Source organism: Ruegeria sp. CH8, from assembly GCF_056536985.1.
The window spans coordinates 1-182,088 of record NZ_JBQFQR010000010.1 but is presented as its reverse complement, the minus strand read 5'-3'; the positions used below and the strand labels follow the sequence as shown (position 1 = coordinate 182,088).

153 protein-coding genes, 1 tRNA gene, 3 pseudogenes and 1 riboswitch are annotated in these 182,088 nt (G+C 58.3%); of the genes and pseudogenes, 75 read left to right on the top strand and 82 right to left on the bottom strand.

Annotation, left to right across the window (positions count from 1 at the left end; genetic code table 11):
* Positions 1–529 precede the first annotated feature (529 nt).
* From ACR0ER_RS13395 to ACR0ER_RS13375, 5 genes are all read right to left on the bottom strand, one after another.
* Entirely contained in the window at positions 530–931 is a 402-nt protein-coding gene (locus tag ACR0ER_RS13395) for a hypothetical protein (RefSeq protein ID WP_480769370.1), read from the bottom strand.
* Positions 932–1,306: 375 nt separating this feature from the next.
* Entirely contained in the window at positions 1,307–2,761 is a 1,455-nt protein-coding gene (locus ACR0ER_RS13390; RefSeq protein ID WP_480769367.1) for an amidase, read from the bottom strand.
* Positions 2,762–2,777: 16 nt separating this feature from the next.
* A complete protein-coding gene (locus ACR0ER_RS13385) occupies positions 2,778–4,841 on the bottom strand; it encodes an ABC transporter permease (protein ID WP_480769366.1) in 2,064 nt (687 codons plus the stop codon).
* Positions 4,842–4,845: 4 nt separating this feature from the next.
* On the bottom strand, positions 4,846–5,925 hold the full coding sequence (locus ACR0ER_RS13380; protein WP_480769365.1) for a quaternary amine ABC transporter ATP-binding protein: 1,080 nt from the start codon (positions 5,923–5,925) through the stop codon (positions 4,846–4,848).
* Positions 5,926–5,985: 60 nt separating this feature from the next.
* The gene (locus ACR0ER_RS13375) at positions 5,986–6,921 is read right to left on the bottom strand and encodes an ABC transporter substrate-binding protein (protein WP_480769364.1); all 936 of its coding nucleotides are present in this window, start codon (positions 6,919–6,921) and stop codon (positions 5,986–5,988) included.
* A 175-nt stretch (positions 6,922–7,096) separates the two neighbouring features.
* Here ACR0ER_RS13375 and betI point away from each other — a divergent pair, with 175 nt between their 5' ends.
* The 5 genes from betI to ACR0ER_RS13350 all read left to right on the top strand — a co-directional run bounded on the left by betI (position 7,097) and on the right by ACR0ER_RS13350 (position 10,352).
* Positions 7,097–7,750, top strand: coding sequence for a transcriptional regulator BetI (betI, locus tag ACR0ER_RS13370; RefSeq protein ID WP_480769363.1), 654 nt, complete (start codon positions 7,097–7,099; stop codon positions 7,748–7,750).
* A 149-nt stretch (positions 7,751–7,899) separates the two neighbouring features.
* Entirely contained in the window at positions 7,900–8,196 is a 297-nt protein-coding gene (locus ACR0ER_RS13365) for a hypothetical protein (RefSeq protein ID WP_480769362.1), read from the top strand.
* Positions 8,197–8,198: 2 nt separating this feature from the next.
* Positions 8,199–8,549 carry a tetratricopeptide repeat protein gene (locus ACR0ER_RS13360; protein ID WP_480769361.1) on the top strand — a complete coding sequence of 117 codons (351 nt, stop codon included), beginning with the start codon at positions 8,199–8,201 and terminating at the stop codon, positions 8,547–8,549.
* Positions 8,550–8,570: 21 nt separating this feature from the next.
* The gene (locus tag ACR0ER_RS13355; protein ID WP_480769360.1) at positions 8,571–9,125 is read left to right on the top strand and encodes a tetratricopeptide repeat protein; all 555 of its coding nucleotides are present in this window, start codon (positions 8,571–8,573) and stop codon (positions 9,123–9,125) included.
* Between the two features lie 120 nt (positions 9,126–9,245).
* Positions 9,246–10,352, top strand: a complete 1,107-nt coding sequence (locus ACR0ER_RS13350) for an asparaginase (protein WP_480769359.1) — start codon at positions 9,246–9,248, stop codon at positions 10,350–10,352.
* A gap of 211 nt (positions 10,353–10,563) precedes the next feature.
* On the opposite strand, the gene ACR0ER_RS13345 is transcribed toward ACR0ER_RS13350, so the two are convergent.
* The gene (locus tag ACR0ER_RS13345; protein WP_170330484.1) at positions 10,564–10,761 is read right to left on the bottom strand and encodes a hypothetical protein; all 198 of its coding nucleotides are present in this window, start codon (positions 10,759–10,761) and stop codon (positions 10,564–10,566) included.
* 189 nt (positions 10,762–10,950) lie between these two features.
* Positions 10,951–11,035 (bottom strand) — tRNA-Leu (locus ACR0ER_RS13340).
* 730 nt (positions 11,036–11,765) lie between these two features.
* Between ACR0ER_RS13340 and ACR0ER_RS13335 the strand changes: the two genes are divergently transcribed.
* The 13 genes from ACR0ER_RS13335 (at position 11,766) to ACR0ER_RS13275 (ending at position 28,680) form a co-directional block, all read left to right on the top strand.
* Positions 11,766–12,173 (top strand): hypothetical protein, encoded by a 408-nt coding sequence (locus ACR0ER_RS13335; RefSeq protein WP_480769358.1) that lies wholly within the window; start codon positions 11,766–11,768, stop codon positions 12,171–12,173.
* 2 nt (positions 12,174–12,175) lie between these two features.
* Positions 12,176–14,185: a dynamin family protein gene (locus ACR0ER_RS13330; RefSeq protein ID WP_480769357.1), complete on the top strand. Its 2,010-nt coding sequence runs from the start codon at positions 12,176–12,178 to the stop codon at positions 14,183–14,185.
* 8 nt (positions 14,186–14,193) lie between these two features.
* On the top strand, positions 14,194–15,924 hold the full coding sequence (locus ACR0ER_RS13325) for a dynamin family protein (RefSeq protein WP_480769356.1): 1,731 nt from the start codon (positions 14,194–14,196) through the stop codon (positions 15,922–15,924).
* 22 nt (positions 15,925–15,946) lie between these two features.
* A complete protein-coding gene (locus ACR0ER_RS13320; protein ID WP_480769355.1) occupies positions 15,947–16,348 on the top strand; it encodes a hypothetical protein in 402 nt (133 codons plus the stop codon).
* A 24-nt stretch (positions 16,349–16,372) separates the two neighbouring features.
* Positions 16,373–17,242, top strand: coding sequence for a hypothetical protein (locus ACR0ER_RS13315; RefSeq protein ID WP_480769354.1), 870 nt, complete (start codon positions 16,373–16,375; stop codon positions 17,240–17,242).
* A gap of 67 nt (positions 17,243–17,309) precedes the next feature.
* Positions 17,310–19,352 (top strand): dynamin family protein, encoded by a 2,043-nt coding sequence (locus ACR0ER_RS13310; protein WP_480769353.1) that lies wholly within the window; start codon positions 17,310–17,312, stop codon positions 19,350–19,352.
* Positions 19,349–20,635, top strand: a complete 1,287-nt coding sequence (locus ACR0ER_RS13305) for a dynamin family protein (protein ID WP_480769352.1) — start codon at positions 19,349–19,351, stop codon at positions 20,633–20,635. The genes ACR0ER_RS13310 and ACR0ER_RS13305 overlap by 4 nt, the downstream gene beginning before the upstream one ends.
* 338 nt (positions 20,636–20,973) lie before the next feature.
* Positions 20,974–23,097, top strand: coding sequence for a serine/threonine protein kinase (locus ACR0ER_RS13300; RefSeq protein WP_480769351.1), 2,124 nt, complete (start codon positions 20,974–20,976; stop codon positions 23,095–23,097).
* A 176-nt stretch (positions 23,098–23,273) separates the two neighbouring features.
* Positions 23,274–24,305, top strand: a complete 1,032-nt coding sequence (locus ACR0ER_RS13295) for an FHA domain-containing protein (RefSeq protein WP_480769350.1) — start codon at positions 23,274–23,276, stop codon at positions 24,303–24,305.
* Positions 24,306–24,308: 3 nt separating this feature from the next.
* Complete coding sequence (locus tag ACR0ER_RS13290) at positions 24,309–25,094, top strand: PP2C family protein-serine/threonine phosphatase (protein WP_480769349.1); 786 nt, start codon at positions 24,309–24,311, stop codon at positions 25,092–25,094.
* A gap of 22 nt (positions 25,095–25,116) precedes the next feature.
* Entirely contained in the window at positions 25,117–26,379 is a 1,263-nt protein-coding gene (locus tag ACR0ER_RS13285) for a type 2 periplasmic-binding domain-containing protein (RefSeq protein ID WP_480769348.1), read from the top strand.
* Between the two features lie 44 nt (positions 26,380–26,423).
* Positions 26,424–27,533, top strand: a complete 1,110-nt coding sequence (locus ACR0ER_RS13280) for a LysM peptidoglycan-binding domain-containing protein (RefSeq protein WP_480769347.1) — start codon at positions 26,424–26,426, stop codon at positions 27,531–27,533.
* A gap of 40 nt (positions 27,534–27,573) precedes the next feature.
* Positions 27,574–28,680 (top strand): peptidoglycan-binding protein LysM, encoded by a 1,107-nt coding sequence (locus ACR0ER_RS13275; RefSeq protein WP_480769346.1) that lies wholly within the window; start codon positions 27,574–27,576, stop codon positions 28,678–28,680.
* 275 nt (positions 28,681–28,955) lie between these two features.
* Here the strand turns inward: ACR0ER_RS13275 and ACR0ER_RS13270 are convergent, their stop codons facing one another.
* From ACR0ER_RS13270 to ACR0ER_RS13240, 7 genes are all read right to left on the bottom strand, one after another.
* Positions 28,956–31,169, bottom strand: coding sequence for an NADP-dependent isocitrate dehydrogenase (locus tag ACR0ER_RS13270; protein WP_480769345.1), 2,214 nt, complete (start codon positions 31,167–31,169; stop codon positions 28,956–28,958).
* A gap of 225 nt (positions 31,170–31,394) precedes the next feature.
* A complete protein-coding gene (locus tag ACR0ER_RS13265) occupies positions 31,395–32,420 on the bottom strand; it encodes a trans-3-hydroxy-L-proline dehydratase (RefSeq protein WP_480769344.1) in 1,026 nt (341 codons plus the stop codon).
* A 9-nt stretch (positions 32,421–32,429) separates the two neighbouring features.
* Positions 32,430–33,668: an NAD(P)/FAD-dependent oxidoreductase gene (locus ACR0ER_RS13260; RefSeq protein ID WP_480769343.1), complete on the bottom strand. Its 1,239-nt coding sequence runs from the start codon at positions 33,666–33,668 to the stop codon at positions 32,430–32,432.
* Positions 33,665–34,597 (bottom strand): 4-hydroxyproline epimerase, encoded by a 933-nt coding sequence (locus tag ACR0ER_RS13255; RefSeq protein WP_480769342.1) that lies wholly within the window; start codon positions 34,595–34,597, stop codon positions 33,665–33,667. The genes ACR0ER_RS13260 and ACR0ER_RS13255 overlap by 4 nt, the downstream gene beginning before the upstream one ends.
* Entirely contained in the window at positions 34,588–35,547 is a 960-nt protein-coding gene (locus tag ACR0ER_RS13250) for a dihydrodipicolinate synthase family protein (RefSeq protein WP_480769341.1), read from the bottom strand. Before ACR0ER_RS13250 ends, ACR0ER_RS13255 begins: the two co-directional genes overlap by 10 nt.
* Before the next feature lie 157 nt (positions 35,548–35,704).
* Entirely contained in the window at positions 35,705–36,763 is a 1,059-nt protein-coding gene (locus ACR0ER_RS13245) for an ABC transporter ATP-binding protein (protein WP_480769340.1), read from the bottom strand.
* Entirely contained in the window at positions 36,760–37,566 is an 807-nt protein-coding gene (locus ACR0ER_RS13240) for an IclR family transcriptional regulator (protein ID WP_480769369.1), read from the bottom strand. The genes ACR0ER_RS13245 and ACR0ER_RS13240 overlap by 4 nt, the downstream gene beginning before the upstream one ends.
* A gap of 149 nt (positions 37,567–37,715) precedes the next feature.
* On the opposite strand from ACR0ER_RS13240, the gene ACR0ER_RS13235 reads away from it, so the two are divergent.
* The 10 genes from ACR0ER_RS13235 to ACR0ER_RS13190 all read left to right on the top strand — a co-directional run bounded on the left by ACR0ER_RS13235 (position 37,716) and on the right by ACR0ER_RS13190 (position 48,977).
* On the top strand, positions 37,716–38,975 hold the full coding sequence (locus tag ACR0ER_RS13235) for an ABC transporter substrate-binding protein (protein WP_480769339.1): 1,260 nt from the start codon (positions 37,716–37,718) through the stop codon (positions 38,973–38,975).
* A 98-nt stretch (positions 38,976–39,073) separates the two neighbouring features.
* A complete protein-coding gene (locus tag ACR0ER_RS13230; protein WP_480769338.1) occupies positions 39,074–39,997 on the top strand; it encodes a carbohydrate ABC transporter permease in 924 nt (307 codons plus the stop codon).
* Between the two features lies 1 nt (position 39,998).
* A complete protein-coding gene (locus tag ACR0ER_RS13225) occupies positions 39,999–40,847 on the top strand; it encodes a carbohydrate ABC transporter permease (RefSeq protein WP_170326544.1) in 849 nt (282 codons plus the stop codon).
* On the top strand, positions 40,844–42,184 hold the full coding sequence (melA, locus tag ACR0ER_RS13220) for an alpha-galactosidase (protein WP_480769337.1): 1,341 nt from the start codon (positions 40,844–40,846) through the stop codon (positions 42,182–42,184). Before ACR0ER_RS13225 ends, melA begins: the two co-directional genes overlap by 4 nt.
* A gap of 58 nt (positions 42,185–42,242) precedes the next feature.
* Positions 42,243–43,949 carry an IlvD/Edd family dehydratase gene (locus tag ACR0ER_RS13215; RefSeq protein WP_480769336.1) on the top strand — a complete coding sequence of 569 codons (1,707 nt, stop codon included), beginning with the start codon at positions 42,243–42,245 and terminating at the stop codon, positions 43,947–43,949.
* Positions 43,949–44,716 (top strand): SDR family NAD(P)-dependent oxidoreductase, encoded by a 768-nt coding sequence (locus tag ACR0ER_RS13210; protein ID WP_480769335.1) that lies wholly within the window; start codon positions 43,949–43,951, stop codon positions 44,714–44,716. Before ACR0ER_RS13215 ends, ACR0ER_RS13210 begins: the two co-directional genes overlap by 1 nt.
* Before the next feature lie 4 nt (positions 44,717–44,720).
* Positions 44,721–45,614, top strand: a complete 894-nt coding sequence (locus ACR0ER_RS13205; protein ID WP_480769334.1) for a 2-dehydro-3-deoxygalactonokinase — start codon at positions 44,721–44,723, stop codon at positions 45,612–45,614.
* Positions 45,611–46,216, top strand: coding sequence for a 2-dehydro-3-deoxy-6-phosphogalactonate aldolase (locus ACR0ER_RS13200; RefSeq protein ID WP_480769333.1), 606 nt, complete (start codon positions 45,611–45,613; stop codon positions 46,214–46,216). Before ACR0ER_RS13205 ends, ACR0ER_RS13200 begins: the two co-directional genes overlap by 4 nt.
* Positions 46,213–47,073 carry an SMP-30/gluconolactonase/LRE family protein gene (locus ACR0ER_RS13195; RefSeq protein ID WP_480769332.1) on the top strand — a complete coding sequence of 287 codons (861 nt, stop codon included), beginning with the start codon at positions 46,213–46,215 and terminating at the stop codon, positions 47,071–47,073. The genes ACR0ER_RS13200 and ACR0ER_RS13195 overlap by 4 nt, the downstream gene beginning before the upstream one ends.
* Positions 47,070–48,977, top strand: coding sequence for a beta-galactosidase (locus ACR0ER_RS13190; RefSeq protein WP_480769331.1), 1,908 nt, complete (start codon positions 47,070–47,072; stop codon positions 48,975–48,977). The genes ACR0ER_RS13195 and ACR0ER_RS13190 overlap by 4 nt, the downstream gene beginning before the upstream one ends.
* 36 nt (positions 48,978–49,013) lie before the next feature.
* Here ACR0ER_RS13190 and ACR0ER_RS13185 read toward each other — a convergent pair whose 3' ends face one another.
* From ACR0ER_RS13185 to ACR0ER_RS13145, 9 genes are all read right to left on the bottom strand, one after another.
* The gene (locus tag ACR0ER_RS13185) at positions 49,014–50,321 is read right to left on the bottom strand and encodes an ABC transporter permease (protein WP_480769330.1); all 1,308 of its coding nucleotides are present in this window, start codon (positions 50,319–50,321) and stop codon (positions 49,014–49,016) included.
* Positions 50,318–51,238, bottom strand: a complete 921-nt coding sequence (locus ACR0ER_RS13180; RefSeq protein WP_170330544.1) for an ABC transporter permease — start codon at positions 51,236–51,238, stop codon at positions 50,318–50,320. The genes ACR0ER_RS13185 and ACR0ER_RS13180 overlap by 4 nt, the downstream gene beginning before the upstream one ends.
* Before the next feature lie 12 nt (positions 51,239–51,250).
* Positions 51,251–52,363, bottom strand: a complete 1,113-nt coding sequence (locus ACR0ER_RS13175) for an ABC transporter ATP-binding protein (RefSeq protein ID WP_170330546.1) — start codon at positions 52,361–52,363, stop codon at positions 51,251–51,253.
* A 117-nt stretch (positions 52,364–52,480) separates the two neighbouring features.
* Positions 52,481–53,605 carry an extracellular solute-binding protein gene (locus ACR0ER_RS13170; protein WP_480769329.1) on the bottom strand — a complete coding sequence of 375 codons (1,125 nt, stop codon included), beginning with the start codon at positions 53,603–53,605 and terminating at the stop codon, positions 52,481–52,483.
* A gap of 148 nt (positions 53,606–53,753) precedes the next feature.
* The gene (locus tag ACR0ER_RS13165; protein WP_480769328.1) at positions 53,754–55,718 is read right to left on the bottom strand and encodes a beta-galactosidase; all 1,965 of its coding nucleotides are present in this window, start codon (positions 55,716–55,718) and stop codon (positions 53,754–53,756) included.
* Positions 55,715–57,361 (bottom strand): amino acid ABC transporter permease, encoded by a 1,647-nt coding sequence (locus ACR0ER_RS13160; RefSeq protein WP_480769327.1) that lies wholly within the window; start codon positions 57,359–57,361, stop codon positions 55,715–55,717. The genes ACR0ER_RS13165 and ACR0ER_RS13160 overlap by 4 nt, the downstream gene beginning before the upstream one ends.
* Positions 57,362–57,426: 65 nt before the next feature.
* Positions 57,427–58,176: a basic amino acid ABC transporter substrate-binding protein gene (locus tag ACR0ER_RS13155; RefSeq protein ID WP_480769326.1), complete on the bottom strand. Its 750-nt coding sequence runs from the start codon at positions 58,174–58,176 to the stop codon at positions 57,427–57,429.
* A gap of 22 nt (positions 58,177–58,198) precedes the next feature.
* The gene (locus ACR0ER_RS13150; RefSeq protein ID WP_480769325.1) at positions 58,199–59,245 is read right to left on the bottom strand and encodes a LacI family DNA-binding transcriptional regulator; all 1,047 of its coding nucleotides are present in this window, start codon (positions 59,243–59,245) and stop codon (positions 58,199–58,201) included.
* The gene (locus ACR0ER_RS13145) at positions 59,245–59,997 is read right to left on the bottom strand and encodes a sugar phosphate isomerase/epimerase family protein (RefSeq protein WP_480769324.1); all 753 of its coding nucleotides are present in this window, start codon (positions 59,995–59,997) and stop codon (positions 59,245–59,247) included. Before ACR0ER_RS13145 ends, ACR0ER_RS13150 begins: the two co-directional genes overlap by 1 nt.
* Positions 59,998–60,312: 315 nt before the next feature.
* Here ACR0ER_RS13145 and ACR0ER_RS13140 point away from each other — a divergent pair, with 315 nt between their 5' ends.
* From ACR0ER_RS13140 to ACR0ER_RS13120, 5 genes are all read left to right on the top strand, one after another.
* Positions 60,313–62,394 carry a family 1 glycosylhydrolase gene (locus ACR0ER_RS13140; RefSeq protein WP_480769323.1) on the top strand — a complete coding sequence of 694 codons (2,082 nt, stop codon included), beginning with the start codon at positions 60,313–60,315 and terminating at the stop codon, positions 62,392–62,394.
* A 39-nt stretch (positions 62,395–62,433) separates the two neighbouring features.
* Positions 62,434–63,360 carry a carbohydrate kinase family protein gene (locus tag ACR0ER_RS13135; protein WP_480769322.1) on the top strand — a complete coding sequence of 309 codons (927 nt, stop codon included), beginning with the start codon at positions 62,434–62,436 and terminating at the stop codon, positions 63,358–63,360.
* Positions 63,361–63,376: 16 nt separating this feature from the next.
* Positions 63,377–64,048, top strand: a complete 672-nt coding sequence (locus ACR0ER_RS13130) for a D-lyxose/D-mannose family sugar isomerase (RefSeq protein WP_480769321.1) — start codon at positions 63,377–63,379, stop codon at positions 64,046–64,048.
* Between the two features lie 114 nt (positions 64,049–64,162).
* Complete coding sequence (locus tag ACR0ER_RS13125; protein ID WP_480769320.1) at positions 64,163–64,420, top strand: hypothetical protein; 258 nt, start codon at positions 64,163–64,165, stop codon at positions 64,418–64,420.
* Between the two features lie 10 nt (positions 64,421–64,430).
* A complete protein-coding gene (locus ACR0ER_RS13120; RefSeq protein ID WP_480769319.1) occupies positions 64,431–64,904 on the top strand; it encodes a hypothetical protein in 474 nt (157 codons plus the stop codon).
* Positions 64,905–64,910: 6 nt separating this feature from the next.
* Here ACR0ER_RS13120 and ACR0ER_RS13115 read toward each other — a convergent pair whose 3' ends face one another.
* The 4 genes from ACR0ER_RS13115 to fabI are packed head-to-tail and all read right to left on the bottom strand — an operon-like array spanning position 64,911 to position 70,663.
* Positions 64,911–66,080: an acetate/propionate family kinase gene (locus ACR0ER_RS13115; RefSeq protein ID WP_480769318.1), complete on the bottom strand. Its 1,170-nt coding sequence runs from the start codon at positions 66,078–66,080 to the stop codon at positions 64,911–64,913.
* A complete protein-coding gene (locus tag ACR0ER_RS13110) occupies positions 66,073–67,467 on the bottom strand; it encodes a bifunctional enoyl-CoA hydratase/phosphate acetyltransferase (RefSeq protein WP_480769317.1) in 1,395 nt (464 codons plus the stop codon). The genes ACR0ER_RS13115 and ACR0ER_RS13110 overlap by 8 nt, the downstream gene beginning before the upstream one ends.
* Positions 67,464–69,887 (bottom strand): DUF3141 domain-containing protein, encoded by a 2,424-nt coding sequence (locus tag ACR0ER_RS13105; protein ID WP_480769316.1) that lies wholly within the window; start codon positions 69,885–69,887, stop codon positions 67,464–67,466. Before ACR0ER_RS13105 ends, ACR0ER_RS13110 begins: the two co-directional genes overlap by 4 nt.
* An 11-nt stretch (positions 69,888–69,898) precedes the next feature.
* A complete protein-coding gene (fabI, locus tag ACR0ER_RS13100) occupies positions 69,899–70,663 on the bottom strand; it encodes an enoyl-ACP reductase FabI (RefSeq protein WP_480769315.1) in 765 nt (254 codons plus the stop codon).
* 332 nt (positions 70,664–70,995) lie between these two features.
* Here fabI and napF point away from each other — a divergent pair, with 332 nt between their 5' ends.
* Genes napF through ACR0ER_RS13060 form a run of 8 tightly spaced genes read left to right on the top strand, consistent with a single transcriptional unit; the run spans position 70,996 to position 77,501 of the window.
* Positions 70,996–71,511, top strand: a complete 516-nt coding sequence (napF, locus tag ACR0ER_RS13095) for a ferredoxin-type protein NapF (RefSeq protein ID WP_480769314.1) — start codon at positions 70,996–70,998, stop codon at positions 71,509–71,511.
* Positions 71,508–71,801: a chaperone NapD gene (locus tag ACR0ER_RS13090; RefSeq protein ID WP_480769313.1), complete on the top strand. Its 294-nt coding sequence runs from the start codon at positions 71,508–71,510 to the stop codon at positions 71,799–71,801. Before napF ends, ACR0ER_RS13090 begins: the two co-directional genes overlap by 4 nt.
* Positions 71,798–74,290, top strand: a complete 2,493-nt coding sequence (napA, locus tag ACR0ER_RS13085; protein WP_480769312.1) for a nitrate reductase catalytic subunit NapA — start codon at positions 71,798–71,800, stop codon at positions 74,288–74,290. The genes ACR0ER_RS13090 and napA overlap by 4 nt, the downstream gene beginning before the upstream one ends.
* 27 nt (positions 74,291–74,317) lie before the next feature.
* Positions 74,318–75,136, top strand: coding sequence for a ferredoxin-type protein NapG (gene napG, locus ACR0ER_RS13080; RefSeq protein ID WP_480769311.1), 819 nt, complete (start codon positions 74,318–74,320; stop codon positions 75,134–75,136).
* Positions 75,133–76,050, top strand: a complete 918-nt coding sequence (gene napH / locus ACR0ER_RS13075) for a quinol dehydrogenase ferredoxin subunit NapH (protein ID WP_480769310.1) — start codon at positions 75,133–75,135, stop codon at positions 76,048–76,050. The genes napG and napH overlap by 4 nt, the downstream gene beginning before the upstream one ends.
* A 12-nt stretch (positions 76,051–76,062) precedes the next feature.
* Positions 76,063–76,500 carry a nitrate reductase cytochrome c-type subunit gene (locus tag ACR0ER_RS13070; RefSeq protein ID WP_170330591.1) on the top strand — a complete coding sequence of 146 codons (438 nt, stop codon included), beginning with the start codon at positions 76,063–76,065 and terminating at the stop codon, positions 76,498–76,500.
* A gap of 29 nt (positions 76,501–76,529) precedes the next feature.
* On the top strand, positions 76,530–77,231 hold the full coding sequence (locus ACR0ER_RS13065; RefSeq protein ID WP_170330594.1) for a NapC/NirT family cytochrome c: 702 nt from the start codon (positions 76,530–76,532) through the stop codon (positions 77,229–77,231).
* 12 nt (positions 77,232–77,243) lie between these two features.
* Positions 77,244–77,501: a hypothetical protein gene (locus ACR0ER_RS13060; protein WP_170330596.1), complete on the top strand. Its 258-nt coding sequence runs from the start codon at positions 77,244–77,246 to the stop codon at positions 77,499–77,501.
* 66 nt (positions 77,502–77,567) lie between these two features.
* Here the strand turns inward: ACR0ER_RS13060 and ACR0ER_RS13055 are convergent, their stop codons facing one another.
* Together ACR0ER_RS13055 and ACR0ER_RS13050 are read right to left on the bottom strand one after the other, a co-directional pair.
* Positions 77,568–78,602 (bottom strand): NADP-dependent oxidoreductase, encoded by a 1,035-nt coding sequence (locus ACR0ER_RS13055; protein WP_480769309.1) that lies wholly within the window; start codon positions 78,600–78,602, stop codon positions 77,568–77,570.
* A gap of 91 nt (positions 78,603–78,693) precedes the next feature.
* Entirely contained in the window at positions 78,694–79,611 is a 918-nt protein-coding gene (locus tag ACR0ER_RS13050) for a GlxA family transcriptional regulator (protein WP_480769308.1), read from the bottom strand.
* Positions 79,612–79,709: 98 nt separating this feature from the next.
* Between ACR0ER_RS13050 and ACR0ER_RS13045 the strand changes: the two genes are divergently transcribed.
* The 3 genes from ACR0ER_RS13045 to ACR0ER_RS13035 all read left to right on the top strand — a co-directional run bounded on the left by ACR0ER_RS13045 (position 79,710) and on the right by ACR0ER_RS13035 (position 83,770).
* Positions 79,710–80,870, top strand: coding sequence for an acyl-CoA dehydrogenase family protein (locus ACR0ER_RS13045; RefSeq protein ID WP_480769307.1), 1,161 nt, complete (start codon positions 79,710–79,712; stop codon positions 80,868–80,870).
* Between the two features lie 101 nt (positions 80,871–80,971).
* Entirely contained in the window at positions 80,972–82,987 is a 2,016-nt protein-coding gene (locus tag ACR0ER_RS13040) for an acetate--CoA ligase family protein (RefSeq protein ID WP_480769306.1), read from the top strand.
* 3 nt (positions 82,988–82,990) lie between these two features.
* Positions 82,991–83,770: a carnitinyl-CoA dehydratase gene (locus ACR0ER_RS13035; protein WP_480769305.1), complete on the top strand. Its 780-nt coding sequence runs from the start codon at positions 82,991–82,993 to the stop codon at positions 83,768–83,770.
* A 4-nt stretch (positions 83,771–83,774) separates the two neighbouring features.
* Here the strand turns inward: ACR0ER_RS13035 and ACR0ER_RS13030 are convergent, their stop codons facing one another.
* A complete protein-coding gene (locus tag ACR0ER_RS13030) occupies positions 83,775–85,016 on the bottom strand; it encodes an acyl-CoA dehydrogenase family protein (protein ID WP_480769304.1) in 1,242 nt (413 codons plus the stop codon).
* A gap of 209 nt (positions 85,017–85,225) precedes the next feature.
* Between ACR0ER_RS13030 and ACR0ER_RS13025 the strand changes: the two genes are divergently transcribed.
* The gene (locus ACR0ER_RS13025) at positions 85,226–85,834 is read left to right on the top strand and encodes a GntR family transcriptional regulator (RefSeq protein WP_480769303.1); all 609 of its coding nucleotides are present in this window, start codon (positions 85,226–85,228) and stop codon (positions 85,832–85,834) included.
* A gap of 6 nt (positions 85,835–85,840) precedes the next feature.
* Here ACR0ER_RS13025 and ACR0ER_RS13020 read toward each other — a convergent pair whose 3' ends face one another.
* The 15 genes from ACR0ER_RS13020 to ACR0ER_RS12950 all read right to left on the bottom strand — a co-directional run bounded on the left by ACR0ER_RS13020 (position 85,841) and on the right by ACR0ER_RS12950 (position 102,193).
* Entirely contained in the window at positions 85,841–86,599 is a 759-nt protein-coding gene (locus ACR0ER_RS13020; RefSeq protein ID WP_480769302.1) for a methyltransferase domain-containing protein, read from the bottom strand.
* Positions 86,596–87,216 carry a pimeloyl-ACP methyl esterase BioG family protein gene (locus tag ACR0ER_RS13015; RefSeq protein ID WP_480769301.1) on the bottom strand — a complete coding sequence of 207 codons (621 nt, stop codon included), beginning with the start codon at positions 87,214–87,216 and terminating at the stop codon, positions 86,596–86,598. The genes ACR0ER_RS13020 and ACR0ER_RS13015 overlap by 4 nt, the downstream gene beginning before the upstream one ends.
* Positions 87,213–88,499, bottom strand: coding sequence for an adenosylmethionine--8-amino-7-oxononanoate transaminase (gene bioA / locus ACR0ER_RS13010; RefSeq protein ID WP_480769300.1), 1,287 nt, complete (start codon positions 88,497–88,499; stop codon positions 87,213–87,215). Before bioA ends, ACR0ER_RS13015 begins: the two co-directional genes overlap by 4 nt.
* Positions 88,496–89,116: a dethiobiotin synthase gene (gene bioD / locus ACR0ER_RS13005; protein ID WP_480769299.1), complete on the bottom strand. Its 621-nt coding sequence runs from the start codon at positions 89,114–89,116 to the stop codon at positions 88,496–88,498. Before bioD ends, bioA begins: the two co-directional genes overlap by 4 nt.
* Positions 89,113–90,246, bottom strand: a complete 1,134-nt coding sequence (locus ACR0ER_RS13000; RefSeq protein ID WP_480769298.1) for an 8-amino-7-oxononanoate synthase — start codon at positions 90,244–90,246, stop codon at positions 89,113–89,115. The genes bioD and ACR0ER_RS13000 overlap by 4 nt, the downstream gene beginning before the upstream one ends.
* Positions 90,243–91,223, bottom strand: coding sequence for a biotin synthase BioB (gene bioB / locus ACR0ER_RS12995; protein ID WP_480769297.1), 981 nt, complete (start codon positions 91,221–91,223; stop codon positions 90,243–90,245). The genes ACR0ER_RS13000 and bioB overlap by 4 nt, the downstream gene beginning before the upstream one ends.
* Before the next feature lie 178 nt (positions 91,224–91,401).
* Positions 91,402–92,403 carry a sterol desaturase family protein gene (locus ACR0ER_RS12990; protein WP_480769296.1) on the bottom strand — a complete coding sequence of 334 codons (1,002 nt, stop codon included), beginning with the start codon at positions 92,401–92,403 and terminating at the stop codon, positions 91,402–91,404.
* Between the two features lie 62 nt (positions 92,404–92,465).
* On the bottom strand, positions 92,466–93,866 hold the full coding sequence (locus tag ACR0ER_RS12985; RefSeq protein ID WP_480769295.1) for a DUF4856 domain-containing protein: 1,401 nt from the start codon (positions 93,864–93,866) through the stop codon (positions 92,466–92,468).
* A gap of 331 nt (positions 93,867–94,197) precedes the next feature.
* Positions 94,198–94,704, bottom strand: coding sequence for a hypothetical protein (locus tag ACR0ER_RS12980; RefSeq protein ID WP_480769294.1), 507 nt, complete (start codon positions 94,702–94,704; stop codon positions 94,198–94,200).
* Entirely contained in the window at positions 94,701–94,910 is a 210-nt protein-coding gene (locus ACR0ER_RS12975; protein ID WP_480769293.1) for a hypothetical protein, read from the bottom strand. Before ACR0ER_RS12975 ends, ACR0ER_RS12980 begins: the two co-directional genes overlap by 4 nt.
* Before the next feature lie 180 nt (positions 94,911–95,090).
* Positions 95,091–95,759, bottom strand: coding sequence for a PAQR family membrane homeostasis protein TrhA (trhA, locus tag ACR0ER_RS12970; protein WP_480769292.1), 669 nt, complete (start codon positions 95,757–95,759; stop codon positions 95,091–95,093).
* Positions 95,760–95,851: 92 nt separating this feature from the next.
* Positions 95,852–98,182 (bottom strand): fatty acid cis/trans isomerase, encoded by a 2,331-nt coding sequence (locus tag ACR0ER_RS12965; RefSeq protein WP_480769291.1) that lies wholly within the window; start codon positions 98,180–98,182, stop codon positions 95,852–95,854.
* A 102-nt stretch (positions 98,183–98,284) separates the two neighbouring features.
* Complete coding sequence (locus tag ACR0ER_RS12960) at positions 98,285–99,364, bottom strand: PLP-dependent cysteine synthase family protein (RefSeq protein WP_480769290.1); 1,080 nt, start codon at positions 99,362–99,364, stop codon at positions 98,285–98,287.
* 78 nt (positions 99,365–99,442) lie between these two features.
* Entirely contained in the window at positions 99,443–101,503 is a 2,061-nt protein-coding gene (locus ACR0ER_RS12955) for an FAD-binding oxidoreductase (protein WP_480769289.1), read from the bottom strand.
* 66 nt (positions 101,504–101,569) lie between these two features.
* Positions 101,570–102,193, bottom strand: coding sequence for a glutathione S-transferase family protein (locus ACR0ER_RS12950; RefSeq protein WP_480769288.1), 624 nt, complete (start codon positions 102,191–102,193; stop codon positions 101,570–101,572).
* Positions 102,194–102,319: 126 nt separating this feature from the next.
* On the opposite strand from ACR0ER_RS12950, the gene ACR0ER_RS12945 reads away from it, so the two are divergent.
* Complete coding sequence (locus ACR0ER_RS12945; RefSeq protein WP_480769287.1) at positions 102,320–103,207, top strand: LysR family transcriptional regulator; 888 nt, start codon at positions 102,320–102,322, stop codon at positions 103,205–103,207.
* A gap of 116 nt (positions 103,208–103,323) precedes the next feature.
* On the top strand, positions 103,324–103,992 hold the full coding sequence (locus ACR0ER_RS12940; RefSeq protein ID WP_480769286.1) for a cupin domain-containing protein: 669 nt from the start codon (positions 103,324–103,326) through the stop codon (positions 103,990–103,992).
* 36 nt (positions 103,993–104,028) lie between these two features.
* Here ACR0ER_RS12940 and ACR0ER_RS12935 read toward each other — a convergent pair whose 3' ends face one another.
* The 4 genes from ACR0ER_RS12935 to ACR0ER_RS12920 form a co-directional block, all read right to left on the bottom strand.
* On the bottom strand, positions 104,029–105,546 hold the full coding sequence (locus ACR0ER_RS12935) for an ABC transporter permease (RefSeq protein WP_480769285.1): 1,518 nt from the start codon (positions 105,544–105,546) through the stop codon (positions 104,029–104,031).
* Positions 105,547–105,557: 11 nt separating this feature from the next.
* Complete coding sequence (locus ACR0ER_RS12930; protein ID WP_170330647.1) at positions 105,558–106,607, bottom strand: quaternary amine ABC transporter ATP-binding protein; 1,050 nt, start codon at positions 106,605–106,607, stop codon at positions 105,558–105,560.
* 61 nt (positions 106,608–106,668) lie between these two features.
* Positions 106,669–107,637 carry an ABC transporter substrate-binding protein gene (locus ACR0ER_RS12925; RefSeq protein WP_480769284.1) on the bottom strand — a complete coding sequence of 323 codons (969 nt, stop codon included), beginning with the start codon at positions 107,635–107,637 and terminating at the stop codon, positions 106,669–106,671.
* A 34-nt stretch (positions 107,638–107,671) separates the two neighbouring features.
* Positions 107,672–109,987, bottom strand: a complete 2,316-nt coding sequence (locus tag ACR0ER_RS12920) for a DUF1989 domain-containing protein (RefSeq protein ID WP_480769283.1) — start codon at positions 109,985–109,987, stop codon at positions 107,672–107,674.
* A 105-nt stretch (positions 109,988–110,092) separates the two neighbouring features.
* Here ACR0ER_RS12920 and ACR0ER_RS12915 point away from each other — a divergent pair, with 105 nt between their 5' ends.
* A complete protein-coding gene (locus ACR0ER_RS12915) occupies positions 110,093–111,115 on the top strand; it encodes a LacI family DNA-binding transcriptional regulator (RefSeq protein WP_480769282.1) in 1,023 nt (340 codons plus the stop codon).
* Here ACR0ER_RS12915 and dld read toward each other — a convergent pair.
* From dld to ACR0ER_RS12895, 4 genes are all read right to left on the bottom strand, one after another.
* On the bottom strand, positions 111,112–112,806 hold the full coding sequence (dld, locus tag ACR0ER_RS12910; protein WP_480769281.1) for a D-lactate dehydrogenase: 1,695 nt from the start codon (positions 112,804–112,806) through the stop codon (positions 111,112–111,114). The two genes, ACR0ER_RS12915 and dld, sit on opposite strands and share 4 nt — an antisense overlap.
* Positions 112,807–112,824: 18 nt before the next feature.
* Positions 112,825–113,976 carry an alpha-hydroxy acid oxidase gene (locus tag ACR0ER_RS12905; RefSeq protein ID WP_480769280.1) on the bottom strand — a complete coding sequence of 384 codons (1,152 nt, stop codon included), beginning with the start codon at positions 113,974–113,976 and terminating at the stop codon, positions 112,825–112,827.
* A 12-nt stretch (positions 113,977–113,988) separates the two neighbouring features.
* On the bottom strand, positions 113,989–116,058 hold the full coding sequence (locus ACR0ER_RS12900; RefSeq protein WP_480769279.1) for a TRAP transporter large permease subunit: 2,070 nt from the start codon (positions 116,056–116,058) through the stop codon (positions 113,989–113,991).
* Between the two features lie 111 nt (positions 116,059–116,169).
* The gene (locus ACR0ER_RS12895) at positions 116,170–117,219 is read right to left on the bottom strand and encodes a TRAP transporter substrate-binding protein (RefSeq protein WP_170330661.1); all 1,050 of its coding nucleotides are present in this window, start codon (positions 117,217–117,219) and stop codon (positions 116,170–116,172) included.
* Between the two features lie 333 nt (positions 117,220–117,552).
* Here ACR0ER_RS12895 and ACR0ER_RS12890 point away from each other — a divergent pair, with 333 nt between their 5' ends.
* A complete protein-coding gene (locus ACR0ER_RS12890; protein WP_480769278.1) occupies positions 117,553–118,329 on the top strand; it encodes a FadR/GntR family transcriptional regulator in 777 nt (258 codons plus the stop codon).
* On the opposite strand, the gene ACR0ER_RS12885 is transcribed toward ACR0ER_RS12890, so the two are convergent.
* From ACR0ER_RS12885 to ACR0ER_RS12855, 7 genes and pseudogenes are all read right to left on the bottom strand, one after another.
* Positions 118,318–118,797, bottom strand: coding sequence for an invasion associated locus B family protein (locus ACR0ER_RS12885; RefSeq protein WP_480769277.1), 480 nt, complete (start codon positions 118,795–118,797; stop codon positions 118,318–118,320). The two genes, ACR0ER_RS12890 and ACR0ER_RS12885, sit on opposite strands and share 12 nt — an antisense overlap.
* An 18-nt stretch (positions 118,798–118,815) precedes the next feature.
* A complete protein-coding gene (locus tag ACR0ER_RS12880) occupies positions 118,816–131,640 on the bottom strand; it encodes a hypothetical protein (protein WP_480769276.1) in 12,825 nt (4,274 codons plus the stop codon).
* A gap of 39 nt (positions 131,641–131,679) precedes the next feature.
* On the bottom strand, positions 131,680–132,141 hold the full coding sequence (locus tag ACR0ER_RS12875) for a hypothetical protein (protein WP_480769275.1): 462 nt from the start codon (positions 132,139–132,141) through the stop codon (positions 131,680–131,682).
* A 428-nt stretch (positions 132,142–132,569) separates the two neighbouring features.
* Positions 132,570–132,752: pseudogene (locus ACR0ER_RS12870) on the bottom strand (transposase); the annotation flags it as partial.
* A gap of 417 nt (positions 132,753–133,169) precedes the next feature.
* Positions 133,170–133,355, bottom strand: a pseudogene (locus ACR0ER_RS12865) (aminotransferase class III-fold pyridoxal phosphate-dependent enzyme); the annotation flags it as partial.
* Positions 133,356–133,458: 103 nt separating this feature from the next.
* Entirely contained in the window at positions 133,459–133,626 is a 168-nt protein-coding gene (locus ACR0ER_RS12860; RefSeq protein WP_480769274.1) for an aminotransferase class III-fold pyridoxal phosphate-dependent enzyme, read from the bottom strand.
* An 8-nt stretch (positions 133,627–133,634) separates the two neighbouring features.
* Positions 133,635–133,751, bottom strand: a pseudogene (locus ACR0ER_RS12855) (IS6 family transposase); the annotation flags it as partial.
* Between the two features lie 82 nt (positions 133,752–133,833).
* Between ACR0ER_RS12855 and ACR0ER_RS12850 the strand changes: the two are divergent.
* From ACR0ER_RS12850 to queF, 3 genes are read left to right on the top strand one after another with little or no spacing between them, the layout of a single operon-like run.
* Positions 133,834–134,139 (top strand): 6-pyruvoyl trahydropterin synthase family protein, encoded by a 306-nt coding sequence (locus tag ACR0ER_RS12850; protein ID WP_480769273.1) that lies wholly within the window; start codon positions 133,834–133,836, stop codon positions 134,137–134,139.
* A complete protein-coding gene (queE, locus tag ACR0ER_RS12845; RefSeq protein WP_480769272.1) occupies positions 134,136–134,846 on the top strand; it encodes a 7-carboxy-7-deazaguanine synthase QueE in 711 nt (236 codons plus the stop codon). Before ACR0ER_RS12850 ends, queE begins: the two co-directional genes overlap by 4 nt.
* Positions 134,847–134,861: 15 nt before the next feature.
* Positions 134,862–135,326 carry a preQ(1) synthase gene (gene queF, locus ACR0ER_RS12840; protein ID WP_480769271.1) on the top strand — a complete coding sequence of 155 codons (465 nt, stop codon included), beginning with the start codon at positions 134,862–134,864 and terminating at the stop codon, positions 135,324–135,326.
* A gap of 229 nt (positions 135,327–135,555) precedes the next feature.
* Here queF and ACR0ER_RS12835 read toward each other — a convergent pair whose 3' ends face one another.
* The 10 genes from ACR0ER_RS12835 to ACR0ER_RS12790 all read right to left on the bottom strand — a co-directional run bounded on the left by ACR0ER_RS12835 (position 135,556) and on the right by ACR0ER_RS12790 (position 144,583).
* Positions 135,556–135,798 carry a hypothetical protein gene (locus tag ACR0ER_RS12835; protein WP_480769270.1) on the bottom strand — a complete coding sequence of 81 codons (243 nt, stop codon included), beginning with the start codon at positions 135,796–135,798 and terminating at the stop codon, positions 135,556–135,558.
* An 80-nt stretch (positions 135,799–135,878) separates the two neighbouring features.
* Positions 135,879–136,631: a metallophosphoesterase family protein gene (locus ACR0ER_RS12830; protein WP_480769269.1), complete on the bottom strand. Its 753-nt coding sequence runs from the start codon at positions 136,629–136,631 to the stop codon at positions 135,879–135,881.
* A gap of 13 nt (positions 136,632–136,644) precedes the next feature.
* Positions 136,645–137,700, bottom strand: a complete 1,056-nt coding sequence (locus ACR0ER_RS12825) for an aldolase/citrate lyase family protein (protein WP_480769268.1) — start codon at positions 137,698–137,700, stop codon at positions 136,645–136,647.
* A gap of 14 nt (positions 137,701–137,714) precedes the next feature.
* Positions 137,715–138,515: a 2-oxo-hept-4-ene-1,7-dioate hydratase gene (gene hpaH, locus ACR0ER_RS12820; RefSeq protein WP_480769267.1), complete on the bottom strand. Its 801-nt coding sequence runs from the start codon at positions 138,513–138,515 to the stop codon at positions 137,715–137,717.
* Entirely contained in the window at positions 138,512–139,366 is an 855-nt protein-coding gene (locus ACR0ER_RS12815; protein WP_480769266.1) for a fumarylacetoacetate hydrolase family protein, read from the bottom strand. Before ACR0ER_RS12815 ends, hpaH begins: the two co-directional genes overlap by 4 nt.
* Positions 139,366–140,847, bottom strand: coding sequence for an NAD-dependent succinate-semialdehyde dehydrogenase (locus ACR0ER_RS12810; protein ID WP_480769265.1), 1,482 nt, complete (start codon positions 140,845–140,847; stop codon positions 139,366–139,368). Before ACR0ER_RS12810 ends, ACR0ER_RS12815 begins: the two co-directional genes overlap by 1 nt.
* Before the next feature lie 24 nt (positions 140,848–140,871).
* A complete protein-coding gene (gene hpaD, locus ACR0ER_RS12805) occupies positions 140,872–141,714 on the bottom strand; it encodes a 3,4-dihydroxyphenylacetate 2,3-dioxygenase (RefSeq protein WP_480769264.1) in 843 nt (280 codons plus the stop codon).
* Between the two features lie 44 nt (positions 141,715–141,758).
* Positions 141,759–142,613: a 3,4-dihydroxyphenylacetate 2,3-dioxygenase gene (hpaD, locus tag ACR0ER_RS12800; protein WP_480769263.1), complete on the bottom strand. Its 855-nt coding sequence runs from the start codon at positions 142,611–142,613 to the stop codon at positions 141,759–141,761.
* Positions 142,614–142,669: 56 nt separating this feature from the next.
* Positions 142,670–144,181 carry a 5-carboxymethyl-2-hydroxymuconate semialdehyde dehydrogenase gene (gene hpaE, locus ACR0ER_RS12795; protein WP_480769262.1) on the bottom strand — a complete coding sequence of 504 codons (1,512 nt, stop codon included), beginning with the start codon at positions 144,179–144,181 and terminating at the stop codon, positions 142,670–142,672.
* A gap of 3 nt (positions 144,182–144,184) precedes the next feature.
* Complete coding sequence (locus tag ACR0ER_RS12790) at positions 144,185–144,583, bottom strand: 5-carboxymethyl-2-hydroxymuconate Delta-isomerase (protein WP_480769261.1); 399 nt, start codon at positions 144,581–144,583, stop codon at positions 144,185–144,187.
* A gap of 106 nt (positions 144,584–144,689) precedes the next feature.
* Between ACR0ER_RS12790 and hpaR the strand changes: the two genes are divergently transcribed.
* A complete protein-coding gene (hpaR, locus tag ACR0ER_RS12785) occupies positions 144,690–145,130 on the top strand; it encodes a homoprotocatechuate degradation operon regulator HpaR (protein ID WP_480769260.1) in 441 nt (146 codons plus the stop codon).
* A 36-nt stretch (positions 145,131–145,166) separates the two neighbouring features.
* Here the strand turns inward: hpaR and ACR0ER_RS12780 are convergent, their stop codons facing one another.
* Positions 145,167–146,519 carry an aminotransferase class III-fold pyridoxal phosphate-dependent enzyme gene (locus tag ACR0ER_RS12780; RefSeq protein WP_480769259.1) on the bottom strand — a complete coding sequence of 451 codons (1,353 nt, stop codon included), beginning with the start codon at positions 146,517–146,519 and terminating at the stop codon, positions 145,167–145,169.
* 32 nt (positions 146,520–146,551) lie between these two features.
* Positions 146,552–147,331, bottom strand: coding sequence for an IclR family transcriptional regulator (locus ACR0ER_RS12775; protein ID WP_480769258.1), 780 nt, complete (start codon positions 147,329–147,331; stop codon positions 146,552–146,554).
* Positions 147,332–147,439: 108 nt separating this feature from the next.
* Between ACR0ER_RS12775 and ACR0ER_RS12770 the strand changes: the two genes are divergently transcribed.
* The 7 genes from ACR0ER_RS12770 (at position 147,440) to ACR0ER_RS12740 (ending at position 155,499) form a co-directional block, all read left to right on the top strand.
* Positions 147,440–148,369, top strand: coding sequence for a tripartite tricarboxylate transporter substrate binding protein (locus ACR0ER_RS12770; protein WP_480769257.1), 930 nt, complete (start codon positions 147,440–147,442; stop codon positions 148,367–148,369).
* 62 nt (positions 148,370–148,431) lie between these two features.
* Positions 148,432–148,968 carry a tripartite tricarboxylate transporter TctB family protein gene (locus ACR0ER_RS12765; protein WP_480769256.1) on the top strand — a complete coding sequence of 179 codons (537 nt, stop codon included), beginning with the start codon at positions 148,432–148,434 and terminating at the stop codon, positions 148,966–148,968.
* Positions 148,969–148,976: 8 nt separating this feature from the next.
* A complete protein-coding gene (locus tag ACR0ER_RS12760; RefSeq protein ID WP_480769255.1) occupies positions 148,977–150,509 on the top strand; it encodes a tripartite tricarboxylate transporter permease in 1,533 nt (510 codons plus the stop codon).
* Positions 150,510–150,516: 7 nt separating this feature from the next.
* Positions 150,517–152,001 (top strand): aldehyde dehydrogenase, encoded by a 1,485-nt coding sequence (locus ACR0ER_RS12755; protein ID WP_480769254.1) that lies wholly within the window; start codon positions 150,517–150,519, stop codon positions 151,999–152,001.
* 15 nt (positions 152,002–152,016) lie between these two features.
* Positions 152,017–153,312 (top strand): aspartate aminotransferase family protein, encoded by a 1,296-nt coding sequence (locus ACR0ER_RS12750; RefSeq protein ID WP_480769253.1) that lies wholly within the window; start codon positions 152,017–152,019, stop codon positions 153,310–153,312.
* A complete protein-coding gene (locus ACR0ER_RS12745) occupies positions 153,309–154,241 on the top strand; it encodes a phosphotransferase enzyme family protein (RefSeq protein ID WP_480769252.1) in 933 nt (310 codons plus the stop codon). Before ACR0ER_RS12750 ends, ACR0ER_RS12745 begins: the two co-directional genes overlap by 4 nt.
* A gap of 22 nt (positions 154,242–154,263) precedes the next feature.
* The gene (locus ACR0ER_RS12740; protein ID WP_480769251.1) at positions 154,264–155,499 is read left to right on the top strand and encodes a Tm-1-like ATP-binding domain-containing protein; all 1,236 of its coding nucleotides are present in this window, start codon (positions 154,264–154,266) and stop codon (positions 155,497–155,499) included.
* A 94-nt stretch (positions 155,500–155,593) separates the two neighbouring features.
* Here ACR0ER_RS12740 and ACR0ER_RS12735 read toward each other — a convergent pair whose 3' ends face one another.
* A complete protein-coding gene (locus ACR0ER_RS12735) occupies positions 155,594–156,490 on the bottom strand; it encodes a nuclear transport factor 2 family protein (protein WP_480769250.1) in 897 nt (298 codons plus the stop codon).
* 80 nt (positions 156,491–156,570) lie between these two features.
* Between ACR0ER_RS12735 and ACR0ER_RS12730 the strand changes: the two genes are divergently transcribed.
* The 10 genes from ACR0ER_RS12730 (at position 156,571) to fahA (ending at position 166,101) form a co-directional block, all read left to right on the top strand.
* Complete coding sequence (locus ACR0ER_RS12730) at positions 156,571–157,479, top strand: LysR family transcriptional regulator (protein ID WP_480769249.1); 909 nt, start codon at positions 156,571–156,573, stop codon at positions 157,477–157,479.
* Positions 157,480–157,784: 305 nt separating this feature from the next.
* Entirely contained in the window at positions 157,785–158,735 is a 951-nt protein-coding gene (locus ACR0ER_RS12725; protein ID WP_480769248.1) for an MBL fold metallo-hydrolase, read from the top strand.
* A gap of 68 nt (positions 158,736–158,803) precedes the next feature.
* Entirely contained in the window at positions 158,804–160,426 is a 1,623-nt protein-coding gene (locus ACR0ER_RS12720; protein WP_480769247.1) for an FAD-dependent oxidoreductase, read from the top strand.
* A 5-nt stretch (positions 160,427–160,431) separates the two neighbouring features.
* The gene (locus tag ACR0ER_RS12715; RefSeq protein ID WP_170448235.1) at positions 160,432–160,620 is read left to right on the top strand and encodes a DUF2783 domain-containing protein; all 189 of its coding nucleotides are present in this window, start codon (positions 160,432–160,434) and stop codon (positions 160,618–160,620) included.
* A 20-nt stretch (positions 160,621–160,640) separates the two neighbouring features.
* On the top strand, positions 160,641–161,675 hold the full coding sequence (locus ACR0ER_RS12710) for a TRAP transporter substrate-binding protein (RefSeq protein WP_480769246.1): 1,035 nt from the start codon (positions 160,641–160,643) through the stop codon (positions 161,673–161,675).
* A gap of 3 nt (positions 161,676–161,678) precedes the next feature.
* Complete coding sequence (locus ACR0ER_RS12705; RefSeq protein WP_480769245.1) at positions 161,679–162,227, top strand: TRAP transporter small permease; 549 nt, start codon at positions 161,679–161,681, stop codon at positions 162,225–162,227.
* Positions 162,224–163,540, top strand: a complete 1,317-nt coding sequence (locus tag ACR0ER_RS12700; protein ID WP_170328686.1) for a TRAP transporter large permease — start codon at positions 162,224–162,226, stop codon at positions 163,538–163,540. Before ACR0ER_RS12705 ends, ACR0ER_RS12700 begins: the two co-directional genes overlap by 4 nt.
* 37 nt (positions 163,541–163,577) lie before the next feature.
* Entirely contained in the window at positions 163,578–164,123 is a 546-nt protein-coding gene (locus tag ACR0ER_RS12695) for a VOC family protein (RefSeq protein ID WP_170516642.1), read from the top strand.
* A gap of 84 nt (positions 164,124–164,207) precedes the next feature.
* Positions 164,208–164,840, top strand: coding sequence for a maleylacetoacetate isomerase (gene maiA, locus ACR0ER_RS12690; RefSeq protein WP_480769244.1), 633 nt, complete (start codon positions 164,208–164,210; stop codon positions 164,838–164,840).
* Positions 164,841–164,850: 10 nt separating this feature from the next.
* Entirely contained in the window at positions 164,851–166,101 is a 1,251-nt protein-coding gene (gene fahA / locus ACR0ER_RS12685; protein ID WP_480769243.1) for a fumarylacetoacetase, read from the top strand.
* Positions 166,102–166,141: 40 nt separating this feature from the next.
* On the opposite strand, the gene ACR0ER_RS12680 is transcribed toward fahA, so the two are convergent.
* The gene (locus ACR0ER_RS12680; RefSeq protein ID WP_170330237.1) at positions 166,142–166,570 is read right to left on the bottom strand and encodes a MarR family winged helix-turn-helix transcriptional regulator; all 429 of its coding nucleotides are present in this window, start codon (positions 166,568–166,570) and stop codon (positions 166,142–166,144) included.
* A gap of 325 nt (positions 166,571–166,895) precedes the next feature.
* Between ACR0ER_RS12680 and ACR0ER_RS12675 the strand changes: the two genes are divergently transcribed.
* The 4 genes from ACR0ER_RS12675 to ACR0ER_RS12660 all read left to right on the top strand — a co-directional run bounded on the left by ACR0ER_RS12675 (position 166,896) and on the right by ACR0ER_RS12660 (position 170,161).
* The gene (locus ACR0ER_RS12675) at positions 166,896–167,120 is read left to right on the top strand and encodes an AbrB/MazE/SpoVT family DNA-binding domain-containing protein (protein ID WP_480769242.1); all 225 of its coding nucleotides are present in this window, start codon (positions 166,896–166,898) and stop codon (positions 167,118–167,120) included.
* Positions 167,117–167,503, top strand: a complete 387-nt coding sequence (locus tag ACR0ER_RS12670) for a type II toxin-antitoxin system death-on-curing family toxin (RefSeq protein WP_480769241.1) — start codon at positions 167,117–167,119, stop codon at positions 167,501–167,503. The genes ACR0ER_RS12675 and ACR0ER_RS12670 overlap by 4 nt, the downstream gene beginning before the upstream one ends.
* Before the next feature lie 379 nt (positions 167,504–167,882).
* Complete coding sequence (locus tag ACR0ER_RS12665; protein WP_170330235.1) at positions 167,883–168,119, top strand: hypothetical protein; 237 nt, start codon at positions 167,883–167,885, stop codon at positions 168,117–168,119.
* Between the two features lie 485 nt (positions 168,120–168,604).
* The gene (locus ACR0ER_RS12660) at positions 168,605–170,161 is read left to right on the top strand and encodes a M6 family metalloprotease domain-containing protein (protein ID WP_480769240.1); all 1,557 of its coding nucleotides are present in this window, start codon (positions 168,605–168,607) and stop codon (positions 170,159–170,161) included.
* A gap of 172 nt (positions 170,162–170,333) precedes the next feature.
* Here the strand turns inward: ACR0ER_RS12660 and thiC are convergent, their stop codons facing one another.
* Positions 170,334–172,124 (bottom strand): phosphomethylpyrimidine synthase ThiC, encoded by a 1,791-nt coding sequence (thiC, locus tag ACR0ER_RS12655; protein WP_480769239.1) that lies wholly within the window; start codon positions 172,122–172,124, stop codon positions 170,334–170,336.
* 109 nt (positions 172,125–172,233) lie between these two features.
* Positions 172,234–172,353: riboswitch (TPP riboswitch) on the bottom strand.
* Between the two features lie 329 nt (positions 172,354–172,682).
* Between thiC and ACR0ER_RS12650 the strand changes: the two genes are divergently transcribed.
* Positions 172,683–173,684 carry a GlxA family transcriptional regulator gene (locus ACR0ER_RS12650; RefSeq protein WP_480769368.1) on the top strand — a complete coding sequence of 334 codons (1,002 nt, stop codon included), beginning with the start codon at positions 172,683–172,685 and terminating at the stop codon, positions 173,682–173,684.
* Positions 173,685–173,686: 2 nt separating this feature from the next.
* Here the strand turns inward: ACR0ER_RS12650 and ACR0ER_RS12645 are convergent, their stop codons facing one another.
* The 7 genes from ACR0ER_RS12645 to ACR0ER_RS12615 form a co-directional block, all read right to left on the bottom strand.
* A complete protein-coding gene (locus ACR0ER_RS12645) occupies positions 173,687–174,250 on the bottom strand; it encodes a sarcosine oxidase subunit gamma (RefSeq protein ID WP_480769238.1) in 564 nt (187 codons plus the stop codon).
* Positions 174,243–177,197: a sarcosine oxidase subunit alpha family protein gene (locus ACR0ER_RS12640; RefSeq protein ID WP_480769237.1), complete on the bottom strand. Its 2,955-nt coding sequence runs from the start codon at positions 177,195–177,197 to the stop codon at positions 174,243–174,245. The genes ACR0ER_RS12645 and ACR0ER_RS12640 overlap by 8 nt, the downstream gene beginning before the upstream one ends.
* Positions 177,194–177,490, bottom strand: a complete 297-nt coding sequence (locus ACR0ER_RS12635; RefSeq protein WP_480769236.1) for a sarcosine oxidase subunit delta — start codon at positions 177,488–177,490, stop codon at positions 177,194–177,196. Before ACR0ER_RS12635 ends, ACR0ER_RS12640 begins: the two co-directional genes overlap by 4 nt.
* A 12-nt stretch (positions 177,491–177,502) precedes the next feature.
* On the bottom strand, positions 177,503–178,753 hold the full coding sequence (locus tag ACR0ER_RS12630) for a sarcosine oxidase subunit beta family protein (RefSeq protein ID WP_480769235.1): 1,251 nt from the start codon (positions 178,751–178,753) through the stop codon (positions 177,503–177,505).
* Positions 178,754–179,383: 630 nt separating this feature from the next.
* Entirely contained in the window at positions 179,384–179,749 is a 366-nt protein-coding gene (locus ACR0ER_RS12625) for a cupin domain-containing protein (protein WP_480769234.1), read from the bottom strand.
* The gene (gene pta, locus ACR0ER_RS12620) at positions 179,746–180,783 is read right to left on the bottom strand and encodes a phosphate acetyltransferase (RefSeq protein WP_480769233.1); all 1,038 of its coding nucleotides are present in this window, start codon (positions 180,781–180,783) and stop codon (positions 179,746–179,748) included. Before pta ends, ACR0ER_RS12625 begins: the two co-directional genes overlap by 4 nt.
* A gap of 11 nt (positions 180,784–180,794) precedes the next feature.
* Positions 180,795–181,838 (bottom strand): YeiH family protein, encoded by a 1,044-nt coding sequence (locus tag ACR0ER_RS12615; protein ID WP_480769232.1) that lies wholly within the window; start codon positions 181,836–181,838, stop codon positions 180,795–180,797.
* Positions 181,839–182,088 lie beyond the last annotated feature (250 nt).

Genomic DNA, 182,088 nt, shown 5'->3' with positions numbered 1-182,088 from the left:
GTCTCCACCCTGCCAGGCTGCACTACCGTTTCCCGGCAACCGGGACATTTCTACTTTGCAGACCCAGGGACATTTCTACTTGGTTGCAACACTAAGGTGTAGTCGCAAAGCTTGTCGGAGTACGTAATTAATGGGACTGAATTATTGAGACTCGCCTCCCATTGAATTCAACACCTTAGGATTTTTGCGCTTATTTAATGTTTTGATGGTTCAAGCGCTTCAAGTCTACGTCAAACGAAGGCCAGTAAGCCTCTTAGCAACCTGGAAACCGGCGCAGTGTGTCTTACTTGAGTTTGGTTGATCAGCAGAATGCTCTGCCCTAGCACACGGCCCAAAGCCACCGCTCATCGCTGATCTGGGTTACCGCAACCGCAGCCCGCATTCCGGTCATTCGCTGCAGTCGCGAGACCTGAAGGTCCTCGTGCTCACTTGTCGCAGGCTGCGGAGACACTCCCCGCAACCTCCAGTCTAGTGGTCGTTATTCATTCGGCATCTTTGTCAGCCCGTTGGCTAGCGTAGGCTTTGAGCATCATTTCCGTGTACTCGATAGTGCTTTTGGTGTGCTCACCAAACCGGGCCAAGCAAAGGGCAACTCCCGCAGACAGAGTTCTTGATCAACATTTTTTCCGAGTTGAGCCGCAACTGCGAGTGCTGAAATAGGTTCCTTGTGCTCCGGCCAGAGGTCTTCATCAAAGGTGATGCATACATCGTTGTCATCATGAACAAAGATATCGGCGAATAAAGCACCCAACCGTTCGAAGCATCCTCTACAAGTGCACTTCGCATGAGTAGAGTTATCTTTTCGGCATCTAATTCCAGTTTCAGTCGTGTGCAGTTTGTAAAGTCTGAGAGCACCTTTAGCTATTTCGAAGCGCTTGAGAGCTATCTGCATACCCACGGCCGTCCGGTGGCGTTTTACAGCGACAAACACACGGTGTTCCGTGTGGCTAGGCGAATACAGGTTGATCCATGGTTTTCTAGCGAGATTACGGAGTCGCTCCCGTCCTCTGCAATCTGTAGATCGTCATACGATCTCCCCGTTACTCCTATTCGTAATAGATCCACGCCGTCTTCGAAGTCAGTAATCGTGTCTGACCCAAAGTTGTTCTAGAATTGAAATACATCGGCACCTGAACGGTCCGTGACATAGGCTGCGGGACGATATTGCCGCGCTTCTCGATGGTAGAGACTGGCAAGTTTTTTGGGGGGGGCGGCATGCTTTGTATAGCCGTTTGAGACAATCGCGTTCGAAAAGTTTGTGGACCCCAATCTGAACCAGAAGGGACAAGCGCCGCATCATTTGTCTTTAAGCGTGTGTCATCGGACGCGCGCCAGGTTCTCTAAACCATCCCCCGATTTGCGCCTCATAGGCCAGTGCGGCGCGGAAAACGGTCGGGTCGTCGAAGGTTCGTCCGACTATCTGCAGGCCGGTCGGGACACCGGTCGTTGCAACACCGCTGGGCACGGCGATGACCGGGCAATGGTGTAGCATGTTAAAGTGGTATGTCAGAATCCACCCATATTCCGGATCGACCTGAATTCCGTCGATTTCGAAATCCGTTGCGGTCGCATCGTGGTCTGCTTTGACCGCGGGTATCGTTGTGGTCGGGCAGAGGAACAGATCGAACCGCTCCATCAATGCGCCGAAGAATTGATACATATCGTGCTGGGTCTCCCAGGATCGGGACACATCGTCCAGCGTGGTGGCCTCGACGCCTTTTGCTGCGGCCAGAGTGTAGTCGTTCAGTTGATCGGCGTGCTTCTTTGCCGCCCAGGACGCTTGCCTGAGGTAATGCATCGTGTTGTACCAATGGGTGGCCGCCACGTCGCAAGCGCTGGTCCAGGGGACATCGACGTCTGTGACTTCGGCACCAAGTGCGCGAAAGTGATCCAACGCGGCCAGAGTATTTCGGCGCACCTCCGGATCGACGGGACAGTAGCCAAGGTCCATCGAAAACGCGATTTTGACACCGTCCAGCCTGCCGGCCTCACGCGGCAGGACGACAATCTCGCGCAGGCTGTCATGGTCGCGCGGATGCGCGCCCGAAACCACGTCCTGCACCAGAGCCAGATCCGCGATGGTCCGGGCCAGCGGACCACAATGGTTGTAGCGATCGAAATTGGCTGGTGGGCCGTCCGGGTTGCGCCCGTGGGGCGGTTTGAACCCCACCACGCCGCAACAGCTGGCCGGAATGCGGATCGACCCGCCGATGTCGGTGCCGGTTGCAATCGGCGCAAACCCTGCTGCCAGCCCTGCCCCCGAACCGCCGGACGATCCTCCGGTTCCATAGTCAGGATTAAACGGGTTGACCGTGTTGCCCCACGCGAGGCTGCGGCAGACGCCCGAGATGCAAAACTCAGGTACGGTCGTGCGGGCGAGGATAATTGCTCCGGCATCCTGCAGACGTTCAATCATCGGGTCCGACATCTCATCCGGTGTGGCGTCCATGTGCAGCAGTGACCCATGCGTCGTGCGCTTGCCTTTGACACGTTGCGCATCTTTGACCAGCACCGGAATACCCAGCAACGCTCCGTTGGCCGAACCATCCACATAGGCAGCATCGGCTGCAAGAGCCTGCTCCCGCGCCTCATCGAAATAGGTGTCGGTCAGAGCGTTGATCACCGGATTGACCTGCTCGATCCGCGCAATCAAGGTCTGCAGCAGGGAGCTGGGTTTCAGGCGGCCCGACCGAAACGCTGCAAGCGCCTCGGTCGCTGACATGTAGCACAGATCGAGGTCAACGGGCGTTGTGGATTTCATGCGGCTTACCTTGTTGTCAGACGGCGTTGTCCAGCTTCACACCAAGACGCGCCTGAATTTGCTGGCTGAATCCTTGGGTAATGCGGTCGGCAATCATGGCGATGATGGCCATACCGATCCCGGCGGTCATGCCAACCCCGAAATCACCGTCGCCGAGGCCGATGTAAATTTGCTGCCCAAGATCGTCGGTGCCCACCAAAGCGGTGATCACCAGCATCGAGATGCCGAACATGATCGTCTGGTTCAGCCCCAACATGATCGACGGTACCGCCAGCGGCAGTTTTACCTGCCATAGCAACTGACCTGGTGTCGTGCCAATGGCCGTTGCGGCCTCGATCACGTCATGGGGCAGGTTGCGCAGACCATGCTCGGTATAGCGGATCGCAGGGACGATGGCATAGACAATGATGGCCAGAAGAGCCGTGAACTCACCGATTTTGAACACCATCACAAAGGGGATGAGGATTACGAATAGCGGCATGGTTTGCAGCGTGTCGATCACGGGTCGCACCATGCGCGATACGGTGTCATTCTCGGACGCCCAGATGCCAATCGCGCTGCCGAACAGGAAGGACAGCAGCACCCCGACGCCGCACAGATAGAGCGAGACGACCGAAGGCTCCCATATCCCGGTAAGCAACAGGAACGCGACTCCAGCTAATGCCCACAAAGCGAGGTTCGTGCCGCCCGCCTGCCACGCCAAAGCGATGATGATCGCGCAGAGCGCGACCCAAGCCAGTCCGGTCAACCCGGAATACAGAACCAGAGCAAACAGGATGACCCAGAGCGCTGGCAGCAATCGCCCTTTGAAGGCCAGATATCCGGCCACTGCAGCGACGATTACCGCGTAGCCAGCGGTCACAGCAGGGGTCATTGCAAAGCCCCACGTGAACGGGCTGACGGCCTGAGCTAGGCCAATCTTGATCGGCAGCATCAGGTAGAACAGCGCCGCCCGTTTGATCGCCTCAAGAACGGTGCGGAATTCGACGAAGACCCATTCCAGACCCGCGTTCATCGCCGGGGCCGGGTTCAGGATCCATGCCTCGGGCCAGTCTTTGAGGGGCGAAAAGACCAGCGCCAACAGCCAGGCCGCGCCAAACAGGAAGGCGCAGGCAATCCAACCGGACGCCTTGCGCTGCGTCGAATTGGTCTGAACTGCAAATCCCCATGTGATCCGGTCCAGCACCATTGCCATCAGCGCGATCACAATCCCAGCCAGCAGGCTTTCCCCGAACTGTGCCTTACGCATGGTCGACAGCACTTCCCAACCGATATCGTTGGTGCCCCCGATGATCGAGGCGATGATGACCATCGACAGGGACGCCATCGTTGTCTGGTTCACCCCCAGTAGAACTTGCCGCTGCGCCGTCGGCACCCGCACGCGCCAGAACAGCTGTGATGGGGTGGCACCGCTCATCAGGCCGGATTCGATGACCTCATCCGGTACACCGCGCAGACCGACGATGGTGTTGCGTACCATTGGCGGGAAGGCAAACAGGATCGAAGCGACCAGACCCACCGTTGTGCCAAAGCCGAACAACAGCAAGATCGGCAGCAGGTAGGCAAAGGCAGGAACCGTCTGCATCAGATCGAGGATCGGCATGATGATCCGATAGGCCCGCTCGGACATGAAGCCCCATGTTCCTAGCGTAAAACCCAAGGCGACCGCCATCGGGATCGACACACATACCAGAGCGAAAGAGTTCATTGACTGGGTCCAGAACCCGAATGTGACCATGTAGAGCAGGCTGGCCGCGGTGAAGATAGCCAACCCCTTGCCCCCGGCGCGCAAAGCCAGAAAGACCCACAGCACAAACCAGGCTGCCCAGGGCACCGCGTGCAGCACCGTCTTGGCCAGCAGGATCGGCCAGTCCAGCAGCCAGGAAATGGCCTTGAAGAACCACCCGAACGTCACGACGAACCACCGCATCGCGGTGTTCATCGGATCGGTCACCGGCAGGACCAGCGCATCGGGATAGGTCACCAGCGGCCCAAGACTTTTGGCAAACACGACGCAAATTGCCACCAGCGCCGTGACCGCAAGCCAGACCACCAGCGATCTGTTCGAAGCTGCATCCATGGCGTCAGTCCTTGACCGCAGAGGCGTCCGAGACACCGCTGGCCAATGCGGCAATCACGTTCTGGCTGGTCATGTGCACCAACGCATTGTCATCCCGGCGCACCGCAACGCCGGTGTCGTGTGAGGCCAGATAGGGCAGCAGGTCGGCCACATTGGTTGAGGCCGGAACCTCTTTGATCCCGGCGGGTGGAGTGCTGTCCGAAGCCACATCGCCTGCGGTCAGGATCAGCTCCCACGGGACGTCATTGGTGAATTCGCGGACGTAATCATCAACCGGGTTCAGGATCAGATCCACGGGGCGTCCGATCTGCACGACCGCGCCGTCCTTCATGATGGCCATCCGGTCGGCAATGCGCAGCGCCTCGAGGAAATCATGGGTGATAAAGACGATCGATTTGTGCAGTTCCTGCTGCAGCCGCAGGAATTCGTCCTGCATCTGGCGGCGGATCAGCGGATCCAGCGCGCTGAATGGCTCGTCCAGAAACCAGACCTCGGGCTCTACGGCCAACGACCGGGCAATGCCGACACGCTGTTGTTGACCGCCGGACAACTGACTGGGAAAGCTGCTTTCCCGCCCTTCCAATCCGACCAGCGAAATCACCCGTTCGGCCCGTTCCAAACGCTCCTTGTCGTCCAAACCCTGCAATTTCAGCGGAAAGGCCACGTTTTCCAGAACATTCAGATGTGGCATCAGGCCAAAACTCTGGAACACCATCCCCATCTTGTGGCGGCGAATGTCGATCAGTTCCTTCGAGGACACTTTCAGAAGGTCCTCTCCATCCAGCAGAATCTCTCCGGCGGTGGGCTCAACCAGACGGGACAGGCAGCGCACGATGGTGGACTTGCCCGATCCCGACAGCCCCATGATCACGAAAATCTCGCCCGGCATGACGTCAAAGCTGACATCGGTCGACGCGACGATGCCGCCGTTGTCCCGAATGCTCTGCGCCAGAGCCTTGGCCTCGTCGGCCCCTTGCCCGGCAACATCGACGTTGCTCAGATGCTGATCCGCCCCTTTGCCGTAGAGCTTCCAGACATGTTTGCAAGACAGTTTTGGGGTGGTGGTCGGGGAAGATGTGGTCATTTCGGCAGCCTTAAAAAAGGTGGAGCACGCAGAAACATGCTCCACCGGAGTCAGTTTTGGTTATTGCTTTGCGGCTTCAACCCAAGGCTGCCAGACGTCCTGGTTCGCGCCCATCCACTCGGCCACGACCTCTTTCACTTCGCGGCCGTTCTGGTCCACTTCGAGGATCAGAGCGTTCTGCACGTCGTTGGTGAGGCTCATCAACTCGACCATCTTCATCGCGTCCGGATAGGTCGAGGCGAAATCCTTGGCGACGATCTTATCGACGGTTGCCTGCTGGAAGCCACAGGCCTCACCGCGTTTCTGGCTGGTCTCGTCGCAGGTGCCGTGGGGCGTATCCCATTCGACCCATTCAACCTCGGTATCCGCAAACACCCAGTGCGGCTGCCACATCATCATAAGGATCGGTTGCTCTGCGGCCACGGCACTTTTAAGTTCGGCCAGCATCGCGCCTTCCGAGCCACCGGGCACCGGCTTGAACGGCAGGTCGATCAGTTCCACCAGATCGGCCGAACGGGTGCCCCAGTCTGCCGGATAGGTGATCAGACGGCCATCGGGGAAGGTGTCCGCGGCGGCAAAGGCCTGGGCGCAGTCATACAACGCCTCATAGGCAGGCAGACCCGGGCAAAGATCGGCCATGTACGGGGGGTAAATCCAGCCTTCCTGCGGTTCGAGCCCCAAACCGCCGACAACAATGATGTCCCCGGCCTCAACAGCTTTGGGATAGATGTCACCAACGTTGTTGGTCCACAGCTCGGGCTGATAGTGCAGGCTGCCTTCGGCAATCGCGGCCAACTGCGGCACCGCGCCGGCGGTGACAAATTCGACCTCGTGGCCAAGCTCTTCGAACAGCGCACCTGCGAAATGGGCCGAGATATGCTGGCCCGTCCATTCGTTGACGGCAATCTTGATCGGTTCGGCCAGAGCCGCGCCCGTTGTTAGCATAAGCGTGGCGGAGGCCAGCAAAGCGGGCCTCAGTTTGCGTGAGAAATTCATGGTTAACCTCCGTTGGTGCGTTGGCCGTTTTCGACCTTTTAGTGTCCGTATCGAAAAACAGTACGGTTGCAGGTAATTTGGTGCATCAGACCGTTTTTTGTCAACAGTGTTTGTTTTTTGCCTTCCCGAATGATACTTTCGCATGCATTACGCTGAGCATGAAAGCGATCCTAACATGAGAAAGCAGACCATCAAGAACATGCGTCGCAAGCAATTGACCGAGGCGGCGTTCGAAATTCTCAAAACTCATGGAATCGCGGGGACGACCTTTGACAAGGTCGCCAAAGAGGCCGGTGTGTCCAAAGGAGTCGTGCAGCACTATTTTCCCGGCAAGGAAGCTTTGTTCGAAGCTGTTTTGCGTGAATCCAACGCAGAAGCGCGCCGTTGCGTGACCGCGCTGTTTGCGCATAGCGACACACCGGCGGAACGGCTTTACGCGATCGTTTACGGTAATTTCGCCCCACCGCTTTTCCAACACGAAATCTGTCATGCTTGGGTGTGCCTGTGCGCAGAGGTGCCGCAAAACGCCCAATACTTACGTATACAGAATGTCATCCACTCTCGGATGCGTAGCAACCTGATGAGCGCATTGCGCCATATGGTTGAGCCGACCTTGGTTGAACGGATTGCCTTTAACCTGACAACACTGATCGACGGGATCTGGATGCGGGCCGCTTTGCAGGCACAACCGATGTCCTCGGACGAAGCTCTGTCTCATATGGAATTTGGGCTGTGCCAGTTGTTCAAAAATACTAAGGTCAAAAGCTCCGATCTGCAGGCTGCACGTGAAAAGATCGCACAGGTCAGCGGAATCTTGTTCAAAGTGTGAGGAGCTCAAAACTCGTTAACCTTTGATTTCGAGTTGATTTAGCCAGATTTCTAATACAGCTTGGCGCTGTTTTTTACCTTACGCCTCGGCCTGATATCTTCGGAGACAGAATTTGCCTGACAGCTGCTTAGGTCCTGTTTTGCGCCCCAATGCTGGTGCTGATCGATTTCATCAAGGACAGTTTCGAAAAAGGCAGCATCGAACGTCTGGGCAGTCAGGTTCTGCTGAACGTCGTTCTGGTGGTTGCAATCGTTGCTTCGGGCTATCGCTTTCAGGCCCAGCGTCAACTTTATCATTTGCATCAAAGGGCAACCGGGCAAAAAAATTTGGGACTGCCCTCTGCCCTTCTGATCCTCATCCCGTCCTGGTTTGCCACCGGGATTATGCTTGCCGTCTTTCCACCCTTGGGTGAGGCGATGGGCGGTCTTGCCTATTTTATGAACTGATCATGATGCTTTCCAATAGAGATCTCCCACTTGCTCTCGCAGCCACGGACCGGGGCAACTACACCACCGCGCTCGGGCATTTTCGCAAGGCGTTGAAGGAAGAGTCCGAAAATGCCCTTATTCATGCGCATCTGGCGTATTGCCTGCTTGGCCAAGGTAAATGCTTTGCAGCATCGCGCGCCATGGATACTGCCTTGTCCCTCGATCCAAACTTGCCCATTGCTAATGTGGTCCGATCCATGCTGGATACATTTTTTGGCGACGACAAAGCGGCGGCGGCAGCGCTGAAAGAAGCCTTGCGTCTGGATCCCGAGAACAAAAACGCGCTGGAGATGCAATGTGCCAGCGCATAATTCAACCGCGACATACCAGCGTTGAGCGCGGCGGTTGACGCACTATTGCCGTCATCGCCAGATGACGATCAAGCTCATTACTATGCGTCCCGACTGGCAACACTGCGCTTGGATAACGAGGCCGCAGAGCGGCACGCAAGAGCGGCGCTCCGGATCGCGCCGAACAACAGCTTGAACCATGTGGCCATCGGTTGGGCGTTCTGGGTTCGAAAGGAATTTGACAAAGCGCAGGAGGCCGCGCTCAGCGCCTTGGCTCTGTCGCCGAACAATCAAGGTGCTCATGACTTGCTGGCGGCAATCGAAATGCACCGCAAACCTCTTACCGGCTGGTTCCATCGCATTGGATACATTGCCAACAACACGAATATCAAAACAGCCGCACTGTATTTCATCCCCGCGCTGTTTCTGTACATGACAGGCAGCGACATCCTGAATTTTCTAGGTTATGAAGGGGTTTCGAATGCCATGCTTCGAGGTGTGCAGATCGGTGCGCTTCTACTGTTGGTGAGTACACAGCTTTATTCCCAGAAATCGGTAAAGCACCAAAAAGCAGCGACCCTCAAGATGGATTACTAAGCGTGCGTTCGGGCGCGGCTCGGAACCTGGCTCACGTAGCGACAGATACCGGTTTCCCAATTTAGGTTGAAAAACAAATCCCTATAGTCGTAGGTTTTCAAGGTATTGGAAAGGAAAGCTATGGATTTCACCCGAATTTTGCGCGTGCTCTTCCTTCCACTGGCTCTGTTGTCCCCCATTATCGCGCAGGCCGAGCAACAAGACATAACGTTGAAATTCTCGGCCAAAGATCCAAACCTCTTGTCGGTGGCGATCATAGCCACCGGCGGCACGATCGCCGAACGCACAGATCCAAAAACCGGCGGTGCCGTACCCGCCGTTTCCGCCAAAGATCTGGTAGCCGCAGTGCCTGGGTTGGCCGAACTCGCCAATATCGGCGTCTATCAGTTCAGCAATATCGATTCATCGCAAATGACCCCCAGGGACTGGGCTGGTCTGAGCGTCGCACTGGACGAGATCCTATCGCGCCCCGACATCAGCGGTGCCGTGGTCACCCATGGCACGGACACCATGGCAGACGGCGCGTTTTTTGTGGATGTAACTCTGAGAAGCAATAAGCCAGTAGTCTTCACCGGTGCCATGAATGACGCGTCCAGTCCAAACCCGGACGGCCCGGGAAACCTCCATGACGCGGTTGTTCAGGTGCTATCGCCCAATGCGCAAAACTGGGGGGTTTCCGTAACGCTAAACCGATACGTAAATTCGGCCTGGCATGTACGCAAGACCCAAACAACCAATGTACAGACCTTCAATTCCGGCGAAAAAGGCTACCTAGGCTACGTATTTGATAACCGTGTACAACGTTTGAATGAACGCCTGCACCGGGTACGTGCTCCCCTGCCCGGCCCGCTGCCCAAAACACTGCCGGATGTGCCGCTGATCATGGCTTATGCCGGTTCGGATGGTCGCTTGCTACGCCATGCTGTTGATACAGGTGCGAAAGGCATTGTCGTAAACGGCGTCGGCGCGGGCAATGTCAACGCTGAGGTCTTTGACGCGATCAAATACGCATTGGCCAAGAACATTCCCGTAGTCATCGCAACGCGAGTCTATCACGGCAGCGTCGAACCCATTTACGGGGACTCCGGAGGAGGTGACACATTGCAAAAGATCGGCTGCATTCTGGCTGGCGACTTGCCGGCAACGAAGGCTCGGCTGTTGCTAATGATTGGCCTGTTGGCCCCTGATGCCGATCAGGAATCGTTGCGAAGATTGTTCGAGCCCTGAAACGGAAGCTCGGGCGAGATATACTTTGCACAACTGTCGTTGCTTGCAGACTGGCGGTCGGCAACCACCTAACATGTCATGTCTATTAGTGCGAACGGTTCGGCCACCCATTGGACGCGAGAGGTCCGATCATCTCTTTACGATCACCTTTGACGCCTTCACGCACCTAACAGGACGCAACTGAGCTGCCCTATTCCGGTTTTTAAAGTGTTTAGCTTGGCCGCACCGCAACGAGAACAACGTCTAGCTCATCCTCCAAAGCCTGCAACTTCTTCAGGTCGTCTTGCGGTAGATTGGCGGTTTCGGCATCCACGGCGGCAAGCGCAACAACCGGACGTCCGATCTCCTGTTCAAGTGCCCGAACTGCGTTGAGTTTGTCGGCCTCAAGCGTAGCAAGTGGATAAAGCATGGCAGTCTCCTGTCTATTGATGGTTAGGAGTATAGCCTACATTCTTGTTTTTGGTGCATTTGTTATCAGGGCTTCGCGGGTACGGGATTTTCTGGGTGGAAATAAGGAAAAGCGCGACGGCACCTTAGGGGTCCAAGGAAAAGGCTATATTGCATCCACTCAAAGACGGTTTTTCGCTTGAAATCAAAGTGGTGCGGGTGGAGGGACTTGAACCCCCACGCCTTGCGGCGCCAGAACCTAAATCTGGTGCGTCTACCAATTTCGCCACACCCGCAGTACCGACACTGTGTGCCGGATCGAAGTGCTCAATAACAAAGCCTGCGACCGAGCGCGAGAGGGAATTTCACTAATACGCAAGATTGTTGGGCACGATCCAGCAAAAGGCGAATGTGGATGGTTGCCCGCAACCCGAGTATCGATTCAGACTTCGGGACAACCTCCGCGTCACTGATCAGGCATTTTTGTTCTGCCTGCCCAGAGCAGGTCATGCTGACTCTTTGATATTAATCAAAAATAATCCGATAGCTTTGGAAAACCCCACCAAATTTAGAAGATTCGAATTCTGCGCAAAGCAGATTTGAACGGGCAAATATTAAACGCGCTTACGTTGAGTAACGGCAAGGCTCGAAGAAAACGTTGAACCTGGCTTTTTCGATCAGCGCTCAATCGAGATTTATAGATAAGCACCCCACTGCTTTCGACAATTGTTCTGCATAAGCACGCTAAACTGCAACGAATTCTGCGATCATTGCCGCACAACCCTACTGCGCGCCCATAGCTGCCAACTGCCGGAATCGGGTCGCACGCCCAAGGGTTGAGAGTCCGCCAAAAGTCACGTCCATATTTACGCCACATTTCAAACGCCAAAATATCTTATTCGCGTCAAAATAACACCGCCTTGCCAGTAATTGATAGCGGATGGGAGTTAATGAGTCTTTCCCGCCTTCGGGCACCGTAAGAGTTTTTTGCTCAACTCGAACACAAGGGTCTAAGCCGTGATCAACATGACGAACTCTGCTGCTGCTGAGCAAGACGCCATTGGTCTTGCACGCGAAAGTTTTCTTGGTGAACTGAAGTCCTTAAACCGGGATCATCCAAATACTGGCTTTGGTGTCTCGTTGCGCACACATTCGGGGGGGCATTATCTGCTGGCAAACTCTCGTATGCCGCTGCCGAAAACCAAATCTCAGGGCTTTCCAACCGGGCGTCGCCTGGCTTTGCTGGAAAACAGTGAACAATTCAGCTCGATCGAAGTGCTTGCGGATTCGCAGGCTTACGAAGAAATCACACCAGGGGACGAAGCCGCTATTTTGGGTAACGCTTTGAACCTGATCGCACGGATCGACATCCTGACCAGTTCTCCTGAGGGTCAGAATCAACCCCACATTGCTGCCACTGGAACCGGAGGCTGACCATGGCCCGCAACGATCACCTTCTGTCCGTAGGGAACGAAGCCCTGACGCCAATGACGTCGGCCATGACCGCGTTGTCGACTCAGATTGACCAACTGACAGAGGTGGCAGACGCGCGGTCCTCGGCGCGGCTGGCGACACTTAGGACGCGTATGGAAAACTTTACGGCCAGCGTGACACTGGTCGGGCAGGTTAAGGCTGGCAAGTCTTCGATCGTGAACATTCTGGCCGGGCGCCCTGCCCTGTTGCCCTCGGATGTGAACCCGTGGACCTCGGTGGTGACGACGCTGAACATCAACACCCGCACCGAAGGCGACAAAAAAGCCAAATTCACCTTTTTCGAACAGGAAGAGTGGGACAATCTTATGGTTGGCGGTGGCCGTCTGGGCGAACTGGCCAACCGGGCCGGTGCTGATGACGAGATGGAGGACATCCGCCGTCAGATCGGTGAGATGAAGGCCAAGTCCGAAGCGCGTCTGGGTCAGCATTTCGACCTGATTCTGGGGCAAAGCCACCAGTATGATTATTTCGACGACGAATTGATCCAACGCTATGTCTGTCTGGGCGATGAAGACGATCCGGATATCAACCCCAAGACCGGGCGTTTTGCTGACGTCACCAAATCGGCGGAACTGTTCATGGACATTCCGCAATACCCGATCTCGCTGAAACTCTGCGACACGCCCGGTGTGAACGATACCTTCATGGTGCGCGAGCAGATCACCCTGCGCAGCCTGCGTGGGTCCGAGGTTTGCGTTGTGGTTCTGGCGGCCAGCCAGGCGCTGACCACGATGGACATGGCACTGATGCGGATCATTGCGCAGTTCGAAAACCGCCAGATCATTCTGTTCGTGAACCGGATCGACGAATTGTCCGATCCGGTGAGCCAGGTGCCAGAGATTCGCGACCGGATTCAGGATACGCTGAAGCAGAACAACATTGACACCAATACCAGCGTTGTATTCGGCAGCGCCCTCTGGGCCGAGGCAGCCCTGACCGGCAACCCCGACATCCTGTCCGAGGAATCGCGCGAGGCCCTGAACACCTTCTATCTGGCCGCCGGGTTTGGCGATCAGGCCCCGTCGCTCGATAAAATCTGGGCGCTGTCGGGCTTGCCTGACCTGCTCCTGGCGATGAATGAACGCATCGCCGAGGGAGCGGGCACCCGGTTGTTGGACAGGGTGCGCCACCGGGCACGCAACATCGCAAGTCAAATTCGTGCAACCGCAGTAGCCAAGAACCTGTCTGACGGTCAGGGCGTCGTGCGAGATCTGGACGGTGCGTCACCGGAAGAAGCAATCGCCAAGGTTATCGAGGAGTATGAGAAAAAGGCCGCTGATTTGACGACGTCGTTGCGCGACAAAGTGTTGGAGCGCTTGAATTCGGCCGAGTCAAATTTTGTCAAACGAGCAACGGACTCCTTGATTTCCCATCTTGAGCAGAACGGCGAGCAAGGCACATGGCAATACGACCCGGCGGGCCTGCGGACCCTTCAAAAGGCGGCCTATTTCAGCTTTGCCCGCGCTATGCGCAAAGACGCCGGAGCACTATACAATTCCGCCGCGGCAGACGTTCAGGCGTTGTATCAAAAGCTTCTGGGCAACCATTTGGGCGAGTTCAGCATCGAAGCCCCCATTGTGCCTCGTGTGCCGCCGCCACTGGGTATCGGCCGCACCATCGCACTGGATTTGCAAAGCACGTGGTGGCGCCGGTGGTGGCAACGCCGAAAAGGGTTCGAGGCTTATGCCGCTGACTACACCCGCCTGATTGCGTCCGAGGCGAACTCGATCACAAAAGACCTGGAGGAAAACCAGGTCGCAGCGGTCCTGGAAAACGTTCGGGCTGGTTTGTCGGACTTCCTGCGCGAGCAGAAAGAAACTCTGCTGAACATTTCAGCTTCTGCCGACCAGAATCCAAACCAGGCGGCCCTGACGGCAGGTATGACCCCCAAGAAATCGCGCGACGACATCCTGGGTGACATCCTGAAAGATCTTAGTAACGAGGCAGCATAAGTAGCGATATGGCAAAAGATTCACAAACCCGCTTCGTCTCTCCTAAGGCATGGGAACGCATCGAAAAGTGGTCCCGACGCAAACCAATCTTTGCGTTGATGGGAGAGTTCAGTGCCGGGAAATCGACGCTGATGAACTTTTTGCTGCGCTCGCAAGCGTTGCCGACACAGGTCACCGCCACGCAGCTGCCGCCGGTCTGGTTCAGTTGGGGTAAAAAATCAGCCTATGTGCAAAGGCCTGACGGAACCCGCGAGAATATCACGCTGGATCAGCTGGAATCCGTTGGCGTCAATGACGCCCAGTTTGTTCGTATCTTTCTTGAGGCCGACATTCTGGAAGCGGTGGACCTGATCGACACCCCCGGCATCTCAGACCCGAAGATTTCAAGCGACGTCTGGCGTCGTGCAGTCGGGCAGGCCAACGGAGTTTTGTGGTGTACTCACGCAACCCAGGCCTGGCGCGAAACCGAGCGTGCGACATGGGTGTCTCTGCCGGAACGGCTGCAGCACAACTCTCTGCTGTTGGTAACCCGAGCCGACGTGCTGGGTCCCAAAGACCGTCAAAAGGTTCTGCGGCGGGTCAACCGCGAAGCTGGCCATCTGTTCAACCGATCGATTCTGTTTTCAGCCCGTGATGCAATCACTGCGCGCGACAAGAGCGGAGATGCCGAGCTTTGGGCCCGCAGTGGCGGCGGTAAGATGGTCGACAGCTTCTTGCAGATCACCGAACAGATCATGGACAACCGCGCCGACATACTGACGCGTTATCAAATCGACAACGGCATGTCCGATGCTCCGCGCATTCAGCCAGTCCGTCCTAAACGAAAGGATGTACAGGCAGACGAACCAGCCCCGCTGAAACTGGTGAACCCTGTTGCCGAAATCGCCAAGGATGATGAAGTCGTCACAAGCTTTCCTGTCCGTCCTGCCCGTGTAGAGCGTCGCACCGAAGATCCTGTCCGCGAAGAACGCATTGACGCGGCGGAGGCCGGGCGCCTGCGCGCTGAAATGGAAGCTGAGACGCAAGTGCCAGAGCCCCAACCGGACATTGAAGGGGACGATCTGCGCGCCTTCTTCCGGGATACTGAAAGCAACAGCCTGAACCTGGCCGAATTCACGGACACAATGTCAGAGGAAGACTCGTTCGATTTGCTGCAAGAGGACGACCTCGAAGACGACGACGTCAATATCCTGGCTGATTCCGAACCAGTTGAGGCTTCGGAAAAGCCCGCCGCTGCACCCTCGGACCCTTTTATGGAGTCGTTGGAAGACAAGTTGGCAGACGCGCCGGAGCAGGCACAGGAATCAGTCGACGAGCCCGAAGAACAGCCGGCGGAAGTATCGGTGTCGTCAATTGCCGCTTTGTTGGCAGAACAGCCAAATGGCTCAGATGAGGAATACGAAACTGAGCCGGAATCCAGCGGCCTTGTGAACATGCAGGTTGTTCCGTTGTCAAACGGAGCCACTGCAGACGAGCCAGCCACGGGCAAAGACACAAGTGAAGAACTGGTGTTGGATGTTTCAGAGGGCACTCCGCTTAGCGCGGCAACAATGTGGCGGGACGTTACCGCAGATGAGAACTTGCCAGACGATGTCGAAGGCATGAAGAAAGTGTTCAGAGCGTTCCTTGAGGAATTCGACCAGATCGCAGCCGAGCATTTCGCGCGCTATGCTAAGACCCCCGCCCGCCCTATCCCCAACACCGCAGAAAACGGTGGCGCGGAGTTCCGCGTACTATGACCAAAACCTCAGGTAGCAAACGATGACGATCGAAGCCGCACTGAACGTCGCAATGGAAACCATACCCGACTGTATTGCAGCCGGGTATGTCGATATGGAAACAGGGATGTTGCTGGGGACCAACACCCTGGATCCTGACGCTGCGGACGTGCTGGACAGCCTGGCCCTGGCCGTGGCCAACCTGTTTCAAGGTCGCGGTGTCAAAGCCTTTGAAGAATTGCTTCAAAGGGCCGGTGCCCAAGAGAGCGACAATCCGGGATTTGGGGAAATCGCGGTGTTTTCGAATGACCGGTTGAATATCTTTCTGCGGACCCGGGAATATCCCGATCATGTGGTCTGCTACATCTGTCGCAGCAGCGCCAATGTCGGGTTGGCGCTGACCAAATCGCATCTTAGCCTGGGGCCCGTCGCGGCCGCAGTATAAACGGGGACCAGAGGGGGTCACTGCATGGTGGATACGAACATACTCGAGATGCTCGACGACATCGGGCGCTCGGCTGTGGCGCGCCTAAACCCGGCGGTCACGATTCCCGGGGAAACTGCCCGGGTTCGGCGCGAAAAGGTGTTGAATACCATTCGTGGCACTATTCTGCCGCGCCGGTTGGAATTTACCGCCGCCAATGGTGATTGCCTTGCCATCGAGGTCAACAGTTCCCGCATCACGGATGTGTTCAAGGTTCAATCCGGCATTGCTCCGGATTTCGAAACCGAACCTCGCGAGGAACTGGCTGATAAACTGGCAAAACTGGTGACCGACATTGCCGCCGCCCCCGGTCCATTGGAGTTGATTTCGCTACAACCCGACACCGCGCTTGAGGCCGACGATGTGGGCATTACCTTCAGCGAGATCGAAAGCGCATGCCAAAAGATCGAACTGCCTGCGGACCCGGTCATTTCCATTGTCCCGGATGAGCCCGAAGAAACCGCGCCCGCTGACGAAGCAGTAACGGAAGAACCCGCCGACTCGCTGGCGCAGCGGTTTTATGACGGTTCGGAAAGGTTTGCCCAGAGCCGGGTTCTGGCCCAAGCCACAGACGGGGCATCGTTGCGTATGGATGGTACCTTTGATGAGGGGGGGGCGCTGCACCCGAGTTCCGATCTGCTGGCCCGGTTCGCCAGTGACCTTGCGGGATGGGACAACGACACGGCCAACGTGATGGACCATCCGCAGTTGATTGTCATGCGCCCCTCGGGTGGCAAGGGCGCCGGGCTGGCCATTCTGAATGACGGTGAGAGTTTTTCAATCGCTGTACACGAGACTCGCAAGCTGGGTGCTGTTGTCAATTTGTGGGCCACTTTGAAAAGGCCAGACGGATGATTACTCCCCATTCGTTCAATTTTTCGATGAATTCGATCTGTGATTATGAGTTACCAGGGTAAGTTTTATGAGTGAAATCAATCGTCGCGAGTTAATCCGCATTGCCGAAGACATGAATGGGTCGTCTAATGACGAGACCCGCCAGTTCATCTCGCGCATTGTCGGAGATTTGACAAATCTGAAACCTTCGATCGCCTTTGTCGGGCAGATCAAGGCGGGTAAGTCCCGTCTGATCAACGGTTTCACCGGTCAGGCAGAATATCTGCCGTCAGATGTGAACCCCTGGACGACAGTGATCACCGACATGCATTTCGGCCACCCTTCTGGGCGGACCTCAGGGGCCGAATTCCATTTCTTCGACAACCGCCAGTGGCAGGCGCTGATCGCCGAAGGCGAAGAACTGCGCAACATGTTTCCCGATGACGAGGACAGCTATAAACGCGAGATGATCGAAGAGCAGGTCGAAGCGATGAAGACCCGCGCCAAACTGCGCTTGGGCGAAAGCTACAAACACCTGCTGGGGCAACATCACGACCTTGAAAAACTAACCTCGGACGATCTGGCGCGCTATGTCTGCGCCGGAGATGATCCAACCGAAGAAGGCGAACACGATCCGGGTTCGGATCGCGGCCTTTACAGCGACATCACCCGCAAGGCCGAGGTCTTTTTCGACATCGGTCATTTCCCGTTTCCGCTGACAGTGACAGACACGCCGGGCGTGAATGACCCGCTTTTAATCCGCGAAGAAATCTCACGTCAGTATCTTAAGGAATCCGATTTCTTTGTGGTTGTCCTATCCGCGCATCAGGCGTTGTCGCGGGCAGACCTGAAACTGTTCCGCCTGATGCAGGCGTTGGAATTGGGTCAGATCGTGGTGTTCATTAACCGAGTCGATGAACTGGGTGGTGGCGCAGAAGATGCTGGCAAAGTCCGGGCCGATGTTATGGAGGGTCTCGAGCAGGCCCTTGGGAACTCAAACATCGATGTTCTGATGGGTAGCGCACAATGGGCGCATTACGCATTGACGGGTGATGAAACCGGCATCAACCACGATGAAATTCTTGCTTGGCTGCGTGCACATCCAGAGCAGATGAAGCAATACCTGGATGGCGTGGAAGAGATCAAAAAGGGTCCGGGACCGATCAGCCGCGAAGGTGTGCTGCGGTTTGCCGCAATGATCGCCTCGGGTCTGCCAGACCTGCGTCGGCACGTCACAAATGCCCTGACCCAAGGACCTCGCAACGAGCATCTTCGGATGGCCTGGCAACATCTAAACACTTTCGCACAAGGCGACGTTGAGCGCAGCAGGGCACATCTGCGCGCTATCGAGGAGGAAAGCACTCCGAGCGCTGATAACGGGAGCGAAAACAACAAAACCCTGGCGGATCTACGCGCACTTGTTGCCGAGAAGACAGCTGGAATCGTCAACGACATGGATGATGTTCTGGCCAATCTGCGCGGCGTCATGGACGACACTGTTGCCGAGGCCGTGTCGGTCGTGGTGCGAGGTCCGAACGGAGATTCACCGTTGCTGGCAAAGGGCGGCGATACAGAGTTGAATTTCACGCCGCTGCGGGACCGCATGCGCGAGCTTGTACAGGGTGCGACTCAGGTCGTGCGCCAACGCATGCTGAGCGAACTGTATTCAGTCGACATGCAAAGCAACGCGGCCCTGCGCGCCCTGCCCGGCTGGCAAGATCCGACCGATAACCGGATGAACACCAGCGCAGTTCGGTGGTTCCGCCCGGATACAACGGCGCTGACCCGTGGCATCACTGTTGAATTGCGGGTCAGTTGGCTTTCTCGGCTCATTTCGCGCAAGAGCGTTGTCTCGCGGGCCGAACGCATGATTGTACAGGAATTCGAGATGATCGGCGACGATCTGGTAGACACCGCACGCGGTGATTTGCTTGAGCGTTTAAACACGGTTCTGGATCACTATCTGGCGCTGCTGGCCGGTCATCTTGAACATCGCGCCGGAAACGGTGAAACCAACGAGCGGGCAAAGGCACAGGCGGCCTTTGACAACGCGCAACGCATCGCCGAAGAATTGGGTGCCGTCTTTGGCTCGGATGACATAGACAAAAGATTAGCAGAGGCTGCGGAATGATCGAATTTCCCGGAACCGAACAGGAAGTAAGGCAACTAGAACGCTTTCTGACCGCGACCGAAAACCTGCCAAACGACACGGCACTGGACGAGATGCGCGAGCGCGCACTTGCCCATGCCGGACGGCTGTCCAACGCGGTCAATATCGGTTTTGCCGGGGAATTTGGGGCGGGTAAATCTAGCCTCGCCAACATGCTGGCCGGGGCGGATATTCTACCTACGGGACCACAGCACCTGAAACTGCCTTTGGTGATCGTGGCCTATTCCGACACGCCGGAAACCACCGTTGGCTGGTGGGACAAAGAACCCAAAGTCTATTCCGGTATTGCGTTGGAAAAAGCCGCCGCAGATGAACCTGACTTTATTTCCGTCGGGCTGAACACTCCTGCGCTGCAGGAGATTTCCTTGTTCGATCTGCCCGGAACCGGGGCGTTGGACGACACCTATAAAGAAACACTGGATCTGCTGAAATTTGTGGACTGCGCGATTTGGTGTACCAACGGCACCAACGCCTGGCGCGAGACCGAGCGTCATCTCTGGACGCGGGTGCCGCAAGAGCTGCGTACCAACAGTCTGCTGGCTGTGACCCACGCCGATCTGCCGCCGGTCCGAGACGCGCTTGACCGTGTTCTGTCACGCCTCAATAAGGAAAAGGGTGATCTATTCCGCTCGGTCGTGCCAATCGGCACCCCGGTTGCCGTGCGCGCAATGGCGCAAGAGCCCGAGCCGGATTTCGCTCTCTGGGAAACATGCGGAGGTCAGGATCTAGCTGAACAGGTCCTGCAGATTGCTTCCGACCGCCGGGTGGCTGACCTGGAGGCCGCGCGGGCCGATTTGAAAGAGGATTTCCTGCCGTTTTTGGAAACCATTGCTGGCCCTGAACTCGAGGCAACGCAATCGGACTCCATGTCCATGCACGCTACTTTGGAATCCGCGTTGCCACCGTTGGAAAATCCTATCCTCGAGGACTGGCTGGCCGCGATTGCCAGCATCTACGAAGATCTTCGTGAATCATCCGATATCGAACCTTCGGCATTCCTGCATGCCTGTCAGGAAATCGTCGAAGATTTTGCCGAACGTCTGGAACAAGGGCACGAGATTGACCCCAAGGCCGACTGGATACCCGGTGAATTCGAAAAGGCGACGGATCTTTTGTTGTTGCTTCAGTTCGAATCTGGTGAAGCGCCACTGAAGGACGCGGTTAGCATCCTTGCTCAGCTCAGCGACAATCTCGCATGGGCGGGCAGCCGGGTGGATTCGCTTCAGCCCAAGACCGGCACGTAGAAACCTTCTGTTAAGATTGCGCCGCATTGCGACGATTCGAACCTCGTGGAATCACGCTTTGAGTTTTTCGAGTCCGTTGACCAACCGGGGACAAACGACCGATGGCCTGCATTTTGTGCAGGCCTTTTTTCTGTATTTAGTATTCAGAAGGCATCATACGACCATATGTAGTTTGCTCTCGAAAACGGTCCATAGTGAAGCCATGAGGCGGCCCCAATAAAGTCAAATTTGAAACGTCTAACGGTCTCAAGTGTCCTGCGGTTGTGTTTGGTTGTGAGTTCGCGGGTAGATTTGCCCAGTTAAGAAAACCGCAAAACGATTAGAACGGGCGGAAAGAAATGAGCCACAACCAGGCGGTCGGTGCATCGCACGACGAACCGAAAATTGAAGGACTTCAACCCGGCGCCAAACTGTTGCACGGGCAGTATGAAATCCTGCGATACCTTAGCAATGGCGGCTTTGGGATAACTTATCTTGCACGCAACAGTCTGGACCGCGAGGTCGTAATCAAAGAGTGCTATCCAGGTGCGTTGTGCCAACGGAACGGCGACTTGGTCGACGCCACCAATCCGGATCACAAAGACGATCTGCGCGCGATCATCGAGCTGTTCATTCAAGAGGCGCGCAACCACGCACGTCTGGTTCATCCCAATATCGTCGACGTTCATCAGGTGTTCGAGGACAACGACACAGCCTATATCGCGATGGACTTCATCAAGGGCTGCGACCTGCTGGACTATGTCGAAAACGCCGACAACAAGACCGGCCCTGATTTCATCGTTCAGGTCACCGAAAAGATGCTGTCGGCCGTGTCGTTCATCCACCAGAGCGGCATGCTGCACCGGGACATCTCGCCCGACAATATCCTGATCGATGAAAACGGCGAGCCGATTCTGATCGACTTCGGTGCCGCGCGCGAGCAGGCCGCGAACCAGTCCGCTGCGTTGTTGACCCTGCGGGTGATCAAGGACGGGTACTCGCCCCATGAGTTCTACGTTCGCGGGGCCGATCAAGGACCCAGCAGCGACCTCTATGTGCTGGCCGCCACGTTGTACCACGCCATCAGCGGCGAGCGCCCGATTGACGGCCAGACCCGCCTGAGCGCCTTCAACAACAGTCAGGCAGACCCCTACACCCCGCTGGCCGGTCGGTTCAATGGTTATCCCGAAGGGTTCCTTGAGGCGATCGACAAAGCGATGGAGGTGCACGTCACCGACCGTCTGCAAAGCGCGCTGGACTGGCTGCGCATGTTCCGCGGTCCGGACGTCATGTTCGATACTTTTGCCTACCGTCCGGTCTCGGTCATCGTGGGCATGGACCGCAAAGATGAAGAGGCCGAAAAGGCCCGGATCAAGGCCGAAAGCGAGAACGCCGAAGCTGTGGTTACTGCCCTGCTGGCAGGCAACGCAGATCTTACACTTGGGAATGAAGACAAAGACGAAGATGAACTTGCCAAGTTCACATCCAAGGAAGACGCGGACACCGCAGTGGACACTGTAGTCAAGAGCGGTTCCGGTGGCAGTGGCAAGCTGCTTGCCGGTGCAGCTGTGGTCGCAGTTGGTCTTGCTGCGGGCGGTTATTTCCTGATGTCTGGTGACAAGTCCGAACCTGCTCAGGACGTTGCAGTTGCATCCGCACCTGCGGCGCAAGAAACGGAAGAACAGGTGGCAGAAAAGCCAGAACCTGTCGAGCAGGTCGCCACCGCAAGTATCACGCCGGACGAAGCTGATCCGGCACCCGAAAAGGCAGAACCAACTCAGGCGCCTGTCGAGCAGGCACAGGCCCAGACGACTGAAACAGAAGAGGCCCAAGCCCAAACAGTCGAAACCACACCTGCCCCCGTTGAAACCGCGATCCCGGCAGAGACACAGGTATCCTTTGCGCACTGGGATGTCGAAATTCCTTTCCAGACATCCAGACGGCGTGCGTCGACGGGCAGCATCATCGCAGTTACCGGTGTTGATCCGTCGCAGGACATGTCGGTGATCGGTGACTGGGTCAAACGCGGTGCTGCGATTTACACTCTGAATGGCGAACCCGTCCGCGAGAATGCAAGTTTTGCAGCACAGGTACTGGACGAACTCGCAATTGATCCCGACGGATACATCCGCGTAACGGCCCGTTATCGCCCACTTGGCAAAACTCTTGCCCAGAACGGCCTGCTGGCCCTGCCCGCCATCCGCATGGTCGGGCTGGAAAACGGCTATGGCTTCACTATCCGCAATGACGATGGGCAAAACTGGGCAACAGTCGTCACCACCGTCCCTGCCGAAGCAGCCGGAGACCTGCAGCGCGGCGATGTTTTGATCTCTGAAGCACAGACCGGCGCGGCCATTGATGGTCAGGAAAGCCTGGACGCCATGCTGGACGCTTTGGTCGCAGAAAAACAGGCACAGGCTCAACTGACTGTGATGCGCAATGGCGCTGAAACCGATGCCGTGATGCAGTTGGCGCAGGAGTAATCTGATCGGTTCGTATGTGATCTGCAGCTAGCGAATGCTGAGGGTGGCGCCCGGAAATCCGCCACTCTGACGAGGGTCGACTCGTCGCGAAAAAAGGACGGTTTGATTTCCAAAACAAAAGTGCCGTTGTGCCGATGCGCGCAGAGGCGAGTAGAAGCCCCACGGGACTCAGTTCTGTGAAAAGAAGCAAAGGTGTCGACACCATGTTCAAATACAAAAGCCCTCTCAGCCGGCTTCTCGAAGGTGCCGGCAAAGCCAAAGAAGCTGAAGCCAAAGTGGAAGAAGCCGCGCCCGAGGCCGAAAATCCCCAGCCGATTGCGGATTTCAACGCGCTGCGTGCCGCTCTGGGCGGTGGCAATATGTCCTCGACATCGGAAAGCTACGAAGATTCGGATGATCTGCTCCCTGAAGAAGAGATGCCCGAGTTTTCGGAAGACGAGACCGACACTGCGGAAGACGACGTTGTGATAACTGAGGTCGTCGCCGAAACTCAGGATAACATTTTCGAGGCCCCGGAAACTCAACCCGAGCCGGAAGAGCCGGTCGTGACGCTACACGTGGCCACTGCAGAAGAGTCCCTAGCAGAACAACCGGTTCAGGATGAACAGGTTGTTGAAGTGATCGTTGAAACGGTTGAACCCGCTCAACCCGAGCAGGTGGCAGAGGTCGAACCCGAAGCGAAGGCAGAGCCCGTAGCGGAAGTTCAGGCCGAACCGCAACAACCGGTGGCGGCTGCGGCCCCAGCGGAAGACCGTCGTGGTCGCGTCAAAACCACTTTCCTTGGCTTCGAACGCGCCGACACTCACGTTCAGGATCTGATCGAAACCTCTGAACCCGTTGCCAAAACGGAAACCGCGCAAGAAACCTTTCCTGTTGGTTGGTTGGTTGTAACCGCCGGACCGGGACGTGGATCGTGCATCACGTTGACCGAAGGCCTGATGCAGATTGGGCGCAATGATGATCAGGCCATACAACTGGACTTTGGTGACACAGGCATTTCGCGCAGCAGCCATGCGGTGATTGCCTATGATCCCGAGGATCGCAAATGCTACCTGGGTCACGGCGGCAAGGCCAATCTGGTGCGCCTGAACGGTAAGCCGGTGCTCAGCACCGTGGCTCTTTCCAGCGGCGACCTGATCCGCATCAGCGAAACCTCAATCCGTTTTGCTGCTTTCTGCGATGACGGCTTTGACTGGCGGGATGCCTGATAGATGCTGGCGCAACCGGCATATGATATTGCGCTGATCCTGGATCAGGGTCAGCGGGAGACACAAGAAGACGCGATTGCCGCGCGCATGTTCGATGCTGCCAATGCAGGCTACGTCGTAATTGCGGACGGCATGGGCGGGCACGCGGCCGGCGAGGTTGCTTCGGAATACGTGGTTTCATCCTGGCGCGAAGCTTTGGACACAGAGCTTGAGGATGCCCCCTTGTCCGAAGCGACAGCCATTGACGCGTTGCCATTGGCGGCGCTTCAGGCCAATGCTGCCATTGCACTTCACTGCGACGGCAAAGGCGACAATTTCAACATGGGATCGACCCTGTTGGGGCTGCTTTTGCTGGACAAGCGCGCATTCTGGATTTCGATCGGCGACAGCCCGTTGTACCTGTTCCGCGACGGGGTACTGCAGCAGATCAACGAAGACCACTCCATGGCTCCGGTGATCGACGCGCAGGTTGCCGAGGGCAATCTGACAGAAGTTGAAGCACAGGCCCATCCCGATCGTAACCAGCTGACATCGGTCATAATGGGGGGCCCGATCCCCAAGGTCGATTGCCCCGAAAAACCGTTGGAACTGACGGCTTCGGACTTGCTGATCCTGGGCAGCGACGGGCTGCAATATCTCAGCGATACGGAAATCGAGACCATTTTACAAAGCAACAAGCACGCTTTGGCGCAGGACGTCGCCGACGCGCTGTGGAAAGCCCTTCGGGCCAAAAACGACCCGGATCAGGACAATGCCTCGATTGGCGTTGTGAAACTTACAAAAAACTAACGAAGGCAAAGCTACAGGACTCATGAAACCCCATCTGTTCATATCCAGCCTGGCACTGGCTGCCGCAACCGGGGCCGCTTCGGCCCAAGAAGCGTGCTCCACCTACGAAATCCAGCGCGGCGACAGCCTGCGTGAGTTGGCAATTGAGGTGTACTCAACCGAAGACTTCCGCATCATCTTTGACGCCAACCGCGATGTGATTGGCAACAACCCGAACATCATCCGCGTTGGCGACGTCCTGACCATGCCCTGCCTTGAGGATATCGGACGCGCACCCGCCGCACCGCAAACCGAAGCCGAAGCGATGGCGGCGGAAATGGCTGCAGAATTGGTACAGGCCGCGGAGAAACGCGCTGAAAAAGCCATTGCTGAAGCCGAAGCCCGGGTTGCCGAAGCTGAAGCCGAAGCAAAAAAGGCCAGTGAAGACGCCGTGATCGCGGCCAAAGCCGATGCCAAGAAAGAGATCGAAGCCGCCCGCGCCGAAGGTGCGGCCCTGATCCGCAACGCCGATGAAGGCGAGCGTCCGGAAATCCGGGACCGTCAGTTGCTGCTGATCACCGGTGGCGACTATGCGCCGTTCACTGATGAGGCGCTGCCCAATCGCGGGCTTTATACCAATCTGGTGGAGACCGCGATGCTGCGGGCTGCACCTGAACAAGGCTATAAGATTCAGTTTGTCAACGACTGGTCGTCGCATCTGGACCTGTTGATGCCAACGCTGGCATTTGACGCCACGTTCCCATGGTCGCGCCCGAATTGCGAAGAGACTGCGGCACTGTCCGAGAAAGACCGCAAGCGCTGCGAAACCTACAACTTCTCGAACCCGTTCTACGAGGTTGTGGATACGTTCTTTGCCCGCGATGGTTCGGGCTATGAGCAGACTCTGACCTATGCCGACTTTGCAGGAACCACGATCTGCCGTCCCGAAGGCTGGTCGCTGTCGCATATGGATGCCGTGGGCCTTTATGAACCTGCAATCACTCTGATGCGCCCGGTTTCTCCGGATGAGTGCTTTCACGCAGTCATGGAAGGCACAGCAGATATCGTCGCGATCGAGGCCCATCTGGCCGTCGAGGCAATCGCACGTCTGGGCTATGAACATCGCATTATTGAAAACCCCAACCTGGCGGCAATCAAGTCGCTTAACGTCATGACCCACAAAGATAATCCGGATGGTGAAGCGATCCTTGAGACGTTGAACCAGGGTCTGGCGATCATGCAGCAATCCGGAGAATGGCGAGACATCGTCTCGACCGCCCTACGCTATCAAATGGAAAACGGCTGAAACACCAACAAGCCGCCTCAAATACTATCTGGAGAAACTAACTAATGTCTCAACTACAGCTCCATAACGTTGTGATGACCTCTGCTGCTGTCATCGCTCTAAGCGCCGGAGCCGCTGCCGCCCAGCAAGCGTGTGCGAATTATACCGTGGAAGATGGTGACACCATGGCATCCATCGCAATTGCTGCCTATGGCACATCGAACTACCAGCCAATCTTTAACGCCAACCGCGAAAATATCAGCAATCCGAACGCGTTGACTCCTGGGCTGTCTCTTGTGCTTCCCTGTGAAGACGGAAGCCTGCCGAACGGCCAAAGTGCACGCGACATTATCGAGGCACAACAGGAACGGTACGCCAATTCTTCGACTAATAGTGCGTTCAAGCAACCAATCAAACTGGTCACCGGCAACGGCTGGGCGCCCTTCGCGGACGAAACTCTGAACGGTGGTGGCTTTATCACTCGTCTGGGCACAACGACCCTGCAACGCGCTGGCAACAACGAGCAATACTCGATCAGCTTCGTCGACGACTGGAACTCGCACATCGAAACACTGTTGCCCTTGGGCGCGTTCGATATTTCGATGGCCTGGAATATCCCGGACTGCACCAACAGAAGCTATGAATGGTCCTGGGAAACCGAAGTTCGCTGCACCCAATTCCACGCATCGGCGCCGGTCTATGACATCGTTTTTGGTTTCTACAGCCTTCCCGAAAGCCAGTTCGCAAGCGCGACCAGCTTCGAGGATCTGCACGGTGCCACCATCTGCCGAATGGAAGGTTGGCCCTTGCACGATCTTGAACAGGAAGGTCTGCTTCGCGATGACACAATGACCGTGCTGCAACCCGCTACTGCGCGCGAATGCCTGGACGCGGTCATTACCGGTACGGCCGACGTCGCCACGTTCGAAGTACAGTTGTTCGCAGACGCCATGAGCCAAATGGGTTTGAACACTAACGACATCGTCGAAAACCCCTATGTCTCAACGCTGTCCGCACTTCGGTTCATCACCCACCGGTCCAATCCTCAGGGCAAAAAATACCTCGCCCTGATGAACAAAGGCCTGAACGAAATGCGCGAAACGGGGGAATGGTACGCCATCATCTCGGACACCCTGAATGAACACAACGAAAGACTGCTAGAAGCGATCAACTAAAACCTCAATTCCAAATTCCAACTTATGGGAGGAATAACAAATGCTTAATCAAAAACTAAACGCTAAAGTGATGACGGCTACGGCCGTCCTCACACTCACCGCAGGCGCAGCCGCAGCGCAGGAAGCCTGTACAAACTATACTGTCGAAGACGGCGACACGATGGCCACTATCGCAATCGCGGCCTATGGCACATCGAACTATCAGCCGATCTTCAACGCAAACCGCAACTTGATCACGAACCCCAACGACCTGGAGCCCGGCTTGGTTTTGGCACTGCCTTGTGAAGACGGCAGCCTGCCCAACGGCCAGTCCGCACAGGAAATTATCGCCGCAGAAGAAAAACGTGCGGCTAACGTCAAACGTTCCAACATTTACGCGCCGCCGATCAAGCTTGTGGCCGGGAACGGATGGGAACCGTTTACAACTGAATCGTTGAACGGTGGCGGGATTATGACCCGTTTGGCAACAACCAGCCTTCAACGTGCGGGCAACCAACGCGACTATTCAGTCAGCTTCGTTGACGACTGGTCATCGCACCTCGACACCCTTTTGCCGCTCGGTGCGTTCGATATCTCGATCGCATGGACGCTGCCAGATTGTACCAACCGCACATATGAATGGTCGGAAGCAACCAAATCCCGTTGTACGGAGTTTGTTGCCACTGTTCCGGTCTACGATGTTGTCGGTGGGTTTTTCACTCTGCCCGAAAGCGAATACACAAACGCGACAACCTTTGCAGATTTTGAAGGTGCAACCCTGTGCCGTATGTCCGGCTGGAGCATGGTTGTACTGGAGGAAGTCGGCCTGAACAGCAAAAACCTGAATCTGGTCCACCCCAACTCGGCGCGTGAGTGCCTTGATGCTGTATTGACCGGTTCAGCTGATGTGGCCGCTTTTGAAGTGGAACTGTTTGCGGCAACAATGAATGACATGGGCCTGACCTCTCAGGAAATCGTTGAAAACCCCTATGTATCCACATTGTCGTCGATGAGCTTCCTTGCGCACCGTTCGAACCCGTTCGCGCGTGAGTATGTTGCGATGATGAACAAGGGTCTGAACGAAATGCGTGAATCCGGCGAATGGTACGCGATCATTTCCGATACCCTGCGTGAGCAGAACGAAAAACTGAACGCAGCGTCGAACTGATCCCTCGGTTCACCTGACAACTAAGGGGCTGGTCTCAGGACCGGCCTCTTTTTTGTCCGGAATCTTCTGAGTCCGTGATTTGGTCAGCAGTAACTACGGGAAACCCCTAATACCCGGAAAAATCCAAAGTGATAGTCTGGATGTAACTATACCGGTGAGGCCCAGCCTCCCCACTCACTCAAAAAGGGGCTGACTTTGGGGGTCAGCTCCTTTTTCTATTCAACACTCTGATCTGAAACGAAAAAAGCCACGCCTTTCGGCGTGGCCTTGATGTATCAGCCGATGATCGCGTTCAGAGTCGCGCTGGGGCGCATCACAGCTGCAGTCTTGGCGGGGTCGGTGTGGTAGTACCCGCCCAAATCAGCAGGCGCGCCTTGTGCAGCGGCCAGTTCACCCAGGATCTGACCTTCCTTGTCGGCCAGTTCCTTAGCGATGGGCGCGAACTCAGCAGCCAGTTCCGCATCGTCGCTTTGCGCTGCCAGAGCCTCGGCCCAGTAGCGCGCAAACCAGTAGTGGCTGTCACGGTTGTCGGGCTGGCCAACCTTGCGGCTGGGCGAGCGGTTGTTGTCCAGAATGCCCTGCGTTGCGGCCTCGGCCGCGGCACCCAGAACACCAGCTTTGGCGTTGCCCTTGCTGTCGGCCAGAAAGTTCAGCGATTCACCCAGCGCGCAGAACTCACCCATCGAGTCCCAGCGCAGGTGGCTTTCCTCGACCAGTTGCTGCACGTGCTTCGGCGCCGAACCACCAGCACCGGTTTCGAACAGACCGCCACCATTCATCAGTTTGACGATGGAGAGCATCTTGGCCGAGGTGCCCAGTTCCAGGATCGGGAACAGATCGGTCAGGTAGTCCCGCAGCACGTTGCCGGTGATCGCGATCGAGTCATTGCCCGCCGTGATGGTTTCCAGCGACTGACGGGTCGCTTCACGTGGCGCCATGATTTGGAACTTGTCGGCCACGCCAGCGGCCTCAAGCGCTGGTTTGACGTATTTGATCAGCTCAGCGTCATGGGCGCGGTTTGCGTCCAACCAGAAGATCGCCTCGGACCCGGTCAGGCGCTGACGGTCCATCGCCAGCTGAATCCAGTTCTCGATCGGCGCCTTTTTAACGGTGCAGGACCGCCAGATATCACCCTTTTCAACATCATGGCTGAGCAATGTCTCGCCATTGGCCAGAACGATACGGATAGCCCCGTCGGCAGGCGCCTGGAAGGTGGTCGGGTGCGAACCGTATTCCTCGGCCTTCTGTGCCATCAGGCCGACGTTGGCGACGGCACCGGCGGTGGCGGGGTTCAGCGCGCCATTGGCTTTGAAAAAGTTAATGGTCTCGTCATAGACACCGGCATAGCAGCGGTCGGGGATCACACAGTTGGTATCGCCCTTGGCCCCGGTTTCATCCCAGCCCTTACCGCCCGCACGGATCACGGCAGGCATCGAGGCGTCGATGATCACGTCCGACGGCACGTGCAGGTTGGTGATGCCCTTGTCGCTATCGACCATATACATCGACGGACGGTCGCCTTTCAGCGCGTCGATGGCGGCCACGATCTCGGCGTTGTCCTTGACGCGGTCCAGCAGGTCACCCAGACCCGAATTCGGGTTCACACCCAGCGCGTCCAGCTCGGCGCCGAATTTCTCGAACACCGGGGCCAGCCACGCTTTGACTGCATAGCCAAAGATGATCGGGTCCGACACTTTCATCATGGTCGCTTTCATGTGCAGCGAGAACATGGTGCCATCTTTCTTGGTGTCTTCGATGGCTTCAGCCAGGAACGCAGACAAAGCTTTAACCGACATGAAGGTCGCGTCAGCCACAGTGCCTTCGTCCAGCGTCCAGCCGTCTTTCAGAACGGTCACGCTGCCGTCTTTACCGACGAATTCGATTTTTGCATCGCCAGCTTGCGCAGCGGTGATGGTGGCCGATTTTTCGTTTGCGTAGAAATCGTTATCCGACATCGACGAGACTTTGGTCTGGCTGGACGAGGCCCATTCACCCATCGAGTGTGGGTTTTTCTGAGCGTAGTTTTTCACAGCCTTTGCCGCCCGGCGGTCGCTGTTGCCTTCGCGCAGAACCGGGTTTACGGCTGAACCTTTGATGGCATCGTAACGCGCACGCACAACTTTTTCGGCATCGTTTGCGGGCTCTTCAGGATAGTTCGGGATGTCGTAGCCCTGTGCCTGCAGTTCTTCGATCGCCGCCACCAGCTGTGGGACCGAGGCCGAGATGTTCGGCAGTTTGATCACGTTGGCCTCGGGCGTTTTCACTAGTTCACCCAGTGCCGCCAGATCGTCAGTGATGCGCTGTGCGTCGGTCAGGTTCTCCGGGAAGGTCGCCAGAATACGGCCCGCTAGCGAAATATCCTTGGTGCCAACGCTGACACCCGCGGCGCCAGCGAACTTGCGAATGATGGGCAGGAAGGACGCGCTGGCCAGTTCGGGCGCTTCGTCTACAATGGTATACAATATATCGAAGTTCGATTTTTCTGCCATATTCTTTTACCTTTTTTAAGCCTTTCGGGGCGTGCGATCCAAGAGTGTGCCACTTGTGCGTGGCGCGGATGGGGCGCGAGAATCCTGCTGCCCCAATGGTGACTCTGATTTGACAGGGCCTCCCATAGAACAGGTTGGGTTTCGGATCAATCCTTTAGAGGGGGTGCAAATTGACACGGGGTCGGGAAAACGGGAATTCGCCCAATATTCGTGCGCAGTTTTTCGTCAAACGCCCCACGTATCGCTCAGCCGATACCCGCCGGGCCAGGGGTCGTCCGGGTCCAACATATGCTGATGCGAGCCAGTGATCCAACCTCGCCCGCTGATTTCGGGGATGATGGCTGCCCGGTCACCGACACGGGCCTCTTCCACTATCATTCCCGTGAAGCGGGACCCGATGATTGAGACCGCCTCAAAGGTCTGCCCAATCTTCATCTGGCCATTCGCCGACATCAGCGCCATACGTGCCGAGACTGCGGTTCCAGTTGGAGATCGGTCAACCTTGCCCGGTTGGATGGCGACTGCGGATTTGCCCGTCAGGCCGGTTTCGGTTTTCTCAAGCGGCCCGCAGAACGCACAGAATGAAATGTGGTCCCAATCCGGATTCTCGGGATGCGTAAATCCAAGCTGTTCATTGGCTGCGTTGGTGATGGCCACACCCATGCGAGCGATGTCGCGGGCTTCGTCTTCGACGATCTCAAATCCTAATGCGGCCGCATCGACTACCGCGAAACTGTCCCCGCCATAGGCCGTGTCAACGGTCAGCGTGCCGATGCCTGCAACCTCCAACGGAACAGATATCTTATCGGCAAAACTGGGCAGGTTCTGCACAAAAATACGCTCGGCCTTGCCGTTTCGGCATTCGGCCCGGACCTTGACCAACCCACCCGGGGCCTCAAGCGTCATGAGGGTCTCGGGTTCTTGCATCGGGATGATGCCGCCGTCCAACAGAACGGTGGACACGCAGATCGAGTTCGAACCGGACATGGGCGGCGTGTCTTCGGGCTCCATGATGATAAAGGCCGCTTCCGCATCGGGATGTTGCGGCGGCACCAAAAGGTTGACGTGCCGGAACACACCGCCGCGCGGCTCGTTCAGTACAAAATTTCGCAGGGTCTGGTCCTGCGCGATGAAGGCGCGTTGATCCCATATGGTTTCTCCGGGCGGCGGCTGAACACCCCCGACGATCACATCACCCACCTCGCCTTCGGCATGAGCCGAGATCACATGAATGGTTTTGCTGCTGCGCATGTTCTGTCCTCAAAAGCGGGTGGCCGAGAAGGGCGTCAGGGAAATCTGGGCGGGCTGTTCGTCAATCAGAGCGCCGACAAGTTCGGCGGTTCCTGCCGATTGCGTCAGGCCTAAATGGCCGTGCCCAAACGCATAAATCACGTCCCTTGAGCGCTGCGAGGCCCCGATCACCGGCAGGCTATCGGGCAACGACGGGCGGAACCCCATCCATTGTTTGCCCCCCTCGGTATTCAAACCCGGTAGAAACTGCGTCGCCTTTTGCAACAGCGTATCGGCCCGTTTGAAGTTCGGGGGAAGTTCCAGACCGCCCAGTTCAACCGCACCGCCGATCCGGACGCCACCGTTGATCCGGCTGGCCACAAAACCGTGGCGCGAGAATGTCAGGTGCATCCGCAGATCAAAAGCGCCCTCGGGAAGGGTTGTGTTATAGCCGCGTTCGGTTTCCAGCGGGATGTGATCGCCGAGTGTCCGCGCAAGGTGATGAGACCACGCCCCGGCGCACAGGACGACCTTGTCCGCCTCGACCTCACGGTCTGCCAACGTAATCCTCACACCATTGTCTATCGGAGTCAGTGTACGAATTTCTTGACGTTCAAGCAGGCCACCTCGGTCAAGGAAAGCCTGCGCCAGATGCTCGACCCATTTCTTCGGGTCGACGGTGTTGATCCAGTTCGGCGTGATACCGGCATGGGTGAAACGGGGACTGAGGCCAGGCTGTCGTTCGGCAATCGCCTCACGGCTTTCCAGCAATTCAAAGTCTATTCCATGCTGGCGGCGTAGGTCCCATGTGGGCAGGCTTGCGCGGTACTCGGCCTCGCTTTCGTAAAGCTGCATCTGCCCGTCGCGTTGCAACATCGCCTCGCCATCTACCGATGTACTCAGCCGCGTTAGAGCGGCACTGGACAGTTCCATCAGGCTGGCTTGGGCGCGCAGGAGGTCCTTGTAACGGCTCGGGCGGCTGGCCCGCCAGAACCGGTACATCCACGGCGCGATCTTCAAGGCATAGGCGGGCGGAATGGACAGCGGTCCCAATGGGTCCAGCAGCCATTTTGGTGCCTTTTTCATGATGCCGGGGGTTGCCAGCGGTTCCACCTCGGAAAAGGCAAAAGCGCCGGCGTTTCCGGCCGAGGCCTGCGAGGCGATACCTACTCGATCCAGCACCAGAACGGAATGGCCCCGGCGCTGCAGCTCCAGCGCCGTTGTGATGCCGATGATACCGGCGCCGATCACAACGACCTGTTTGGTCATAGTTCTATGCCCTCTTTGAATGGGTCAGTGTCGTCAAAGATCAGGGTCGCCTCGGCCATGATATGAGCCTGCCCGGTGATCGAGGGGATAACCCCTCCGTTCAGGCCCGGCTGATAGGACAGACGATAGGCGCTGCCGATGACGCTGTGCTGGACGATTTCCTCACCGGGGGACAACGCGCCGTCCGCGGCCAGACAGGCCAACCGCGCTGAACTGCCGGTGCCACAGGGTGAACGGTCATAATTGTCGTCCGGGCACAGCACAAAGTTGCGGCTGTGGACCGCTGGGTCGGGCGAAGCGTCCTGAAAGATTACGTGGTCGATTGGTTCACCCTGTTCTCCGCCGATGCCTTGCGCGATCGAGGCCTTACGGATCGCAACTGTCATATCGGTCAACTGCCGGATATTCCCGGTTTCGACGGGTATCGGGCTGGGATCGACGATGAAGAACCAGTTCCCGCCATAAGCAATATCCCCGGTCACTGTGCCATAGCCCTGCACATCCAGTGTCACACTAGAGTGGACCCGGCGGCTTTCGATATTCGTGACGGTGACGGTGTTGGAGTCATGAAGTTCAACCGTAACAACTCCGGCGGGCGTTTCGATCTTGTGTCGACCGACGTTGATCCGCCCCAGATGCGCCAGTATTACCGTCAGACCGATGGTGCCGTGGCCGCACATGCCCAGCACGGCGTCCACGTCGAAATAGATCACGCCTGTCACGCAGGATGGATCAACCGGTTCAACGAGCAGCGCGCCCACCATGGCAGGCTGGCCGCGTGGTTCCAGCATGATAGACCGGTAAAACCCCTCATGTTCAGTCGCCAGCCTGCGGGCGCGTTCGGCCAAGGGGCCAGAACCCAGATCCGGCGCGCCGTCGAGGATGACCCGCGTCGGCTCACCCCCGGTATGGCTGTCGATCACATGCATTCTGCGATCACTCCGCCCTGTTTGGACCAATCTGCGAACCATGTGCGGAACAGGCCGTATTGCTGTTCGCAATAGTTGCGCTGCGCATCGTTCAACTCATCCGTTTCGTTGAAGTGCAGACGGTATTCCTGTTCGCCGTTCAGCACCAGAAGATGCTTGTAATACAGCACCAAATCAGAGCCTTCGTCAAAGCTGGAAAGCACCTGGATCGCCTCGGTCAGTTCCTGCGCCCGCTGGCGCGCCTCGGCACTCCCCTGCGCCGCCTTTTTGGAAAGGGACGCTAGCAAAAGGGCCTCACGCGGCAGAGCAGTGCCGATACCGGTGATCGACCCGGTTGCACCGCAGTTGACGAAACCGTGGTAGACCTCGGTATCGACGCCCACCATCAGGGTCACCTGGTCGTCCTGGCTGGTGATGTTCTCCGCCGCATAGCGCAGGTCATCCTTACCACCGAATTCCTTGAAGCCGATCAGGTTGGAATGCTCGGCCCTTAGGGCAAAGAACAGATCGGCGCGTGTGGCAAAGCCGTAATAGGGGCTGTTGTATATGATCGCAGGCACATCTGGCGCAGCCGACAAGATCGCTTTGAAATGGTTCTTTTGCGCCGCCGGGGACGTGCCGCGCGACAACACGCGCGGGATCACCATCAGGCCCACCGCCCCGACTTTCTGCGCGTGGGCTGCATGGGCCACGGCGGACTTGGTGTTGATAGCCCCTGTGCCGACCACAACGGGCAATCCGGCAGCGGCCAGACGCTCGACACCTTCCATCCGCTGCTCATCCGTCAGCAGCGGCCAATCACCCATCGATCCGCAATAAACCACCGCCGACATGCCCGCGTCGATCATCTGTTTCCCTTTGCGCACCAACGCATCAAAATCCGGGGTGCGATCCGCCTTACAGGGGGTCATGAGCGCAGGCATGGTGCCGGTGAAAACATTGGTCGACATCGGATCTATCCTTTGAAAATGCAGGGTCAGGACGGGCGGAATGGGCCCTTTCAAATCGCCATAACGGATATTGGATACAAAATCCAGAACAAATGAAGCCAATAAAACGCGCCAGACCACAGGATCGGCGCGTTTCGTTTGGGGTGCTGTGCGATGGTTACCGGAACCGCTGACCGGTCGCTGGATCGAACAGCATCACGCGTTCCGGACGAACAACAAGTCCGATCCGCTCTCCTTGCTTGCTGCGCTGGTCTTCACGCTCTTCGACGATCAGTTTGTCGCCATTCGGCGTTAGCAGGTATGAATAGCTCACCCCGCCTAACGCCTCGGTCAGATCAACGGTGCAGGTGTCGCCCGTTCGGTCGACCTCAATATGTTCCGGGCGGATACCCAGCGTGACCTTGTTCAGCTCCGCTGGCACATTGGCCGCCACGTCGAGCGGCGCGCCAAGTGCCGGGTGTGAGACCTTGCCGTCGGCATAGTCGCACTCAAGGAAATTCATCGCCGGAGAGCCAATGAATCCCGCCACAAACCGGTTGTCCGGATCACGATACAAGTCCATCGGCGCACCGACTTGTTCGATCCGTCCATCCCGCAGCACCACGATCTTGTCGGCCATGGTCATCGCCTCAACCTGATCATGGGTCACATAGATCATTGTCGCGCCGATTTCATTGTGCAGCCGCGCAATCTCGACCCGCATCTCGACGCGCAACTCAGCGTCGAGGTTGGACAGAGGTTCGTCGAACAGAAACACCTCGGGGCCGCGCACGATGGCCCGCCCGATGGCTACACGCTGACGCTGACCACCTGACAAGGCCTTGGGCTTACGCTTGAGATATTGGTCCAGCTTCAGGATATTCGACGCCTGCTGTACCTTCTGGTCGATCTCAGATTTGGCCACGCCGTTCATGCGCAGGCCAAAACCCATATTCTCGGCCACAGTCATATGCGGGTACAGCGCATAGGTCTGGAACACCATCGCGACGCCGCGCTTGGCAGGGTCCACATGGGTCACGTCGCGTGCACCGATTTGGATCTGTCCTTCGGTGGTTTCCTCAAGCCCAGCGATCATCCGCAGCAGAGTAGATTTGCCGCAGCCCGAGGGGCCAACGAAGACGCAAAACTCCCCGTCCTCGATTTCCAGATCAATACCGTGAATTACCTGCGTCTCGCCATATCGCTTGATCGCCTGATTCAGAGTCACACCCGTCATGTCGCTTGCATCCTGTCTGTTTCAGCGCTTGGACGGGTCTCGGGGAACCGCCAGGCCTGTGCTTCGGCTCCGATCTGTTCGGCCACGCGGCGAACTCGGGGAACCCAGGTTTCCAATTGTTCGAAATTCATTCGTTCGGTCGATCCGGTCACAGATATCGCCCCCAGCATTCGCCCGCCCGAGGTCAGGATGGGGCAGGCAATGCAGATGATGCCGGGCTCATGCTCTTCGTCGTCGACGGCATAGCCGCGGCTGCGGATCAATTCTAGGTCAGCGCGCAGTGCCGCCTCAGAGGTCAACGTCTTGTCGGTAAACCGGTGATAGCTTTGCTGCGACACCGCGCGATCCAGCGCCGCCTCATCCAGAAAAGCCATCATCGCCTTGCCGACACCGGTGCAATAGGCCGGACCAACCTTGCCGGCCTGCGAATACATCTCGATAGGTTGGGCGGCGTTGCGCTTGTCGACATACAGCACTTGGCTGGAATCAAGCTGCGCCAGATGCACCGTTTCCCCGGTCTCTCGGCTGAGGGCATCCAAAAACGGCCGCGCAATCGGCGCCAGTGAGCTTTGCGTCCACGCTGCATGGGCTAGTCGCACTAGCCGCAATCCCGGCGTATAGGTCTGCCGCTCAGGATCATAAGACAGCATCCCCTGATTGGTCAGCGTCTGCAGGAACCGATACAGCGTCGCCTTGGGAAAATCACTGCTCTCCAGCAATTCCGCGAATCGGACCGGGCGGGCGAAAGCCGCCACCTGATCCAACACGTCACATGCTTTTCCTATTGTTCCGTCACCAGCCACGGGCGCCTGTTCTCCTCCCATTAACCCACCGCCATCCTCACGAGGGTCTTGACAAGACTAACCGAGTCGATGTGTAGTTTTCAATATGTAAAACACGGTTTCATTATTTGGAACTCAAAAGCTACAAATGGAAGCTAAGGGAGGAAACCATGCATTCCATGTTCAAGCGCACAGCGGCGGCGCTGGCGGCCAGTGTGGCACTTGCTGCGCCTGTTGCGGCCGAACTTACCGGCGAGCTGAGGATCTTTCTCGATACATCGAACCCGGCGCCGCGCGCGACGATGGAAGCGATGATCGAGCGGTTCGCGGCCAAACACCCAGGGTTGGAGATCGAAACAACGGTGATCGACCGCGAGGCCTACAAGACGCAAATCCGCAACTTCCTGACTGCGGATACGCCGGACGTCGCCAACTGGTACGCAGCCAACCGGATGAAACCTTATGTCGAGGCTGGCCTGTTCGAAGACGTCTCGGATCTTTGGGCCGAACCCGAGATTGCCGACAACCTCGCTTCGACCAAAGGCGCGATGACCATCGACGGCAAGCAATGGGGCGTGCCCTATACCTATTACCAATGGGGGGTTTATTACCGCAAAGACATCTTTGACGAGTTGGGCCTGACCGAGCCGACGACTTGGGAAGAGGAACTGGCCAACTGCCAGAAGATCGTCGATTCTGGCCGCGCCTGCTACACCATCGGCACCAAGTTCCTATGGACCGCTGGTGGTTGGTTCGACTATCTGAACATGCGTACCAATGGCTTTGATTTCCACAACCAGCTCGCCAATGGCGAAATCAGTTGGGAGGACGACCGAGTCAAGCAGACCTTCGCCAACTGGAAACAGCTGATCGACATGGGCGCGTTCATCGACAACCACCAAACCTACAGCTGGCAAGAGGCCCTGCCCTTCATGGTCAACGGCGATGCCACGGCTTACCTGATGGGCAACTTTGCAGTGGCCCCCCTACGTGAGGCTGGTCTGACTGATGATCAACTGGACTTTTATCAGTTCGTCGCCATCAACCCCGACGTTGAACTGGCCGAAGACGCGCCAACCGATACTTTCCACATTCCGACAAACGCTTCGAATAAAGAAGCCGCACGCGAATTCCTGCGTTTTGTCGTCTCGGCAGACGAACAGACCGAGATCAACAATGGCGCGAACCTCGGTCAGCTGCCGGTAAACGCGCAGTCTAAGGTGGATGATGACAAGTTCCTGCAACAGGGCTTTGAGATGCTCTCGTCCAACAGCCCCGGCGGTGTCGCCCAGTTCTGGGACCGCGACGCACCCGCCGAAATGGCCAAAGTTTCGATGGAAGGCTTCCAAGAATTCATGGTCAAGCCAGACAATCTGGATCGCATCCTGTCCAAACTGGAACGTGCACGCCAGCGTATCTACGAGAACTAAACCGGTCAGGCCGGGCCCAAGCCCGGCCTGTACCTAATCCTGCGTAAGGCGGGTGATAACCCGTCTTACTCCTTTGATCTAAAACCCCGAGTGTCCGCATGTCAGCCGTTGAAGCCCCCGATCAGGAAAGCTGGTTCCACAGAAACCAACAGCGCATCGCGCCCTGGCTGTTTCTCGCCCCCGGCCTGTTGTTCTTCATGGTCTATGTGATCATCCCGGTTTTCCAATCCTTCAACCTGTCGCTCTACGAATGGGATGGGCTTGGTGCAGCCGAATATGTGGGGTTCAGAAACTACGAGGACCTATATTGGGAATGGGTTGATCGGGATGCGTTTTACACCTCACTGAAAAACAACCTAATCTGGCTGATCCTCTATCTGGCCGCGATCCCGGCGGGCCTGTTCATCGCACTGTTCCTGAATCAAACGGTCTGGGGCATCCGTCTGTACAAGTCGCTGTTTTTCTTTCCATTCGTCATTTCTCAGGTCGTTGTCGGCCTCGTATTCACGTGGTTCTACGACCCGACCTTCGGCCTGCTGAACGAATTCCTCGGTCTGTTCGGCCTCGGCCCGCTGAACGTGCTGGGTGACGAACGCTTCGTCACCTACGGCATCATCTTTGCTGGTCTCTGGCCGCAGACTGCCTATTGCATGATCCTCTACCTCACTGGCCTGAACGCGGTGGACCCCGAACAGATCGAAGCCGGACGTCTGGACGGCGCCAAGGGACTACGGATGCTGTGGCACATCATCCTGCCGCAACTTCGCCCCGCCACATTCATCGCATTCGTCGTGACCATCATCGGCGCATTGCGCAGCTTTGACCTGATCTCAATCATGACTCAGGGAGGCCCCTTCGGCTCGTCCCGCGTGCTGGCTTATTACATGTTTGAGGTCGCGCTGTCCGAATACGGCTTCCGCATGGGATATGGCGCTGCCATCGCGGTGGTCCTTTTCCTGATCATGCTCTGCTTCATTGCCTACTTCCTGTGGTCGATGTATCGCGAAGAAAGGGGGCACTGAGATGTTTCCCAAACCTATCGAAAAACAATCCCGCGCAGCGCAGATCAGCTATCAAGCCATGCTGCCGCTCGCGTTGCTCCTATGGCTCGGCCCCTTGCTGGCGGTCGCTCTGTTCTCGGTCAAACCGGCGGCGGATTTCACCAACGCAAACTATTGGGGCATGCCGTCTAGTTTTGAGGGCGCGTTCAACTACGGGCAGGTTTTCTTCAACTCGGACATGCCGCGATATTTGCTGAATTCATTCCTGATCACCATACCCACAGTGATCGGAGCGGTTGCGCTTAGCTGCATGACCGGCTTCGCGCTCGGCATCTACAAATTCAAGTCGAACCTCTGGATCTTTTTCATGTTCGTGGCAGGCAACTTCGTACCCTTCCAGATTCTGATGGTGCCGGTGCGCGACTTGACCCTGCAACTGGGCCTCTACAACACCAAAACCGGTCTCGTCCTGTTCCACATCGCATTTCAGACCGGCTTTTGCACGCTGTTCATGCGCAACTTCATCCGCGCGCTGCCCTTTGAACTGATCGAGGCCGCTCGCGTCGAAGGCATCAGCGAATGGCGCATTTTTTGGTACGTGGTACTGCCATTGATGAAACCCGCCATCGCCGCGCTTAGCGTGCTGATCTTCACTTTCATCTGGAACGATTATTTCTGGGCCGTAGTCCTGACACAAGGCGCCGAAAGCCAGCCGGTCACCGCAGGGATCACCAGTTTCAACGCCCAGTTCCGCGCCGCCTATCAGTTGATGAGCGCCGGATCCATCGTCGCGGCCTTGCCGCCGGTGGCCATGTTCTTCCTCATGCAAAAACACTTCATCGCGGGCCTGACCCTCGGAGCTGTCAAATGACCAAAATCACGTTTATCGGAGCGGGCTCAACGATCTTCATGCAGAACATCGTGGGTGATGCCCTGCTGACCCCCTCGTTGGCCGACAGCCACTTTGCCTTGATGGATATCGACCCCGAGCGTCTAGCCGAAAGCGAAACCGTGGCCCGAGCCATGATCCGCTCGGTCGGAACCGGCGCAACTGTTTCGACCCATACCGACCGCCGCACGGCTCTGGACGGGGCCGATTTCGTGATCACTGCCTTTCAGGTCGGCGGGTACGAGCCCTGCACGGTGACCGACTTCGAAATCCCCAAACAATATGGGCTACGTCAGACCATCGCCGATACGTTGGGGGTCGGAGGCATCATGCGAGGCCTGCGCACTGTTCCGGTTCTTTGGGACGTGGCGCGCGACATGATGCAGCTTTGTCCCAACGCGACCTTACTGCAATATGTCAATCCGATGGCCATCAACACCTGGGCTTTGGCCGAGCAGTTCCCGGCGCTGAAACATGTGGGCCTGTGCCACTCGGTCCAGAACACGGTCGAAGAGTTGGCGCATGATCTCGACCTGCCCAAGGATGAGTTCCGGTACAAGGTCGCAGGTGTCAACCACGTCGCCTTCTTTCTGAAACTGGAGCATCAGGGTCGCGATCTCTACCCCGCGCTACGGCAGGGTTATGCCAGCGGCCAGTACCCCAAGGCCCCGTTGCTGATGCCACGCTGCCCCAACAAAGTGCGCTATGAGGTTATGGATCACCTGGGCTATTTCTGCACTGAAAGCTCCGAGCATCTGGCGGAATACGTCCCGTGGTTCATCAAGGACGGGCGGCAGGACCTGATCAAACAGTTCTCCATCCCGCTGGACGAGTATCCAACCCGCTGCGTGGAACAGGTCGCCAATTGGAAGGAACAGGCCAAGACCCTGACCGACGGCCGCGATATCGAGGTGACCCGTAGCCACGAATTTGCAGCCGACCTGATGAATGCCATCGTTACCGACGCGCCCTATGTGGCCTATGGCAATCTGCCAAACACCGGACAGATTCCACAATTGCCTTTGGGCGCAGCGGTGGAAACGCCTTGCCTGGTGGACAGCAACGGCGTGCAACCTTCGGTCGTCACCGATATTCCGCCGCAATTGATTGCACTGATGCGGACGCAGATCAACGTGCAGGAACTGATCGTTCGGGCGCTGGTCGACCAGAACGCGGAATACATCTATCACGCCGCCATGATGGACCCGCACACTGCAGCCGAACTGGACCTGCGCCAGATCCGCAATCTGGTGACTGACCTTCTAAACGCCCATTCCGACTGGCTGCCTGACTGGTGCCAGCCTGCCAAAGCCGCCTGATCTTCATCTTTTTTCAAATACACAATTCCAACCCCAGCCACAAAAAGCACAGCCAGAAATGAAAAAACGTCGCTCACAACACTGGTATGGAAAACTCGACAAAGACGGCTTCATCCATCGGTCTTGGATGAAGAATCAGGGTTTCCCTGATCACGCTTTTGACGGGCGACCGATCATCGGCATCTGCAACACCTGGTCAGAGCTTACCCCCTGCAACTCGGGCCTGCGCGATCTGGCCGAAGGTGTAAAACGCGGCGTGTGGGAGGCCGGAGGCTTCCCAGTCGAATTCCCCGTCATGTCGCTGGGTGAAACCCAGATGAAACCTACCGCCATGTTGTTCCGTAACCTGCTGGCCATGGACGTCGAGGAATCGATCCGCGCTTATGGCATCGACGGCGTGGTTCTGCTGGGCGGCTGTGACAAGACCACGCCAGGGCAACTGATGGGCGCGGCCTCGGTCGATCTGCCGTCCATCGTTGTCAGTTCCGGCCCGATGTTGAACGGAAAATTCCGCGGCAAGGATATCGGCTCAGGCACCGATGTTTGGAAATTCTCCGAGGCCGTGCGGGCCGGAGAGATGACCCTGCAAGACTTCATGAACGCCGAATCCGGCATGTCCCGCAGCGCAGGTGTTTGTATGACCATGGGCACGGCCTCGACCATGGCCTCGCTGGTCGAAGCAATGGGTATGAGCCTGCCCACCAACGCCGCCCTGCCCGCCGTTGACGCCCGCCGCATGGCACTGGCGCATCTGACCGGCAAGCGGATTGTCGAGATGGTGGATGAAGACCTGAAACCCTCGGACATTCTGACCAAGGAAGCGTTCGAAAACGCCATCCTGGCAAACGCCGCCGTAGGAGGCTCGACCAATGCAGTGGTTCACCTGCTGGCACTTGCTGGTCGTGTGGGCGTGGACCTGACGCTTAAGGATTTTGAGATCGGGTCGGAAATCCCCTTGTTGGTGAACTGCATGCCCTCGGGCAAATACCTGATGGAGGATTTCTGCTATGCAGGTGGCGTGCCGGTGGTGCTGAACGAACTCAAGACCTTTCTGCGCCCGGCCAAAACGGTTCTGAACAAGGATATCTCGGCCCATTACGAAGGGGCCGAGTGTTTCAACACCGACGTAATCCACCCATTCAACGATCCAGTGAAACCCGCTGCGGGACTGCGTGTCTTGCGTGGAAATCTCGCGCCCAACGGCGCTATCGTGAAGCCCTCGGCGGCCACGGACGCTCTGCTGGAAACCGAGGCCGAAGCTTACGTCTTCGAAAACATCGAAGACCTGAAAGCCAATATAGACCGCGATGACCTGCCGGTGACACCCGAGACCATTCTGGTACTTAAAGGCTGTGGTCCCAAGGGTTATCCAGGGATGCCCGAGGTCGGCAATATGCCGATCCCCGCCAAGCTGGTGAAAGACGGCGTCCGCGATATGATCCGCATTTCGGACGCGCGCATGTCCGGCACCGCCTATGGCACCGTCATCCTGCATGTCAGCCCCGAGGCGCAAGCGGGCGGCACGTTGGCTCTGGTCAAAACTGGAGACCGCATCCGCGTGTCGGCCAGCAAGGGCGAGTTGGAGCTTTTGGTGGACGAAAAGGAACTGGACGCCCGCCGAGCCGCATGGCAACCGGACGACCCGCACTACACCCGCGGTTATGCAAAACTCTATATCGACCATGTGCTGCAGGCTGATCAGGGCGCGGACCTTGATTTTCTTGTCGGCAAAGACACTCGCCTTGTGACCAGAGAGAGCCACTGATGGATCAACCAGCAACCTTCCACGATCTGAACGGCGCTTCGGTCTATATCACCGGCGGCGGCTCGGGCGTTGGCGCAGCACTGACGGATGGGTTCCTTGCGCAAGGTGCCAATGTCGCCTTTATTGGACGGTCCGACGCCAGTGGTTTCGTCGAGGAAATGCGCGACAAACACGGCCGCGCGCCCCTGTTCATGCAGGGCGACATGACCGATTCCGAATTGCTGCACGCCACCATGCAAAAAGCCGCCGAGGCGCATGGCCTCCTGAATGTGCTGGTTAACAACGCCGCCAATGACAAACGCCATTCGCTTGAGGAAACCACCACCGAATTCTGGGACTGGATGATCGAGGTGAACCTCAAGGCCTATTACTTCGCCTGTCAGGAGGCCGCGCGCCAGATGCAGGACAAAGGCGGGGCGATCGTCAATTTCAGCTCGATCAGCTACATGATGGGCAATGCAGGCTATCCAATCTACACGACGTCAAATGCCGGGATCACCGGGATGACGCGGTCCTTGGCGCGCGAGTTGGGGCCGCAGAACATTCGCGTCAATGCGCTGGCCCCCGGTTGGGTTCTGACGCAAAAACAGCTGGATATGTGGGCCACGCCCGAGGATCTGGCCGCGCATATGGACCGGCAATGCCTGAAAGAACACCTGACGCCCGAGGACATGATCGCGCCGACCTTGTTCCTGGCCTCAAACGCCAGCCGGGCGATGACCGGGCAATGCATGGCCGTCGATGGCGGCGTTGTCGTAACGGGGTAGAGCCATGAATGCAGAATGGATTGCGGTCGATTGGGGAACATCTCATTTGCGGGCCTGGGCGATGCAAGACGACAGTATTCTGGACCATGCGCAGTCGGACAAAGGCATGGCACGAGTTGGTAAAGATGGATTCCAGTCCGCCTTGTTCGAATTGATCGAAGGCTGGTTGAGTAGCGGACCCACAGATGTGATGGCCTGCGGCATGGTGGGCGCGCGACAAGGCTGGGTCGAGGCCCCTTATTCCGCCGTTCCCTGTGAACCGACGCCGGTTGCCCCGTTTCGTGTTTCCGGCACCGACCCCCGCATTCGCGCCTTCGTTGTGCCCGGTCTGAAACAAGCCACACCACCCGATGTCATGCGCGGTGAAGAAACCCAGATCACCGGGTTTCTGGCCTCGCATCCGAACTGGGACGGAGTAATCTGTCTGCCCGGCACCCATACCAAATGGGTGCAGGTCAGCGCCGGAGAAGTCGTCAGCTTCCGCACCTTCATGACCGGAGAGATGTTCGACCTGCTGGCGGGCCAATCGGTGCTGAAACACTCGGTCGGACAGGGATGGGAAGACAGTGCCTTTGCCGACGCCGTGGCAGATACTCTGTCCAAGCCCGAACAACTGGCCGCGCGGTTGTTTGGCCTGCGTGCTGCTGATCTGTTGCAAGGACAGGATGGCGATACCACACGGGCGCAGCTATCAGGCTTTCTGATCGGCGCGGAACTGGCCGCGACCCGGCCCTATTGGCTGGGCCAGCAACTGGCGATCATCGGGGCCGAGGGTTTGTCCGACGTCTACGCCAAGGCCCTGCAACAACAAGGCGCGTTTGTGGAAACCGCAAACAGCACGCATTGCACACTGGCTGGCCTTCTGCAGGCCCGTAACCTGACGAGGCAAACCGCATGAGCCGTCCCATCATCGCCATTCTGCGCGGTCTGCACCCATCAGATGCCGCCGCCAGCGGACAGGCCCTGATCGACGCCGGGATCGATAAGATAGAAGTCCCGCTGAATTCTCCCAACCCGCTGGAATCGATCGGAATTATGGTCGATAAGTTCGGCGACCGCGCCCTGATTGGTGCAGGCACCGTCCTGACCACGGATCAGGTGGATGCGGTGGCCAAGGTAGGTGGCAGGCTAATCGTATCGCCGAACTGCGACCCTGACGTCATATCGCGCACCCATCAACTGGGTCTGGAAAGCTGGCCGGGCATATTCACCCCGACCGAGGCATTTGCGGCCCTCAAGGCCGGCGCCTCTGGCCTGAAACTCTTCCCCGGCGCGCTGGCCGGTCCGGCGGGGCTGTCCGCCCTGCGCGCGGTACTGCCCAAGGGCACGCTGGTTTATGCCGTTGGCGGCGCGGGGCCTGAGAATTTCAACCAATGGATCAAGGCGGGCGCCGACGGGTTTGGCATCGGATCGGCCCTGTTCAAGCCCGGCATGGCCATCTCTGAGGTCGCAGACCTCGCCGCGCGGATCGTGGTCGCCTATGATGAGGCCGCCGGATGAGCACCATCTACGACGACCGCGCCTGTGAGCTGGGCGAAGGACCGCTTTGGCATCCCGAGCGGCAACAGCTTTTCTGGTTCGATATCGTCGGCAAACGCCTGATGACGCGGGAAAACGGTGAACAGCACAGCTGGCAATTCGACGAACATGTCTCGGCCGCGGGTTGGGTCGACAGGGAAACGCTGTTGATCGCCTCAGAAACGGGACTTTGGCAGTTCAACCTGAAGACCGGACAGAAAGAGCTGATAGCCGCGCTAGAGGCGGACAATCCAGTCACACGTTCGAACGACGGCCGCGCGGATCCTTGGGGCGGGTTCTGGATCGGAACCATGGGCAAAGGCGCCGAACCTGGCGCAGGCGCGATCTATCGCTACCGTCAGGGCGAATTGCGGCAACTGGTGGCAAACGTCACGATCTCAAATGCGATCTGTTTCGCTCCGGATCGGTCCTGCGCTTATTACGCAGATACGGTCACGAAACAGGTCATGCGCTGGCCTTTGAACTCTGAAACCGGCTGGCCTGAGGGTGAAAGCGCGGTGTTCCTTGACCTGCGCGACGAGGGACTGAACCCCGACGGTGCCGTGGTTGATGTCGACGGCAACATCTGGATCGCTCAGTGGGGTACGAGCCGTGTGGCGGCGTATACCCCTGCGGGCCAGTTCCTGACGGCGGTCGAGTTTGAGGCTGCTCATACTTCATGTCCTGCCTTTGGCGGCGACGACCTGAAGACCTTGTTCTGCACCACTGCCCGCGAGGGGCTGGATGCAGGGACCTTGGCCAAACTCCCAACCAATGGCATGACCTTTGCCGCCCCTGGCGCAGGCAAGGGACAGACCGAACACAGAGTCCTTCTATGAAGCCCGAACTTGGCGTTTGCTACTATCCCGAACATTGGTCCGAAGAGATGTGGGCCGAGGACGCCGCCCGCATGGTCGAAACCGGCCTGACATGGGTGCGGATCGGTGAGTTTGCCTGGAGCCGGATGGAGCCAAGCCCCGGCGATCTGCAGTTCGAATGGCTGGATCGCGCAATTGAGGTGTTAGGGGCCGCGGGGCTGAAGGTGGTGTTGGGTACGCCGACGGCAACGCCACCGCGTTGGATGTTGAAAAAACACCCTGACATGCTGGCCGTGGATGCTCAGGAGCAGCCGCGCAAATTCGGATCGCGCAGGCATTATTGCTTTAGCCATATGGGCTATATCTCCGAGTGTGAGCGAATTGCCCGGATCATGGGCGAGCGTTACGGACGCAACCCGCATATCGCGGCGTGGCAAATCGACAACGAATATGGCTGCCACGAGACCACGGTGAGCTACAGCCAAGTAGCCTTGCAGGCGTTTCGGCAGTGGCTGGCGGATCAGTATGGGTCCATCGACGCGCTGAATGCCGCATGGGGCAATGTTTTCTGGTCGATGGAATACGACAGTTTTGATCAGATCGATCTGCCCAACCTGACGGTGACCGAGCCCAACCCGGCCCATGTTCTGGCCTTTCGCCGCTTCAGCTCGGATCAGGTGGCGGTGTTCAATAAGGCGCAAGTGGATGTGCTGCGACCACTGACCGATGCGCCACTGCTGCACAACTATATGGGACGGATACTGGATTTCGACCACTTCAAGGTCGGTAAGGATCTGGATATCGCCACATGGGACAGCTACCCGATCGGCTTTCTGTCGGACCGGCTTGAGGCCGACGAGACGCACAAAACCGCATTCCTGCAGCAGGGCGACCCAGACATGCAGGCCTTCCATCACGACCTCTATCGCGCTGTCGGACGCGGGCGCTGGTGGGTGATGGAGCAGCAACCCGGACCGGTAAACTGGGCCCCGTACAATCCCGCCCCCCTGCCCGGCATGGTGCGTCTTTGGTCGCTTGAGGCCGTGGCACATGGCGCCGAGGTGGTCAGTTACTTCCGCTGGCGGCAGGCCCCGTTCGGACAGGAGCAGATGCATGCGGGCTTGTTGACCCCAAACAACGCCGCTGCCCCAGCTTTGGCCGAGGCTCATCAGACCGCCGGTGATCTGGCGGAACTGGGCGCAGTCACACAAACACAGGCAGACGTGGCCATTCTGTTCGACTACGCCTCGGACTGGGCCTGGGCAACACAGCCGCAAGGGGCCGGGTTCAACTATTTCCGGCTGGTCTTTTCGGCCTATCGCGCGCTACGTCGGGCCGGGCTGTCCGTGGATATCCTCTCAACGTTCGAAACGCTAAAGTCCGGGTACAAGCTGATCCTCGCCCCCGGGCTGGCAACATTGGGCGATATGGTAGAACAGCGCCCGGACCAGCTGACACTCTTTGGCCCCCGCAGCGGCGCTATCACGCACGACTTTCAGATCCCCAAAACTCGCCCCGGCCTTTCCGGATTGGATTGCGAAGTTGAACTAGTCGAAACCCTGCCTCCAAACGTATGCCGCGAGGTTGTTGGCGGTGGCGCAACCCAGCACTGGATTGATCGCTTGTCCGGTAGTGCCCCGGACCTACTGACCTATACCGACGGAACATCCGCACTAATGGGTGAGAACGGGCTCTGGTATCTGTCCGGGTTCCCGGATGAAACCCTGTGGGACCGGGTGATCTCAATGGCCGCGCAAGAGGTTGGACTGACCCTGCATCCTCTGCCCGAAGGACTACGGCGGCGAGAGACCGAACAGCACGTTTTTCTGATCAACTACAATTCTTCCTCCGTTTCGTGGAACGGGCATGAGATTGGTGCATGTGATGTACTCATCCTGAAAAAGCACGCGCCCGAAGAGGGGTAGCTCTCCGGGCGCGTGGGTTTCAGTCAAACGCGAAGCTTACTGATCGCTTTGCAGGCTGTTGGGATCGAAGGCCCCGCCAAACCCACCATTGTTTGAAGGCTGGGTTTCGGTATCCGAGGCGCCCTCGTCATCGTCACCGCCCAGTGCGTTCGGATCAAACACGTTGCCGAAGCCCGAGTTATTGGTGCCAGAGTCCGGCTCCGCCCCCTCTTCCGTAGCACCGGGTTGTAGGTCACCGGGCTCAAACACACCTTCAAAGCGCTGTTTGCGTTCTTCCTCACGCTGCTTGCGCTGCTCTTCACGCTGCTTGCGCAACTCTTCGATGCGCTGCTGGGCTTCCAGTTGCTTCTGCTCTCGCACGTCGGCAATGCACTGCGCCGGGTTGTAGGCCGTCGCGGTGCCAATCAAGGTGATCGTGGCCACGGCGAACACAACAACAAGAACCGCAGCCATGTTGCCAGAGAAGAAGCTGGGCAGTTTGATTTTGCCCGCCAGTTCCTCGACTGTGGCATTCTTGCGCGCGGCGGCAACCAATTCCTGCCGTTTCAGCTTGGCCTCGTTCAGCAGGGCGAAGAACACGGTCAATGCAACGATGATGAAGGCCAGTGCCGAGATTGACGGCGTGATGCCGTAGCGCACCTTCTGCGCCAGTTCGATGGTCAGCGTTGGGTATTCACCAAAGGTGAAGGTGGTGGTGTTGTAGTTCTCGAACGAGGCGAGGAACGCCAGCACCGCCGCCGACGCAATCGCTGGGCGCATGAACGGCAGCAATATTTTACGGAACGCCTGCGCGTGGGACGCGCCAAGGTCCAGTGCGGCTTCGGTTAGCGCCACGTCATAGCGCTGCAGCCGCGCCACCAGCACCAACATGCAATAGCTAGCGATGAAGGTGGACTGGCCAATCACCGTAAGGAAAATTCCGTTCGACAATACACTGTCCGCGCCCAGCCCAAGCATCCGGTTGATCCGGTCCCAGAACACCAGCGTCGAGATACCCAGAACGACGCCCGGGATCAGGATTGGCGCGATGATGACCGTGTAATAGGTCGCGCGTAGCTTGGGCCAGATCTGCGTCAGCATCAGCGCGCCCGCCAGACCCATCGCCACCGACAGAACCACCGTCCCGGCCCCGATGATCAGCGAGTTCTTAATGCCGTTCAGGATACGCTGATCCTGAAAAAGCTCTCCGAACCACTGGAAGGTCAAGCATTCCCACGGCGTCATCCTCGGGAAGGCCGAAGAGTTGAAGGCCGTGACCGACATGATCACCAGCGGGCCCAGCAAGTACAGGAAGAAGATGACCAGATAGACCCAGATGCTTAGGCGGAGGAAGGAATTGTTCATTTCCCGATATCCCCCATGTTCACCTTGAACAGACGCATCATCGCCAGCACAAACAGGATACAGGTCACCAGCAGCACGATGGCGTATGCAGCCCCCTGCGGCCAGTCATTGTTGTCGTTGAACTGCTGATAGATCAGCTGCGTGAACCACAAGCTGGACGGCCCGCCTAGAATCTGCGGTGCGGCAAGTGCGCCTGCGGACAGCATGAAGACCATGGTACAGCCCGAGCTGATCCCTGGCTTGGCGTAGGGAATGACCACCCGCCAGTGAATCCGCCACCAGGGCGCTCCCAGATCACGCGCTGCCTCGATTTGATTGCCGTCCAAACTTTCGATCACGTTGTAGATCGGGAAGATCATCAGCAGGATGTAGGCATAGCCCAAACCCGCATAGAGCGCGATGTCGTTGCGGATGAAGTCAAACGGCGTGTCCCAGATGCCCAGACCCATGAACAGGGTGTTCAGCACACCGGTCTCGCCAAAGATAATCCGCAGCGCAAAGGCCCGCAGGATTTCATTGATCCAGTAAGGGATGATCAACATGATCGCAAAGATGCGGATATGGCTGCCCTTGGACTGACCCAGATAGTAGGCAATCGGATAGCAGATGATCAGGTTGAAGATCGTCACACAGACCGCCGCAAGCAGCGTGCGGAAAAACACGCGCAGATCGACCGCGTTATAGTCCTGACTGCCGCCCTCGGGGCCGTAGATCAGGTATTTGTAGTTCTCTAGCGTATAGACGTCCTTTGGCCCGCCAATCTCAGGCGGTGGCAGGTTGGGACGGAATGAGAAATCGAGCATCGACAGCTGTGGCAGAATAATCAGACCGATGGTCCAGAACAGGACCAGACCCAATATCGCCAACCCCATGCCGGTGCCATTGCGATTGAAAAACTCTTTCAGAAAGCGGGGCATGTGATCTTCCCCCTATTCTGCGGCCAGCTCACCCGCTGGAACCAGAACCGCGTTCTGGGTTTCATATTCCAGCGTGATGTTCTGCCCGGTGTGATCCTGAAAGGATTGACCGTGGTTAGGGATCGACACTTTGATCTCTTTGCCGCCCTCGCCTTCGGTGAAGATGTTGAAGACATTGCCTTCGAATTCTTCGTGGTTCACCCGCGCGGTGACAAAGTGATCGCCGGTGGCACCATCGGGTGCGATGGCAAAGGCCTCGGGGCGGATGAACATCATCGCGTCGTCGCCCTCTTTCATCTTGCCCTGATTGGCGGATGAGATCCGCGCGACCAGATCGCCCGAGCGGTTGGTCTCGATCAGTGCCTCGGCCCCCATGACCTGCTTGATCTTGCCGCGGAACACGTTGTTTTCACCCACGAATGAGGCCGCAAAGGCGGTGTTGGGATCGTTATAGATTGTCTTGCCATCGGCAATCTGGTCAATCACCCCGGCCCGCATGACCGCGATGTTGTCCGACATGGTCAGCGCTTCGCCCTGATCGTGGGTGATGTAGATGAAGGTGATGCCGACACGCTGCTGAATTTCCCGCAACTCGGTCCGCATGTGTTGACGCAACTTAAGGTCCAGTGCGGACAGTGGTTCATCCAGCAACAGCACATCCGGCTCGGCGCACAGGGCGCGGGCAATCGCAACCCGCTGACGTTGACCACCGGACAATTCGCTGGGTAGCTTGTCGCCCTGCCCCGGCAGAGCAATCATGTCCAGCAATTCGTCGGCACGCTTGCGGCGTTCCTTGGCGCTTGCGCCTTTGATCTCCATGGAAAACGTGATGTTTTCCCACACTTTCATCAGTGGAAACAACGCCAGGTTCTGAAAAATCAGGGCCGTCGGACGCTTGTTCGGGCCGATGCCCTGCATATCGTTGCCACCGATCAGAACCCGGCCCTCACTTGGGTCCAGAAAGCCCGAGACCGCACGCAGGATCGTCGTCTTGCCGCAGCCCGAAGGGCCCAGAAACGAAAAGAAATCGCCCCCGTTGATGTTCACATTGGCGTCCCGCACGGCGACAAAGTCACCGAAACGGATCCACAGGTTTTCAAGATCTACACCGACCCCTGCACTCATTTTTGGTATCTCCGTCAGGTGCGGTTGCTGACCGCACCAAAAAGCTTCCGTCACGCCGAAACGACGCACGGGTTGATGGCCCTCCGCGTTGTGGCGGAGGGCAGATTTTCAAAGCAATCAGGCGCTTTTGAACTTGTTGACGAACTCGGTGCGGGTTTCCGCATACCACGGGGCTTCGGCCGGCCACGGGTTGAGGTTCGCCAGCGAGTCACCCGGATAGGCCTCGGCAAAGTTCTTTTTGTAGGTGTCGCCCGAATACTGGTCGGCACCCAGAACAGGCGAGTTGTAGCCATGGCTGTCAATCGCAACACCGGCCGGTTTCGCCTGGAAGGCAAAGTCGATGAAGGCATAGACCTGATCGATATTGGCCGCGCCCGTTGGCATTGCCATACCATCAACCCAGGCCATCGCACCTTCGACCGGCGCCTGATAGTGCACCGGCTCACCTGCCGATTTGAGCGCCAGCGGCGGACCGTCCCATGTCTGACCGACCACAACACCTTCGTTCAGAAGGCCATTTTTCTGCGTATCGGCGTCATTCCAGATCAGCTTGATCCGGTTCTTGCGCTCGATGCACCAGTCGGTGATCTGACCCCAGACCTTGCGCATGGTCTCTTCATCGCCATACGCGGCCCAGACCGAGCCCGGCTCCATCTCACCAGCGCGTTCCATATAAAGGCCTGCGCCCAGCATCATCGAATGCGCGCGGCCCATGGTCTTACCGGCGTTTTCCTCGGACCAGACGTCGCCATAAGAGGGCGCATCGCCTTCGGGCAGCCAAAGGTCGGTGCGATAGGCGATGCCTTCAGTACCCCAGATATGCGGCAGCCAGTGTACGCCGCTGTCACCGAAGTTCCACGCATCCGTACCAATCGCGGCCATCGCCGGGTTCACCAGATCGATCGGCACCTTACTCATGTCGAAGGGCTGCAACAGTTCCAGCGGCTCCCACTGCAACGATCGGTTGTTGGTCGGCGACACGATGTCAAAACCCTGACCCTTGGTGGCCTTCATCTTGTTGATGATTTCTTCGTTCGACCCGATACCGGTGTAGTTTACCTTGATCCCGGTCAGGGTCTCGAACTCCTGAATGAAGCTGGGCGGCAGGTAATCCGACCACATCAGAATGTTGATCTCACCCGAGGACGCCAGCGCGCTTTTGCTGTAAAGCGGTGCCGCCAGCGCAGCAGCTCCTGCGCCTTTCAGGACAGAGCGTCTGGAAAGCGTTTTCCGTTCAGCCATTTTCGTTTCTCCCGTTGTTGGACTTTGTAGTCTTTTTGTTTTGTTAGTGCAGGCTAGACCTTTGCGGCAGTGCTGTCAGTCCAAAAGTGACAGTTTCCAGTTTTCATAGGTCCAGTTTGCGATCGAATCTGTCAGAACCGGGATCGCGTCACGGCTCTATCCAGACTGAGACACCATAGGGCGGGATTTCAGAAGTACCAACAAGATATTGGCGATCCTCGGGGTCGGACAATATCTGCGGCGTTGCGCCGAAATTGAAGGCAAAGACCAAAGCGCCCCGGCGCGTGAGGCGCACATCCCTGTTGTTTTCCGTTACTGGGATTCCCGCCCAGTTCAGCGCCTCGGTCAGAATAGTCTGCAACAGCGACCCGCGCGGGATCATCGCCAGGTACATCGCCCGATCCGACTGCACAATCGCCGGGCTGCCATCCCGGTAAGCGCTTGAAAAACAGGCTGCTATAGAATGTTCAGTCTCGATGATTTCGCGCCATCCGGTGAATTCGTGCTGTGTGCCGTCCTGCAGACGCACCGATTCCCGCGCCAGATCGGGCAATGATTCGACTCTCCGAACCCGGACACCCACCAAATCGGCCAACCCTCCCGGGGCGAGGTTTTGCGGTGTGTGCATGTCGGCGGTCTTACTACCCGCGCGGGCACCGATCAGCAGCTTTGCCTGACTGTCCCGCAGCCGTTTCGCCAGATCTTTAGAGACGATCATGTTTTGCGGCAAAACGATCATTGCATAGCCGGTCAGGTCATCCTCTGGCCCGACAAAATCCAGATCGACACCCAGAGACCGCAGCCCCGCATACCATTCTCGGAAAAGCTGAGTATTCGGGAACGCGTCATCGTGGGGAAGGATATCCGCGGCCCAGATGGACGCGTAATCCAGCAGAATGGCCACCGATGCCAGTTGGCGTTTTGCCGGAGGCAATACGGCTCGCTCCTGAACCACCTGCGCCAATTCCAGCGCGGCCTGATCCGGGCTACCGTCAGAGCGCAACAGGGCGGTGTGAAACTGCTCTTGCGCGAACTTGGCCTGACGCCAGCGGAAAAACATCACCGCCCGCGCGCCGTGGGCATAGGCCGCCCACGTCCATAGCCGTACCATGCCATCTGCGGGGGATGGGTTCTTTTCCGCCCAGTCCACGGGGCCGGGCTGCTGTTCCAGCACCCACATGCGCCCCTTGCCCTGAGACCGGTAGAGATCGCAGTGAAACCCCTGATAGTCCGGCGCACCTGTGCGCAGGTATCGGTGCTTGTCCTCATTGGATAGGGTCGAGCCCAGCAGGTTGCCCAACGGATAGCTGTCGAAGCCGACGATATCCAGATCGGCCGCGACGGCGTGGTGATCGAATTCGAAACTGCCCGCCATGAAGTTATGAGTGATATCCCGGCCCGGAGAAAATTGCCGAAGGATGTCCACCTGCGCCCGGTTGAACAACCGCACCCGGTCCGAAGAATAGCGCGCGAAATCCAGCGCATGGGTCGGGTTGGGACTGGCCACCAGCCCATTGGGCAGCTCGATCTGGTCAAAGCTTGTATAGCCGGATGCCCAGAACACGGTGCCCCATGTCCGGTTCAGATTGTCGATGGTGCCGTAACGCTGCTCCAACCAGCGGCGGAACCCGTCGCGCGCCGCATCCGAGTAGCTGAGCACCGTGTCATGGTCGTTATACTCATTGTCGATCTGCCAGGCGTGGACATGACGGTTTTCTCCATAACGGCGGGCGTATTCGGTTGCGATCCGGCGCGCCTCGGCCAGATAAACGTCGCTGGAAAAACAATAATGCCTGCGGGACCCGAACCCCCTGACGCGCCCATCCGGACCAACCGGCAGGATTTCCGGGCACTCATCGATCAGCCATTTCGGCGGCGCGGCCGTCGGCGTGGACATCATCACGCGCAGGCCCGCATCACCCAGAATGTCTATCACCTCGTCCAACCAGCCCCAGTCGAACCGCCCCCGCTCAGGTTCAATCAGACCCCAGGTGAATTCTGCAATGCGCACCCAGTCGAGGCCCATCTCGACCATCCGACGTGCATCCTCGCGCCAAAGCGACTGATCCCATTGTTCGGGATAGTAGCAAACCCCCAGTTCAAGCTTGCTCATCGGTTTTCCCTTGCCGTGCGGCGTTCGATCCATTTCAGGAAGCTTGCGCAGCCCAGCGTGATCACGACGTAAAGGATGGCCGCAGTATTAAAGGGCGCGAAGGGCAGGAAGCTGGCGGCCTGAAACTCGCGCATCCGCTGGGTCATATCGCGGACCGACAGGATCGACAGCAGAGAAGTATCCTTGATCATCGCAATGAATTCATTGCCCAAGGGCGGCGTCACGATCCGCAACGCCTGCGGCAGGATGATCAACCGCGCGGTTTGCCAGCGGGACAGGCCGAGCGAGCCGCCCGCTTCGATCTGTCCACGAGGGATGGCCTCGATGCCGGATCGGAAAATCTCAGCCATATAAGCGGAATAGCCGACCGAAATCGCGATGATCCCGCGCGTCATATTGGTCATGTCGATGCCGCCACCGGTGGCGTCCTTGACCGCTCCCGCCAGAGGCAGACCGATATAGAGGATGATCACCAGCATCGGAATGCCGCGGATCGTGTCGACAAAGAACTCGGCCCCCACGGCCAGCGGGTGCAGCTTGTGCTGGGCACCTCCTACGGTCAGCGTCAGCAGCAGAAAGCCAAAGACGGCAAATGCCAGCGCTGGGTTGCGGTATTTGTCCGGCAGGAACTGTGTCTTCCAGATCACCGGATACCCTTTAGTATTGGTGCCAACCGGAACAAATGCACCCGAGACACTGTCCACGGTTTCGATCTGCTCCAGCGCGCTGGCCGCATCCGGGGCGCTGCGGATACGATATTGCGGGCTTTCACCTTCCTGAAACTCGCCAAAGCGGATCATGTCTGCCTGCGCTTGCGGAGTGCCGCGTACGATGGCGATGCGGGCGTCCAGCGTACCGATGAGTTCATATTTGACCTGTGGCTGTATGAAGAAAAACGCCGAGATGGCCAGCAAGGCCAGACTGATGCAGCCATAGGTGACAGTCGTGCGGGCCTTGGGTTTGAACGATTGAAGCCCGACCCAGATCAGGCCCAGAATGGCTGCGAAGATATAGGCGAAGATAGCCGCCCGGAACGTGATCGCCACCCCGGTGGCGAATTGCCAATGCGCCATGAACATCAGGTAGAACAGAACCGCGCCTGTCAGGATTTCAAACCCCAGACGCACATAGGCCCGCAACCCGTTTGGTAGACGAGAGGACATCAGGATCGCGGCAACAACAAGAGCGTAAATTACCAGCACGATTTGCAGCCCGGTCTGAACCTTATCGACCACCTCGGGGAACAGCACCCACGTTTGCGAGGATCTGTCGATCAGAGTCGATGTGTTTTCGCTGAGGGCGTGAAAGAAGACAGACTCGGCAAAGGGCATCAGTACCTGCGGCGCCGCGAGCCCCAAAACCGCCAACACCAACGCTGATGGCAATGCCACTAGCGCCGTAACCCGCAGCCAGCCCGGCGCGGCGTCGTGAAAGCGCGCGTATCGAGCACAGAGATACCCCAGAATTGCCACCGCGATAATGATCAGAAACCCAACAAAAATCGGCCCTGCGTTATTGCCGATCCCTAAGATCGCAATCAGTGACCGCAGGTATTTCGACGAAGTGGCAAACAAGTAGATGATGAACGGAGCAGCGGCGAGCAACACAAGGTTGCTCGGGCGGATCGAGCTTAGGCGCGACATGGGACCTCTCTGCAGATATGCGGCCCGGTCGCTATTGGCGCCGGGCCGTTACGGGCCGAACCGGGTTACTCGGTTCCCCAGTACTTGCCGATCAACGTGTCCAGAGTGCCGTCGGCCTTGATCGCCTCAAGCCCTGCGTTGATCGCGTCGACCGTAGCGTCGCCCTCCTGGAAAACGATGCCCAGCGGGTCGGATTGCAAGCCGGTGATGCCGACCGTTAGTTCACCCGCGAACTCCTGCTCGTACGCAGAAGCCGAAGTGCCGTCTATAATCACGCCCTGCACGTCGGCGTTCTGTAGTGCCAGAATCGCGGCTGAAAAGTTGTCATAAAGGCTGACATTCTCACGCCCGACCAGTTCCTCGGCCAGTTGCGCATTGGTGGTGCCGGTCTGTGCGGCCAGTTTCAGGCCACCAGCCTTGAAGTCGTCCAGCGTCAGGTCGGCGTTATCAACTTGCAAAATAATGGCTTGGCTCACCACGATGTAGGGCTCGGAGAAGTCCATCGTTTCTTCGCGTTCCGGTGTGATTGACACGCCCGAGATTACCAGATCGAACTCTCCCTGCTGGAGCGCGGCAAAGATGCCGTCCCATGCCGTGTTGACGAAATTCGGAACACAATTCACCTTTTCGCAAATCGCGTTCATCACATCCACGTCAAAGCCCACGATCTCACCAGTCGTCTCATCGACTGTCTCCATCGGCGGATAGGTGGCGTCGGTTCCAATTTTCAGAACGCGCCCTTCCAGATCGGCGGCAAAAGCCGCAGGGGCGGCCATCGCAGTCAGAGCGGCTGCGGCCAGTAGATTCTTGAACATCTTCATTACTCCTTCTGTTGGTCTATTTAGTGGGCGCCGCGTGCAGCGCAGGGGTGTCAGGTTGGCGCTCGATGAATGTGGCCCTGATCTTTTTCTGGGTCTCGGACGGGTTGGCCCCGTCCAAAGCTTTCAACATGTATTCACCCAGCAATCGGCTGGTTTCTTCAATTGGCACATAATAGGTGCTGGTCGACGGCACGAAATAGCGGCTGAGTTGCAGATCATCGGTCGAAATCACCACCAGGTCTCGGCCAATCCGAACCCCGGCGGCATGAGCGGCCGATAGCACACCTAGCGTCATGGCCTCGTTAGCGCAGATACAGGCCGTCGGGCGATCCGGCAGCCGCATCAGCGCGTCAAAGCTATTCTGCCCTGTGCGGGCCGTAGTAGATCCATTAAAGATCAGGGCCGGGTCGATCGGAATTCCACCATCAGTTAGGGCCTGTTCGTATCCGGTTTGGCGCTGTGTGGCGTAGATCAACTCAGCCGGAGGGTTCACCAAGGCAATACGAAGGTGCCCCAGACGCACTAACCGCGCGGTGGCGTCGAACGCTGCCGCCTGACTGTCGAAATCAACATAGGCGTGCTGCATTTTGCTATCACTCATCCCCATGGTGACAAACGGGAAGGCATGTTGCTGCAGAAAAGCAATGCGGGGGTCATCATGGAGGGTGCCCGAGAAAATGACGCCATCCGCCAGCCCATCCTGAACGATCCGTGCCAATGTCGTCATGGCATCCGGGATATCGGTCACATTGAACACACTCATTTCATAGCGTGACCCCTGCAAGGCCGCTGAAATTCCTGCCAGAATACGGGTGAACTCAACCCCTTCCCATTCCTCCGCCGCGTCCGGCGACACGCTGACCAAAACTGCGATGCGATAGGACTTGTTGGTACGCAGCTTCAACCCATCCATGTTGACGCGATAGCCTAATCGGGCCGCAACGGCCTGAATCTGTTGGCGTGTCTCTGACTTGACAGATGCTGCCCCGCGCAGCGCATTTGAGACGGTGCCGACGGAATAGCCGGTCTCTTTGGCAATCGACTTGATCGTCGCGCGCGCCACTATCCGACCTCTGCCGAGAGATGGCGTTCAAGAAGTCTGCGCCCAGTCTGAAGAGTTTCGGCATGTTTCGTCGTTGCATCATGTTCGACAAAGAGATCAGTGCATGGACTTGATTCCAAAATGTGCAGTACGCGGGGCCAATCCACCACGCCCTGCCCCAGGTTGCGCCAGCGCTCATCGCCTTGGCCTGCCGAGGGTTCAGCATCCTTGGCATGAACCGAAACGATCCGGTCGGCATAGCGCTGCAAAAGCCGTGTCGGATCCTGTTGAGACACTGCCAACCACCCGATATCGGGTTGCCAGTACAGGTTTTCCTGCGCCAGGATCAGGTCCAACGGCGTTTCGTCACAAAGTCCGGTAAGGTCATAATCATGATTGTGGTAGGCAAGGTGAATGTCATGTTCTGCCAGCCGGGCACCCCAGTCTGCCAACTGGCCCGACACGTCCATCCATCCCTCGGACGTGTCGGGCCTCGCCTCGGGCGTCAGCCACGGCATGACGGCCACCCGGCATCTTAACAACCTTAGCAGATCGAGAATTTCGTCAAAGCGAGTCTCAAACTCCTCCCAGTCGAAATGTGCTGAACGCACGTTCAGCCCTGATCGTTCCACCCGGCGCACCATGTCCTGAGGGGTCAGATCGTGAAAACCAATCGTCTCAATATCCTTAAAACCGCAGGCGCTAACGAGATCCAGTTGAGAGGCTAGCCCCCCAATCTGCCGCACCGTATATAACTGCGCTGCAATCCGCATATCTCCGGCCAAACTATATTGAAACGTTTCAATTAGGTTGAAACAGCAATACGCCACTTGTCAAGCATAGGGTTTCGACGCGCATCCTCGTCGAGGCTCCCTGCAATTCGAGTTGCGTTGACTTGCTCCATCCAGAAAGCAGTCCTTTTTTAGTTGTTAGCGCTATCATCTTCCCATATCATCGCCCCTTATGGAGTTGTGCCAAAATGCCAATTCAAGGTGGTAATGTGCCGAAGGGGGCCATGAAACTGGAATGCCGCAGGCCAAGTTGATAGTTGGCAGCGCAAACGTGCCCGGCCAAAACAGGAACAGATCATGCAAATTAAACGCACAGATTTCCCCAAAGATTTCCTCTTTGGCAGTACCGTCCTTGGTGGGCAGCACGAAGGCTCTACTCTGGGCGACGTGTTACCGGGCGCGAATGGCAATCAGGCCTGTGGACACGGTGGCTTTAATCCGCGGGAACTGAATCTGGTTCGCGAATCTGGATTTGACAGCTATCGCTTTTCGGTCAATTGGGCGCATGTCATGCCCGATAGTCGTGGCGTGGTAAGCCAGACAGGGTTGGACTATTACGATCGTCTGGCCGATGCCTTGTTAGAGCGCAAGCTTCGACCTTGTGCGACGCTTTATGACAACTCCCTTCCTGAGGCACTGGCAGATCTGGGCGGATGGCGGAACCGCGATTGTGCTGATTGGTTTGCCGACTTCACCGAGATTGTCATGAGCCGCATCGGAGACCGCATTTATAGTGTTGCGCCAATTGAAATGCCCCCATCTTTCAGCGTGCTTGGCGAACCTCAAACATCAACTTTAAGCGAGAACCGGGCCAAAGCACGTATGATGCATCACCTGTTGCTCGCCCATGGAAACGCAATCGCGGCAATGCGTGGTTTGGGGATGACCAATCTGGGCGCGGTGTTCAATCTAGACCTTACCTCCTCCGCTGCTTCCAGCCCCGACATTGCTGATGAGTTTGGTGATATCTTAAGCCAGTGCGCTCTGGGTGGCGTATTCAACAACACCTACCCTGACGTTTTGCTGGAGACTCTTGAACCTATCCTGCCGACAGCATGGCGGGACGATTTCGACGCCATTGGCACGCCGATTGATTGGTGCGGCCTACGTTTCGACACACACAAGCCGATAAATCCCAAGGCCCTGACCTCCATCCAGCAGGCCTATACGAAAGACCTGCCCATTTATCTCATGGAAAAAGGCGAAAATGACTCTGAACCCCCGCAGGATGACAACGGCCTCAATCAGAACCTGGAAGTCGTGCAAAAAACTCTGGAACTCGGCACGCCAGTGAAAGGCTACTTCATCCGAACATCTGGGAAAGATAACCTGCCCGCTCTGGAAACCTTGTTAGCAGGAAGCTCGGTCTCGCTGCCCCTCGCGCAGCCCGCCGGCGCCATGCACGAACATTGGAATCTGGTCGCCGATATTGGCGGCACCAATACGCGGTTGGGCGTGATCTCGAATGGCAAGCTGACCGATCTGCGTAAATATCCGACGGGCACCCTGCCCGAGTTGCTTGAGGCGTTTCACAACCTGCGTGATGAGATCGGAACCGATCCACGCGCCGTGGTGGCCGCCGGGGCCGGGCCGGTGAAGGACGGAACGATCCGGCTGACAAACGCCAATCTCGATCTGTCCGAGGGTGATATTGGCAAGGCAACTGGCGCACAGCACACCTTTGTAATAAATGACTTCACCGCTGCCGCTTGGTCCGTTGCCGAGATTACTTGCGATGACGTCGAGGTTCTGCAGGGTTCAGCGACACCGCCCCGCGGAACAAGGCTGGTCGTAGGACCGGGCACCGGGCTTGGCGTTGGCTCCCTGCTCTATTCCGAAGGTCGCTACCACACCGCATCGGGCGAAGGAGGCCATATCGGCCTGTCGCCCCGCCATGTCGATGAGGTCGAGGTTTTCCGCGCCGCCCGCCACATCGCGCCAGATTGCTTTTTTGACGATACCTTGGTGCTTGAGGCTGAAATGTTCCTCAGCGGTACTGGCCTGCCGATCCTTTACCAAGCCGCCGGTATGGTCGCCGGTCAGGCCGATACACCAGTGCGCAGCGCCCGAGACATTCTGGAGGACGCCCGCGCACAAACCGACCCGCTTGCGGTGAAAGCGGCTCATATGTTCACCACCCATCTGGGTGCGGTGATGGGCGATCTGGCCGTCGTGCTTATACCTTCGGGCGGTGTGTTTCTTGTCGGTGGCGTCGCCGAAAAGAACCGCTGGCTGTTCAAGGACGCGTTCCGCGATGCATTCAACGCGGGCGGGCGGTTCAGCGATTTGCGTCGGTCGTTCAACCTCTATGTCTCAGAACAGGACGAATTTGGCATTGTTGGCGCTAACAATTTCTGCAAAAGTGCGCTCGCGCGGTAGAATACGCACCTGAACTCAAGAAACAGAAAGGACCACGGCATGATCCTGTGCTGCGGTGAAGCCCTGATCGACATGATCCCCACCCCGACCGTTTCGGGCGGTGAAGGGTTTGTGCCCCATTCCGGCGGCGCCATTTTTAATACGGCGATTGCGCTGGGGCGGTTGGGGGCTCCGGCCGGGCTGCTGACGGGGCTGTCTTCGGATATGTTCGGGGAGCAATTGGCCGATGCCCTGAAGGCCAGCCATGTGGACGGCAGCCATGTGATCCGCTCGGATCGACCGACCACACTGGCCTTTGTGCAGTTGAAGGACGGGCACGCGACCTACAGCTTTGTGGATGAAAACTCGGCCGGTCGGATGTTGACGCCCGAGGACATGCCCGACCAGTTGCCCGCCGTGTCGGCGCTGTATTTCGGTGGGATCAGCCTGGCCTGTGAACCCTGCGCGGATGCCTATGCCGCGCTTTTGGACCAGCACGGCGCGGATCGAGCCGTAATGATCGATCCGAATATCCGGCCCGATTTCATCAAGGACCAGACCCGCTATCGCACCCGGCTGAACCGGATGATCGCTCGGTCGGATATCGTGAAGGTGTCGGACGAGGATCTGGACTGGATCGTCCCCGGCCCCGAATCCATCGCTGAGAAAGTGCCGCTGTTGCTTCAGGCTGGTCCGGCGGTTGTCATCGTCACCCGGGGCAGCGATGGCGCGTCGGGCTATCTGGCGGATGGGTCCGAAATTTCCGTCCCGGTTCCGCCGGTCGAGGTGGTCGATACAGTCGGTGCAGGTGACACCTTCAACGCCGGCGTTCTGGCTGAGATGGAACAGGCGGGTCACCTGAGCAAACCCGCCCTTCGCGCCTTGACCCCCGACCAATTGCGCGCGGCCCTTGCCAAGGGGGCCGAGGTCGCCGCCGTCACCGTATCTCGCGCCGGGGCAAACCCGCCCTGGGCGCACGAGCTTTGATCTTTGAGAGAAAGACATGAAACGATCCGACATCAACGTTATCAAGACCGAGGCCGAAGCCTTCATCCGTTCGTTCGGTGCGGTGCTGCCACCCTTTGCCAACTGGTCCCCGGAACAGATGCGCAGCGAAAAAGCTGCAGGCATTCGCGAGCGCGGGCTGGGTTGGGACATCACCGATTATGGGCAGGGGCGCTACGATGAGCTGGGCCTGTTTCTATTCACCCTGCGCAACGGCGATGTGGGCGATCTGAACAGCGGTCGCGGTATGCTTTATGCCGAAAAACTACTTGTCTCGCGCGACAGCCAGCTATCACCGATGCACCGCCACATCATCAAGGCCGAGGATATCATCAACCGGGGTGGCGGCGATCTGGTGATGGAGATTTACGCCTCGGACCCGCAAGGTGGCATCGACCGCAACAATCCCGTTGTCGTGCCCTGCGATGGCTGCCCGGTCACGATCAACCCCGGCGAACTGCTGCGCCTGAAACCGGGCGAAAGTGTCACCCTGATGCCCGGCATCTGGCACGCCTTCTGGGCCGAAAAGGGTGATTGTCTGATCGGAGAGGTCTCAACCGTCAATGACGACCGCACCGATAACGTGTTCGAAGACCCGATCCCCCGCTTCGCCACCATCGAGGAAGATACCGCAGCCGATTTCCTGCTAGTCGCGGATTACTATTCCTGAAAAAAGATAAGTCCCTTTTCCTAAAATGGAAAAGCGCATTAACATGGTCCTTGAAGCCGGGGTTGCAGGTGTTAGCCTCAGCCCGCGCGCGCCCATTGCAAGAGGACCGGTTCCATGGTCACGAAAGCCGAGCTTGAAGCCCAGGTCGCTGATTTGCGCCGCCAACTGGCCGAGCAATCAGCGGCCAGCCAACAGCCACCCGAGCCCGAGCCACATGACACGGTTGCCGACAGGATTGCGGAAAACTTCGACAACTGGTCCTGCCAGTTGGAAGAAGCTTTGACCGAGTTGGAGGACCTGCCGCACAAACGGCCGATCCTGTTTGCACTTGGTATCTTCACGCTTGGCTATCTGCTAGGCCGGTCCCGGTAGGAGCCCGATCATGAGCCGCATTTCCCGCAATATCTCAATCATTCTGCGCGCCGAACGGCTGATCGCCCAACGCCATGTCGCGGTGGCGGCCCGTCGCACTGGGTTCTACGCCGCAGCAGGACTGGCCGTCGGGCTGGCGGTCATCATGCTGAATGTGGCCGGGTTTTTCTGGTTGTCGGCGAGCCTGTCTAAACCGTTGGCGGCGCTGGTCATAGCCGGGGCCAACCTGCTGCTGGCGCTTATCCTTGCCCTGCTGGCCAACACACAGAACGCGCAGGCCGATACGACAGCGGCGGTAGAGTTGCGCGATATGGCGTTGCAAGACATCGAAACCGAGATCAAAGACACCTTGTCAGAGGCACGCGGCACCGTGGCAGGCCTCCGCCGTGACCCGCTGGGCGCACTGACGCCCGATGTCATCAGCGCAATTCTGGGGACTCTAGTCCGATATGCCCGACGGCGCAAAAACAAGCCGGACAAGTAGCGGCGGTTACGTCATCTGCGCTGCGGCGCGGGCGATCACCATCTCTTCGTTCGTTGGGATCGTCAGGATGCGCACACGGCTGAAATCGGTGGACAGAACCGTGCCGCCATCGGCATTTCTGTTGTGGTCCATGTCAATCCCGATCCAGCGCATCCCGTCGCACACCTGCTGACGGATCTGGGCCGAATTCTCTCCTATTCCGCCGGTAAAGACCAGCGCGTCGATCCCCTCCAGCGCGGCAGAGAGCGCGCCCAGTTCGCGGCGAATGCGGAACACGTAATAGTCGATGGCCTTGCGCGCGTCAGGCGTGTCGGCGGCCAGCAAGGTGCGCATATCCGATGAGATGCCCGACAAGCCAAGCAAGCCCGATTTACGATAGAGCATGTCTGCAATTTCGTCCGCGGACATGCCTTCCTGCTGCATCATGTACAGCACGACGCCGGGGTCCAGCTGACCGCTGCGGGTGCCCATCGGCAACCCGTCCAGCGCCGAAAAGCCCATGGTCGACGCCACGGCCCGGCCGCCCAATATCGCACACATCGAAGCGCCGTTGCCCAGATGCGCGATGACCACGCGGCCATCGTGCAGACCGGGGGCGATCTCTTTCAGCTTCTGCGAGATATAGTCGTAGCTCAGACCATGAAAGCCATACCGGCGCACGCCCTTTTCATAGTAGCTCTGCGGCAGAGCGAAGGTATCGTTGACCCATGGATGCGTCCGGTGAAACGCGGTGTCGAAACAGGCGACCTGCACGGTGTCGGGAAACGCAGCGCTGGCGGCGCGGATACCAGCCAGGCTGTAGGGTTGGTGCAGAGGCGCAAAGGGGATGAACCCGGTCAGGGTTTCAATGACCTTATCATCGATCAGAACGGGTTCAGAATAAACTGTCCCGCCATGCACGACCCGGTGACCGATGGCGCGGATATTGAAGCTCGGCAGATACTCTCGGGCCATGTCCAAAAAGGCCTGAATGGCCTCATCGTGACTCTTGGCATTGACGAGCGGCCGGTCGACCGAGCGCCCTCCGGCGGATTGCGCCAGCAGCCGGGGCGCGTCGCCAAGACGCTCAATCTGGCCATGCCAGCGCATGCTGGGTCGGTTGCCTTCGGCGAGTTCGTACAGTCCGAATTTCAGGGAAGAAGAACCGGCATTCAGCGCCAGAACGTAGTCAGCCATGGATTTTACCTTTGTTCGCCTGCGCGTGCAGCGCCGCCACCGCGCAAGAAGCCAACCGCGACGCGTCATCATCCGACCGCGATGTCAGAATGATCGGCACGGTGGCGCCAACAACGATCCCAGCTGCCTCAGCATGTGAGATAAATGTCAGCTGCTTTGCCACCATATTGCCCGCCTCGATATTCGGCGCCACCAGAATGTCCGCCGCCCCGGCCACCTCAGAGGTGATCCCCTTGGTCCGGGCTGCGTTCAGGTCCACCGCGTTGTCCATCGCCAAGGGGCCATCGACCAGACCGCCTGTGATCTGGCCACGCTCGGCCATTTTCGACAACAGCGCCGCATCGACGGACGAGGGCATATGCGGGTTGATCGTCTCAACTGCCGACAACACGCCAACTTTGGGTGTTTCGATCCCGATGGATTGCGCCAGATGAATGGCGTTCTGGACGATATCGGCCTTGGTTTCCAAATCGGGGGCGATGTTGACCGCCGCATCCGTCACCATGATCGGCCGTGACATACCCGGCACGTCCATCACGAACACATGTGACAGACGCCGCCCGGTCCGCAACCCCCGGTCCCGACGCAAGACCGCATGCAGCAACACATCCGTATGCAGATGCCCCTTCATCAGAGTCTCTGCCTTGCCTTGGACCACGAGGTCCACGGCACGGTGGGCGGCGATTTCGTGGCTGTTGGCCTCGATGATTTCGATCCCCGACAGATCGGCGCCCAGTTCCGCTGCCGCAGCGGCGATCTTGTCCGGATCGCCCAACAGGATCGGCGTGATGATGCCTTTGGCCTTGCCCAGCAGCGCACCGCCCAGCGAGTTCGGCTCTTCCGGGGCGACCACCGCTGTGGGCATCGGCTCCATCGGCTCGGCCTTTGCGATCAACGCGTCGAAGTGACGGTGGCGCTGAACGATCAGGCCGGGCACCTCGACCGAGTCGAACGCCATATGCTTGGCTGGCGGCGTGACCTGGACCTCGCCGCTCAGGACCAGTGCGTTATCGCCAACGCGGCGCACCTCGGCGGCACAGAGCAAGTCACCATCCTCGCGTTTTTCAAGTACAGTAACAAATGCGGTAACTTCGTCACCCGCCACCACGGGAAGATGGAAGGACAGGTTCGCCCAGCGGGTTTGCGTACCAGCACCGGGCAAAATGTTACCCAGAACCGCCGCAATCAGACCAGCAGGCCACAGGGCCGGAGCGACCGCCTCAGGGCGGCCATCGCCATCGCCGTCATAGCCCGCAAGATGCAGCGGATTGTGATCGCCTGAAGCCGAGGCAAAGGCGTAAAGATCGTCGATTGTGCACAGGCGTGTCACCTGTGCTTCGTCCCCGACCTCCACCTGCGCGTAAGTACGGTTTTCTTCTATCTTCATTGCGGATTGGCCTTGTTCACAGCGGCAGCCTTGCGCGCCCGGGATCTGGGGGCAGGTTTGGCCGGGGCATCGGATTTCTTTTCGATCTCAGCAAGATCGAGTGTCTCGTACAGCGCCTGCGCCATCTCTACAAGCTCGGGCGACGGGTTCGGGATATCGCCCAAAATACGCTTGATCAGATCGACAGCCTGTTTTTTGTCAGCGGCGCGTGGCAGAAGATCGGGCAGCGTTTCAATCGCACCTTGTTCATCAAAGGTCACGATCACAGTCTGTTCGCGCAGCATCCGCTGGCGTTGGTCGACGGTCAGGTTTTTAAAGGGCGCCTCATTTCGGAACACATGCGCCCAGCGGTGCAAGATCTCAGCCCGGAAGCTTTGGTTGCTGACACCCAGCAGAAGCAGCAGGCGGATCACAGCCTCGGGCAGACCGCCCTGATTCATATGCGCCAGCGCGGCCTCGACCTGCGGCAGAGATCGGAGGGATTCAGGATCTGGTAAGGTACGGTGCGCAGCGTATTTCTTGCCGAACCACGCAGCTAGCGGCCCACCCCAGAGCGTAAAGAAAGTGGCCTCGTACCACGCATCGCGCAGGTCCCGATTCAGGTCCATGACCTGTTCGATCCAGTCGGCGGTCAGTTTCTCAAGCTCAAGGAAAGGATTGTCCGGCGCGGCTGGTTCGCGCTTTTCGCGCACTGTGTCAGCCAGATGCTCCACGCCTTTCATCATTGGATTCGCGGATGACATCGCAGCCCGCTGAACCCGCAGCGGGTGCAGATCGCGCAGGGCTTTCGCGCCCATCGGCGTTGACATGGATCGTACAACAGGGCGCCCGAAGGTTTCATAGACGTTGGCCTGAACCTCGGACATATGCGCGACGGCGGCAAAGCTGGCTTCGTCCTCTTGCCCATCATCCAGCGCGGCCAGGTCTTCGAGGTTTCGGTCGTAGAACCGGACTTCGAACCGCTTGTCTTGACCCTCGCCTTCGATGTTCTCGATCACCATCTCATAGAGGCCCGGTGCCATTGCTTCGACCGTTTCCAAGGTCGAGGCCAGCTCGGTATGTTCCTTGCGCGCCACTTTGGACGAGACGAAGATGCCCAGATGCCCGACCTCGTCATGCAACATATAGATGATCCTCTGCCCGCGCAGGCGGATTTCCTCTTCATCCGCATAGGTCGCCGCGATCCAGTTCAACGCCTGCTGCGGCGGCGTGATGTTGTCGCCCTGACTGGCGAAAACAAAGATGGGGCCTTTGATGGCTTTGATGTCCACCGGCACGCCGGGTTCAAGCTGCGCTGTGTTCTTGACCAGCCGGTTGCCGACAAACAGCTGCTCGACGATCCAGTGGATTTCCTCTTCGTTCAGGATGAAATAGCCGCCCCACCAGCGTTCGAAATCGATGAAGCGTTTCCAGCCCGCTTCGGGATCGCGGTAGAGGTCGAAATACTTACCGAAATAGTTCCGGCTGGGGTTCAACTGTTCGAAGTTCATCACCAGATTGGCACCGTCGAACTTGCCTGCGCCCAGATCGGACCAAAGCATCGGCTGCCACGTGCCCCCCAGAACGCCTGCATTGTAGCGCATCGGGTTTTCACCCACCTCACCCGACCACGGCGCGACCGGGGCTCCGTTCAGGATCAGTGGTCCGGTCAGGTCCGGGTTGCAGGCGGCCATCAGCAAGGTCGCCCACCCGCCCTGACAATTCCCGGTCACCACGGGCTGAGGACTGTCGGGATGTCGCGCCCGCACGGTGCGGACGAACCCAGCCTCGGCGTGCATGACATCGGCAAGGGTTTGGCCGGGCACCGGATCACGCCCGAAACTGACGAAATACACCGGATGCCCTTTGGACAGGGCAACGCCCACCTGACTGTCCGGTTTAAAGCCCCCGATCCCACCACCATGACCCGCTCGCGGATCGATAATGATATAGGGGCGTTTTTTGTCATCCACCGTCACGCCTTCGGGCGGCAGGATACGTAACAGTTGGTAATTGCAGGCGCGTTTTAGGGTCTTCCCATCAACGATGACTTCGTAATCATAGACCAGCACCGGCGGGCAGCCCGCCGCCTCATGCTCCAGAAATACATCGCCGCGTTCACGCAGCGCGTCCATGGTCAGTACCACTCGCTGCGAGGCGTCTTTCAGATATGCCGCCCAGTCCTTTGCCATGGATTGCGAACGCATAAGGCGCTGCGACACATCGGAAAATCCCTGCATCAGGTCGCGGGTACGTTCCGCGTGGGCTTCGGCAATCTTTGTCGATTGCAACCGAGTGGATTGCGCCAGCAAGTGCCACTGCACGCCCGACTGATCCAGCGCACGGGTTACGATATCAAAGGTTCGGTCCTGAACCGCGGCCGCATCCTGCGCCATTTCAGATCCGAGTTTCAGCGAATTCTCTTGCACATTTGAAAACATGAGCCTGTCCTTTACCCGACGATGTTGTAGCCGCCGTCAATAAGGTGAATGCCGCCGGTGACGTTGAACGCCTCGCGGCTGGCCAGAAATGCAGCGTAGGCGCCGACATCCTCGATCGTTGCCAGATGATGGGTTGGTGCCCGCGTGGCAGCGTCTTCCAGCAACGCGTCAAACTCGGGCAACCCCGACGCCGCCCGTGTCTGCATCGGCCCCGGCGACAGCGCGTGAACGGATATACCCTGCGACCCCAGTTCGGCCGCTGCCGATCGCACCGAAGCCTCCAGCGCGGCCTTGACCGGGCCCATCACGTTGTAATGTTCGATAACCCGGGTCGAACCCAGAAAAGAAACCGTCATACAGGTGCCGCCCTGCGTCATCAGCGGCTCAGCCAGACGGATCATCCGCAGGAAGGAATGCACCGAGATATCCATGGCCAGCCCGAATCCCTCGGCCGAGCTGTCAACCACGCGCCCATGCAGATCATCATGCGGCGCAAAAGCGATGGAATGCACCAGCGTATCCAGCCGCCCCCACTGAAGGGCAATTTCATCAAACAAGGCCTTGGATTGGTTCGGGTCACGCACGTCCAGCGGCATTACAATCGGGGCGTCGATCTGTTCGGCCAGTGCCCGAACATGCGGTTCCGCTTTTTCGTTCAGATAGGTCAGCGCCACCTCGGCCCCCTGCGCATGAAGCGCACGGGCAATGCCCCAGGCGATCGAATGGTGATTGGCCACGCCCAAGACAACCGCTTTGGTTCCGTCCAGTCTGAACATTCAACCGATCCTTTCGCGCATTCTGCGGCGCAGCATACTGAATTTCAATATGGGACTTATTTTCAATGCTGCAACGCCGCATAGCAAGGAAATGTAACAAACGCTCATTGACCAGCAAAACAGGGCATTGTGGTCGCTTCTGTGCCTAAAAACCTCGCCGAACCGAAGCCACATCCACTCCGCGCAACTTCAGCAACAGCTTTAAATCGTCAAAGGTTCAAAAATTGATGAAAAATAATGCTCTTGTTTATGATCTGGATCAAAATTCATCACATTCAAAATCTGTATTGGGGTAACCTAGAAGAGGAATCAGACGCGAACAGTCCAGCCATATGAGCCAGATGACCAGCCGCAGGGCGTTTCTAAGCGCCAGCATGTTCCGGGAGTTCAGTAATACTGTCCGCCCTCCGGGTTCGGTTGTGCCGGGCTTTGTGGATCAGTGCACCAAATGCGGTGACTGTGCCGAGGCCTGCCCCGAAAATGTGATTGCGATTGATCAGGATGGTTTCCCGGTGTTTCAACCCGGCGACGATCCCTGCTCGTTTTGTGGCGATTGTGCCAGGGCTTGCCCGACGGACGCCCTGTTGATCGAACGTCTGGCCGACTGGCCGTGGCGCGCAGCTATTCAGGATACCTCGTGCCTGTCCATGACCGGTGTCAGTTGCCGTGTCTGTCAGGACAATTGCGAGCAGAATGCCATCCGATTCAAGCTGCAGTTGGGCGGACGCGCCGAACCCACACTGGATACCGATAGCTGCACCGGATGCGGTGCCTGCGTGGCGCTCTGCCCTGTCGATGCTGTCGCGCTTGAACGCCAGCCCCTAACCAAAACGGAAACGGTTCAATGAATATCTGCGGTTGCCTTGCACATGTTGCCCAAGACCAGACCGATGCCGCGGCACAAACCATGCGGGACACGCCGGGCGTCGAAATTCATGCCCAAGCAGAAGACGGCCGTTTCGTCGTCGTTGTCGAAGACACACCCGACCGCCTTGCGTCCGAGATCATCATGGATCTGCATCAGATCCCCGGAGTGATTTCTCTGACGCTGACTTATCACCATTTCGAGGATCTCGCGGAAAGCGCTCCGCATCCCGAGGCCCCAAGCCAAACCACCAGCCGGAGGCTCACGCTATGACTACTTCAGAATCTCGCCGGACTTTTCTCAAGGCCTCAGCGGCCGCTGCCACTGCGTCAGCCGCAGGCATACCTCTAGCCACCGGTCAGGCCAATGCGCAAACCGGTGCCCCTGATATCCGCTGGGACAAAGCGGCCTGCCGCTTCTGCGGCACCGGCTGCTCAGTTCTGGTCGGCACCAAGGACGGACGTGTTGTCGCCACCCAGGGCGACCCGGATGCGCCGGTCAACCGCGGCCTGAATTGCATCAAGGGCTATTTCCTGTCCAAAATCATGTACGGCAAAGACCGGCTGACCACGCCGCTGCTGCGTAAATCGAATGGCGTCTACGACAAGAACGGCGAATTCGAGCCGGTCAGCTGGGACGAAGCCTTCGACGTCATGGCCGAGAAATGGAAAGAGTCGCTGGCCAAAAAAGGCCCGACCAGCGTTGGCATGTTCGGCTCGGGGCAGTGGACTGTCTGGGAAGGCTATGCCGCTGCCAAGTTGATGAAAGCCGGGTTCCGTTCTAACAACATCGACCCCAACGCGCGGCACTGCATGGCATCGGCTGTGGTGGGCTTTATCCGCACCTTCGGCATTGACGAACCGATGGGCTGCTATGACGACCTCGAACACGCGGACACCTTCGTGCTGTGGGGTTCGAACATGGCCGAGATGCACCCGATCCTGTGGTCTCGCCTGACCGACACCCGCCTGACCAAGCCGGGCTGTGAGGTGCACGTGCTGTCCACCTTCGAGCACCGCTCGTTCGAGCTGGCCGACAACGGTATGGTGTTCGCGCCACAAACCGATTTGGCAATCCTGAACTATATCGCCAACTACATCATCCAGAACGGCGCGGTGAACGAAGAGTTCGTCAAGAACCACGTCAACATCACCAAGACCGCCACCGATATCGGCTATGGCCTGCGCGACAGCCACCCGCTGCAGCAAGAGGCCGCAAACCCCAATGCCGGCAAGATGGAACCGATCAGCTTTGAAGAATACGCCAAAGCGGTCGAGCCCTACACGCTGGAATACACTGCTGAACTGTCGGGCGTGCCCGCCGACAAGCTGGAAAAACTGGCGAAGCAATACGCCGACCCGAACCGCAAAGTCATGAGCCTGTGGACCATGGGCTTCAACCAGCACACCCGCGGGTCGTGGGTGAACTCGCTGATGTATAACGTGCACCTGCTGGTCGGTAAGATTTCGGAACCCGGGAACTCCCCCTTCTCGCTGACCGGTCAGCCTTCGGCCTGCGGTACCGCGCGTGAGGTTGGCACCTTTGCCCACCGCCTGCCCGCCGACATGGTGGTGATGAACGACAAACACCGTGAGATTTGCGAGACCGCCTGGAACGTGCCTGCTGGCACCATTCCGGCCAAGCCCGGCTTCCACGCCGTGCTGCAGCACCGCAAGCTGAAAGACGGTGATCTGAACGCCTATTGGGTGCAGTGCAATAACAACATGCAGGCCGCGCCCAACATCAACGAGGAAGGCTATCCCGGCTATCGCAACCCGGAAAACTTCATCACCGTGTCTGACCCCTACCCGACAGTCACGGCTGTGTCTGCCGACCTGATCTTGCCCACCGCCATGTGGGTCGAGAAAGAAGGCGCCTATGGCAACGCCGAGCGCCGTACTCAGTTCTGGCGGCAACAGGTGCAAGCGCCGGGCGAGGCGAAATCGGACCTGTGGCAGCTAATGGAATTCTCCAAGCGCTTCACCGTTGAAGAGGTCTGGGGCGAAGAGCTGCTGGCCACTATGCCCGAGCATCGCGGTAAGACCATGTATGACGTGCTCTATGCCAACGGCAAGATCGACAAGTTCCCGCTGTCGGAAACAGCCGAAGGCTTCGACAACGACGATGCCGAGCACTTCGGCTACTACGTGCAGAAAGGTCTGTTTGAGGAATATGCCGACTTCGGTCGCGGTCATGCGCACGATCTGGCACCGTTCGAAATGTACCACGAGGCGCGCGGTATGCGCTGGCCGGTCGTTGACGGGAAAGAGACGCTGTATCGTTTCCGCGAAGGCTATGACCCCTATGTGCCCGAAGGCGCAGGCGTGAAGTTCTACGGGAAGCCCGACGGCAAGGCGAGCATCATCTTTGCCCCCTACGAGCCCGCCGCTGAAGAGCCGGATGAAGAATATGATCTGTGGTTGTCCACGGGCCGCGTGCTGGAACACTGGCACTCGGGTTCGATGACCCGCCGGGTGCCGGAACTGCACCGCGCCTATCCGAATGCGGTTGTCTACATGCACCCGCAGGACGCCAAGGATCGGGGTCTGCGACGCGGTCAGGAAATCGTTCTGTCCACCCGTCGCGGTGAGGTCACCAGCCGTGTCGAGACCCGCGGGCGCAACAAGGTGCCGCGCGGTCTGGTCTTCATGCCCTGGTTCGACGAGCATCAGCTGACCAACAAGCTGACTCTGGACGCAACCTGCCCGCTGTCGAAAGAGACCGACTTCAAGAAATGCGCGTGTAAGGTAGAACGCGCGTAACCGGGAAGGATCGCAAAGGTAGTCCCCATGTCCCTGACCGGTACTCCTCTCTCGCCGCAACGGCGCCGATTCCTGCAGGATTCGACGCGCGCGGCAGGCGGCTGCGTGGTCGCCGGGTCCTTGCTGGCCTGGTTGGCCCGCGATGCCCGCGCGCTGCCGGCCGAAGCATTGCGACCGCCCGGCGCATTGCCGGAAGAGGAGTTCCTGTCGGCCTGCATCCGCTGTGGGCTATGCGTGCGGGACTGCCCTTACGATACCTTGAAACTGGCAGAACTTGGGGTCGATGCGGTTGCCACCGGCACACCTTATTTCACGGCACGCAATGTGCCGTGCGAGATGTGTGACGATATCCCCTGCGTCGCCGCCTGCCCCACCGGCGCGCTGGATCCGGGGCTGGACAATATCGACGATGCCAAAATGGGCGTTGCGGTTCTGGTCGATCAGGAAAACTGTCTAAACTTCCTCGGCCTGCGCTGCGATGTCTGTTACCGCGTCTGCCCCGTCATTGACGAGGCGATCACGCTGGAAACCGCGCATAACGACCGGTCCGGTCACCATGCGATGTTCATTCCGACCGTCCATGCCGACCGCTGCACCGGCTGCGGCATGTGCGAGAAAAGCTGCGTTCTGCCCGAAGCCGCGATCAAGGTTCTGCCCGCCCGATTGGCGCGCGGCAGTAGCGCGGATCACTACCGCAAAGGTTGGGAAGAAAAAGAGAGCCATGGCGGTCCCCTTGTGGACGGCCTGATCGACCTGCCCGACCGCCTGCCGGGACCGGGCACGGACAATCTGGCCACGCCGGGCGGCTTCGCTCCGTCTTATGACCTTCCGGGGGCAGGACAATGAGCGCCCGCACTCATCTTCCTGTCGGCCAAGAGGCTGTCGCCACCAAAGGCTGGATTGGCGCGCACCGATTCCTGCTACTGCGTCGCACAAGTCAGTTGTTCTTTCTGATCCTGTTCCTGCTGGGCCCCTGGTTCGGCATCTGGATCGTGCAGGGCACGCTGGCGGGGTCGCTGACCCTTGGCGTGTTGCCTTTGACTGATCCGTTGGTGCTGTTGCAAAGCCTCGTGGCCGGTCATTGGCCCGAACTAACCGCGTTGATTGGTGGGTTGATCGTTCTGGTCGCCTATGCGCTGATCGGCGGCCGCGTCTATTGTTCCTGGGTCTGCCCGATCAACCCGGTGACCGACGCCGCCAACTGGTTGCACCGCAAACTGGATCTGCCGAAAGGCTGGCAACCAAAACGCAACACGCGCCTTTGGGTGTTGGCGACGGTGTTGATCGTCTCGGGCCTGACCGGCGTGATCGCATGGGAGTTGGTCAACCCGATCACCATGCTGCACCGCGGGCTGATCTTTGGCGCCGGTTTCGTCTGGGCTCTGGTTGCTGCGATCTTCATCTTCGATCTGGTCGTCGCGCGCCACGGCTGGTGCGGCCATATCTGCCCGGTCGGCGCCTTCTACGGCTTGATCGGCAGCAAAAGCCTGCTGCGGGTCAGCGCCGCCAACCGGACCGCCTGTGACGATTGCATGGATTGCTATGCCGTCTGCCCAGAAAACCAGATCATATCCCCCGCGTTGAAGGGCAAGCCCGGCACGACACCACTGATCCTGTCGCCGGACTGCACCAATTGCGGCCGCTGCATCGATGTCTGCGCCGTCGATGTCTTCAAATTTACTCACCGGTTCGACGACCAGGTCGTCGCACCTTCCGATCCAGTTCCCGCGCCCGAGCCGCGCGAAGCCAGACCTATCTAAGGGAGTGCCAAGATGAAAAAATCAATTGTGACAGGCGGAATTGCCCTGATCCCCGTTTTGCTCCTGAGTGGGTTCGCCCTTGCCCAGTCAGCCCAGGTGGAAACTCTGCGCGGGGCAGATGTAGATGAGCCAATCCCTCTGCATCAGATCCACAAAGATGTAGAAGGACGGATGCAGCGTAACTATCGCCAACAACCTCCGCTAATCCCGCATTCAATCGAGCAGTACCAGATCGACGTGCGCACCAACCAATGCCTGTCCTGCCACGACTGGACCAAAGCAGGCGAGCGCAACGCGCCAACCTTGTCGATGACCCACTATCTGGATCGCGACGGCAACGAGCTGGACCGTATCGCGGGCACCCGGTATTTCTGCAATCAGTGCCACGTGCCTCAGGCAGATGCTCCTGCGTTGGTCGACAACGTGTTTGAACCCTCGTCCGGCAACTGATCCAACGCAAGTCTGAAAGGAGCACCAACATGGCAGACTCCCCCGAAAATCGCGGTTGGATTGGCCGCATCTGGAACGCAATCTGGACACCGGCTGTCATGTTCAGCTCGGGCTTTCTGGTGTTGGCAGGTTTTCTCGCCGGCATCCTGTTCTGGGGTGGGTTCCACTGGACGCTGGAACTGACCAATACCGAGGAATTCTGTACCTCGTGCCACACGATGGAAACCAATCTGGGCGAATACCGCGAGACGATCCACTACAACAACCACTCGGGCGTGCGCGCGATCTGTTCCGATTGCCACGTGCCGCATGAGTGGAACCACAAGATCAAGGCCAAGATCATGGCCGTCAAGGACGTCTATCACGAGATGGTCGGCACCATCAGCACGCCTGAAAAATACGAAGAACACCGGCTGAGCATGGCCTCGGCCGTCTGGAAAAAGATGAAGGCGTCGGACAGCCGCGAATGCCGCAACTGTCACAATTTCGACTATATGGACTTTACCATCCAAGAAACCCGCGCCGCATCCGAACACCAGCGCGCAATCGACAACAACATGACCTGCATCGACTGTCACCAGGGCATCGCGCACACTCTGCCGCCGAACTACCTTGAGACCTATCAGGAAATCACCGAAGAACTGGCTGGTGAACCCTCGGGCAAGCTGCAGCATCAGGTGGCGGATGGCAGCGCTGAAATCCGGTCATTCCTGGCCAATCAGGCGGAATAAGAGGGGCAAGACATGCTGGAACTTCTGGGAACAATCGGGGCCAACATTATCAGCCTGCCGGGTATTCTGGGCCTTGCGCTGGGGATGATGACGCGGCGTGTTTGGCTGGGCGCACTGATGGGTGGCGCGGTTGGCGTGATGGAAACGCTGGTCTTCGCGCATTGGAACTTTGCCAATGTCGAAACGATCGAACTTTTGATTGCCGTGGTCGTAGGTCTGTGCGCGGGCTCGCTGGGTTCAGCCATCCGCATCAAGGGCACAACAGCGTAAATATATCAACATCATCAATGTTCACCCGGTGTTTGGCATCGGGTGAACGCATTTTGGGGGTAGGCTTTACGCCCCTACATTAACCACCATTTTGCCGAAGTTACCGCCGCTCAGCAGTTGGTTCAGGGCTTCGGGCGCGTTTTCCAACCCGTCGACCATGTGTTCCTTGTACTGGATCGACCCGTCGGCAATCCATCCGGTCATGTCGCGGCGGAACTCTTCGTAGACCTCGCGCGTGAAGCTATCGAAAATGATGAAACCCTGCATTTTCACCTTCATGCGCAACAGCGTGCCCATGATTGCTGGACCCATATCCGGACCTTCGGGAAGCCCCGGCAGGTTATACCATGCGACAACACCGCAGACCGGCATCCGCGCAAATGGGTTCAGCAGCGGCAACACCGCATACAGCACCTTGCCGCCAACATTTTCAAAATAGACATCAATCCCGTCCGGGCAAGCCAGTTTCAACTGCTCGGCAAAGTCCGGCGCCCTGTGGTCGATACAGGCATCGAACCCAAGATTTTCTACGATATGCGCACATTTCTCCGCACCACCGGCGACGCCCACAACCCGGCACCCTTTGAGCTTTGCGATCTGCCCGACAGTCGCGCCCACAGGCCCGGCAGCGGCCGCAACTACAACGGTTTCACCGGGCTTCGGCTCACCGATTTTCAGCAGACCGGCATAGGCGGTATAGCCGGGCATCCCAAGGATACCCAACGCCCAGGACGGGTTTTGCGGGGATTTGCCAAGGTTCATCACCTCGGTCCCGTCCGAGATTGCATAGTCCTGCCAACCGCTGCCCGACAGGACGTAATCTCCGGCCTCAAACCCCTCAAGATTCGACGTCACCACCTGCCCCACGACCTGAGAGGTCATGACGCCACCAATGGCCACGGGTTCGGCATAAGACTTCGCATCGTTCATACGCCCGCGCATATACGGATCCAGAGACAGATAAACTGTGCGCACCAGCATCTCATTCGGGCCGGGGGTCGGAACCTCTGTCGTGGTCAGGCGCAGCGTGTTTTCGTCCGGCTGACCGCTGGGGCGTTCATTCAAAACGATCTGCCGGTTAACGTCTGTGGATTGGGTCATGTTCAGACTCCTTTGTTTTGGGTCTCGTCCTGCGACTTGGGTTTGCATTGCTACTGTGCAGAAAGCGTAAGGCTCCGCAACGTCATATACCTTAACTGCCGCTGCGGAACGCGGTTGGCGTCTGCCCGAACTCGGCCTTAAAAGCTCGGGTCATGGCGCTGGCATTTTCATAACCGCAGCGCCCGGCGATTTCGGCTATGGATTGTTCCGTCTCTTCCGCCAGTTTTCGCGCAAGGTTTAGACGCAGACGCCGGTACAACGCCTGCGGCGTGGTTTTCAGTTCGGCCTGTATCCGCACCTCGATCCGTTTCTGCGAGCACCCGATTTTGCGGGCGACTTCTTTGATCGGCAGCGGCGTTTCCAGATTCGCCTGCATCACGGTCAGAGCGCGATTGACCAGGCTGTCTTCGGATTTCAGCGGCAGCGCATAGTGATCCGCGCCGCCCCGGCTCATCAGCAGATGCGCGACCTCCATCGACAACAGCGGCCCGTGATCGCGGCGAATAAGGGCCGAGGCCAGATCAAACGCCGCCATCGCTCCGGAACAGGTCAGCCGATTGCCGTCGATGACGTATCGCTCCTGAACCGCGTTGACCGCCGGAAAGGTCTCTTCGAACCGGGCCAGTTCATCCCAGTGAATCGTCGCCCGGTGATCGTTCAGCAACCCGGCCCGGGCCAACAGCCAGCTGCCGGTGTCCAGTCCCGCCAGCTGCGTGTGCCGTCCTGCAGCCGAAAGGATCGCACGAATGGTGTCACGTGTGTCCAACTTGAGATAACCATAGGAGGGCATAACCACCAGCACGTCACCGCGCTGATCACCCAAGGCCCCATTCGGCGTGACGGCAAGGCCGCTGGAGCTTTCAACCACCTCTCCGTCAATCGAACAGAATCGCCACGCATAGAGATCCTGCCGTGCCAAAGTGTTCGCAGCACGCAACGGCTCGACCATGTTGGCAAGGCAGTGGTTCGAGAATCCGTCGAAAATCAAAATGTTATATTGCCGGGTCAAATTTTTTCCAACTCTGCACGATCTCGAACCAACTCTGCATGTCGTGAAAATGCGCAATGCCGTTTCTTGCGTCAATCACCTATCTAAGGATACGCGCCATGCAGTTTGGTCTGTCAGAAGAACAGGAAATGATCGTTTCGACTGTTCGCAGCTTCGTCGAAAACGAAATCTACCCGCACGAGGCCGAGGTTGAACGCACCGGTCAGGTCCCGCATGAGCTGGGCGAGCAGATCAAGCAGAAGTGCATTGATCTGGGTTTTTACGCCTGTAACTTCCCCGAAGAGGTTGGCGGCGCCGGTCTGTCGCATTTCGACTTCACGCTGGTCGAGCGTGAACTGGGCCGTGGTTCAATGGCGCTGACCCATTTCTTTGGTCGCCCCCAGAACATCCTGATGGCCTGTAACGACGAGCAGCGTGAACGTTACCTGCTGCCCGCCGTACGTGGTGAGAAAATGGACGCGCTGGCAATGACCGAGCCGGACGCAGGCTCGGATGTGCGTGGCATGAAATGTCAGGCGGTGCGCGATGGCGGTGACTGGGTCGTTAACGGATCGAAACACTTCATCTCGGGCGCGGAACACGCGGATTTCTTCATCGTCTTCATCGCCACCGGTGTGGATGAGACCCCGAAAGGCCCCAAAAAGCGCATCACCACCTTCCTGGTCGATCGCGGTACCCCGGGGTTCGAGGTCAAGGAAGGTTACAACTCGGTCAGCCACAAGGGCTACAAGAACTACATCCTGTATTTCGACAATTGCCGCCTGCCCGACGCGCAGGTTCTGGGCGAGGTCGATGGCGGTTTTGCCGTGATGAACGAATGGCTTTATGCCACCCGCCTGACGGTTGCGGCCTTCTCGGTTGGTCGTGCGCGCCGTTGCTTTGACTATGCTCTGAACTATTCAGCCGAGCGTAAGCAGTTCGGTCAACCCATCGGCAAGTTCCAGGGCATCGGTTTCCAGATCGCGGACATGATCACCGAGATCGACGCCGCCGACTGGCTGACCCTGTCCGCCGCGTGGCGTCTGGACGAGAACCTGCCGTCGAACCGCGAAATCGCCTCGGCCAAGCTGTACGCGTCCGAGATGCTGGCGCGGGTCACCGATACGACTCTGCAAATCTATGGCGGCATGGGCCTGATGGATGACTTCCCGATCGAACGCTTCTGGCGCGATGCCCGGGTTGAGCGCATCTGGGATGGCACCAGCGAGATTCAGCGTCACATCATCAGCCGCGATCTTCTGCGTCCCCTCGGCGCATAAGACCACGCTACTGCGGTGAGCGGGCTCTGGCATCAAATGCTCTCACTCTGCCAGAGTCCGCTCTCCGTCGTTTATTTCCAACGACACGATCAGGATCGTCGATGAACAGAGATCTTACCCGGCTGCTGCGCCCGAAATCCATTGCCGTCATTGGGGGCGGCGCCTGGTGCCAACAGGTTATTCTGCAATCGGAACGCATGGGCTATGCGGGTCAAATCTGGCCGGTACATCCCAAGGCCACGGAAATCGCAGGCCATACGGTTTATGGGCACCTCGAAGACCTGCCCGAGGCCCCCGACGCCGTGTTCATCGGCATCAATCGCCACGCCACGATCGAAGCGGTTCACATCCTGTCCAGCATGGGTGCCGGTGGCGCGGTGTGTTTTGCCTCGGGCTTTTCCGAGGCTGCGGCCGAAGATGATACGGGCGGAGACCTGCAGGACCAGTTGATCGCTGCTGCCGGTGACATGCCCATTCTGGGGCCAAACTGCTATGGTTTCATCAACGCGTTGGACGGCGCGCTGCTGTGGCCCGATCAGCACGGCGCGAGCCCGGTAGAAAAGGGCGTCGCGATCCTGACGCAAAGTTCGAACATTTCGATCAACCTGACCATGCAAAAGCGCGGTCTGCCAATTGCCTATATGGTGACCTGCGGGAACATGGCGCAAACCAGCCAGGCCGAAATCGCCTCGGCCCTGATCGACGATCCACGTGTAACCGCCGTTGGCCTGCATATCGAGGGCTTCAAGGATATCCGCGAGTGGGAAGCGCTGGCCGCCAAGGCGCACAGCAAAGGTATCCCGCTGGTGGCGGTCAAGGTTGGCGCATCGGAACAGGCGCAAGCGGCGACCGTGTCGCACACCGCGTCGCTGGCAGGCAGTGATGCCGGAGCGCAGGCGTTGCTTGAACGGCTTGGCGTCCCGCGTCTGTCAGCCCTTCCCGATTTCCTTGAAACGCTGAAACTGCTGCATTGCTATGGACCGCTGCCGGGCGGCAACATCGCCTCGATTAGCTGTTCGGGGGGTGAGGCCAGCCTGATCGCCGATATGGCCGTGGGCACGGGCCTGACTTTCCCGCGCTTGACCGACGACAAGAATGCCCACCTGCGCGATGCCCTTGGTCCCATGGTCGCTTTGAACAACCCGTTGGATTACCACACCTATATCTGGCGCGACGAAGAAGCGATGACCAAGGCGTGGTCCGGCATGACCGGCGACGATATCGACCTGACCTTCTCGATCGTCGACTACCCGACCACCGACCCGACCGACTGGACCTGCGCATCGCGCGCGGCGATGAAAGTCCGTGCGGAGACCGGCGCGCGGTTCGCAATTGCCGCGACGTTGCCGGAACTGCTGCCCGAAGACGTTGCACAAGAACTGATGGCCGGGGGCGTTGTACCCTTAATGGGTTTGGGCGAAGCACTGGCCGCCACCCGCGCGGCAACCCAGATCGCGGCACCATCCACGCATCCCGTTTGGCTGCCCGGCACCGCCGAGGCGAACCGGACGTTGACCGAAGGCGCATCCAAGCAGGCGCTGGCGGATTGCGGGTTGCGCATTCCGCAAAACCGCACCGTGCGCGGCCCGGAAGAAGCTCAGACCGCAGCGCAGGAAATGGAGGCACCCTTCGCCGTGAAAGGCGTTGGTCTTGCCCACAAATCCGAACATTCCGCCGTTCGGCTAGGCGTTCAGGCCGAAGACGTGGCAGTTGTCGCCACCGATATCGGTACCAACGAGATTCTGGTCGAAGAGATGATCACCGGAACCGTTGCCGAATTGCTGGTCGGAGTAGTCCGCGATCCGGCGCACGGCTTTGTGCTGACCTTGGGCGCAGGCGGCGTTCTGACCGAGGTTCTGCGCGATACCGCATCCCTGCTGGTTCCCAGCTCGCCCGATGATATCCGGGCCGCGCTTGGCAAGCTGAAAATCGCACCGCTGCTTGCGGGCTATCGCGGCCAACCGGCGGCTGATATGGATGCGATCATCACCGCGATTGAAGCCGTTCAGGCCTATGTCATGCAAAATGCCGACACGCTTGGCGAGGTCGAGATTAACCCGCTCCTCTGCACGCCCGACAAGGCCGTCGCGGTGGATGCCCTCATCAGAAAGGCCTGAGATATGGACCCGATCAAAACCCGCCGCGAAGGGGCGATCCTTGAGGTGACGCTGGACCGGCCCAAGGCCAACGCCATCGACCTGGCCACTAGCCGCAGAATGGGCGAGGTCTTTGCCGAATTCCGTGACGATCCGGAACTGCGCGTGGCCATCATTACCGGCGCGGGCGAGAAGTTCTTCTGCCCCGGCTGGGATCTGAAAGCCGCCGCCGATGGCGATGCCGTTGACGGTGACTATGGCGTTGGCGGTTTCGGCGGCCTGCAGGAACTGCGCGATCTGAACAAGCCCGTGATTGCTGCTGTGAACGGTATCGCCTGCGGTGGCGGGCTGGAACTGGCGATCTCGGCGGACATGATCATCGCCGCAGAACACGCCACCTTCGCGCTGCCCGAAATCCGCTCGGGCACCGTGGCCGATGCGGCCAGCATCAAGCTGCCCAAGCGCATCCCCTATCACATCGCCATGGAGCTGCTGCTGACCGGTCGCTGGTTCGATGCCGAAGAAGCCAACCGTTGGGGTCTGGTGAACGAAATCGTCGCGGCCGACCAACTGATGGACCGCGCGTGGGAACTGGCCCGTTTGCTGGCCTCGGGGCCGCCGCTGGTTTACGCCGCGATCAAAGAGGTTGTCCGCGACGCCGAGGACAGCAAGTTCCAGGACGCGATGAACCGCATCACCAAACGCCAGTTGCGCACCGTCGACGTGCTTTACGCCAGCGACGACCAGTTGGAAGGCGCCCGCGCCTTTGCGGAAAAACGCGATCCGGTCTGGAAGGGCAAGTAAAAGATCAGCGCTTCGGAGGTGTCAGCCATTGCGCTGACATGCCGAAGTTCGACTCTTTCAGCTCTTGCTTTGCGATGGCCTGCAGATGCACCTCATCCGGGCCATCCGCATAGCGCAGCGCCCGCGCCCAGGTATAGCTGTCGGCCAGCGGCGTGTCCGGCGTCATGCCCATGGCGCCAAAGACCTGCATCGCACGGTCGGTTACGGTGGCGTGCACATTGGGCGCCACCACCTTGATCAGCGAAATCTCACGCCGCGCAGCCTTGGCGCCGACCTGATCAATCTTCCACGCCGCTTGCAGGGTCAGCAGTCGCGCCTGATCGATCTCAAGCCGTGATTTCGCGATCCATTCCCGGATCACCCCCTGCTCTGACAGCTGCTTGCCGAAGGTCTTCCGCTCCTGCGCGCGTTCCACCATCAGCGACAGCGCCATTTCGGCGGCACCGACCGAACGCATACAGTGATGGATGCGCCCCGGCCCCAACCGCGCCTGCGCCAGAGCAAACCCACTGCCTTCTTCGCCCAGCAGATTGCCGGCGGGAACGCGCACATCCTTGAAGACCAGCTCTGCATGGCCCTCGGGATCGTGCATGTTCAGGATCGTCGGGTTACGCACGATCTCAAGACCCGGTGTGTCCTTGGGCACGATCACCATGCTCTGCTGCTTGTGCCGGTCAGCATTCGGATCGGTCTTGCCCATGACGATGAACATCTTGGTGTTCGGGTGGCAGGCATTGGTAATGAACCATTTGCGGCCGTTAAGGACATACTCATCCCCCACGCGCCGGATCGAGGTGGTGATATTGGTCGCGTCCGAGCTGGCTACGTCCGGTTCCGTCATCGCAAAGGCTGACCGGATTTCACCGTTCAGCAACGGCAACAGCCATTCCTCGCGCTGCCCGGGCGTGGCGAACATATGCAGCAATTCCATGTTGCCGGTGTCCGGCGCACTGCAGTTGAACACTTCGGAGGACCACGTCACCTGCCCCATTAGCTCGGCCAGCGGGGCGTATTCCAAATTGCTCAGCCGCGTGCCGGGTTCATCGTCTCGTAATGAGGGCAGGAACAGGTTCCACAACCCTTCAGCCCGGGCCAACGCCTTGAGATCCTCCATGAAAGACACAGGAAAGTTACCCGCCTCGATCTCTTCCTTGTGGTCGCGGATGCGCGGATAGATATGCGCCTCCATAAAGCGTTTTAGTTGGTCGCGGTATTCCACGGCGCGAGGTGACAGGGCAAAATCCATAGTGGTCCCTTTTTAGACTGTTGCAACAGGCCGTTCCTTGTACCCTAGACGTGCGGCTTGCGTTTGTGAAACCTGCTTGAGAGGTCTCAGCCGCAAGTGCCGTAAGGTCACTCCGGGTGCCGCCACAGCCCACCCGTTCACAGCTCTGTTGCTCAACCTTCTGCATAACGGTAAGCGTCTGTGAACACGTGAAATGAACCGAGGGTCAGGTGTCCGTGCAGCAGATCAAGAAATCGGATGACATCGCTGACAAGCTGTCGACGCGGATTGTCCAGGGGGCGCTGAAGCCCGGTGAAAAGCTGCGACAAGACCTGATCGCGCGCGAGTTCGGGGTCAGCCAGGTGACCGTGCGCGAAGCCTTGCTGAACCTTGCCTCCAAAGGGCTGACGGTTGCCGTGCCGCGCCGTGGGATGTGTGTGGCGCCGATGGATCAGAGTGCCATTCAGGAGCTTCGCGTGATGCGCCGCGCGCTGGAACCGGTCGCGTTGCTGCATTCCGTGCCCAACCTGACAACCAATCAGATCGCGCTGATCGAACAGGTTCACGAAGACTGCGACGGGGCCACCACCGCGGATGATTGGGAGGATGCCAATCAGCGCTTTCACATGGCCGTCATCGCCGCCTGCAACATGCCGCGCATGATCTCAGAGATCAAAAACCTACAAGTGCTGTACACATGGCATTTCAACAATCTGCACACCGCCAAATGGCGCCAACGCGCAGACCCGGATCATGCGGCCATTCTGGCCGCCATCAAAGACCGGGACGCGGCCAAGGCCCATTCGGTGATGCAGCGCCACCTGACACGGTTGGCCTAGGCAGGATCAGCCGGGTTTGCGGGCGATGATCCATGTCGGGTGGTAGGTCAGCGGAACGCCGGACTCGCCCCCGAACTGTCGGATATAGTCATTGGTGAAGGCCATCAGGCTGGACTTGGTCCAGGTTTTACGCGCGCGTCCATTTACGCCGGTCCGGCGCAGGTGCTCCAACACTTTGCGGGGCGAGGAAAAATACATCTGCCGTTCCACCTCTCCGGCGGAGACAACATCCAGAATGCCCTCGACAGCAGTAGTCAGAACGTCCGGCCCACACAGCCCCGGCGCTTTCGCTGCCGACCCGACGTGAACCAATTCGTGGTATTGCTGGGGACCAAACCCCGAAACGGCAAGCCAGCCTCCGGGTGCCAATCCCATCGCGGCCCGGCGCAGGAAGGCGGCAGGGTCGGGAAGCCACTGGATCATCGAGGCCGACGCGATCAGATGCGGTTGCGCTGGCCACGCGACAGTCTCGGCATCGCCGCACAGGAATTCGGCACCAAAAGTGGCGGCGGTCTCATCGGCCTCTGGCGAGAGATCATTGACCGTGAGCCTGTCGAACGCGAAATGCTCGCAAAGCTGTTGCGTCAGGTGACCAGTGCCGCAGCCGAATTCCACAGCCGAGGCGAAGTGCTGCGGCGCGCCGCCATCGCGCAGGTCCTGCGCCAAGCGATCCGCGATCTTAGCCTGCTGACCCGCCGAGTCGTGATAGGTCATGAAACTACGGCTGAAGCTGCGCTGGACACGGTCAGTCAACTGAGCGTTCATGCGATCCACTCATTCCAGCTTTGACCGGCGGCGAAGGGCGCATGCGGTGCGGAAATCTCGCGCACCGCGTCCGGCTGACCGGCCCATGCGGCCTGTTGCGCACGGGTGGGAATGATCCGATCCCGCTGCGGAATCCAGATACGGTCGAATTTGAGGTTCGGTGCTTTGCCACGTTCGATCACCGCGTGAAGCTCGGCTCGCGCGGCGTCGATATCGATATCGGGGACAGGTCCCGCCAATCCGGCGCGGCGACAGAACTTGGCGAAACTGCCGGTACTTAACTGGTCCGCCGTGGCGCGGATCATTTCCGGCGCGATGCCGTGATCAACATCGGCTGGGGACAGAGTGCCGCTGACGGCAATCAGTCGATCCGGCTGAAGCCCTGTCCGCGTCAGCCAGTGCGCTGATGAGGGCACACCAAAGGAAAAGGCGATCAGGGTGACCCGATCATATTGCGCGACGTCGTTTAGCGAGTTGTCCAATTGGGTGTAGTCATCCACAAACAGAACGTCTGAATCGCCCGAAAGGTCGTTGAAAGGCCCAGGCCCAAGCGCCCAGCCTCCGAAAACCAACAGCACCTCTTGGGTGCCCGAGCGGGACAGCCACTGCTGTTTCATGACGCGCCTTTCGCCAAGGATACCATGGCTGATGTCACACGGCTCAGCTCATCCGAAGAGATGATGTAGGGCGGCATACAATAGATATTTCGCGCAAAGGGGCGCAGCCAGACGCCGGTTTCCAGCGCCAACCCATGAGCCACGGACGGATCGACCCAATCGTCCATTTCAATGACACCGATGGCGCCCAAAACACGCACATCCGAGACCCCCGGCAATCCGCGCGCGGGTGCCAGTTCGTGTTCCATCTGGTCCTCAATCCCGGCCACTTCGGATCGACAATCCCGGATCGACAACTGCTCCAGACTGGCAACAGCCGCTGCGCAGGCCAGCGGATTGGCCATGTAAGTCGGGCCATGCATCATCACACCGGCCTCGCTTTCGCCAATGCGGCGGGCAACGGTTTCGGTCGTGACCGTCGCGGCCAGCGTGATGTGGCCCCCGGTCAACGCTTTGCCCAGACACAGGATATCCGGCACCACACCCGCATGGTGCAGCGCAAACAGCTCTCCGGTGCGACCGAAACCGGTGGCGATCTCATCGAAGATGACCAGCACGTCATGGGCCTTGCACAGTTCATGCGCCCGTTGCAGCCATGTCGGGTGATAGAAATACATCCCGCCCGCGCCTTGGACGACCGGCTCAAGGATCAGGCCCGCGATCTGGTCGGCTTTGGTATCCAGCAATTCTTCCAGCGCATTCAGCCCGTTCAGGTCACCATCCTCGGACCAGTCCTGACCAAAGGCGATCTGCGGGCGCGGCAGGAAGTGCTGCACCGACAGAGCGCCCGCGAACAGCCCGTGCATCCCGTTGACCGGGTCGCAGACGCTCATCGCTTTCCAGGTGTCGCCGTGATAGCCGCCGCGGATGGTGGCGAATTGCGTGCGCCCCTTTCGGCCCTGCGCCATCTGGTATTGCACCGCCATTTTCAGCGCTACTTCGATGGCGACGGAACCGCTGTCGCTGTAGAAGATACGGTCCAGCCCGTCAGGCAGCAGGTCGATCATTCTGCGACCCAGTTCGATAGCCGGGGAATGCGTGAGTCCGCCGAACATCACATGCGGCATCTGATCCAATTGCGCCTGCATCGCGCCGATGATGGCTGGGTGACGATGCCCGTGCACGGCGCACCACCATGAAGACATGGCGTCGATCATTTGGGTCCCGTCCTCGGCCGTCAGCCAGACGCCCTCGGCCCCGGTGATCAGATGCATCGGACCCGGCTTCAGCACGTTGGTATAGGGATGCCACAGATGGCGGGCGTCAAACTCAAGCGGGGTCACAGGGCGCTCCGGATTGTGTCGACGTCGATGGCGCTGAAGGCGTCGGCCAGCGTGTCTCGGGACAGGGTGTCGACGAATGGCAAACGGCCCAGATGGCGGGTGTTGCCCATTTCGGCGATGGTCTGTTCAACATCCGGCTCGGCATCGCCGACAAAGGCCACGCCGACCACATCGCACCCGGCGTTCCGCAGCGCCATCAGAGACAGGGTTGTATGGTTGATCGTGCCCAGAGCGGTGCGCGCAACCAACACGACCGGCGCCTGCCATTGCGCGATCACGTCGAGGAAAAACACCTGACGGTTCAGCGGCACCATCAGCCCGCCCGCGCCTTCAACCACCAGAGGGCCGGGCACCTGCGGCAAGGCCAGACAGGCCGGGTCGATCTCGATCCCCATATCCTCTGCCGACAAATGCGGTGAGGCTGGCATGTTCAGCCGATACGCCTCGGGCAGCACCTCGGCCCCCGTCAGTTCAGCGACGATTTCCGAATCCGTTGCCTCTTCCAGCCCCGACTGCACCGGCTTCCAATACCGCGCGCCGAGGGCGGCGGTCAGACCTGCTGCGAAGATGGTTTTGCCAATGCCAGTATCTGTGCCAACAACAATTACGGTACTCATGCGGCCTCGCTTTGGTGCTGCGCAAGCGTTTCGAACAGGGCGCTGATATCGGCGTTGGACACATTTCCGGTGACAGAAATCCGCAGCCGCGACGTGCCGCGCGGCACCGTCGGAGGGCGGATGCCCCGGACGTCAAACCCCTGCGCCTGCAGGGTTGCGGCCGTCTGCATCGTCCGCGCCTCATCGCCCAGAATGACGGGAATGATCTGGCTGTTCAGCACGTCCTGTGGCACGCCGGTGCGACGCGCCTCGGTATGAGCATGGTGTATTCGGGCATTTACGGCGTTGTTCAGGCTGGTGTCGGATTGCAGATGGTCCAGAACCGCCCGCACAAGGGCCGCGTTGAACGGTGACGGGGCGGTCGCAAAGATAAACGGCCGGGCCCGGTTGATCAGCGCGTCAATCATCACTCGGGACCCGCAGATCAGGCCACCCGCGACACCCAAGCCCTTACCGCATGTGTGCAGTGTCAAAACCTCGGCCGTCAGACCATGGGCCAGACCTTTTCCTTTCGGACCAAAAACGCCTGTAGCGTGGGCTTCATCCACAACAAGAACAGCTCTGTGTTCGATGGCCAGATTGGACAAAGCGTGTAGGGGCGCAATATCGCCCTCCATCGAATAGACACTTTCCACCGCGATCCAAACCTGCCCCGATCCTCCAGTGGCTTGCCAATCCGCGAGAACGCGTCGGGCATCGGCCACGTCGTTATGAGCAAAGGACCGGGTTTCGGCCCGGCCCGTGCGCATCCCTTCATGGGCGCTGGCATGGACAAGATCGTCATACAGTATCAAATCCCCTGCTGCGGGCAGGGTCGAGAAAATCGCCTGATTGGCCTGAAATCCGCCGCCCATGAACAAAGCAGCTTCGGCGCCGAAAAAGGCGGCAGCCTCTTCCTCAAGCGCCTCATGCTCCGGGTGATTGCCGCGCAACAGTCGTGACCCGCCCGAACCTAAAGCCACGCCCTGCTCCAACGCCTTTTGCGCGGCGCGGCGCAACAGCGGTGAGTCCGCAAGGCCCAGATAATCGTTCGAGGCAAAGTCCAAACCACGCCTTGGGGCCAGCGCCCGACGACGATGCCGGGCGTCCAGTGTTTCAAGCATCGAGTGCAGGCGACTCAATGCTTTCATTCAGCCGCTTCCGCACAGCTTTGCCCGGCGACGGTTTCGGCCTGCAGCCCCAGCTTGCTGAACAGGATTGCATCAGTGTCTTCTTCGGGATTCTCGGCAGTCAAAAGCGTTTCGCCCACAAAGATCGAGTTCGCACCGGCGAAGAAACACATGGCCTGCATTTCTTCGGTCATGTCGCTGCGACCGGCAGACAGGCGCACATAAGAATTCGGCATCATGACGCGGGCCGTGGCGATCACGCGTACAAAATCGATCGGGTCGATCGGCTTGGCGTCGGCCAGCGGCGTGTCTTCCTGCGGCATCAGCATGTTGATCGGCACGGATTCGGGCGCAGGACCCATATTGGCCAGTGTGACCAGCATATCGACGCGGTCGCCGATCTCTTCCCCCATTCCCAGAATACCGCCCGAACACACTTTGATCCCTGCATCCTGCACACGGTTCATCGTGTCGATGCGGTCGGCAAAAGTGCGCGTGGTGATGACCTCGGGATAATAACGCTCAGAGGTATCGATATTGTGGTTGTAGTAATCCAGACCCGCGTCGCGCAGACGGATGACCTGATTGTCGTCCAGCATGCCCAGCGTCATGCAGGTCTCCATCCCCATGTCGCGCACGCCTTCGACCATGGCGACCAACGCATCCATGTCGCGGTCTTTCGGCTCGCGCCAGGCCGCGCCCATGCAGAACCGGGTCGCGCCGCCGTCTTTCGCCTTGCGCGCCTCAGTCAGGACACGCTGAACTTCGATCAACTTCGAGGCCGACAGCTTCGAGCCGTTCCGGGCCGACTGCGAGCAATAAGAACAATCCTCGGCGCAGCCACCCGTCTTGATCGACAGCAGCTTGGAGGTTTGGATCTTGTTGGGATCGAAATTCTCTCGATGCACGGTCTGCGCGCGGAACAGCAGGTCCATCAGAGGAAGATCATAAACAGCTTGTGCTGCTTCACGGGTCCATGTGGGGGTGGTGTTTTCCATTTTATCGATAATTTGTCCGAAACTCCATGCCTGCCTTTTCTAATATCGATAAAGCTGCAAATTTCAACTGCTAACTGTCCGATCGGCGATGAGCCGCCCGATAGTCAGGGAAATGCACAAGGGTCACCGACGCCTGTTGGCAGCGTTGTGTCAGATAAAACAGCAGGTCAGCAGCTACTTACGCTACGGGGTCGCGCTCATTCCGTGACCGGCCCTTTATCCCGGCCCGCAACTTCGAAATCCGTCGACGCAAAACGTTTGCGATATCCCGAAAGGGGCGGAAGTAAATGTCGATCAGGTTTGATGCGTGAGCCTCGGTGGCCTTCAGTCCGAAGGTCAGCTTTCTGTCGCGCTCTGACAGGTGCAGCGACCCGAACAGCCAATCCCAGACCGCGAACGCGACGCCAAAGTTCTTATCGTGATGTTCCCGCGCAATCGAATGATGCACCTGATGCTGCGCCGGAGAGATCAGGATATGCTCCAGCCAATGCCAATACCTGATCGAGATATGCGAATGCCGCAGGTTCGAGCCGGTGACGTGGAAGACAAAAGACATCACATTCACGCCCAGAACGGTGTACAGATCGACCGCACTGCCGAAGAAGAACAAAAACACCGCCATCACGGTGCCCTGCGCAACCGCGCCGCGCATTCCGTAAAGAATGCCCTCAAGCGGGTGCGTGCGGTAGACCGTTATCGGTGTCATTGTTTCGGCCGAATGATGAGTTTTGTGGATTGCCCACAGAATTGGCCAGCGGTGCATCCAACGATGCAGAAGGTATTTTGTGAAATCATCGACGATAAAAATTGTGACGGTGAAAAGCGCCACGATCACGCTTTTCGGTGTGTCGTCGAACAGACCGCGTTGCAGAATACTCACGTCATGCAACGCGTAGTACAACGCCGTTGCGATCGCCAGTTGTGACACCAGCAATGGTGAAATGAACAAGGTGAAGACGCGGTTGATTACGAAAATCTTGTAATCCGCCTTGGCCGACGGCGAGAATAGAATCTTGCGGTCAAACACCTCACGCAAGGCCGCCCGGATCGAGGACCGGCGCACCGCCACCAGCCAAACAAGTGCTATCAGGACCGTAAGAAACAGATACCCAACGAAGATGCGCTTCTTGGGGTTTGAAAAATCAGCAAAGACCGAGCCTATTTGATCGAGAAATTCCAAGGGGCCTCTTTCCGCTGAAAACCCGGCGACCATAAGGTCGCCGGAACAGGATCAAAAGACCCTTAGTCGTTCTCTGCCGAAGCATTTTCGCCCAGCTTTTCGGCCAGAGCGGCCAGATCAGCAGTTGCGTCATTGGCGCGGCTTTCGATGCCGAATTTGTCGATCAGCAACTGCTGAACTTTCAGCATGTTGACCTGATACTCATCCAGCGTCATGTCGCGGCCACGAACAAAGTTGCCGTCGGCATCAATGTCCGACACCATTTTGCCGTCAGGCATCGCCGGGCCAAAACCGATCAACCAGTTCAGATCAATTGCAGTGGCACCCAGATTATTCTTGCCCGACTGCAGCGCCATCGAGAAGCCTTTCAGCTCACCCCAATGCTTGGCGTAGTCGCGCAGCGCCTTGTCGGCATCCTCGCCAGACTTGATCTTGTCGATGTCTTTGTAGACCGAACCGGCATATTTGAACGTGGCTTCAGCCAGCGTCTTTTCCCAGTTGGTTTCGATGATGTCAGCGTAGTTCTTCAGTTCAGCACGCTGCGCGTCCGTCAGCGCCTCGCCATTGGCCGAAGCGATCAGGGCACGGCCATCGCGGAACGCATTGAAGATGGTCGCCATGTACTGGGTGTTCTTGTTGCCACCTTTGTCAGCGCCAGCGGCATAGTAGGCCGGACCAAAGACCATCTCGGTTTTCAGGTCGATCACGCCGTCACCGTTGGCATCCGCTGCAGCCATATCTTTCTGCTTGGATACGCCATAGTTCTGCTCGGGCGACAGAGTCACGGAATGTGCTGCGGCACCGAAGTAGCCGAAGGCCTCATCCCACGAATGTTCCTTGCCAGTGTAATGCGCGCCCTCGGAATAAGGCTTGTCGTTGGGTTTGTAGTCGGCTTCCAGCTTTTCGTCGAGGTAGTTATCGACCGCTTGGTTATAGGCCATCGCGCCCAGCGTGAATTTCGAGATCAGCTGACCCCAATCCATGCCGTTCACCGGGTCATAGCCTTGCTCAGATGCCGCCGCCAATTTGATCATCTGCAGCGCAACGTCGACGCCCGACTGGTTGCCCGGCCATGCGGGCATCGCGCCGTTGTAGAACTTGCCCGAGATGTTCTTGCCTGCGGAAATCTCGTTCACAGTCGATTGCATCACCGGGAAGCCGTCTTTGCTTGCTGGTGCAATGATTTCCAGATCTTCTTCGGACCCGTTGAAATAGGCCAGCATCAGCGCTTCGACGTCGGCCGCGTTATTGCCGCCGTCACCTTTGGCCGCCGCTTTCTTCAGGCTGTCATGCAGCACGTGACGCGCGATCTGACCAGTGTACGAAACCGAATTAGTCTTGTCGCCTTCATAGCCTTTCAAAGTGACCGGGAAAGGTCCATAGGCCTGATCGGCCATGGCGGCACTGCTGATCATGGCCGCAGCAACAAGCGCCGAAGTGAGTTTGAGTGTGGGTTTGAGCATGGGAATCCTCGATCTGTCCGACTTTTTTTATCAGGAATTTAATTTCTGAGCCTTTTAGTCGATTACCACCGGGTCAAGTCAACCCCCAAATCATTCAATTCTTGATCCTTGGGCCAGAGCACTACTCTCAGGGCCTACGATAGAACGAACTTTTCAGCTCAGGGGCGCAGCAGTCCCGGATACAGCCCGAAACCCCTTTGAGCACATCGGCACAAACACACAAGGAGACGGAAATGTGCTCGTCGGCGGTCTTCCCAGAGATAATCTCCCCAACACCGCATGAACGGAAATCAACAAGTAACTTCGGTCCGCACGTCGTTAGTATGGCGGCTTATCCCACAACGCGTAGCTTGACCCTACATCGCGCACGTATCGCCGGGGACGCGCCTGCGGGGAAACGGTTGGCGAAGGTCAGGCCCGAGCGAATTACATCCGGGTCAAGGCGACCTTGGGTCAGCACCTCAACCGCTTCACGTGCAGCCGGGGTGTCATCACGGCGCATGAAATGCAGCACATTCAGCAAGTTGGCCTCATCCTCGGTCACAAGAACCCGACTGTGTTCACATAGGGGGTCGATGTGATCAAAGCCATCTTCACGGCAACGAACCACATATTTCAGGAACCGCGCCAGCAAATGCGCGGCCGGCAATCCGATATTGTCACCCCAACGTTCGGCGGCAATGGAATACGCCAGATGCCAGGCCTGGGTCTCGGGGCAGCGCAACGCATCAAGGTGATGGCGGGCGACCGCCAGAACACCGATCTCGAACGTGTCGAACGAATAACTGTCGATCACCTGCATTCCGCCATGCGGCACGGTGCGATACGGCGCGTTCATGCCGAAGTCCTCTGGTTTTGCGGTTTAGATGCTTCCAACTTGACAACATTCTCGGACAATTCGTTCTGCAATTGAGCTTCTTGCGGTGTCGGTGATGCCGCATGGGCTGGAAAGCGAAGATCTTTCTCAATTGCAGCGCGCAGCGCGGGTTTCAGCCCACACCCGTGGGTCCGTGCCAGATCATCAGCCGCCAGAAGCGTGTTCATGATTGTTTTCATTTTCAGTCATCCCGGTGCACGTGCCCGATTTCGCCGTTAAGTGCGCTTGTTTTCGAGGCGTTAAGCTGTAAACGGCCGGGCGTGATTCCATTGGATCTGACTGAGCCGGACGTTATATGAAAAATTACTCAGGTATTGCAACACGCACCATCATCCCAAAACTCAGCCTCAGGCAACCGGATGAGGCCCCAACAGAATTCGGCAAGAGATTGCGACGAAAAACAGCACGCTCCCGGCCAAAACAAACACGTGCCAGATCGTGTTGTGAAAAGGCAGTCTGTCCAGAAGATAGAAAGCAACCCCGACGGTGTAGGCGACACCGCCCGCGATCATCAGCCAGACAACAACCGATGAAAGCTCGGACAGCATCGTTGGCCCGGCCCAGACAACAGCCCACCCCATCATCAGATATAGAGCAAGCCCGAACCATCGAAAGCGACTGGGATCAATCAGCTTCAGCGCAGAGCCCAGCGTTGCCGACGACCACAAGCCAATCAAAAGGCCTGGCCCCTGCCCAGCCGAAAGTAAAAGGAACGGCGTATAGGTTCCGGCGATTTTCACATAGATGCCCGAGTGATCGAGACGGCGCAGCAGGTCGGTCCACCTGTCGTTTTCTATCATGTTGTAAAGTGCAGAAAACGTCAGCATCAGCACCAGCGTGAAGCCATAGATCGAAACACCCAGAACAACCTCGGGCTCGGGCCGGTGAAATACGGTGATTGCAATCAACACGGGAACAGCAACAAGGGCTGAGGTGACACCCAAAATATGCACAACCCCGTCGCTTACACGCTCGGCTCGGGTGTAGGCCGGTCGGATATCTGCGAAGGACCACATAGGCTTAACTTAAGCGCCAAACGGCTTTGGGACAAGTTAGCGGTGCTCGCGTGCGGTCAAGGCTTCGTGCTTAAACGCTAGGAAACATGGCCCTAATCGGGGTCATCGGTGAGCTTTGGATCTTTGTATCTGTTAAGATCCAAAATACCGGCCTGCGTCGGCTCCTGCTCTAGAAAGAGATCATAAATCCGGTCGCTTAACACCCAGAAATCTGGGCTGGTTCGGCGCACGCCGAACTCTTCCACAACAGCCATGTGGTCACTTTGCGACTGAATGGATTTTAACGCAGGTATGAAACTCTCCAACTGGCCCTGCCGGACTTGGAAATAGAAATTCGGGTAACTGCCAATCAGGCCCGGAAGAATGGTTAGGACATCTTCCTCGGGTTTGCGGCGCGCCTTTTCATCGAACAGGAAAGCCACGTTGTAATGTGCCTTGTCTCGCGCAAGCGTAAAAAACGCTATCTCTCCATCGTTTTGTTCAATCACAAGGATGGACAGATCTGGCAAGTATTTGACCCAATCTCCGACTTGACCAGCCAGATCACGCAGGGCTTCTTCGGGCTGGCCAGAGGCACACACCCCCGCAGCGCATCTATTGATCGGATCTGTGACAGGCCACAACCCGTTGCCGCGTTCCAGCAAGGTCAGGAAGAATTCCTTCTTTGGTTGGTCTGTTTCATAGGTAACTCCGGAGGGGAAACTGTCATCAACACGGCGCTGGTGCCAATAGGTATGCAGCTCTGCCAGAACACCCTGATACCAGGAACGGTGCATCTGTGGGCGGACATCAAGCGGCATGAAAGCCAGAAAAGTATCCTCGCTCTCCATCCTCAACTCGTCCATGTAAAGACGTGTGGCCAGTTGATGTTCGACCCGTCCGAACACATCGTAACCTGCTACGAGGTCATAATAGATGCGCTCGAAAATCGGGAAGTCGATGACCCAAGCGGTTTCTGGGATTCCGCCGTGAAACCCGGTCATGGCCGAGGCATTGTCGAAATGCCGGAACACCGTGATCAGAGCATTTGTATTGGTCCCATCACCATCCCAGATCGAGCTATAGTCAAACCCGGATTGATACACCGGAGCGGCCCGGTAGCGCGCATCCCTGAACTCAAGATACTCGATCTGTTTTTTGTGCGAGAACCCCTGCAGTGTGCCCAAAACACCAGCGTTGGCTTCTGTCACGGGCAAATCCAAAAACGCGGCGCCCTCCTCCAGAAAGCTTGGTTCAGTGATCGACAAATCCGCATCCGGATCGAGGAAACTGACCCAGAAACGGTCCTCGATCACGTCAACTGCGGTCTCGCCGTGGCAAACGGGGCCGCGGATAAAACTACGGACGAAAAACAGCGCATCATCCAGCAGGAACTGATACCGACTTCGTGCGGGCATCTGCATGAAAGTACTAAACGGATTGCCGCCTTCAGCGTCTCCGTAGGGTGGCAATTCGGACAAGGTCCAATCTGTGCCGAGGAACAATTGCCGGTACCGGTCCATACGATCCGGACCAAGCGTATAGACCAGATGTTCTTTGTGAACGATCGTTTCCGTGATCTGCTGTAACCGGTAATAAAACAGGTCTGCGCCCGGATCCTCGAAAGGTCTTCGGGTTGCGATTATGTCGATTTCTTCGCCCGGCGGAGTGGTCGAGCGTACGATCTGGAAGAACCGCCGAGGGTCATCGCCCTGAAAGTGCAGCCGGGCCAGAAAGAGGTGTTCGTATAGGTAGCGGCTCATTAACTGACTGCGAAGATCGTCCGCATTCAGAAACGCCTCCCACTCCGTGATCTGGGCTTTGACTCCATCCGGTAAATCGGTCGTCGCCGAGGGCAGTTCGGCACCGTTGCGGGCCCAAGCCGCAAGCACCTGAAATTCTGCCTCCGCAAGAGGTGCTGTACCATAAGGCATACCTGCAAGCGGATGGGCCTTGCTGAATGCGTCAAATTCATCGGACTTGGGACAAACCAAAGGGCGATCGATCGCAAGGCCAAGCTCAGATGGAAGGGGAGCATTGTCTGGCATGGGGTTCTGGCGGCCCAACTCAAGATATCGTTCGAGCAATCCAGCATTCTGCCCGCCAACAACCGAATAGAACCCCAGCGCCCGCCATTCCGGAACAGTCTGCGCGTCGACGCCCAACCGGGTAGGTTGGGCATCGGTCAAACGCTCGGTATGGTAAACGGCTTCTTTGCTGGCCCCTCGCAAGACACCCGCCGGTGACGTCAGTTTCAATTGGCAAGGTGCGTCGTAGCAGCTGTGGCAAACCACACAGCGGCGGTCCAAAATCGCTTTGACGTCCGCGCTGGCTTGATCTTGCATCAGGGAGGTGCCCGTTTCCTGGGCAAGCATTTCGACCGGGTAAGCGCAGAGCAAAGACATCAGCGCAGCAACCCTTAGCAACAGTCGAACTTTGTGCATCAGCCTCCCCCTGTCCGATCTTGGACTACATCCCCCGTAACCCGCCAATATCATTGCAGTTACGGGGGCGCTTAGGCAAGAAGGGCGCAGCACGACATAGCGTTAGCCGATGTGGTACCCTGGAGTCGAGCGCGAGATTTCGGATTCCTCATCCGTCATGTCTACCGAGATGTCACCAAACAACGGAGTGCTCAGGTACCGCTCGCCCGTGTCGGGCAACATACACAGGACCGAGGCGCCGGGTTCGGCCCGCTCGGCGATTTCCATAGCCACGGCAAAGGTCGCACCGCCAGATATTCCTGTCAGAATACCTTCTTGGCTAGCCAGTTTTTGCGCCCATTCGACACCCGTCGGACCGGACACAGGTATCAGTTGATCAAAGTAGCCGTTGTCGATGGATTCCTGCAGAACCGCAGGAATAAAATCCGGCGTCCAGCCCTGAATTACATGCGGCTCGAACGCCGGGTGGCTGGAGATAGGATCGTCATCCTCTCCCCTCTCGGTCGCGATACCGCTGCCCACCAACTGTGCATTTTCGGGCTCAGACAGAATGATCTTTGTTTCCGGCCACTCGGCACGCAGAACACGCGAGACGCCGGTGACCGTTCCGCCAGTGCCATACCCCGTCACGAAGTAATCCAGCCGTTCGCCGTTGAAGTCGCCCAGAATCTCCCGGGCGGTTGTTGCAGCGTGGATCTCGGCATTGGCTTGTGTTTCAAACTGTCGCGCCAGAAACCAACCGTGCTTTTCGGCCAGTTCGGCGGCTTTGCGATACATGCCAAAGCCTTTCTCCGCCTTGGGGGTCAGAACGACTTTTGCACCCAACATTCGCATCAACTGTCGACGTTCGGTCGAAAAACTCTCGGCCATTGTGACCACCAAAGGATACCCTTTTTGCGCACAGACCATGGCCAGACCGATGCCAGTATTGCCACTGGTCGCTTCGACAACGGTTTGTCCGGGTTTCAACGCCCCACTTCGCTCGGCTGCCTCGATGATATTCACGGCAAGGCGGTCCTTGACCGACCCGGCCGGGTTAAACGCCTCGAATTTCACGAAAAGATTGATGCCATCCGGCCCAAGATTGTTGATGCGGATTGTGGGCGTATTGCCGATCGTGTCCAGCACGCTGTCAAAGATACGGCCATTGCCCGAGGTGGTTCTGAGTTTTGGGTCGGTCATTGAAAATCCTCACATGATCGCAATTGCATTCCGATCTTTTGTAACCGTTGCCTTTGCCAAAGTCCCGAACCCTTTGCGCTAAAGATCCAACACGACCTCATCTGTCCCTTCGGCAGGTACAGCACAACAGATCAGAACTTCGTCCTCGGAGTGGTCCGCCGCAGGCTCAGAACGGTAGACAACCTTGCCAGCGATCTTGCGTGTCAAACAGCTGCCGCACGAGCCCGTGCGACAGGAAAAGGACGGGGTCAGGCCTTGCGCCTCTGCCGTCTCCAACAGGGTTGGGCCCCCTTTTTCCCATCGTGCTGTACGCCCGCTGGTTTCAAAACTGACCTGAGAAACGTCGGCCTCAGGCTTTATCGGGACTGTTGCATCACCGCCGTCAGAACGTCGTTTCAGTGCGGCAGGGCCAAAGCTTTCGGCGAATATCCGGTCGTCTCTTGCGCCGAGCTCGCGCAGCATATCGTAGACGGACTGCGTGAAATTCGGCGGGCCGCACAGGAAGAAATCATAGTCATCGAATGGCAGAGCCTCGCGTATCAGGTCGGGTGTGATGTGTCCTTCAACATCAAAGTCGACACCCGCTCGCGCACCCCTTTCAGGCTTCGAAATAGCCGAAATGTAACGGATATCACCATCACTCTCGGTCTCTGCCCGACGCAAATCCAGGTGAAAGGCGCGCTTTGCCACGGTCTGCGCGGCATGGAACACGATCAGTCTGCGGGTGTGACGGGTGCGCACACCTTCGTTCAACACGTGGCGGACCATCGATATCATTGGCGTGATGCCAACTCCTCCGGCGAACAGAACGGCGGGGCGGGTCTCAGCCGGATTCAGGAAGAACTGACCTTTGGGCGCTTTGACCTCAACTACGTCGCCGACTGAGAGAGTGTCGTGCAAGTGGTTCGACACGGCACCACCCGGCTCACGTTTGACCGATATCGTGTAACCGGCATCCCCTGGCGCAGAAGACACCGTGTAGGTTCGGGTCACAGGTGTCGTACCGTCGGGCTGAACACGAAGTGTCAGGAACTGTCCCGCTTCAAAAGGTAAAAGGGGTAACTCGTCCGCAGGCTCGAAGGTAAAGGACCGTATCACCTCGCTTTCATCCCTGACCGAAGCAACCCTGAGCGATCGCCACTGGCGATGCTGCATTTCGGCTTTTTGACGGGCTTCTAGCGCCTGCCAATTGTCGGCCATGAGGCTGTTGGGTGAGAATTCCTGAAACACGGCCCGGAACGGCAACGCATCATAGAGGCGAAGCCCATGAGATAGCTCAAACCGCCAGCCCCGTTCGGCCCCGTGAAAAGCCGCGATATCGGGATGGTCTTCCCCCAAAACCTCAACTGTTCCGGTCAGCATCAACATGTCCCCAGTCTGGTAATCGGGAAACAGCAGACCTGCCCGCGGGTTCACAAGAAAGTTGCCAAGCGTGTTGAAAAAATTGTTTCCGGAAAAGTCCGGCACCAGCAAACTGTTGCCTTCGACCTTGACGAACCCAGAGCGCCCACCGCGATGCGACACGTCTACACCTTTGTGTTCGGGAGTATTGGCGAAACTTGCCACGTAGAACGAGTTGGCCGTTGAAATCACTTCGCGGGACTGCGCGTCCAGCGTGGAAAACCGATCACTGCGGGGGCGAGTCACATCGGCCCCAGGTGCCCGGACAAAACTCACATCATGGGTCTGGATGTATTGCGGACAGTTTCCAAAGGATTGCACCACATCCAACGAAAAACTGTCATCAACGACATGGCGCACGGTCGCATTCATTCGATTACGGCGACGCGTGGACAGTTCGACCCCGACAACACCGATGGGTGCACCGGTTTGCAATGCAGCGCTCAGCGGGTCGTCCTCCAAGGGTCGGATCGCGACGTCCAGCCGCCGGTCATTGGGCGAACTGACAAATCCCGGCCTGCCTGATACCATCGATGCCCAGGGCCAACCGTCGGAATTGACGCTGCCCAGGACAATGAAAGGCAGTTTGCCAAAGAACTCCCGATGCTGATCCGGCATGTAGGGGCGGATAAAGTCCCGACCCATCTTCTCGACCTTTTCGCGTTTTCCCACGCGCGACTGCATGGCTCGTTCGCCTGCGTGAAAGGGTGATCTATCGACGGTTACAGGATCATTCATGGCAGACCTCACTTGTCAACGAGCAGGGGGCCGGTTGCACCGAAGCGCAACCGGGCAGATTCAGGGTCAGGCGGCGTGCAGACCAGCCGCCGTGCGAGGCATCGGAACAAAGCCATCCAACGCCTCGATATTGGTCAGCAGGCGACGGACATTCGTATAGGGTTCCAGTGAAACGCCGCCCTCGGGCGCGTGCGCGGTGTAGCTGTAGATCGCGACGTCGGCGATAGAGGGCGCGTCACCGACCAACCAGTCGCGCCCCTCAAGATGTGCGTCCAGCTTGCCCAGAACCTTGGCGGCGGTGGCATGGGTGAAGTCGACATCCAGCGGAGCATTGAACACGGTGATCAGCCGCGCAGCGGCGGGACCAAAGGCAATCTCACCCGCGGCGAGGGTCAGGAACTTCTGCACCTCGGCCTCAAGCACCGGGTCGGTCGGCAGGTAGGACGGCGCGTATTTCCGGGCTAGATAAACGAGGATGGCGTTGCTGTCGCTGACAACCACGCCACCATCTTCCAGCACCGGCACTTGGCCTGCGGGGTTCAGCGCCAGAAAGGCCTCAGTCTTGTGTTCACCCCCGGCCAAATCAACATCGATGACATCGTGATTGATACCGGCAAGGTTGGCGAACAGAACCGCACGGTGGGCATGACCGGACAGCGGGAAACTGTGAATTCGTATAGCGTTGGACATTTGGTAGCTCTTTCTCTGACTGATTGGGTTCGGCTGAAGGTCAGCATCTGAGCACCAGACTTAGTTTGAATTCCATTTGGCGATAATATATCAACTTGGAGAATTACTATGAACGTGGTGTAGATAATGGATACTGTTCAAGGCATGAAGGCTTTCGCGGCCGTGGCAGCGCATTCTTCGTTCACCGAAGGGGCGCGGCAGGTTGGCATCAGCACCAAGCTGGCCAGTAAATATGTCGGTCAGCTCGAGGATCGACTGAACGCCCAGTTGTTTAATCGCACCACCCGCAGCGTCACCCTGACCGATACTGGGCGGGCATATTACGAACGTTGCCTGCCCCTGCTGGAACAGTTCGATGAGCTTGAGGGCCTGGTCCAGCAACGCCAAACCGAACTGGCGGGCCGTATCCGGATCACCGCGCCAACCGGGTTTGGATCTGCGGAACTGATCCACCTGCTGAAACCGTTTCAGACCAAACATCCCAAGGTCTCGATCGAGCTTCACCTGTCAGATCATCACGTCCCCATGGTCGAGGAAGGCTATGATCTGGCCATTCGCTTCGGCGTCCTGAAAGACTCGAACCTCGTGGCACGCAAGCTAATGGACATGCGGATCGTGTGCTGTGTCTCGCCGGACTATCTGGCGGAATTCGGAACCCCGAAAGACCCCGCGGCGCTGGCCTCTCATAACTGCCTGCTACAGACCACCGGCAACACCTCTGATCATTGGACCTTCAAGGGACCGGACGGCGCGTATTCGGTTCCGGTGTCCGGCAATTTCCGGGCCAACTCGCCGCGTGCTGTGGCCCACATGGCCGCAGACGGTTTGGGGATCGGACGCATTCCCCTGTACACCGCGCAGCCGTTTCTGGATGCAGGACAGTTGCAATTGATTTTTGAGGCGCAGGAGGCGGTATCCGTCGGCCTCTATGCCGCCTACCCGCAGAACCGCCACCTGACCGCTCGGATACGAGCGTTGATTGACTTTCTGGCGGCGCAACTGCGCGAGACCTGACATTCTGTCTTTGCGCCAAGGTGGAAATACTCGAACGTCCGCCCCATCTTCAGGAATGGCGTGCAAAAAACGGCACGCGCCGATCACGACCCCATACGTCGAAAGGAACCCGCCTTATGGAACTCAACTCGGATTTTTCTTCCCGCGTCGTCGTTCACTCTGACCAGCTGGAGTGGCAAGCATCGCCCATGAAAGGCGTGGACCGGCGCATGTTGGACAGGATCGGAGGCGAGGTTGCGCGTGCCACCACCATTGTCCGTTACGCACCCGGCAGCAAATTCTCGGCTCATACCCATACCGGTGGTGAGGAATTCATCGTGCTGGACGGCGTGTTTCAAGACGAGCACGGCGATTTTCCGGCCGGGACCTATGTGCGAAACCCGCCGACATCGCAGCATACGCCGGGATCGGAACCCGGTTGTACCATCTTCGTAAAACTCTGGCAGTTCGACATGGATGACCGTACGCAGTTCCGCAAAACCATGGCGGATGAGCTATCCGCACCGTTAAACGGCGTCGCCACCGCGATCCTTCACGAAGACGCCCGCGAAGTGGTCACCTATAGCCATCTGGACGCGGGCGCGCCCCTGTCATCAAACGCACCCGGCGGGATCGAGGTTCTGATCATCGACGGCTCGATCACCACCGAACAAGATGTTTTGAACACAAACGACTGGCTACGTTTGCCCGAGGGCCAGACCCTGTCGGCCACCGCAGGCCCCGACGGCGCCAAGGTCTGGATGAAAACCGGGCATCTTCCCTACGCCCGGGCGCCGAAGGTCTAGTTTGCGCCCGTTGTCGTTGCGAGTCTGAGTGAACCCCTATTTCTTGCCGGCCACGATCCGATCCAGGATCAGCGCGCAAAACAGGATCGCCAGACCGGCAAGAATGCCCTGCCCAGCGGCCGCGTATTGCAGCGCTTCCAGAACGTCCTCGCCCAGCCCCTTGGCCCCGATCAGCGAGGCGACAACGACCATCGCCAGCGACATCAGAATGGTCTGGTTCACCCCCGCCATGATGGTTTTGTGCGCCAGCGGCAGATCCACGCGCCACAACAGGTATCGGGGCGTGGCGCCAAAGGCCAACGCAGCCTCGCGTACGGTTTCCGGCACCTGTTGCAGGCCCAAAACGGTGAACCGGATGACCGGAGGGCTGCCGAATATCATTGTCGCAACCACGCCCGCCGGTTTGCCTGATCCGATGAAGGCCACCACCGGGATCAGATAGACGAAGGACGGCATCGACTGCATAAAGTCCAGAATGGGCCGCACGATTGCAAAGGCTCGCGGACGGCGGGCGCAGTAAATCCCCAGCGGAATGCCCAACGTGATCGAGATCAGCGCGGCAGCCCCCAGCAAGGCAATTGTGGTCATCGCCTTTTCCCAGAAATCCAGGAGGCCCAGATAGGCCAGCGCCGCGCCGGTGAAGATCGCCACGCGCGCGCCAGCAGACAGGTAAGCCAGCATGATGATCACCAGCGCCACAACCGGCCAGGGGGTATCGACCAGAACCACCTCGATCCAGTCCAGCAGCGTACGCATCCCATAAGTCAGCCCATCGAAGAAGCCACGACCGGCAGTTTTGGTCCATTCGAACACCGCCTGGACGCCATCACCCACGTTCAAACGCCAGTCGCGGTTGGTCGGGAAGGTTTTCAGTACCGCCAACGCATCAGGCTGCGCAAACTTGATCATTGAAAGGATCACCACAACACCCGTCAGCACCGAGGCGACGACAAGGCGGGTCATCGACCATCCATTTGCAACGCTCGTGTCCGAGCGCCAGCGCGCAAATTGTCCTTCCAATGTCCAGTTGGCAAGCGAAGCGGCCAGAAATTTCACTGCCAGCAGCAAAGCGATCCCAATCGCCAGATAAGTCAAGCCGGTTGAATCGGCACTCTTTGCAGCGTCTTGCGCCCCAGCCAGTGCGCCTTCCAACGACTCTGCTGCACGTTTCAGAGAATCCAATGACGCCGCACCCGACTGTTCCGCCGCGGCGATCTGCTGCCGGCGCAGCTCCAACGTTTGTTCGATCTGCTCGGCGCGTTCGCGGAACTCGCGCCCCAGATCACCGAACAGGCCCAGCCCGATCTGGATATAAGCCAGCGTTTCGAGCACCAGGAACCCCAGAAACCAGGACCACAGTCCGCGTGCGCCAAACCAGATCGGCCCCAGAACCGCTGCCGCCTTGTTCAGGGTAAAGCGATAGCCGGGGGCCTGCATCATGTAGGCAAAGGTCTTTTGGTAGTAGGCCTGACCCTGCCCTACGAATTCTCCGATCAAACCATCCAGACGATCTGCGGTTTCGGGTTTGATCTGGTTTACGTCTACATGTTTCATGTTCGCCCCCTTCACGCCTGACTGTCCTGAATGGCGCGGATCAGACCGGCCCTGTTGATCACGCCCACTGTCTTGCCATCCTGTGTCACCGCGACGACGCCATGACCGTCCACGCAGAGGTTCATCAGATCGGACAGATCCATATCCGGGTGCGCCTCTTTTGCGTCATCGGGGACTTCGCCGTGATGCGCCTCGAATTCATCCACCGGCTTCATCACCGCATGGGCGAAGATCATGTTAAGTTTGGAAATACCGGCAACAAAATCAGCGACATAATCATCGGCGGGATTCAGAATGATCTCTTCCGGAGTACCGATCTGCACGATGCGCCCGTCCTTCATGATCGCAATCCGATGGCCGATACGGATTGCCTCATCCAAGTCATGAGTAATGAACATCGTGGTCTTGTTCAGCTTGTGACTCAGGTCCATGAACTGATCCTGCAACTGTTTGCGGATCAGCGGATCAAGGGCCGAGAACGGCTCGTCCATCAGCAGGATTTCAGGGTCGGCGGCGATGGCACGGGCAAGGCCCACGCGCTGTTGCATCCCGCCCGACAGCTCATGTGCGTACTTATCTTCCCAGCCGTTCAGTTCCACCAGTTCCAGAACCCGATCAGCCTCTTCCCAACGACGGGCTTTGCCGGTTCCGCGTATTTCCAGCGGCATCGCAACATTGTCGCGCACAGTGCGGTGGGGCATCAGGCCGAAATTCTGGAACACCATGGCGACGCGGCGGTTGCGCAGGTCACGCAGGCCCTCGTCATTCAGGCCCATCACATCATCGCCGTCCAAATAGATATGACCGTCCGTCGGCTCCAGCAGGCGGTTCACATGACGTACGAGGGTTGATTTGCCCGAGCCCGACAGGCCCATGACGCAGAACAGCTCACCCCGTTCAATCTCGAAACTGGCATCGGCCACACCGACAACGCAGTTGAACCGGTCCAGCACTTCGGCCTTGCTCAACCCCTCACTGTGAATGGCGTTCAAAGCCTCCTGCGAGCGCGCGCCGAATACTTTCCACACGCCTTTTGCGTCAATTGCGATATCCGCTGTCATACTGGCCCCGCCGCTGTTGAGTGTGTCTGGCAGCGCCCCCGGCCCCGGGGGCGCGCTGGTGTCAGTTGGTGGTTAGACCAAGCCAACCATCCACGGTCTCCCCGTTGGCGGCGATCCATTCCGCCACGACCTCATCTGTGTCGCGCCCCTTGACGACGACCTCATAGGTCAGGCCGCTCAACTGCCCCGCGTCCATGTTGATATTGGCAAGGAAAGAAGCCGCCGCCGGGTTGCGCTGTTCCAGCGACTTGGAGTGCGCCACGGTGACGGTTTTCACTGGCTCGCCCGTACTGACATGCGATTTGTTGTACCAATCGGCATCCTGATCGGGCTGCACCATCTTGTAGGTGGCCGCGTCATGCTCGGGCTCTTCCAGAATGGTCACGTCATACAGCGCATGAACGTAATGCGGCGCATAGCAGTAGAAGGCCGCGCCTTTTTGCTGGTCGATCTGATCCTTCAGCCGCGAATAGAACACGGTTTCATCTTCGGTGGTCGGCGTCAGGAAGGTCTCGATCCCGTAATCGCGCACCCGCACCTTGAACGTGTTGGTCGAGGCCCAGCCCGAGGCACCCACCCAGACCTCGCCCATGCCATCGCCATCGGAATCAAACAGCTCCTGCGCCATGGGCGTGGCCAGATCGTAGATGGACTTTATGTTGTGATCCTCGACCATGTAGTTCGGCACACAGATCCCGGCACGGCCCTCATAGCTGCCCGAGGACAAAGCAACGGTGCCTTTCTGGTCGACATATTCATCGGTGAAGGAGGATTGGTTCGGCAGCCAGACATCAGGATGCACATCAATATCCCCCCGCCCGCCATCCATCGCGGCAAAGATCACCGCATTGGCACCGGGGGCATAGCCGACCTCGCCGCCCAAGCGGGTTTCGATGACCTGACCAATCACCCGGCTCATGATCTTGGCACCGGGCCAGCTGGGCTCACCGACCATGACTTTGTCTTGGGCCATCGCCCCCGTCGCACCCAGAGCCAACACCAGAGTTGCAGTAAGTGTAAGTTTCTTCATGTTCAATCTCCCGTTGGGTTAAAGTTCAAGCGCGTCAGGCGCGCGCCCGCTTGCGTTGCGGGTCTATGAATGGAATGTCTGTGACGGTGGCCCCCAGCCGCTTCATCCGCCCGTCGAGTTGGCCAATCTCAAGCCGGGTGCCGTTCTCCGCGTGCTCGACCGATAGCCGCGCCATGGCGATTGCGTGCTCTAGCATGGGCGAGCGAGTGGCCGAAGTGACCAAACCCACCTGTCGTTCGCCCGCAAAGACCGGAGCATCATGGGCAGGGACATCGTCACAGCCGATCAGCAACCCTTTGAGCACCCGGCGCGGTTCGCGTGCGTTGCGCTCCAGCGCAGCTTTGCCAGTGAAATCGGATTTCCTCAGATCGACGGCAAAGCCAAGCCCGGCCTCAAAGGCATCCACACCCGGCGCGAATTCCGCGTTAGCTGCAGCCAGCCCGGCCTCGATCCGGATGATGTCCAGCGCCGCCGAGCCCATCGGGGTGATCCCGAACTCTTCACCCGCCGCCATCACCGCATCCCAGATCGCAACGGCATCGGATTTAGAGCAAAAAACCTCATACCCCAGCTCGCCGGTATAGCCCGAGCGCGACAACATGAACGGCGTACCCTCGCGGTCGTTCAACCGCGCGATAGTGACGCCAAACCATTTCAAATGGTCCAAGGCAGGTACATGCGGCTGGGTAAAGGCGATTTTACGCAACAGGTCGCGCGATTTCGGCCCCTGAATTGCAAGGTTCGGCATCGCCCCCTGCAACGTATGGACACGCACCTGCAGACCGCGCTCCTCTGCCAGTGTCTGCAAAGCACGCCCGCTTTCTTCGGACCCGCAGCACCAGCGGAATATCTCGGGCGCGAGCCGGAACAAGGTGCCATCGTCGATGACCGAACCGCTCTCGTCACACATCAGCGAATAAGATCCGCGCCATACCGGCAGTTTCGCGACGTTGCGCGTGGTGGCCAGCTGCATCAGAGCCTCGGCATCCGGACCGACGATATCGAATTTACGCAGACCGCTCATGTCCTGCACGGTCACCGCCTGACGACAGGCCCAGTATTCGCCCAACGTGCCATGGGCAGGATAGCTGACCGGCGCCCACAGATCGCGCGCAGGGGCGAAATGCTGGGTCAGCGGGGCCAAACGGTCATGAAACGCAGACTCCTGACTGATCGACATGGGGGCATCTTCCTTTTCGCGATAGGCCACCGCGCGGCGGATCGGTGTTTCAGGGCGATAGATGCGCACATGCACATCCGTCGGGTTCCAGCCATTGATCGGATCGATGTCATCGGGACAGGCGGTCGAGACGCAGACCAGATCCTCAAGCGCACGCATGGTGACATAGTCTCCGGGGCGCGAGTGGGATTCTTCGGTCAGGATGTGATGGGTTGTCGGATCGATCCACGTGTTCCAGAAGAAGTTAATCGCAGGCCACGCCGCCCGCCGCGCCACCCCATAGGGTGCCAGCGCGTTCGACATGTTGTCAGAGCAATTCAAATGGCCGGGAAAGCCCCGATCCTCGTATCCCCGTGCGGTGCACGCGAGACCAAATGTGTCATGCCGCCCGCAAGTATCCTGCACAACGTTCAGCAGAGGCCGCATCTCACGGTCGAAGAACTTGTCCAGCAATCCGGGGCCGGGATAGGCGCGGCGCACCATCGACCGGGTCGCGGTCGAGTCGATCATCCACTCTTGGTCTTGATCCAAACCGTCGGACCGCAGCGCCATGAAGTCGGAACATTGCTGTCCTTCGACATCAATAATCTGAACGAATTCCCCCGCCTTCAGCTCATAGGCGATGGCGCTGCCCCGCGGCACGGTGAATTCCTCCCGCGTGTCACCCAGCAAAACAGGAAGATGCGGACTGTCCGTCGTTGCAGGTTTATGCCGGATGGTGATGCAGCCGGTATTTGCGCCCTTGATCAAACCCGCAACCGGTACAGGCCGAGTTGCCCAGACAGTTACCTTCTGATCCGCACGCAGGACTAGCGGCTCAGTAGTCTGAGCCAACCGATAACCGGAAACCGGCAGTGCCCCACCCTGCGCCTCGATCCAGCCGACGAAGCGGGCGCTGTCGAATTCGGCGCAGTCGATCTGTGTGTTTGCCGCCAACCCCAGAGCTTTCGGCGCGGCCTGCCCGTCATCGGTGAACACCAAAAGATCCAAAGGCTGCTCCACGCCCTCCAACGAAAGCAAATCCCCCGGCAACATCGCCAACCTGACCGTCTCACGCGGGGCTAGCTTATGGGTCCGTGTGCCCGAGGCCTTGGGGAACCCCGGAAACCGGCGGCTTGGGCTGTCAAACCCGGCATTCGTAAACGCATGTAAGACCGAAGATCCCTGCATGGCGACGTCAGATTCTCACTAATGTAACTAGTTACAGAGGTTGCTGAAACTAGTTACATATGTCAACTCTTTCTTGAAAGATCCCAAAAACGGACACAAAATCTGGTGACGCAAAAAGCCCCCGAGCCCAAAAAACGTGCAAATCTCAGAGATGTAGCCAAGGCAGCCGGCGTATCTGTCGCCACGGTATCCCGGGTCCTGAATGAGCCGGGCGTCGTAAAGAAAGACACGCTGGAAAAGGTTCAGGCCGCAATTGCCCAGTTGAAATTCGTTCCCAGCGCCGCCGCGCGGGCAATCAACTCCGGACGGACCCGCTTTGTCGGAGCGTTGGTGCCCACTCTGGACAACGCGATTTTTGCCCGATTCCTCGCCGCCCTCGAACGCACGCTGTCTCAGCACGACCTGTCCCTTGTTGTGGCCACTACCGACTCGGACCTGGAAATCGAGGCCGAAAAAGCGAAAAGTCTGGTGGATATCGGGGCCGAAGGTCTGATTATCACGGGTGCCGCGCACAGCGCAGCACTTCATGATCTGATCGAGCGGACAATGCTGCCGACGATCATCACCTCTTTCTACGACACGGAAAACCCGCTGCCGACCATCGGATACGACAACGCGGGCGCAGCGCAACTTGCCTTGCGGCATCTGATCGATCTGGGCCATCAGCGCATTTCGGTTGTGCATGGCCCGATCCATGACAACGACCGGACCCGCGCGCGTCTGTCAGGCCTGCGCGCCCTGCCCATGGCCTCAGAGCTGACGACTTTCGAGACAGATATCAGTCACCAAGGCGGGGCGGACGCTGCCAGACAGATTTGCGCCATGCCGCAAAAGCCGGATGCCATCCTATGTCTGTCGGACGTGGTTGCGCTGGGTGTCCTGTTTGGGCTTCAGGCCGAGGGCGTTTCCGTGCCCGGTGATGTGTCACTGGCCGGCATCGACGATCTGCCCAGCTCCGCCGTTGCAGTGCCCCCGATCACAACCGTGCATCTACCCGTGACCCAAATGGGCGAACGTGCTGCAGTCGCACTCGCAGACTGGATCGCGGAACAGAAAAGACCTGGCCCGGAACGGCTTGAGGCGCGATTGGTCGAGCGGCAATCGGCCATTCGGCGCAATACCGGTTAGGAGGCACTGTCCTCGCCGTAATTGCGCGCCTTGGACATCTTGCCAATGCCGGGGTTGAACGAATTGGTCGGGTCGCAACATTTGTAATGCGCCGCCAGATCGGGCTTGGCCTTGTAGAGGTGCCCAACATTGTGTTCAGCCGGATATTCGGCGCCGCGCTGATCGAACAATTCCAGCATCGCGGCTTTCAGCTTTTTTGGATCAGCGCCTTTCTTGACCACATAGTCCTGATGCATCACGTGGCACATGAAGTGGCCGTAATACAATTTGTGAACCAGTTGGTTCTCGATCTCGGGTGGCAGTTTCTCAAGCCAGTCCTGATCGTTTCGGCGCAGCGCGACGTCCAGGGCGATGATGTCTTCAACCTCATCGGCATGGATCGCCATATAGCGCACGGCGGCGCCCGCAGCGGCAAAGCGATGCAGACCTGCAATCTTGGCCTCGCGCGCGGTGCACTCGAAGAAATCCGCATCGCGGCCTTTGAGGAATTCGGGCAGCCAGTCGCCTGCCTCGACGATGCCGTCATCCTTCATTTTGAGGATCAGGTGATGTTCATAGCGGTCACGGAAGTCCACCATCCGTTTCGGCAAAACCCGCGGCCAGATCGAAACCGCCGCCTGCATGAAACGGTCGGTGAAGTTGCGCAGGAACGGAATGCGCCGAAGCCGCGCATCGACTGCACCTTTCATGGCAAAGAACATCGGCAGCCGGTCGGTGCCCAGCTTGTCGATCATAACAACCGTGTCTTTCCCATAGCGCGCCGTAATGTCGAACACCTCACGCTGCATGTATTCGGCTGAGACCGGCAGGGAGTTGAACTCGGACAGGATATGCCGCCGCAAGGCGGCCAGATCATCCGGGCTGTTGCTGCCAATAAAGAAAACCTTTTCGGCTGCGTTCTTGGGAAAGGTATCCAGCCGCACGGCGAACACAGCCATCTTGCCCGCCGACCCGGCGGATTCGAACAGCTTGGCCTTGTCCGCATTGAATCGCGCAGGCGTTTCGGCATCCACGTCCCGAACGATCTGCGCATAATCGCTGGCCGAGGCGCGCTTGTTCGTGGCTCCCGGATTACGGTCGAACTTCCCGGCATCCAGACTGGTCAGAATCTCTTCGGGCGTGTTGCCCAGATCAATTCCCAGATGGTTGACCAGTTCCAGTTCACCTGCCTCGGTGATCTGCGCGTAAACCGACAGTTCGGTATAGACCGGCCCGCGCTCAACCAGCGATCCGCCCGAGTTGTTGCACACGCCGCCCACAATCGAGGCGCCGATGCACGAAGACCCAATCACCGAATGCGGCTCTCGTCCCATCGGGGCCAGCAGTTTTTCCAGCGCAAACAGCGTGGCACCGGGAAAGCTGACGATCTGCTCGCCATTGTTCAATGGCACCAGAGTGTCCATCCGCCGCGTATTGATCAGCACCACGTCGCGGTCATAGCTGCCCGATGGCGTCGAGCCTTCGGTCAGGCCGGTATTGGCCGCCTGCATGATGACGATCTTGTCGGCGGCCACACAGGCCTGCAGCACTTTCCACTGTTCCAGCAGGGAACCGGGCTGGAGGACACATAACGCCTCACCCTCGCCCGAGCGAAACCCGCGACGAAACCGCTCTGTCGCGCGTTCTCCGGTCAGGACGTGGCGCGACCCAACGATGGAACGGAAATGTGTGATCAGTTCATCATTGGTCATAGCAGTCCTCGTAACGGTTTAGGTAGTGCGGAAGCGAATATTCTCGCGGCTCAGTTGGTCAACGCTGGTAACACCCATCAGTTTCATGTCGCGCTCGATCTCTGCCCGCATCAGGCCAAGGGCGCGCTCTACACCCGCCTGCCCTGCTGCGGCCAGTGGATACAGATAGTGCCGACCCACACCCACCGCCTTGGCGCCCAGCGACAGGGCTTTCAGAACATGGGTGCCGCGCTGGATACCGCTGTCCATCATCACGTCCAGCTTGTCACCGACCGCATCGACGATCTCGGCCAGTTGGTCGAAAGGCGTGCGCGAGCCGTCCAGCTGACGACCGCCGTGGTTGGACAGAATGATGCCGGTGCAGCCGATTTCAGCCGCGCGTTTGGCATCCTCAACGGTCATGATGCCCTTGAGGCAGAACTGACCGTCCCAGTCGCGCACCATCTGCGCTACGTCATCCCAGTTCATCGACGGGTCGAGCATTTCGGTGAAGTAACCACCAATCGAGCTGGCACCACCACCCATATCCACATGCTCATCCAGTTGCGGCAGGCGGAATTTCTCATGGGTGACATAGTTGATCCCCCACATAGGCTTAATTGCGAACTGGATCATGCCGCCCAGCGTGAGGCGGAACGGGATCGAGAAACCAGTGCGCAGATCACGCTCGCGGTTGCCGCCGGTAATGCTGTCGACGGTCAGCATCATCACCTCGACACCGGCCTCTTTGGCGCGCTGCATCATGGCCGAGTTCAGGCCGCGATCCTTGTGGAAGTAAAACTGGTAGACCTGCGGGTTCTTGTGTTTCTTCCGCAGCTCTTCCAGCGACACGGTGCCCAGCGAGGACACGCCGAACATGGTGCCGTATTTCTCGGCCGCCGCCGCAACAGCGCGTTCTCCCTGATGGTGGAACAGGCGCTGCAAGGCGGTGGGCGAGCAATAGATCGGCATGTCCAGCTTTTGCCCCATCACGGTGACGGACATGTCCACGTCCTTCACCCCGCGCAGGACCGAGGGCAGCAGATCGCAGCGGTCGAACGCGTTGGTGTTTTCCCGATACGTGACCTCATCATCGGCTCCACCGTCGATGTAGTTGAAGATCGGCCCCGGCAACCGCTGTTTGGCCAGCCGCCGGAAGTCGTGGAAGTTGTGACATTGGTTCAAACGCATCACGAAAGCTCCTTAATAGGCGACCGAAGGCAGCCAGGTGGCAAGGGTCGGCCACAGGAAGACCAGCGCCAGACCGGTCAGCTGTAGCAGCACGAAGGGGATGATGCCCTTGTAGATATGCGTCAACTTGATCTCGGGCGGGCAGACGCCTTTCAGGTAGAACAAGGCAAAGCCAACAGGAGGTGTCAGGAAGCTGGTTTGCAGCGTCACCGCAACCAGGATCACGAACCAAACCAGCGCCGGCTCATCCAGAACGCCAAAGCCGGGGATGTCGATGCCAAGGCCGTTCACGATCGGGCGCATCAGCGGCAGCACGATCAGCGTGATCTCGATCCAGTCCAGCACAAAGCCCAGCAGGAAGACGATGAACAGGATGAAGAGGATCGTACCATTGGCGCCAAAGCCGGTGGATTGAACGACATGTTCGATCAGCTCATCCCCGCCCAGTTCGCGCAGAACATACGAGAACACGGTCGCACCCAGGAAGATCGCGAAGATGTAAGCGGTGGTGTTGAAGGTCGAGACCAAAACGTTCCACAACTTAGCAAAGGTCAGCTTGCGATAGCCTAGCGCCAGCAGCGTCGAACCAAGTGCACCGATGCCCGAGGCTTCGGTCGGCGTGGTCAGACCCGCGAAGATCGAACCCAGAACCGCAAGGATTAGCATCAGCGTCGGGATGACGGCGATAAGCACGTCCTTCACAGCAGCCCAGTCGGGGGCTTTCGCACCTTCCGGCACCGGGGCCGCGTCGCGCTTCACCAGTGCAAGGATGAAGATGTACGTCAGATACAGGCCTCCGATGATCACACCGGGGAAAACCGCAGCCATGAACAGATCCCCGACAGACAGGGCCATCTGGTCGGCCATGATCACCAGCATGATCGACGGCGGGATCAGGATGCCCAGCGTACCAGACGCCGAAACCACACCTGCCGCCAGCGTCGGCTGATACTTCTGCTGCATCATCGAGGGCAGCGACAGCACACCCAGCAGAACAACAGATGCACCGATAATGCCGGTCGAGGCCGCCAGAATGATCCCGATCAGGGTCACAGTGATCGCCAGACCACCGCGAACGGTGCCGAACAGGCGCTGCATCGAGGACATCAGACGCTCGGCCACACCGGATTCGTCCAGCATCAGGCCCATGAAGATGAACATTGGCAAGGCGACCAGCACCGCGTTGGACATGGTCGCATAAACCCGGTTCACCACCGCACCGAGGGTCAGGTAGTCGAGACCAGTGAAGGTGCTCTCAAGCCCCGTCCACAGCATCAGATCGTTGTCGAATAGATATGCGAGACCGCAATAGGCCACGCCAACACCGGCCAGAACCCAGGCCACCGGGTAACCGGTGAACAGAAGCGCGATGAACGTCAGGAACATCGCGATGACCAGCTTTTCCTCGGTCGTTTCAACAAGGAAGGTCAGCCCGACACAGACGGCGGCAAAAACGGCCAGCACCAGCAGGATACGACGCAGCGACGCGCCTTCGCGCTCGGACGCCGGTCCATACATCAGCGCGTGCCCGTCATGGATCAGTCGCGCCAGAGCGGCCAGCGCCAACAGCACGAAACTGATCGGAATGACCGCCTTGAACGCCCAGCGAGCAGGCAGACCGGTTGGGCTGTCCGACCGTTCGTTGACGCGGAAGCTTTCGTAGAAATAGTCATATCCCTGATCGATCATCAGATAGATGAACGGGGTCAGCAGGGTCAGGATGCCGATCACCTCGATGACCCGCTGCGCGCGACGCGAAAGTTGCATATGCAGCACGTCCACACGCACGTGGCTGTCCGTGATCAAGGCATAGGAAATACCGATCATCGTGACGATGCCGTAGAAATGCCACTGGATCTCATCCAGTTTGGGGTAGTTCTGGCTGAACAGGTAGCGCAGCGAGACCTGGGTGAAAATCGCGCCCATCAGCAGCACGTTCGCCCACATGACCACATGGCCGATGGCCTTTACGCCAGAGTCGATGGCGACGGCGATCTTCTGACGGTCTGTCTCGGGGTGCTCCAGGATGCCTTCATAGGCTTCGACCGGATCGTTGAGGTTCTTTTGGCTGGCCATGGTCATTCCTCGCTCAGCAGCCCGGCATGCAGGCAGCGATTGGTTAGAAATTCCGAGTATAAAGAAAAGGAGCCGGAGCAGCGGTTGCAGCCGCCCCGGCGTCGTCAGTTAGGGAGGTTACTGACGAGGGAGAAAAGCGTTCGTTTTCCAGAGGTCATAACCGTCACGGAACTCGTTCATGTCGGTCAGAACCTGTGCAAAGAAGGCGTCGTTTGCGGCTTCTTCAGCGGCAACCTCGTCCCAGGTTGCACGGAACGTATCCAGCATCTCGGGCGACCACTGCTTGATGGTGACACCGTTGTTTTCAACGTTGTCGATCAGAGCGGCGTGCTGAATGGCTTCGCCTTCGGCAAAGCTGTCCGCCATCGAGGCCTTACAGGCGTTTTCGATGATCGCTTTGTGCTGATCGGTGGCTTCGTTCCAGACGTCCTTGTTGATCAGCAGTTCGAACACGGTCGCTTGCTGGTGCCAGCCGGGGAAGTAGTTGAATTTCACCAGCTTGTGGAAGCCCAGACGCGCGTCGATGGCAGGCATTGAGAACTCGGTCGCGTCAATGGCGCCTTTTTCCAGTGCAGGGAAAATCTCACCACCCGGCAGCAGCGAGGTCGCAACGCCCAGTTTCTGCATCACTTTGCCGCCCAGACCAAAGAAACGCATCTTCAGGCCGTTCAGGTCTTCGGGCGAGTTGATCTCGGTTGCGAACCAACCCGAGGTTTCGGGGGCGATGATGGCGCAGGGCAGCACGTGCACGTTATAGCCTGCCTGATCGTACATCTCCTGGTACAATTTCAGGCCGTTGCCGTAATACATCCACGCCATGTATTCGCCGGCTTCGGGGCCGAACGGAACGGCCGAGAACAGCGGCGCAGCCGGGATTTTACCCGCCCAGTAACCGGCAGTGGTGTAGCCCGAGTTGATCTTGCCGGTGGAAACGGCATCCAGAATTTCAAACGGCGGAACCAGTTTGCCCGGCTCATAGACTTTCATCTTCAGCGTGCCACCCGACATCAGGTCCAGCTGTTCGGCCACGCGCGGGATCGGCGAGCCAAGGCCTGGCAGTTCTGTCGAGAATGCGATCGGGGTTTTCAGCAGCAGCTTGTCAGCGGCTACAGCGGGTGCGGCCAGCAGGCTGGCGGCTACGGCGAGGCTCGTCAGGGTCTTCTTCATGAAATCTCCTCCAGGTTGGTCAGGGCAACTACCCCAATCAGTGGCGCAGGCTCTTCCAGCGCCCTTCCGGTGGTAAACTAACTTTACCAGTCATAACCAGTCAACAAATTTGTTTACCACTGGATTTGCAGCTCTCGCGCAACAAGCCCTCGAAAGTGAATCAAACTAAGGCATCCAGAAGCCCGTAGAAAGCTAGACTTGCGTATTTTTTTATATTTTCATTGAATTACGCCCAACATCACTGCTGAATACGTTTGCTTGAAATTTTGACCAACATGGTTATATTTATTTACCAGTAACTCTTGATCTGACACCTAGCGGAGGCGCAGCGCCATGAGCCCTACGGCGATTTTTGAACCGGTTGGACACGAATCGCTGGCCGAAGCCGTGGTGGCACAGATCGAGGATCTGATCGCGTCGGGCATCCTGAAACAGGGCCGCAAACTGCCTTCGGAGCGTGATCTTGCGGAAATGCTGCGGGTCTCCCGACCAAAGCTGCGCGAGGCTCTGGCGGTTCTGGAAGAACGCGGCCTTGTCACCACTCAACATGGCGAGGGCACTTTTGTTGCTGCCCTGACCGGGCAAGCGATGATGCCTGCGCTACTGGCACTTTATGAACGGCACGAGCCCGCCTTTTTCGACTATCTCGAGTATCGGCGCGAGCAGGAGGGTTTCGCCGCCCGCCTTGCGGCAAGACGGGCAACCAAGGCCGATAAAGAACGAATTGCAGAAATTCTGGCCGAGAACGAGCGCGCATGGGAGGCAAATGACACCAAAGCCGCCCAGGTGGCCGATTTCGCACTGCACACGGCAATCGTGGATGCCAGTCAGAACGCGACGCTGATCCACATGATGGCCTCGATCTATGAACTCACGCGCAAGGGTGTTTTCTACAACCGCGATTTCCTAAAGACGATTGACGGCACCGGCGAGCAGCTTTTGGCCCAGCATCTGGAACTGGGCAAAGCCGTGATCGACGGAGACGAGGAGCGTGCGGTTAAGGCAGCAACCGATCACATCGACTTTGTGGAAGCGTCCTTCAGATTGGGAATCGAGCGTAATCGCCGTGAAGCAATGGCTGAAAAACGCCGGATGCTCTCAGGGCAATAGATCAGAGATTTTGCTGAACCCCGCCAGATCGAAACCGAAAGAGATCGGGTCCCCGACCCGGTTTTTGCCTTCGATTGTCAACTGATCGCCAGCCCGCATCGCTGACATCCATTCCGGCGAGACAGGGGAACGGGCAAAGCAGCCTTGCGCTTCGCAGGTCAGGAATTCAAGGCGCGCAACTTCCGTGCCATCTACTTTGGCGACCAGCCCTTCGGAAAACAGCAAACCAAACGGCAGGGTTAGCACGGTCTCGGCTTCCTCTTTCCCTGCGGGTTTCACAAATGCGATCGAAGTAAGCCTTTGATTGTTTTCCGTCAGAACAATGCTCTGAGTCATTTCGCAGATCAACTCGGACCCGTTGACCAGATTGCTGCAATTGACTGACCAAAGTGGCGCATTGTTTTCTTGCGCGGCAAGCGGGAATGCCAAGCCCAATGAGGCCCCCAAAGCGCAAATCCAAGTTTTCATACTGCTGTTCCTCATTGATTAGAATTGTATTCCAAGGCCGAGACCAACCTGTAAGGCCTCGGTTGAGTCACCGAACATATGATCGAGGCTCAGATTGATAAAGCTGCTATCGTCCAGTGCGAACAGTCCCAGCCGGGCCGACACCAGCCCGTGTGTGTCGCCGATGTAGCTGGTATTTGAGAACCCGCCATCTGCTGCGCTGGCACCCGAAAACCCTGCGCTAACCGAAACGGTGTCGTCCGACGACAGGATCGCGCCAGCCCGCAAGCTCGCGCGCAGTTTCTGCGAAGCGCTCAGAACCTGTTCCGTCCCGATCTCAAGCGACGGCGTCAACGAGTAGATCATTTCGCTATCGCCCTGCAGGACAACCCCTGACAGGGTTGCATCACCGTTGCTTTCAGTCGCCAAACGCGTTGCGTCAACGGCAACCTCTGGTCGCAGGTAAGCACTGCCGCCAGCAAACCTGTGATCATAAGCAAAGCTCAGGCGCAGGTTCTGGTGGTTCATCTTGTGCTTGATCGAGCTGACACCAACAGTGTCCACAACATTTCCATTGGGCAGCACACCACTGATCCCGCCCGCTCTGTCAGTGTCGTAATCCGACCATCCCGCCGACAGCATAGCCGCGAATTCCCACGCGCCGGTATATTTGGTCAGTGATGCACCCAGATTGAACCGATCCCCGGTGGCGTTGTAGTTCGATCCGTTCCGCAGACTGATCTGGTCATGACCCACCGCGAAACCGGCATAAAGCTCATCTCCGACCGGCATACGGATACCAGCCGACAGGTTGGTATTGTTGATGTCCAGCTCATCGTAGATGCCAGTTTGTTCACGGTCGTAAAAGGACCTTCCGCCCGAGAACCAGATACAAGTGCGTGGATCGTCACCGGCCTGATAGTCGGTGTACCGCTCACAATTGTGCAGCACATCGGCAAAGACCCGAGTGCCATAGTACGCATCCACTGCATCTGAGGCGTAATCCCCTACCGTCAATGCATCGATGGCGGCGATGACATCCTCCTCAGAGGTCATATTACCGATCAGGGCAAACAAATCGCCTTGTGCGGCGGCGCCTCGCCCGTTCAGCACCTGATTGATGTAATCCCCAACGGCTGCCTGATTAGCGTTCATATTGGGTGTCGAGAAATCCGGCGTGATTACCAGATCAATCGAACTGCCGTCCGAGGTCGAGCCGTTCAGACCAATCGAGTAGTCCAGTACCACCGTGTCCTGAATCGTTGTGCCTGCGTCTGCAGCCGTGCCTTCCGGATTCATGATGACCAGTGGCAAAGCCCGTTCCAGCGTGTTCAGCTGTGGTGACAGCGTGCCCCCTATTGTGGCATCGCCGGTCACATTGATCAGGTCGCTGTCACCGCCCGAAGCCCCCGAAGTCAAAAAGTACACATCAAAGACAGAGCTTGCTGTAGCGCCAAAAGCCAAACTTCCGGTCAGGTTTGTGGTCTGGCTGACATTTCCGGTAAAGGCAAAATCGCTGGCCTGAACGGTCGGTGACAGGGTTGTATTCAGACCCCAATTCGCCCCCGGAACAAATTCACCATTCACCTGCATCAATCCGTCGGCGCCCAGATTGATCGTGTCGAGCGCATAGAAGGCCCCGCCTTCCTCAACCGTCAAGCCATTGGTACCGGCGCCCAGGTTCACGTTGCCCAGGGCGCGGCCTGCAAGCGAGATCTGATCATTGCCGCTGCTGCCATTCACCAGTTGGTTGTTCCCGGCGAGCAGCACCGTGTTTTCAGACAAGGTCAACGCATTGTCCGTACCACCATCCACAATGATCGAAGCGACGGCGTCCGCCTGTCCAGTGCCGCCCATCACAACGCCGTCGAACGCCAACGAGATAGCACCCGCCCCATGGCGCCCTTCGGATTGTGCCACAACTGCGATGCCGCCTTCGTTAACCGAAAGGATGTTGCCATTCAGTGCCATATCAATAGCACCGCCGGACCCAACACCCCCCGCGGCGCCACGGAAGATCGAATCAACCATACCGCCGCCGCCGCCCAACGACTGCGCCACAACGCCAATCGCGTTTTCGCCGCTCGTCACGATATTGCCGGTTTGTGTAAACGCGACATCACCGCCGTCACCGCCATTTGCGGGCGAAAGGTTCACCGTCACTTGGCTTGGCTCCAGATCTGTCGACACGAGGCCACCGCCGCCGCCAATGCTTTGGATAGCGAAACCATGCGATCCGGATCCGCTTGTGGTCACATCCCCGACGTTGGTGACGTCGACGTTCCCACCGTCACCGGTTGAATCGTCTTGCGCACCCAGAGTGACATCCGCACGACCAAGTCCGATGATGACGACTTCGCCGCCACCCGCGCCAATGCTTTGAACGCTCTGACCAAGGGACCGGTCACCGCTGGTGAACACGTCACCGTCCAACGAGAGATTAAGGTCGCCCCCATCATTGCGGAAACTGGGGTCTGAGCCCAGGATCACCGAAGCGAACCTGTTCGTATCAGCCGTGCCAGAGCTGTTCAGCACTAGTTTGCCACCACCGCCGCCAATGGACTGCACCGCACCTGCGGATGAGAACGCACCATCTGTGCCGACATCCCCCGTCCGGCTGCCGTTGACATCACCGCCACCGGCATCACTTGTGTTAATCGCGCCCAGACGCGCAGCGATGTCTATTCCGTCGCCGTCCTGCACATTGACATTAGTTGCCGCGGTCCCGCCGCCGCCACCGACACTCTGCAACATCAGACCAGTCGAGCGATCGCTTGTCGTGGCGATGTTACCGGTATGCGACTGCGCAACCTGATTACCGGCTGTGCCCGATACATCATCACCACCCAGTGAGATATCGCTGGTGTAAACAGTCCCGGTTCCACCTGCACTGGCGGATGCGGCCCGGAAATCGACCGAGGTTTCAATATTGCCGCCACCGCCATTTACGGATTGGCCGAATACAGCCTCACTGCCCGCGCCATTCACCAGAATGTCTCCGGTCGAATTGACGGTTACTGTTCCCACGGATCCTGTGGTGCCCTCGCGCGCGCCCAGCAATTGCGACACAGTGTAATCCAACGCCGAAACCAGTGGGGAGGATACCGAATACCCGGCGTTGCCACCACCACCGCCAACGGATTGCGCAAAGATGCCAAACCCGTCTTCGGCGTTCACGACAATCGCGCCTGAGTGGTTGACCGTGACGTCGCCACCATCCGCGCCATCCCCACCCGATCCGCCAATAGCGATCTTCGAATAGGACCTGCCGGTCATGGTGTTTTTGAGGTCGTTTACATCCATGGCAACGGCCAAGCCGCCATTACCACCGCCGCCACCGACGGATTGCGCAAAGATACCATAGGCCCCAGCGCCATCCACCCGGATGTCGCCACTGTTGGTGACCACCGCGTTGCCCGCAACATTACCGCTGCCGCCCGAACCGCCAATATTCAGCTGCGCTGTCGGCGAGCTGTTGTCCCCGGTCTTAAGCCGCAGTGTCCCCGTGATCGAGCTTCCGCCGTTACCCCCGCCACCGCCGACGGACTGGGCAAAGATGCCGTGGGCACCGGCACCGGTAGTCACAATCATCCCGTCATTGCTGACCGAAACATTGCCGCCGGTACCGCCGGTACCGCCCGAGCCACCCAGACCAAATTGCAGCGCCCGCCGTGTGCTGGCCTCGGCCCCGCCATAGCGGCCATCGACCGAGATCGTCGAGCCGCCATTGCCGCCGCCGCCTCCAACGGATTGCGCAAAGATGCCGTGGCTTTCCGCACCTGTGGTCAGGATCGTCCCGTCGCTTTCGTTCGCAACGGTCACTGTACTGCCAGCCCCGCCGGTGCCGCCGGTGCCTCCGATCAGAATGGCGTTTGTGGTTGCCCCGTCCGAAGACCGGCCCAGAATGATGTTGCGCACCTGCTGCGCGTCACCACCGCCGCCACCGACAGACTGAGCATAGATACCAACGGACTTTTCGCCTGTGGTCTGGATCAGGTCACGGTTGGTTACGGAAACCGCTGCAGACACAGCACCTGTGCCACCGTTGCCACCAATGGAAAGGGTTGCCGTATTACCGATCTCTTTCCGCAGGCTGATGATGCGGTTTTCGACCACACCCCCCATGCCGCCACCGCCACCGACGGATTGGGCGTAGATACCATGCGCCATGGTGCCTTCGGTTGTGATAATCCCGTCACTGACAACGGTCACGGTGTTCGAGGTCATGCCGTCACCACCGGTGCCGCCGATATTGATCGACGCAGTTGTGCCGACCGTTGAAGGATTGACCACCGCCTTGATTGTGTCGAGGTTCGACTGACCGGCCTGCACCATCCCGCCGGTACCGCCTGCCCCGCCAATGGATTGCGCCATCAGGCCAACCGAGCGGTCTCCGAACGTGGCGATCCTTGCGGTGTTGATTACATCAACCTGGCCACCAATACCGCCAGTGCCGCCAGTGCCGCCGATCGACAGCGCAACCGAGATACCCTTACCGGCCGAGTTGCTGGCTTTGCCGCCATTACCTCCACCGCCGCCAACGGACTGCGCAAACACACCATAGGCGTCTGTGCCCTGCGTGACCACAGTGCCCGCAACCACCGAATTAACATCGCCCGCAGCGCCACCTGTGCCGCCTTCCAAACCAACCGAAAGGCTGGCTTTGTTACCCTTGCTGTCGCCGGATTTCGGCGTGCCTATGCTGACCGAGGTTGACGACGAGTTTCCGCCGCCATTGCCAATCGACTGTGCAAAGAACCCATAAGATCGGTTACCCGTTGTGCTGATGATCCCGTTTGAGCTGGCATAAACATCGCCGCCACTGCCGCCTGTACCACCTGTCCGGCCTATCTGGATGTTGACGTTGCCACCATCCACCGATGTCGAGGCCGAGTTGTAGCCCGCGTTCCCGCCGCCGCCGCCAACGGACTGAGCAAACAGCCCATGGGAATCTGCGCCAGAGGTCGTGATGTTTCCGGTGTTGCGAACATCAACCGAGCCGCCGATGCCACCCTCGCCCGTCCCGCCGCCGATGGCCAAACCAAAACCTTTGTTGGTCGCGTCTGAGGCCAGTTCGTAGGTCATGCCAAGGTTCAAAGCCGCATTACCGCCGCCGCCGCCGATGGACTGACCAAAGACGCCGTGGCTGCTGTCTTGCAGCGTAACGATATCGCCATAGTGGTCGACATCCACGGTGCCGCCGTCCCCGGCGGTCCCGGCATCACCACCGATGGCGACAACGGCCGATACGCCGGTTTTGTTGCCAGAGGAATCTGCCGGGTTGGTTTTACTTTCAAGCTCGTCCAGCACCTTGTTGTAGTTGGCAATGACCGAGTCATCGACGCCTGTATTGGTTGGGGTCTTGCGATCAGTTGAGTCGCCGGTGCCGCCGTTGCTCTGGTTGCCGGTGGTCTTGCTGATACCCACAACCGCGTTGATCCCGGCGTCTCCGCCGCCACCTCCGATGCTGGACGCTTCGATCCCGTGCGAGCCTACCCCGTCGGTCGTAATGGTCCCCGCCGCCAGCGCGGCTGTGCCGCGCGCAACGGTCACATCGCCTGCGTCTCCACCGCCGCCGCCAAAGCCGCCGATCCCCATGGCAATGGGTGAGCTGTCCTTGGTGCCGACAAAGGTCGCATTGACGCCGCCGGTACCACCACCGCCACCGATGCTTTGGGCAAAGATACCACGCGCGTGATAACCATTGGTCGAGATTGCGCCGGTTTGTACAACTGAAACGTTCCCTGCATCCGCCCCGGTGCCCCCGTGACCGCCCAGACCACCGACGATGCTCAGATCAGTCTTGCCGTCGGAGTTGTTGGAGTCACCATAGTTCAACTGCCCGGTGACGTTCAGCGCGCCATTGCCGCCACCGCCCGCGATGGATTGGGCCAGAACGCCGTGCTTCCAATTCCCGGCAACCGATACCGTGCCAGAGTGGTCAACAGTCACATCACCCGAGACATTGCCGTCGCCGCCAAAACCGCCGACACCGAAGGTAACAGACGGAATTTTACCGTCTTTACTCAACGCAATACCACCCGAAACATTCAGTCCGCCATTGCCGCCACCACCACCGATGGATTGCGCCATCAAACCGGCCGAACCGTCGGTGTCCGGTTTTTCTTCGTTGAAAACACCCATGTCGATGAACAGACGTTCGAGACCAAAGGACGACGCAAGTTCCTCGGTTTCGTCCACAATCGTGTCGCCCAGGAAGTCGCGCAGCTTGTCTTCAAAGGTTGTGGTGTCGGGGATCGAGATATCGTCCGGGTTCGTCGTTACCGTTATATCCGCCTGCGACGTAACCGTGACGTCTCCGGCCTGACCACCGTCGCCCGCAAAACCACCGACGCCCACGATCAAAGAGCTATCGGACACAATCCCGCCCGAGACATTCAGACCGCCATTGCCGCCACCGCCGCCCAGCGATTGCGCCAGCAGGCCGGATTTTCCGGTGCCATGTGCGGTGATCGTACTGCCGGCGCCGATATTCACATCGACATTCCCAGCATCACCGCCGCCGCCGCCAAAGCCTCCGACACCCACGACTACGGCATAGGATTTACTGCTGTCGGTTTGCCCCGCACCGGGCTTGCCGCTGATTGCAATGCCGCCGGACACATTGGTACCACCGTTGCCACCGCCGCCACCAAGCGATTGCGCGATGATGCCGCTGGCGCCTTTGTTTTGATCGACGGCAAATGTGCCGTCGGATTGCTGCACCATCGGCACCGCCTGCAGCGCGCCGGTGTAGTCCAGATCTACGTCGCTGGCGTCACCACCAGATCCGCCAAAGCCGCCAACACCCGCCGCAACTGAGAAAATCGTATCCGACCCAGAGGGTTTGGTAAGTGCCAGCGAACCTGAAATATTAACGCCACCAGTGCCACCGCCGCCGCCAAGGCTCTGCGCGAACAGGCCATGAGAGCCGTCGCCCGATGTCACAACGTCACTTTGAACATCCAGCGTCACAGCTCCGGCATCACCGCCGCCGCCGCCAAAACCACCAAGTCCCAAGGCAACCGCCGCACCGGACTTACCCGTCAGGTTCACCGCGCCCGAGACATTCAGGCCACCGTTGCCGCCTCCACCGCCAACGGATTGAGCCATGACACCGATACTGTCCGCTCCGGTGGTAACCACCGAAGTTGTCACACCGCCATCCGTAGCGGACCGCAACGTGCTGATCACCTCACCCGCATTGCCCGCGCCACCGCCGAAGCCGCCGACGCCCAAGCTGACTGATCCCCCGTTTTCCTGGCTGATCCCCAAGGAGGCTGAGATATTCGTGCCGCCATTACCACCGCCGCCGCCAAGGCTTTGCGTCAGAATGCCTGTGCTGCGATCACCGCCGGTGGTGACACCACCCGTAACAGTCGATTGTACCAGCGCCCCGGCATCTGCACCGCCGCCACCGAACCCACCGACACCAATGCCTACGGCCGCGTTCGCCGACCGGGACAAGGACAAGGCCGCCGAAATATTCGTGCCACCGTTGCCCCCGCCGCCGCCAAGGCTCTGCGTCAGAATCCCGACCGAGTCATCGCCCGTCGTCGTAACACTGCCCGTCACCTGCTGCGTGACATTGTTTGCCGAGCCGCCGTCGCCGCCAAAACCACCAACACCAATCCCGAGACCGCCCGAATAGTTGCTGGCCACCGAAATCGCACCCGAGATATTCGTGGCACCATTGCCGCCACCGCCGCCAAGGCTTTGCGCAATGATCCCAGCTGAACGTGTGCCCGAGGTACTGACATTGCCGTCAAAGGTATTGTCGACCACACCGCTGGTGCCGCCATCGCCGCCAAAACCGCCAACGCCGATGCCCGCCGCGCCCGATCCCGTCCGCGCTATGCTCAGCGCGCCGGAGATGTTGACACCGCCATTACCGCCGCCGCCACCGACAGATTGAACCAGAACACCGGTTGCATTTTCGCCACTCGTGGTGACGTCACCAGTCACCGAACCCGTTGCCGTGCTTGCGTTACCGCCGTCGCCACCGGATCCGCCGATACCAACACCAATCGCGCCGCCGCCAGTGCCCGAGATGTTCACGGCGGCCGAGACATTCAGCCCTCCGTTGCCGCCGCCGCCCGCAGCGGATTGCACCAGAACGCCACCCGAATTGTCGCCCGCTGTGGTAACATTGCCCACGACTGTACCAGTGGCCGTATTCGCATTGCCGCCACTTCCACCGCTGCCGCCCAGTCCGACGGATGCTCCGCCGCTGCCGGTCCCGGCGACCGTCACCGTGGCCGAAACATTCAGGCCACCATTGCCGCCACCGCCACCAAGGCTTTGAACGACAACGCCACCGGACTCGTCGCCTTGTGTAGAAACATTTCCGTTTAGAGTAGCCTCAACCGTACCGCCGTTGCCACCTGTGCCCGATGCGCCGCCCAGGCCAACTGACGCACCGCCAGATCCCGTGCCTGCCGCTGCGACCGCAACTGAAATATTCATCCCACCGTTGCCGCCGCCGCCACCAACGGATTGCGCCAGCAGACCGGTCGAAGTTTCGCCCAGCGTCACAAGATTGCCGGTAATGTTTGCCGTCACCGCCGAGGCATTGCCGCCACCGCTTCCGCGGCCACCCAGCCCCACAGCCGCCGCGCCAGAACCAGTGCCCGCACCACCCACTGATGCCGAGACATTAAAGCCGCCATTGCCGCCACCGCCGCCGATGGATTGCGCAACAACCGCGCTGGATTGCGCGCCTTCGGTTTGAACGCTGTTCGCAACGGTCAGCCCAACGACTCCGCCCGTGCCACCGCCGCCGCCAGATCCGCCAAGGCCAACGCTGATTGCGCCAGATCCCGTGCCAGCCCCGGCGAGGGCAGGCGATACGTTGAAGCCACCATTGCCACCGCCGCCGCCAACGGACTGCGCCAGAATACCTACCGATGAATCACCCCTGGTGACAACATTTGCCGTTGTGCTGGCCGTAACCAGACTGCCGTCGCCGCCACCCGCGCCCGAGCCTCCAAGCCCGACAGCCACCGACGCCGCGCCGGTTCCCGCGCCCGATACAGTTGGCGAAACATTGAAGCCACCATTACCGCCGCCACCGCCAAGCGATTGGACAACGAATCCACTTGAGGCGAAGCCATCGGTCAGAATGGTCCCGTTCGAGGTCAGCGTAACGTTGCCGCCATTGCCGCCCGTGTCACCCGAACCACCAAGCCCAACGCTGACTGCACCGCTTGCCGTACCCGCGCCTGACAAAACCGGGGATACGTTGAAGCCGCCGTTGCCACCACCACCGCCAATCGATTGAGCGACGACACCGGAAGACTGATCGCCACGGGTTTCAACCGCGTTGTTCGACGTAGCGATGACTGTGCTGCCGTCACCGCCGCCGCCACCATTTCCGCCAAGACCGACCGAAACGCCCCCTCCGGCGGTGCCCGATCCCTGCACCGACGCACTAACGTTGAAGCCGCCGTTGCCGCCTCCGCCGCCGATGGATTGCGCTAAGAAGGCCGTGGCCGAGTCGCCCTGTGTCAGGATCGTCCCGCCCGAAGTCAGAGTGACCGCACCACCATTGCCACCGCCCGCGCCGGTACCGCCCAGCCCTACGCTGACCGCGCCGCTGGCCGTGCCTGCACCTGCACCGGTGCCCGAGACGTTAAAGCCACCATTGCCACCGCCGCCGCCAATGGACTGCGCGACCACACCTGAGGAACGATCTCCTGCAGTCACAATTGAGTTGGTTGTTGTCAGGTTGACTGTCCCGCCGGCCGCGCCGGTACCGCCGTCACCACCCAAGCCGACCGATACCGCGCCACTGGCCACGCCCGCGCCTGCCAGTGATGCACTCACATTAAAGCCGCCATTGCCACCGCCGCCGCCAACGGACTGCGCCAGAACGGCAGTTGAATCCGCACCGCCGGTACTGACGGTTCCCGTGACACGTCCAGTGACGGATCGCCCGATGCCGCCCCCCGAACCGCCGCCGCCAAGACCCACCGTGACAGCTCCGCCGCCAGCACCCGCTCCTGCAATTCCAGCGGTGACGTTAAAGCCGCCGTTGCCGCCACCGCCGCCAATGGATTGGAACACCACACCGCTTGAACCGTCAGACAGCGTCGCGACATTGCCTGCAACCTGACCTTCGACCACGCCGCCATTGCCGCCTGTGGCCCCATCGCCACCAAGTCCAACGCCGATGGATCCCGCCCCTGCCCCAGCTGCGGCTACACCTGCGGTGACATTGAAGCCGCCGTTGCCACCGCCGCCGCCAATGGATTGGATCACGACACCAGTCGAACGCGCGCCCTCGGTCCGGACGTCGCCATTGACGCGCACACCTGTCACGGTTCCACCAATGCCGCCGCTGCCACCGTCGCCACCAAGGCCCACATCGACGGTCCCCGCGCCCGCGCCGCCAGCCGCCAAACCTGCGGCGACACTGAAACCACCATTACCGCCGCCACCGCCAATGGACTGCACGACGACCGCCCCGGAATCATCCCCGCGCGTGGTAACATCCGCGTCGACCTGAGCGGTAACAGTTCCCCCTGCCCCGCCACCGCCGGCTTTGCCGCCGAGGCCCACACTGACCGATCCGGCCGCTCCGCCCCCAATGTCGGCGCTGGCTCCGACGGCATATCCTCCGTTGCCGCCGCCGCCACCAACGGATTGCGCCACAACACCGCTGGAAAACGCGCCGCTGGTCTCGATTGAGTTACCGCCTGCGATCAGAGTAACATTGCCCCCGACACCTGCCCCACCGCCATCACCGCCAACGCCGACGTTGATTCCAACAGCCGCTCCGCCGCTTGCACTGATACCAGCGGCGATGCTGCCGCCACCATTGCCGCCGCCGCCACCGACAGATTGCGCGATGATCCCGCTGGAATTCGTGCCCGTCGTGGTCACGTCGGCTCTCGTGTATACCTGCACCAGACCGCCGTTCCCTGCGCTGCCTGCCTGTCCGCCGATACCGATCGAGACATTACCGGAGAACAGCGCCGAGGCTCCTCCGGTCGCAGCCACTGCAAGGCCGCCATTACCGCCGCCGCCGCCAACGGACTGAAACAGCATACCGGTCGAGCGGTTTCCGGTTGTCACCACCGTGCCTTCAAAACCCGCTGCCGTCGCAACACCGCTGCTGTTGAATTGACCTACCGTGACCGGCCCGCCTGTGCCCCCAGCACTGCCATCGCCACCGACGCCGACAGCCAGCGAACCGGACACCGGACCACCTGACGCAGCAACGGACACGGCATAGCCGCCATTGCCACCGCCGCCACCGACAGATTGCAACATCACGCCAATCGAGTCGTCCCCACCGGTTTGCACCGACGCTGAACCGCTGCCGCTGAGCGTAACCGCCCCGCCGTTTCCACCGTTGCCCGCTGAACCACCTACGGATACCGACGCCGCACCAAAGGCGCCGACTGCGACCGAAACCGCTCCGCCGCCGTTACCGCCGCCGCCGCCGACGGATTGCGCGAACACACCGGTCGAGCGGGCACCCGATGTCTGAATGGCCGATGGCTGGCTGCTGTCGGTATTGGAAAGGGTGACGTTCACATTACCGCCGGCCCCTCCGGCCCCACCGTCGCCGCCAATGGCCACGCCCACAAATGCGCCAACTGAACCGGACGATCCCCCGTTGCCGCCGCCGCCGCCGATCGACTGGGCCAGAATGCCCATCGCATCGTCTCCGGTTGTGGTGATGATACCGTCATTCACGATGGTCACGGTTGAACCACTGCCACCGCCGCTACCATTGCCGCCGACGGACACCATACCGCCGGACGATCCACCATCACCGCCACCGCCGCCGATGGACTGGGCGATGACGCCGCGTGCACCGTCGCCTCCGGTCACGATACGGCCCAAGTTGGTAACGCTGACTGCTGCGCCAGTACCCCCCCTTGACCCGGTACCGCCGATTGCAACCAAACCATACGAGTTCGCGCCCGTACCGCCACTGCCACCAATGGACTGCGCCATAACTCCGTCAGCTCCGGCACCCGAAGTTAGAATACTGCCGCTGCCCTGCACCGTGACACTTACTGCGTCGCCGCTACCGCCGTTCGAACCGACACCGCCCAGAGATAAGGAAACCAACCCGCCCGCAGTGCCGCCCGAGCCGCCGCCGCCACCGATGGATTGGGCAACGATCCCGCGCGCGAAATCGCCCTGCGTTTCAATTGCGCCGCCATGCGAAACCGTAACGCGCCCACCGTTACCGCCATTGTCCGCGCCGCCAATCAAGGATACCAACAAGTTACCGCTGGTTCCGGCAGACCCGCCCGAACCACCAATAGACTGAGCGTAAATACCGTTGGCAAAATCACCCGTTGTCAGAATGCTGCCAGTCGAAGTCGTGTTGACTGTAACGGCGCCACCACTGCCGCCGTAACCACCGTCACCGGAAGACCCGACCAACCCCCATTGCGATCCGCCGTTACCGCCATTGTTGGAAACACTCAGCGCATAGATGCCGTCTGCTGAATCTCCGGTTGTCGATATCGCACCTCGCTGAGTGACGGTGACGTTGCCGCCATCAGCCGAATGCCCCCCGGTGCCACCGCCCGGCGCCGCAAAGCCGCTGCCGCCGTTACCCGCCCGACCACTGCGGCTGAAGGCGAAAATGCCGTCATTTCCGCTGCCCGATGTCTGGATCGTACTGCTGGCGGACTGCGTCGCGTTGACCGTGCCGCCCCTGCCGCCATCTCCTCCATCACGCCCGCTCCAGAAACTCAGATACGAGTCTCCGCCTTGGCCTCCGTTTCCTCCAACACTGCCAACCTGCCAGCCGATATTGCTGGTGGCATTGACGTCGCTAGTCAGGGTTCTCGTCTGAGTGGGACCATCGTCCCCATCACCGCCAGAGCTGGGCGGCACAACCAACGCGCCATCGCGACCGTTGCTGCCATTCTGGCCCTAAACGACCTGGTTCACACCGTTAGGACCCGAGACGTCATCGGGCGGAGTTACTGAACCCGGCGTTCCGGAACTGTTAAAATTGCTGTTGTACTGCGACAGAGTCAGCTGTGTGGACAAACTGGCCGTACCAGTAGCGCCGGAATTACTGATTTGAGCAGTTGTTCCCGTTATGGATACAATACTAAATGCCAACGGGGGATTGTCCGTATTGTAGATTGTATCCCCTGCACTTTTAACGAGAAAAACATATCCATCTGCGGTTTCTACAAAGGCAGTTGTCCCCGCTGTTGGCGTAGAAGCCGGGTCCACAATCAATGCGCTTACAGTCGTGTCCAAACCGGTTACAGGATTGGTAACGGTGTCGCCGACTATGGAATCAGCTGTTGGAACGGCAAAAGAAGGTGTTGAAAGTAAGACATAAAATGAAACTGCGAATAGCAGACTTGATTTCTTTGTCACTTTCATACCCCGCGACCGACCTTACAAAAAAACCGATAGCGATAGGGCATGCCGTCGACTGACAGCAACCAGAAACCCGACATAAACCCATCACCATTCCGGACAGGTTATTCGCAAGTTAAAGCAGAATAACTTTATTAGATTTGGCTATTAACAGTTTCGTAACTGTTATTGCGTAAATGCAACATTCTGGATGCAAAATTTGGCTGGCAACGCGGATTGAACATAAGGCCGGGAAAGTCAGATTTTGCCCGTTGCATTCCAACGCATATTCTGCCGCAAGGCCTCCGGTGCCGAACGCAGAACAATCCCACTACTATCAATATGCCTGCACGGTTGCTGATAGGTTTCGATTACGCAGGCCTTTTCTGAATGATCCGGTGCGCACACTGGTCACCTCGGCTAGGCTCCAGACTCCTTGAATTTCGGAGCCATAAGATGACTGCGGCTGCGAGCGTGATGGCCGATAAGAATACCTTCGGGCCTCTTTCGTAACACGTTACAACGCGTCGCCAACCCTTCAAGCGACCAAACATAATCTCAATGCGGTTGCAGCGCTGGCATCTGCGTTTGTCGTGTCGGACAGGCTTGTCACGTGACTTCCTGCCGAGGAGGCTCTGTCGCAACCTTCGTCCTCACCTGTCAGGTCGAGTGCATTTATGTTAGCGCGCTAGAACATGACAGGAGCAGGCCGTGACGACGGACATCCGCCTACAATTCTACCAGAACACACTCAACCGACGTCATATTGTGGATCGCTGTCTTGATCGAATCCTCCAACGGATAATCCACGGCCTGGGCTCGCAGTGCATTGACCGTCATAGCTGCAGTTTCTAATTTGTGTGATCTGCGCCCGCGCGCAAAATACCTTCCCGCAATATTCCAACCATGTCGTCGATCTGATCCCGAGTGATTATCAAAGGCGGAGACATTACACACATGTTGCGGATCGGACGAACAATCAGGCCTAGTTCGACGCAATGGCGATCAATCTCTACTCCCATCGCAATATCTGGTTGGTCAGGCACCTAGCATTCCACAGCGCCAATCTGGCCCACCGCCCTCACATCCTTGACGATTTCCATGTCCTTCAGCTGTGATAACTTGGATTTGAAGTAGGGTGCAATGTCACGAACGTGTTCCAGTATCTCTTCGCTTTCGAGAATGTCCATATTCTTGAGCCCAGTCGCGCATGCCACTGGGTGCCCTGAATACGTATACCGGTGGAATAGACAGGCGCGTGACTGTCAGCCACGGCGATCTCGTTCAAAATTTGATCCGAAACAGCAAAGCCGCCCAATGGCACGTAACCCGACGTTACACCTTTTCGAAGGTGATGATATCAGGCGTGATGCCAAACACCTCTTCCAAGGCAAACCATGCGCCGCATCGTCCAAAAGCTGTGACAACCTCGTCGGAAATATAAAGAATATCGTTTTCACGGCAGATTTGACGAACCTCCTTGAGGTAACCGTCGGGTGGCACGATCACCCCACCTGCACGCCGCGTTCGGCCAGAATCTCTTCCAAATCCCGATACGACACTGTGTACCGCAAATAGAAATAAACAGCGTACAAAACTGCATCCTTGGGAAATGGCAGCCTTTCAATGAAATCATGCTGAAACCTGTCAAAGAACTATACGCTGAGAACAAACGTCGGAACCGGCGGGCTCGTCAATCCAGACAAAAAGTTGCGACACATCCTCACTAAAGAATTCCACTTTTCCGCGTCGCATCAGTTGACCCACCTGCCGGATGATCACCAATGCTCCCGGATGCAAGGGCATAACTATATTGTTGAGGTTGAACTGGCCGCGCCTCAACTGAACGCCGACGGGTTCGTTCGGGACTATGGCGAATTGAAGCCGTTCAAGATCTATATCGACGAGACCTTCGACCATCGCCACCTTTACGATTGGTGCGCTGCGCGCTGGCCGGAAACTGCCGCCGTGCGGGTCAGCGAAACACCAAAGACATGGGCCGAGTACCGCCCATGACCCGCCTGCGCATTGCCGAGATATTCGGCCCCACGATCCAGGGCGAAGGCGCGCTGATCGGGGAACCCACCGTGTTCGTGCGCACCGGCGGCTGTGACTATCGCTGCAGCTGGTGCGACAGCTTGCACGCGGTCGACACCGCCTATCGTCACGATTGGGCGGCGATTGGCGCGGATGCGGTCTGGGACCGGGTGCGCGCCTTATCGGGCGGGCGGCCTCTGACCGTGTCGCTCTCGGGCGGCAATCCGGCCATTCAGGATTTCGGCCCGCTTATCGCGCGGGGCCGGGCCGAGGGGTATCGGTTCGCCTGCGAAACTCAGGGCTCGATTGCAAAGCCATGGTTTGGTGATTTGGATACGCTGGTTCTCAGCCCAAAGCCGCCGTCTAGCGGTGAAATCGTGGATTGGAACGCCTTCGCGGCCTGTATCGAGGCAGCGAAAGATGGCCCGAAGGTGGTGATGAAAATCGTGATCTTTGATGAAGCTGACTATGACTGGGCGCGCGCCGTGGCGGACCGCTATCCGGCGCTGCCGCTTTATCTGCAACCGGGCAACGCCGAGGTCGATCCCGACCTGCCCGTTGATCCGCAAACCCTGTCGGACCGGTTGCTGTGGCTGGTGGAAAAGGTGACCGCCGATGGCTGGTTCACGCCACGAGTTCTGCCGCAACTGCACGTCCTGCTATGGGGCAACAAACGCGGGGTCTGACCCCGAAAGGAGCACATGATGGAAACCATTTACAGCGACCTGACCCAACTGGGCGGGAAAACCGAACTGCCCGCATCACCCGAGCAGGCCGAACTGGAGCGGGTGCAGAATCCGCAGGCCGATATCGACTATTGCGTACGCTTCACCGCGCCCGAGTTCACCTCGCTTTGCCCGATGACTGGGCAGCCGGACTTCGCCCATCTGGTGATCGATTATGTGCCGGGCGACTGGCTGGTGGAATCGAAATCCCTGAAACTGTTTTTGGGGTCTTTCCGTAACCACGGGGCGTTTCATGAGGATTGCACCGTGTCCATCGCGCGCCGTCTGGTCGAGTACCTGTCGCCCCGCTGGCTGCGGATCGGCGGCTATTGGTATCCGCGTGGCGGCATACCGATAGACGTCTTCTGGCAGACCGGAGCCACACCTGACCACGTCTGGATTCCCGATCAAGGCGTGCCCCCATATCGCGGGCGAGGTTAGGCTGTCACGTCAAACCAAGACCGATACTCGATACGTTTCAAGGCTCATCCGGCGGGTCTTTGTCCCGGTCGCAAGGATTGTCGGTTGCGAGCGAGGACTGAAGCTGCAAGCTGGCCTGACCCCTCTTTGGGGTTAGGAGCCATTGGTTTCGGACACCGCAGACACACGCCTTAGGGAGGGATCACTTCAATCGGCTATAGTTTCAAACGCAGGTTGGCATCGTAAGATACTATTCCATCAGCATTTTCACTATTCCAACAGCCTCAAAAACCGCATCTGCCGCGTTATTCGAGATCGCTTGGCTGATGCCTGAGACATGCAAAACACGCGTGGATCGCAGTGCGTCTACCGGCAGATCGTCCGGACTGATTTTGCTGCTGGCGGAACCTGCTCGAAAATAGTTGTATTCGTGTCCGTTTTCGCCATGAGTTAAGATGTAGACACCGGTTTGAGAATGCGCCTGGGAATTCAAGGATTACCATAAAAGAAAGCCATCAGCTGGTCCAAATTTCTGTCGACGGGTAGGAAATAAACCTCTTCTCTTTTGCTCATCTACCTGTTCTTCTTTGGAAAGCTTTGGGGCGTTAGGCAAAATCGCTCCTTGTCCCGCAAAATCCAACATTTTGATCCTTCAAAAACCGCAGCTGTTAGCGATTTGCCATATCCAGCTCCGGTATCGATGTTCACGCGGTTGCCGTGATGTTCAGGTGAAGTGACATGGGTATGGCCGTGGACGACTAGCCATGGGTGATGCTTCCGGTAGTTCAGGAACTCTTCCCGAATCCAGATCAAGTCATCATGGTCTTGCTGTTGCAAAGGAACGCCGGGGCGTATGCCTGCATGAACAAACAGCAGGTCATCCTTCAGATAGTAAGGCTGCAGCCGCGCCAGAAATTCGATATGGGCCTGCGGGACAGCGGCTTTGGCCTTGGCATGTATCTGATAGGTTCGATCCCCGTCTCTCACTTCAACACCATAGGATTTCAGCGTTTCGATCCCTCCTATCCGAGGATGGAGCCAATGAAACCCCACCAGCAGACGCGCGTCGTTTCGCGGATAGTCCTCAAGAAACATTGCGCACATCTGGTCGTGGTTGCCGCGAAGAAATGTCCAGTTTTTGCCTTCGGACTGCCCTTTCACCAATAGGTCCAGAACCTCGCGGCTGTGGGGACCGCGATCAGTATAGTCACCGATAAAGACGATTTTGGCATCGGGTCCGCCGTCTTTTTCAATACGCGCCAGTGCGTCCTCCAACATGTGCAACTGACCGTGGATGTCGCCGATGGCGTAGAAGGGTTCTGGCATGTTGCGGGCGCTCTTACTCAAACCAGTCGATGCGGAACTCTTCGCGAAAAGCAAAGCGCACCAGATGGGCTTCGATCACATCCTTCCAGCGTGCCAAATTCCCGCGCGGACCGGTCGCCGCAGTTATAGTCAGGCTGCTGTTATTTGCTTCGAGGGTCACGCTATCGCCATCCGGAAAGGCCACGCTGCCCTGCGTTTCGTCGAAGAAAACCTCGGCCTTGTGCGACCAATGTTTGCACAGCTGCTGCAGGTATTTGCTTGCCGCAGCGGTTTGAGCAACGCCCGAGGCGGTCTGGTCCGGCAACAGGTTCAGCCCGGCTTTGGCGGCATTGCGCATTGCTGTTGCAAACAGGGTCACGTCGATATTGGTGGCCACGAATGTGGCGCCCAGATCCAGACATTTGCGTTGCATCGCCGGATCAAGGGTCAGGATACCTGCCGCCTTGCCTCCAGCCACGATGCGGGTCAGGGCATCCAGCACGGCCACAACCACGTCGGGGTGACCGGCATTGCCGATATGGCCCATATCGGCGGCCAGATCGGACGGGCCGATGAACACCCCATCCACATCGGTGGCCAGAATATCATCCAGCGCCGTCAGGCCCTTTTGGTTTTCCACCTGCACTAGCAAACAAATCTGTTCATCCGCCGTTTTCAGGTAATCAGGGATCGCCGCAAACCGCGAGGCCCGTGCCAATGCCGAGCCCACGCCCCGCACGCCATGTGGCGGGTATTGCACCGCCCGCACCAGTTCACGCGCCTCATCGCCACTTTCAACCATGGGCACCAGAAGGTTCTGTACGCCCGCGTCCAGATACTGCTTGATCATCCATGTCTCGCCAATCGGCAGGCGTGCAACTGGAGTGCTGCCCGAACCTTCGATCACCTGCACCTGCTCAAGGATCGACCGCAGATCGTTCGGCGCATGTTCACCGTCAACCAGCAGCCAATCGAATTGCGCGGTTGCTGCAATCTCGGCCGTATAGGCGTTGGCCATCCCGATCCAGCAGCCGATCTGCGGCTGCCCGGCCTTGAGAGCGGCTTTGAACGTATTCTTCGGCGCAGGCATGTGCGACGTTCCTTTCAGGCGAAATTGATATCGACCGAGCCAAACGGCCCGAAATCGGCATGGATTTCAGTACCGGAGGGGCATTCGACCGGGCGAATAAAGCTGCCGGACAGGATGATCTGACCGGGTTCGATGCTTTGGCCGTATTGCGCCATGCGGCGGGCCAGCCAGACAACGCTTTCGACCGGGTCGTTTAGCACGCCCGCACCCAGACCAGTTTCCTCAATCTCGCCATTGCGGAAGGTCAACGCACCAACCCAGCGGAGATCAAAAGCATCCAGGGCGTGGCGTTCCGCGCCCAGCACGATGCCTGCATTGGCCGCATTGTCGCTGATCGTGTCGAACACCGTGCGGGCCTTGCCAGACGCGAGGTCAACCCGTTGAATACGGGTGTCGAGAATCTCGATCGAAGGCGCGACATAGCTCGTGGCAGCAGTGATATCATCGCGGGTGACGTTTTCACCCCCAACTGCGGATTTCATCACAAAGGCGATCTCGGCCTCGATCCGCGGCTGGATGAAACGGCCCGCCGGGACCGTTCCACCATGCTCAAAGGCCATGTCGTCGAACAGGATGCCGCTGTCAGGGATGTCGATGTTCAGCGCGTATTGCATGGCTTTTGAGGTCAGGCCGATCTTCCAGCCGATCACCTTGCGCCCTTCGGCCAATTTCTGGCGATAGATGGCGTTTTGAACCTCATAAGCGTCGTCCATACTCATCTCGGGATAGCGCAGGCTCAGCAGGCCGATCTGCGCACGCGTGCGCTCTGCCTGCAGCAAATCAGCGGCGGCGCGTGTGTGATCCTCGGGCGTCATACCTGTTCGTCCTCAACCGTGTTGCGCAGTGTGCCGATACCTTCGACCGAGACCTCGACCACATCGCCCGGCACCAGATATTTCGGAGGATCAAACCGCGCCCCTGCCCCGGTCGGCGTTCCGGTGACGATGATGTCGCCCGGCTGCAAGGTCATGAAAGTCGAGATATACTCGATCTCACGCCGGATCGGGAACATCATGCGGTTCAGGGTATCGTCCTGACGCAGCTCGCCGTTCACATGGGTCTGAATACGGGCGTCATCCAGTTGCGCGGCATCGGTGAAGGGTACTAGCCAGGGTCCGATGGCACCAGTATTGTCCCAGTTCTTGCCTTGGGTGACGTTGAACTTGGCATGGCGCACCCAATCGCGGATTGTGCCTTCGTTGCACAGTGTCATGGCCGCAATGTGGTCATAGGCATCCTCTTGCGAAATCCGGCGGCCAGTCTTGCCAATCACAATGGCAACCTCACCTTCGTAGTCCAGCGTGTGGTTTTCTGGCGGACGGATCAACGGACGGTCATGGCCGGTAAACCCGCTGGCAAAGCGCGGGAACAGAGACATGTATTTCGGTTGCGCGCTGCCGTCCTTGTATTCGGCATTGCGATCCGGAAAGTTCACCCCGACACACAGGATGCGACGGACATCGGGCATCACCATCTCATAGGTAAAGTCGGTATGGGTCACCGTTTTGCCCTCAGCGACTTCGACCAGTTCGCTAAACGCCCCCGCCGCGATCACCTCATACAGGCTGGCATGATCCGGGAAGGCGTCATTCAGCGCGACGGCACCGGCATCCGTAATTGCGCCAAAAAATGTTTCGCCATTGGCAGTGTAAGTCGCAAAGCGCATCAGGCCTCCTCAGCGGGTTCGACGCCGCCCATGCAGATGTATTTGAGTTCCATGAAGTCATCGAGCCCATAGCGGGAGCCTTCCCGCCCCAGACCCGACATCTTGACGCCACCAAACGGGGCTTCGGCGGTTGAGATCAGGCCAGTGTTAACCCCGACCATGCCGTATTCCAGACCCTCGGACACACGCCAGACACGGGCCATGTCGCGGGAGTAGAAATACGAGGCGAGGCCGAACTCGGTATCATTGGCGGCAGCTACGACTTCGCGTTCGGTATCGAACTTGAAGAGGGGCGCGACAGGGCCAAAGGTCTCTTCGGTTGCTACTGCCATGTCCGAGGTCACACCAGTCAGGATGGTGGGCTCGAAGAAGGTCCCACCCAGCGCGTGGGGTTTGCCCCCAAGCGTAACCCTCGCGCCTTTCGAGGTGGCGTCATCGACATGTTCGGCCACTTTGTCCACGGCGGCCTGATCGATCAGCGGGCCAAAGATGATGCCCTCGTCGAACCCGTTGCCGGTCGGCAGAGTCGCCACTTTGGCCGCCAGTTTTTCCGCGAAGGCTTCATAAACCCCGGCCTGCACATAGATGCGGTTTGCACAAACGCAGGTCTGGCCGTTGTTGCGGAACTTGGCGATTACGGCGCCTTCGACGGCGGCATCCAGATCGGCATCGTCGAACACGATGAACGGCGCGTTACCGCCCAGCTCCAGCCCCAGTTTCTTGATCGTCGGGGCGCATTGCGCATAGAGCATCGCGCCGATCTCGGTTGATCCGGTGAAGGTCAGCTTTTGCACGATCGGGCTCGACGTCATCTCGCCTCCGATGGCGCGCGCCGAACCAGTGATAACCGAGAACAAACCAGCAGGCAGCCCTGCGCGTTCGGCCAAAACAGCCAGCGCGATGGCCGAGAACGGTGTCTGCGAAGCGGGTTTCAACACCATCGAACAACCCGCAGCAAAGGCCGGACCAGCCTTACGGGTGATCATGGCGTTGGGAAAGTTCCAAGGAGTAATCGCGGCCACGACACCAATGGGCTGCTTGACGGTGATGATCCGCTTATCCGGCGCATGGCCGGGCGTGACATCGCCGTAAGCACGACGGGCCTCTTCGGCGAACCACTCGATGAAGCTGGCACCGTAAGCGATCTCGCCTTTCGCTTCGGCCAATGGCTTACCCTGTTCGGCAGTCAAGATGGCACCCAGATCGTCCTGGTTCTCCATCATCAGATCATACCAGTGCCGCAGGGTCTGGCTGCGCTCTTTCGCCGTGCGTTTGGCCCAGTCTTTCTGGGCACGCTGCGCATCGGCAATTGCCTCGGCCGTTTCCGCGGCACCCAGGTTGGGCACCCGACCAATCACCTCACCCGTCGCCGGGTTGGTCACATCAATAGCGTTCGCAACCTCGGACGCATCCACCCATCTGGACCCGACCCGCGCCTTTTCGGCAAGCAGGCTGGGATCGTTAAGACGCAGTTCTGTCATTCGAATTTTCCTGTGATTCCGGCCTTAAACCGAGAAGCTGATATTGGCCTGACCCGTTCCGGAGCTTCCAAAATACGGGGTGTAGATGTCGATCTTGCCCTTGTAACTGCCCCATCCAAGGGCGCCGAACAGCAAGGCGGTATCGTTCATGGCGCATTCGCCCGTACATTTCTTGGCGTAGTCGGGCAGAAGTTCTAGGAATTCCTCGAACCGGCCCTGCTCCCACAGATCCAGCACACGCATATCCATCTGGCGGTTGAACTCACCATTCACCGAATTCAAACCATCGACAGACCGTTCATTGGGCGTGAAGTCATGGCTCAGCGACCCCGAGGCCAGAATCGAGACGTTCCGGTCCGAGCGCGTGACAGCTTCGGCAATCGCCTCGCCCCAAACCCGATTTTCAGCGATCGACGAGAACTGGTTGACCGCCACGGGCAAAACCCGCGCGTTCACACCGTCATTAATAAAGTGCATCGGCAGCAAGGTACCGTATTCCATCCCCATATCGGGATGCGAATGACCCAGAGCCCGCTCGCCACGCTCACGCAGCACATCAAGGATGGTTTCCCCCAGTTCGTGATCACCGCGATAGTCGAACTCCATATCCGCCAGCATGTGCGGCAGTTCGTGGCTGATGAACCGGCCCTTGTGGTGCTCTTTCGTGTTCAGATGAAACCCCTGATTGGTGATCCAGTGGGTGTCGAAGATGAGGAACGTGTCAACCTTGCGGTCGATCGCATCCTGACGCAGGCGCGCATAGCCATCGATGGCAGGTTGGCGGATGCCTTTGTATTTCGGCATCGTGTGGGACATCCAGATGCTTGGCACATGCGTTATCTTCGCGGCCTGTACAATCTTTCCCATGATCGTCTCCTCTCCATTAATGCGTTGCGCGCCCGTCAGCCCGTTCAATTCACGGGGAAGATCACGTTTGTCTGTCCGGTGCCGGAGGACGGGAAATATTCGGTGACAACCTCGCATTTCGCGTCATACGAGTCCCATCCCAGCGCACCGTAAAGCATGGCGGTGTCGTGCATCGACCCTTCGCCGCAGCAGAAATTGGCATATTCGCCCAGCATTTTCAGGAACGTAGCGTGATCTCCGGCTTGCCACATGTCCAGAACATGCAGATCCACTTGGCGGTTGAACTCGGAACTGATGGTGAATGTACCATTATTTGCAGCATAGTCCTTGTTCGGCCAGATCTTGTGGCTCAGCGAACCGGACGCGACCAGTAGAACCTTGCTGTCGCTGGCCTCGATCGCCTCGCGGATAGCTTCGCCGACAAGGCGGCTTTCGTCGTGGCTGTGAACCGTGCACCAAGCGGCAATCGAGACCACCTTGAAATCTGCCTCGCGGCTCATGAAACGCATCGGAACAAGGGTTCCGTATTCCAGTTCCAGACTGTCCACCTGATGGCTGAGCGTGTGCACGCCCTTTTCTGTAGCGATGTCGGCAATGGCATCCCCCAGCGCCGGGTCGCCGTCATACGCGTAAGGCAGGTCCTTGATGAATTGCGGGAATTCGTTCGAGGTGAACAGGCCCTCGAAATGCTTGTTCGCGTTGATGTGGAAACCCGCGTTGACGACCCAATGCGTGTCGCAGATCACCACCGTGTCTGCGCCCAGCTCTTTTGCACGCCGAGCAATTTCCCGATGCCCATCAATCGCGCTTTGACGCGCACCCTTAACCGGGCCTTCCTGTTCCGACATCAGCATGGTCGGCACATGGGTCATTTTGGCGGCGAGAACGATTTCTCCCATTGTCTCCTCCTGAAGGTTGAGATGCGCGCGTTTCCAGGTTCTGTCAGGGCTGACCGTTAAAGCTTGCCCAACTGCATGATCTTGTGCTGTCCAGTGGCAAAGCCGATATGCTTTTGTTCCATGTAGAACTCGAACGACCAGTCGCCGCCGTCGCGACCGATGCCCGAGGCTTTAACGCCGCCAAAGGGCGTGGGCAGGTGGCGCACGTTTTCCGAGTTCACCCAGATCATCCCGGCCTCAAGCTTATCGGTAAAGCGCAGCGCCCGCGTCAGGTCATTGGTCCAGACATAGCCGGTCAAACCATAAGGCGTGTCATTGGCCATTTGCAGCGCCTCTTCCTCGGTCGAGAATGGGATCGAGGTCAGGACCGGGCCAAAGATCTCCTCGCGCGCGATGCGCATCTGGTTGGTGGCGTTGGTGAACAGGGTCGGACGGATGAAGTACCCTTCGTCGCCCAGTTTCACACCACCGGCTGCGACGGTCGCGCCGTCCTCTGTCGCGATGTCGAAATAGCTGGTGACCTTGTTGTAGTGCTCTTCCGTCACCAGCGGGCCGATTTCGGTTGCCGGGTCCAACGGGTGGCCGACCTTAATGTTGTTCACGCGCTCGATCAGCTTGGCTTCGAACTCGTCCTTGATGCTGTCCTGCACCAGCAGGCGCGAGGACGAGGTACAGCGCTCACCATTGATCGAGTAGATCATGAAGATCACCGCATCCAGCGCCCGATCCAGATCGGCGTCGTCGAACACGATCACAGGGTTTTTGCCACCCAACTCCAGATGCATCCGCTTGAGCGTATCTGCACCCTGTTTGGTTATGATGCTGCCGGTGCGGCTTTCGCCGACAAACGCGATAGCTTTGATCAGCGGGTGCTCGGTCAGTGCCTTCCCCGCATCGGGACCAAAGCCGTTCACGGTGTTCAGCACACCCTTGGGCAGACCGGCCTCTTCGGCGATTTCGACCAACAGGCGGGCTGACAGCGGCGAATCCTCGGCGGGTTTGTGAACTACGGTGCAGCCTGCAGCCAATGCAGGTGCGATTTTCCAAGTCGACAGCATGAACGGCGTGTTCCACGGGGTGATCACGCCAACCGGACCAATCGGCGCGCGTGTGGTGACATTCATTAAGGTCGTCGATTTCAGATGCTGACCGTCGCGCGCTTGCACCACCTGATCCGCGAAAAACCGGAAGTTCTCAGCACCGCGTAGGGCCGCCTTGGACATGAAGCGCAGGGTCTGGCCCGTGTCCCAGCATTCGCACAGCGCGATTTCTTCTGCGCGCGCTTCTATGGCGTCAGCAACGTTCAGCAGGATGCGGCGGCGTTCGGTGGCAGGCATGTCGCGCCATTCGGCAAAGGCCGCATGGGCCGCTTTGGCCGCGGTGTCGATATCCTCGGCGGTGCCATGGGCAACATCGCAGATCACCGACTTGTCGACCGGAGAGGTGGATTGAAACACACCGGCAGCCCCGGCAACGTCCTCACCCGCGATGCGGTTCTTGATGCCCGTCTCTTTGAACCGCGCCAAAAAGCCCGCCAGTTTTTCGATGTTTGTGTCCAGTGCGCTCATGGTTCAGGTCTCCTGCGTGGTCGCGCCAAGGTGATCGCGGATCGTACCGGTCTTAGGCGAAAGCTTGGGGTCGATGTCGCGCATCTCAAGCGAGAGTGCGATGGAATGGTGTGAGAAGGCGGAGGCCAGATACGCTCTGACTGCCTCGAAGATGCGTTCTGCGGCATCCTGCTTCACGTAGTCAGGCCGGCCTGCACGCAGGCGGATCGAGATGTCGATGAAGCTATGCGCCGGGTTGCCGTCCGCGATGGCGTAGTGATCGACACGTGTGGCGCGGACACGAATGCCTGGCATCGGAAAGGTTTCGATCCCGGCAGCCGTCGCCCGGATGCATTCGCACAGGCCAGCCATGTCGATCTTGTCCTCCAGATTTCCGGAATATTCGACGTGAAAATGTGGCATGTGTCCTCCCCTTATTGCTTAACATGTTTAGTTTTTATCGGCGGCGTTGTCAAGAACTTGCCTTGTTAATCTTTGCAATTTCCAAATTGCCGATTTAGAAGGCCGCATGACCACGCAAAGCCACACCAAAAGTACCGCCCGATCCCTTCCGATTGCGCTGTTGCGCGCACGGGAAACCGTCATGGCGCCGATCCGGGATATGCTCCATGACATTCAACTCACCGAACAAAAGTGGCGCATCCTGAGGGTTCTGGACGAGCTCGGCGAGGTTGAACAAACCGCAATCGCCCACGAGGCCTGCCTGCTGCTGCCCAGCCTCACCCGCATTCTGCGTACTATGGAGGCCGATGGCCAGATCACCCGCCGACAGGACAAACAAGACAAGCGCCGGACCATGGTTCGGATCACCGATGCCGGCCGCGCGGTTCTGGAAGACAACCTTGCCACGTCGCTGGCGATCTCAAACAATATCGAATCGCAGATGGGCCGCGAGAAGCTGAACCAACTGCTGGACCTGCTGGAAGAACTGCAGGCGGTCAAAGTCTGACCCCGCACGGGTTGGGCGAGGTCAGGTGAGTGGTGATCAAAGAGTCCCCAGACCGGTATCCAGCGCCGACAGAATCTTGGCCACATCCTCGGATGTGATGATCAGCGGTGGCGACAGGATGATGTTGTTGCCGGACACACGCACCATCACACCGTCCTCATAAGCTGCTTTCTGAACCTGCAGCGGCAGGTGTTTCGCAATAGGCGCCTTGGTCGCTCGGTCCGAGACCAGTTCCAGCGCGCACATCAGCCCCTCGCCGCCGCGCACATCACCGATCACGTCGTATTTCTCGGCCAGTCTCCGCAGCCCGGCAAACAGCTCATCCCCGCGCGCGGCGGCGTTTTCCCAAACGCGCAAGCGCTTGATTTCGGACAGAGCAGCAAGGGCCGCTGCGGCACCAACCGGGTGGCCGGAATAGGTATAGCCCTGATCAACCGACGCCTTGCCGGTTGTGTCATTTTCGAACACCTCGGCAACAGCACCCGAGATCATCGCCGCCCCAAACGGGAAGTAACCATTAGTGATCGCCTTGGCTGTGGTCATGATGTCGGGCTGCACCCCCCAATGCCGCGCGCCGCTTTCGCTGCCGGTGCGACCAAAGGCAGTGATGATCTCGTCCGAGATCAGCAAAATACCGTTCTTGGAGCAGGCTTCACGCACCATTGGCATGAAACTCTTGTGCGGCGGGATCACACCCCCTGCCCCAAGGACCGGCTCCATGATGAAGGCCGCAACGGTGTTGGCCCCCTGAAACGCGATCTCGGCCTCAAGCGCTTTGACGCAAAGCTGCGCCAGGCGTTCGGGATCGGTCTCGTCAAACGGGTTACGATAGGTCCATGGGGCGGGCACATGATAGCAACCGGGCATCATCGGCTCATAAGCCGCGCGGAATTTTTGATTGCCGTTGACCGAGGCGGCGGCGAAATGGGTGCCGTGATAGCCCTGTTTCAGGCTGATGAACTTGGTACGCCCGGCCTCGCCCCGCACTTTGTGGTATTGCCGTGCCAGTTTCAGGGCGATTTCAACCGAATCCGAACCACCCGAGGTAAAGAAGGCACGGGTCAGGCCGTCAGGTTCGAAAAACTGCGCCAACTCATAGGACAGCTCGATCACCTTGTCGTTGCTGGTGCCGCGGAACGTCGAATAATAGGGCAGCGCGTTCAACTGATCGGCAATGGCCTGTTTAACCGGGTCGCAGGAATAACCCAGATTGACGTTCCAAAGCCCCCCGACCGCATCCAGCGCCTTGTGACCATCGACATCGATAATGCTGACACCTTCACCTCCGTTCAGAATTGTCGGCGGATTCTTCTGACTGTCGGCGGGGTGTGCCATCGGGTGCCAGAAGTAACGCGCGTTGTTTTCTTTCAGAAAGTTCGAGTCTTTCATGTCTCGGGTCTCCGGGGTTAGTGTCCACCCGCTCACGGATGGAATTCGGTTGGAAAAGTGTCGGGGAGTTGACCGCCGAAGCTTGCGGTCAGATCAGTCGAGAGGGCGTGTAGGGTGGTCAGGATTTCCGGCAGTCTTTCGTCGCTGGCGCGGCCTTCGGGAACGGCAATTGCGATGGTTCCCAGCGCTACCTGATCAATGCCGAATATGGGCGCCGCATAGCCATAGACGCCATTTTCATAGCTTCCATTGCTGTTGGCCCAACCGGCTTGGCTGATTGTCGAGACCCGATCCTTGATCTGCGCTGGGTCGGTCAGCGTGGTGTCCGTGTATCGCGCTTGTTCTTTCTGCCCGAGACGACCCAGCAGGAAGGACGGACCAAAGCTGAGCATACACAGGCCCGAAGCCGTCGCATTGATTGGAAGGATCTCACTAGGATCAAGACTGACACGCACGCTGTGGCGGTTCGTTTCGACCACCAGCGCGGTTTGCAGAGAATCCTTTTCAAGCAGTGAAAGATGAAGGCTTTCGCCGACATCCTGCATCGCGACCTGCATTCTCTGGCGGGCACTTTCGATGCCGGGACGGGCGATCTGACGCAGCGCGGCCAGGCGCAGCGCGGCAGGTCCGACCGCATAAGATTTGGTCATGGGGTTCTGTTCGATCAGCCCGTATTCTTCAAGCGCCCGCAGGTGGCGTAGCGCGGTGGCTTTGTTCAACCCGGACAGCCGCGCAAACTGACTCAGCCCGATTTCTGGCCGAGCGTTTGAAAAGTAGTTGAGCATTTTCAGGGCGTTCAGGGCTGTACCCATGTGATTCACATCCTCCCGTTAAGGTAATACTTGACAGAACAAGGTTAACAAAGCAACATTATTCTTGTTAACGTGGATCAAATAATGAACCATTTACGGGAGGTGTCAATGAAGAAAGTCCTAACAGCCGCAGCGTTTGTTGCTTCTGCAACGGCCGCACTCGCCGAATATCCAGAGAAGCCGGTCTCTTTTGTCGTTCCGTGGCCTCCGGGTGATCTGGAAGACGTCCTGACGCGGATCATCGCAGACGAATTTCAAGCGATGTATGGCGTTCCGGCCGCGGTCGTGAACAAGCCCGGCGGCGGCGGCGGCCCGTTCCCCGGCGCTGTCGAAGTGGCAACCGCTCCAGCTGATGGCTATACCATCGGGTCCTTTGTGACGGACGTTCCCATCGGCGGCCCCCAGATCGGCATCCCCGAACTGTCCCCCAACCCGTTCGAGCCGATCGGTATCTTCATGACCTATCCCTTCGTGATCGCGTCAGGCAAAGACGCTCCGTTCACGAACTGGGAGGAACTGGTCGCCCATGGCAAGGAAAACGACGTGGCGCTGGGTCACTTCGGGTCGTTCCTGCCGCCCACCCAGGTGACCTTTGCCGCCGCGATCAGCTCGGGCTTTGATTTTGCAAGCGAGGCTGCATTCGACGCGCTGGACTGCAATACGCTGGCCTCCGGTGATGTCGACGTGATCAACACCACGCTGCAGCTGATCCTGCCCTGTCTGGACGACGTCAACGTTCTGGCCAGCATTGGCAATGAACGCATTAGCCTGACACCAGACACGCCGACCGTTAGCGAACTGCATCCCGATCTTAACGTGGCGCTTTGGAATGGTCTGTTCGTCCACAAGGACACTCCGGCAGAGGCACGCGAAAAAATCGCGGCGGCGGCGCAAAAGGCGCTGCAGACTGAGAAAGCTCAGAACCTGATCGGAGAGACCGGTGTGCTGATCTACTGGCTGGATGCCGACGCATCAAACGCCCAGATCGCAAGCGACAGCGAAACGATCGGAGCCATCCAAGCCCTCGTAGGCGAATAAGCACGTTACTGGGTCGCGCGGGCGTTTCCCGCGCGACTTTTTCATCGGTCAGGGAGGGGACTATGATAGCCAAAACACTTCAGGACATGTTCAAACGATACCGCCGGCCCGGCGATGTTGTTTTTGCTTTGGCCTTTCTGGTTTTTGCCGTTTTCCTTCTCAGCCAACTGGGCGAACAGACCAAGGTCGTCAAACGGACCAAGTGGTTTGCGCAGCCCGGCTTCTGGCCGATGGTCTCGCTTTGGGCAATGGCCGTCTTTGCCTTTCTGCACTGGCTCAGTTCGGCCATGTCAGACCGTATTCCGGGTCGCTGGCCCGAAGTGGCGTTTTGGTTTCGGTCCCTTGAATACGTCGCCTATTTTCTTGTCTATGTCGCGGTTGTCCCGCTTTTGGGATACCTGCCGTCGACCGTTCTGTTCGCGGTTTTTCTTGCGGTCCGCACCGGGTTCCGAAGCGTCGGAGCCATTGGCCTTGCCGCGGCGTTCGGTGTCGCAGTGACGGTGATCTTCCGGGCCTTTCTGCAAGTCAAAATCCCCGCCGGCGCTGCTTATGAGTACCTGCCGGAATCCGTGCGCGCCTTTGCGCTGACTTATCTCTGAGGGTCACTATGGAAACGCTTCTGTCCGGTCTTTCTATCCTGACGCAATGGCAGGTGATCGTCGCCCTTCTGATCGGCTCGATAGGTGGGGTCATCATCGGCGCGCTACCTGGTGTCGGCGCGGCGGTAGCTATCGCCATTCTGTTGCCTGCAACATTCGCATTTGAACCCATTGTCGGCCTGACGCTGCTGCTGGGTATCTATGGCTCGTCCATGTATGGCGGCGCCATCCCCGCCATTCTGATCAACACGCCGGGCACGGCTGTCAACGCGTTGACCACTTATGACGGCTATCCCATGACCAAACGCGGTCAGGGGCATCGTGCGCTGTCGCTGGCCTATTCCGCGTCGTTCTTTGGCGGTGTCTTTGCCATCATCTGTCTGATGATCCTGTCGCCGATTCTAGCGCTGATCGCCCCACATTTCGGCAGCCGAGAGATTTTCCTGGCCGCCCTTTTGGGCATCATCCTTGTGATCCTTGCCCACCGTGGTCAGATCTTTGCCGCCGGTATGCTGGCCGCCTTCGGGATATTCCTGAACACCGTCGGGCTTGAGCCGGTCAAATACACCCGCCGCTTTACCTTTGACCAAAGCTGGCTGGCGTCTGGCGTCGACCTGATCGTGGTCGTACTGGGCCTGTTTGCCATCAGTCAGGCGCTGCTGCTGTTGCTGGAAAAGAACCACGCCCCGGGCGAGGCGCATGTCAGCGGCAACATCTTTACTGGCCTCAAGGAACTGCTGGGCATTAAGCGGGTCGCCACCGTGTCCTCGAGCATCGGCGTTTTCATGGGCATGGTGCCGGGCACGGGCGAGTTTACTTCGCAATTCCTATCCTACACCTATGCGCAGAAGACCTCGAAAGACCCTGACAAGTTCGGGGATGGCTCGCCCGAGGGGCTGGTCGCATCCGAGGCCGCTAACAACGCCGTTCCGGGTGCCGCCATGATCCCGCTGCTGGCGCTGGGTATTCCGGGCGAGGCGCTGACCGCGATGATGCTATCGGTGTTCTACGTGCACAACGTCATCCCCGGCCCGCAGCTGTTCGAAAACCAGATGGACTTTGTGATGGCGCTCTATATGGCGCTAATCCTGCTGAACGTCATCGTTCTGGTCTTCCTGCTGTTTTCGACCAACCTGCTGCTCAAGATCATCCAGATTCCAACGCGGTTCCTGGGCATCATGATCCTGATCCTGGCCTTTGTCGGCGTCTACAGCTTACGCAACTCCATCACCGACTGCGCCATTGCCGCCGGGTTTGGCGTGTTTGGCTTGATCCTAAAACGGCTGGACCTGCCGATTGTACCGATCATCCTGGGCATGGTTCTGGGCGGCATCATGGAGGTCAAACTGCGCAGCGCCATGGCGCGGGTCAAATCCCCGCTGGATTTCGTCGACCGCCCGATCGCGGCGATCCTGACGGCGCTGATCGTGCTAATCCTGCTGCTACATTTGCGCACCTTGTACTTCGAATTCCGCAACAAGCTGAAACCCGAGCCAACTGCGCAACCAGTCGATTCCGATCACCCCAATCAGCAAGGGTAACCCTGCCATGAACCAATCCGATATTGACGCCCAACGCTCTCAGGTTCTGTCCCCTCGGTCTCATTTCATCGGAGGGCGCTGGGTCGCCGCCTCGGAGGGCGGCCACCGGGATGTGCTGTCACCGATTGACGGCGCAATTTTGACCCAGATTGCCGAAGGCACACCAGCGGATATGGAGGCCGCGATTGCATCAGCTCGGGCCGCGTTCGAAGGTGGCCGCTGGTCGCGCCAATCCCCGGCCGAGCGTAAGAAAGTCCTGCTGAAACTGGCCGATCTGATCGAAAAACACGCCCTTGAACTGGCGGTTCTGGGTGTACGCGACAATGGCACCGAGATCACCATGGCCATGAAGGCTGAGCCGATGTCGGCAGCCGGAACATTCCGCTATTACGCCGAGGCGATCGACAAGGTTTATGGCCAGATCGCCCCCACCGCAGAAAGTGTGCTGGGCCTGATCCATCACGCGCCGGTGGGTGTTGTCGGGGCAATTGTGCCGTGGAATATGCCGCTGATGATCGGCAGCTGGAAGCTGGCTCCGGCGCTGGCGACCGGCAACTCGGTGGTGCTGAAACCGGCCGAAAGCGCATCCTTGTCGCTGCTGAAACTGGCCGAACTGGCGGCCGAAGCCGGTGTGCCCGACGGGGTGCTGAACGTCGTAACTGGCTCGGGCCGGGTGGTGGGTGAGACGCTGGCGCTGTCGATGGACGTGGACATCATAGTGTTCACCGGTTCGGGTGCGACGGGTCGGCGGCTGCTAGAGTATTCGGCGCGATCAAACATGAAACGCTGCTATCTGGAACTGGGTGGCAAATCCCCCAACATCGTTTTCAGTGACGCCCCGGACCTGAGCGAGGCTGCCAAAGTGTCGGCGGGCGGTATTTTCCGCAATGCAGGCCAGATTTGCATCGCCGGATCGCGTCTGCTTGTGCAGGAAGACATTCACGACGATTTCGTTGCCGAACTGGTCAGACATGCCGAGGCGATGCGCGTCGGCAACCCGCTGGACCTCGACACGCAAATCGGCGCGGTTCATTCGATATCCGAACTGGAGTCCAATCTGGACTTCGTCGCCAAAGCCGAGGCCGAAGGCGCCGAGCGCCGCAGCGGCGGCGGGCGCATCCTTGAGGAAACCGGCGGCTACTATATGGCACCTACGGTAATGACCGGTGTGAAATCCACCGACAACCTGTTCCAGAACGAGGTGTTCGGCCCGGTTCTGGCGGTGACCCCCTTCAAGGATGAAGACGAGGCGATCCGCTTGGCCAATGACTCGGTCTACGGGCTGTCCTCGGGTGTCTGGACATCAAACCTTGGTCGCGCGCATCGCATGATCGCGGGTATCCGCGCGGGCGTCGTGCACGTGAACACCTATGGCGGGTCTGACCTGACCGTGCCGCTGGGTGGCGTGCGCCAGTCGGGCAACGGGCATGACAAATCCCTGCACGCGCTTGAGAAATATCTCGACCTGAAAACCGCCTGGATAAAACTCTGACCAAGGGCCGACCAAATGACGCTTCCCCCAAAATCCGCCGAGCTTGTTGAACGCCGGGCCAGGCTGCTGGGCCCAAATGTCTCGACCTTCTACGACGAGCCGCTTCATATCGTGAAGGGTGAAGGTGTTTGGTTGTGGGATGCGGACGGGCGCAAATATCTGGATTGCTATAACAACGTTCCGCATGTTGGTCACTGCAACCCGCGCGTGGTCGAGGCGATCTGCCGTCAGGCATCGATGCTCAACACCCACACGCGCTATCTGCATGACGGCATTCTGGACTATGTCGAAAAGCTGACCGGCACGATGGATGCCTCGTTGGACACCGCCATCCTCACCTGTACCGGGTCCGAGGCCAACGACATTGCCCTGCGCATGGCCGAAGGCATGACCGGCAAGCGCGGCATCATCGCTACGGATGCGACCTATCACGGCAATACCTCTCTGGTCAGCCAGCTAAGCAAATCGAACGTGCCGACGGTTGGCTTTGGCTTGGATCAGTATTTCCGGTTTGTGGCGGCCCCCGACAGCTATCGCAATCCGGACCCGGACGGCAGCAAGTTTGCCGATGCCGTAGCCGAACAGATTGCCGAGCATGAAAAGTCCGGCATCGGTTTTGCCGCTTTGGTCCTCTGCCCCTATTTCCTGAACGAAGGTTTCCCGGACCACCCTGACGGCTGGCTGAAACCGGTGGCCGAAGTGGTGCGCAAGGCCGGTGGCCTGCTGATCTGTGACGAGGTCCAATCGGGCTTTGGCCGCACCGGCACCCATATGTGGGCACACCAGAAGATGGGCGTGGTGCCGGACGTCATGACCATGGGCAAACCGATGGCCAATGGGCATCCGACGGGCGGCGTGGTGACGCGAAACGAAGTTCTGGCCACCTTCCGCAAGGGCTATCGGTACTTCAACACGTTCGGAGGCAATCCGGTCTCTTGCGCCGCGGCCATGGCGGTGCTGGAAGAGATTGAGGACAAAAACCTTGTCGCCAATGCCAAAACGGTAGGTGATCACGCACGTTCGCGCATGACAGCTTTGCAGCAGAAATATGAGTTCATCGGCGACGTGCGCGGCTCGGGCCTGATCTTCGGGGCCGAGATGGAGCTGGATCGACTAACCAAAGAGCCGGCAAGCGCATTCACAGATCGGGTGATCAACGCGATGCGGCATCGGGGGATTATCCATTCGAAACTGGGTCGCCACAAGAACACGCTCAAAATCCGGCCACCTATGCCGTTCTCAAACGAGAATGCCGATCTGTTGTTTGACACACTGGACGAGGTTTTGGCTGAAACCCCGCTGACCCTATGACCCCGATTGTTAAGCAAGCCCTGACCCTTTGGGGCATGGGCGGTGCCGATTGGTCGCTGGTCGCGGCCCGCGAAAATCATGTTTACCGAGTCCAGGCCGACGGGCAAAGCTATGCCCTGCGTCTACACCGCCAGGGGTTGCATTCGGATGCCGCCCTGAGGTCCGAGTTGGAATGGATCGCCGAACTTGCTGCAAGGGGTGTCGGCGTCCCCACCCCCGTACCGGCCACGAATGGCGGCTATCTGCACCTGCTGAACGGGGTGCAGGTCGATATGCTGGGCTGGCTGCCCGGTCGCCCTCTGGGCTCTACAGGCGGCGGGATCGACCATGACAACCGCGCGGGGATATTCCGGGCCCTCGGGCGTGAAATGGCAAAGCTGCACGAAGTCAGCGATGCTTGGACTCGCCCCGATGAGTTTGCACGCTGGTCCTGGGATCGCACCGGGCTGTTGGGCGACGCGCCTCTGTGGGATCGATTTTGGGAGAACCCCACGCTTTCCGCTGAGGATAGCGCCCTGTTCGCCGCGTTCCGCGCGGCAGCGAACCGTGACCTGCAGCAGATGGAAGACCAACTGGATTATGGCCTGATCCACGCCGATCTTGTGCGCGAAAACGTGATGGTCCGAGGCGACAAGCTCTGGCTGATCGACTTCGACGATGCCGGGTTTGGGTTCCGCCTGTTCGACATCGCCACGACGTTGATGAAAAACCTGGGTGAGCCGGACTATGACGCTCTGCAAGAAGCTCTGCTGATGGGATACAGGTCGGTAAGAGCGCTCGACACCGAGCATCTCGATCTGTTCATAGCCCTGCGCGCAGTGACTTATGTGGGCTGGATTTCGTCCCGGATGGGCGAAGACGGATCAGAGATACGCAATATGCGGTTCAAGGATACCGCCCGGGGCCTGCTGAAACGCTACCTCGGATAAAACGCATGGACGGGAGGAAAACATGACCAACAAAACGATCCTGCTGATTGGGACATACGACACCAAAGACCCCGAGATGCGGTTCATCGAGGATGCCGTACGCGCGCAGGGGGCGGATGTGCTGACGATGGACGTCTCCGTTCTGGGCGATCCACAAACACCAACCGATATCTCGAAGCACGAGGTCGCCGCCGCCGAAGGCATGACAATCGACGAGGTGATCGCACTGGGGGATGAGAACAAAGCGTTCCGGGTCATGTCAGCCGGGGCCGCCAAAGTGGTGGCAAAGGCCTATGCCGACGGCCGGTTTGACGGGATGCTGGCCACCGGCGGCACCATGGGCACCGACCTTGCGCTGGATTGTGCCCAAGCGTTGCCGATGGGGGTGCCAAAATACATCGTCTCAACCGTTAGCTTCTCGCCGTTAATCCCGCCGCACCGGCTGGCTCCGGACATTCAGATGATCCTGTGGGCCGGAGGGCTGTATGGTATGAATTCGATCTGCCGGTCCTCGCTGGCTCAGGCGGCAGGTGCCGTGGTTGGCGCGGCCAAAGCCGCCATCACTCCGGATCGCAGCAAACCTCTGATTGGCATGACCAGCCTGGGGTCGTCCTGCCTGCGGTACATGAAAACCTTGAAACCTGCCTTGGAAGACCGTGGGTTCGAAGTTGCGGTGTTTCATTCAACCGGTATGGGCGGTATGGCCTTCGAAAAACTGGCCGCCGAGAGCGCCTTTGCGTGCGTGATGGATTTCTGCATGCAGGAATTCGGCAACTTGCTGGCAGGCTCCGTTGTCTCAAGCGGGCAGGATCGTGTGACTAATGCCGGGCGCGTTGGCACACCGCAAATGGTTGCACCGGGCGCGCTGGACCTGCTGGACTTTGCAGGATGGCAAGAGATACCTGACCAATATGCGGATCGCCCTTTCCACGAACATAATCGCCTCATCAAAAGCTCAGTCTTCAATGGCGACGAACGCCGCGCCTGGATCCGGGAACTGGCAAACCGGCTTGAGGCCGCCACCGGACCCGTCCAGTTCTTCCTGCCGGTTCAAGGTGTGGAAGCGTGGGACAAGGAAGGCGAAGAAGCCCATGATCCCTCAGCCCTTGCGGACATGGTGGACGAAGCCCGCAAGGTCATGCCGGGCCGGGTGCCGATGACTGAGCTGGACTCCCATATCAACGAGGCCGCGTTTTGCGACGCCGTTTTGGCTCAGTTCGATGAGTGGGTCGAAACCGGGATCGTCAGCAAAACCTAGCGGACGTTGATGCAAGTTCTGGTCGGGGTTCAGCGTTCCTTTGAGTGACCCGAAAAAGGTTGCGGAGCACTGAAAGGTGCCCCGCCCGTCACTCTCACTCAGCCGGATACCCGAACACATCGTTTTCGTTGGCGGAAACACCGGTCTGGGCTTCTTCGATGTCCCAATGCTCGACGATCAGACCTTCGTCGTTAAAGCGGAAGATATCCATGTACCCGATGCCCAGATCATCCTCGACCGACGGATCGGTCACTTTCGAATGCACCAGAACGAAATCACCCATGGCGATCGTCTTGGCGAACTGGGTCTCATAACGTTTTCCCTCGCCCGCCAGAGAGTCCAGATACCCGATAAAGGCGTCGCGGCCATCGGTAACGTAAGGGTTGTGTTGAATATACGTCTCTGCCGACACGTAGTTTTCGACCGCAGAAGTGTCACTTGGGTTGTTGAAGGTGCTCAGAACAGCAATCGCGCGTTCGCGGTTCTGATCGGTATCCTGCTTCGAATAGATATCGGCCGCCGGGCCCTGGAACATGGTGTTTGCGCTGGCGGACTCGGCAGGCACCTGTTGGTAGTGATCCCAGTGCTCAACCAGCAAGCCACTTTCAACGCGCCAGATATCCACGTAGACATATTGCTCACCGCTGCTGGTGGTCCAGACCGAGTGGATAGCAACATAATCATCCTCGGCTATTGTACGGTACAGATCGACCTGAACGTCCGGGTCAACCGTTAGTTCACTTGAAACCGCTTTGATCAGTTCAACGGGGCCGTCGCCATAGGCGGTGGCGTGCTGGATGTAGGTCTTACCGATGTATTTGCTGAAATTGTTCAGGTTACGGTAGACTAGCACATCCTGATAGAACCCTTCGGCCAGTTTGATCGAGGCTTCGGTTTCGGAAGTAATGGTGCGCAGATCGGCAAAGGCGGAGCTTGACAGAGCCAGCATCAGAGCCGTCGCCGCCGTTTTGAATAGGTGTTTCGCAGACATTTCAGACCTCCTTGATGCGTCTGCAGGCTAGGTAGGGAAATCCATTGATTGAAACTACGCCAATGGTATTCATGTGACTCATGAACAAACTTGATGAGTTGGCGCTGGACGGGCGACTTCTGACCATGCTCGTAAAGGTTTACGAGACGGGGTCCGTGACCGCTGCCGCAAATGACCTGAACGTGACGCAATCCACCGTAAGCCACGGGTTGAACCGTCTGCGGTTGATTACGGGCGATGATCTCTTTGTGCCAATGGGCCGCACGATCACGCCCACCGAAAAAGCCGATACGCTTGTCGCCGAGGCCAAAGAGATCCTGCACCGAATGCAGTGCTTTTCGCGTGCAGACACCTATGACCCCGCGCAGGACACGCGCCCTTTTTCGATCGCCGCAACAGATTACGAGATTGAACTGATCATCCGCCCATTCATTCACCGTCTGCGACGGCTCGCGCCGCAGGTTCAAATCCGCGTCAGGCGGGCGTTGCCGGATCGGGAATGGGTCCAGCTGCTACGGTCCGGCGAGGTTGATCTGGTGCTGGCACCCGAGCTCAAGACATTAGAGACCGACATCAAACAGCGACGCGTCCTGGAAGATGATAGGGACGTGGTCTATTTTGATGCGTCGCAACGAACGGCCCCGGACAGTCTCGATAGTTATTGCACTGCGGATCACGTGATCATGGCGCTCAGCGCGTCCGGGAAAACGAGTGTTGATCAGATTTTGGCAACGATGGGCCGGTCCCGGCGCATCGCCGTCAGCCTGCCGGGGTTTTCCAGCATTGCGGCGGTGCTGGCGGGTTCAGACATGGTAGCGTTATTGCCAGTGCGGTTGCGGGATTCCACCTTTTTAAATCTGTCGTTCTGCCCCCCACCCTTCGCGTTGCCGACAGAGACGATTTCCTGCATCTGGCATGTGCGATCGGATGCCTCAGAACGTCACATCTGGATGCGTAAGCAAATTCAAGTCGGTTCGGAACCAAGATAACTGCGAATCGTCAGTCTGCGCATGGGTCCAATTCGTACTTAAAAACCGGTCGACGCATGTGGCGAGGTTCGCTTCAAACCCGCGCCGGAACTCTGCCACCAAGACTTGAGCACCACCAAGGCCGTCACTAAAGAGCCTTCAAAAGTCATTTAAAACAAAGCACTGAACAGACCGCTTCTTATGAGCGCTGGTTTTTCGTTGACTTTCGTTTCAAATGAAACGAAATTGTTGCAAATGCAACCAAATGCCTGACCTCGGCAAAAACAGACTGGGTTTTGGCAGCATCGCATCTTTGGAGGAACCTCATGGCCAAAGCATTCGCGTCCCAGGGGGACATGTCGGAAAAGAAAATCTCGTTCACCGAGGTTGGCGAAGGCCTTTATGCCTTTACTGCCGAGGGCGATCCGAACTCGGGCGTGATCATCGGTGATGACAGTGTGATGATTGTCGAGGCGCAGGCGACCCCGCGTCTGGCCAAAAAGGTGATCGAATGCGTCCGCTCTGTCACCGACAAACCGATCACCCATGTGGCGCTGACCCATTACCACGCGGTCCGCGTTCTGGGCGCTAGTGCCTTTGGCGCGCAACAAATCCTTATGTCAGATACGGCCCGCGCGATGGTCGTGGAACGCGGCAAAGAGGACTGGGACAGCGAATTCCAACGCTTCCCCCGTCTGTTCGAAGGGCATGAGAGCATCCCCGGCTTAACCTGGCCCACGACCACTTTCAGCGACACGATGACCGTTTACCTGGGCAATCGCCGGATCGACCTGATGCATCTGGGCCGCGCCCATACGGCGGGCGATATCGTCATCCACGTGCCCGACCAGAACGTCATGTTCACCGGCGACATCGTCGAATACCACTCGGCCTGCTATTGCGGCGACGGGCATTTCAGCGATTGGGGCGATACGCTGGATGAAATCAAGTGGTTCGACGTCGACGCCATCGCACCGGGCCGCGGAGACGCCTTGGTCGGCAAGGACATGGTCAACGCCGCCATCGAAAACACCCGCGACTTCGTCGAAAGCACCTACCGCCCAGCGGCAAAAGTTGCAGCGCGCGGGGGATCGCTGAAAGAGGCATGGGATGCCGTGCGCGCCGAATGCGATCCGAAATTCGCCGACTACGCGATTTACGAACACTGCCTGCCCTTCAACGTCGCCCGCGCCTATGACGAGGCCCGCGGCATTGACACCCCCCGTATCTGGACCGCTCAGCGCGATCTGGAGATGTGGGAGGCCTTGCAAGGCTAAGGCAAACGGCCCGGTCGTGCGGCCGGGCTTCCTAAAAACGAAACGTGCGCAGCCAGAGGACAAAACCGATGTTCGATGACCGATACACGCTTGCCTACAAGCGCTATCCCTACAAGAAATCGACCGATCAGGACACCGCTGCACCGGTCCGCCACCCTGTCGTGGTAATGGGCGGTGGCCCGATTGGCGTGGCGACCGCGCTTGATCTTGGTCGTCAGGGCATTCCCACACTGGTGCTGGACGACCACGAAGGCGTCGGTATGGGGTCTCGGGCGATCTGTTTCGCCAAACGCTGTCTTGAGGTTGCGGGCCGCTATGGCTGCGGCAAACCGATGGTAGACAAAGGGGTGGTCTGGAACCTTGGCAAGGTCTTCCACAAGGACGACCAGGTTTTCGAATTCAACCTGCTACCCGAAGAAGGCCATGAATACCCCGCCTTTATCAACATGCAGCAGCCCTATTACGAAAGCTATCAGCTCGACCGCTTTGAAGAGCTGCAGTCGCAGGGCGCACCGATTGAAATCCGCGGCAAGAACCGCGTGGATACGGTCGAAGTGCATGACGATCACGTCACCCTGGCCATCATGACGCCCGACGGCCCCTATACGATTGAGGCGGACTGGTTGATCGGGTGTGACGGCGCCTCATCACCGCTGCGCACGATGCTGGATCTGGATTTCACCGGAAAAGTGTTTCAGGACAGTTTTCTGATCGCCGACATCAAGATGAAGAACGACAGCTTTCCGACCGAACGCTGGTTCTGGTTCGAACCGACCCACGGGTCTGGCGCGTCCACCCTGCTGCACAAGCAGCCCGACGATGTTTGGCGGGTGGACTTCCAGATCGGATGGGATGTCGACCGCAAAGAAGAGATGAAAGAGGAAAACATCCGCCGCCGTCTCGACGCGTTCCTGGGGGATGGCGTCGAATACGACCTGGTCTGGTCCTCGATCTATACGTTCCAGTGCAAGCGCATGGACAGCTTCCGCCACGGCCGCGTGTTCTTCGCCGGCGATGCGGCGCATCAGGTGTCACCCTTTGGTGCACGCGGCGCCAACTCGGGCATGCAGGATGTCGACAACCTCGGCTGGAAACTGGGCATGGTGATGCGTGGCGAAGCGCCTGAAAGCCTGCTGGACACGTATAACGGCGAACGTATCCACGGCGCGGACGAGAACATCCTGAACTCGACCCGTTCTACCGATTTCATCACCCCGAAATCCGAGACCAGTCGTCTTCTGCGCGACGCCGTGCTGTCTCTGTCCGAAAAGTATGAATTTGCGCGCCCGATGGTGAATTCAGGCCGTCTTTCAGTGCCTTGCACCTATGACGGCTCGCCGCTCAATTCGGCGGATGCTCTGAACGGCCCCGCGCAGTCGCGGCCCGGTTCGGTCTGCCCGGATGCGCCGCTAGGCGACGATTTCCTGCTGTCCAAGCTGGGTGACAAATTCATCCTTTTGACCATCGACGCCGATGCCCCCGACATGATCGAGGAAGACGGTGTGAAGGTCACGCGTCTGGCCCTTTCGGTCAAGGATGACAAAACCGGTGCGCTGAAAAAGCGGTATCTCGGCGACGCCGAAAGCGCGGTTTACCTAATCCGCCCGGATCAACACGTGGCCGCCCGACGCCCCAGCTTTGAAGAAAACGCAATCCGCGCTTCGATTCGACGCGCGGTCGGTAAGGAGTGAGCCCCATGACCGACTTGATCCTGACCCCGAACATTGATGGCGTCGATGATTTCTATGCCGAACTTCTGGCCGCCCATGACGGGTTGGAAAAGGACCAAAGCGACGCACTCAGCGCCCGCCTGATCCTGATCCTGGCCAATCACATCGGCGAGCGCTCGGTTCTGAGCGCTGCAATCAAAGCCGCCGAAATTTGAAGCTTCATAGGGAGGAGACTATGAAAATGCCCCTGAAAGCCCGTGCCCTCGCCTGCGTTGGCGCAACAGCCATCGCCCTGTCGTTCGCATCAAGCGCGATGGCCGAAACCACCCTCGCCCTGTCCAGCTGGCTGCCGCCGCGCCATCCGATTGTGTCTGGCGCAATCAAACCCTGGGCCAAACAGGTTGAAGAAGTCACTGATGGGCGCGTGACCGTTCGCGTTCTGGCCAAGCCGCTTGGCCCGCCGCCAGCGCATTACGACATGGCCGCTGACGGCATTGCTGACATCACCTACGGCCTGCATTCCTTTACCACGGATGACCGTTTTACACGGTCGCGGATCGGCCAGTTTTCGTTCATCGGCGATGACGCCGTAGCCGGTTCCAAGGCGTTCTGGAACGTGTATGCCGGCCCGCTCGAAGCGCAGAAAGAGCATGAAGGCACCAAGCTTCTGGGTCTGTTCGTGCATGGTCCGGGCATGTTGCACAACAACGTCCGTCAAATTGAAACCGCCGATGATTTCGCCGGTCTGAAGATCCGTGTTCCCGGCGGCTATATCTCTGATCTGATGTCGGGCATGGGTTCTACGACGCTCTTCATGTCTTCGGGTGAGGTCTATGAAAAGCTGTCGCGCGGCGTGATCGACGGGGTCACTTTCCCCTATGATGCGTTGGCCGCGTTCAAGCTGACCGAGGACGTCAAGTACACGATGAAAGTGCCGGGCGGCCTCTATAACACAACCTGGTTCATGGTCATGAACGAGGACAAGTGGAACGAGATTTCACCAGAGGATCAAGCCGCCATCGAAGCGATCTCGGGCGAGGCGCTTGCCACGCTGGTTGGCGAGGCCTGGATCGGAGCCGATGAAAAAGGCAGCGCCGCTGCTGAAAAGGCCGGAATCACGGTCTATGACGCTCCGGCTGCGGTGGTTGATGCGATCAAATCCAAGGCGGCGGACGCCGAAGTTGCATGGTCCGAGGCAATCTCGGCAGATGGCTATGACGGTGCGGCAGCCCTGCAAGAACTGCGCAAGCAGTCTGGCGTGGACTTCTGATCCATGGAGCGGCTTCGCCATCGTTTCCGCGACCAGCCCCCGGAAGAGGGGCTGGATATCGGGCTGCTGCTTGACAGGACGCTTGGTGCCGGTGCCGCTCTGATCCTGTTCTGCCTCATTCTCATCACCTGTGTGGATGTGATCGGGCGTTACTTTCTGAATGCGCCGCTGGCTGGCGCATTCGAGCTGACCGAAATTCTGCTGGCTGCTCTGGTTTTTCTAGCTTTGCCACTGACCACAGAGCGGCGCGAGCATATCGAGGTCGACTTGCTCAACATGGCCCTCGGCAAGCATACCCAGCGTCTGCTCTCGGCCTTTGCCGGGCTGTTTTCCGCGGCCCTGTTGGCCACCTTCGCCTGGCGGCTGTTTACCCATGCGGCCAAAGCGGCCCATGACGGCGCCGTCAGTAACGCGCTGGAAATTCCGCTGGCTCCGTTCGGCTATCTGGCCGGCGTGTCCTGCATGGTCTCGGCCTTCATCGCCTTTCTGCGCGGGTTGCAGCCGCCGAAACAGCGTGGCACCGACCAAACCCCTCCGGAGGCTTTGCCATGATTGAATCGCTGATCGGTTTTGCCGTCCTGTTGGGGCTGATCCTGTTGCGGGTGCCGATTGCCTTTGCCATGGCAGCGGTCGGCGGGTTCGGCTTTGCCTATATGCGCGGCTGGGAACCAGCCTGGGCGATGACCGGGCAAGTGGCCTTCGACACCGCGCTGTCCTACAGCCTGTCGGTCATTCCGCTGTTTATCTTCATGGGCAACGTGCTGGCTGGGTCTGGCGTGGCGCATGGCCTGTTTGCAGGCGCTGACCGGCTGTTCGGCAAGCTGCGCGGTGGCCTAGCCATGGCCTCGGTCTTCTCATGCGGGGGCTTCTCTGCCGTCTGCGGATCCTCGCTGGCAACGGCGGCGACCATGTCCAAGGTCGCGATGCCCTCGATGCGCAAGTTTGGTTATGATGACCGGTTGGCCACAGGGTCCATTGCTGCGGGCGGTACGCTGGGCATCTTGATTCCGCCCTCGGTGATCCTGATCATTTATGGTCTGCTGACCGAAACCAACATCGCCAAACTGTTCATCGCCGGGATCATTCCGGGCATCATCGGTGTGGTGCTGTATCTTGGCGCTGTCATGGTCGCGGTTCGAGTGAACCCTGCCCTCGCGCCCGAGGAAGAGAACACAGAACCGATGAGCCGTACCGATCTGGTTGGCGTCTTCTGCGTGCTGGGCCTGTTTCTGTTCATCATGACCGGCATTTACGGTGGGTTCTTCACGCCAACCGAAGCTGCGGGCATGGGCGCAGGTGCGTCTGTGCTGATCGCTGTCGCCTTGCGGTCGATGACCTGGAGTGGGTTCTTCGCCGCGACGATGGACTCCATCCGCGCCACGGCGATGATCTTCGCCGTCATCATCGGGGCCGAACTGTTTACCAATTTCATCAACTTCGCCGGTCTGCCCGATGCGCTGTCCAGCTTTGTGATCGACAATGAAATGCCGGTCTGGGCCGTAATCGTGTTCATCATCCTGGTCTACATGGTGCTCGGCTGTGTGCTGGAAAGCCTGTCGATGATCCTGCTGACAGTGCCGGTCTTCTATCCGCTGATGTTCGAACTGGAGTTTGCCAACGAACTGCTGCTCGACCCCGAAAACGCACTGATCTGGTTCGCCATCGTCGTTGTTGTCGCGACCGAGATCAGCCTGATAACACCCCCGGTTGGCATGAATGTCTTTGTGCTCAAAGGCGTGCTTCAGGACGTGTCGCTGGCGACCATCTTCAAGGGTGTCCTGCCCTTCTGGATCGCCGACATCCTGCGGCTGGCCCTGCTTATCCTCATCCCCTCACTGTCGCTCTGGCTTGTGGGACTGATGTGAACCGCGCTGACCTAACCCCTTCGGAAAGGAGGACACGATGAAAATCGAGAAAATTCACCACGTCGCCTATCGCTGCAAAGACGCCAAGGAAACCGTCGAGTGGTACGGCAAAATGCTGAACATGGATTTCATTCTGGCCATTGCCGAGGACCACGTGCCCTCGACCCACGAGCCGGACCCCTACATGCATCTGTTCCTGGATGCTGGTGACGGCAACGTTCTGGCGTTCTTCGAGCTGCCGACCAAGCCCGAGATGGGCCGCGATCCGAACACGCCGATCTGGGTTCAGCACATCGCCTTCAAGGTCAAAGACCGCGCAACCCTGATCGAGTTCAAGGAACATCTCGAGGCCAACGGCGTCGAGGTACTTGGGGTCACCGACCATTCAATCTTCCATTCGATCTATTTCTTCGATCCCTCCGGCCACCGGATTGAACTGGCCTGCCCCGACCCAGAGGAAGAGGCGATGCTGGCACGTATGGACGAGGTGAAATGGCTGATGCTCGAAGATTGGTCGAAAACCAAGAAAGCGCCGAAACACGCGGATTGGCTGCACGCCAAAGAGCTTAACAAAAGCGCCTGATGCACTGTCCCGCGCCGAGCGATCGGCGTGGGGCCTGCCTGCCAGCAGGGCTTGACCATACATTCAGAATGACTGGGTGAGGTGATGAAACTCTACTCTTATTGGCGTTCTACGACCTCCTACCGGGTCCGGATTGCGCTGAATCTCAAAGGTCTCAGCTTTGAAACCTGCCCGGTCAATCTGGTTACCGGAGAGCAGCGTGCGCCGGATTACACTGCCCTCAACCCCGGCAAAGGTGTTCCGACCCTTGTTCTTGAGGATGGCACCGTTCTGACCCAGTCGCTTGCCATTATCGAGTATCTGGACGCCACGGTGCCAGAGCCGCCGCTGTTGCCGAAAGACCCGCTGCAGCGCGCCCGTGTTCAGGCCGCCGCGCAGACCATTGCGATGGATATCCACCCGGTCAACAACCTCAAGGTTCTGACCCACCTCAAGACGCATCTGGGCCTTACGGCTGACGGCCAGCTAGACTGGTTCCGCCATTGGATGACCGAAGGGTTTGCCGCCTATCAGGCCTTGCTGCCAAAGGGCACGGCGTTCAGCTTTGGCGACAGCCCCGATCTTGCCGATATATGTCTTGTCGCCCAGCTATATAACGCGCATCGCTGGGGCCTTGATATGGCCCCCTTCCCCCGCCTTCTAGAGATTGAGGAACGCGCCCTTTCCTTAGCGGCGTTCAACGACGCCCGCCCCGAAAACCAGCCCGACGCGGCTTAAAGGTGTAACCATGACCAAACTCCTGCCCTCCTGGGTCGAAAGCGCGAACTCTGCCACGACCGACTTTCCGCTCAACAACCTGCCCTATGGCGTTTTCAGAACCGAAGCGGACGCTCTGCACTGTGGCGTCGCCATCGGGGACATGATCCTTGACCTCACGCTGATGGAAGCGGACGGCAAACTTGATCTGCCCGAGGCAAACGTGTTTGCAAACGGATCATGGAATGGCTTCATGGCGCTTGGCGCTGGGGTTTGGGATAAATTCCGCTCTATGCTGACCGAGGCGTTAGCCGCTGGCTCGGTCCAACAGGACGAACTGACAAATTACCTTGTGCCGATGGCCTCGGTCACGATGGCAATGCCCTTCGACGTCGCCGAGTACACGGATTTCTACGCGGGCCGCAATCACGCGTTCAATGTCGGCACCATGTTCCGTGGCCCCGAAAACGCCCTGCCCCCGAACTGGCTGCATATCCCCATTGGCTATAACGGTCGGGCGTCCTCGGTCGTGGTCAGTGGAACCAATGTACGCCGCCCGTGGGGACAGCTGAAGGGCCCCGATATGGAGGCGCCGATCTTTGCGCCGTCCCGGCGGTTTGATCTGGAACTTGAGATGGGCGCGATTGTCGGCCAGCCCTCGAACGGCCCCGTATCGGTTCAGCAGGCCGATGACATGATCTTTGGCTATGTCCTGTTGAACGATTGGTCCGCGCGCGACATTCAGGCGTGGGAATACCAGCCACTCGGCCCGTTTCAGGCCAAGGCCACAGCAACCTCGATCAGTCCATGGATCGTGACCAAAGCGGCGCTGGAATCTTTCCGCACCTCGATTCCCGAGCGTGAGAAGGAGTTGCTACCTTATCTACAAGAGCCCGGCCCGATGCTTTATGACATCGCGCTTGAAGTCGGTCTGGCTCCGAATGATGCAGCAGAGACGGTTATCGCGCGCACCAACTACAACGAAATGTATTATTCGGCGGCCCAGCAACTGGCCCATCACACGACCAGCGGCTGCCCGATGCGGGTGGGCGATCTGCTAGGGTCGGGTACGATTTCCGGCCCGGAAAAGGAAAACCGTGGCAGCCTGCTGGAACTCAGCTGGGGCGGCAAGGAACCCCTGACGCTGGACAGTGGAGAGGAGCGCAGCTTTCTTGAAGACGGCGACACGCTCACCTTACGCGGCGCGGCGCGTGGCAACGGTTTTCGTATCGGGTTTGGTGCCTGCACAGGCACGCTGCTTGCGGCCATCGAGCGTCATTAACGAGCACGGGCAGAGGTCACTTCGGCGTCTGTCCTCTTTTTCAACAGGTTTTGGCCACTTTCATCAGCGCCGATATACCTCTCTCCAACGCCTCGCGATCTTCAGGTGTCAGCGCGTCAAGCATACGGTCGGCCCGCTCCCGCACCTTTGGCTCCAGGTGCTGAAACTGGCGAAACCCTTCGGGCGTACAGCGGTAGACCCGGATTCTACGGTCCTCATCTGAGATCTCACGGACGATCAGCCCCTTCTCATCAAGGCGCTTGGCCGCCCGGCTGACCTGCACTTTGTCCAGTGTCGTGCGCCGCGCAAGGTCCAGAGAGGTCATGCTTTCTGCGTTCGCCAGCAGAAACAGCAATCGCCATTCCTCGCGCGAAAGGCCCAGTTCACGCTCATAGACGTCTGTCAGATTTCTTGAAAAAGCTTCGGACGCCACAGCCAGTCGGTATGGAAAAAATGTATCGAGTTGCATGCTTCACATAGAATAGGTCAAAATGGTTTCATCTGCAACGACATGTTGGTTTGTGTAACGGCAGTACCAATTGGACCATGTAGAATGGTATGAGACCCGAGGGTTTACGGCTCATTACAACCGCCAAAGAGTGAAGATGAGAAATAAAATCAGGCATCTATGGAGCCTCTGTGAAAAGGGTGCCTGAGACATTCGCCATGTGACGCGCAAACAAGTTTTCTTCCTCGTATTCCTGAAACTCAAATGTGCGATAGAACTCACTTCTGTTTTTCTTGATTGCCGATGCAATCAGGTATATACATCTGGATACACGTAGGAGACCATCATGATAGAAACCAAAATTCGCAAAGTCGGGAATTCTGCGGTCATGACTTTGACGACTGAGATGCTGACAATTTTGGACGTCAAGGAAGGCGATAGTCTTTTCGTGGTCCGCAGCGATGATGGTGCATTGAAAGTTTTGGCGCACGATCCTTCTGTTGCCGAAGCACTAGCTGCCGCAGAGATTGTAATGGATGAAAACAGAGACCTTCTTGAGGCGCTTGCGTGAAGCAGTTTACCTGGGTTCCGTTCAGCGCAATCATCGTCATCCACGACAGGCAAATTGCAAGACACGGCGGAGCCCCCGGATTACGAGATGTAGCTCTTCTTGAGATGGGCTGTGCTCGGGCAATGAACCTCGCCGCATACACTGATGCAGACCTTCCAGAAATTGCAGCTGCTTACGCTTTTGGCATCGCCAAGGCTCACGCGTTTGTAGACGGCAACAAACGCACCGCATTTGTAACTGCGGCAACCTTTCTCCGGCTCAACGGGCTTTCAATTCGCCCTGATCCTGTCCAGGGCGTCAGGATGATGGAAGACCTGGCATCCGGAGATGTGTCAGAAAAAGAGTTCTCGAATTGGATCAGAGAACTTGCCCGGCCGATATGAGCAGGGTGTGCTGATAGCTTTTTCCATTGCAATTCAGACTGAGTACTGTCTAACGTCAGCACTTATGGGTCCATTCAGGGCAATTTGATAAGACAGAGTTTCTGGCTCATCGTCACCACCGAGGAGTGGACGATGAGAAAGACAACTGGTGATCTTCGGTAGCGTACTGCGCGCCACCAATACTCCAAACTCCAGTAAAAAGCACTTCCAAACTTGGAGCAGACACACGTCGCTATATCACTTTTGCGACGTTTTGTTGTTTGGACACGACACGAATCGTCGTAAACTTGTTAGTTGTCACCCTGCCTTTCTGAATTTTGTTCTTCCGTATTTTTGTACTGGGCGACACGTAATTTGATACAGAGAAAGGATTTGTAAGATGCCTTGGAAAACCTGCGAAGTTACTGCGGCCGGACCGGCTGAAAACGGTGTGATCTACATTTCTCTGCGTGCGACTGATGGAAGCTTCCATCATTGGTTCAACGCAAATGCAACCTATGAGCGGGAAATGTTGGCGACGGCTTTGACGGCGATCAGTGCGACCAAGACCGTTTGGGCCCTGCTAACCGCAACATCAGCTTACAGCACGATTAACAGACTTTACGTGCGGGCCTGATCGCGCGGCAATTGTTACTCTAGCTGTGCGAAAAGGAGAATGTAATGTCGGATATAGAGAACCCACCTCTTGACACCGCCACTGAGACTTCTGCCGCCAAGTCCGCTGCAAGCAACGTGCAAAATCCACCGCTCGGCGGGGAGGGAGGGCCTGCTGGCAGGTCTGCCGATATCATGAACCCGGAGTTGGAAGCCGCGGGATCATCACCCAGGGTGGCTCCGACAGGGCGTCCACCGTCCATAGAGAACCCAGTTTTAACGGCGCCCTCTTCCGTACCATTCAGCGCCAAAACGAATGTGGACAATCCCGAACCCGAGGCCAAGGCCGCCTCGGCGGGTGATGCAAAAAAGGCCGAGGCAAAGCCGAAGGCCAAGACCACTCGTCGGCGTACGACCAAAAAGACGCGCTAGACTTCGCGCTTGGCACATGCTCGGCGGAAGTAATTCGTGTCTGCCGGGTAACCTTTAGCTTTTGGAGTTTTTGTTATGCCTATGCCATTTGATGGAGAAGAATTCACCTTTCACAATCCAGATGGAACGTCATTCAAGGTTCGTGGGAGTGGAAACCAGTTTTATGCGACCTTCGAAACTGAAGACGGCTTTACGGTCGTCAAATGCGAGACCAGTCGCGAGTGGCGTTTTGCCGAAGCGGCCGCCGATGGTGCGCAGCTTGTAGCGTCTTCGTTGGCACCTGGCCGCGATGATCCCAGTGCAGCCGGTTTGGCCCAGCATTTGAGACCTTCACATGAGGTCGCAAAAGCTGATGCCTTACGGTCGCAAATGATCAGTGGGCGCCGACGTTGGGAAGACCGCTGGGCGGAGCGCGTGATGGCAAAGAAAGCTGCCCCCGGCGGCCCATTTGCCGCTCCGCCGTCAGGCCCGACAACCGGCACCTTTGTAGGGCTTTGCGTATTGATCGATTTTCCAGACGTCGCAGGGACAATCTCGCAAAACGAGGTTACCAAGTATTGTAACGACGTTGGGTATTCCGGTTTTGGCAACAATGGTTCCGTGCGCGACTATTTCTTCGATGTGTCGGACGGAAAGCTGACCTACACCAATATCGTGACGGTATATTACACAGCCCAGAACAACCGCAGCTACTATACTGACGAAACGGTCAGCTTTGGAACGCGTGCCCGCGAGCTCATCACCGAAGCTCTTGATGATTTGGTCGCCAACGGATTTGATTTCAGCGGACTGACCGCAGATGGGTTAGGTTTCATACATGCGCTGAATGTTTTCTATGCAGGCGATCGGGTAAACAACTGGGCCGAAGGGCTTTGGCCGCATTCCTGGTCGCTGGCGTCCGCTTACAATATTGGGGGTGGCAGAAAGTTCTTCGACTACCAATTCACCAATATGGGAGACGAGTTAACCCTTGGCACGTTTTGTCACGAAAACGGGCACATGATCTGCGATTTTCCAGATCTGTATGACTACGGGTACGAATCCCGTGGAACCGGGCTCTACTCACTGATGTCCTCCAGCGGCAATCCCAAGAACCCAGTCCAAATAGATGCCTATTTAAAGCATGCCGCGGGGTGGACTTCGAACTTGACAACGCTGGCTCCGGGAATGACAGCAACCGTAAACGCCGGTCAGAACGACTTCTGTATCTTTCCACGCAGTGATACCGAGTATTTCATCATTGAAAACCGTCAGCAAACAGGACGTGATACGGCGCTGCCGGATTCCGGCTTGGCGATCTGGCACGTTGAGGAAAGTGGAAGCAACAATAACGAGCAGATGACGGCCGCCCTGCACTACGAGTGCTCGCTGGAACAAGCCGATGGAAATTTCGATCTGGAGAACAATTCCAATTCAGGCGATTCCACCGACCTTTTCCCTGCCTCTGGGATAACAGAGTTCGATGACGCGACAACGCCAAACAGCAAATGGTGGGATGGTACAAACTCGGGTCTGGAGGTCAGTAACATTTCCGCGTCAAGCAACACAATGACCTTCCAGGTCGGCGGTGCGGCCACAGCAACATCACCCGCACTGACAGGGGTTTACAAGTTGTTGTTGTTGAGCGCTTAAAACAGCTCTGCTGGGGCATTCAGGCGCGGTCTGCGCTGCAACTGGGTTCGCCGAGAGCCTGTATCGCTTTTGGTCGAGACACGAGCGAACGCACATCGAGGTCCAATAATTGCGCCTACACCTGTAACATCTATTTTTCGATGATCGTGCAGGCGCAATACTGGTCTAGCTATTATTCGTTAACAGGTACGTACAAGTCTCCACCCTCGCGGAACTTGGCGGCCATTGCCTCCATACCCTCTTTTTGGGCTTCTGCCCGTATGTCGTGACTGATCCGCATTGAACAGAATTTCGGACCGCACATGGAACAGAAATGCGCGACTTTGTGCGCTTGCTTGGGCAGAGTTTGATCGTGAAACTCCCGGGCTGTGTCGGGGTCCAAAGACAGGTTGAATTGGTCTTCCCAGCGAAACTCGAACCGTGCGCGGGACAGGGCATCATCGCGACGCTGCGCTCCCGGCAAACCCTTGGCTAGATCGGCCGCATGTGCGGCGATCTTATAGGTAATGACCCCGGTTTTGACGTCGTCCCGATCCGGCAGGCCCAAATGTTCTTTAGGCGTGACATAGCAAAGCATCGCGCACCCGAACCAACCGATCATTGCGGCTCCGATTCCACTGGTGATGTGATCATAGCCCGGAGCAATATCCGTGGTCAGCGGACCAAGCGTATAGAAGGGTGCCTCGTGGCAGCATTCCAATTGCTTGTCCATGTTTTCCTTGATCTTGTGCATGGCAACGTGGCCCGGCCCTTCGATCATCACCTGACAGTCTTTGGTCCAGGCAATTTTGGTCAGTTCGCCCAGTGTTTCCAGTTCAGCGAACTGCGCCTCATCATTCGCATCAGCGATTGAGCCGGGACGCAGTCCATCGCCGAGGCTGAAGGAAACGTCATAGGCGCGGCAGATGTCACATATCTCGTCGAAATGTTCGTAGAGGAAGCTTTCCTTGTGATGGTGCAGACACCATTTTGCCATGATCGAACCACCGCGAGAAACGATGCCTGTCACGCGGTTTACCGTCATCGGCACCATGTGCAAGCGAACCCCCGCGTGGATGGTGAAGTAATCCACGCCTTGTTCCGCCTGTTCGATCAGCGTGTCGCGGAACACTTCCCATGTCAGGTTCTCGGCGATGCCGTTTACCTTTTCCAGCGCCTGATACAGAGGAACCGTCCCGATCGGTACCGGGCTGTTGCGAATGATCCATTCGCGGGTGTTATGAATGTTGCGACCCGTAGACAGATCCATAACAGTGTCAGCGCCCCATCGGATCGCCCAAACCATCTTGTCGACTTCTTCCTCCATCGAAGAAGTCACGGCCGATGTACCCATATTTGCGTTGATCTTGACCAAGAAATTGCGCCCGATGATCATCGGTTCGCTTTCGGGATGGTTGATGTTGGCCGGGATGATGGCGCGCCCTGCGGCAACTTCATCCCTCACGAATTCCGGCGTTACATAGTCGGGAATGCTGGCGCCCCAGTCGTTGCCTTCGCGCGGCTCAACAACGGCTTCGCGCAGCTGGTTTTCACGGATTGCGATGAATTCCATTTCAGGCGTGATGATACCGGCGCGGGCATAAGCCAATTGGGTCACCGCCTTGCCGTCCTTTGCACGCAAAGGAAGCGGGCGCACTGGGAATTCGGGAGTCAGCCGATCTCCTTCAACAAATCCATTGTCTTCGGGTTTAATCTCGCGCCCCTGATACTCCTCAATGTCGCAACGTGCCTCGATCCACTTGCGACGGAGAGCAGGCAAGCCCTGCCGAATGTCGGTGGTTACATTGGGGTCGGTATAAGGACCGGAACTGTCATAGACCGGCAGGGGCGGCTCACCTGCGGTTGGATGAACGGAAATCTCACGCATCGGCACGCGAATGTCTGGATGCAGCGCTCCGTTGACATAGAACTTGCGCGACGCGGGCAGTTCATCCGTAGTGATTTTGGGGTTGGGGACGTTCATGTTGGTGCTCCTCAAGCAGTTCAACTCAAAAAGACACCAGATGAGTTTGGCTTGGGGAAACGAGAGGGTAGTTTACCCCCTTGTTCGGAGAACGCCTGCCCTTTTCTGCAGCCTGCGCGCCCTAGCTTCCTACGCCAGTATCAACTGGGTCAGGTTCAAAGGGTCGCGTCGCCGGGCAATGCCCTGTCAGCCTCTCAGTCCCCTTGGTGGGACTCCCCTGCGTGTGCAAGACTTACTCCGAGAAATACCAAAGAGACAAGCATCAAAGATGCCAATCTTCGGTTTCGATGGGTTCAGGCAACTCATTTTAGCAGGATATCTGGCTCGGACCGAAGTGGCGCATCGGATTTCGGGCAGAGCACAATTTTGGCGCCTGCATTTCAAGTGCTTGAAACGCGTGTCGCTGAATGAAGACTCAACTTTGAAACCACCACCCAAGCGAGAAACAAACCCGCACTTCTGTCTCTACATAAGACCGGTCCGGTGTCTTCGTTGCCGACAGGAATAATGGGCACTATTGTCTTAGACATCAGTTCAATTCATCATATCAATGAACCGATGATAAAAGAAGAAATGACCCTTGGAATCCTAGTCTTTCCGGGATTTCCCATGGCATGCCTGACCTCGTGTATCGAACCATTGCGAGCTGCCAATGAAATTTCAGGGCAGGATGCGTTCCGCTGGATGGTGGTTGCTGAAAAAAACGAGCCAGTGCAATCCTCTGCCGGGGTGGCCTTTTCACCCGACTGTACGCTGGCTGAAGTCCAGGGTCTGGATCGCTTGCTGTTTGCGTCCAGTCCAAACAGCGTTTTCGAAGACCCCTCAAAAGCGAACGCAGCCCTGCAACGGTTGTTGCGCGGAAACACCAAACTTGGCGCGATTAGCGGCGGGGTTTTCCCCCTTGCAAGAACCCGTCTGACCGAAGATCAACCCTTGTCCGTCCACTGGTGTTATGAGGCGGCTTTTAAGGCCGAATTTCCTGAAATCCCGATAACAGACACCGTAGTTTGTTCTGAAGGTAATTTTACGACTATCTCAGGTGCATCGGCCGTGTTTGACCACATGCTGACATTGATTGAAGACAGCCTAGGCGGCGACGTGATGGCTGAAGTCGCCTGCTGGTTTCAGCACCCGTTTATCCGCAGCGCAACGATGTCACAAAAAGTTCCCGCCATTTCTACGGCGAAAAGCCAGGATTTACTGCCAAAGCAGGTAGCACGCGCCATTCGGCATTTTGCCGAACATATCGAAAGCCCTATTCAAATCAGCGAAGTGGCCGAAGCAGTCGGTCTGTCGGCACGCTCTCTGGAGCGTGGGTTCAAGAAAGCGACCGGTCAAAGTCCTCTCAGCTATTACCGAAAAATGCGAATGAACCAGGCGCGGCAGTTGGTTCTATATACCAACGACCCTATCACCGAAGTGGCTTATATGGTCGGGTATTCCACGCCCGGTTCCTTCATGCGCCATTACCGCGAGACGTTTGGGGTAACGCCGATCAGCGACCGGCGTGCCAAGAATTCAATGCGTGTCGGTAGCGATGACGTGCTTCCGTCGGGCTGAGCTTAGGCGATAGACCGCGCCGCAGCCACAAGCCCGTGGTGCAACGAACCCGCAGCAGACCGGGGGGCTAAGATGGCCATATGATCATCGGCCAATCGCCACAAAAACACACCCAAATGTTCCATTGTTGTACGGATGGCCGAACCGGGCACCATCGTACGCACCGGCGCATTGCTAAGCCGTTCGAACAGATCGCACAAACCAACCCCTGCCACGTCAAATCGGCACCAGCCATCTGTCTGCTCGACCACCGAGGCGCTGCGTCCGACTATTTCCTTCACCTCGGACGCCAGCAGTTCATGACTGTCATGCGGGGCGGTGATCATCCATTGATCAGGCCCCATCCAGATGGCGCCAAAGGGTGCTGCAATCACGGCGTGACCAGGTTCAGGTAGGTGCAATCCGATGTGATCAGCCAGCGCTTGCTGCATGACGGCAGATTGTCCCTTTCGGGCCGCGACCGAAGCCAGGGCCTGATCCACGACCTCGGTGACGTTGATCGTGCCGATGTGATCCAGGCGAGGAGAAACGCCACGCAGTGGAGTAATTGCTTTTAAGTTATGCACGGAGCCTCTCCCCTTCCGGGTCAACGAAATGAGCACTGACGATTTCCACCAAGATTTCCTGACCTTCCAACGGATTGACTAAGCGTAACTGCTCACCCTTACGGTCGAGCCCGCCTTTCACAAAACCCAAAGCGATGGAACTTTGGAGGGTGGGAGAATAGGCTGCAGAGGTGACATAACCCTGATCATTTGCAGCATCGACCGGCCCGGTCTTGTTCATCAGATGCCCGCCTGCCAGCAGGGTATCCTTAGCGTCCAAAGGCTTCAGGCCGACCAGAGCCAGCGCATCCGGAGCGTTCATTCCCTCACGACGACTAAGCACATTGCCAATACAGTCTTTCTTGTCGCTGACCATCCGACCAAGGCCAAGGTTCAGAGCAGTGGTTGTTCCGTTCAATTCGTTGCCCGTAGCGTGGCCCTTTTCGATGCGCATGACGCCAAGGGCCTCGGTGCCGTAAGGCACCACATCAAACTCTTCGCCCGCTTCCATAAGCGCCCGCATCATGGCATCGCCATAACGGGTGGGCACGGCGATCTCATATGCCAATTCGCCCGAGAACGAAATTCTGAAAAGCCGCGCGCGCAACCCCCCGCAGACGGTGACCTCGCCGCAGGCCATAAAGGGAAACGCCTCGTTCGATATGTCGAATTCGGGATCGACGATCTTTTGCAGCAGCTTGCGGCTGTTCGGACCCGCAACCGCATATTGCGCCCAGGCCTCGGTGGTTGAGATAAGTTGCACATCCATATTCGGGCACAGACATTGGCGCGCGAATTCCATGTTGCGATAGACCAGAACCGCGTTAGCAGTGGTTGTCGTTACGACGAAATGGTCCTCGGCAAAACGTGCGGCTGTCCCGTCATCATATGCCACGCCATCCTCGCGCAGCATCAGACCATAACGCACTTTGCCCACCGGTAGTTTGGCGAATCCGTTGGCGTAAACAAAGTTCAGGAAGTCAGCGGCGTCAGCACCCTGCACGTCGATCTTTCCCAGTGTCGTCACGTCACAGACACCAACTGAATTGCGGGTCTGAAGAACCTCGCGATCAACTGACTGACGCCAATGCGTCTCACCCTTGCGCGGAAACCATTGTGCTCGCATCCAATTGCCGACTTCGACGAACACTGCGCCCCGCTCCTCGGCCCATTTGTGGCTGGGGGTCAGCCGGGTCGGGTGGAAATCTTTATCGACGGCACGCCCCGCCAGAGCCCCCATCGCCACAGGTGTGTAGGGCGGTCGGAAGATGGTGGTGCCGGTTTCAGGGATCGACTTACCGGTCAGTTCCGCCATCACCGCAAGCGCACCGACGTTAGAAGTCTTCCCCTGATCGGTTGCCATACCCAGCGTTGTGTACCGCTTGAGGTGCTCGACCGAAGTGAAATTCTCCTGATGCGCCAGTTTGACGTCCTTTACGGTCACGTCGTTCTGGAAATCCAACCAAGCCCGTTTTGCGTCCTTCACATGCCAGAACGGCGACAGAGAGACTGGCGCATCCTGTGCGGCTGGCAAGTCAGCTGGCGTCGCGGTGATCCCAAGATCAGCAAGTGCGGAAACTGCTGCGGCCGCTCCACCCCGGAGTGCTGCGTCGGTTGTCAGCTCAGCCTTTGCCGCTCCGGCTACGATCTGTCCGACGGGCAGACCTTCCCCCGGAACAAATGCATGAATATCCGCGTTCCAAACCGGTCGGCCTCGCTGATGACAGGTCAGGCCGAGGTTGGGGTTCCAGCCGCCTGACGTCGCCAGCGCTTCGCAATACAGATTGCGTGTATATCCTTTGGCGACCCTGACCCGAACCGCACTCAGACCGAGACGACCGGATGTGTTGATGATCTCGGCCCCCTTCAGAACTTCAGTCCCCTCAACATCTGGCGCATCGGGCCGCGTGTCGATGATGGCGGGCACCTTGACGCCCTGCGCCATTAGATCACGGGCCGTTTGGTGGGCGTCATCGTTATTGGCAAAAACGACAACAGATTGCGCAGGCGTTGTGGCCCAGCGATTGACATAGGCACGAACGGCGCCAGCCAGCATGATCCCGGGGCGGTCGTTGTTTTCAAACGCGATGGGGCGTTCGATCGCGCCAGTCGCAATCAACGCGCGCTTAGAATAGATGCGCCACAAGGTTTGACGCGGCTTGCCCGGAGCGGGTTCAGCAAGATGATCCGCGTTGCGCTCGACCGCGCCGTAAATCCCATGATCATAGGCTCCGAACACAGTGGTCCGAGGCATCTGACGCACATTGCTCATGCCCGCCAGTTCCGCCTGCGTCTGCATGACCCAATCTGCACCTGAGATTTCTGCCAACGTGCTGGACTCGGCGATCAGACGTCCGCCCAACTCGAAATCTTCTTCGGCCAGAATGACCTGTGCGCCCGCGCGACCTGCTGTCAGTGCCGCCGCCAAACCTGCTGGTCCCGAGCCGATAATCAGCAGATCACAATGCAGAAACCCTTTGTCATATAGGTCGGGGTCGTCCTCTCCGGTCAAACTGCCCAAGCCGGCGGCCTTGCGGATGATGGGCTCATAGAGCTTTTCCCAGAAAGCCTTTGGCCACATAAACGTCTTGTAATAAAAACCTGCCGTTAGAAAATTCGAAAACCGGTCGTTAATCGCCATGAAATCGCGTTCCAAGGACGGCCAGCGGTTTTGCGAATTCGCGTCCAGCCCGTCATAGAGTTCGGCAACCGTGGCGCGGGTATTCGGTTCTTGCCGCCCGCCCGTGCGAAGCTCGACCAGCGCATTGGGTTCTTCGCTGCCTGCCGTCAATACGCCCCTCGGCCGGTGATACTTGAACGAGCGCCCCGTTAGTCGCACGCCATTTGCCAGCAAAGCCGAGGCCAGCGTATCACCCTGAAACCCGCTGTAGGTCTTTCCGTCAAACCGAAAGTTCAGGCTGCTGCTGCGGTCAATCAAGCCGCCATTCAAACGATTCACCTGAGTCATTTAGCAGACCTTCCTGCGGTAACCGCCTTCGCCACGTCATGGGCAAGTTCGACGCTCAGAATTTCATGAGTAACTGTGTTCCGCGTGACGACAAGCCACGAACGATCGCCCTGCTCGTGGTACCAAAGCTCACAGTGTTCGCCTGCTGGATTGTCGCGCAAATACAGATAGTCGTGGAACTCGCTCAGCGCGTTTTCACACTGCCAATCGGGCCGGTTGATAAGCGAGGCATCACCCAAATAGGTAAACTCCTGCGCATCACGCGGGCCAAGCAAAGGATGGTCAATAATCATCTGGTTTGCCCCTCAATGCAGGTTCGGTTGGGCGCCCTGCCCTTTTTCGTCGATCATGTGGCCGGTTTTAAACCGATCCAGCCTGTAAGCGATGGCTACTTCATGCGGGCGGTCGGTCTTCAACAAATGCGCAAAGCAGTAGCCCGAAGCAGGCGTCGCCTTGAACCCGCCGTAACACCAACCGCCATTGAAGTAGAGGCCGTCGATGTGCGTCCTGTCGATGAAGGGCGAGCCGTCCATGGACATGTCCATGAGCCCTCCCCAACTGCGCAAGAGGCGCGCGCGTCCAAGTGCCGGTATCAGAGAAATCCCGCTTTCCACGACATCTTCGACAACCGGCAGGTTACCCCTTTGGGCGTACGTATTGTACATGTCGATATCGCCCCCGAATACCAGCCCGCCCTTGTCGGATTGGCTACAATAAAAATGTCCAGCGCCATAGGTGATTACGCCCGGGATGAAGGGTTTTAACCCTTCGGAAACAAAGGCCTGCAGAACGTGGCTTTCGATGGGAAGGCGCATTCCGGCCATCGCCATCACCCGGCTGGAACTGCCCGCAACCGAAACACCAACCTTTCCGGCCCCGATGTATCCGCGGGTTGTCTCAACACCCCGAACCGCACCGTTTTCGATGCGAAATCCGGTGACTTCGCAGTTCTGAATAATATCTACGCCGCGCATATCGGCCCCGCGGGCGTAACCCCAGGCCACTGCGTCATGCCGCACTGTGCCGCCGCGCCGATGCAACAGACCGCCCCGGATTGGAAAGCGTGCATCGTCGAAATTGAGGAACGGGTACATCCCCCGAACAGCCTCGGCATCCAGAAGTTCAGCGTCCGACCCGTTCAGGATCATGGCATTCCCCCGACGCCGCGCCGCATCGCGCTGCGCATCTGAATGGACGAGGTTCAGAATTCCACGCTGGCTGACCATCGCGTTGTAGTTGAAGTCTTGTTCCAGGTTTTCCCAAAGCTTGAGCGAAAACTCGTAGAACGGCTCATTTCCGTCCAGCAAATAGTTCGACCGAATGATTGTCGTGTTCCGCCCGACATTACCGCCGCCTATCCAGCCCTTCTCCAGAACCGCGATACGTGCCGCGCCGAATTCCTTGGCAAGGTAATAGGCCGTCGCCAACCCGTGGCCGCCACCTCCGACAATGACATAGTCGTAGGCCTCCGCAGGCGCGACGTCACGCCATTGCGGGGTCCACCCTTTGTGACCTGTCAGGGCCTCTTTGAGGATTCTCAGAGCTGAATAGCGCATGAAGGCTCCTGTTCGTTGCAGCCCTCAATCTGCGCTGAGAAAAGTGCTTTTTGCAGATGTTGTTTCGGACAGAAAATAATTCAAATACGACAAATTTGCGATTAGCGCCGGTTGTGTCGCCAAGTTTTGATCGCGGGTGACCTGACCACGTGTGTTGGCCCCTGTTGCTTTCAATTCAATCGCGAGCATTTTTGAGACAACACATATGAAAGGCTGCCCTTTTCACAAAGGCGTAGGTTTGCCCTTCGGTTATTTCCGGTCGCGCCTCTCTGTGTCCTGTCGCGACATGGAAGAGATCGTGAAGGAAAGGGCCTTGAAATCATGTTCGGACGTTTCAAAGCCTGGCGCCGCATCGCGAACCGATACGAAGGTCCTCGTGTCGGCAATCGCTCTCGCAGCTACCATTCTGTTCTGGCAATAAGTCTGGAGCCTAACAATCAAATTGAACCACCCAAGTGGGTCTGATTAGAGGGGCAATTCAAGCTTGCTAGCCTTAGTCGGTCGATTTGGATCGACAGTGTAAGGCACTCCATCAAAATCGCGCAATGCAGTTCCTCTGAGCTCATTGTAAATGCAGATGCACCCAAAGCCCATTCAATGGGAAGGTTCACGCCCCAGGAACGGTTTACGTCACTCAGACAAGTCTCGTATGACAAAGTGCTTTGTCGTTGTCTCAACAACTTCCCAATAGCCCTGAAAGCCGTTTGGAATCATAAAGCTGTCACCGGTGCGAAAATCCTGCCGCGTCCCGTCTTGGTGAATCAACGCGCAATGTCCTTCAACGATGTAGCAATACTCATCCTTGTCCGTGAACGCGTGCCATTTCCCAGGAGTTGATGTCCACGTGCCCGCCGAGAGTGCACCGTCGGAGCTGGTGAAATGCATCCCGACCTTGTGGTGAGGATCCCCCTCTACCACGCGATCCGGCAGATCAGACAGGCGGCGCTCGCTGCGCGTTGCGGGTTCGTCGAACAGGTTGATGACTTGTACATTCATCGCAAAACCTCCGAATTCGGTTGCATCTTTGTTTCGTTTGCTTCGGCCTGGGCTGCGGTTACGGCGATCATGTGCAGAATATCCTCGGCCGAACATCCGCGGGACAGATCATTGGCTGGTTTATCCAGCCCCTGCATAATCGGGCCGACGGCCACTGCTCCTCCGACCCGCTGGGCGATCTTGTAGGCGATGTTGCCGGATTCGAGGTTGGGAAAGACAAAGATGTTCGCATCGCCACCCAGTGGCGAGTCCTTGGCCTTTTTTGCTGCAACCTCGGGCACAAAGGCTGCATCAAATTGCAACTCACCGTCAATAAGAAGATCGGGCGCCGCCTCCTTGGCCAAACGCGTGGCCTCAACGACCTTGGTCACGGCTGCACTGCTGGCGCTGCCACGGGTCGAGAACGACAACATCGCGACCCGCGGAGTATCCTGCGTCAACGCCCGGAAACTACTGGCTGAAGCCAACGCGATCTGGGCCATTTCTTCTGCAGAAGGATCAACGACCAGACCGCTATCCGCAAAGACATGCGCGCCTTTTTTGATGTGGTGACCCTCGCAGAACAGCATCAGAAAAAAGCTGGATACAAGCTTTTCGCCGGGTTTTGGACCAATGACCTGAATGGCAGTCCGCACGATCTCAGCCGTGGTTGCTACGGCACCGCCAAGGGTTCCGTCCGCAAGCCCCTTCTTTACCATTAGCGCGGCGAATACATGCGGTTTGCGTGCTTCAAGCCTGGCCTGTTCCTGCGTGACGCCCTTGTGCTTGCGCAGTTCAAAATACAACGCCTCCAAATCATCGATATGTGCTGACGAGGCAGGGTCTTCGATTTCTAGTCCGCCACCCGGTTGGGCGTTCAGTGATGCGAGCTGGCGTAAGATTAGCCCCTCGTCCCCCACCAGCACAATTCGGGCGACGCCCTTCTCCCTTGCTTCAACCGCAGCTTCGACCGCGCGGGGGTCAGACCCTTCTGACAGAACAATTTTCTTTTGCGATTGCGCAGCATTTTTGAGCAGTTCTTCCAACGGCTTCATGGCAAGTCCTTTTAAAAATGCACGAGGTAGACGCCCGCCAAAACCAGCACGGCGATGAAGACGGTCTCGGCGACGATCAGTGCGATGGCCTGCCCCCCTACATCCAGAATGCGCTTGAGCGAGGTTTTCATCCCGACCGCTGCGATCGACACCAGCAGTGCCCAGCGGCTGAGGCTGGCCATGGCCGAAGAGATGACCTCGGGGATGAACCCAAGTGAGTTCAAGGTCGCGAAGATCAGAAAGCCCACGACAAACATCGGCAAAATCGGAGGCCGTTTACCCTCGTCTTCACTGAACTCTGCATAGCGGCGGACAAGTGCAGAAATCACCAGAACGACCGGGGCCAGCATGGCAACGCGGATCAGTTTCACCATCGTCGCAACTTCGCCAGCTTCATCCGAAACGGAAAAACCGGCACCCACAACCTGAGCGACGTCGTGAATGGTACCGCCCAGAAATACCCCCGAGATCTGATCGTCGAAATCAAAGGTCTCGGTCAGGATCGGGTAGGCGATCATCGCAACCGTGGATAGCACGGTCACCGACAGAACGGTGAAGATCAGATTGCGTTCGGAGTGTTCGTTCTTTGGCAAAATGGCGGACAAAGCCATCGCGGCAGAGGCACCGCAAATCGCAACCGAACCGCCGGTCAGAACACCGAACCGCCAACCACGACCAAGCAAGCGCGCGCCGAGCAATCCAAACAGGATCGTCAGAATGACACCCGTTATGACAACTGCGATCAATTGCGGCCCCAAGCCTACCATCAGTTCAACAGAGATACGTGCACCCAACAGCGCAACGCCAAAACGCAGAACGGTACGTGCGGTAAACTCGATCCCGGCCTTGCAACTTCCGCTGTCTTCCTCGGCCAGAAAATGAAACGCAATGCCAAGCAAAAGCGCCATCAACATCGCTGGCGCACCGTAGTGTTCCGACAGAAACTGCGCAGCTACAGCCACAACCACGGAAATCAGAAATCCATGACCGTTCCTGCGAACGAAATCTTGCGCCCACGACAGGGGCGTCCGGGATGCATTTAACGCCTGCATCATGTTTCCTCTGTGCAAAAATGCGCCCTCCAGACCGGAAGGCTGAATGAAACCCGGACCCGTTTGAGCCCGGGCTTCATACCTGCTTAGGCGACCCCGGCCTGTTGGTTCATGTCGTCGGCGCTGATGCCTGCGACTTCGACCGGTTTTTTCATTGCGTCGCGGCGGAAGGGCTCACCCAGTTCCTGGTTGATCATGGCTTCGATCAGGGTGGTGATGCCGTTCTTCTGGTCCTCGATGGCCTGGTTCAGGG

Bases quoted from the DNA above. Each gene is read 5' to 3' on its own strand.
- hpaH (WP_480769267.1), bottom strand. From the start codon at position 138,515: ATGACGCCCGAGGATCACACACGCGCCGCCGCTGATTTGCTGCAGGCA.
- dld (WP_480769281.1), bottom strand. From the start codon at position 112,806: ATGACCAATGATGAACTGATCACACATTTCCGTTCCATCGTTGGGTCG.
- ACR0ER_RS13270 (WP_480769345.1), bottom strand. From the start codon at position 31,169: ATGGCAGAAAAATCGAACTTCGATATATTGTATACCATTGTAGACGAA.
- ACR0ER_RS12760 (WP_480769255.1), top strand. From the start codon at position 148,977: ATGGAAACGCTTCTGTCCGGTCTTTCTATCCTGACGCAATGGCAGGTG.
- ACR0ER_RS12950 (WP_480769288.1), bottom strand. From the start codon at position 102,193: ATGTCCAACGCTATACGAATTCACAGTTTCCCGCTGTCCGGTCATGCC.
- ACR0ER_RS13325 (WP_480769356.1), top strand. From the start codon at position 14,194: ATGGCAAAAGATTCACAAACCCGCTTCGTCTCTCCTAAGGCATGGGAA.
- ACR0ER_RS13385 (WP_480769366.1), bottom strand. From the start codon at position 4,841: ATGGATGCAGCTTCGAACAGATCGCTGGTGGTCTGGCTTGCGGTCACG.
- ACR0ER_RS13290 (WP_480769349.1), top strand. From the start codon at position 24,309: ATGCTGGCGCAACCGGCATATGATATTGCGCTGATCCTGGATCAGGGT.
- ACR0ER_RS13390 (WP_480769367.1), bottom strand. From the start codon at position 2,761: ATGAAATCCACAACGCCCGTTGACCTCGATCTGTGCTACATGTCAGCG.
- ACR0ER_RS12980 (WP_480769294.1), bottom strand. From the start codon at position 94,704: ATGAACGCGCCGTATCGCACCGTGCCGCATGGCGGAATGCAGGTGATC.
- ACR0ER_RS13285 (WP_480769348.1), top strand. From the start codon at position 25,117: ATGAAACCCCATCTGTTCATATCCAGCCTGGCACTGGCTGCCGCAACC.
- ACR0ER_RS12730 (WP_480769249.1), top strand. From the start codon at position 156,571: ATGAACAAACTTGATGAGTTGGCGCTGGACGGGCGACTTCTGACCATG.
- ACR0ER_RS13115 (WP_480769318.1), bottom strand. From the start codon at position 66,080: ATGGCTGACTACGTTCTGGCGCTGAATGCCGGTTCTTCTTCCCTGAAA.
- ACR0ER_RS12815 (WP_480769266.1), bottom strand. From the start codon at position 139,366: ATGCGCTTTGCGACTTACACTGCCAATGGCGAAACATTTTTTGGCGCA.
- ACR0ER_RS13200 (WP_480769333.1), top strand. From the start codon at position 45,611: ATGAGCCGTCCCATCATCGCCATTCTGCGCGGTCTGCACCCATCAGAT.
- ACR0ER_RS12890 (WP_480769278.1), top strand. From the start codon at position 117,553: ATGAGCCCTACGGCGATTTTTGAACCGGTTGGACACGAATCGCTGGCC.
- ACR0ER_RS13320 (WP_480769355.1), top strand. From the start codon at position 15,947: ATGACGATCGAAGCCGCACTGAACGTCGCAATGGAAACCATACCCGAC.
- ACR0ER_RS13255 (WP_480769342.1), bottom strand. From the start codon at position 34,597: ATGCATGTGATCGACAGCCATACCGGGGGTGAGCCGACGCGGGTCATC.
- ACR0ER_RS12650 (WP_480769368.1), top strand. From the start codon at position 172,683: ATGATAAAAGAAGAAATGACCCTTGGAATCCTAGTCTTTCCGGGATTT.
- ACR0ER_RS12675 (WP_480769242.1), top strand. From the start codon at position 166,896: ATGATAGAAACCAAAATTCGCAAAGTCGGGAATTCTGCGGTCATGACT.
- ACR0ER_RS12615 (WP_480769232.1), bottom strand. From the start codon at position 181,838: ATGATGCAGGCGTTAAATGCATCCCGGACGCCCCTGTCGTGGGCGCAA.
- bioB (WP_480769297.1), bottom strand. From the start codon at position 91,223: ATGGAAAACACCACCCCCACATGGACCCGTGAAGCAGCACAAGCTGTT.
- ACR0ER_RS12695 (WP_170516642.1), top strand. From the start codon at position 163,578: ATGAAAATCGAGAAAATTCACCACGTCGCCTATCGCTGCAAAGACGCC.
- fahA (WP_480769243.1), top strand. From the start codon at position 164,851: ATGACCAAACTCCTGCCCTCCTGGGTCGAAAGCGCGAACTCTGCCACG.
- ACR0ER_RS13235 (WP_480769339.1), top strand. From the start codon at position 37,716: ATGCATTCCATGTTCAAGCGCACAGCGGCGGCGCTGGCGGCCAGTGTG.
- ACR0ER_RS12720 (WP_480769247.1), top strand. From the start codon at position 158,804: ATGTTCGATGACCGATACACGCTTGCCTACAAGCGCTATCCCTACAAG.
- ACR0ER_RS13275 (WP_480769346.1), top strand. From the start codon at position 27,574: ATGCTTAATCAAAAACTAAACGCTAAAGTGATGACGGCTACGGCCGTC.
- ACR0ER_RS13170 (WP_480769329.1), bottom strand. From the start codon at position 53,605: ATGGCTGAACGGAAAACGCTTTCCAGACGCTCTGTCCTGAAAGGCGCA.
- ACR0ER_RS12830 (WP_480769269.1), bottom strand. From the start codon at position 136,631: ATGCCAGAACCCTTCTACGCCATCGGCGACATCCACGGTCAGTTGCAC.
- ACR0ER_RS12740 (WP_480769251.1), top strand. From the start codon at position 154,264: ATGACCAACAAAACGATCCTGCTGATTGGGACATACGACACCAAAGAC.
- ACR0ER_RS12935 (WP_480769285.1), bottom strand. From the start codon at position 105,546: ATGAAACATGTAGACGTAAACCAGATCAAACCCGAAACCGCAGATCGT.
- ACR0ER_RS12955 (WP_480769289.1), bottom strand. From the start codon at position 101,503: ATGAATGATCCTGTAACCGTCGATAGATCACCCTTTCACGCAGGCGAA.
- ACR0ER_RS12745 (WP_480769252.1), top strand. From the start codon at position 153,309: ATGACCCCGATTGTTAAGCAAGCCCTGACCCTTTGGGGCATGGGCGGT.
- ACR0ER_RS13120 (WP_480769319.1), top strand. From the start codon at position 64,431: ATGAGCCGCATTTCCCGCAATATCTCAATCATTCTGCGCGCCGAACGG.
- ACR0ER_RS13040 (WP_480769306.1), top strand. From the start codon at position 80,972: ATGAACAGAGATCTTACCCGGCTGCTGCGCCCGAAATCCATTGCCGTC.
- ACR0ER_RS13135 (WP_480769322.1), top strand. From the start codon at position 62,434: ATGATCCTGTGCTGCGGTGAAGCCCTGATCGACATGATCCCCACCCCG.
- ACR0ER_RS13175 (WP_170330546.1), bottom strand. From the start codon at position 52,363: ATGAGTGCAGGGGTCGGTGTAGATCTTGAAAACCTGTGGATCCGTTTC.
- ACR0ER_RS12700 (WP_170328686.1), top strand. From the start codon at position 162,224: ATGATTGAATCGCTGATCGGTTTTGCCGTCCTGTTGGGGCTGATCCTG.
- pta (WP_480769233.1), bottom strand. From the start codon at position 180,783: ATGAAGCCGTTGGAAGAACTGCTCAAAAATGCTGCGCAATCGCAAAAG.
- ACR0ER_RS12715 (WP_170448235.1), top strand. From the start codon at position 160,432: ATGACCGACTTGATCCTGACCCCGAACATTGATGGCGTCGATGATTTC.
- ACR0ER_RS13145 (WP_480769324.1), bottom strand. From the start codon at position 59,997: ATGCGGATTGCAGCGCAGTTATATACGGTGCGGCAGATTGGGGGGCTA.
- ACR0ER_RS13205 (WP_480769334.1), top strand. From the start codon at position 44,721: ATGAATGCAGAATGGATTGCGGTCGATTGGGGAACATCTCATTTGCGG.
- hpaD (WP_480769263.1), bottom strand. From the start codon at position 142,613: ATGGGAGAAATCGTTCTCGCCGCCAAAATGACCCATGTGCCGACCATG.
- ACR0ER_RS13090 (WP_480769313.1), top strand. From the start codon at position 71,508: ATGAATATCTGCGGTTGCCTTGCACATGTTGCCCAAGACCAGACCGAT.
- ACR0ER_RS13335 (WP_480769358.1), top strand. From the start codon at position 11,766: ATGACGAACTCTGCTGCTGCTGAGCAAGACGCCATTGGTCTTGCACGC.
- ACR0ER_RS12775 (WP_480769258.1), bottom strand. From the start codon at position 147,331: ATGGGTACAGCCCTGAACGCCCTGAAAATGCTCAACTACTTTTCAAAC.
- ACR0ER_RS12940 (WP_480769286.1), top strand. From the start codon at position 103,324: ATGGAACTCAACTCGGATTTTTCTTCCCGCGTCGTCGTTCACTCTGAC.
- ACR0ER_RS13045 (WP_480769307.1), top strand. From the start codon at position 79,710: ATGCAGTTTGGTCTGTCAGAAGAACAGGAAATGATCGTTTCGACTGTT.
- ACR0ER_RS12665 (WP_170330235.1), top strand. From the start codon at position 167,883: ATGCCTTGGAAAACCTGCGAAGTTACTGCGGCCGGACCGGCTGAAAAC.
- ACR0ER_RS13140 (WP_480769323.1), top strand. From the start codon at position 60,313: ATGCAAATTAAACGCACAGATTTCCCCAAAGATTTCCTCTTTGGCAGT.
- ACR0ER_RS12660 (WP_480769240.1), top strand. From the start codon at position 168,605: ATGCCTATGCCATTTGATGGAGAAGAATTCACCTTTCACAATCCAGAT.
- ACR0ER_RS12930 (WP_170330647.1), bottom strand. From the start codon at position 106,607: ATGACAGCGGATATCGCAATTGACGCAAAAGGCGTGTGGAAAGTATTC.
- ACR0ER_RS13245 (WP_480769340.1), bottom strand. From the start codon at position 36,763: ATGACGGGTGTGACTCTGAATCAGGCGATCAAGCGATATGGCGAGACG.
- ACR0ER_RS12635 (WP_480769236.1), bottom strand. From the start codon at position 177,490: ATGATTATTGACCATCCTTTGCTTGGCCCGCGTGATGCGCAGGAGTTT.
- ACR0ER_RS13280 (WP_480769347.1), top strand. From the start codon at position 26,424: ATGTCTCAACTACAGCTCCATAACGTTGTGATGACCTCTGCTGCTGTC.
- ACR0ER_RS13250 (WP_480769341.1), bottom strand. From the start codon at position 35,547: ATGTCGACCAATGTTTTCACCGGCACCATGCCTGCGCTCATGACCCCC.
- bioD (WP_480769299.1), bottom strand. From the start codon at position 89,116: ATGAGTACCGTAATTGTTGTTGGCACAGATACTGGCATTGGCAAAACC.
- ACR0ER_RS12705 (WP_480769245.1), top strand. From the start codon at position 161,679: ATGGAGCGGCTTCGCCATCGTTTCCGCGACCAGCCCCCGGAAGAGGGG.
- ACR0ER_RS13125 (WP_480769320.1), top strand. From the start codon at position 64,163: ATGGTCACGAAAGCCGAGCTTGAAGCCCAGGTCGCTGATTTGCGCCGC.
- trhA (WP_480769292.1), bottom strand. From the start codon at position 95,759: ATGTGGTCCTTCGCAGATATCCGACCGGCCTACACCCGAGCCGAGCGT.
- ACR0ER_RS13030 (WP_480769304.1), bottom strand. From the start codon at position 85,016: ATGGATTTTGCCCTGTCACCTCGCGCCGTGGAATACCGCGACCAACTA.
- ACR0ER_RS12920 (WP_480769283.1), bottom strand. From the start codon at position 109,987: ATGCAGGGATCTTCGGTCTTACATGCGTTTACGAATGCCGGGTTTGAC.
- ACR0ER_RS12680 (WP_170330237.1), bottom strand. From the start codon at position 166,570: ATGCAACTCGATACATTTTTTCCATACCGACTGGCTGTGGCGTCCGAA.
- ACR0ER_RS12710 (WP_480769246.1), top strand. From the start codon at position 160,641: ATGAAAATGCCCCTGAAAGCCCGTGCCCTCGCCTGCGTTGGCGCAACA.
- ACR0ER_RS13300 (WP_480769351.1), top strand. From the start codon at position 20,974: ATGAGCCACAACCAGGCGGTCGGTGCATCGCACGACGAACCGAAAATT.
- ACR0ER_RS13000 (WP_480769298.1), bottom strand. From the start codon at position 90,246: ATGAAAGCATTGAGTCGCCTGCACTCGATGCTTGAAACACTGGACGCC.
- ACR0ER_RS13375 (WP_480769364.1), bottom strand. From the start codon at position 6,921: ATGAATTTCTCACGCAAACTGAGGCCCGCTTTGCTGGCCTCCGCCACG.
- ACR0ER_RS12810 (WP_480769265.1), bottom strand. From the start codon at position 140,847: ATGACAGAACTGCGTCTTAACGATCCCAGCCTGCTTGCCGAAAAGGCG.
- napF (WP_480769314.1), top strand. From the start codon at position 70,996: ATGAGCCAGATGACCAGCCGCAGGGCGTTTCTAAGCGCCAGCATGTTC.
- ACR0ER_RS12960 (WP_480769290.1), bottom strand. From the start codon at position 99,364: ATGACCGACCCAAAACTCAGAACCACCTCGGGCAATGGCCGTATCTTT.
- ACR0ER_RS12825 (WP_480769268.1), bottom strand. From the start codon at position 137,700: ATGCCTGCGCCGAAGAATACGTTCAAAGCCGCTCTCAAGGCCGGGCAG.
- napH (WP_480769310.1), top strand. From the start codon at position 75,133: ATGAGCGCCCGCACTCATCTTCCTGTCGGCCAAGAGGCTGTCGCCACC.
- ACR0ER_RS12770 (WP_480769257.1), top strand. From the start codon at position 147,440: ATGAAGAAAGTCCTAACAGCCGCAGCGTTTGTTGCTTCTGCAACGGCC.
- ACR0ER_RS13110 (WP_480769317.1), bottom strand. From the start codon at position 67,467: ATGAAGATAGAAGAAAACCGTACTTACGCGCAGGTGGAGGTCGGGGAC.
- ACR0ER_RS12755 (WP_480769254.1), top strand. From the start codon at position 150,517: ATGAACCAATCCGATATTGACGCCCAACGCTCTCAGGTTCTGTCCCCT.
- ACR0ER_RS12895 (WP_170330661.1), bottom strand. From the start codon at position 117,219: ATGAAGAAGACCCTGACGAGCCTCGCCGTAGCCGCCAGCCTGCTGGCC.
- ACR0ER_RS12765 (WP_480769256.1), top strand. From the start codon at position 148,432: ATGATAGCCAAAACACTTCAGGACATGTTCAAACGATACCGCCGGCCC.
- queE (WP_480769272.1), top strand. From the start codon at position 134,136: ATGACCCGCCTGCGCATTGCCGAGATATTCGGCCCCACGATCCAGGGC.
- hpaE (WP_480769262.1), bottom strand. From the start codon at position 144,181: ATGAGCGCACTGGACACAAACATCGAAAAACTGGCGGGCTTTTTGGCG.
- ACR0ER_RS13265 (WP_480769344.1), bottom strand. From the start codon at position 32,420: ATGCGCAGCAGCAAAACCATTCATGTGATCTCGGCTCATGCCGAAGGC.
- ACR0ER_RS13160 (WP_480769327.1), bottom strand. From the start codon at position 57,361: ATGTCGCGCCTAAGCTCGATCCGCCCGAGCAACCTTGTGTTGCTCGCC.
- ACR0ER_RS13305 (WP_480769352.1), top strand. From the start codon at position 19,349: ATGATCGAATTTCCCGGAACCGAACAGGAAGTAAGGCAACTAGAACGC.
- ACR0ER_RS12925 (WP_480769284.1), bottom strand. From the start codon at position 107,637: ATGAAGAAACTTACACTTACTGCAACTCTGGTGTTGGCTCTGGGTGCG.
- ACR0ER_RS12975 (WP_480769293.1), bottom strand. From the start codon at position 94,910: ATGAACACGCTTCTGGCGGCTGATGATCTGGCACGGACCCACGGGTGT.
- ACR0ER_RS13015 (WP_480769301.1), bottom strand. From the start codon at position 87,216: ATGAAACAGCAGTGGCTGTCCCGCTCGGGCACCCAAGAGGTGCTGTTG.
- ACR0ER_RS13215 (WP_480769336.1), top strand. From the start codon at position 42,243: ATGAAAAAACGTCGCTCACAACACTGGTATGGAAAACTCGACAAAGAC.
- melA (WP_480769337.1), top strand. From the start codon at position 40,844: ATGACCAAAATCACGTTTATCGGAGCGGGCTCAACGATCTTCATGCAG.
- ACR0ER_RS13195 (WP_480769332.1), top strand. From the start codon at position 46,213: ATGAGCACCATCTACGACGACCGCGCCTGTGAGCTGGGCGAAGGACCG.
- ACR0ER_RS13130 (WP_480769321.1), top strand. From the start codon at position 63,377: ATGAAACGATCCGACATCAACGTTATCAAGACCGAGGCCGAAGCCTTC.
- ACR0ER_RS12945 (WP_480769287.1), top strand. From the start codon at position 102,320: ATGGATACTGTTCAAGGCATGAAGGCTTTCGCGGCCGTGGCAGCGCAT.
- ACR0ER_RS13155 (WP_480769326.1), bottom strand. From the start codon at position 58,176: ATGTTCAAGAATCTACTGGCCGCAGCCGCTCTGACTGCGATGGCCGCC.
- queF (WP_480769271.1), top strand. From the start codon at position 134,862: ATGATGGAAACCATTTACAGCGACCTGACCCAACTGGGCGGGAAAACC.
- ACR0ER_RS13060 (WP_170330596.1), top strand. From the start codon at position 77,244: ATGCTGGAACTTCTGGGAACAATCGGGGCCAACATTATCAGCCTGCCG.
- ACR0ER_RS12965 (WP_480769291.1), bottom strand. From the start codon at position 98,182: ATGCACAAAGTTCGACTGTTGCTAAGGGTTGCTGCGCTGATGTCTTTG.
- fabI (WP_480769315.1), bottom strand. From the start codon at position 70,663: ATGTTCAGACTGGACGGAACCAAAGCGGTTGTCTTGGGCGTGGCCAAT.
- ACR0ER_RS12900 (WP_480769279.1), bottom strand. From the start codon at position 116,058: ATGACCATGGCCAGCCAAAAGAACCTCAACGATCCGGTCGAAGCCTAT.
- ACR0ER_RS12790 (WP_480769261.1), bottom strand. From the start codon at position 144,583: ATGCCACATTTTCACGTCGAATATTCCGGAAATCTGGAGGACAAGATC.
- ACR0ER_RS13165 (WP_480769328.1), bottom strand. From the start codon at position 55,718: ATGAGCAAGCTTGAACTGGGGGTTTGCTACTATCCCGAACAATGGGAT.
- ACR0ER_RS13260 (WP_480769343.1), bottom strand. From the start codon at position 33,668: ATGACCAAACAGGTCGTTGTGATCGGCGCCGGTATCATCGGCATCACA.
- ACR0ER_RS12985 (WP_480769295.1), bottom strand. From the start codon at position 93,866: ATGCTCAAACCCACACTCAAACTCACTTCGGCGCTTGTTGCTGCGGCC.
- ACR0ER_RS13365 (WP_480769362.1), top strand. From the start codon at position 7,900: ATGCTGGTGCTGATCGATTTCATCAAGGACAGTTTCGAAAAAGGCAGC.
- ACR0ER_RS13230 (WP_480769338.1), top strand. From the start codon at position 39,074: ATGTCAGCCGTTGAAGCCCCCGATCAGGAAAGCTGGTTCCACAGAAAC.
- ACR0ER_RS13225 (WP_170326544.1), top strand. From the start codon at position 39,999: ATGTTTCCCAAACCTATCGAAAAACAATCCCGCGCAGCGCAGATCAGC.
- ACR0ER_RS13210 (WP_480769335.1), top strand. From the start codon at position 43,949: ATGGATCAACCAGCAACCTTCCACGATCTGAACGGCGCTTCGGTCTAT.
- ACR0ER_RS12780 (WP_480769259.1), bottom strand. From the start codon at position 146,519: ATGAAAGACTCGAACTTTCTGAAAGAAAACAACGCGCGTTACTTCTGG.
- ACR0ER_RS13380 (WP_480769365.1), bottom strand. From the start codon at position 5,925: ATGACCACATCTTCCCCGACCACCACCCCAAAACTGTCTTGCAAACAT.
- thiC (WP_480769239.1), bottom strand. From the start codon at position 172,124: ATGAACGTCCCCAACCCCAAAATCACTACGGATGAACTGCCCGCGTCG.
- hpaD (WP_480769264.1), bottom strand. From the start codon at position 141,714: ATGGGAAAGATTGTACAGGCCGCGAAGATAACGCATGTGCCAAGCATC.
- ACR0ER_RS13330 (WP_480769357.1), top strand. From the start codon at position 12,176: ATGGCCCGCAACGATCACCTTCTGTCCGTAGGGAACGAAGCCCTGACG.
- ACR0ER_RS13065 (WP_170330594.1), top strand. From the start codon at position 76,530: ATGGCAGACTCCCCCGAAAATCGCGGTTGGATTGGCCGCATCTGGAAC.
- ACR0ER_RS12630 (WP_480769235.1), bottom strand. From the start codon at position 178,753: ATGCGCTATTCAGCTCTGAGAATCCTCAAAGAGGCCCTGACAGGTCAC.
- betI (WP_480769363.1), top strand. From the start codon at position 7,097: ATGAGAAAGCAGACCATCAAGAACATGCGTCGCAAGCAATTGACCGAG.
- ACR0ER_RS13345 (WP_170330484.1), bottom strand. From the start codon at position 10,761: ATGCTTTATCCACTTGCTACGCTTGAGGCCGACAAACTCAACGCAGTT.
- ACR0ER_RS12735 (WP_480769250.1), bottom strand. From the start codon at position 156,490: ATGTCTGCGAAACACCTATTCAAAACGGCGGCGACGGCTCTGATGCTG.
- ACR0ER_RS13180 (WP_170330544.1), bottom strand. From the start codon at position 51,238: ATGCCCCGCTTTCTGAAAGAGTTTTTCAATCGCAATGGCACCGGCATG.
- ACR0ER_RS13055 (WP_480769309.1), bottom strand. From the start codon at position 78,602: ATGACCCAATCCACAGACGTTAACCGGCAGATCGTTTTGAATGAACGC.
- ACR0ER_RS13105 (WP_480769316.1), bottom strand. From the start codon at position 69,887: ATGTTTTCAAATGTGCAAGAGAATTCGCTGAAACTCGGATCTGAAATG.
- ACR0ER_RS13190 (WP_480769331.1), top strand. From the start codon at position 47,070: ATGAAGCCCGAACTTGGCGTTTGCTACTATCCCGAACATTGGTCCGAA.
- ACR0ER_RS12725 (WP_480769248.1), top strand. From the start codon at position 157,785: ATGGCCAAAGCATTCGCGTCCCAGGGGGACATGTCGGAAAAGAAAATC.
- ACR0ER_RS13315 (WP_480769354.1), top strand. From the start codon at position 16,373: ATGGTGGATACGAACATACTCGAGATGCTCGACGACATCGGGCGCTCG.
- ACR0ER_RS13310 (WP_480769353.1), top strand. From the start codon at position 17,310: ATGAGTGAAATCAATCGTCGCGAGTTAATCCGCATTGCCGAAGACATG.
- ACR0ER_RS12885 (WP_480769277.1), bottom strand. From the start codon at position 118,797: ATGAAAACTTGGATTTGCGCTTTGGGGGCCTCATTGGGCTTGGCATTC.
- maiA (WP_480769244.1), top strand. From the start codon at position 164,208: ATGAAACTCTACTCTTATTGGCGTTCTACGACCTCCTACCGGGTCCGG.
- ACR0ER_RS13020 (WP_480769302.1), bottom strand. From the start codon at position 86,599: ATGAACGCTCAGTTGACTGACCGTGTCCAGCGCAGCTTCAGCCGTAGT.
- ACR0ER_RS12750 (WP_480769253.1), top strand. From the start codon at position 152,017: ATGACGCTTCCCCCAAAATCCGCCGAGCTTGTTGAACGCCGGGCCAGG.
- ACR0ER_RS13185 (WP_480769330.1), bottom strand. From the start codon at position 50,321: ATGAACAATTCCTTCCTCCGCCTAAGCATCTGGGTCTATCTGGTCATC.
- ACR0ER_RS13035 (WP_480769305.1), top strand. From the start codon at position 82,991: ATGGACCCGATCAAAACCCGCCGCGAAGGGGCGATCCTTGAGGTGACG.
- hpaR (WP_480769260.1), top strand. From the start codon at position 144,690: ATGACCACGCAAAGCCACACCAAAAGTACCGCCCGATCCCTTCCGATT.
- ACR0ER_RS13360 (WP_480769361.1), top strand. From the start codon at position 8,199: ATGATGCTTTCCAATAGAGATCTCCCACTTGCTCTCGCAGCCACGGAC.
- ACR0ER_RS12640 (WP_480769237.1), bottom strand. From the start codon at position 177,197: ATGACTCAGGTGAATCGTTTGAATGGCGGCTTGATTGACCGCAGCAGC.
- ACR0ER_RS13350 (WP_480769359.1), top strand. From the start codon at position 9,246: ATGGATTTCACCCGAATTTTGCGCGTGCTCTTCCTTCCACTGGCTCTG.
- napG (WP_480769311.1), top strand. From the start codon at position 74,318: ATGTCCCTGACCGGTACTCCTCTCTCGCCGCAACGGCGCCGATTCCTG.
- napA (WP_480769312.1), top strand. From the start codon at position 71,798: ATGACTACTTCAGAATCTCGCCGGACTTTTCTCAAGGCCTCAGCGGCC.
- ACR0ER_RS12905 (WP_480769280.1), bottom strand. From the start codon at position 113,976: ATGCGTTTGAACCAATGTCACAACTTCCACGACTTCCGGCGGCTGGCC.
- ACR0ER_RS12625 (WP_480769234.1), bottom strand. From the start codon at position 179,749: ATGAATGTACAAGTCATCAACCTGTTCGACGAACCCGCAACGCGCAGC.
- ACR0ER_RS13070 (WP_170330591.1), top strand. From the start codon at position 76,063: ATGAAAAAATCAATTGTGACAGGCGGAATTGCCCTGATCCCCGTTTTG.